The organism is Agrobacterium sp. CG160-95, assembly GCF_053521725.1.
Window position 1 is genome coordinate 226546 of the sequence record NZ_JBNWDU010000001.1, and the last position, 224993, is coordinate 451538.

The 224993-nt window shown below is 58.6% G+C and carries 227 protein-coding genes, 3 tRNA genes, 1 pseudogene and 1 other annotated feature (1 of these 232 running past the window's edge); of the genes and pseudogenes, 104 read left to right on the forward strand and 127 right to left on the reverse strand.

Annotated features, from left to right (window positions below):
• Positions 1-314: 314 nt before the first annotated feature.
• The 19 genes from ACQZ63_RS01125 to ACQZ63_RS01215 form a co-directional block, all read right to left on the reverse strand.
• Positions 315-680 (reverse strand): phage tail assembly chaperone, encoded by a 366-nt coding sequence (locus ACQZ63_RS01125; protein WP_448799056.1) that lies wholly within the window; start codon positions 678-680, stop codon positions 315-317.
• Positions 677-2692, reverse strand: coding sequence for a hypothetical protein (locus tag ACQZ63_RS01130; protein WP_448799057.1), 2016 nt, complete (start codon positions 2690-2692; stop codon positions 677-679). The genes ACQZ63_RS01125 and ACQZ63_RS01130 overlap by 4 nt, the downstream gene beginning before the upstream one ends.
• An 11-nt stretch (positions 2693-2703) precedes the next feature.
• Complete coding sequence (locus ACQZ63_RS01135; RefSeq protein WP_448799058.1) at positions 2704-4332, reverse strand: terminase large subunit; 1629 nt, start codon at positions 4330-4332, stop codon at positions 2704-2706.
• Entirely contained in the window at positions 4316-4732 is a 417-nt protein-coding gene (locus ACQZ63_RS01140; RefSeq protein WP_448799059.1) for a phage terminase small subunit P27 family, read from the reverse strand. Before ACQZ63_RS01140 ends, ACQZ63_RS01135 begins: the two co-directional genes overlap by 17 nt.
• Entirely contained in the window at positions 4729-5046 is a 318-nt protein-coding gene (locus ACQZ63_RS01145) for a phage head closure protein (protein ID WP_448799060.1), read from the reverse strand. Before ACQZ63_RS01145 ends, ACQZ63_RS01140 begins: the two co-directional genes overlap by 4 nt.
• Complete coding sequence (locus ACQZ63_RS01150) at positions 5043-5456, reverse strand: DUF3168 domain-containing protein (protein WP_448799061.1); 414 nt, start codon at positions 5454-5456, stop codon at positions 5043-5045. The genes ACQZ63_RS01145 and ACQZ63_RS01150 overlap by 4 nt, the downstream gene beginning before the upstream one ends.
• Positions 5453-5872, reverse strand: a complete 420-nt coding sequence (locus ACQZ63_RS01155; RefSeq protein WP_448799062.1) for an HK97-gp10 family putative phage morphogenesis protein — start codon at positions 5870-5872, stop codon at positions 5453-5455. Before ACQZ63_RS01155 ends, ACQZ63_RS01150 begins: the two co-directional genes overlap by 4 nt.
• A complete protein-coding gene (locus ACQZ63_RS01160; RefSeq protein WP_448799063.1) occupies positions 5872-6186 on the reverse strand; it encodes a head-tail connector protein in 315 nt (104 codons plus the stop codon). The genes ACQZ63_RS01155 and ACQZ63_RS01160 overlap by 1 nt, the downstream gene beginning before the upstream one ends.
• 118 nt (positions 6187-6304) lie before the next feature.
• Positions 6305-6790 carry a hypothetical protein gene (locus tag ACQZ63_RS01165; protein WP_448799064.1) on the reverse strand — a complete coding sequence of 162 codons (486 nt, stop codon included), beginning with the start codon at positions 6788-6790 and terminating at the stop codon, positions 6305-6307.
• A complete protein-coding gene (locus ACQZ63_RS01170; protein WP_448799065.1) occupies positions 6787-7065 on the reverse strand; it encodes an endonuclease in 279 nt (92 codons plus the stop codon). The genes ACQZ63_RS01165 and ACQZ63_RS01170 overlap by 4 nt, the downstream gene beginning before the upstream one ends.
• A gap of 80 nt (positions 7066-7145) precedes the next feature.
• Positions 7146-7526: a hypothetical protein gene (locus ACQZ63_RS01175; protein ID WP_448799066.1), complete on the reverse strand. Its 381-nt coding sequence runs from the start codon at positions 7524-7526 to the stop codon at positions 7146-7148.
• A 120-nt stretch (positions 7527-7646) separates the two neighbouring features.
• The gene (locus ACQZ63_RS01180; protein WP_448799067.1) at positions 7647-8075 is read right to left on the reverse strand and encodes a hypothetical protein; all 429 of its coding nucleotides are present in this window, start codon (positions 8073-8075) and stop codon (positions 7647-7649) included.
• 24 nt (positions 8076-8099) lie between these two features.
• Complete coding sequence (locus ACQZ63_RS01185; RefSeq protein ID WP_448799068.1) at positions 8100-9263, reverse strand: phage major capsid protein; 1164 nt, start codon at positions 9261-9263, stop codon at positions 8100-8102.
• Position 9264: 1 nt separating this feature from the next.
• Complete coding sequence (locus ACQZ63_RS01190) at positions 9265-9765, reverse strand: HK97 family phage prohead protease (RefSeq protein WP_448799069.1); 501 nt, start codon at positions 9763-9765, stop codon at positions 9265-9267.
• Positions 9766-9841: 76 nt separating this feature from the next.
• Positions 9842-10231, reverse strand: coding sequence for a hypothetical protein (locus ACQZ63_RS01195; RefSeq protein ID WP_448799070.1), 390 nt, complete (start codon positions 10229-10231; stop codon positions 9842-9844).
• Positions 10221-11327, reverse strand: a complete 1107-nt coding sequence (locus tag ACQZ63_RS01200; protein ID WP_448799071.1) for a phage portal protein — start codon at positions 11325-11327, stop codon at positions 10221-10223. Before ACQZ63_RS01200 ends, ACQZ63_RS01195 begins: the two co-directional genes overlap by 11 nt.
• Before the next feature lie 413 nt (positions 11328-11740).
• Positions 11741-12232 (reverse strand): HNH endonuclease, encoded by a 492-nt coding sequence (locus ACQZ63_RS01205; protein ID WP_448799072.1) that lies wholly within the window; start codon positions 12230-12232, stop codon positions 11741-11743.
• 840 nt (positions 12233-13072) lie between these two features.
• Positions 13073-13207 carry a hypothetical protein gene (locus ACQZ63_RS01210; protein WP_448799073.1) on the reverse strand — a complete coding sequence of 45 codons (135 nt, stop codon included), beginning with the start codon at positions 13205-13207 and terminating at the stop codon, positions 13073-13075.
• 276 nt (positions 13208-13483) lie between these two features.
• Positions 13484-14899: a tyrosine-type recombinase/integrase gene (locus ACQZ63_RS01215; RefSeq protein ID WP_448799074.1), complete on the reverse strand. Its 1416-nt coding sequence runs from the start codon at positions 14897-14899 to the stop codon at positions 13484-13486.
• Between the two features lie 351 nt (positions 14900-15250).
• Between ACQZ63_RS01215 and ACQZ63_RS01220 the strand changes: the two genes are divergently transcribed.
• The gene (locus ACQZ63_RS01220) at positions 15251-15511 is read left to right on the forward strand and encodes a hypothetical protein (protein WP_003512603.1); all 261 of its coding nucleotides are present in this window, start codon (positions 15251-15253) and stop codon (positions 15509-15511) included.
• 170 nt (positions 15512-15681) lie between these two features.
• Entirely contained in the window at positions 15682-15885 is a 204-nt protein-coding gene (locus tag ACQZ63_RS01225; protein ID WP_013635930.1) for a hypothetical protein, read from the forward strand.
• 59 nt (positions 15886-15944) lie between these two features.
• On the opposite strand, the gene ACQZ63_RS01230 is transcribed toward ACQZ63_RS01225, so the two are convergent.
• From ACQZ63_RS01230 to ACQZ63_RS01260, 7 genes are all read right to left on the reverse strand, one after another.
• Positions 15945-16442, reverse strand: coding sequence for a ferritin (locus ACQZ63_RS01230; protein ID WP_003512602.1), 498 nt, complete (start codon positions 16440-16442; stop codon positions 15945-15947).
• 116 nt (positions 16443-16558) lie between these two features.
• A complete protein-coding gene (locus tag ACQZ63_RS01235) occupies positions 16559-17014 on the reverse strand; it encodes a pseudoazurin (protein WP_065661104.1) in 456 nt (151 codons plus the stop codon).
• On the reverse strand, positions 17011-17832 hold the full coding sequence (locus ACQZ63_RS01240) for an ABC transporter ATP-binding protein (protein WP_113555863.1): 822 nt from the start codon (positions 17830-17832) through the stop codon (positions 17011-17013). The genes ACQZ63_RS01235 and ACQZ63_RS01240 overlap by 4 nt, the downstream gene beginning before the upstream one ends.
• Positions 17832-18881: a FecCD family ABC transporter permease gene (locus ACQZ63_RS01245; RefSeq protein ID WP_065658284.1), complete on the reverse strand. Its 1050-nt coding sequence runs from the start codon at positions 18879-18881 to the stop codon at positions 17832-17834. The genes ACQZ63_RS01240 and ACQZ63_RS01245 overlap by 1 nt, the downstream gene beginning before the upstream one ends.
• Before the next feature lie 120 nt (positions 18882-19001).
• Entirely contained in the window at positions 19002-20096 is a 1095-nt protein-coding gene (locus ACQZ63_RS01250; RefSeq protein WP_113555864.1) for an ABC transporter substrate-binding protein, read from the reverse strand.
• Positions 20097-20408: 312 nt separating this feature from the next.
• Entirely contained in the window at positions 20409-20963 is a 555-nt protein-coding gene (locus tag ACQZ63_RS01255) for a dual specificity protein phosphatase family protein (RefSeq protein WP_162633692.1), read from the reverse strand.
• Positions 20964-21101: 138 nt separating this feature from the next.
• Entirely contained in the window at positions 21102-21689 is a 588-nt protein-coding gene (locus ACQZ63_RS01260) for a YqaA family protein (protein ID WP_113555865.1), read from the reverse strand.
• Between the two features lie 515 nt (positions 21690-22204).
• Between ACQZ63_RS01260 and ACQZ63_RS01265 the strand changes: the two genes are divergently transcribed.
• On the forward strand, positions 22205-22849 hold the full coding sequence (locus ACQZ63_RS01265) for an exopolysaccharide biosynthesis protein (protein WP_003512591.1): 645 nt from the start codon (positions 22205-22207) through the stop codon (positions 22847-22849).
• A gap of 3 nt (positions 22850-22852) precedes the next feature.
• On the opposite strand, the gene ACQZ63_RS01270 is transcribed toward ACQZ63_RS01265, so the two are convergent.
• Positions 22853-23131 carry a hypothetical protein gene (locus tag ACQZ63_RS01270; protein ID WP_013635921.1) on the reverse strand — a complete coding sequence of 93 codons (279 nt, stop codon included), beginning with the start codon at positions 23129-23131 and terminating at the stop codon, positions 22853-22855.
• Positions 23132-23307: 176 nt separating this feature from the next.
• Here ACQZ63_RS01270 and ACQZ63_RS01275 point away from each other — a divergent pair.
• Positions 23308-23382, forward strand: a tRNA-Asn gene (locus ACQZ63_RS01275).
• 90 nt (positions 23383-23472) lie between these two features.
• On the opposite strand, the gene ACQZ63_RS01280 is transcribed toward ACQZ63_RS01275, so the two are convergent.
• Entirely contained in the window at positions 23473-23865 is a 393-nt protein-coding gene (locus ACQZ63_RS01280) for a DUF2934 domain-containing protein (RefSeq protein WP_065704729.1), read from the reverse strand.
• A 169-nt stretch (positions 23866-24034) separates the two neighbouring features.
• On the opposite strand from ACQZ63_RS01280, the gene ACQZ63_RS01285 reads away from it, so the two are divergent.
• The gene (locus ACQZ63_RS01285; protein ID WP_013635919.1) at positions 24035-24274 is read left to right on the forward strand and encodes a hypothetical protein; all 240 of its coding nucleotides are present in this window, start codon (positions 24035-24037) and stop codon (positions 24272-24274) included.
• 69 nt (positions 24275-24343) lie between these two features.
• Here ACQZ63_RS01285 and ACQZ63_RS01290 read toward each other — a convergent pair whose 3' ends face one another.
• From ACQZ63_RS01290 to ACQZ63_RS01300, 3 genes are all read right to left on the reverse strand, one after another.
• Positions 24344-24787 carry a TIGR02594 family protein gene (locus tag ACQZ63_RS01290; RefSeq protein ID WP_025593218.1) on the reverse strand — a complete coding sequence of 148 codons (444 nt, stop codon included), beginning with the start codon at positions 24785-24787 and terminating at the stop codon, positions 24344-24346.
• A 113-nt stretch (positions 24788-24900) separates the two neighbouring features.
• On the reverse strand, positions 24901-25458 hold the full coding sequence (locus ACQZ63_RS01295) for a methylated-DNA--[protein]-cysteine S-methyltransferase (protein ID WP_113556012.1): 558 nt from the start codon (positions 25456-25458) through the stop codon (positions 24901-24903).
• A gap of 131 nt (positions 25459-25589) precedes the next feature.
• Entirely contained in the window at positions 25590-25877 is a 288-nt protein-coding gene (locus ACQZ63_RS01300) for a DUF982 domain-containing protein (protein WP_003512562.1), read from the reverse strand.
• A 189-nt stretch (positions 25878-26066) separates the two neighbouring features.
• Between ACQZ63_RS01300 and ACQZ63_RS01305 the strand changes: the two genes are divergently transcribed.
• The 4 genes from ACQZ63_RS01305 to sseA all read left to right on the forward strand — a co-directional run bounded on the left by ACQZ63_RS01305 (position 26067) and on the right by sseA (position 30854).
• Positions 26067-27506 (forward strand): cryptochrome/photolyase family protein, encoded by a 1440-nt coding sequence (locus ACQZ63_RS01305; RefSeq protein ID WP_113555866.1) that lies wholly within the window; start codon positions 26067-26069, stop codon positions 27504-27506.
• 122 nt (positions 27507-27628) lie between these two features.
• Entirely contained in the window at positions 27629-28666 is a 1038-nt protein-coding gene (locus ACQZ63_RS01310) for a cysteine synthase A (protein ID WP_003512558.1), read from the forward strand.
• 12 nt (positions 28667-28678) lie between these two features.
• Positions 28679-29416 carry an alanyl-tRNA editing protein gene (locus ACQZ63_RS01315; RefSeq protein ID WP_097102255.1) on the forward strand — a complete coding sequence of 246 codons (738 nt, stop codon included), beginning with the start codon at positions 28679-28681 and terminating at the stop codon, positions 29414-29416.
• A 16-nt stretch (positions 29417-29432) separates the two neighbouring features.
• Positions 29433-30854, forward strand: a complete 1422-nt coding sequence (gene sseA / locus ACQZ63_RS01320; protein WP_025593211.1) for a 3-mercaptopyruvate sulfurtransferase — start codon at positions 29433-29435, stop codon at positions 30852-30854.
• A 138-nt stretch (positions 30855-30992) separates the two neighbouring features.
• On the opposite strand, the pseudogene ACQZ63_RS01325 reads toward sseA, so the two are convergent.
• Positions 30993-31636: pseudogene (locus tag ACQZ63_RS01325) on the reverse strand (dihydrofolate reductase family protein).
• A 54-nt stretch (positions 31637-31690) separates the two neighbouring features.
• Positions 31691-32575 carry a DUF4344 domain-containing metallopeptidase gene (locus ACQZ63_RS01330; protein WP_113555868.1) on the reverse strand — a complete coding sequence of 295 codons (885 nt, stop codon included), beginning with the start codon at positions 32573-32575 and terminating at the stop codon, positions 31691-31693.
• A gap of 162 nt (positions 32576-32737) precedes the next feature.
• Between ACQZ63_RS01330 and ACQZ63_RS01335 the strand changes: the two genes are divergently transcribed.
• The 3 genes from ACQZ63_RS01335 to ACQZ63_RS01345 all read left to right on the forward strand — a co-directional run bounded on the left by ACQZ63_RS01335 (position 32738) and on the right by ACQZ63_RS01345 (position 35842).
• Positions 32738-33205, forward strand: a complete 468-nt coding sequence (locus ACQZ63_RS01335) for a DUF1203 domain-containing protein (protein WP_065704737.1) — start codon at positions 32738-32740, stop codon at positions 33203-33205.
• Between the two features lie 98 nt (positions 33206-33303).
• Positions 33304-33639: a PilZ domain-containing protein gene (locus tag ACQZ63_RS01340; RefSeq protein ID WP_003512551.1), complete on the forward strand. Its 336-nt coding sequence runs from the start codon at positions 33304-33306 to the stop codon at positions 33637-33639.
• A 214-nt stretch (positions 33640-33853) separates the two neighbouring features.
• Entirely contained in the window at positions 33854-35842 is a 1989-nt protein-coding gene (locus tag ACQZ63_RS01345) for a bifunctional 2',3'-cyclic-nucleotide 2'-phosphodiesterase/3'-nucleotidase (RefSeq protein ID WP_003512549.1), read from the forward strand.
• A 45-nt stretch (positions 35843-35887) separates the two neighbouring features.
• On the opposite strand, the gene ACQZ63_RS01350 is transcribed toward ACQZ63_RS01345, so the two are convergent.
• Both ACQZ63_RS01350 and ACQZ63_RS01355 read right to left on the reverse strand, forming a co-directional pair.
• A complete protein-coding gene (locus ACQZ63_RS01350; protein WP_113555869.1) occupies positions 35888-36439 on the reverse strand; it encodes a DUF2087 domain-containing protein in 552 nt (183 codons plus the stop codon).
• A gap of 200 nt (positions 36440-36639) precedes the next feature.
• Entirely contained in the window at positions 36640-37608 is a 969-nt protein-coding gene (locus tag ACQZ63_RS01355) for a LysR family transcriptional regulator (protein WP_038490657.1), read from the reverse strand.
• 149 nt (positions 37609-37757) lie between these two features.
• Here ACQZ63_RS01355 and ACQZ63_RS01360 point away from each other — a divergent pair, with 149 nt between their 5' ends.
• Positions 37758-38375: an FMN-dependent NADH-azoreductase gene (locus ACQZ63_RS01360; protein WP_003512545.1), complete on the forward strand. Its 618-nt coding sequence runs from the start codon at positions 37758-37760 to the stop codon at positions 38373-38375.
• A gap of 42 nt (positions 38376-38417) precedes the next feature.
• Here the strand turns inward: ACQZ63_RS01360 and ACQZ63_RS01365 are convergent, their stop codons facing one another.
• The 3 genes from ACQZ63_RS01365 to ilvA all read right to left on the reverse strand — a co-directional run bounded on the left by ACQZ63_RS01365 (position 38418) and on the right by ilvA (position 41460).
• Positions 38418-39683, reverse strand: a complete 1266-nt coding sequence (locus tag ACQZ63_RS01365; protein WP_113556013.1) for a GGDEF domain-containing protein — start codon at positions 39681-39683, stop codon at positions 38418-38420.
• 117 nt (positions 39684-39800) lie between these two features.
• On the reverse strand, positions 39801-40109 hold the full coding sequence (locus ACQZ63_RS01370; RefSeq protein ID WP_013635901.1) for an HlyU family transcriptional regulator: 309 nt from the start codon (positions 40107-40109) through the stop codon (positions 39801-39803).
• Between the two features lie 76 nt (positions 40110-40185).
• A complete protein-coding gene (gene ilvA / locus ACQZ63_RS01375) occupies positions 40186-41460 on the reverse strand; it encodes a threonine ammonia-lyase (RefSeq protein WP_029658759.1) in 1275 nt (424 codons plus the stop codon).
• 79 nt (positions 41461-41539) lie between these two features.
• On the opposite strand from ilvA, the gene ACQZ63_RS01380 reads away from it, so the two are divergent.
• On the forward strand, positions 41540-42997 hold the full coding sequence (locus ACQZ63_RS01380) for a TrkH family potassium uptake protein (RefSeq protein ID WP_003512541.1): 1458 nt from the start codon (positions 41540-41542) through the stop codon (positions 42995-42997).
• Between the two features lie 107 nt (positions 42998-43104).
• The gene (locus ACQZ63_RS01385; protein WP_003496638.1) at positions 43105-43359 is read left to right on the forward strand and encodes a heavy-metal-associated domain-containing protein; all 255 of its coding nucleotides are present in this window, start codon (positions 43105-43107) and stop codon (positions 43357-43359) included.
• A 391-nt stretch (positions 43360-43750) separates the two neighbouring features.
• Here the strand turns inward: ACQZ63_RS01385 and ACQZ63_RS01390 are convergent, their stop codons facing one another.
• The 16 genes from ACQZ63_RS01390 to ACQZ63_RS01465 all read right to left on the reverse strand — a co-directional run bounded on the left by ACQZ63_RS01390 (position 43751) and on the right by ACQZ63_RS01465 (position 59623).
• Positions 43751-45244, reverse strand: coding sequence for an ABC transporter substrate-binding protein (locus ACQZ63_RS01390; protein WP_003512540.1), 1494 nt, complete (start codon positions 45242-45244; stop codon positions 43751-43753).
• Between the two features lie 239 nt (positions 45245-45483).
• Complete coding sequence (locus ACQZ63_RS01395; RefSeq protein ID WP_113555870.1) at positions 45484-46494, reverse strand: ABC transporter ATP-binding protein; 1011 nt, start codon at positions 46492-46494, stop codon at positions 45484-45486.
• A gap of 12 nt (positions 46495-46506) precedes the next feature.
• On the reverse strand, positions 46507-47571 hold the full coding sequence (locus tag ACQZ63_RS01400) for an ABC transporter ATP-binding protein (RefSeq protein WP_113555871.1): 1065 nt from the start codon (positions 47569-47571) through the stop codon (positions 46507-46509).
• A 141-nt stretch (positions 47572-47712) separates the two neighbouring features.
• Complete coding sequence (locus ACQZ63_RS01405) at positions 47713-48618, reverse strand: ABC transporter permease (protein ID WP_113555872.1); 906 nt, start codon at positions 48616-48618, stop codon at positions 47713-47715.
• Positions 48608-49552, reverse strand: coding sequence for an ABC transporter permease (locus ACQZ63_RS01410; protein WP_003512536.1), 945 nt, complete (start codon positions 49550-49552; stop codon positions 48608-48610). Before ACQZ63_RS01410 ends, ACQZ63_RS01405 begins: the two co-directional genes overlap by 11 nt.
• A gap of 72 nt (positions 49553-49624) precedes the next feature.
• Positions 49625-50113 (reverse strand): Cu(I)-responsive transcriptional regulator, encoded by a 489-nt coding sequence (gene cueR / locus ACQZ63_RS01415; protein ID WP_013635893.1) that lies wholly within the window; start codon positions 50111-50113, stop codon positions 49625-49627.
• 11 nt (positions 50114-50124) lie between these two features.
• Complete coding sequence (locus ACQZ63_RS01420; protein WP_113555873.1) at positions 50125-51147, reverse strand: 2Fe-2S iron-sulfur cluster-binding protein; 1023 nt, start codon at positions 51145-51147, stop codon at positions 50125-50127.
• A 12-nt stretch (positions 51148-51159) separates the two neighbouring features.
• A complete protein-coding gene (locus ACQZ63_RS01425; RefSeq protein WP_162763640.1) occupies positions 51160-53664 on the reverse strand; it encodes a heavy metal translocating P-type ATPase in 2505 nt (834 codons plus the stop codon).
• A 247-nt stretch (positions 53665-53911) separates the two neighbouring features.
• Positions 53912-53997 (reverse strand) — tRNA-Leu (locus ACQZ63_RS01430).
• 141 nt (positions 53998-54138) lie between these two features.
• Positions 54139-54867: a nuclease gene (locus ACQZ63_RS01435; RefSeq protein ID WP_113555875.1), complete on the reverse strand. Its 729-nt coding sequence runs from the start codon at positions 54865-54867 to the stop codon at positions 54139-54141.
• Between the two features lie 116 nt (positions 54868-54983).
• The gene (locus tag ACQZ63_RS01440; protein ID WP_003512531.1) at positions 54984-55517 is read right to left on the reverse strand and encodes a MerR family transcriptional regulator; all 534 of its coding nucleotides are present in this window, start codon (positions 55515-55517) and stop codon (positions 54984-54986) included.
• A 275-nt stretch (positions 55518-55792) separates the two neighbouring features.
• Complete coding sequence (locus ACQZ63_RS01445) at positions 55793-56131, reverse strand: integration host factor subunit alpha (RefSeq protein ID WP_003512530.1); 339 nt, start codon at positions 56129-56131, stop codon at positions 55793-55795.
• A gap of 243 nt (positions 56132-56374) precedes the next feature.
• Positions 56375-57346, reverse strand: coding sequence for a beta-ketoacyl-ACP synthase III (locus ACQZ63_RS01450; protein WP_003512529.1), 972 nt, complete (start codon positions 57344-57346; stop codon positions 56375-56377).
• A 4-nt stretch (positions 57347-57350) separates the two neighbouring features.
• On the reverse strand, positions 57351-58412 hold the full coding sequence (plsX, locus tag ACQZ63_RS01455; protein WP_003512528.1) for a phosphate acyltransferase PlsX: 1062 nt from the start codon (positions 58410-58412) through the stop codon (positions 57351-57353).
• Positions 58413-58511: 99 nt separating this feature from the next.
• A complete protein-coding gene (locus ACQZ63_RS01460; protein ID WP_025593091.1) occupies positions 58512-59075 on the reverse strand; it encodes a YceD family protein in 564 nt (187 codons plus the stop codon).
• 8 nt (positions 59076-59083) lie between these two features.
• On the reverse strand, positions 59084-59623 hold the full coding sequence (locus ACQZ63_RS01465; protein ID WP_003512525.1) for a ubiquinol-cytochrome C chaperone family protein: 540 nt from the start codon (positions 59621-59623) through the stop codon (positions 59084-59086).
• 270 nt (positions 59624-59893) lie between these two features.
• Here ACQZ63_RS01465 and ACQZ63_RS01470 point away from each other — a divergent pair, with 270 nt between their 5' ends.
• Complete coding sequence (locus tag ACQZ63_RS01470) at positions 59894-60424, forward strand: outer membrane protein assembly factor BamE (RefSeq protein ID WP_065661135.1); 531 nt, start codon at positions 59894-59896, stop codon at positions 60422-60424.
• A gap of 75 nt (positions 60425-60499) precedes the next feature.
• Here ACQZ63_RS01470 and ACQZ63_RS01475 read toward each other — a convergent pair whose 3' ends face one another.
• From ACQZ63_RS01475 to ACQZ63_RS01530, 12 genes are all read right to left on the reverse strand, one after another.
• Positions 60500-62638 (reverse strand): sodium-translocating pyrophosphatase, encoded by a 2139-nt coding sequence (locus ACQZ63_RS01475; protein WP_448799075.1) that lies wholly within the window; start codon positions 62636-62638, stop codon positions 60500-60502.
• A 219-nt stretch (positions 62639-62857) separates the two neighbouring features.
• Positions 62858-64081, reverse strand: coding sequence for an MFS transporter (locus tag ACQZ63_RS01480; RefSeq protein WP_025593088.1), 1224 nt, complete (start codon positions 64079-64081; stop codon positions 62858-62860).
• A 21-nt stretch (positions 64082-64102) separates the two neighbouring features.
• The gene (nusB, locus tag ACQZ63_RS01485) at positions 64103-64600 is read right to left on the reverse strand and encodes a transcription antitermination factor NusB (protein WP_013635887.1); all 498 of its coding nucleotides are present in this window, start codon (positions 64598-64600) and stop codon (positions 64103-64105) included.
• Positions 64601-64604: 4 nt separating this feature from the next.
• Positions 64605-65051 carry a 6,7-dimethyl-8-ribityllumazine synthase gene (gene ribH, locus ACQZ63_RS01490; protein ID WP_025593086.1) on the reverse strand — a complete coding sequence of 149 codons (447 nt, stop codon included), beginning with the start codon at positions 65049-65051 and terminating at the stop codon, positions 64605-64607.
• Between the two features lie 164 nt (positions 65052-65215).
• Positions 65216-65848, reverse strand: coding sequence for a LysE family translocator (locus tag ACQZ63_RS01495; protein ID WP_003512513.1), 633 nt, complete (start codon positions 65846-65848; stop codon positions 65216-65218).
• A 262-nt stretch (positions 65849-66110) separates the two neighbouring features.
• Positions 66111-66722, reverse strand: coding sequence for a riboflavin synthase (locus ACQZ63_RS01500; RefSeq protein WP_003512512.1), 612 nt, complete (start codon positions 66720-66722; stop codon positions 66111-66113).
• Complete coding sequence (ribD, locus tag ACQZ63_RS01505; protein ID WP_113555876.1) at positions 66722-67855, reverse strand: bifunctional diaminohydroxyphosphoribosylaminopyrimidine deaminase/5-amino-6-(5-phosphoribosylamino)uracil reductase RibD; 1134 nt, start codon at positions 67853-67855, stop codon at positions 66722-66724. Before ribD ends, ACQZ63_RS01500 begins: the two co-directional genes overlap by 1 nt.
• 2 nt (positions 67856-67857) lie before the next feature.
• Positions 67858-68337, reverse strand: a complete 480-nt coding sequence (gene nrdR, locus ACQZ63_RS01510) for a transcriptional regulator NrdR (RefSeq protein WP_003512508.1) — start codon at positions 68335-68337, stop codon at positions 67858-67860.
• Positions 68338-68349: 12 nt separating this feature from the next.
• Positions 68350-69639, reverse strand: coding sequence for a serine hydroxymethyltransferase (gene glyA / locus ACQZ63_RS01515; RefSeq protein WP_003512506.1), 1290 nt, complete (start codon positions 69637-69639; stop codon positions 68350-68352).
• Between the two features lie 210 nt (positions 69640-69849).
• On the reverse strand, positions 69850-71181 hold the full coding sequence (locus ACQZ63_RS01520; protein WP_113555877.1) for a L,D-transpeptidase family protein: 1332 nt from the start codon (positions 71179-71181) through the stop codon (positions 69850-69852).
• Positions 71182-71556: 375 nt separating this feature from the next.
• The gene (gene ldtR, locus ACQZ63_RS01525) at positions 71557-72066 is read right to left on the reverse strand and encodes a transcriptional regulator LdtR (protein WP_025593036.1); all 510 of its coding nucleotides are present in this window, start codon (positions 72064-72066) and stop codon (positions 71557-71559) included.
• A gap of 234 nt (positions 72067-72300) precedes the next feature.
• Positions 72301-72738 (reverse strand): DUF6163 family protein, encoded by a 438-nt coding sequence (locus tag ACQZ63_RS01530; protein WP_113555878.1) that lies wholly within the window; start codon positions 72736-72738, stop codon positions 72301-72303.
• Positions 72739-72919: 181 nt separating this feature from the next.
• Between ACQZ63_RS01530 and hemB the strand changes: the two genes are divergently transcribed.
• From hemB to ACQZ63_RS01555, 5 genes are all read left to right on the forward strand, one after another.
• Positions 72920-73933, forward strand: a complete 1014-nt coding sequence (gene hemB, locus ACQZ63_RS01535; protein WP_003512495.1) for a porphobilinogen synthase — start codon at positions 72920-72922, stop codon at positions 73931-73933.
• 115 nt (positions 73934-74048) lie between these two features.
• The gene (locus tag ACQZ63_RS01540) at positions 74049-74507 is read left to right on the forward strand and encodes an RDD family protein (protein ID WP_003512493.1); all 459 of its coding nucleotides are present in this window, start codon (positions 74049-74051) and stop codon (positions 74505-74507) included.
• 176 nt (positions 74508-74683) lie between these two features.
• On the forward strand, positions 74684-75451 hold the full coding sequence (locus ACQZ63_RS01545) for an arginyltransferase (protein WP_448799076.1): 768 nt from the start codon (positions 74684-74686) through the stop codon (positions 75449-75451).
• A 72-nt stretch (positions 75452-75523) separates the two neighbouring features.
• A complete protein-coding gene (locus tag ACQZ63_RS01550) occupies positions 75524-75745 on the forward strand; it encodes an AbrB/MazE/SpoVT family DNA-binding domain-containing protein (protein ID WP_038490623.1) in 222 nt (73 codons plus the stop codon).
• Positions 75742-76131: a type II toxin-antitoxin system death-on-curing family toxin gene (locus ACQZ63_RS01555; protein WP_065688205.1), complete on the forward strand. Its 390-nt coding sequence runs from the start codon at positions 75742-75744 to the stop codon at positions 76129-76131. The genes ACQZ63_RS01550 and ACQZ63_RS01555 overlap by 4 nt, the downstream gene beginning before the upstream one ends.
• A gap of 64 nt (positions 76132-76195) precedes the next feature.
• Here the strand turns inward: ACQZ63_RS01555 and parC are convergent, their stop codons facing one another.
• Positions 76196-78448 (reverse strand): DNA topoisomerase IV subunit A, encoded by a 2253-nt coding sequence (parC, locus tag ACQZ63_RS01560; RefSeq protein ID WP_013635880.1) that lies wholly within the window; start codon positions 78446-78448, stop codon positions 76196-76198.
• 230 nt (positions 78449-78678) lie between these two features.
• Here parC and ACQZ63_RS01565 point away from each other — a divergent pair, with 230 nt between their 5' ends.
• Entirely contained in the window at positions 78679-79869 is a 1191-nt protein-coding gene (locus ACQZ63_RS01565; protein ID WP_003512485.1) for a hypothetical protein, read from the forward strand.
• A gap of 43 nt (positions 79870-79912) precedes the next feature.
• Here ACQZ63_RS01565 and ACQZ63_RS01570 read toward each other — a convergent pair whose 3' ends face one another.
• From ACQZ63_RS01570 to aspS, 3 genes are all read right to left on the reverse strand, one after another.
• Positions 79913-81394, reverse strand: coding sequence for a SulP family inorganic anion transporter (locus ACQZ63_RS01570; protein WP_113555880.1), 1482 nt, complete (start codon positions 81392-81394; stop codon positions 79913-79915).
• A gap of 74 nt (positions 81395-81468) precedes the next feature.
• Positions 81469-81524: a sequence feature (sul1 is cis-regulatory element that is thought to sense ions involved in sulfur or methionine metabolism; They are found in Alphaproteobacteria), on the reverse strand.
• A gap of 76 nt (positions 81525-81600) precedes the next feature.
• On the reverse strand, positions 81601-83055 hold the full coding sequence (creD, locus tag ACQZ63_RS01575) for a cell envelope integrity protein CreD (RefSeq protein WP_162763623.1): 1455 nt from the start codon (positions 83053-83055) through the stop codon (positions 81601-81603).
• A gap of 256 nt (positions 83056-83311) precedes the next feature.
• The gene (gene aspS / locus ACQZ63_RS01580; RefSeq protein ID WP_003512477.1) at positions 83312-85099 is read right to left on the reverse strand and encodes an aspartate--tRNA ligase; all 1788 of its coding nucleotides are present in this window, start codon (positions 85097-85099) and stop codon (positions 83312-83314) included.
• Positions 85100-85279: 180 nt separating this feature from the next.
• Between aspS and ACQZ63_RS01585 the strand changes: the two genes are divergently transcribed.
• The 8 genes from ACQZ63_RS01585 to ACQZ63_RS01620 all read left to right on the forward strand — a co-directional run bounded on the left by ACQZ63_RS01585 (position 85280) and on the right by ACQZ63_RS01620 (position 93087).
• Positions 85280-86551 carry an MFS transporter gene (locus ACQZ63_RS01585; protein ID WP_003512472.1) on the forward strand — a complete coding sequence of 424 codons (1272 nt, stop codon included), beginning with the start codon at positions 85280-85282 and terminating at the stop codon, positions 86549-86551.
• 82 nt (positions 86552-86633) lie between these two features.
• Positions 86634-87794, forward strand: coding sequence for a ribonuclease D (gene rnd / locus ACQZ63_RS01590; protein ID WP_003512471.1), 1161 nt, complete (start codon positions 86634-86636; stop codon positions 87792-87794).
• Positions 87795-87931: 137 nt separating this feature from the next.
• Positions 87932-88546 (forward strand): hypothetical protein, encoded by a 615-nt coding sequence (locus ACQZ63_RS01595; protein ID WP_065704759.1) that lies wholly within the window; start codon positions 87932-87934, stop codon positions 88544-88546.
• A 185-nt stretch (positions 88547-88731) separates the two neighbouring features.
• Positions 88732-89760: an adenylate/guanylate cyclase domain-containing protein gene (locus ACQZ63_RS01600; protein WP_003512469.1), complete on the forward strand. Its 1029-nt coding sequence runs from the start codon at positions 88732-88734 to the stop codon at positions 89758-89760.
• A gap of 149 nt (positions 89761-89909) precedes the next feature.
• The gene (locus ACQZ63_RS01605) at positions 89910-91265 is read left to right on the forward strand and encodes an esterase-like activity of phytase family protein (RefSeq protein WP_112959025.1); all 1356 of its coding nucleotides are present in this window, start codon (positions 89910-89912) and stop codon (positions 91263-91265) included.
• A gap of 159 nt (positions 91266-91424) precedes the next feature.
• Positions 91425-91772, forward strand: coding sequence for a YunG family protein (locus ACQZ63_RS01610; protein WP_003512467.1), 348 nt, complete (start codon positions 91425-91427; stop codon positions 91770-91772).
• Positions 91773-91948: 176 nt separating this feature from the next.
• Complete coding sequence (locus ACQZ63_RS01615) at positions 91949-92296, forward strand: hypothetical protein (RefSeq protein WP_113555881.1); 348 nt, start codon at positions 91949-91951, stop codon at positions 92294-92296.
• A 158-nt stretch (positions 92297-92454) separates the two neighbouring features.
• Positions 92455-93087 carry a DapH/DapD/GlmU-related protein gene (locus ACQZ63_RS01620; protein ID WP_113555882.1) on the forward strand — a complete coding sequence of 211 codons (633 nt, stop codon included), beginning with the start codon at positions 92455-92457 and terminating at the stop codon, positions 93085-93087.
• 97 nt (positions 93088-93184) lie between these two features.
• Here ACQZ63_RS01620 and ACQZ63_RS01625 read toward each other — a convergent pair whose 3' ends face one another.
• The 5 genes from ACQZ63_RS01625 to ACQZ63_RS01645 form a co-directional block, all read right to left on the reverse strand.
• Positions 93185-93652, reverse strand: a complete 468-nt coding sequence (locus tag ACQZ63_RS01625; RefSeq protein WP_111783167.1) for a GNAT family N-acetyltransferase — start codon at positions 93650-93652, stop codon at positions 93185-93187.
• Between the two features lie 64 nt (positions 93653-93716).
• A complete protein-coding gene (gene ppx, locus ACQZ63_RS01630) occupies positions 93717-95240 on the reverse strand; it encodes an exopolyphosphatase (RefSeq protein ID WP_003512464.1) in 1524 nt (507 codons plus the stop codon).
• The gene (locus ACQZ63_RS01635; protein WP_075807550.1) at positions 95237-97435 is read right to left on the reverse strand and encodes an RNA degradosome polyphosphate kinase; all 2199 of its coding nucleotides are present in this window, start codon (positions 97433-97435) and stop codon (positions 95237-95239) included. The genes ppx and ACQZ63_RS01635 overlap by 4 nt, the downstream gene beginning before the upstream one ends.
• 98 nt (positions 97436-97533) lie before the next feature.
• Positions 97534-98262: a DnaA regulatory inactivator HdaA gene (hdaA, locus tag ACQZ63_RS01640; protein ID WP_003512460.1), complete on the reverse strand. Its 729-nt coding sequence runs from the start codon at positions 98260-98262 to the stop codon at positions 97534-97536.
• Between the two features lie 2 nt (positions 98263-98264).
• Positions 98265-99404 (reverse strand): AI-2E family transporter, encoded by a 1140-nt coding sequence (locus ACQZ63_RS01645; protein ID WP_003512458.1) that lies wholly within the window; start codon positions 99402-99404, stop codon positions 98265-98267.
• Between the two features lie 296 nt (positions 99405-99700).
• On the opposite strand from ACQZ63_RS01645, the gene purM reads away from it, so the two are divergent.
• The 3 genes from purM (at position 99701) to ACQZ63_RS01660 (ending at position 102514) form a co-directional block, all read left to right on the forward strand.
• On the forward strand, positions 99701-100774 hold the full coding sequence (gene purM, locus ACQZ63_RS01650; RefSeq protein WP_113555883.1) for a phosphoribosylformylglycinamidine cyclo-ligase: 1074 nt from the start codon (positions 99701-99703) through the stop codon (positions 100772-100774).
• Entirely contained in the window at positions 100771-101445 is a 675-nt protein-coding gene (purN, locus tag ACQZ63_RS01655) for a phosphoribosylglycinamide formyltransferase (protein WP_065658060.1), read from the forward strand. Before purM ends, purN begins: the two co-directional genes overlap by 4 nt.
• Positions 101446-101578: 133 nt before the next feature.
• Positions 101579-102514 carry an omptin family outer membrane protease gene (locus ACQZ63_RS01660; protein ID WP_113555884.1) on the forward strand — a complete coding sequence of 312 codons (936 nt, stop codon included), beginning with the start codon at positions 101579-101581 and terminating at the stop codon, positions 102512-102514.
• Positions 102515-102926: 412 nt separating this feature from the next.
• Here ACQZ63_RS01660 and ACQZ63_RS01665 read toward each other — a convergent pair whose 3' ends face one another.
• On the reverse strand, positions 102927-103553 hold the full coding sequence (locus ACQZ63_RS01665; RefSeq protein ID WP_025593009.1) for an NUDIX domain-containing protein: 627 nt from the start codon (positions 103551-103553) through the stop codon (positions 102927-102929).
• A 66-nt stretch (positions 103554-103619) separates the two neighbouring features.
• Complete coding sequence (locus tag ACQZ63_RS01670) at positions 103620-105839, reverse strand: molybdopterin oxidoreductase family protein (protein WP_162763624.1); 2220 nt, start codon at positions 105837-105839, stop codon at positions 103620-103622.
• Positions 105840-105868: 29 nt separating this feature from the next.
• Between ACQZ63_RS01670 and ACQZ63_RS01675 the strand changes: the two genes are divergently transcribed.
• Complete coding sequence (locus ACQZ63_RS01675; RefSeq protein ID WP_003512446.1) at positions 105869-106732, forward strand: 23S rRNA (adenine(2030)-N(6))-methyltransferase RlmJ; 864 nt, start codon at positions 105869-105871, stop codon at positions 106730-106732.
• 9 nt (positions 106733-106741) lie between these two features.
• Here ACQZ63_RS01675 and ACQZ63_RS01680 read toward each other — a convergent pair whose 3' ends face one another.
• Complete coding sequence (locus tag ACQZ63_RS01680) at positions 106742-107677, reverse strand: lysylphosphatidylglycerol synthase domain-containing protein (RefSeq protein ID WP_112752875.1); 936 nt, start codon at positions 107675-107677, stop codon at positions 106742-106744.
• A 199-nt stretch (positions 107678-107876) separates the two neighbouring features.
• On the opposite strand from ACQZ63_RS01680, the gene ACQZ63_RS01685 reads away from it, so the two are divergent.
• Positions 107877-108650: a ribonuclease T2 family protein gene (locus ACQZ63_RS01685; RefSeq protein WP_113555885.1), complete on the forward strand. Its 774-nt coding sequence runs from the start codon at positions 107877-107879 to the stop codon at positions 108648-108650.
• A gap of 33 nt (positions 108651-108683) precedes the next feature.
• Positions 108684-109280, forward strand: a complete 597-nt coding sequence (locus tag ACQZ63_RS01690) for a glutathione S-transferase (protein ID WP_003512441.1) — start codon at positions 108684-108686, stop codon at positions 109278-109280.
• Between the two features lie 116 nt (positions 109281-109396).
• On the opposite strand, the gene ACQZ63_RS01695 is transcribed toward ACQZ63_RS01690, so the two are convergent.
• The gene (locus tag ACQZ63_RS01695; RefSeq protein ID WP_003512439.1) at positions 109397-110053 is read right to left on the reverse strand and encodes an outer membrane protein; all 657 of its coding nucleotides are present in this window, start codon (positions 110051-110053) and stop codon (positions 109397-109399) included.
• A gap of 347 nt (positions 110054-110400) precedes the next feature.
• Between ACQZ63_RS01695 and ACQZ63_RS01700 the strand changes: the two genes are divergently transcribed.
• From ACQZ63_RS01700 to ACQZ63_RS01720, 5 genes are all read left to right on the forward strand, one after another.
• Entirely contained in the window at positions 110401-111189 is a 789-nt protein-coding gene (locus ACQZ63_RS01700) for an SDR family oxidoreductase (RefSeq protein WP_003512437.1), read from the forward strand.
• On the forward strand, positions 111186-113237 hold the full coding sequence (gene uvrC / locus ACQZ63_RS01705) for an excinuclease ABC subunit UvrC (protein WP_162763625.1): 2052 nt from the start codon (positions 111186-111188) through the stop codon (positions 113235-113237). Before ACQZ63_RS01700 ends, uvrC begins: the two co-directional genes overlap by 4 nt.
• 102 nt (positions 113238-113339) lie before the next feature.
• Positions 113340-113927 carry a CDP-diacylglycerol--glycerol-3-phosphate 3-phosphatidyltransferase gene (gene pgsA / locus ACQZ63_RS01710; protein ID WP_113555886.1) on the forward strand — a complete coding sequence of 196 codons (588 nt, stop codon included), beginning with the start codon at positions 113340-113342 and terminating at the stop codon, positions 113925-113927.
• Entirely contained in the window at positions 113927-114181 is a 255-nt protein-coding gene (gene moaD / locus ACQZ63_RS01715) for a molybdopterin converting factor subunit 1 (protein ID WP_019565410.1), read from the forward strand. Before pgsA ends, moaD begins: the two co-directional genes overlap by 1 nt.
• 4 nt (positions 114182-114185) lie before the next feature.
• Positions 114186-114641 (forward strand): molybdenum cofactor biosynthesis protein MoaE, encoded by a 456-nt coding sequence (locus ACQZ63_RS01720; protein ID WP_113555887.1) that lies wholly within the window; start codon positions 114186-114188, stop codon positions 114639-114641.
• Between the two features lie 60 nt (positions 114642-114701).
• On the opposite strand, the gene ACQZ63_RS01725 is transcribed toward ACQZ63_RS01720, so the two are convergent.
• A complete protein-coding gene (locus tag ACQZ63_RS01725) occupies positions 114702-115598 on the reverse strand; it encodes a branched-chain amino acid ABC transporter permease (protein ID WP_113555888.1) in 897 nt (298 codons plus the stop codon).
• A 59-nt stretch (positions 115599-115657) separates the two neighbouring features.
• Between ACQZ63_RS01725 and ACQZ63_RS01730 the strand changes: the two genes are divergently transcribed.
• Together ACQZ63_RS01730 and ACQZ63_RS01735 are read left to right on the forward strand one after the other, a co-directional pair.
• Entirely contained in the window at positions 115658-116209 is a 552-nt protein-coding gene (locus ACQZ63_RS01730; RefSeq protein WP_115063963.1) for a CGNR zinc finger domain-containing protein, read from the forward strand.
• Positions 116206-116718 carry a hypothetical protein gene (locus tag ACQZ63_RS01735; protein ID WP_113555890.1) on the forward strand — a complete coding sequence of 171 codons (513 nt, stop codon included), beginning with the start codon at positions 116206-116208 and terminating at the stop codon, positions 116716-116718. The genes ACQZ63_RS01730 and ACQZ63_RS01735 overlap by 4 nt, the downstream gene beginning before the upstream one ends.
• A 178-nt stretch (positions 116719-116896) precedes the next feature.
• Here ACQZ63_RS01735 and ndk read toward each other — a convergent pair whose 3' ends face one another.
• Both ndk and ACQZ63_RS01745 read right to left on the reverse strand, forming a co-directional pair.
• Positions 116897-117319, reverse strand: a complete 423-nt coding sequence (gene ndk, locus ACQZ63_RS01740) for a nucleoside-diphosphate kinase (RefSeq protein WP_003502118.1) — start codon at positions 117317-117319, stop codon at positions 116897-116899.
• A 103-nt stretch (positions 117320-117422) separates the two neighbouring features.
• Positions 117423-118118, reverse strand: a complete 696-nt coding sequence (locus tag ACQZ63_RS01745; protein WP_038490568.1) for a glutathione S-transferase family protein — start codon at positions 118116-118118, stop codon at positions 117423-117425.
• A gap of 256 nt (positions 118119-118374) precedes the next feature.
• Between ACQZ63_RS01745 and ACQZ63_RS01750 the strand changes: the two genes are divergently transcribed.
• Both ACQZ63_RS01750 and ACQZ63_RS01755 read left to right on the forward strand, forming a co-directional pair.
• Positions 118375-119421: a GGDEF domain-containing protein gene (locus tag ACQZ63_RS01750; protein WP_162686628.1), complete on the forward strand. Its 1047-nt coding sequence runs from the start codon at positions 118375-118377 to the stop codon at positions 119419-119421.
• 70 nt (positions 119422-119491) lie between these two features.
• Complete coding sequence (locus tag ACQZ63_RS01755; RefSeq protein WP_111783171.1) at positions 119492-121375, forward strand: ABC-F family ATP-binding cassette domain-containing protein; 1884 nt, start codon at positions 119492-119494, stop codon at positions 121373-121375.
• Positions 121376-121400: 25 nt separating this feature from the next.
• Here the strand turns inward: ACQZ63_RS01755 and ACQZ63_RS01760 are convergent, their stop codons facing one another.
• Positions 121401-123338, reverse strand: coding sequence for an EAL domain-containing protein (locus ACQZ63_RS01760; protein WP_112154981.1), 1938 nt, complete (start codon positions 123336-123338; stop codon positions 121401-121403).
• 748 nt (positions 123339-124086) lie between these two features.
• On the opposite strand from ACQZ63_RS01760, the gene ACQZ63_RS01765 reads away from it, so the two are divergent.
• Entirely contained in the window at positions 124087-125013 is a 927-nt protein-coding gene (locus ACQZ63_RS01765) for a Gfo/Idh/MocA family protein (RefSeq protein ID WP_003512408.1), read from the forward strand.
• 42 nt (positions 125014-125055) lie between these two features.
• Here ACQZ63_RS01765 and ACQZ63_RS01770 read toward each other — a convergent pair whose 3' ends face one another.
• The 3 genes from ACQZ63_RS01770 to ACQZ63_RS01780 all read right to left on the reverse strand — a co-directional run bounded on the left by ACQZ63_RS01770 (position 125056) and on the right by ACQZ63_RS01780 (position 128210).
• Positions 125056-126084: a sensor domain-containing diguanylate cyclase gene (locus ACQZ63_RS01770; protein ID WP_003512406.1), complete on the reverse strand. Its 1029-nt coding sequence runs from the start codon at positions 126082-126084 to the stop codon at positions 125056-125058.
• A gap of 157 nt (positions 126085-126241) precedes the next feature.
• Positions 126242-126691, reverse strand: coding sequence for a DNA polymerase III subunit chi (locus ACQZ63_RS01775; RefSeq protein WP_003512404.1), 450 nt, complete (start codon positions 126689-126691; stop codon positions 126242-126244).
• A 25-nt stretch (positions 126692-126716) separates the two neighbouring features.
• On the reverse strand, positions 126717-128210 hold the full coding sequence (locus tag ACQZ63_RS01780; RefSeq protein WP_113555891.1) for a leucyl aminopeptidase: 1494 nt from the start codon (positions 128208-128210) through the stop codon (positions 126717-126719).
• 313 nt (positions 128211-128523) lie between these two features.
• On the opposite strand from ACQZ63_RS01780, the gene ACQZ63_RS01785 reads away from it, so the two are divergent.
• The 7 genes from ACQZ63_RS01785 (at position 128524) to ACQZ63_RS01815 (ending at position 136947) form a co-directional block, all read left to right on the forward strand.
• Positions 128524-129693 (forward strand): LptF/LptG family permease, encoded by a 1170-nt coding sequence (locus ACQZ63_RS01785; protein WP_003512402.1) that lies wholly within the window; start codon positions 128524-128526, stop codon positions 129691-129693.
• A complete protein-coding gene (lptG, locus tag ACQZ63_RS01790) occupies positions 129690-130778 on the forward strand; it encodes an LPS export ABC transporter permease LptG (protein ID WP_013635845.1) in 1089 nt (362 codons plus the stop codon). The genes ACQZ63_RS01785 and lptG overlap by 4 nt, the downstream gene beginning before the upstream one ends.
• On the forward strand, positions 130778-133159 hold the full coding sequence (locus tag ACQZ63_RS01795; RefSeq protein WP_013635844.1) for an LPS-assembly protein LptD: 2382 nt from the start codon (positions 130778-130780) through the stop codon (positions 133157-133159). The genes lptG and ACQZ63_RS01795 overlap by 1 nt, the downstream gene beginning before the upstream one ends.
• Before the next feature lie 297 nt (positions 133160-133456).
• The gene (locus tag ACQZ63_RS01800; RefSeq protein WP_013635843.1) at positions 133457-134404 is read left to right on the forward strand and encodes a SurA N-terminal domain-containing protein; all 948 of its coding nucleotides are present in this window, start codon (positions 133457-133459) and stop codon (positions 134402-134404) included.
• 19 nt (positions 134405-134423) lie between these two features.
• A complete protein-coding gene (gene pdxA, locus ACQZ63_RS01805) occupies positions 134424-135446 on the forward strand; it encodes a 4-hydroxythreonine-4-phosphate dehydrogenase PdxA (RefSeq protein ID WP_025592978.1) in 1023 nt (340 codons plus the stop codon).
• On the forward strand, positions 135446-136276 hold the full coding sequence (gene rsmA, locus ACQZ63_RS01810) for a 16S rRNA (adenine(1518)-N(6)/adenine(1519)-N(6))-dimethyltransferase RsmA (protein ID WP_013635841.1): 831 nt from the start codon (positions 135446-135448) through the stop codon (positions 136274-136276). The genes pdxA and rsmA overlap by 1 nt, the downstream gene beginning before the upstream one ends.
• A gap of 56 nt (positions 136277-136332) precedes the next feature.
• The gene (locus ACQZ63_RS01815; RefSeq protein ID WP_013635840.1) at positions 136333-136947 is read left to right on the forward strand and encodes an alpha/beta hydrolase; all 615 of its coding nucleotides are present in this window, start codon (positions 136333-136335) and stop codon (positions 136945-136947) included.
• A gap of 27 nt (positions 136948-136974) precedes the next feature.
• Here the strand turns inward: ACQZ63_RS01815 and gmk are convergent, their stop codons facing one another.
• The 7 genes from gmk to fabD all read right to left on the reverse strand — a co-directional run bounded on the left by gmk (position 136975) and on the right by fabD (position 144061).
• Entirely contained in the window at positions 136975-137637 is a 663-nt protein-coding gene (gene gmk, locus ACQZ63_RS01820; RefSeq protein WP_003512388.1) for a guanylate kinase, read from the reverse strand.
• A gap of 4 nt (positions 137638-137641) precedes the next feature.
• Positions 137642-138529, reverse strand: coding sequence for a YicC/YloC family endoribonuclease (locus ACQZ63_RS01825; RefSeq protein WP_003512385.1), 888 nt, complete (start codon positions 138527-138529; stop codon positions 137642-137644).
• A gap of 68 nt (positions 138530-138597) precedes the next feature.
• The gene (gene mltG / locus ACQZ63_RS01830) at positions 138598-139818 is read right to left on the reverse strand and encodes an endolytic transglycosylase MltG (RefSeq protein ID WP_003512383.1); all 1221 of its coding nucleotides are present in this window, start codon (positions 139816-139818) and stop codon (positions 138598-138600) included.
• Positions 139819-140183: 365 nt separating this feature from the next.
• Complete coding sequence (fabF, locus tag ACQZ63_RS01835) at positions 140184-141446, reverse strand: beta-ketoacyl-ACP synthase II (RefSeq protein WP_003512381.1); 1263 nt, start codon at positions 141444-141446, stop codon at positions 140184-140186.
• A 246-nt stretch (positions 141447-141692) separates the two neighbouring features.
• Positions 141693-141929: an acyl carrier protein gene (locus ACQZ63_RS01840; RefSeq protein WP_003502080.1), complete on the reverse strand. Its 237-nt coding sequence runs from the start codon at positions 141927-141929 to the stop codon at positions 141693-141695.
• A gap of 350 nt (positions 141930-142279) precedes the next feature.
• Positions 142280-143017 (reverse strand): 3-oxoacyl-[acyl-carrier-protein] reductase, encoded by a 738-nt coding sequence (fabG, locus tag ACQZ63_RS01845; protein WP_003512379.1) that lies wholly within the window; start codon positions 143015-143017, stop codon positions 142280-142282.
• Positions 143018-143116: 99 nt separating this feature from the next.
• Positions 143117-144061 (reverse strand): ACP S-malonyltransferase, encoded by a 945-nt coding sequence (gene fabD / locus ACQZ63_RS01850; protein WP_065661162.1) that lies wholly within the window; start codon positions 144059-144061, stop codon positions 143117-143119.
• Positions 144062-144283: 222 nt separating this feature from the next.
• Between fabD and ACQZ63_RS01855 the strand changes: the two genes are divergently transcribed.
• The 5 genes from ACQZ63_RS01855 (at position 144284) to rplI (ending at position 148095) form a co-directional block, all read left to right on the forward strand.
• Complete coding sequence (locus ACQZ63_RS01855) at positions 144284-145327, forward strand: aldo/keto reductase (protein ID WP_111783327.1); 1044 nt, start codon at positions 144284-144286, stop codon at positions 145325-145327.
• 291 nt (positions 145328-145618) lie between these two features.
• Positions 145619-146080 carry a 30S ribosomal protein S6 gene (gene rpsF, locus ACQZ63_RS01860; protein ID WP_003512373.1) on the forward strand — a complete coding sequence of 154 codons (462 nt, stop codon included), beginning with the start codon at positions 145619-145621 and terminating at the stop codon, positions 146078-146080.
• Positions 146081-146093: 13 nt separating this feature from the next.
• Entirely contained in the window at positions 146094-146342 is a 249-nt protein-coding gene (gene rpsR, locus ACQZ63_RS01865) for a 30S ribosomal protein S18 (protein WP_003496832.1), read from the forward strand.
• Positions 146343-146530: 188 nt separating this feature from the next.
• Entirely contained in the window at positions 146531-147505 is a 975-nt protein-coding gene (locus ACQZ63_RS01870) for a YybS family protein (protein WP_111783179.1), read from the forward strand.
• A 14-nt stretch (positions 147506-147519) separates the two neighbouring features.
• Positions 147520-148095 (forward strand): 50S ribosomal protein L9, encoded by a 576-nt coding sequence (gene rplI / locus ACQZ63_RS01875; RefSeq protein WP_003512362.1) that lies wholly within the window; start codon positions 147520-147522, stop codon positions 148093-148095.
• Between the two features lie 273 nt (positions 148096-148368).
• On the opposite strand, the gene ACQZ63_RS01880 is transcribed toward rplI, so the two are convergent.
• Genes ACQZ63_RS01880 through ACQZ63_RS01895 form a run of 4 tightly spaced genes read right to left on the reverse strand, consistent with a single transcriptional unit; the run spans position 148369 to position 151860 of the window.
• Positions 148369-149436, reverse strand: a complete 1068-nt coding sequence (locus ACQZ63_RS01880; protein ID WP_003512361.1) for an HlyD family secretion protein — start codon at positions 149434-149436, stop codon at positions 148369-148371.
• 18 nt (positions 149437-149454) lie between these two features.
• A complete protein-coding gene (locus ACQZ63_RS01885) occupies positions 149455-151155 on the reverse strand; it encodes an MFS transporter (protein ID WP_162763626.1) in 1701 nt (566 codons plus the stop codon).
• Entirely contained in the window at positions 151152-151607 is a 456-nt protein-coding gene (locus ACQZ63_RS01890; RefSeq protein WP_003512359.1) for a MarR family winged helix-turn-helix transcriptional regulator, read from the reverse strand. Before ACQZ63_RS01890 ends, ACQZ63_RS01885 begins: the two co-directional genes overlap by 4 nt.
• 40 nt (positions 151608-151647) lie before the next feature.
• Complete coding sequence (locus ACQZ63_RS01895; RefSeq protein WP_127966030.1) at positions 151648-151860, reverse strand: hypothetical protein; 213 nt, start codon at positions 151858-151860, stop codon at positions 151648-151650.
• A 57-nt stretch (positions 151861-151917) separates the two neighbouring features.
• Here ACQZ63_RS01895 and ACQZ63_RS01900 point away from each other — a divergent pair, with 57 nt between their 5' ends.
• Positions 151918-153414: a replicative DNA helicase gene (locus ACQZ63_RS01900; protein ID WP_003512358.1), complete on the forward strand. Its 1497-nt coding sequence runs from the start codon at positions 151918-151920 to the stop codon at positions 153412-153414.
• Between the two features lie 91 nt (positions 153415-153505).
• Here ACQZ63_RS01900 and ACQZ63_RS01905 read toward each other — a convergent pair whose 3' ends face one another.
• The 3 genes from ACQZ63_RS01905 to ACQZ63_RS01915 all read right to left on the reverse strand — a co-directional run bounded on the left by ACQZ63_RS01905 (position 153506) and on the right by ACQZ63_RS01915 (position 155459).
• A complete protein-coding gene (locus ACQZ63_RS01905) occupies positions 153506-153808 on the reverse strand; it encodes an AzlD family protein (RefSeq protein ID WP_111803608.1) in 303 nt (100 codons plus the stop codon).
• On the reverse strand, positions 153805-154509 hold the full coding sequence (locus tag ACQZ63_RS01910; protein WP_111803607.1) for an AzlC family ABC transporter permease: 705 nt from the start codon (positions 154507-154509) through the stop codon (positions 153805-153807). The genes ACQZ63_RS01905 and ACQZ63_RS01910 overlap by 4 nt, the downstream gene beginning before the upstream one ends.
• A gap of 92 nt (positions 154510-154601) precedes the next feature.
• The gene (locus ACQZ63_RS01915) at positions 154602-155459 is read right to left on the reverse strand and encodes an AraC family transcriptional regulator (RefSeq protein WP_035251674.1); all 858 of its coding nucleotides are present in this window, start codon (positions 155457-155459) and stop codon (positions 154602-154604) included.
• Between the two features lie 86 nt (positions 155460-155545).
• On the opposite strand from ACQZ63_RS01915, the gene alr reads away from it, so the two are divergent.
• The 13 genes from alr to rarD all read left to right on the forward strand — a co-directional run bounded on the left by alr (position 155546) and on the right by rarD (position 167588).
• The gene (gene alr, locus ACQZ63_RS01920; protein WP_013635829.1) at positions 155546-156721 is read left to right on the forward strand and encodes an alanine racemase; all 1176 of its coding nucleotides are present in this window, start codon (positions 155546-155548) and stop codon (positions 156719-156721) included.
• Between the two features lie 65 nt (positions 156722-156786).
• Positions 156787-157053 carry a type II toxin-antitoxin system ParD family antitoxin gene (locus ACQZ63_RS01925; RefSeq protein WP_113555892.1) on the forward strand — a complete coding sequence of 89 codons (267 nt, stop codon included), beginning with the start codon at positions 156787-156789 and terminating at the stop codon, positions 157051-157053.
• Positions 157054-157250: 197 nt separating this feature from the next.
• A complete protein-coding gene (gene radA, locus ACQZ63_RS01930; RefSeq protein ID WP_003512347.1) occupies positions 157251-158651 on the forward strand; it encodes a DNA repair protein RadA in 1401 nt (466 codons plus the stop codon).
• A gap of 95 nt (positions 158652-158746) precedes the next feature.
• Positions 158747-159334: a CvpA family protein gene (locus tag ACQZ63_RS01935; protein WP_003512345.1), complete on the forward strand. Its 588-nt coding sequence runs from the start codon at positions 158747-158749 to the stop codon at positions 159332-159334.
• Positions 159335-159472: 138 nt separating this feature from the next.
• Positions 159473-160966, forward strand: a complete 1494-nt coding sequence (gene purF / locus ACQZ63_RS01940; RefSeq protein ID WP_003512343.1) for an amidophosphoribosyltransferase — start codon at positions 159473-159475, stop codon at positions 160964-160966.
• Positions 160967-161116: 150 nt separating this feature from the next.
• Positions 161117-161857 (forward strand): SDR family NAD(P)-dependent oxidoreductase, encoded by a 741-nt coding sequence (locus ACQZ63_RS01945; protein ID WP_111789330.1) that lies wholly within the window; start codon positions 161117-161119, stop codon positions 161855-161857.
• 225 nt (positions 161858-162082) lie between these two features.
• Positions 162083-163468: a cysteine--tRNA ligase gene (gene cysS / locus ACQZ63_RS01950; RefSeq protein ID WP_013635827.1), complete on the forward strand. Its 1386-nt coding sequence runs from the start codon at positions 162083-162085 to the stop codon at positions 163466-163468.
• Between the two features lie 257 nt (positions 163469-163725).
• Entirely contained in the window at positions 163726-164094 is a 369-nt protein-coding gene (locus ACQZ63_RS01955; RefSeq protein ID WP_111789460.1) for an endonuclease domain-containing protein, read from the forward strand.
• Complete coding sequence (locus ACQZ63_RS01960) at positions 164091-164567, forward strand: GFA family protein (protein ID WP_003512335.1); 477 nt, start codon at positions 164091-164093, stop codon at positions 164565-164567. The genes ACQZ63_RS01955 and ACQZ63_RS01960 overlap by 4 nt, the downstream gene beginning before the upstream one ends.
• Positions 164564-165028: a GFA family protein gene (locus ACQZ63_RS01965; RefSeq protein ID WP_111789332.1), complete on the forward strand. Its 465-nt coding sequence runs from the start codon at positions 164564-164566 to the stop codon at positions 165026-165028. The genes ACQZ63_RS01960 and ACQZ63_RS01965 overlap by 4 nt, the downstream gene beginning before the upstream one ends.
• Positions 165025-165504 (forward strand): GFA family protein, encoded by a 480-nt coding sequence (locus tag ACQZ63_RS01970; RefSeq protein ID WP_003512322.1) that lies wholly within the window; start codon positions 165025-165027, stop codon positions 165502-165504. The genes ACQZ63_RS01965 and ACQZ63_RS01970 overlap by 4 nt, the downstream gene beginning before the upstream one ends.
• A 3-nt stretch (positions 165505-165507) precedes the next feature.
• On the forward strand, positions 165508-166464 hold the full coding sequence (pip, locus tag ACQZ63_RS01975; protein ID WP_111789333.1) for a prolyl aminopeptidase: 957 nt from the start codon (positions 165508-165510) through the stop codon (positions 166462-166464).
• A 215-nt stretch (positions 166465-166679) separates the two neighbouring features.
• A complete protein-coding gene (rarD, locus tag ACQZ63_RS01980) occupies positions 166680-167588 on the forward strand; it encodes an EamA family transporter RarD (protein ID WP_003512314.1) in 909 nt (302 codons plus the stop codon).
• 57 nt (positions 167589-167645) lie between these two features.
• Here the strand turns inward: rarD and ACQZ63_RS01985 are convergent, their stop codons facing one another.
• Together ACQZ63_RS01985 and ACQZ63_RS01990 are read right to left on the reverse strand one after the other, a co-directional pair.
• Entirely contained in the window at positions 167646-169406 is a 1761-nt protein-coding gene (locus ACQZ63_RS01985) for a peptidoglycan D,D-transpeptidase FtsI family protein (RefSeq protein ID WP_111795925.1), read from the reverse strand.
• Positions 169407-169600: 194 nt separating this feature from the next.
• On the reverse strand, positions 169601-170221 hold the full coding sequence (locus tag ACQZ63_RS01990) for an LOG family protein (RefSeq protein ID WP_065688176.1): 621 nt from the start codon (positions 170219-170221) through the stop codon (positions 169601-169603).
• A gap of 156 nt (positions 170222-170377) precedes the next feature.
• On the opposite strand from ACQZ63_RS01990, the gene ACQZ63_RS01995 reads away from it, so the two are divergent.
• From ACQZ63_RS01995 to ACQZ63_RS02020, 6 genes are all read left to right on the forward strand, one after another.
• Positions 170378-172381, forward strand: coding sequence for a LysM peptidoglycan-binding domain-containing protein (locus ACQZ63_RS01995; protein ID WP_113555894.1), 2004 nt, complete (start codon positions 170378-170380; stop codon positions 172379-172381).
• Between the two features lie 109 nt (positions 172382-172490).
• Complete coding sequence (locus ACQZ63_RS02000; protein WP_019565372.1) at positions 172491-174377, forward strand: ABCB family ABC transporter ATP-binding protein/permease; 1887 nt, start codon at positions 172491-172493, stop codon at positions 174375-174377.
• 125 nt (positions 174378-174502) lie between these two features.
• Positions 174503-175240, forward strand: coding sequence for a phosphatidylserine decarboxylase (locus ACQZ63_RS02005; RefSeq protein ID WP_111798971.1), 738 nt, complete (start codon positions 174503-174505; stop codon positions 175238-175240).
• A 23-nt stretch (positions 175241-175263) separates the two neighbouring features.
• Positions 175264-176133 (forward strand): CDP-diacylglycerol--serine O-phosphatidyltransferase, encoded by an 870-nt coding sequence (gene pssA / locus ACQZ63_RS02010; protein ID WP_003512304.1) that lies wholly within the window; start codon positions 175264-175266, stop codon positions 176131-176133.
• A gap of 172 nt (positions 176134-176305) precedes the next feature.
• Positions 176306-176437, forward strand: a complete 132-nt coding sequence (locus tag ACQZ63_RS02015; RefSeq protein ID WP_003496883.1) for a hypothetical protein — start codon at positions 176306-176308, stop codon at positions 176435-176437.
• A 402-nt stretch (positions 176438-176839) separates the two neighbouring features.
• Positions 176840-178132, forward strand: a complete 1293-nt coding sequence (locus ACQZ63_RS02020; RefSeq protein WP_111789336.1) for a GGDEF domain-containing response regulator — start codon at positions 176840-176842, stop codon at positions 178130-178132.
• Positions 178133-178207: 75 nt separating this feature from the next.
• Here the strand turns inward: ACQZ63_RS02020 and ACQZ63_RS02025 are convergent, their stop codons facing one another.
• Together ACQZ63_RS02025 and ACQZ63_RS02030 are read right to left on the reverse strand one after the other, a co-directional pair.
• Complete coding sequence (locus ACQZ63_RS02025) at positions 178208-178969, reverse strand: SOS response-associated peptidase (protein ID WP_003512301.1); 762 nt, start codon at positions 178967-178969, stop codon at positions 178208-178210.
• Positions 178970-178979: 10 nt separating this feature from the next.
• A complete protein-coding gene (locus ACQZ63_RS02030) occupies positions 178980-179303 on the reverse strand; it encodes a YnfA family protein (RefSeq protein ID WP_026330795.1) in 324 nt (107 codons plus the stop codon).
• Positions 179304-179409: 106 nt separating this feature from the next.
• On the opposite strand from ACQZ63_RS02030, the gene ACQZ63_RS02035 reads away from it, so the two are divergent.
• The 9 genes from ACQZ63_RS02035 (at position 179410) to ACQZ63_RS02075 (ending at position 185555) form a co-directional block, all read left to right on the forward strand.
• Complete coding sequence (locus ACQZ63_RS02035; protein WP_111803601.1) at positions 179410-179826, forward strand: NUDIX hydrolase; 417 nt, start codon at positions 179410-179412, stop codon at positions 179824-179826.
• Between the two features lie 178 nt (positions 179827-180004).
• Positions 180005-180445 (forward strand): TIGR02301 family protein, encoded by a 441-nt coding sequence (locus tag ACQZ63_RS02040; protein WP_111789338.1) that lies wholly within the window; start codon positions 180005-180007, stop codon positions 180443-180445.
• Between the two features lie 105 nt (positions 180446-180550).
• Positions 180551-180808, forward strand: a complete 258-nt coding sequence (locus ACQZ63_RS02045) for a hypothetical protein (protein ID WP_003496894.1) — start codon at positions 180551-180553, stop codon at positions 180806-180808.
• Between the two features lie 14 nt (positions 180809-180822).
• Complete coding sequence (locus ACQZ63_RS02050) at positions 180823-181578, forward strand: hypothetical protein (protein ID WP_448799077.1); 756 nt, start codon at positions 180823-180825, stop codon at positions 181576-181578.
• A gap of 190 nt (positions 181579-181768) precedes the next feature.
• Entirely contained in the window at positions 181769-182617 is an 849-nt protein-coding gene (gene ygfZ, locus ACQZ63_RS02055) for a CAF17-like 4Fe-4S cluster assembly/insertion protein YgfZ (RefSeq protein WP_113556025.1), read from the forward strand.
• Positions 182618-182619: 2 nt separating this feature from the next.
• Positions 182620-183255 (forward strand): YfbR-like 5'-deoxynucleotidase, encoded by a 636-nt coding sequence (locus ACQZ63_RS02060; protein WP_003512289.1) that lies wholly within the window; start codon positions 182620-182622, stop codon positions 183253-183255.
• Entirely contained in the window at positions 183252-183770 is a 519-nt protein-coding gene (locus ACQZ63_RS02065) for a tyrosine phosphatase family protein (protein WP_019565367.1), read from the forward strand. Before ACQZ63_RS02060 ends, ACQZ63_RS02065 begins: the two co-directional genes overlap by 4 nt.
• A 79-nt stretch (positions 183771-183849) precedes the next feature.
• Positions 183850-184671 carry a mechanosensitive ion channel family protein gene (locus ACQZ63_RS02070; protein WP_019565366.1) on the forward strand — a complete coding sequence of 274 codons (822 nt, stop codon included), beginning with the start codon at positions 183850-183852 and terminating at the stop codon, positions 184669-184671.
• Between the two features lie 200 nt (positions 184672-184871).
• Positions 184872-185555 (forward strand): metal-binding protein ZinT, encoded by a 684-nt coding sequence (locus ACQZ63_RS02075; RefSeq protein ID WP_112154976.1) that lies wholly within the window; start codon positions 184872-184874, stop codon positions 185553-185555.
• A gap of 117 nt (positions 185556-185672) precedes the next feature.
• Here ACQZ63_RS02075 and ACQZ63_RS02080 read toward each other — a convergent pair whose 3' ends face one another.
• The 3 genes from ACQZ63_RS02080 to ACQZ63_RS02090 all read right to left on the reverse strand — a co-directional run bounded on the left by ACQZ63_RS02080 (position 185673) and on the right by ACQZ63_RS02090 (position 188408).
• Positions 185673-186491 carry an ABC transporter permease gene (locus ACQZ63_RS02080; protein WP_003512280.1) on the reverse strand — a complete coding sequence of 273 codons (819 nt, stop codon included), beginning with the start codon at positions 186489-186491 and terminating at the stop codon, positions 185673-185675.
• The gene (locus tag ACQZ63_RS02085; protein ID WP_003512279.1) at positions 186488-187276 is read right to left on the reverse strand and encodes an ABC transporter ATP-binding protein; all 789 of its coding nucleotides are present in this window, start codon (positions 187274-187276) and stop codon (positions 186488-186490) included. Before ACQZ63_RS02085 ends, ACQZ63_RS02080 begins: the two co-directional genes overlap by 4 nt.
• A gap of 88 nt (positions 187277-187364) precedes the next feature.
• The gene (locus ACQZ63_RS02090) at positions 187365-188408 is read right to left on the reverse strand and encodes an ABC transporter substrate-binding protein (protein ID WP_065704825.1); all 1044 of its coding nucleotides are present in this window, start codon (positions 188406-188408) and stop codon (positions 187365-187367) included.
• 292 nt (positions 188409-188700) lie between these two features.
• Between ACQZ63_RS02090 and ACQZ63_RS02095 the strand changes: the two genes are divergently transcribed.
• The 4 genes from ACQZ63_RS02095 (at position 188701) to ACQZ63_RS02110 (ending at position 194761) form a co-directional block, all read left to right on the forward strand.
• Positions 188701-190254, forward strand: a complete 1554-nt coding sequence (locus tag ACQZ63_RS02095; protein WP_113556027.1) for a VOC family protein — start codon at positions 188701-188703, stop codon at positions 190252-190254.
• 241 nt (positions 190255-190495) lie between these two features.
• Positions 190496-193267 carry a DUF2339 domain-containing protein gene (locus ACQZ63_RS02100; protein ID WP_162763627.1) on the forward strand — a complete coding sequence of 924 codons (2772 nt, stop codon included), beginning with the start codon at positions 190496-190498 and terminating at the stop codon, positions 193265-193267.
• Positions 193264-193908, forward strand: a complete 645-nt coding sequence (locus tag ACQZ63_RS02105) for an HD domain-containing protein (protein ID WP_019565360.1) — start codon at positions 193264-193266, stop codon at positions 193906-193908. Before ACQZ63_RS02100 ends, ACQZ63_RS02105 begins: the two co-directional genes overlap by 4 nt.
• Positions 193909-193918: 10 nt before the next feature.
• Positions 193919-194761, forward strand: a complete 843-nt coding sequence (locus ACQZ63_RS02110) for an MOSC domain-containing protein (protein ID WP_013635801.1) — start codon at positions 193919-193921, stop codon at positions 194759-194761.
• Between the two features lie 31 nt (positions 194762-194792).
• On the opposite strand, the gene ACQZ63_RS02115 is transcribed toward ACQZ63_RS02110, so the two are convergent.
• On the reverse strand, positions 194793-195527 hold the full coding sequence (locus ACQZ63_RS02115) for a class I SAM-dependent methyltransferase (protein WP_113555895.1): 735 nt from the start codon (positions 195525-195527) through the stop codon (positions 194793-194795).
• Positions 195528-195703: 176 nt separating this feature from the next.
• Between ACQZ63_RS02115 and ACQZ63_RS02120 the strand changes: the two genes are divergently transcribed.
• Positions 195704-196918: an MFS transporter gene (locus ACQZ63_RS02120; protein ID WP_112155699.1), complete on the forward strand. Its 1215-nt coding sequence runs from the start codon at positions 195704-195706 to the stop codon at positions 196916-196918.
• Positions 196919-196920: 2 nt separating this feature from the next.
• On the opposite strand, the gene recO is transcribed toward ACQZ63_RS02120, so the two are convergent.
• The 11 genes from recO to rpoZ form a co-directional block, all read right to left on the reverse strand.
• Positions 196921-197685 (reverse strand): DNA repair protein RecO, encoded by a 765-nt coding sequence (recO, locus tag ACQZ63_RS02125; protein ID WP_025592903.1) that lies wholly within the window; start codon positions 197683-197685, stop codon positions 196921-196923.
• 56 nt (positions 197686-197741) lie between these two features.
• A complete protein-coding gene (locus ACQZ63_RS02130; protein ID WP_025592901.1) occupies positions 197742-198119 on the reverse strand; it encodes a response regulator in 378 nt (125 codons plus the stop codon).
• A 136-nt stretch (positions 198120-198255) separates the two neighbouring features.
• A complete protein-coding gene (locus tag ACQZ63_RS02135) occupies positions 198256-199008 on the reverse strand; it encodes a Crp/Fnr family transcriptional regulator (RefSeq protein ID WP_003512249.1) in 753 nt (250 codons plus the stop codon).
• A 182-nt stretch (positions 199009-199190) separates the two neighbouring features.
• Positions 199191-200141 carry a GTPase Era gene (gene era / locus ACQZ63_RS02140; RefSeq protein WP_162633689.1) on the reverse strand — a complete coding sequence of 317 codons (951 nt, stop codon included), beginning with the start codon at positions 200139-200141 and terminating at the stop codon, positions 199191-199193.
• 83 nt (positions 200142-200224) lie between these two features.
• Positions 200225-200938 carry a ribonuclease III gene (gene rnc, locus ACQZ63_RS02145; protein ID WP_003512245.1) on the reverse strand — a complete coding sequence of 238 codons (714 nt, stop codon included), beginning with the start codon at positions 200936-200938 and terminating at the stop codon, positions 200225-200227.
• Positions 200935-201681 (reverse strand): signal peptidase I, encoded by a 747-nt coding sequence (gene lepB, locus ACQZ63_RS02150; RefSeq protein WP_003512243.1) that lies wholly within the window; start codon positions 201679-201681, stop codon positions 200935-200937. The genes rnc and lepB overlap by 4 nt, the downstream gene beginning before the upstream one ends.
• A 211-nt stretch (positions 201682-201892) precedes the next feature.
• Positions 201893-202297 (reverse strand): holo-ACP synthase, encoded by a 405-nt coding sequence (gene acpS, locus ACQZ63_RS02155; RefSeq protein WP_003512241.1) that lies wholly within the window; start codon positions 202295-202297, stop codon positions 201893-201895.
• Entirely contained in the window at positions 202294-202872 is a 579-nt protein-coding gene (locus tag ACQZ63_RS02160) for a DUF2062 domain-containing protein (RefSeq protein ID WP_065661184.1), read from the reverse strand. The genes acpS and ACQZ63_RS02160 overlap by 4 nt, the downstream gene beginning before the upstream one ends.
• A 447-nt stretch (positions 202873-203319) precedes the next feature.
• A complete protein-coding gene (locus ACQZ63_RS02165; RefSeq protein ID WP_003496944.1) occupies positions 203320-203466 on the reverse strand; it encodes a hypothetical protein in 147 nt (48 codons plus the stop codon).
• 197 nt (positions 203467-203663) lie between these two features.
• A complete protein-coding gene (locus ACQZ63_RS02170) occupies positions 203664-205898 on the reverse strand; it encodes a RelA/SpoT family protein (RefSeq protein ID WP_003512236.1) in 2235 nt (744 codons plus the stop codon).
• Positions 205899-206030: 132 nt separating this feature from the next.
• Positions 206031-206423 (reverse strand): DNA-directed RNA polymerase subunit omega, encoded by a 393-nt coding sequence (rpoZ, locus tag ACQZ63_RS02175; RefSeq protein ID WP_003512234.1) that lies wholly within the window; start codon positions 206421-206423, stop codon positions 206031-206033.
• A gap of 391 nt (positions 206424-206814) precedes the next feature.
• Between rpoZ and ACQZ63_RS02180 the strand changes: the two genes are divergently transcribed.
• Entirely contained in the window at positions 206815-207384 is a 570-nt protein-coding gene (locus ACQZ63_RS02180) for a LabA-like NYN domain-containing protein (protein WP_013635795.1), read from the forward strand.
• Positions 207385-207608: 224 nt separating this feature from the next.
• Entirely contained in the window at positions 207609-209108 is a 1500-nt protein-coding gene (locus ACQZ63_RS02185; RefSeq protein ID WP_111789341.1) for a globin-coupled sensor protein, read from the forward strand.
• 159 nt (positions 209109-209267) lie between these two features.
• Here the strand turns inward: ACQZ63_RS02185 and smpB are convergent, their stop codons facing one another.
• A complete protein-coding gene (smpB, locus tag ACQZ63_RS02190) occupies positions 209268-209750 on the reverse strand; it encodes an SsrA-binding protein SmpB (protein WP_003512228.1) in 483 nt (160 codons plus the stop codon).
• A 162-nt stretch (positions 209751-209912) separates the two neighbouring features.
• On the reverse strand, positions 209913-210797 hold the full coding sequence (gene dapA / locus ACQZ63_RS02195; RefSeq protein ID WP_003512226.1) for a 4-hydroxy-tetrahydrodipicolinate synthase: 885 nt from the start codon (positions 210795-210797) through the stop codon (positions 209913-209915).
• Between the two features lie 387 nt (positions 210798-211184).
• Between dapA and ACQZ63_RS02200 the strand changes: the two genes are divergently transcribed.
• A complete protein-coding gene (locus tag ACQZ63_RS02200; protein ID WP_162763628.1) occupies positions 211185-213257 on the forward strand; it encodes a lytic transglycosylase domain-containing protein in 2073 nt (690 codons plus the stop codon).
• 163 nt (positions 213258-213420) lie between these two features.
• Here ACQZ63_RS02200 and ACQZ63_RS02205 read toward each other — a convergent pair whose 3' ends face one another.
• From ACQZ63_RS02205 to ACQZ63_RS02215, 3 genes are all read right to left on the reverse strand, one after another.
• On the reverse strand, positions 213421-214467 hold the full coding sequence (locus tag ACQZ63_RS02205; RefSeq protein WP_065704838.1) for a porin: 1047 nt from the start codon (positions 214465-214467) through the stop codon (positions 213421-213423).
• A gap of 592 nt (positions 214468-215059) precedes the next feature.
• Positions 215060-216127, reverse strand: coding sequence for a porin (locus ACQZ63_RS02210; protein WP_013635790.1), 1068 nt, complete (start codon positions 216125-216127; stop codon positions 215060-215062).
• A 779-nt stretch (positions 216128-216906) separates the two neighbouring features.
• Positions 216907-216997, reverse strand: a tRNA-Ser gene (locus ACQZ63_RS02215).
• 163 nt (positions 216998-217160) lie between these two features.
• On the opposite strand from ACQZ63_RS02215, the gene ACQZ63_RS02220 reads away from it, so the two are divergent.
• Together ACQZ63_RS02220 and ACQZ63_RS02225 are read left to right on the forward strand one after the other, a co-directional pair.
• Positions 217161-217502: a hypothetical protein gene (locus ACQZ63_RS02220; protein ID WP_003512218.1), complete on the forward strand. Its 342-nt coding sequence runs from the start codon at positions 217161-217163 to the stop codon at positions 217500-217502.
• Between the two features lie 95 nt (positions 217503-217597).
• Positions 217598-217774: a hypothetical protein gene (locus ACQZ63_RS02225; RefSeq protein WP_448799078.1), complete on the forward strand. Its 177-nt coding sequence runs from the start codon at positions 217598-217600 to the stop codon at positions 217772-217774.
• A 3-nt stretch (positions 217775-217777) separates the two neighbouring features.
• On the opposite strand, the gene ACQZ63_RS02230 is transcribed toward ACQZ63_RS02225, so the two are convergent.
• Together ACQZ63_RS02230 and ACQZ63_RS02235 are read right to left on the reverse strand one after the other, a co-directional pair.
• Positions 217778-218578: an HpcH/HpaI aldolase family protein gene (locus ACQZ63_RS02230; RefSeq protein WP_113555897.1), complete on the reverse strand. Its 801-nt coding sequence runs from the start codon at positions 218576-218578 to the stop codon at positions 217778-217780.
• A gap of 7 nt (positions 218579-218585) precedes the next feature.
• Positions 218586-219803, reverse strand: coding sequence for an FAD-dependent oxidoreductase (locus ACQZ63_RS02235; protein WP_113556031.1), 1218 nt, complete (start codon positions 219801-219803; stop codon positions 218586-218588).
• Positions 219804-220131: 328 nt separating this feature from the next.
• On the opposite strand from ACQZ63_RS02235, the gene ACQZ63_RS02240 reads away from it, so the two are divergent.
• Together ACQZ63_RS02240 and ACQZ63_RS02245 are read left to right on the forward strand one after the other, a co-directional pair.
• Entirely contained in the window at positions 220132-220479 is a 348-nt protein-coding gene (locus ACQZ63_RS02240; protein ID WP_013635784.1) for a hypothetical protein, read from the forward strand.
• 159 nt (positions 220480-220638) lie between these two features.
• On the forward strand, positions 220639-221751 hold the full coding sequence (locus tag ACQZ63_RS02245; protein WP_111783198.1) for a pyridoxal phosphate-dependent aminotransferase: 1113 nt from the start codon (positions 220639-220641) through the stop codon (positions 221749-221751).
• 412 nt (positions 221752-222163) lie between these two features.
• Here ACQZ63_RS02245 and ACQZ63_RS02250 read toward each other — a convergent pair whose 3' ends face one another.
• Positions 222164-222430, reverse strand: coding sequence for a tetratricopeptide repeat protein (locus ACQZ63_RS02250; protein WP_113556032.1), 267 nt, complete (start codon positions 222428-222430; stop codon positions 222164-222166).
• Positions 222431-222911: 481 nt separating this feature from the next.
• Between ACQZ63_RS02250 and ACQZ63_RS02255 the strand changes: the two genes are divergently transcribed.
• The 5 genes from ACQZ63_RS02255 to amn all read left to right on the forward strand — a co-directional run.
• Positions 222912-223250: a DUF2147 domain-containing protein gene (locus ACQZ63_RS02255; protein WP_013635782.1), complete on the forward strand. Its 339-nt coding sequence runs from the start codon at positions 222912-222914 to the stop codon at positions 223248-223250.
• Positions 223251-223502: 252 nt separating this feature from the next.
• Positions 223503-224114 carry a DUF6680 family protein gene (locus ACQZ63_RS02260; RefSeq protein WP_113555898.1) on the forward strand — a complete coding sequence of 204 codons (612 nt, stop codon included), beginning with the start codon at positions 223503-223505 and terminating at the stop codon, positions 224112-224114.
• Positions 224115-224290: 176 nt separating this feature from the next.
• Positions 224291-224473, forward strand: coding sequence for a hypothetical protein (locus ACQZ63_RS02265; protein ID WP_013635780.1), 183 nt, complete (start codon positions 224291-224293; stop codon positions 224471-224473).
• A 10-nt stretch (positions 224474-224483) separates the two neighbouring features.
• Positions 224484-224657 carry a hypothetical protein gene (locus tag ACQZ63_RS02270; protein ID WP_003512206.1) on the forward strand — a complete coding sequence of 58 codons (174 nt, stop codon included), beginning with the start codon at positions 224484-224486 and terminating at the stop codon, positions 224655-224657.
• 102 nt (positions 224658-224759) lie between these two features.
• On the forward strand, positions 224760-224993 hold the start of the coding sequence (amn, locus tag ACQZ63_RS02275; protein WP_003512205.1) for an AMP nucleosidase. Its footprint extends 1272 nt past the window's final position; only the first 234 of its 1506 coding nucleotides appear in the window; it begins with the start codon at positions 224760-224762; the stop codon falls past the right edge of the window.

The window sequence follows — 224993 nt, forward strand, 5'->3', positions numbered from 1 at the left end:
ATATTCCGGCTGTCCTTCCGCCCATGACGGCCGCGCGCCCTTCGCCAGTTTCTGAAAAGCCGCCGTGATCAACGCAGCAGACTCAACGTCAGATGCAGTCCAATCATGGCCTGCAATGCACAGAGCTGATCGCAGGCCGGCACGTGTCGAGCCCTCGTTCTCCCACGCGCTGAAGCGAAAGTCATCGAGAATCTCCATGACCTGCAGAATGACGTGCTTTCGGCGCTCGCCTTTGACTATCTGTCGAGGCTTGTGCTTGTCTCGAAGACGGGAGTTTCTGGCATCGACATATTGCGACAAATAGACCATTTGCATCACCCGAACATGGCGTCAAGAAGCCCCGCCGTCACTGGCGAGGAGGAGACTGGCGGTAGGGTCTTCACGCCCTCAGGCGCTTCGCTCTTCGGCGGGGACTGGCACTCCAGAAATGTCCTATCCATCGCACGCAGAATTGCGACATGGCGAGGTTCGATCGGCCACCGCATCAGCTGCGCGTAGGCGAGAATCTCGGAAAGGCTGATCGGATTGGGACCGGACGCGTGGTAGGTCCGTGACTGGTGCAGATCAATGAACCAGCGGAAGAGCAGATCGCCGCCGGCAGGAATGCGCGGCACGGTCGGTGCCTGCGCTTCCAATTGCCGTTTTAGCTCGCCGCACAGCAGTTCACGCAGGTTGCTCATCTCGGGCTACCGTTCATGTAAAGCTCGTTCTTTTGAGCGTTGTTTCGCTGCACCAACTTTATGCTCTGACTTTGCGCCTGCTGAAGGATCTGGCCGATGAGTTCCGGCGACAGGCTGATCATGACCTCGCTGGTGCCTCCGGGCGTGGACTGACTGCCGGCGCCACTGTCGTTGACCGACACACCGAGGCGGCCGCTGGAGTCACGGGCTAGCGGCATGATGGCTTCAGGGCCAGCCTCGCCCATCAATCCAGCGCCCTTGGCGAAGGCGAATGTCGTTGGCTGGTTGACGATCTGGTTCGAAAAGCCGTTGATGCCACCAGCGAATGCATCGCCCTTGGCATAGAGACCGAGACCGGGAGCGGACGGAAAGAAGCTTTTGCCACCACCGCCAAACAGGCCACCGAATAGACTGGAAAGGAAACCGCCGCCACCGCCGCCGGACGCGGCCTTATTCACCTGAAAGATGCTGTCGAGCACATCGTCAAGCATCGTGTCCGCGATGCGCTTGAGGCTGTTTACGGCAACGTCGCCAAGCGCTTCCCAGAAGCTCTTTCCCTGCTCGATCGCGCTAAATAGATCATCAAGGCCGGCGCGGGTGAGGTCGCGATACAGGAGCGTTTGCTCGTCGGCTTTCCGGCGGGCTTCCTGTTCCTGAAAGATTGCTTCGTTGAGCGCTATGACTTTCTTGCGCTCATCATCTGTCGCTGCTGCTCCTGCCTCCCTGGAGGCCGCAGACGCTCGTTTTGCAGCGTCCGAAAGGTTGACGATGCGAAGCTCTTCCTCAAGCTCTGCGATCAATTCCTGAACGGCTTTGCGTTCGCGTTCTGCCTGTGTGGTGGCGGCAGAGCGAGAGGATTTGCTCGGTGAGGCAGGAGGAGGCTTGTAAGCCGGAGGTGTCCATGTGCTCCCACCAACTGGCTTGAAGTTCATCACCTCTGGCCGGCTCTCTAGCTCTTGGATGCGGCGGTTCTCCTCCGCATCAAGTTCCCTCATTTTCTGCTCGTGGACAGATTTCGCTCTGACCTTCTGCCGATCGCTCATCCGGTTGTCGGCAGAATCGATATCCTGAAGAGCTTTTGCGGTCTCTTGCTTCTGCCGCATAATGTCGTTGATCTGCTTCGTGATTGTGCTCGATCTCTGCTTTTCAACGGCGCGCAGAGTTTCAAGAAAATCCATCATGCTATCAACGACGGAGACAACGGCAGATTTTAGCGTGTTCCCGACGGTCATGGAAATGGCATTGAACTGTCGGTCGAGTTCCTGGGCCTTGGTGATAACGTCATCGGACAAGACGTGACCGAAATCGTTCGCAGCCTTGATTTGCGCGCGAATGCCCGCTTCGCCTTGGGCGATCAGAGAAACCATGCGCTCGCCGCCAGTGCCGCCGAAAAGCTCGTCAAAGATGCGGATACCTGCCGCCGTGTCTTTCAACTGGCGTGTGCGCTCGATCAAGAGAAGCATCAGCTCTGTCGGATCTTTGAGCTTGGTTTTGACTTCTTCAGGGGTAAGGCCAAGCCGCTGAAAAGCTTCGGCGGCGCTGCCCTTACCTGTGACGGCAAATTCATCTGCGCGAAGCTGAAGTTCCTTCAGGCCGTCGGTGATCGCATCCACGGGGATACGCGCCTGTTCGGCAACATATTTCCATTCCTGAAATGCTTTGGAAGACAGGCCGGCCATTCGCGCCTGATCGCCCAGTTCGGCAACAGACTCCGTAACCTGCTTCACGGAACTCAGGACACCGGCTATGCCGGCACCGATGACGGTGCCGATCAAACCGCCCGCGAAGGCTTTGCCGACACCGCCGATCGAAGTGCCGACCGTGGCCATCGCCTGATTGATCCGACTGGACGACCGCTTGGCGTGCTCCTCCATTTCCGACGTCGCGCGCTTCGAAGACTGGGACATCTTGCGAAACTCGCGCTCCGTCGTGCCGGAGGCTTTGGCCATGTTTCGCTCTAGGTCTTTGATCCGTGCTTCGAGCAAGATGACGAGGCGTTCTTCGTCTTCCACAATAGTCTCCCTCAGGCGTAGGCCCAGTTTTCGATGTCGTCCATATCTGCCGACTCATAAGATGAAATTCCGCTCTCACCGGCAGCGCAGCGCGCGACGGCCATGGCTGTTGCTACGGCGCCATCGATGCGGTCCTTGCTTTTACCCTTGTGGAAGCTGCGGTTGCCGGCAGTGTCGGTGCGGATCGCAATGTTATCGAAGTGCCAACGCAGGATCGGATTGCCACCGTGCTGGAATTGCCGGGCGAGTATGGAGCGCTCCAATTCGTTGATCGCCGGGGACATCGACACCCAGCCCTGCCGGAACTCGACCACCGGCAAACCCTTGTCCTGAAGGTTGTTCAGTGAGTTGCGGGCGAGATGCGGGTCAAAGGCGATTTCGCGGACGTTGAACCGTGCGCAGATTTCCTCGATCTCGGCTTCGACCGCGTGGAAATCCACGACGTTGCCATCTGTGAGAGTGATGAGGCCTTGCTCTTCCCACACGGCATAATTCACGCCGTCCTGGCCTGCCTTGCGGAGAATGTTGTCTTTCGGGAGGAAGAACCACGGATGGACGGCATAACCGCGCTCGCGGTCTCCCCAGGCGGCGACGACGGCGGTTAGGTCGCTGGTGCTGGAAAGGTCGACGCCGAGATAACATGGGGTTTGCTCGGCCTCGAAACGGTCAAGGTCAACATGGCCCTTGCCCTCGTCATAGACTGGCATGGAGACAAACGGAGACGCACTGTAATCCAGCCAGCAGTTCAGATGGAACTGCCGGAAGTTATCTCGGTCGGACGGCCGTTCCTTGGCTTCCCGGGCCATCGTGCGGAGCCCGTCAATGTCGGGATAGCCATCAGCCAATCCAGGATTGACCGCGTGCCACAGGTCTTCGTCTTCCCAGTCGTCGTCGGGGCTGGTTTCAAAGAGGACTGGCAGAAAGCTTGGATCCTCCACGGCACCAGATTGCACCTTGCGGGCATAGGTGAGCAGCTCATACGCGAGGTTTTCTTGGCCTCTGCCGCTCTGCGTGATGACGACCAAAAGAGTATTGGCGACCTTGTTCAGGCCCGTCCGGATGGCAGACCAGTTGCGCCGAGCGTTTTCGCCTTCCCAATTTATGAGTTCGTCGGCCAGGACAAAATTCGGTGTTTTGCCGAGTTTCCCTCGTCCTCCGGACGCCAATGCGCGGAATGTGGCCTTGCTCTTGATGTGCTCGAGGTAAAACAGAGACTCTGTCGGCTTCATGGCTGGCTGCAACCATTCGGTTTCGTCCACAATGCCGACTGCCTCGTCATAGGCGATGCGGGCGTCTTCTTCAGCGGAAGCGGCAACCATGGCCTGCCCACCCGGAACCCGCTCCCATCCGACGGTATGCAACAGTGCTAAGCCGGCACCCATAGTGGTCTTGCGAGCACCGCGCGGCAGGAGGATGAAGACAGTCTTTACCTGGCGGCGCTTGTTCGGGTAGCACGGGCCATAGATGCGCCTGACAATCCGTTCCCAGAACAGGGGCAGCTCGAAATCACCGCTCTCGCTTTTCGGGTGCTTCATACGACGCAGGAAGTCCACGGCGCGCTCACCGTAGCCGAACGTGTCTTCAATTTCGCTGCCATCGAAAATCCACTCCGGACGGGTTGCGTTAAACTTCGAGGCCATCGGGTGCGCCCCCCTTCGGTTTATCCTTCGGCGTGAAACCCTGCTTCGAGCGGGCGGCGGGTGTCAGGCCGAGTTCTGCAGACAATCGGGCGACGGTCTCCATTGCTTTCGAGAGCATGCCGGCGGCCGGGTTCGGCTTGAGCATGCCGTGCGCAGTCTTCACGGTAGGGCTGTGCTCCTGAAGCGACTTCTGGCATTCCTGAACCATCCAGCGCGCGACGACGTAGGTTTCCAACACACCGAGTGCGGGAGCGGTCAGGATCTTCCGCTGCACCATATCGGTAGCGATGACGGTCCATTCTGCGACCATGTCCGGGGGAAGAGTTGCGGGCGGTTTGGGAACGCCGCTAAGACCGCCGTCGATAGCTTTGAGATCCGCCTTGCGGCCCCGGGTGCTCATGATGTCACCTTGCGTTCACAGCGCAGCTCCAGACCGACGCGGCGGCCGATCTCCTTCACTTCGCGGATATTGAACTCGCCACCCTGGTACAGGACACGCGACGCGCCGGTGACACCTGGTAGGAAGCGTGTACGAAAGATGACGACGGTCTCATCGCTAGCGCCGCCCGTTAGAAACTCTTCCGTGCTGCTTTGGATGATCTGGGCGCGCACGGTGGCGACGTCTGTCCATGTCTCTATCGGCGTGCCGTACTCGTTCACGGTGTTGGTGAAGCTCAGGATGGTGATAGAGCGGTCTAGTTTCCCGGCTCTCATGATACCTCCTGTACGAGCGCGTCGACCGTCACCACCGCATGGCTGGTCTTTCCATCCGGGTCGCGTAGGAAGCGTGAGCCACGGACACGACAATCGGCACAATGGAAACCGGCATCGAGATGCAAATTGGTACTGTGAATCGCTTTCCGAATGGCTCCGGCAATGCGCTTGCTTATCTCTGTCGACGGCTCCTCTACCCAAACATGAAGGTCGAGATAGATCCGCGTCAGGGTACGGGCGATGCTCTCGCCTTCATCAAGGGACTGGCCTTCCCCGATGACGATAGAAGGCCTCGGATTTGGCCTCTCGTTACGGTCAAGGATGGACGCCGCTGGCACCAGCGCAATGACGTCACCAGATGAAGACAGTCGAGAACGCAAGGCTTTTTGAAGGGCGAGTTCAGCGCTCATCTGCCGCCCCAATTTTTCTTCACGGCTTTAGACGCAGCGCGCTTGATGCGGCCGGTTATCTTCTTGCGGAGGAGACGGAAGGCGGGCCAGAAGAACGGTTGCGCGGCTGCTTCCTGCGTGCCGTGTTCCACCAGATGCGCATATCTGACGTCAGCATTTCCGGCTGTTACCGCGACCGCCAATTCGGGCACCGTCACGCGGCCGCCAGGCGAACTGTATGGCGGTGTGTTGGCACCGCCTGGAGTGACGGCGATGCTATCCTGAAGCGCGCCGGTGTCACGAGGTGCCAAGATGCGCGCGGTGACAGCCAGATCGTTGCCGCTCTTCACGAGTTCCGGCATCATCGCGTCGCGGACATCCTTGGGGATCGCGTTCAAGCGCTGTTTGATACGGGCGATTCCGCCGTCGTTAGCCATCAGAAACTCCACTCGCGGTACTCGTTTACGATCGGCCAGACACCGAACGGCAGTTCCTGCGCACTGACTCCGACCAGCGTCGCTTCGCGATTTTCATACCAGTGAGCAGCTGTTTGGCTGACTGCCTCGACCAGCGCCGGTGGAATTTCTTCCTGACCAGTGCTGCTGTATCGTTCCTCAATCTTAAAACCGAGGAGACGCTCGACATGGTTTTGAGCCGCCGCAATTTTGCGTTCAAGCAATGCGTCATCGTCCGTGCCAAGATCTGGCGTCAGGTTTAGCTGCTGCTTCAGCTCGTTCAGACTGACGATCATGACGGCCACCTTTTCGGATTTAAAAAATTAGAGCCAATTTGAAATTTTTTCGCACGACAGACCCGCCGCCGGTTCCCTACGGGGGTAGGAAGTCTAGGACCAACCCCCGGGTATGGGATCACGCTTCAGCGTCGACGCGGACAATGTTGCTGTTCACACCGAGCGATGCGTTGAGCTTCATGACACTGTTGGCCGCATCGTACTGTTCGGACTGGCTCATCGCCTTGGCGATGAACAACCGCTGCGACGGCGTGCCGCCCGCTGGCGCGTCGTTGAGGACCAGCTTGAACTCGTAATCGTGGATCGTCTTCTCGGCCGCGATGAGAGCCTGCTGACCCGGGTCGGCGTAGTCGATGCCCATTACCAACTCCATGGTGCCGGCAGAGCGCGGTCCTTTGAGGGTACGGGTGCGTGCTGCATCGATGGAAGTGAAGCTCACAGCTTCGGACGTGTCGCCCAAAGAACCGAGAGCTTCGAGTTCTTTGATTTCCTTCCATGTCACTGCATTGGCGGCGCTGAAGTCGGCAAGCACGAAATCGGTGTTCTTCTGTTCTTTGGTCACGCCGATGTAGAGCTTAGCACCGGCAGTTGCGAAGATAGTCATTTGAGTTTCCTTTCGGTGCGCCGCTCTTCCGCGGCGTCAAGGGCGTTGCAACGCTGACAGCCAGGCCGCCAGTTGGTCGTGTTCATCCTGAGGTCAGGACGTTTCCTGATTGAGATCACATGGCGGACCAACACCGACGGTGCGCCGCATTCACAAAGATCGTTTCCGGGAATGGCGAGGAAGGCTCTGGCCTGCTTTCGCCATTCGCTGTCATAGCCGCGGTCACGGGCGGCGGGCCGCTTCTTGTCGAAACGAGCCTTGCGCTCCGCCGCCATTCGGGCAACCGCCTTGCAGGTCTCACCCGATGGATGAGCCTTGCCGCAATAGCCGCAGACTGAGGGAGCGCGGGTAGGCATCAGTCGCCCATGCTCCCGTAGAGGAGAAGCGTTTCCGCCTCGATTGCCGCGATGCCGCCAGCGGCCCATTGGCCGGCCGATCTCACCTTGCCCTCAAGGCTGTTGACGGTGACGCCCGAGGCGGCGAACGTGATTGCCCCGATGCCAGCCTGAAGCCATCCACACGAGAAGCCGCTGCGAAGACCTGCTGGAATGGTCACCGTGCACGCCACCGTAAAGGCCAGTAGTTTGCCCTGGTGTTTGTCGGTGAGCGTCAGCGTGCTTGCAGGGACGAATTCAACGTTGGTGCCAACGTCCTTGATGGCGTCATCCAGCGTCGTCTCAATTTGCCGTTCCGACGGAGTTCCGGCCTGACGCTTGATTCTGATTTTATCGACCATGCCAAAATCCTTAAAAGTTGCGATCGCGGCGCCTTGAGCCCAGAATCGATGAGGGGAGGCAGGCGCCTTTCCGTTGTTCGGCTGATCGCTGGAACCGTCACAGAGGCCCCTCAATTAGAGTCATGCGACGGGGCGCTTGGCGGCCTGTCCCTTGATCAGCAGTGCCGAAATCGCAGTGCCGGTACCGTGCGTGCCGGAGAAATCAGCCAGCAGTTTCAGGTATCGCTTGTTGCCGACGTAGCCGAGCTTCGTCACCTTCGGATCGGCCTGCGCAGTGCGCAGTGGAAGCACGATGCCACCGGCAAGAACGTCGACGCCCTGCACGTCGCCGGCTTCGACCGGGACGAATGTCGTGTTGTCGTCGGAGTGCGTCAACGTGAAGTCGATTTTGTTCGTGCCGTTGAAGGTGATGCCACCGACACCGGTGTGAATGGCGATGACAGCCTGATTGAAGCCAAGCAGGTCGACGGCAACAGGGACGTTGTCGGCTGCGAGGACAGCCGGAGGAATGAGGGTCGTCAGACCCAGATTATGGACGAGATCTCGCATTTCGGAATCCTTTCCTTGTCGCGCTTAAGCAGACATTTTCAGTTTCTTGAACTTGGCTGCCTGGAGAACGCCGCCACCGACGCGGCGGGTCGCATGGATGCGGGTAATGCCGTTCGTGGCCAGGAGGTACGGGTTCACCAGAATGGACAGGCCGACACGGTCAACGATTCGGTAGCCGCCGAAGTCGCCGAAAACGATCGGTGTTGTGTTGGCGGCAATGTCCGGCATGTCCGGAAGCTCGATGACAGGACGGCCGAGGATGGTTTCAGGTTGGCCAAGCTGGAAGGACGGCTGCCAGAGGAAACGACCGTCACCATCTTTCAGGAGGCGGAGTTTGCCGAGCGTGGTGGAGTTCATCGCCCAGGTACCAGCATTGCGGTACTGGGTCGGCAGGCTGTACATCAAACCTATGAGAGCATCCGGGACGATCGTACCTGTGTTGGTGTTGGCGACCGTGGCAATGTCTGCATTGGTCAGCAGGCCTTCGGGCTCGAGGACCCCGTTACCGACAACGAATGCCTTACCTTCCTTCTGGCCGAAATCGTCGGACAGCGCGAGGCGAACTTCTGCTTCAGCTTGGCCGGCGGAGTCGGCAAGAAGCTGGTTCGAAACGTCAACGAAGGTGTTGATTTCTCGAACAACGATCTCCGCTTGGCCGAATGTCGGTTCCGAGCCTTCCTGCGTCTGAAGTTCGCCCTTCCACTTTGCGTTGGTGATTCCTGTTCTCGACGGATAAGAGACGCTTGGAGCCGACGTGGATCGGACCGAAGCGACGGAACGGACGGGAGACACAAGAACCAGGTCGCGAATGAACTCCGTCGACATCTCTGCCGGCGCCAAATAACCGCCCTGCGGATCGGAGGACACCTGCAGCGTTTTCAGATCATCAGGCGGCGTCTGGTTGCCGAGACGAAGATACGTGCCGAAAGCCTTCTTCTCGAGCGCGGCGGCCTCGTCATCCTTTTTCTCGGACGAAGCGCCGGGGCGATTGGCCTTCTTTTCGAGGTCGGCGATACGCGTCTGCAGCTTTTCGTTCTCGGCCGTCTTCGTCTCGATTTCCTTCAGGCGGTCGTCAACGGACTTCTGGAGCGTTTCCAGCGCCTTCGTGACAATTGCCTCCGGTGCTTCATCATCGCCCTTGCGGATAAGCGTTGCGCCGGTGAGCGCCTTGTTTTTCAGGTGTTCCATTTTAACCTCTCAGGCGCTCGGCGGCGCGGTTGATTGCTTCAGCCATTGCGATGGCGTGGATTGCAGATTTCGCGCTTGTCACCCGAGCGCCGGGATGCATGCCGAGGGTCACCACAGAGATTTCCATGAGATCCACGGCACTAATTGTCCGACCACCGCCCTTGCGGGCGACTGCCTTTTTGGTGACGAAGCCAACGGAGAGACCACGGACGGCACCGCTCTTTATCAGCGCGTGCACTTCGCGCGCTCGACCTACCTCATCGATAAGAAGGCGCCCCTTCACCTGCAGGCCGGCGCTATCTTCCGAGGCGGCAGACCAAACTCCGATCGGGTCATTGAGATCGTGCCCAAACAACATTGGAATCGGCAGTGTCGCTCCCTTGAAGGAGCCGGGCTCAATGATGTCACCAACACGATCAGCGGAACCGAATGGCCACGCCAGCCCGGTGATTTCCCCAGTGTCTGATGCGGCGATCTTGGTCTCGAAATAGACGCGTTCCATCACCGTTTCCCTCCGAGAAGAAGGAAGATCCCGAAGAAAAGCAGGGCGAGAAGAATTGCGTCGAGCTTCTCAGGAATCATTGGCCGCTCCTGAAATTCGCGCGGTCGGCGGCGAAGGCGTCGGCCTGCTGCTGGATCCACGCGACCTGCAGAACCTTGACGACAGCGGCGTGGCCAAACTTGGCATTGAGGCCGAAGTCGGCAGCGATGTCCCAATTGATGACGCACCGGGCGAGGCAGTTGATGCGCGCCTTCTCGCGGGCTTCGAACGATGCCTTGCCGTCCACGTCAGCGGCGGCGGCCAGTTCGTCCATCATAGCGATGCGGGCCTTGTTCTGGGTCTGGCTGTCGGGGCCGGCGATGAGGAGACGGAGACCGGTTGGCTTTCCCTCCCACGGCTCCGCCACGTCCAGCCATCGGCCCTTATCCTGATCGATCAGGTTGCCGTTGATGTCATCAAACGTCATCGCGCTGCTCCTGATTTTTCTTGTTCTGGTCGGGGGCTGTCGGTTTTTCGGCTGCTGTCAAACCTGGCTGCGACGATCCAGTGTTCGGGTTGGCGAAGACTTCGCCGCCGCTGTACGGAGGGAGATCAAGCAACAACGTCCTTGCCTCGTTCGGATTGAGGGCGCGGGAGCTGATGAGGCTGCTAGCGGCCGTGGCTCGACTGACGAGGTCAACATTCGTGAAATCGTCGCGCTCAAATTTGACGCGATAGGTCGCGCGTTCCTCGCGGCTGAAGAAGCCACGGCGCATGGCGGCCTCCATCGGGCGCATCCAGAATTCTAACGAGGCAAGCCATTCCTTGCCAGCCTGTTCGGCGTTGTTCCAAGTCGCTCGGTCGAAGTCGAAGAGCAGTTGCGGCGGAACGCGGAATGCGCGCGCCACTTCCAGGATGACGAATTTCCATAATTGCAAAAATTGAGAGTCGACCGAGCTGAACGACAATGTCTTGAAGCTCGCTCCGTCGAACAAGACCGCAGTTTTGCCCGAGTTATCAGAGCCTTCGTGCGCCTTCCGCCACGCGGCAATCATTTTTTTCATGCCTTCGTCGCCGACGGCCTTCGGGCTTTCGATCACGCCACCAGGGCGGGCGCCGGCACGGAAGAGACGCCCGGCGTGGCGCTCCATTTCCTTCGCGACGCCAATGGATTCGGAAGCCAGCGTAACCGGACAGCGCGTGAATGGACCACGGACGAAAACAACCTCGTCACCAGGCGTCGGCCTGTTGTTTATGCGAAAGGATGGCTCGCGGCGGCCGTCTGCGGAATAATCCACTTGGAAATGTGAAGGTTCGTAGGCGGTGACTTCGCGGACTTCGCTCGCCACTTTGTTGACGTGAGAAAGGCTGCCCTTGTCCGAAGTCAAGGCACCCGCGATGACGTCACGGACCCATTCAAACGAGGACGTGAAATCGTTGACGTCGCCGTCCAGAAGGGTGGCCACCGGATGGTCGGTGTCCGTCACCCAGGCCTCGCCGTCCTTACGCTCGACGTTCAGCTTGAGCGCTGCAATGCTTGAGGAAAGCAAATGAACGGCCGAAGCAACAGCCGGCACCGTCATGGCCGTGGCGAGACTTACCGAAGTCGAAGAGACGAGACCGCCAGTGAAAAGCGCGAACTCTTCGGCAGTCGGCTCGGCAAGCGACTTGGTGTCAACGACAGGTGATTTGCGACTAAAAAATCTCATGCCAGGATTCTGGCCGACAACGCCTTGGAAGCGTATCGGCCAGATTAGGGCGTGAGAGGTTTGTTATTGCTCGTTTCTCATAAATGCGATCAATGCACTCTCTTCGGCGCACCATCGGCCCCCCAGTTTCCGAATCGGGCTGCCTGGTGCTTCAGCAAGCGGGCCGCGGACAAAGTCGGCAGAGCAGCCCAGTCGGCGGGCGATGGCTTCGGCGGTCCACAAAATGCGGGCGGGCGGTTGCGCTGCGTCAAGTACGCGATCGGCTCGTGCCGTGGTAAGCGCGGGTTTCATCGGTTGGCCTCCTCGTATTTCTGGAGTGCGGCTGCTCGAGCAGCAATTGCCTCTTCCAGTGTCGGGTGGCTGGAACTGTGGATGACGCGTCCTTCACGGCAAAGCTTGGCGCGAAAACGCGTATGGCTGCCTGATACCTGTTTCCATATTCCCGCCGAGCCGACCTTATTATTGCTGTGTTTCGGATGGCGTTCCATCCTCTGCCGAACTGTCGAAAGTTCGAGATTGCATAGCCGCAAGTCGTTCTCATCGCGGTTTTTGACGCGGATCTCCATGCCTTCTGGAATTGTGCCGTGGGTGTAAATCCAGGCCAACCGCCGGGCGCGATGGACAACGCCAAAAATGACGATCATCCATCCTGAAGGATTGGAGCAACCAGCTCGTGAGCCCGCGGGGATGTTTGAGGTAGGCCGGACTTTCCAGCGGAACACGCCTGTCGAAGCGTCGTAATCGAGGCGATGTCGAACAGTATGAGCGTCAATGGTCATTCGTCTGACTCCTTCGTTGCGGTGACGAGGGGCGCCGTGACTCCGGGTTAGAGGGGGGATCATGGTCGAAGCGTTGGCAGACCGGTGGCTGTGGATCGGCAATGCGCGCCTGCGGCGCATAGGCTCGATCGGTGATCTCGCTTGCCTGGCGCGGTGCGTCCGTGACAGTCTTTTCCCCGGTGGGGAAAGAGCGAGGCGTCGGCTCTTGCCGTAACGTAAGGCGGACTGCGGACGAAGTCAGCAGAGCGCGAAGCGCCAGCGAAGCTGCTCTGCGCCGGGTGTCACGCCCACAACATTTCCTTTTTACCGTGAGCGTGACACGCCGCCTGCGCTGCTGTCTCTCGCGGGCCAAACGGCGCTTTCGATCGACTTGCGGTTCGTCGCATGCTTCAATTCTGAGAAGGCGGCAATCCTGTCTTTCAAGCGACGTGACTTCGAGCAAATCACCGACAGTTGCTTGCGGCATAAGCCGCCCCTCTGCCGGAGAGCAGCATGCGGCGATGACATCGGGATCAATGGCCGGAAGGCGCAGGCGTCGGCGGATCTGATCGACGGAGTGACAATCGGCGGTCGCGCCTAGACATTCGACCAGATTGGATAGGACAAGCCCCCAGCCAGTCGCTGGCCCTAGGTCCAGAGCGTGCCGGCGCCGATAGGTGACGAGACGCGCCAACTCGTTGAATCGCTGCCCGGCCGTCATCTTGAGGCGACGATATTTCTCCGACGCAATATCGCGTTTCCCGTTGCTTCCACGGCGGTCTCGGGATATTCTCTTTGTATCGTAATACGTGTTACCGAGCTGGTTGGGGTTGCCGCCCCTGCCAGCTCTTTCGCTATGTATCATCGCGCTGCCTCCTCGAGCTTGGAGGCGTCAAACGCATCCAGTGCCGCCAGCTCCCAAAGGCGCAGTTTGCCGATGCGGATAGGACGCGGAAAATCGTTGTTGGGATTTGCCAGCCAGCGGTGCAACGTCATTGACGTGATTCCACCGTACCGCCGGCATACATCGCCAGAGTTGATATATTGTTTTTCGGCTGAAGCTTGAGCAACATGTGTCATGGTTGGCCTTTCTTTAAAGAGAGGCCAACCATTTCTAACAATTTTCTGAAGTCGGCAACATTAAACTTTTCGAAACGAAACGTATAATTTGGCGTAAGCGTATGTTAATTAGAGATAATTTTGTTGAAATAAAATTCAATAAAAAGAAGATTAATAACTATTCATGGATTTCGCGAAACTGATCGCTTTTTGTTATGCTCGCAACGGCACAACATTTGACTCAACTTCACCAACGAGCGACATCACGAAACCTTCCCAAGCAGTCAAGGCCGCGCGCTTCTCTTCGCGAAAGTCGTGACGGATATAAATGGCTGCCACGCCGCTGACGGTGCCGCCGGAATGGTTCAGAATTGCTTCCGTGACATGTATTGCGGTTCCGAGACGTGCCATCCCAGAAGCTGCAGTTCTTCGGAGATCGTGCAGCCCCCACTGTTGAAGCTTTACCTTCTTCGGATCATCGCCGCGCGCCACGGCCTCCTTCTTCATGATTTCCAGCATCGTCGCATCGAGCCGCGCCTTGGACCTGGAGAAGCCGGACACCGGCGTTGTCGCCGTGGTTGTGAAGAGGAAATCGCATCCCCTCACCCGCTCGATCGACTGGATCTCCCGAAGCGCTTGGCCGCCAAGTGGAATAAAGTTCTCCCGGGCGTTTTTGGATCGCTCTTTCGGCAGCAGCCAGTGTTGCTCATTTGACTTCAGATTGAGTTCCCGCCAGGTCAAGCCCGACACCTCCTGGCGACGCTGAGCTGTCAGGAGGAGAAGCCGCCACATCGGACCGAACGGATACCCATGCTGCTTGGTGGCCTGCCAAAATATCCTAATTTCGTTATCGGTCAGCACCCGGTCACGGCTGCTTTCGACCGTGAATTTTTTCAGACCCGTCATCGGGTTGACCTTGAGAACATCGCGGCCAACCATCCAGTTAAAAAACGTGCTTAGGGTCACGAATACTCGATTGGCGGTGACCGGACTGCCACGCTCCACAAGACCGTCAAGGAGCTTCACCACATCGGATTTCGTGATGTCGCGGATGTCGCGCCCTAGCCACGCCTCGGGCGGCTTCTTTGCTCCTTTGCGATTCCTGGAGATGAGATATGCCTCCAAATCCTCATCGATGCCTTCTCGGTTCAGATATCCAATTTCAGTACGGAATTGCCGGCGGGTTTCCTGCCATGACCTATTCTTCGGTTTGACGGTGCCGTGCACGAACTTTGCCGCCATAGCCTCGACCAGAAACTCCTTATCGTCCACTCGCGCCACCGCCTGAGCTGCGGCCTCGGACTTCCGACGGGTCAGGTTTTGACCTTCAGTTAATGCCTGAAGCTCTCGCCTTGCCACCGCCCTCGCCTCCGACAGCGTCATGGCCGACCCAATTGCCGGATCTTCTTCCAGCGGCTTTTCTCGCTCTATGATGGTTGGTCCGAGCGTGAGCTTGGCAGGCTTTCCGTTCTGGCGATAGCGCAAGGCCCAACTTTTGGCGCCGCTCGGTTGGACGATCAAATAGAGACCAGGCAGGGCTGCGTCAGGGAGTTCCAAACGTGTTACCCCGTTACCCTGAGCGCCCTTTACGGCCAAGATTGTGAGTGTTTTCGCGATGCGTTTCGCCATGTGTCATCTGCCCTCAGGGGTAACGCGGGGTAACACAATTGGCGTGTTAGGGGGCGTTACGTCATGTTGCGATCAAATGCTAACATATTCCTGAAAAGCCTTTTTTCGCAATACGTTCCGTATGGGGCTTGTTATTGCGTGTTACCCTGTGATAGGGTCGGCAGGCTTCTGGGGGTCAAGGGGTCGTGGGTTCGAATCCCGCCGCTCCGACCATTAAAAACAGATAGATAGCCAGTTCCCCCAGAGCTGGCTATAATTTTTTCAGCCACATTCTCGCCGGCGCCATGCGCGAATTGACAAGATGCGGTCTGGGTGTGCGTTTATCCAAGCCTGAGAACGAGGTGTGCTGTGATGGTCAAAAAAACAAAAATTGAACACTCGGAATTCTCAGGCGAATTTGAAGACGACGGTATCACGGTTCTGGTTGATATCTACCGGCCGGCCGGCACCCAGCAGGATTGGACGCTCGAGGTTATCAGCGAGCATGATGATGTCACCACCTGGGAAGAACCTTTCACGACAGACAAGGACGCCTGGGAAGAATTCCTGGCCACCTGTGAGAAAGATGGAATTCGCAGCTTCCTGGACGGCGAAGATCCATCCGTTCATTGACGCTTGACACTGCGGTGCGAGGCCGTGGTGGGCGCGAGTGCATTCAACGATAATTCCAGAAATATACTCTTATTGCAAAGCCTGTGACCGTCCAGAGACGGCACGCATTTGCCTTGTTGACTCTCTGCTAAAATTAGAACATTTAGTGAACAAACGAGAGGTCAACCGATATGCCCGATGCGGAAAAAATCACCCCTGTACGGCCTGACGACATAGCTGGATATGTCATCCAGTGTCATGATGGCGATGCGAAGGCGGCTGTTGAAACGCTGCTGGGCGAGATCGAACATTTGCAGGAACAGCTTTCCCTTGCGGTTGCCATCATGGGAAAAGGCTATACGCGTGGATGGACGCCGGATTTGGGAAGTGACTGAACCAGCCACAAGCTGCGTTTGATGCAGCTTGTGGAATATCAGTAAATGCTGCGCAGCTTTCAGGCCTTTTCAGCCAGTTCGCCGATTTCGCGGTCAATCAGATAAAGCGCATTGGGACCGTCACCGATCAGCTCGATCTTGCCCATTATCGTGCGGCACAGGCTGTCCTCTTCGTGCTGTTCGTTCACGAACCATTGCAGGAAGGATGTGGTCGCATGGTCTTTTTCAGACCGCGCGAGATCAACCGCTGCGTTGATGGCGGCGGTGACACGCGATTCGTGTTGCGCGACAATTGCAAACAACCCCTTGATATCGTTTGCAGTGACCTGTGGGGCAGGCAGCTCGGTGAAAATAACTGGAGCTCCGAGATCGTTCAGAAAGCTGAAGATACGGTGCATATGCTCCAGCTCTTCGGCAGCATGGCCAAGCAGAAACTTGTAGCAACCATCGAGATTGCGCTCAGCCGCCCAGGCGGCCGCCTGAAGATAGGCGTGGTGGGCGCGCAATTCGCCGTTGAGCAGGTCGTTCAATGTCGTTTCGACTAGTTTATTTGCCATTGGTTTATCCTTGTTATGGTGATTGCAGCCAATTTTTTCGTGCGGGCTGCTTCACACACCCGGCGAGCGAGATTTGAGGGATCGAGCGTCTCATCCGGTCGAGCACGGAGATGGCGTCATTGCGCCGGCGTTACCTGTGCCAGAGCCGCGTCCAGCCTTTCGCCCTTCATGACCAGTTTGGGGCGCAACTTCTCCGCCTTTTGCCTGACCGCTTCCAGATTGACGGGCTTGCCGACCTGGATCACACCGATCATCGCCATCATCAGATGCGGTGGGCAATAATAGAGATAGACGCCTTCCTTCTCGACGGTAACGGTGAAGGCCTCATCGAGCTTGCCTTTCCACGGCGTTACGCCTTCCGGAACGGCATAGGACTGCACGTAATGGCTGGAATTTTGCGGCACGAAGGTGATGGTGTCGCCGGGCTCAGCCTTTACATAGGAAGGCTCAAACACCATGCTGCCGTCCGTGCCGTAATTGAGCATCAGCACCTTGTGTTCGGCAGCAAAGGACGGCGCGACAGAGAAGGTTACGGCCAAAGCCGCGGCAAACGTCATCAAAAATCGTTTCATGCAATTATTCCTTCAAGGGTTTTGAAATGTTCGGGCAGCGGGTCGCCAGCCGGCTGGATGACGGGATTGCCGCGCCTGTCCCGCAAAACTTCCACCGTCACCCCGTAGGTCTCGGAAATGAGTTTAGGCGTGACGATATCTCCCGGCGCGCCGGTCGCCTTCAATGCGCCACCGGAAATCACCAGCAGGTTGTCGGCATATTGGCAGGCGAGGTTGAGATCATGCAGCACGACCAGCGTTACCCAGCCATTGGCGCGGGTTTCCTGCCGCACCATATCGAGAAGCGCCACCTGATGTTTGAGGTCCAGCGCGCTGACCGGCTCGTCCAGCAGCATCGCCTGCGGCTCGCGCATCAGAACCTGCGCGAAAAGCGCCATCTGCCGCTGCCCGCCGCTGAGGGAGGCGATCTCCCTGCCCGCCAGATGCGCTATGCCCGCCTGATGCAGGCGTGTCATGGCCAGGTTGAGCGTCTCGTCGTCAATATGCAGCGACAGACGCCCGAACCGGCCGAGTGCCACCACCTCCAGCACGCTGAGCGCAATATCGGCCGTGGTGTCCTGCGGCATGTAGGCAAAGCCATCGCGCCACTGCCTTATATACCGCCCCGCCCGCTCCCCGGCCCGAAGACGGCGGACGCCGAGGCTGATCGAACCGGCAGCAAGTGGCAGATCGCCGAAGATCGCTCTCAGAAGGGTCGTCTTGCCCGTTCCGTTTGGGCCGATGACGGCATGAATATGCCCCGCCTCCAGACGCGCCGACAGCCCTTTCACAACAGTCTGTCCGCCGCGCTCGGCGGAAATAGAATCGAGAACCATCATCAGCCGCGCCTCTTCGGAGCGAAAATCAGCCACATCAGAAACGGCACGCCGACAATGGCCGTGACGATGCCAACCGGGAACAGCGCACCGGGAACGATCGATTTGGAGAGGATCGAGGCAGCCGACAGCATCAGCGCGCCGCTCAGCACCGACATGGGCAGGAAGAAGCGCTGATCCTCGCCCACGGTCATGCGGGCGATATGCGGCGCGACCAGCCCGATAAAACCGATGACGCCGACGAAGCTGGTGGCCGTCGCGGTCATGATGGCAACGATGACGAGAACCTTCATGCGCAGCCAGCGGACATTGATGCCGAGGCTTGCCGCCCGCATCTCCCCCATTCTGAGCGCGGTCAGCTTCCAGCAATCCGCCATCAGCAGGGCGCAGCAGAGGGCGGTCACGGCAGCGGTCAGGCCAAGCGTCGGCCAGGTCGCCTTGGTCAGGCTGCCGAACAGCCAGAAAAGGATCTGCTGGGACAGCTCCGGTGAGGACAGGAACTGGATGAGCGACAGCAGCGACTGAAAAAGGAAAAGAAGCGCGATGCCGCCGAGAATGATGGTTTCGGTCGTCATCTGCCGCATGGAGGCCAGCGTGAAGAGAAAAAGTGCTGCGAGCATGGAAAAGACGAACGCGCCCAGCGGAACGGCAATCATGGCATCCAGCCCGAGACCGCCAAGCGCCAGCACCAGCGCCGCACCGAAACCGGCCGCTGCGGCCATACCGAGCGTATAGGGGCTCGCCATGGGATTATTGAGCAGGGTCTGCATTTGCGCGCCGCCTGCTCCGAGTGCCGCACCGACGGCAAGCGCCATCAACGCCATGGGCAGGCGAAGGCCGCGCACGATAGAATCGGTCATGGCGGCCCGTTCGCCAAGGCCGGTCAGCGACTTCACCACTTCGGCGGGCGACAGCAGCGAAGGACCAGTGGCGATATCGAGAACGAGGCTCACCGCCATCAATACGAAGAAGATAGAGACGACACGCCAGCGACGGCGCTCGCGCAGCCGGTGCGCACCGATGGCCTCGGCGTTGCGGGCAGCAATTGTCATGAAAACCTGCCTGAAAGGACTGTCTGGAAAAGCGGACGCCGCAAAGGCGGCGTTCGCGAGATTTCGCCACTGTGGCGGCGAAGAAAGCACGTTTCTGCGCCGCCACAGGCAAGCGCGATATCAATCCTTGACGGCGATGGCGAAAGTGCCTTGAGGCGTTACCGGAAGGTACTTCTTGTAATAGCCGAGATAGTTGGCGATCGGATCGACATCCTTGAACTGCTCGGGATATAGCTGCTTTGCGATGTACTGAACCATGGCGAAATCGGAGAGCGTACGCGACGCACCCTGGTAGACACCGAACAGCTGGCCGTTCTTGATGGCGGGCAATTCGCTCCAGCCCTGACGGGCCTCAAATGCCTTGAGTTTCTCGCCTGCGTCTGCCGCCTTCACCGCCTGTCCCATGGGCAGTGCTGCCGGGTTCTTGTTGTTTTCGCGACCGGAAATGAAGATGGCGTCAGGCTTGGACGCCAGAACCTGTTCTGGATTGATCGGTCCCCACCATTCGACGAAGGGAGCGGCAATGTTGTCGCCGCCAGCCGCCGTGGACATGGCACCCCACATGTTCTTGCCGTAGGTGAAAGAATATTCGGCCGGGCCCTTGTTGCCGAACTCTACATAGACCTTCGGTTTCGGCTTTCCGGACTTGGCGACCCGGTCAGCGACCTCTTTCAGCGAACCGGCATAGAAGTCGGCAATTTCCTTGCCACGCTTCTCCTGGCCGGTCAGGTCGCCCAAAAGCCGGGTCGAGGCGACGTGTCGCTGGACCGTCTGGGCGTTGTAGTCGACGACGACGACGGGAATGCCCTCTCCCTCCAGACGATCGGCATCGAGACCAAGCGCTTTGTATTGCCAGTCTGCCAGAATCACCAGATCGGGATTGAGGCTCAACACTTTTTCGACCGAGAAAGTCTGCGCTTCCACTTCACCGACATCGGCAATGTCGGAAAGCGAGGCGCGATGCGCGAGATGCATCTTCCAGTTGGCGGGTACCCAGCCTTCCCAGGCTTCGCGAGAAATGCCGACGACGGAATCATAGGCTTTCTCGCCGCCGACCGCCATGTAGTCCTCGAAGTAGAAACCGAGAACAACGCGCTTTGCTGGAAGGTCAACCTTCACTTCGCGTCCGATGACATCTGTGATGGTCTTTTGTTCAGCCATTACATAAGGGGCGGTAAAGAGAATAGACAAGAGCGATGCGGCAAGGCCGCTCATAAATGATTTTGGGGTCATGATGCGATCCAGAAGTTGAAACAACGTCGCTCTATAAAAGATGATTAAAGGAGTCAACTTAATTGTTGGATCGCATAAGTTACTAATATATAGACAAAAAATGTGATTTCCGACGAACCTCGAGAGGGAGAAAGCGGGTCGCCTGATGAAAGACAGGCTGCGTCGTTGATAACTCAACAGTTAAGAAACCAAGCGTTTGGGCCCCGTCCCGACCGTTGCGCGATCAGAACAGAACGCAAAATCCCGCTTCAGGAGATCGATCAGCAATTTTGCGGACGTTATGCCCGACCGTTTTCAAAACTCGTTTGAAGCAATTGTGAAGTCGTCGGCGATCGACATGTGTTCGACATTTTCCCAGGTCTGGTCCATGGCATAGGTCTCAGACAGATAGGGGATGCCGATATGGCCGTAGCGGACGGAAAGCTGGCTCTCAGCCGCCTTTTCACCGAGATACGCGACGCGGCCGAGATAAAGCGCGGTCGCAAGGCCTGTCCTGTCCGCACCGGACTTGCAATGGATGAGGATGGGCTTCGGCGCATCACGCATGATCGCGACCAACTGGTTCACCTTGGCCATGTCGAGTTCGTGGCGAGCTGACATGCCAAAATCGATATGGGTCAACCCAAGCTCGCGCGAGGTTTTGATCTCATCCTTGTACCAGTGCTCGGATTCATTCTCTCCGCGCAGATTGATGACCGTCTTGATGCCATGGTCCCTGGTATAGCGGACCAGCTGCTCAGTGCTTGGCTGGTTGGAGCGGTAAAGCTGCCCTGCCACCACCTCGTGAAAGTTGCCGAGAAGCTGGATGGCCAGGAGATAACCGCCTGCGGCAAGCACAGCAATACCCATACCCCCAAAGGAGCACTTCCATAATCTTCGCATAATAAATCGGTTCTCTCATTGGACGAGACAACCGATACAGCTGGATTCTGACAGTAGGCTGAAAGTTATGCGACAGTATTGTAAGAGTAGAAAAACTGCGTTTCGTCAGCGCACGAAAACGTAGACCGCATAGATGGCGATGAGCGCTGCGGCCACTGCGGCGGCGATAACACCAAGGCGTTTTTCGATGAAGTGGCGCACCGGTTCACCGTATCTTTGCAGCAGCCCGGCGAGGATGAAAAAGCGCGCGCCGCGCGTGACGACAGCCGAGAGAATGAACAGGCCGAGGCTGATATTGGCCGCACCGGAGAGGATGGTGACGACCTTGATCGGCGGCAGATGCGCAAAGCCCGATGTCACCAGCAGGAGAATGATAGTCTCGTAATTTACCGAATTCTTGAGCTGCTCGAAGTTGTCCAGCTTGCCGTAAAATTCCAGAATTGGCCGCGCGATACTCTCGAAAGCATAGTGGCCGAGGAACCAGCCGGCAATGCCACCGAGAACGGAAGCGACCGTTGCGACGAGCGCATAAAACATCGCCTTTTTTGGCTTTGCCAGCACCATGGGCAGGAAAAGCACATCCGCCGGCACAACGAAGACGGAGCTTTCGACGAAGGCCACGACCGCCAGCCACCACACGGCGCTTTTGCGCGCGGCAAGCGCCATCGTCCAGGCATAGATGTTTTTCAGCATTTAATGTCCTCGGGAAGATCGTTTTAGACCGAAGGCAAGGCGGGAGCCAAGGCATCTCAGTGGCGGTTTGTCAGCGGCGGACGTTCTGACTATCGACCGCCGCCAAATCAGGATTAGAGACAACGCAAGAGAATGGCAAATGTTGGAAGATTTATTTTTTGCGTTGCGGCAAACGAGAAAAACAAACAATTCCAGACCGCAGCGGCGAATGGTTGCTGCGATGCGAAATTTCATCCTCAGGTAGATAAACCGGCCTTTTCGCGGTAGAATAAGGTGTGGCGGAAAGAGGAGGAAGTTATCATGGACTATGTAAGCTTCATTACGTCGATCAATCCGGTCATACTGGTCATCCTGCTGATTGTTCTTCTCGCAGGCGCCTACAGCAGCTGGGTTTCCCACTGACAAAGGCGGGCAGCAGCACCGGTCCGAAAAGACGCTGATTTTCCATCGGCGGTAGGCATTTGGCCGGATGAATGTTATCAAACCCGGAGTTAAAGCAACTTCCGGGAAGCCTGATGTCGAACGAATTCGCATTCACTGATACGTCTGAAAAGCTCAGCACCACGCTCGAAAAGCTGATTGGGAAACTGCAAGGTCAGACGATCACATTGCGCGAGCTGATGGAGGCAATCGGCGAACAGGGCCTGTTGCTCATCTGTGCCATAGCTTCCCTGCCCTTCCTCATTCCGGTCTCTATTCCCGGCGTCAGCACCGTGTTTGGCGCAGCGATCATTCTCGTCAGTCTGGCCATCACCCTCAACCGTCTGCCATGGCTGCCGGCCAGGATTCTCGACCGGCAGATGGAAACGGCAAAGCTGGTACCGGCACTGCAGAAGGGCGTCGCCATCGTCTCAAGGCTCGATCGCTTCATCCGCCCGCGCCTTCCGGCGCTGACGGCGGGCATCGTCGCCAATAGAGTGAACGGACTTGCGCTGATGACCGCTGGCGTGTTGCTGATGATGCCGCTCGGCTTCATTCCCTTCTCCAACACCCTGCCTGGCGTCGCCATCCTGCTTTTTTCGGCGGGTATGATCCAGAGGGACGGCGTGACCGTTCTCGGCGGGTATCTGTTTCTCATCCTGACGGCGATTTATTTTGCAGCACTCGCCTATGCCGCCTTCTGGGCCGGACAGGGACTCAGCAGCTCGATGGGCGGCTGAGCCTTATTGTCCACCTCTATTGCGGGTGTTGCGACCATTGCGTCGCGATGCCCACCACACTGCCAGCCGCCGCCGCCTGCGGCGAACCGCCGGCAAATCGTGGGAAAGCACGATAAGACCAAGCGGGACCATCCAGAAACCGAGGATGGGCAAAAACCCGAGCGTTCCGCCCACCACCAGCGCCGAGCCGGTGGCGATCCTGCCGACGCGCGAACGCGGCATGGCAACGCTCCATTTTCCGAGATTGAGACGACCCGTTCTGTGGTCCATTCCAAATTTCATTCCATACTGCCCTTTAACATCTGGCCTGTGGATAATTTTTTCACCGTCGATAAGCCCGGAAAATCGGGACGCCGGCGAGATAAAACAAGATGAATGCGTTTTTTTTGAAAAAAGCGCTTGGCAAATCGGAAAAGCATTTGTATTACCCCGCTCACACCGCGCCAAGCAGCGCACGTTCCCTGGTAGCTCAGCGGTAGAGCATTCGACTGTTAATCGACAGGTCGCCGGTTCGAATCCGGCCCGGGGAGCCATTTTTCCAAAATATGGCATGATGAGCGAGATGCCGCAGCATTCGCTCTATATCGATCTTGGCATAGGCGCCTAGCTGGGCGCTATTGACCTCAGGTCTTCTTCGCCACACGCTTCGTCGAAGTAGACGCGTTAGTGAGTGCCGGCGGATCGCTTGCCGGGAAACTTTCCTCCAGGCTTTCGGTCAGGTCGTCGTCTTTTCGGCTGGTCTCCGCTTTTTGCTCTTTCTGAAGAGATTTTACCGCTGGTGATTTGGCATTTTTTGCCGAAGCCTTGTCCGCAGTCACCTTCTTCTGGACCAAGGACTTGGCGGCAGCGGGTTTCTTCGCGCCATTTTTACCATTGGTCTTTCCCGTTTCCGTGCTTGCCGAGACCTCTCGTTCCGCCTCCATCCAGTGGCGTTCGTGATGTCCCTCCGGCCTGCCTTCTCTCTCCCATATTGCGCGGGCTTTTTCGCGGATTGCTGCTTCGCGATCATGGTTCATAACGTCCTCCTCTTTGCGTCGCATCGGCTTTGACTGTGCCAATTGAAAAACAGAAATGGCCGGAAATTGTTCCGCGTCCGGAGATTGCGCATGCGCATTTCCCTGAAAAAAGGGAACCCTACTCACTGCAGGATCGTTTGTCCGGCAGGAACCCGCAGGAGGACCATCCATGAGCGATCCGAAACAGAAGAAAAACGAACCTCTCGATATCAAAGACGAAGATTTGCCGCGTTTCGAAACCGACAGCGAACTCAAATCTAAAGAAAGTGAGATTTACCCCGATGAATCGATAAGCCTGCGCGCACGCCGGCAGGCAGCGCGGCAACACGAGGATGCCTTCATCGTCGCCACAGACCTTGAGGATGACGACCAGCGCGATGCGGCACCCGGCACAAGGGAACAGCCATAGGGGCCTTAAAACGCATAAGGCGGGCCACAGCCCGCCTTTATAAGGATCGTAGTAAAGTTGGTACGGTCTTCAGCGACGCACGGAAACGATGGCCTTGCGGTTGAAGTTCGACACCTGCACCCGGCCGGACTGATTGCCGCCGAGAATTTGCGCTGTCTTGCCGCTCATGCTCTTCAATATTCCGGCGTGATAACCGCGGCCGTTGCGAATGACGACAACATCGCCCGGTTTGGCGGCGGCGACGGGTACGGCATAACCGAATGACGTCCAGGATTTTGCAAATCCGTAGGATTTGGGCGATGCGCGCCCGGCCTTGCTGGCAACGGCATGCAGGAACAGGCCACACCACGGTGTGCTGCGGGGATTTGCCCCAAGAATATTCTTCAGGCTCTTGTTGTTTTTGGATTCATGCAGTCCGGTGTATTTTTCAGCCTGGTTCAGCATGCCAGCCGACGCGGGTGCCACGACTGTAAAAGCCAAGGCAGCGGATAGAATTAACGCGGATACTCTCAAACGTCTCGCCCTTATGTTAGAGGGCGTCCGTGTATTGTGACAATTTAGCGACAATTTGACGAGAAAAGGGCAGAAATCAGACGGCTATTCATGTGGACTGATCTGTCATTGCTTTAAAACAGGCTGCCCTGTGCATCGTCAGTACGGCTGCGGCCGGCATTTTCGAGATCCAGCATACGTAATTTGGTGTTCGTTCCGCCCGGCGCGGAAAAGCCACCCAGCCGGCCGCCAGCCGCCAGAACACGGTGGCAGGGAATGATCAGCGGCACGGGATTTTTCGCCATGGCCTGCCCGACGTCGCGGGCCTTTTCCATGGAGAGGCCCAGCGTTTTTACGATACCGCCATAGGTCGTCGTGCGGCCCCAGCCGATATGCCGTGCCACCTCATAGACATCTAGAAAGAACCGCTCCTGCCCGGCAAGATCGAGTTCCACGGGCGTAAAATCAATCTCTTCACCATCGAAATAGCGGATAACCATCGCAATCGCCTCACGGGCGCGTGTGTCGGGTACAGCAATGGAAGATGACGGCAGGCGTTTCTGGATAAGTTTCTCGGTTTCACCGGCATCTGCGCTGGGCAATTGCAGACGGGCGATACCGCGCTCTGCCCATGCGAGGCCGCAATGGCCGAGAGCTGTCGGGAAAACAATATAGCCGTAGTGGTTGGTCATTGCCGTATTCATCCGCTTTGCACGCGCACGATGCCATATCCTGCGTTCGACACAACCCGTTTCTGGCGGCGGATAAAACAAGGCCAACCGGCTTTACGGGTGGCCTTTCACATCTCAATCCGGGAACGCTGTCAGGATGCAAGTTTGCCCTGATCTTCCACCTTGTTTCCGGCCTCCAAGAGGCATTGCGCCTGGCGGCTTGCGGTAACGAAGGCGGCGCGCGCAATCTCTCCAGCCACGTCCCCCATCAGCGAGGCGCGGCACAGACGCAGGGCCTGCTCATGCGCCTTGTCACCGCGTTGTGGCCATTCGTGCTGGAGAAAATCGAAGGCCTCGTAAACGCCGTTGAAAATCCGGGGAGCACCGTTTTCCAAGGATATGGTAACAGGCTTTTCCCACTTAACGTCTTTCAGCAACATTGATTGTACTTCCATGCTCTATTAACCAGCGAAAAACGCCGGCTCCTCCAGTTGGTTCCCTTCACTTTTGGTTTCAAGGTCGAAAAAATAGCCCTCGAAAAACCATGTGCCTCCAGCTTTCCATTCTACGCGATTTGAGGAACAAAGCGTTTCAACACTCGTTCAAGCGGAAGTGAACCGGATCCCTTCATGCCAACAAAATCCTCTCCTGTTATCGTCTGGTTCCGCAAGGACTTGCGTCTTGCGGACAATCTCGCCCTTCTCGCAGCGGTGGAGCATGGCGGCCCCGTCATACCGATCTATATCCGTGAGACATCCAGCGGCCCGCTGGGCGGCGCGCAGGAATGGTGGCTTCACCATTCGCTTGCCTCTCTTTCCGCGGCGCTGGAAAAATGCGGCAGCCGTCTACTGCTCAGAAGCGGCAACGCAGAGGAGACGCTGCGCCGGCTTATAGCCGAAACCGGCGCGAATGCAGTCCTCTGGAACCGTCGCTATGAGCCGACCGGCATGGCAACGGACAAGACACTAAAAGAGGCGCTTGGGGACGACGGCCTGACAGTTCGCAGCTTTGCCGGACACCTGCTGCATGAACCATCCCGGGTGCAGACCAAATCCGGCGGTCCCTACCGGGTCTACACGCCCTTCTGGCGGGCTCTAGAGGGCGGCGAGGAGCCACATACGCCGGCGGATGCACCGCAGAGCCTGAAGGCACCTGAGACATGGCCAAAATCGGAGAAACTCGATGATTGGAAGCTTCTGCCGGTCAAACCGGACTGGGCCAGGGGTTTCAGCGAGATATGGACACCCGGCGAAAATGCCGCGCGGGAAAAACTCGATGATTTCATCGATGGTGCCTTGAAGGGTTATGAGGAAGGCCGCGATTTTCCGGCGAAGGACGCCACGTCGCTTCTTGCGCCGCATCTGGCGCTCGGCGAAATATCGCCCGCCGCCGTGTGGCATGCGACGAAGGGGCTCTCACGCCATATCCCGTCCAACGATATCAGCCGTTTCCGCAAGGAACTCGTCTGGCGGGAATTCTGCTACCATCTGCTGTTCCACTTTCCCGAGCTGGACGAGAAAAACTGGAACGACAGTTTCGACGCCTTCGGCTGGCGGGACGATGAGACATCCTTCAACGCCTGGACGCGTGGCCTGACGGGTTATCCGATCGTGGATGCCGGCATGCGGCAATTGTGGAAACATGGCACCATGCACAACCGGGTGCGCATGATAGTTGCATCCTTCCTCATCAAACATCTACTTATCGACTGGCGCAAAGGCGAGAAGTGGTTCCGGGATACGCTTGTTGATGCCGATCCGGCCTCCAACGCCGCCAACTGGCAGTGGGTGGCGGGTTCGGGCGCGGACGCCTCGCCGTTCTTCCGCATTTTCAACCCCATATTGCAGGGGGAGAAATTCGATGCCGAGGGAGACTACGTGCGCCGCTTCGTGCCGGAGCTTGAAAAGCTTGAGCGAAAATACATCCACAAGCCGTTTGAAGCACCGAAAGAGGTGCTTAAAAAGGCGGGTATCGAGCTCGGCAAGACCTATCCCCTGCCGATCGTCGACCATGGGAAGGCACGGGAAAGAGCACTTGCAGCCTATGCCGCAGTGAAGAACAACGCATAAAATTGGGTATCGGCAAAATTTTGCGTGGCGAAGCCTAAGGCGGGAAGATAATTTCTTGCCTTGAGGCGGTTGTAACGGGACATAACGGCACCTAATTTCCGCTCAGACAAGAAGGCTCAATCATGACCATTCATCCCTCTGCGCTCAGTGCTATCGGCAACACGCCGCTTATCCGTCTGAAAGCTGCCTCTGAAGCGACGGGGTGTGAAATCCTCGGCAAGGCGGAGTTTCTCAATCCCGGCCAATCGGTGAAAGATCGCGCCGCGCTTTACATCATCCGCGATGCGGAACGGCGCGGACAGCTGCGGCCGGGCGGCACGATCGTAGAAGGCACGGCAGGCAATACCGGCATCGGCCTGTCGCTGGTGGCCAATGCGCTCGGCTACAAGACTGTCATCGTCATTCCCGAGACGCAAAGCCAGGAAAAGAAGGATGCGCTGAAGCTTCTCGGCGCAAAGCTGGTCGAGGTTCCGGCGGCACCCTATTCCAACCCGAACAATTACGTGAAGGTTTCCGGCCGTCTGGCAAAACAGCTGGCCGCGACGGATGAAAACGGCGCGATCTGGGCCAACCAGTTCGACAATATCGCCAACCGTCAGGCCCATATTGAGACAACGGCACCGGAAATATGGGACCAGACGGACGGCAAGGTCGATGGTTTCATTTGCTCCGTCGGTTCCGGCGGAACGCTTGCGGGCGTGGCTGACGGCCTGCGCGATTTCAATCCCGACATCAAGATCGGCCTTGCCGACCCTGAGGGCGCCGCCCTCTACGAATTTTACAAGCATGGTGTCCTGAAGTCGGAAGGCTCTTCTATCACCGAGGGCATCGGCCAGGGGCGCATCACCGCAAATCTGGAAGGCTTCGCGCCGGATTTCTCCTATCGTATTTCGGATGCGGAAGCCCTGCCGGTGCTGTTCGATCTGGTCACGAAAGAGGGTCTTTGCCTCGGTGGCTCCTCCGGCATCAACATTGCCGGCGCAATCCGCCTTGCCCGCGAGCTTGGTCCGGGGCATACAATCGTGACGATACTTTGCGACTACGGTAATCGTTATCAGTCGAAGCTGTTCAATCCGGATTTCCTGCGCTCCAAGGGGCTTCCGGTTCCGCAGTGGCTGGCAACGAAAAGCGAGATTGCGGTTCCGTACGAAACCGTTTGAGGACATGCCGAAATGCCTGTGAATGCCCTGTTCCGTGACGATTTTTATCTTTCCACCGCAGAAGCGATCGTCACGGCGGTGCATGAGGATGGCGGCATCGAGCTCGACCAGACCTGCTTTTACGCCACGTCCGGCGGCCAGCCGGGCGACAGCGGCTTTCTCGAGCGGGCCGATGGTTCGCGCATCGAACTCGGCATTACCAAAAATGGCTCCGACAAGAGCGTTATCATCCATGTGCCGCTGGAAGGTCAGCCTTCCCCTGAGGTCGGTGAAAAACTGACCCTGCACGTAGACTGGCCGCGCCGTTACAAGCTGATGCGCATGCACACTGCCTGCCATCTGCTATCCGTCGTCTGCCAGTGGCCAATCACCGGTGCTGCCGTCGGCGAAGACGAATCGCGCGTCGATTTCGACATGTCGGAAACCATCGACAAGGATGAAGTGACGGCAAAGCTGATGGAACTGGTGAAAGCCAACCATCCCGTTTTCCTGCAATGGATTACCGACGAAGAACTTCAGGCCAATCCGGGCATCGTCAAATCCAAGAATGTGCGCCCGCCAATCGGCCTTGGCCGGGTCAGCCTTGTCTGCATCGGCGAAAACTCTACCATCGACAGCCAGCCCTGCGGCGGCACCCATGTTTCCGAAACGCAGGAAGTGGGCGATATTCACATTGCCAAGATAGAAAAGAAGGGCAAGGAGAACAGGCGGTTCCGCATTCGTTTCGGCACGCCTGAAGCTGCTGCCTGAAATCAGGAGAGACATCGTGAGCACGGATAAGAGCCGTTTCGTCGTTTCGGCGGACTGGGTAGAAAAGCAGCTCGGCACGGCCGGGTTTCGTCTCGTTGATGCCTCGTGGTATCTGCCGGCGCATAAACGCAACGGTGCGGAAGAATTTGCGGCGGGTCACCTGCCCGGTGCCGTGTTCTTCGATCAGGACAAGATCGCCGATCATGCAACCGGATTGCCGCATTCCCTGCCCTCGCCGGAGTTCTTTGCTGAACAGGCGGGAGAGCTTGGCCTCAGCGACACTGATACCATCGTGGTCTATGACGGCCCCGGTTTCTTTTCCGCACCGCGCGTGTGGTGGATGCTGCGGGTGATGGGCGTGCGCAAGGCCTACGTGCTGGATGGCGGTCTTGACGGCTGGAAGCGCGAAGGCCGGCCGCTAGAAACCGGCACGCCGGAAATCGAGCCTGCCACCTTCACACCCGATTTCAACGAAAAGCGCGTGACCTCGCTATCGACCATGCGCGGCATCGTTGACAGTGGCGAAAAGCAGATTGCCGATGCCCGCGGCGCGGGACGTTTCACCGGCGACGAGGCCGAGCCGCGTGCCGGCATGCGTTCGGGCCATATGCCTGGTGCTCGTAGCCTGCCCGCCACCGCATTTTCCGAGAACGGCCACTTCAAGGACCTCACCGCCATCCGCAAGATGGTGGCGGATGCCGGTATCGATCTTGGCAAGCCTGTGGTGACGAGCTGCGGCTCGGGCGTTACCGCCGCCGTCATTACGCTGGCGCTGGAATCGCTCGGCCACCAGGATAATTCGCTCTATGACGGTTCGTGGTCGGAATGGGGTGGACTGGAAGACACGCCTGTTGTCACCGGCCCTGCCGAACCTCTTCCCGTGGTGTCACATGGGCCGTTGAAGGCGCATGTCACGCAGCTTGAAATGACGGCGCCGCCGAAGGTCAGCCTTGCTATCCCCGTCAACATCCAGACGGCACTGATGCGGGTCACCGATATTCCCTTGCACTTCTACCGCTACATGTACTGGCGGGTGGGAAAACGTTGGCACTGGCAGAAACGCATGCGCATGAGCGATGCGGAACTGTCCGCCGTCCTCAAGGACCCGAAGAACAGCGTCACCGTCCTTTATATGAATGGTGCACCCGCCGGTTTCTTCGAGCTGAACAAGGCAAGCGACGAGGTAACCGAGCTTTCCTATTTCGGGCTTCTCGAAGAGGCAATCGGTGCTGGCGTCGGCAAGTGGTTCCTGTTGCAGGCGCTTTACGCCGCCTGGCAGGACAATCCGAAGCGCGTGACGGTGACCACCAACACGCTTGACCATCCCCGCGCGCTGCAACTCTACCAGATGATGGGATTTTCTCCTGTTGGTACCTATGAGGCCTGGGTAGAGCCGCTGTCCGATACGGAGCTTCTGGAAATCTCGCTGCGCAACTGAGTTCGTCACGTCGGGGATGGCCCGCGCTATTCCCCGACTGTAGAGCACATCCGACTACTCCTCCCTCATTCCTGTGCTTGTCACAGGAATGAGGGAGTGGGAGGCAACCGCACATGAAACCATTGTGCAGTTTGCGACTCAGGCTTTATCGATAATCAAATGGGTAGCGCCCTCGCCCGCCGAGGTCCCGGTGCAGCGATAACCAAGCGCAGGCAAATCCAGCCCCTCGAAGAGGTTTTCGCCCTTGCCGAGAAAGACCGGGGCCAGCGCCAGATGCAGTTCGTCGATCATGCTTCCGGCCATATATTGCCGAATGGTCGAAACGCCGCCGCCGATCCGGACGTCCCTGCCGTTTGCCGCCTCCAACGCCATGTCGAGGGCGGCCTTGATGCCCGTGTTAACGAAATGAAACACGGTGCCGCCCTTCATCGCAAAGGAGGCGCGCGCATGGTGCGTCAGCACGAAAACCGGCACGTGATAAGGCGGCTCTTCCCCCACCAGCCCTTCCAGTGTTCATCCGGCCAGGCACCGCGGATAGGGCCGAACATGTTGCGGCCCAAGATCCAGGCGCCGATATTTTCGAAACTTTTCTCGGAAAACTGCTCGTCCGTGCCGGTCGAGCCGCCTTGCTTGCCGAACATGCGGTGAAAGGTGCGGGTCTTGAACGCCCATTGATGCAGGGTTTCGCCATTCACACCCAGCGGGTTCTGAAGACTTTGATCCGGCCCGGCACCGTATCCGTCAATCGAAATGGCGAAATTTCGAACGACAACCTTCGGCATGGCAATATCCTCCCGTTTCAAGAGGACAGGTTGCCGTGCATCCGGTAACTGGCCTCAGATTTCTCTTTCCAGAGTAACGGCCGTCGGGCTATGCCCGCCGGCGGAACCTTTGTCTTCGGTAACGCTGTTGAGGAGATGATCGGCAATCAGCTCCGCCTGGAATTTACCCAGCTCGTAGCAATAGGTGATCTCACGTTTTTCGGCCGACCAGTAGACATCGGGACGCCCGCAGGACTTCGCCGTCAACTTGACCTCGCCTTTCAAGCCGTAAACGCCGAAACTGCGGCTGATAAGATCGAGAACCTTCGATTCCTTGACCATGATGGCGTAAGGTTCCAGCTCCGGATCGCGCGGCGGCACGTAGCTCACAGTAAATCTGGATGGTGTCTGCGTGCGGTGGGGCGTCAGAAAATCCTCCCACGCCGATGCGATACGCGGATAGGCGGCGCCACATTTGGCAAATTCGTCATTGGCAAGCCCCATCATGGTGGCAAGATCGCCATAGCCGTCCTTGTCGCGGCCGACCATCAGGCAGGCCATGTTGCGATCGCGGCTCCTGTCGGGAACAAGCGCCGAAAACACCGGTGCTTCGTGCTCGGGCAAAGCCTCCGTCTCGCGCGCCAGATACCAGCTGTCGGTAGCGTTGACGAGTGCGGTATCAAGCCATTCCTCGTTGGCCTGCAGGATGAGCGTGCCCGCCAGCTGATCGGCAGGTGCTTGCGCGCTGCCGGTCTCCGGCGCGCCGAAATCCGAGATCAGCATGCGTGCACCCTCGTGATAAAGCGAGAAGATCGCATTGCCGATGACGAAATTGACCGCCTGTTGGAGCTGATCGTCGGACAGGCCATCGAGACCGGAGGCGACCTGCGCCTGCGTGTCGATCGGAACCGTCAAAGAAACGAAAGCCAGCGGAACGGCGGCCAGAAAACGACGGAACATAAAATCAGACCTTCCGGGATCGAGGAGCGCCACTGATTCCCGATGCTAACGAGTCACGCAATGGGCTGGTTGCATCACCCGTCAAGAATCGGGTGGATAGAGGTCTGTTTCGGGATCATAGCTGCAAAGAAGCAACGCCGATCCCAACAGAAGGACCTCGCCATGACCGATCTCGTCTTTACAGCAATGCCGGCTAAGGAAGCTGAGGCTTTCCGGGCGGGAGCCGCCGACGCCTATGGCAACCCGCCGGAAAAGGCCGTTTCTCCAGGCGGCATGCCGTGCCGCCATTGCCTTTCCCAGATTAATGAAGGCGAAGGAATGCTGATCCTCGCCTACCGGCCCTTCCCTTCGCTCCAGCCCTATGCGGAAACGGGGCCAGTCTTTCTTCACGCTGAGGCCTGTGAGCACTATCCGCAGACGGATGCCCTTCCCCCGATGCTTAACAGCCCCGATTATATCGTTCGCGGCTATGGCACTGACGACCGCATCGTCTACGGCACCGGAGCGGTGACGGCGACGGACGAAATCCTTTCACGCGCAGCGCATCTTCTGGAGCGGGCAGACGTCGCTTATGTGCATGTGCGCTCCGCCCGCAACAATTGCTATCAGTGCCGTATCGACAAAGCATAATCGCGCGATTACTTGCAATTTTAAGCAAACGGCTAAACGGCTCTCAAACTTTCTACGTCATGATGAAAGCATCGGAAACAATTGATTTGAGTAGCGAAATGACAAACAACCTCAATATGGCGACCCGCACTGCGACCCGTAGCAAGACCCGGATCTACGCGACCGTGCACTATTTCAGCCAGTCGACCCGAGGCCGCGTGGTGGACCTGTCCGCCACCGGCATGGCGCTCGAACTGGACGGACCTTTCGCTGCCGCCAAGGGAAGCCGAGTGAAGGTGCAGAGTGAAGATCTGGGTTTCATCGAGGGTGTCGTGCAATGGCAGCACATGAACCGGCTCGGCCTGCAACTCAAACTTTCCACCAACACGCTGGCACAGCTGTCGTCTTATTTCCGCTTCTTCCACGAAGAAGTAAAACCGACTCTCGCCCGCTAAGCAGACGTTTCCGACAAGGGGAATGCGCAGGCCGGACAAAGCGCATTCCCGAAGCGCACCATGCGCGCGCGGCCACCTTGTGACAAAAAATTTATCAAACGGTTGAAAACTGGCCCGTCCGTCACGGGCTTGTCATTTTGATGATGGACTCCTCGGGGATTGCTTCTACCTTGTCGTTTTCCTGACAGAGCAAGCTTCATACGAAGGAGTTCCCATGTCGTCGCTTCTCGCTCTCCACCCCATCACTCGCCGTTCGCTTCTGGGTGGCATCGCCGCCTCTTCGGCTCTGGTGCTGTTGCATCCCTTCGCCGCGCGCGCCGCAGCCAACCAGGCGCATCTGCGCATCATGGAAACGACTGACATCCACGTTCACGTCTTTCCCTATGATTATTACGCCGACAAACCGAACGACACGATGGGTCTGGCGCGCACCGCTTCGATCATCGGCGCCATCCGTGCCGAGGCCGGAAACTCGATGCTGGTGGATAATGGCGACTTCCTGCAGGGCAACCCGCTCGGCGATTACATCGCCTATGAGCGCGGCATGAAGGCCGGCGACAAGCATCCCGTCATCAACGCCATGAATGTCCTTGGCTATGATTGTGGCACGCTTGGAAACCACGAATTCAATTACGGCCTCGACTATATGTCCAATACGCTGGCGGGCGCCGGTTTCCCTTATGTCTGCGCCAATCTCACCAAGGGTCAGCTGGCTTCCGATCCCAAGCAGGATGAGCTGTTCTTCAAGCCTTACGTGATCCTCGAGAAACAGATCCGCGATGGTGCAGGCGTAACGAGTCCGGTCAAGGTCGGTATCATCGGTTTCGTGCCGCCGCAGATCATGATGTGGGATTCCAAGAATCTGGAGGGCAAGGCCCAGACGCGCGATATCGTCGAGGCGGCTAAAGCCTGGGTTCCGGTCATGAAGGAAGAAGGTGCCGATATCGTCATCGCGCTTTCCCATTCCGGCATCGATGGCAAGGGCCAGACCGATCGCATGGAAAACGCCTCGCTTTATCTGGCGGGCGTGGAAGGCATTGACGCCATCTTCACTGGTCACCAGCATCTGGTCTTCCCCGGTCCGAAGACATGGGACGGCATCGAGGGTGCGGATGCGGTAAAGGGTACGCTGATGGGCAAGCCGGCCGTGATGGCCGGTTTCTGGGGCTCGCATATGGGCCTCATTGACCTTCTGCTCGAAAAGGACGGCAAAAGCTGGAAGATCGTCGATTTCACCTCCGAGGCTCGGCCGATCTACCACCGCGACGACAATCGCAAGGTCGTTGCAGATGTCACGGACAAACCGGAGGTCATAGCCGCCGCCAAGGCAGATCACGAAGCGGCGCTCGCCTATGTGCGTCGCCCGGTCGGCAAGACGTCGGCGCCACTCTATTCCTACTTCGCGCTGGTGGCCGACGACCCGTCCGTGCAGATCGTCTCCAATGCCCAGACGTGGTACATCAAGGACATGCTGAAGGAAGGGCAATATAAGGATCTGCCCGTGCTTTCGGCAGCAGCGCCATTCAAGTCTGGCGGTCGCGGTGGTGCGGATTATTACACCGATGTCCCTGCCGGTGACATCGCCATCAAGAACGTCGCCGATCTCTACCTCTACCCCAACACGGTGCAGGCGGTACTGATCAACGGTGCGCAGGTGAAGAACTGGCTGGAAATGTCCGCCGGCATGTTCAACACGGTCGAGGCCGGCGCAAAGGATGCGCCGCTCCTAAACGCGGATTTCCCGTCCTATAATTTCGACGTCATCGACGGTGTCACCTACCAGATCGACATTTCCAAACCGGCAAAGTTCGACAAGGACGGCAAGGCCGTCAATCCCGACAGCAACCGCATCGTCAATCTGCAATTCGATGGCAAGCCGATCGACCCCGAGCAGAAATTCGTGGTGGCGACCAACAATTACCGTGCAAGCGGCGGCGGAAAATTCCCCGATATCGCCGCCGACAAGGTGATCTTCGTGGCGCCCGACACCAACCGCGACGTGATCGTGCGCTATATCATCGATCAGGGCACCATTAACCCGTCGGCGGATGCCAACTGGTCCTTCGCCCCAGTTGCCAATACGACCGCCATCTTCGAGACTGGTCCGAAGGGTCGCAATTACGCGGCTGACATCAAGGGCGCAAAAATCGAGGATGCCGGCGACGGCGCCGAAGGTTTCGCAAAGTTCCGCCTCGTTCTCTAGAGCTTGCAGCCCTCCCGGCGTTTCATCGGCCGGGAGGGCATTTACTCAATTGCGGCCACTGACGATACGCAACAACAGTGGCAGTTCCGGCGGTGGCTTCTGCTCGATGCGTTGATAGTCGCTGCCATCGCGGTTACGGCGGATGAGCCGGAGACCCGCCATGTCACGCCGCAGCATCGCGGCATCTCCAAACAGGTGCAGACCATCGAGAAAGCTGCTGAATTCGCGCTCTGAGAAACTGCGACCGGCTGGGATTCTTGTCCACAGATACCAGAGGCACAGTTCCTGCTGGGAGCGGCGGGCCGGCCACTGCACCAATCTACCGGCAGCATCGAAAGTTCGCGCGGTCTTCAGCACCCTGCCCTCATTGGCAGGCATTGTCTCCGGTCGTGTCTGCGGTGGCGGCAAGCCACTTGCTACGGGTGGCGTGCGCGCGGCGCGCAGATGCTGAAAGTTGCGAAACCCGGCAGCCCGGCTCAGGAGATTGAGCATCTCCACATGGCTTGGCTGGCGGTCCAGCCTGCCGATTTGTTCGCGTAGCGATTTGGCAAAGGTGGAGAGGTCGGCGATATCAATGGAAAAGATCGAACGTGGCATGACTTACCCTCGAGTGCCATTCCGAAGAGGTGTCGCTGATCGCCGGCTTCCGACTAGACACGGGATAATTGCTGTCAATCTTTCAAAATGCAGGTTTAGCTTCCCTTGCGGGACGGCGATGCCTCGGTGAACTGCTGACCGTGTTTCCTGTATAAGGCAGGCCATTCACCTTCGTCAATTGGTCACTCAGTCAACCCATGTCACTCGGCGGCGACAGAAATAGTCCGCTGTTTGCTTCCGGCAATTATCCTGTTGAAATCCTTCTGGTTCGGGCATGCCGACAGACGCTGCTGAAAGGCCGTGGCAAGCCACTGGCCAGCGGGACCGGCGGGTGAATCCACCCGGCGCAGCGCAAAGATCGGATATTCGCCCTGCTCATAAGCTTCAAGATCAAGTGCCTTCAGGCTGCCATTGGTCAGGTCGTTGCGCACGATCGATGCGGGCAGACCGCCCCAGCCGAGACCGCCCTTGATGAGCTGGTATTTCGTGGCGATGTCGCTGACCCGCCATGTCTTGTAAGACAGCACGTTGAAATCACGCCCCTTGGTCAGCCCCGACGCATCGGTGACGACGAGCTGGACCTCCTCGCGGACATCGCCCAGAACCAGCGGCCTCTCGATCTGTGCCAGTGGATGATCAGCGGCGACGACCGGCAGCATGAAGGAATGGCCGACCTTTTCGACGACGAGTTCGTCATCCTGGCGCAACAGCGCCCCGCCGATGCCAATCCCAGCCTTGCGGGAGAGCACCATATCCATAACCATGCCCAACTCACCCACATTAAGACTGAGGGTAACGGTGGGGAATTCCTTTCGAAAATCGCGAAGCACCGCAACGACGGCTTCCGCCGGCACCATGGTGCTGATGGCGACAGAAAGCTCGGCCTCCAGCCCCTGCTTCAAACCCTTGGCGCGCGCACGCATTTCCTGCAGACCGGCCACGATGCGCCTTGCATCTTCCAGCATGGCGCGACCCTCGTCCGTCAATCGAGGCTGGCGTACGCCATTGCGTTCGAACAGGCTGACTTCAAGCTGCGCCTCGAGATTGGCGATGGTGTAGCTGACAACAGACTGGGCGCGATTGAGCGCCCGTGACGCGGCAGAGAAACTTCCGGTTTCGGCAACCGTCAAAAACACCTGCAATTGGTCGAGCGTCGGGTTCGCGTCCATGTTCCATCCATTTCATCGATAGGTCGCTTCCACATTATCACAGTTTTCTTGATGGCATCAATTGGTCATATAGGGGGCAAAGGAAGGGCATCGTGCTCTCCCGCCCTCCCAAGGCGCCCGTCAATTCATCGCTTATGCAAGGAAAGACCATGTCCAACATTCTGCTCATCACCTCCAGCCCGCGTGGCGACGAGTCGGTTTCCAACAAGTTTTCCGGCGAACTCGCAAACAAGCTGAAGGCCAAGTCGGCATCCAATACCCTTGTCCACCGCGATCTTGCTGCCGACCCCATTCCGCATCTCGACACCGTCAAGACCGCTGCGATCCGCAAGGCTCCAGACCAGCGCACGGCTGAAGAAGCGGTTGCAGCCGATTATTCCGACAAGCTGGTTGCAGAGCTTATGGCCGCCGACACTGTCGTCATCGGCACCGGCCTCATCAACTTCAATATCTATTCCGGCCTGAAGTCGTGGATCGACAACGTCGCCCGCGCTGGCCAGACCTTCAAGTACACCGAAACCGGCCCGGTTGGTCTTGCCACCGGCAAGAAGGTCTACATCGTGCTGGCCGCCGCCGGCGTTTATTCCGAAGGCCCGGCTGTGTCGATGAACCACGCCGTTCCCTACCTCAAGACCGTTCTTGGCTTCATGGGCATGACGGACGTTGAAGTGATCTATGTCGAAGGTCTGGCATTTGGCCCGGAAGCCGTTGAGAAAGCCGTTGCGGCAGCCGAAGCAAAGGTTGCCGAACTCGCGCAGGCCGCCTGAGGCGCCATTTGACACGTGGTGATGCCGGCTCGATTGCCGGTATCAGCCGACCCACATTCCGTAACGGCCGTGCACCTGATCGCGGCCGTTATTTTTTGCCGCATAGAGCCGCGCATCTGCTTCCGATAGCAGCGCGCGGAAAAGCTGCCCGTCCTCGAAAGCCGTGGCGACGCCGATGCTGACAGTCAGCGGCGAACCGTCTGGCCGTTGCAGATCCTTCAATATCGCCGTCCGCAGACCTGCTGAAAAGGCAAGTGCCCCCTCATGGGTCATCGTCGGCAACAGGACCACGAACTCCTCGCCGCCGAACCGGTAGAGATGGCCGTGCGGTTGCACGATGCGTTTCAGAACGGCGGCGAATTCCCGCAACATCTCATCGCCCTGCAAATGCCCAAAGGTATCGTTGACGGTCTTGAAGTGATCGATATCGACGATCAGCACGCTGACGGGACGTTTCTTTTCCAGACATTCCACGACGACGGACGGCGCATCGAGTTCCATGCGGGCGCGGTCAGACACACCGGTCAGCATGTCGCGGCCAGACCGGGACAGAAGCTCCTCGTAGCGCTCCCTGAATGTGAGGTCGTTGAAGACATCGGCAACGCTGCGGCGCGTCAGGAAGCGGCCTTTCGCCGCCGTCAGCTTCAGATAAATGGCAAAGAGCAGAGCATAGATGGCAACGGCCACCATCTTCGCTTTCCAGCCATCGTAAAAGACATCGACCGGCGCGTTCAGCATATATCGCAACGCCGCGTAAAAGCCTGCCTGATCCAGGCTCAAAATCACCACGCCACAGATTGCGAAGCGCAGGACAATAAGGCGCTGCAAATAGCGTCCCAGCTTTTCGTAAAACAGGATGATGGCGATGGCGTCGATATAAAGCAGGCTGGTTCCCCAGACCATCAGCACGCCCATCTCATCCAGAAATCCGGTATCTACCGACTGTCCGGGGACAATTGCCACCGTCGGATGGAAGCGGATGATCTGCACCATGATGATGGTGAGTATATTGCCGAGAAACAGGCCGTAGATCGGCTGGCGGACGACTGCCGCATCCTCGCGCATATAGAGCATGAGGATCATCATCAGTTTGCCGGCAAAAAGGATCGAGGAGCCGGGTGATACCACGCCAAATGGCAGCTCGACGTAAAAGACCGCCGCCAGATAGGTTTCCAGGAAATGCATGACACCCAGCGCGGTGAGAAAAACACCGATGCCGAGAATATGCCGGTAATGAAGGAATGCCGTCATTACCGAAAAATAGACGATGGCTTCCGCCACGAAGAGGGCCAGATTTGCCCATTGCATCGGCATACGCCCTATCGATCCACATCGCGCCGGTTCATCGGCGCGACTTCATGCCCTCTGAAGACGATAGGCCGAAGCAACCAACGGAATCTTAATGTCCAGCAGAAGAAACCGCCATCATTTTCCTGGGAAAAGCGATGCACCGTTCTGGTCGATGATCAGCTTTGCCTTACGGATGGTGAACTCAACCGCATCGTCCATGCTGGTGAAGACATCGGCGCGCACGAATTCATGTACGAGCGTTTCCTCGCCGTCCTTCTTCTCGATGCGGCCCGCCAAACGGAACTGGCCGCCTTCCTTCAGCGGCGTCGCATAGATCAGATAGTCTCCATGCACATGCGGTTCCGACTGCGCTGCCTTCTGCGGCGCATCCGCGGACTGGCCGGAGCCGAAGGCCGAAAGGATTTTGGAAAAAAACGATGCCATGGCTTTCACTCCCTTAATCTGTCTCGCATTTCGAAGGGCGGATATGCTCCGCCCTTCCCCGTCGCTCTTATCCCGATCAGATGATCAGGTTCGACAGGATCTCGTTTTCGGTAATATCCTCATAGCCGAGGCCCGCAGCCTCGAAACGTTCAAGAAGCCCTGCAAAGTTTTCCTGCGCGTTGGTTTCGATGCCGATCAGGATCGAGCCGAAATTGCGGGCCGATTTCTTCAGATACTCGAAACGGGCGATATCGTCGTCCGGGCCAAGCAGATTGAGGAAATCGCGCAGCGCGCCGGGGCGCTGCGGCAGGCGCAGAATGAAGTATTTCTTCACGCCGGTGTAACGCATGGCGCGTTCCTTGACGTCAGGCAGGCGCTCGAAATCGAAATTGCCGCCGGAGACGACGACGATAACCGTCTTGCCTTCCAGTTTCTCGCGGCCGAGCTTCTCCAGTGCGGCAATGGACAGCGCACCCGCTGGCTCCAGCACCACGCCTTCGAGGTTCAGCATCTCGATGATGGTCACGCAGATGGCGTTTTCGGGGATGAGCAAAACCTGCTCGGCCGGAAAATCCTTCAGCGCCTGGAAGTTGAGATCGCCGATGCGGGCAACGGCGGCGCCGTCGACGAAATTGTCGACCTTGGGGAGCGTTACCGCTTCGCCGCGCTCGAGGCTCCTTTTCAAGCTCGGCGCGCCTTCCGGCTCGCAGAACACGAAGTTGCCCTTTTCAACGGTGCCCGCCAGAAAGCCGGTAAGGCCTGCCGAAAGCCCGCCGCCGCCAACCGGCATGACAACCATATCCGGTTTGGTGCCTTCGGGAAGCTGGTCCATGATTTCGGCAGCAACCGTCGCCTGGCCTTCGATGATATCCTGATGGTCGAAGGGCGGCACCATGTAGGCGTCATTGTCTTCGACGTATTTGCGCGCGGCAGCGTAACATTGGTCGAAAATATCGCCCACCAGACGGATGCTGATGAATTCACCACCGAAGATACGGGTCTTGTCGATCTTCTGCTGCGGCGTGGTCACCGGCATGAAAACAACACCGTGAACGCCGAAATGGCGGCAGGCGAAAGCAAAGCCCTGCGCATGGTTGCCGGCAGAAGCACAGACGAAAACCTTGTCCTTGCCAGCCTTCGCAACAGCCTTGCGGAGAAAGTTGAATGCGCCTCTAATCTTGTAGGAACGAACCGGAGACAGATCCTCACGCTTCAGCCAAATCGATGCGCCATACCGACGGCTGAGATGTTCATTCAACTGCAACGGCGTTTCCGGGAATATCTCCCGCACTTCCCGCCGCGCTGCCTCCACAAGCTGCTTGTCCACGATTGTCAATCCATTGAAATTCATAATGGCACCCGCTATGCCATAGGAAGGCGTCAGAGACAAAGACTCATTTTACGCTGCCACGAACCCTGGGTTTCATTTCTTGAACAGCAATCTTCTGCGCTCGGTCATATATGTGGCGTCCATCTTCGGGCTCTATCTCGCGACGGCCATGTTCCTGCCCGCGCTGACGGACCTTTATTACGGCAATGACGACTGGACGGTGTTTGCGCTTTCAGGCTTCATGTGCGGCGGCTTTGCACTTGCCTGTGCGCTGGCCACGCGCGCACCGATCGCGTCCTTCAACAAACGTTTCGGCTTCCTGCTCGTCAACGTGCTCTGGCTTGTATTTTCCATTGTCGGAGCGGTTCCGCTCTATCTGTCCGAGCTTGACCTGACGCCCGGTCAGGCCCTTTTCGAATCGGTCTCGGCCATCACGACGACGGGATCGACCGCGATATCCGGCCTCGATAATGCGCCGCAGGGCATTCTTCTGTGGAGGTCGTTGCTCTGTTGGCTCGGCGGCATCGGTATTGTCGCGCTTGGCCTCTTCATTCTGCCGCTCTTGCGCGTTGGCGGCATGACCTTCTTCCGCATGGAATCGTCCGACACCGGCAATGACCGGCCCTTCGCGCGGCTGGCAAGCTTCACCCGCGCTTTCGTGGCGATCTACATCATCATGACTATCGCCTGCACGGTGGCTTTCGATTTTGCCGGCATGTCGCATTTCGATGCCCTCAACCATGCCATGTCGACGGTTGCGACCGGCGGTTTTTCCACCCACGACGCCTCGTTTGCCTATTTCAACAACACGGCGCTGCTTTGGATTGCCACCATCTTCCTGATCTTCGGCAGCCTGCCCTTCTCGGTGATGATCCTGCTTGCGGTGCGCCGCAGGCTGGAGACGCTGCGCGACCCGCAGATAGCCGTCTTCCTTGGCTATCTCTGCGCGATTTCCATCGCTGTCGGCGTTTATCACCACCTTAGAAACGGCGTGCCGCTGGATACTGCGCTCAGCCACTCCTTCTTCAACATGACATCAATCCTCTCGACCGGTGGCTTTGCGAGCGACGACTACACGCTGTGGGGTCCGTTCGTTGTCGTCGTTGCATTTTTCGCAACCTTCATGGGCGGCTGCTCCGGCTCGACGGCGGGTGGTATCAAGGCCTATCGTTTTCTGATCATGTTCAATGTCGTTCGGGCGGGCCTCAAAAAGCTGATCTATCCGAACGCGGTTTATTCGGTCCGTTACGGGCAGCAGGTGGTCGATCCCGACACGATCCGGACGATCTTCCTTTTCGTCAGCTGTTTCATCGCGCTCTGGATCGCCGGCAGCCTTGCCATGAGCCTGATGGGTTACGATTTCCTGACTGCGACCTCGGGCGTTGCGACCGCACTTGCCAATGTCGGCCCTGGCATCGGCCCGATCATCGGGCCTGTCGGCAATTTCTCCACGATCAGTGATCCGGCGCTCTATCTCCTGTCTGTCCTGATGCTGCTTGGACGTCTTGAAATCCTCACCGTTCTCGTGCTGCTGATGCCGATTTTCTGGCGCAACTAAAATGCCGGTGCGCTTATTTTGGCTGCCTTAATAAAGCGCTTGACCTTCCCACGTTGGAATAGTCCAGGCTCCTGCTGTTACGAGTTCCAACCCAAGGAGAACCGCCTATGTGCACCGCCCACCAGCATCACCCCGAAACCGCTGCCGCACCTGTTGATGCCGACCTTTCTTTCCACGTTGAAGACATGACCTGCGGTCACTGCGCCGGTGTGATCAAGGGCGCAATCGAAAAGACCGTCCCCGGCGCCGCCGTTCATGCTGATCCGGCAAGCCGCACGGTTGTGGTTGGCGGCGTCTCCGACGCGGCACGTATTGCTGAAATCATCACCGCTGCAGGCTATACGCCAGAAGCGCGCGCCTGATTTGACGAGATGCCGGCGGCGGCCTTCATCCCTGCCGCCGGATCGACCTGCCTGCCCCCGCTTCACGCCGAGCTTGCGTGACAGCCGCTGGACGATACCAACGTTCGTCCTTCTCCATACCTCCCGCGGCAAGTGACTCTCCCTTTCGACCGGGGATGACAGTGGAGGTTTTCCCGGTTCCTGAAATTCATATTTTCAACGGCTGCCAAGGTCTGAAAACCTGTCCTTCATCATGCTCGGGCCTGTCCGGGCATCTGATACCTATTGATTTTACGATAGGTGGAAAGATCCTCAGGACGAGGATGACGTTGAGTGTGGGCGATGGCCTGTCAACAGGCAAAACCCGGCTCTTTCGAGCCGGGCCATATCTCGTCAGCAATGTCACATTGGCCTATTTCACTGCCAGATCCTTGGTCATGATAAAGTAGTTGATCGGATGCGGCTTGAAGTTTTCGACCTTGTCCGAATAGGCATCGAAAGCGGTCTCATGGACGAGGTAGACGGTGACGGCTTCGTCGTAAATCCGCTTCGCCGCCTCGGCATAGATGGCGTAACGTTTTGCCGGCTCAGCCGCCATATAGGCAGATTTGATCAGCTTGTCCGTCTCCTCACTGCAATAATGCGAGATGTTGTAGCCGCCTCCGCAGGTATAGTCGGCGTTGAGGAACCCGATCGGTTCTGCAACATCGGTGGCATAACCGCGTGACAGAAGGACCATGTCGAAATTGCCGGACAGGAGATCGGGCTCGATCGCAGTGTAATCAGCAACGCGAACATCGACCTTGATGCCGATTTCCTGCAATTGGGCCTGAATAACGGCGGCAACATCCTTGAGTTCGGTTCTTTCAGTATAGGCCAGAAGTGTCAGCTTGAGGCTGCCGGGGGCAATGCCCGCCTCTTTCAGCAGAGCCTTTGCCTTCTCTACGTCATAAGCGGGCGTGACGTTTTGCGGCACCCACGGCTCTCCCGGTGCGAAGGGCATCGTTGCGGGCTTTACCATGCCTTCATAGATGCTGTCGGCAATACCGGCGGTGTCGATGGCGGCCCGGATCGCCTGCCGAACCTTGATGTCCTTGAACGGCGGCTTCGAATTATTGAGCAGCATTTCCGTAATCCGGGGCACGGTAATTGGCGCAACCTTGACACCCTTCGTGGCTACAATGGTCTTTACCGCCCAAGGTGGAATCACGCGCGAAATCTGCACTTCACCGCTTCTTATCTGGGTGGCGCGGGTATCGGCATCCGGAATAAAGTTCACACGGCCGCCCGAGAGCTTCGGCATACCGTTCCAATAGTCATGGTTCGCCGTCAGTTCCATATATTGGCTGGCATCGACCTTGGTGATCTTGAACGGTCCGGTGCAGGTTCCGATCGGATCGACCTTGCCGTCCTTATAGGCGGATGGCGCGAGGATCGAAGTCGCCGGGCTTGCCATTTGCGCCGGCAGCAGCACCGATGGCTCGATGGTCGTGATCTTCACGATATCGTCGCCACCAACCTCGACGGCAGCGACCAGCTTAGGCGAAAAGGCCCGGGCCGGAACGGGCGCTTTCAGAAGATTGGTGAGCGCATTGACCGCGGCTTTTGCATTAAGCGGCTCGCCGTTCTGGAACTTCACGCCCTTGCGCAACTTGAACTCCCAAACCTTCGGTGAGGTTTGTGTCCAGGATTCGGCCAAGCCCGGCTCCAGTGCGGTGTCATAGCCGACGCGGACCATGCTTTCGAAACACCCTGCGCGCGAACCGAGATAGGCATCGTCGGAAGCCATCTGCCAGCCGGTCTTGACGCCGGTATAATCGTCATAGGTGATCGTTCCGGCCGTTGCCGCTTGCGTTCCAAAAGAGACCACAATGGCGCTTGTCGCCAAAAGTACGTGCTTTATCATTGAATATTCCCCTTTTATTTTTGATGACAACGCTCAAAAGTCAGTCGTCTCACGAGATTTAAGATCTTCATAAAATATATCTCGAAAGACATAAGAATATCCTTCGGACGCTCCACGAACATCCGCTTGAATATCATTCATTTTATGTTTTTATACTCGGAATTTAATTCCGATATTAATTCATAAACGCACAATTCATCTGTTTTTACAGAACCAGAAGACTGTAACTGCGCTGCTCCTCAGCCCCATTCGCGCCAGTGATGGCAACGAGCGAAATGCTCCCCGGCAACGTCTTCCAGAACCGGTTCCTGTTCGCTGCAAATCTGCGTCGCATATTTGCAGCGGGTGTGAAACTTGCAGCCATTTGGAGGATTGAGCGGGCTTGGCAAATCACCATCCAGAAGCATTTCCGGCGCATATAATCCGGTTTCATCCAGCATGGACGAGGCAATCAGAGCCTTCGTATAGGGATGCTTCGGTGCTCTAAAAAGCTCCTCCCGGTCGGCGATTTCAACGATCCGCCCGAGATACATCACCGCGATACGGTCGCAGAGATAACGCACCACGCGCAGGTCATGGGAAATCATCAGCACCGTCAAACCATGACGACGCTTCATGTCCATCAGGAGGTTCAGGATCTGCGTGCGCATGGAGGCGTCGAGCGCCGATGTCGGTTCGTCGCACACAAGGAAGCTTGGATTGAGAAGAAGCGCGCGTCCTATGACCACGCGTTGCAACTGCCCGCCGGAGCACTGGCTCGGATAACGGTCATAATAGGAGGCATCGAGGCCGACCTCCTCCAGCATCTTGAACACGCGCGCGATGCGTTCTTCGCGCGTGCCGATGCCGTGCTGGGCAAGCGGCGCTTCCATGCTTTGCCCTATGCGCATGCGCGGGTCGAGCGCGGAATAGGGATCCTGGAACACCAGTTGCACGACACGGCGCATGCGCCGCAGCGTCTCGCCCTGCATATGCAGAATATCGTGGTCTCCGATGCTGACCTCGCCTTTCGTCGCGTTGGTCAACCGCGTTATCAGCCCGGCGACAGTGCTTTTGCCGCAGCCGGATTCGCCAACGAGACCAAGAACCTCACCCTCGCCGATCGTGAGGGAAACATCGTCCACGGATTTGACCACGCGATTGCCGAAACCCGATATCGGATAATATTTGCACAGGTTGTTTGCGACCACATAGGGCTTGATCTTGCCATCCGCCTGAGGCTGGTTCGGTGTTTTCACTGTCGATAGCATCGCAACCCTCCTTCAGCAGACTGTGTGACTGGCATAGCTGCCGGCATGGTCGTCGTCGACCGCCCAGCACCGCGCCTTGCGGCCTTCCGGCAAGGCATTCAGATTCGGCTCCGTTGCCATGCAACGGCCGCCTATGCCAGCCGACTGTGCAAGCGCGCAGCGGGGATGGAAACGGCAACCGCAGGACATGTCATGGGCCTGCGAGCTGGAGCCGGGGATCGTCAGCAGCTGCCCCTCGCTGTCGGTCGTCAGAAGCGAGCAGCTGATGAGCGCCTTGGTATAGGGATGTTGCGGCGCCTTGAGGATTGCCTGCGTCGGCCCTTCCTCGACAATGCGACCAGCATACATCACCGCAATCCGGTCCGCGAAAGCGGCAACGACCGAGAGGTCATGGGTGATGAGCAGCGTGGCAAGCCGCCGCTTCCGACGCTCATCGTCGAGCAGGCGCAATATTTGTGCCTGGACGGTGACATCGAGTGCCGTCGTCGGTTCATCGGCGATCAGCAGTTGCGGATTGCCGGAGAGTGCCGCAGCAATCATGACGCGCTGCGCCATGCCGCCGGAGAGTTCATGTGCGAAGCATTGCGCCCGCGCCGACGGATCGGGAATTCCAACATCCGAGAGCATGCCGACAACCCGGCCCAGTGCCGCATGCCGGCTCATCTTGCGGTGGACCCACAGTGGCTCGGCGACCTGCGTCCTGACCCGGCTGGTCGGATCGAGCATTGCCTGCGGTTGCTGAAAAAGCATTCCGATATCGGCGCCGCGCAACGCATCAAGCTCGGAGGGCGAGAGAGCGAGAATGTCGCGCCCGGCAAAGGAAATGCGGCCGGAGTTGATTTCAGCGCCGTGCGGCAACAGCCGCATCAGCGACAGAGCCGTCATGCTCTTGCCGGATCCGGATTCGCCGACCAGTGCAACGACCTCTCCGGCATCGACGGAGAGCGTCAGACCGGAGATAACAAACTTGCGGCCATTTGCAGACGGCACCGAAACGTGCAGATCCTCGATTTCCAGAAGCGATGTCCGCTCCGGGGCGATGGCCGTATTGGCATGCGTGTGTCCTTCGATATTCATAAGAGTTCCCCTTATTATTATTGCATCGGAGGCATGGGCGTATTTTCAAGCGGCTTCAGACGATAATACTCTCCTCGGGGCTATCGTGCCCTGTGTATGTTTGATCGGCGCGGGCGCCGGTCATTGCTCTAACCGCAGGCGTCAATGGCCGTTCGGTTTCCTGGTATCCATGTTCAGGCCGTGGCCGATCCATGTCACGCTCAACGCCGACAGGAAAATCGCCAGACCCGGTGCGATCACGAGAATAGGCATACGTTCCGCATAGGCCTGCGCATCGGCTAGCATCAGCGCCCAGTCTGCGGCAGGCGGCTGCACGCCGAGGCCGAGAAACGACAGTCCGCCCACCGTGATCAGCTTGTGGCCGAAGCGCAGGAAGGCAACGGCTGCGATGGGCCAGATCGTGTTGGGAATGACATGCCGGAAAATAATGAAGCGGCGTGTGCATCCAAGCACTTCGGCGGCGCGCATATATTCTCGGGAATTGATCGAAAGCGTCAGCCCGCGTGCCAGTCGCGCAAAAGGTGTCCAACCGACGATCGTCAGCGACGCGATCAATGTTCCATATCCCGGGCCGAAGATGGCGACGAGGAAAATGGCGATCACCACGTCAGGGATGGCGATGAGCAGATCCACCACCCGCATCAGGACTTCATCGACAACGCCGCGGCAGCGACCGCTGATGATGCCGATGAATGTTCCGATGGCGACCGACAGAATGACTGTGATAGCGGCAATCGTGACCGTGAAGCGTCCGCCGATAAGCAACCGGCTCAAGACATCACGCCCAAGATGGTCAGTGCCCAGCCAGTAGGCGGCGCTTGGCGCATTCAATCGCAGGCGAAGGCTTTGCTGCGCGGGATTATAGGGCGAAATCCACGGCGCGATGACGAGCAGCACGATGATGACGAGAAAAATCGCCGAACCCGCGTAGAACGTCCAGTGCCGCCGGCGGATGAAATCCGTGAACCGGAAAAGTGTCGACGGGCGCTTGGGCAAGGTCATTGGCATGGCGGCTACCGGCGCGCTCGGGAAGTGACTAATGGTCATGTTGACCTCGCATTGCTGGATTGATCAGGACATAGAGGCCATCGGCCAGGGTATTGATCAGGATGGAAAGGGCGACGATGCAGATGAAACCGCCCTGCAGCATGGGGATGTCCCGATTGACCACGGCGTCATAAAGAAGCCGGCCCATTCCGGGGATGGCGAATATCACCTCCACGACCACCGATCCGCCAAGCAGGCCCGCAAGCCATAGGGCAAAGAAGGTGACGATCGGAAGCGAACCGTTGCGAATGCCGTGGCGCATGACCGTGCCATGCATGCCGAGACCGCGGCTGCGGGCCGCCGTGATGTAAGGCGCGCGCAGAACCTCAGCCATGGCGGCGCGCGTCACCTGTGTGAAATAGGCCAGTGGGCGCAGCGTCAACGTCAAAGCGGGAAGCACCAGCGAGCGCCAGCTATCCCAGCCCGCGGACGGCAACCAGCCGAGATAGAGCGCAAAGACGAGCGCCGACATCGGCGCAAACCAGTATTCCGGCGTGGCAACGAAGGTCTGGATCATCAGCGTTGCGAAATTGTCCAGCCGACCACCCGGGCGCATCGCCGCCAACGTGCCGAGCGGCAGGGCGACGGCGACCGCAATCGCCAGCGCCGTCAGTGCCAATGTCACGGACACGCCGAGAGAGCGCAAAAGCTCACCCGCCACGGGCTGGCTGCTGGTGAAGGAAAAGCCCAGATCACCGCGCAGCGCGCCCGACAGCCATGCGAAATATTGGACGTAAAGCGGCCGGTCGAGCCCGAGGCTTAACCGAAGGGCCTCGACTGCATGCGGATCGAGCGCCGTATCGCGCATGCGCGAAAACAGAATGGTGCGGGCTGGATCGCCACCGGCCATGTAGGGCAAAAGAAACGCGATGACGGAGACGATCATCAGCATAAGGCACAGAATAAGGAAGCGTTGTATTATCTGTATCCACATTGCCTGTTCTCCTTCGCCGAAAATGGCCATTGCACTGCAATTGATGATCGGTCCCCGCCGGGGAAATGCGGTTTATTTCATGAGGCGCGGCAAATCCGTCACCACACCGGACGTGCCCTTCAGCATGCCGGAACGCTTGGGCAGGATCGCCACCGGCGTAAAATCGGGGTCTTCAGACTGGGCAAGATCCTGAATGATCGGGCAATCCGGCTCACCATTGTCAGGGCAATAGGTCGCGATATTTCGCAGCGTGTCGGCCATCTCCCGAAGAGCATGCATCTTGGCCTCGAGATCTACGACATGTTCCATGACGATGCGCTTGACGTCGCAGGATGCACCGCCGGGATCGCGCCACAGGGTCATGAGCTGCCTGATCTTTTCGATCGAGAAACCGAGGTCGCGGCCGCGGCGGATGAAACGCAGCGTCTCCAGATCGTTGGTCGTATAGACCCGATAACCGGATTCCGTGCGGTTTGCGGATTTGATCAGCCCGATCGTCTCGTAGTGGCGGATCATCTTTGCGGAAACACCGGATGCGGTGGCGGCTGTACCAATGTTCATCGATCCTGCTCCTATCTTTCCGGGGTGAAAAACACGTCTGCATGAATGTCGGCGGTGCGGATGCCCCTTGCCAGGAGCTGCGGCACCGTTGCCTCAATCATCGCCGGCGGTCCGGCCAGATAGGCTTTCCAGCCATCGAGATCGTCGAAGTCGTCCGCCACGGCGGAACTGACATAACCGCGCCGCATCTGCGCATGGTATTCATTCGAGATAACCGGAACGAAGCTCAGATTGCCGTGGCTTACGGCAAGTTCTTCGAAACGGTCGACCATATAGAGGTCACGCTCGGCGCGGGCGCCGAAATAGACATGGATCGGGCGTTGCCGGCCCGTGGTCCGATCAGTGGCAAGCGCTGCCTCTACCACCGCCTTCACCGGCGCCAGCCCCGAACCGCCGGCAATGCCGAGGATCGGTCCGCAATGCTTTTCCCGCAAATACGAAGCCCCGAAGGGACCGACCAGCACGACAGGGTCACCCGCCTTGGCGTTTGCGAAAATATGGCCACTCGTGACGCCGCCGGGGACATGCCGGATATGGAATTCGATCAGGTCCTCATCGATGCGGCTGGCAATGGAATAGTCACGCGGCGAACAATCCGGATAAAGCAGGCGCACATATTGGCCGGCCTTGAAGGTAAACAGTTCGCGATCGTCGAGCCTGATGCGGATGAGCTTGATATCATGCGTCGCATCCACCGCTTCCGCGATGACGCCATCAAAGCGGCCGGCCGGAATATCGGCAAACTCATCCTCACCGTCGAGCCAGCCGATCGTCACGTCGCTCAACGGCACGGCGCGGCACGCGAGTGTCAGTCCTTCCGCCTTTTCCTCCTCGGTCAACGAAAAAGGCGTATGCTTGAGAAGGTCGATCTCGCCTGAGACGAGGTGCGATTTGCACGCCCCGCACCGGCCCATGCGACAGCCGTGCGGATAGGAAATTCCGGCGGCAAGGGCGGCCTGAAGGACGGTCTCGCCCTGCGCTGCCACAATGCTGCGTCCGATACGTGGCAAATAGACTGTGTTTCCAGGCGTCATCACATCCGCCCCCTATTCTGCCGCTGCGAGTTGCATGCCGGACGATCTGTCCAGCAGCGGCGGGCGGAAGCTTTTGAGACGCAGCGCGTTGGTCAAGACAAACACGCTGGAAAGCGCCATGGCTCCGGCAGCAAGAACAGGCGACAGCAGAACACCGTTGGCAGGATACAATATTCCGGCCGCCACGGGAACGAGTGCGGCATTATAGGCAAAGGCCCAGAACAGGTTCTGGCGGATGTTGCGGATCGTCGCCTTGGACAACGCAATGGCATTCGCGACACCGCGCAAATCGCCAGACATCAACACCACATCGGCGCTTTCTATGGCGACATCCGTACCCGTGCCGATTGCGAGACCCACATCGGCCGCCGCAAGGGCTGGCGCATCGTTGATGCCATCACCGACGAAGGCCACCCGCCGGCCATCGGCCGCAAGTCTTTTAACGGCCTCGACCTTGCCGTCAGGCAGTACTTCCGCCACCACTTCGTCGATTCCAAGACGGCGGGCAATGGCTTCGGCCGTGCGGCGGTTATCGCCTGTTATCATCGTGACCTTGAGACCAAGCGCATGCAGCGCTGCGATCGCCTCCGGGGTCGTCGGCTTGATCGGATCGGCAACAGCGATGATGGCGGCCAGCCGGCCATCGACAGCGGCATAAAGCGGCGACTGCCCTTCCCTGCCCAGCCGGTCGGCATCGTCGGCGAACTTCGCAATATCGTAACCGAGCTTCACCATGAAGCGGTCGGCGCCCGCCTCGACCTTGCGGCCGTCAACCGTTGCCGCAACGCCGAAACCGGGGGTCGCCTCAAAGCCGGCCGCGTCGGCAAGCGTCAGGCCACCATCTTTTGCCGCCTCGACGATCGCTTCGGCTATGGGATGTTCGGAACGGCTTTCAAGCGAGGCGACAAGGCGCAACACCTCATCCTGATCGAAGCCTTCGGTCGTGGTGAAATGCACCAGTGTCGGCTTGCCGAGCGTCAGCGTGCCGGTCTTGTCGACGGCGATGACATCGGCATCACGCAAAGTCTGGAGAGCATCGCCGCGCCGGAATAGCACGCCCATTTCGGCTGCACGGCCAGTTCCGACCATGATCGAGGTCGGGGTGGCAAGGCCCATGGCGCAGGGGCAAGCGATGATGAGGACAGCGACGGCGTTAACCAGCGCAAAGGTCAAGGCGGGGTCGGGCCCGACGACAAACCAGACGATGAAGGTGGCGAGTGCAGCGAGCATGACTGCAGGCACGAACCAGTTGGTCACTTTGTCCACCAGCGCCTGTATCGGCAGCTTGTCGGCCTGCGCTTCCTCGACCATGCGAATGATCTGCGCGATCAGCGTGTCGGCGCCGACCTTCGTGGCGCGGAACGTGAAGGAGCCGTTTCTGTTGACCGTACCGCCCACGACTTCGGACCCAGCCGTCTTGGTCACCGGCACCGGCTCGCCTGTAATCATCGATTCGTCGACATAGGAAGAACCATCAAGCACCAGACCATCGACTGGCACTTTCTCGCCGGGACGGACGACGATGACATCGCCAGTCGCAACATCCTGCAGCGGCACATCGATGGTTTCACCATTGCGCATCACACGGGCCGACTTGGCCTGCAGGCCGACGAGCCGCTTTATCGCCTCGCTGGTGCGGCCCTTGGCGCGCGCCTCGAGGAAACGGCCGAGCAGGATAAGCGTGACGATCACCGCTGCGGCCTCATAATAGACATTGGCCGTGCCTCTCGGCAGGATTTCGGGCACGAAAGTGGCGACGACCGAGAACCCCCAGGCGGCGGCCGTGCCCAGCACCACCAGCGAATTCATATCCGGCGCCAGCCGCAGAAGTGCGGGGATGCCTTTTTTGAAGAACCGCAGGCCCGGCCCGAAGAGAACAAGCGTGGTCAGCGCGAATTGCAGATACCAGCTTTCCCGCATGCCGACGGTTTCCATCACGAAATCATGGATGGCGGGCACCAGATGCGAGCCCATCTCCAGAATGAAGACCGGCAGCGTCAGGGCAACAGCGGTGGCCAGGCTGATTTTCAAACCGCGCAACTCGGCTTCGCGCCGGTCCGGCTCGTCACCCTTGGCCTTGTCGGCGACGATCTCGTTTGCCTTGTAACCGGCTTGGCTGATTGCTTCGGCCAGCCTGGCGGCAGAGACGGCATTGCCGGCGACGCGGACGGTGGCGCGCTCCGTTGCGAGATTGACACTCGCGTCGGAGACACCGGAAACGGCCTTCAGCGCCTTTTCGACACGGCCGACGCAGGACGCGCAAGTCATGCCCTCGATATCGAGTTCGATGGTTTTCTCGTCGACGCTATAGCCTGCATTTCGCACGGCATCGACAACGGCCGAAACGTTGGGCGCTCCTGAAAAAGCAATATCGGCGCGCTCCGTCGCAAGATTGACCGAAGCCTTGACGACCCCCGGCACCTTGGCAATAGCCTTCTCGACACGACCGACGCAGGAGGCACATGTCATTCCCTCGATGGCTATCGAATGGTTCGCCTGTATCTGGATTTGTGACATGCGCATGACCTCTTTTTCTCTTTACAAAAAAAAGATAGGGCTTCCCATCGTGGCAAGGTCAATAGGCTCTTTTGGATGATTTTCACGGAGAAATGCCGCGAGCGTGAACAAGCCCATTTTTTAGGCTGACTCATGCATCATGATGCAATCGATTGCCCGGATATCGACTATCCCGGCGCAGAATCCATCCTGAATGCCCGCATGTCGCAGGAAAACGGCAGAGAAATCTTTTAATTGGAGATGGAAATGGTGCGGACGGCGGGACTTGAACCCGCAAGACCAATGGTCGGCAGATTTTAAGTCTGCTGCGTCTACCGATTTCGCCACGTCCGCATTGTCGCGCCGCGTGCCAACAGGCCCCGGCGCTACAAAATTGCCTTGTCATTCCTCAGGCACAGGATCGAACGAGACCCTGACCCCAAGCACCGACAGCGCCACATCTACACAGGCCGCACCGTTTCGGTCAACCGGGCCTTAGCCACACCAGGACTGATTTTTTGCCGAGACCGGATGAGCCAGGCCTTCCCGCACGAGTTGATCGGCAAAGGATACGCCCGAACGTGAAATCCGTTTGCGTTCCATGGCTTGCCCGCCGGCTGTTGCCGACGACGCCACATCGAATGCGCCGGCATTCAACATATCCCGCAACCGCACCTTGGCAATGAAACCGCGCTGACGCTCTTCCATGCATCGCGCCCGGTCGATCTGCGGGACCTCGATGCCGGCGAGCTGCATTTTCACACCCTTCATCCAGAAGGTATTGCCATCGGCCACGCAATTGGTAAGACCTGAGCGACCACAAAAGGCAAAGGCGCCGCTTTTTTCTCCCAGCGAGACTTTTTCGACCGAAGGGCGTGTTTCCGGCAGGATAGCGGCAACCTGGCTCTGCTGTGCCGCAGGCGGCATGGCAATCGAGCGTGGCGGCACCGGACCATTGATCGGTGAAACCGGCGATGCGGGGCGGATGGCCGCCACCTTCTCCGGTGCGGCCGTCTCGCGTTTGGCGGCTACGGCGATCTTGGGGGAATTTGTCGTGGTGGATGTTGCCTTCGCGACATGCCGCTGCGGCATAAGACTGTCGCGATGTTCGTAAGCCTGAATGCCGCCGGCCACGACGCCCAGCATCAGCAACCAGGGCCAAACGCTGCCGCCGGCCGATTTCTTCGCCGTACGGCGTCGCGTTGTCGGTTTTCGATTGCTCACGATCAGACTCCTTTTTACGGAGCCGCATTATCGGTCAAGAGAGTTTCTGAAAGGTTGGCATTCCAGAGCGCCTTCGCTTTTCCTGAAAATGCTCGAACAGAGTTGTGGATAAACGATCAGCGAACCTGATCAAGCAGCCGCTTGCATTCGAGAAGATCGAACAGCGCCTCCTGCAACAGCGCTTGGTCATCCTTGCCGATGCCAGATTTGCCGACCGATATCTCGGTATCGCTGTTACCGCCACCGAAGCCGAAAAATCGGCCGCTCGGCTTGGCTTTCGGGCGGCCGACGACCTCGTCTCCGTCCGGATCCAGCACGCGCGGTTCGGCAACTTCCTTTTCGCCGCTCGCTGCCATGATGGCTTCCATGGTCGCAAGATCGCCTGACGCGATTGCCGCCACGAAACGGTTTCCGTTGGTTTTCAGAAGTTTCTGCACACCTTTGATGGTGTAGCCGTGGTCATAAAGAAGATGACGAATGCCCTTGAGGAGATCGATATCATCAGGGCGGTAATAACGGCGGCCCCCGCCCCGTTTCATCGGCTTGATCTGCGGAAAGCGCGTTTCCCAGAAACGCAGCACGTGCTGCGGCAGGTTCAGCTCATCCGCCACTTCACTGATCGTCCGAAACGCGTCGGGGCTTTTGTCCAAACTTCCACTCCCATCCGGACTTTGAGCGCCATGCACCCAGCCGGACACTGAACAAGAACGCTTTTCACCAGCCGATACCGTGCATCATGTATTGCGAAAAATCGAACCCGATCCTCGCACCGATGCCCGTGGCGGCAAGATACCATTTATCTAAAATTGATTATGATGTGAGTCGACCAGATTTCAACGGCTTGCACGTCGAAATTCAAGCATGTTCACAAGAAGAATGGGGATAAAGGCTTGCCATGCGGCAAAAAACCCGTGTTACAGCCGGCTTACGCCCCGGCTTTCTGACCCTTTTGCTTGGTCTTGCGAGCCGTATGCGCCTTCAGGATTCGCTGTTTCAGCACGTTTGACGCCTTGAAGGTCATGACGCGGCGCGGCGAAATCGGAACTTCCTCACCCGTTTTCGGGTTGCGGCCGATACGCTCGTTCTTTTCCCTGATCTGAAATGTCGCGAAGGACGAGAGCTTGACGACCTCGCCGCGCGTGATCGCATTACAAATCTCGTCGATGATCGTTTCGACCAGTTCGGCGGATTCGGTGCGGGACAGCCCGACTTTACGAAACACAGATTCTGCAAGATCTGCGCGTGTCACTGTCTTCCCGGCCATTTTTCCCCACAAACCGTGTCTGAATTTTTCTCTAGGAGCCGCCGAGATTATTTCCCTTGTGGCGACCGGTCAAGGGATTGTTCCAGATTCATTTGAGGCTTTCGGCAATCAGTGCAATGGCTTAGAGCGACTGACGCGGTTTTGCCGCACGCGGGGGTCGCTTCAGCGCGTTTGAACGGGGTACTGCCGCAAAAATCACAACCGATTTTGTGCCAGCGCCCCGGTAAACGCTAAAATTTGCCGTTACCAGCGCAGCAGCACTGCGCCCCAGGTGAAACCGCCGCCCATGGCTTCCAGCATGACCAGATCGCCTTTCTTGATGCGTCCGTCACTGGCCGCAACGGCAAGCGCCAGCGGAATGGATGCGGCCGACGTGTTGCCGTGCTTGTCGACGGTGATGACGACTTTTTCCGGATCGATGTTGAGCTTTTTTGCCGATCCGTCGATGATGCGCTTGTTGGCCTGATGCGGGACGAGCCAGTCGAGATCATCAGCCGTCGTGCCTGTCGCCTCGAAAGCCTGTTCGATGACGTCGGTGATCATGCCGACAGCGTGCTTGAACACTTCCCGGCCTTCCATGCGCAGATGGCCGACCGTGCCGGTCGTGGAAGGTCCACCATCGACGTAAAGCTTGTCCTTGTGCGAACCGTCGGAGCGCAGCTGCGAGGTGAGGATGCCACGATCGCTGGAAGTACCTTCGCCTTCGCCTGCCTCGATTACGAGTGCGCCTGCACCATCACCGAACAGAACGCAGGTGGTGCGGTCCTTCCAGTCAAGAATGCGCGAGAATGTTTCGGCGCCGATAACCAGCACGCGCTTGGCCATGCCGCCGCGAATGTAAAGATCGGCGGTGGCCACGGCATAGACGAAGCCGGAGCAGACGGCCTGCATGTCGAAGGCGAAACCGTGGGTCATGCCGAGACGGTTCTGGATGTTTACCGCCGTTGCCGGAAATGTATTGTCCGGTGTCGAGGTTGCCAGAATGATGAGGTCGATATCATCGGGCGTCAGGCCGGCATTGTCGAGCGCCGCACGCGCCGCAGCCTCGCCGAGCGAAGCGGTGGTCTCGCCTTCTCCCGCTATGTAGCGCTGACGAATGCCCGTGCGCTGCACGATCCATTCATCGGAAGTCTCTACGACCCCTTCGATTTCACTATTGGTCATGACACGCTTCGGAAGCGCTGCCCCGAAACCACGTACGATAGAGCGGATCATTCCCTTATTCCTCGTCAGCCACGAGAGCTTCGGGCGCCGGGGGCGGAAGCCGTCTTGCGTGGTAAATCTTCAGATCGTTTTCAATTTTTGCTGTAAGACCGTTATGGACCATGTCGTAGCCGACATCGACCGCGGAGGCAAAACCGATGGCATCCGTGCCGCCATGGCTTTTGATGACAATGCCGTTCAGGCCGAGAAACACGCCGCCATTGACCTTGCGCGGGTCCATTTTTTCTCGCAGCACATCGAAAGCGCTTTTCGCGAGAATATAACCGATCTTGGCAAAGAAGCTGCGGGAGATCGCCTCACGCAGAAGCGTGGTGATCTGGCGCGCCGTGCCTTCGGCGGCTTTGAGTGCAATGTTGCCGGTGAAACCTTCGGTCACCACCACATCCACCGTGCCCTTGCCAATGTCGTCACCCTCGACGAAACCGCGGTAATCGATGGTGCCTAGATCGGCCTCGCGGATCAGCCGTCCGGCTTCACGGACCTCTTCCTGACCCTTCACCTCCTCGACACCGACATTCAGCAAACCGACGGTCGGACGGTCGATATCGAAAAGCGCACGCGCCATGGCGCCGCCCATCAGGGCAAAATCGAGCAATTGCTGGGAATCGGCGCCAATCGTGGCGCCAACATCGAGCACGATGCTTTCGCCTTTCAGCGTCGGCCATATGCCAGCGATGGCCGGGCGTTCCACCCGCGCCATGGTGCGCAAACAGAATTTGGCCATGGCCATCAGCGCGCCGGTATTGCCGGCGGATACGACGACGTCCGCTTCACCGAGCTTCACGGCCTCGATGGCGCGCCACATGCTGGAGACATAGCGGCCACGACGAAGCGCCTGACTTGGCTTTTCGTCCATGGCGACCGAAATTTCACAATCGTGAAAGACCGATTTTTCCCGAAGTGCGGGATATTGTGCCAGAATGGGGTCGCACTTGCTTTTCTGCCCGTAGAGCAGAAAAGTCACATCGTTGTGCCGTTCAAGCGCCTTGGCGGCACCGGGTATGGCAACATCAGGGCCGAAATCGCCACCCATGACGTCAATCGCTATTCTGATCACTCGTCCCTTATCCTTTTTGCCGCCACTCAAGCGGATTTTGCGCGAAAATACCTGTTCCGGCCTGTGTTACAATAAAATTATTTCAGCCCGGCGGCGCATTCAGTCTTTTTTCCAGTCTTTCAGCACGGCGAAAGGCGACGGACGCTTTTCTTCTTCAGGCTCATTTTCGGTCGTATCGGTAAATTCGATATCCGATTTGCGCGGATAGGGATCGATCGCAAGGGCCGCGAATTCCGCAACAGTCGCGCCAACATCAATGCTGTCGCCGGTGAACTGGTCGGGAATGTCAGGGCCATTGGGGTCGAGTACGATCTCCCCTTCCTCATTGGTGACCATCCGCGCCAGCTTCGACCCTTCCGGCACGAAAATATGCTCGACGCTCTCGTCGATCTTGCTGGAGACCGGCTCCAGCGTCACGACGCAGGCCTGGGTCACGGCCGCATGCACCTCGCCCTTGATCTTCACGCCATCCCTCTTCCAGCGGGTAACCTGCAGTTCCGCCTTCAGATATTCGACGGAAACCACATCCCAGAATTTCGCCAGCGCCTTCAGTTCCTCGGCATTGGCTTCAAGACCAATCCTCACCGGATTGGCGGAAATATGGCCTACCTTTACGGGGTAGGAAAAAGGCAGATCGTCATTTGCGGCGTGTCGCGCGTTCATCGTAAACCTCATAGTCCAGGCAAAGGCAGCTTCAGGCTTCCGGTTGCTATCGTTTCTTCGGAGCCTGCGGAAAGGTTGGAAGACGCCTCCATCATCCAGCCCGCAAGCCCGTCCAGTTCCGGTGCCTTCTCATCTGTCTGGGGGTATATATTGCGCCGGAGCGCTGCGGCAAGGGCAACAGGGTCGGATGCATCCAGCGCCGCCGCATAGGATTCGAGCCGCCCGTAGAACATGCCGGCAAATTTCTTCATGCGCTTCGGCACGCCCTGGTCGCCAATGCCGAGCTCACGGATGGAATGGTCGATATCCTGAAAAAAGGCGTCGACGATCTCCTGGGCGATTTCCTGCCCGCTCACACCGGAGGATTTGGTGCGGCGGAAATAGAGAATCATGATGATCGACAGCATCTCGAAGCGGCCCATCACCGTGTCTGGAACGCCGAGATCAAGATAAAATGCGGGCGTGCGGGCCGCAGCCGTCAGGATCGCATATTGCCGGTCTACTATGGCGCGGTTGTTGTTTTTCTGTCTGAACAGCCCGAATATCATCGTTTTTTTCCGAACGGGGCTGGTGAATTCGCTCACCCGCCTATCGCACTTGTTGCATGATCGCCAAAGCTGGTTTACCGAAGCATCCACGAATTGCAATGCTGTCGCGGTCACGTTCGTCTTTCGGCTGAAACAGTCTAAGAGACCGGAAGAGTTTCCAAAGGCCGTGAAAGCGTTGAATTTGGGGGGTGATCGGGATTTTCCGTCCCCGGATTGACACAATCATGTGCACAGACACTGTGCACCACGCAATGCCGGAAGGTGCCATTCATGATCGCAGTCGGGGAAAAGCAGTTGAGCAAGCAGAAATCCGCAAGTCACGGCAAAATTCTGGGCAAGACCGCCATCGCAATCGTCGTCGCGTCCACCCTGCTCTCCGCCTGCACCAGCACCACCGATGTGTTCCACAACGGCTACGTCATGGACGAGCAGTCGCTTCAGCTGATCCCGGAAGGTTCCAGCCGCGAGCAGGTTCTGCTGACCATGGGCACGCCCTCCACCACGGCGACGTTCGGCAACGAGGTTTTCTATTACATCTCGCAGAAGCGTGTGCGCCGCGCCGCTTTCATGAAGCCGACGTTGGTCGAACAGAACATTCTCGCGATCTATTTCAACAAGGACGGCGTAATCGAGCGTAAGGCCAATTACGCGCTGCAGGACGGCAAGGTCTTCGACACGATTTCGCGTACCACCCCGACAGGCGGCAAGGATCTCACCTTCCTGCAGCAGCTGCTGTCCGGCGGCACCTCGGGCGCCAACATCGCCAAGAGCATTCTTGGCCAGAGCGGCAACACCCCCTGATCGGAAGACGGAACGAAAATTCAAAGGCCCGGAGATCGCTCCCCGGGCCTTTTTCTTTGTCGATGCTGCAACTCCTTAGTGGGCGAGAACCGCCAATAGCAGTAGCGCCACGATATTGGTGATCTTGATAGCCGGGTTGACCGCCGGACCGGCGGTATCCTTGTAGGGATCGCCCACCGTATCGCCCGTAACCGACGCCTTGTGGGCGTCCGAACCCTTGACGTGGCGCACGCCGTCCTTGTCAATGAAGCCATCCTCGAAGCTTTTCTTGGCGTTATCCCACGCACCACCACCGGAGGTCATGGAAATCGCCACGAACAGGCCGTTGATGATGACGCCAAGCAGCGATGCACCGAGTGCGGCAAAGGCAGAGGCCTTGGAACCTGAGATAAGCAGCACGCCGAAATAAACGACGAGCGGCGCCAGAACCGGCAACAGCGACGGAATGATCATCTCCTTGATCGCCGCCTTGGTCAAAAGATCGACCGCCCTGCCGTAGTCCGGTTTTTCCGTTCCTGCCATGATGCCAGGCTTTTCGCGGAACTGGCGGCGAACTTCCTCGACGATAGAGCTTGCCGCCTTGCCCACCGCCGTCATGGCGATGCCGCCAAAGAGATACGGAATGAGGCCGCCGAACAGCAGACCGGCAACGACGTAGGGATTGGCAAGGCTGAAGGATATTTCGCCGATATCCTTGAAGTAAGGATAGGTATCGCCATTGGCAGCGAAATAGGACAGGTCGTTGGAATAGGCGGCAAACAGCACCAGCGCGCCGAGACCGGCAGAACCGATGGCATAGCCCTTCGTGACGGCCTTGGTGGTGTTGCCGACGGCATCCAGCGCGTCGGTCGCCTTACGTACATCCGGGTCTAGACCGGCCATTTCGGCAATGCCGCCGGCATTGTCAGTCACCGGACCGAAGGCGTCGAGCGCCACGATCATGCCCGCCAGACCAAGCATGGCGGTGACCGCGATGCCCGTGCCGAACAGGCCACCGAGCTGGTAGGTGCCGATGATGCCGCCAACGATGACAAGCGCCGGCAGCGTCGTCGATTCCAGCGAGACTGCAAGACCCTGGATGACGTTGGTGCCGTGGCCCGTGACCGAAGCTTGCGCAATGGAATTGACCGGGCGTTTGTTGGTGCCGGTATAATATTCGGTGATGACGACGATAAGCGCTGTTACCACAAGGCCGACCAGCCCGCACAGGAAGAGGTTTGTGCCGGTAATCTCCATTCCGGCAACCGTGCCGATGGTACCCCAGCCCACGGTCGCGTAAGTTGCCACGGCAAGCCCCGCAATCGAGAAGACGCCGGTGGCAATCAGCCCTTTATAGAGAGCGCCCATGATGGAGTTGTTGGTGCCGAGCTTGACGAAGAAGGTGCCGGCAATCGAGGTCAGGATGCAGGCGCCGCAAATGGCCAGCGGATAGACCATCGCGCTTTCCAGTATCGGCGTTCCGGCAAAGAAGATCGCCGCAAGCACCATGGTTGCCACCACCGAGACGGCATAGGTCTCGAAAAGGTCGGCCGCCATTCCGGCGCAATCGCCGACATTGTCGCCGACATTATCTGCGATGGTTGCAGGGTTGCGGGGGTCGTCCTCGGGAATGCCTGCTTCGACCTTGCCGACGAGATCGCCGCCAACATCTGCCCCCTTGGTGAAGATGCCACCGCCGAGACGGGCGAAGATGGAGATAAGCGAAGCGCCGAAACCGAGCGACACCAGCGCGTCAATCACCTCACGCGATCCGGGCGCATGGCCGAGCACCGAGGTGAGGATGAAATAATAGATGGATACGCCAAGCAGCGCGAGGCCCGCTACCAGCATGCCGGTGATGGCGCCCGACTTGAACGCGATGTCGAGGCCGGCGGCAAGGCTGTGGGATGCGGCTTGTGCGGTGCGCAGATTGGCACGGACGGAGACATGCATGCCGATGAAACCGGCAGCACCCGAAAGCACGGCGCCGATGATGAACCCGATGGCCGCGAGAGCCGACAGCAGATACCAGGCGAGAACGGCGACGATCAATCCGACGATGGCGATGGTGAGATATTGACGGGTGAGATAAGCCTGCGCACCTTCACGGATAAAACCTGCTATTTCACGCATACGCTCGTTGCCCTGATCGGCAGCGAGAACGCTCCTGGTCGTCCATGCCGCGTAAACCACGGACAGGACCCCACATAAAATCACTATGGGTATTACGGTCATGCGCACTTACCTCCCAAAAGGCCGGGTCTCACTCCCTCCCCGGCGTGGCGAACCATGTGCAAGGACAGGAGCGATCAAATGCGCGGCCTGTCCTGTCGTGGCCATTCTTCCCCTCCCAAGGAAAAATGACCTGCGCGGCAAGATTGCGTTGGCGAAAGGCGTGGCGTCAAGCCCACAAATTTGCCTGAAACATGAAAGGGGTAGAGATCGAAGGCGATCTTACGCGGCGTTTCTGCGCGGGGTCAGCAACAGCGACGCCACCAGCACGAGGCATAGGCCCGCAACCGGCCAGATAACGAGGTTCATGACCGACCAGCCCCAGGCCGTAAACACCTTGCCGGAAGAGAAGGACGACAGCGCTACCGTGCCGAACAGCACGATATCGTGAAAGCCCTGTACCTTGTCTGCCTCATGCGGGCGGTAGCTGGAGGTGATGATGGCGGTAGCGCCGATGAAGCCGAAGTTCCAGCCGAGACCGAGGAGAATGAGCGCCGCCCAGAAATTCCACAATTCGATGCCCATATGGGCAACGACGGCGCAGGCCATCAGCACGACGAGACCGGCTGCAACGATTTTTTCCGCGCCGAATCGCGCAATCAACATACCGGTGAAGAAACTTGGGCCGAACATGGCGAGAACGTGCCACTGGATGCCGAGCGTCGCAAGTTCGGTGGGAAACCCGCAGCCGACCACCATGGCGAGCGGCGCGCCGGTCATCATGAAGGTCATCAACGCATAGGAACCGATGCCGCAGACCATGCCGGTGACAAACCGGTGCGTGCGCACGATTTCCGACAAAGGCCGTGCCGCCTGCGCGTGGATAGAGGCGGCCTTCGGGTCCGGCAATTTCAGGAATGCCAGAATGGCAATCGCGATGATGCCGAGCGGCACCAGCGCGATGAAAGCACCGGCGAAGGTGACCGGTGCGAAGACATCCTTGCCGAAAATGGCAAGCTGCGGCCCGATGATCGCCGAGACGATGCCACCCGCCAATATCCAGGAAATGGCTTTTGGCTTGTAAAATGAGGGGGACGCGTCGGCAGCAGCGAAGCGGATTTTCTGCGTGAAGCCGCCGGAAATGCCGATAAGCAGCAGGCCGATCGCAAACAGCCAGAAGTCGGAGCGGAAGAGTGCCACGGCAGCAATGCCGCCGCCGATGGAGCACATCAGCGCGCCGACCATGAAACCCGCCTTGCGGCCGAGAAAACGCGATGCTGCGGCAACGCAGATGGCGCCCAGCGCCACGCCGATGTTGAAACCGGTAAGCGGCGCCGTTGCCAGCGACTTGTCAGCCCCGAGCAACTGGTAACCGGCAAGCGCGCCAACCGAGAAGCTCATAGGTGCTGCCGAGCCCATGATCGCCTGTGCGGCGGTCAGGAGGAAGACGTTGCGCTTCGCCTCGTCCAGTTGAACTTCAAGTCCGGGGACGGAAACGGCGCTCATATCTTCCTCACCTAACGTATTTCAGCGTTTTGCCTCGCCGCGCACCTGCTTGGCAATGCGGTCCAGAACCGCGTTCACCAGCTTCGGCTCGTCGTGCTCGAAGAAAGCACGGGCGATTTCGACATATTCCGTAACGATGACGGCGACCGGAACGTCCTTGCGCTCCAGAATCTCGAAAGCGCCGGCACGCAGGATAGCGCGAACGGTGGCATCGAGACGCGACAGCGGCCAGTCTTCCAGAAGTGCGGAGCGCACCAGTGGGTCGATCTTCGTCTGATCGCGGACGACGCCGGACACGATGGACCGGAACCAGGAAGGATCGGCCTTCAGATAGGTATCGCCATCGACTTCCTGACCGAGACGATGTGCCTCGTATTCCGCCACGACTTCCATCACGCCGGTGCCGCCGACATCCATCTGATAAAGTGCCTGCACGGCCGCGAGGCGCGCAGCGCCACGCTGGTTGGCGGGCTTTACCGAAGGCTGGCGCGGTTCGCCGCCATTTTCAACATCCGACATGCGTTCAGCCACCCAGTTTTTTCTTGAGCTCGATCATCGTCAACGCCGCGCGGGCCGCAAAACCGCCCTTATCCTTGTCAGAACGGCGAACACGTGCCCATGCCTGATCGTCGTTTTCGACGGTGAGGATGCCGTTGCCGATGGCCAGCGATTCGCTGACGGCGAGATCCATCAGGGCGCGGGAGGATTCGTTGGAAACGATGTCGAAATGGTAGGTCTCGCCACGAATGACCATGCCGAGCGCTACGAAACCATCATATTCCGTGCCTTCGTTGTCGCCGCCATCCAGCGCCATGGCAATGGCAGCGGGGATTTCGAGCGCGCCGGGAACGGTGATGACGTCATAGGTTGCGCCAGCCTCATCCAGCGCGAACTTCGCGCCTTCGAGAAGAGCGTCTGCCATATCGTCGTAAAAGCGTGCTTCCACGATAAGAAGATGGGGTTTGGACATGGGATTTTCCTGAAAAGGTTCGGGCCGGATCATACCGGCTTTTGCGGCGGTCAAACCACGGCTGGCCGTTTTTGGCAAGTAATTTCATGTGTCACCCGCGCAAGAGGCCCCGTTTACGAGACAATCGCGCAGGTTTTCGCGTTATTCGGCGAGGCTTACGAAAATCAGGTTTTCTGGAAAGCCAGATGCACGCCAAGCCCCATTAGCACCGTTCCCGCAGTGCGACGGGCAAGCACCTGCACCCTGCTGGAACGCTTGAGCCGCCCGACCATCGCGCCCGCCAGAAGCACGCCAACGAGATCGGCGGAGGAAAAAATGAAATTGACGGCAATACCGAGGATCAGCAATTGCAGCCAGATCGGAAAGGCCGCCGCCGGATCAACGAATTGCGGCAGAAACGCCAGAAAGAACAGCGCCGTCTTCGGATTGAGCACGTCGACGATGATGCTGTCGATGAAGGCGCGCCTTGCCGATTTCGGTTCGATGGTCAGATTGACGGTCTCACCTTCAAGCTTGCTGCGCAGCATCGAGAAGCCGAGCCAGATGAGATACAGCGCGCCACACAGCTTCACCGCCAGATAAAGCCACGGCACCGCCTGGAACAGCACCGAAAGCCCCGCCGCAGAGGCGACGATATGGAAATAGCAGCCGACATGGATGCCAAGCACCGCCATCAGCCCGGCAAACCGGCCGCGCGCCATGGTCTGCGCCGCTGCATAAAGCATGGCCGGGCCGGGAATATAGGCAAACAGGGCGGTGGTGATGAAAAAGGCTGTCAGCAGTTCGAAAGACGGCATGTCGTAATCCCCCTACCCCGTTTGGGCCTAAAGACGTCTTTATAGTGTTTGCGCGTCAATCGAAAGCGGAGTGCGGGACAACAACTGATCTGTCGCGATGGCGGAGGACGGTAAAGTCTATCCGGCATTCTGGCCTTGAGAGGTAATCCAGTCAACGCGCGTCTGCGCGACGGCAAGAGTCTTTTCAGCCCAAGGATTTGGGCCAGTCGGATACCGGCTCAAGGCCGAGAGTGTATTTCAGCACAATAGATGCCGAAAGGTGTTACGCCGAGGGAAACTCCGCAAGCCTTGCGGCATATCGCGCCATGGTGTCGACTTCGAAATTGACGAAATCACCCGGTTGGCGCTCACCCCATGTGGTGACTGTGAGCGTATGGCGGATCAGGAGCACGTCGAAATCCGTTCCGTCGACCGCATTGACGGTCAGAGAAGTGCCATCGAGTGCAATGGAACCCTTGGGCGCCACGAATTTCGCCAGATGGTCGGGCGCGCGCAGGCGGATACGGACCGCCTCACCTTCCGGCTCGACCGACAGAATCTCCGCCTTGCCATCGACATGGCCGGAAACGATGTGACCGCCAAGCTCGTCGCCAATCTTCAGCGCGCGCTCCAGATTGACGTGCGTGCCCTTCTGCCAGCCCGCAATCGTCGTCAGGCGCAATGCCTCTTCCCAGGCCTCGACCTCGTACCAGCGCTCGTTGCTGCCGTCTTCGGGCAGTTTGGTCACCGTCAGGCAGACGCCGCCATGGGAGATCGATGCGCCCATATCGATGGTCTTGGGATCGTAATTGGTCGCCACCCGCAGACGAATGCCTTCCGCCAGAGCTTCCAACTCGGACACGGTTCCAACATCGGTGACAATTCCGGTAAACATCAAAGCGGCCTTTCATAATCGAAGCAGCGATCCGGCCCGTAGGCGGTTTCGCTGACCAAAACATAATCGCCCGGAATATCGGCACGGCTGAGCGGCGTTTCAATCCCGCCTTCACCAACCACGACCGGGCTTTCAAACAGCATGATACGGTCCACGAGATCGGCTTCAAGGAACGATTTTGCGGCAAAAGCGCCGCCTTCAACCAGAAGTTCCGACATGCCGCGTTCAGCGAGAATGTGAAGGAGGTTCTCGAGGGTTGGTGCTTCAAGGATTTCGACGCCCGCGTCGGTCAGTTGTTGGCGACGGTCGTGGCTACCCCCCTCTGCCCTACCGGGCACCTCCCCCCCTGAGGGCAAGATACCCGGCAGGTCAGAGGGGGATAACGCCGCGACGATTACCGGCACCTCGCGTGCACTTCCCACCAGCTTAGACGTCAACGGTAGTTCAAACTTGCGATCAAGCACGATTCGGACCGGAGAACGATCTTCGAGACCTGCAATTCGAACGGTCAGTTCCGGATCGTCCGCTATCGCGGTGCGGATGCCCACGAGGATGCAATCGCAGCGCGCTCTCAGTTCATGCACGGCGTGCCTAGCCTGCGGACCAGTGATCGCTACCTGCCCCTCCCCTTGTCTGCCGATCATGCCATCGGCAGAAATGGCAAGCTTCAGAATCACATGCGGGCGTTTTTTAACCTGGCGTGTGAGGTAACCCGCAAGCGCTCTCTTGCCTTGTTCGCGCAGCAGGCCTGTTTCCACGACAATGCCCGCCTCCCGCAGGATGGAGTAACCGCGACCGGAAACACGCTCGTCCGGGTCGTCAACCGCCACAACGACACGGGCGACGCCGTATTCGACCAGCGCATTGGCGCAGGGCGGCGTCTTGCCCCAGTGCGAGCAGGGTTCAAGGGTGACATAGGCTGTTGCGCCGCGCGCCGCTTCGCCGGCGATTTCCAGCGCCTGGCGTTCGGCATGGGGGCGGCCGCCAATTGCGGTCACCGCTTCGGCGATGATTTTTCCGTCCTTGACGAGAACGCAACCGACGGAGGGATTGGTCTCGGTTTGACCCTGATGACGCAGGGAAACCTCGATTGCCCGGGCCATGAATTTTTCGTCATCGGCGCGGCTCGTCACGTCTATGCTCCGGCGTCTGTATCTCGGGCGATCTTGGCGTTGATTTCGGCAATCACGTTCTCGAAATCCTCGGCATGGCTGAAATCGCGATAGACCGAGGCGTAGCGTACGAAGGCCACGTCATCGAGACTCTTCAGCGCTTCAAGCACCTGGAGGCCGATTTCTTCCGAGGGGATTTCCGTCTCGCCGGAACTTTCCAAACGGCGAGCAATGCCGGAGACGGCCCGCTCGATCCGGTCCCGGTCAACCGGGCGTTTGCGTAGCGCGATCTCGAAGGATCGCACCAGCTTTTCCCGGTCGAAGGGCAGCTTGCGGCCGCTTTTCTTGATGACCATCAGCTCGCGCAGTTGCACGCGCTCATATGTCGTGAAGCGGCCGCCGCAATCGGGGCAGATGCGCCGCCGGCGGATGGAGGTGTTATCCTCCGCCGGACGCGAGTCCTTGACCTGTGTGTCTTCGGAACCGCAAAAGGGGCAGCGCATCTCTTTACGTCCTTACATGTACGGATACATCGGGAAACGGTCAGTCAGGCCGACGACCTTTTCGCGCACCGCAGCTTCAACAGCAGCGTTGCCCTCATCCGAGTTGGCGACCTTCAGACCATCGAGAACCTCGACGATCAGCTTGCCGATTTCGCGGAATTCCGCTTCCTTGAAACCGCGCGTCGTGCCGGCCGGCGTGCCGAGACGCACACCCGAGGTGACGAAAGGCTTTTCCGGATCGAAAGGAATGCCGTTCTTGTTGCAGGTGACGTAGGCGCGACCGAGAGCTGCTTCAGCACGCTTGCCGGTGGCGTTCTTCTTGCGAAGGTCCACCAGCATCAGGTGGTTGTCGGTGCCGCCGGAGACGACATCAAGACCACCTTCGATCAGCGTTTCGGCAAGCGCCTTGGCGTTCTTGACGACCTGTGCGGCGTAATCCTTGAATTCCGGCTGCAAAGCTTCACCGAAGGCAACTGCCTTTGCGGCGATGACGTGCATCAGCGGACCGCCCTGCAGGCCGGGGAAAACGGCGGAGTTGAACTTCTTGGCCAGATCCTCGTCATTGGTGAGGATCATGCCGCCACGCGGGCCGCGCAACGACTTGTGCGTCGTCGTGGTGGCAACGTGGCAATGCGGGAACGGCGACGGATGCTGGCCACCGGCAACGAGACCAGCGATGTGGGCCATATCGACCATCAGATAGGCGCCGACTTCATCGGCGATCTCGCGGAAGCGCTTCCAGTCCCAGATACGGGAATAGGCGGTGCCGCCAGCAAGGATAAGCTTCGGCCGGGTTTCCTTGGCCTTGCGCTCCACCTCGTCCATGTCGAGCAGGTTGTCGCCTTCGCGCACGCCGTAAGACACGACGTTGAACCACTTGCCGGACATGTTGACCGGCGAACCGTGCGTGAGATGGCCTCCGGAGTTCAGGTCGAGACCCATGAAGGTGTCGCCCGGCTGGAGCAGCGCGAGGAACACGGCCTGGTTCATCTGCGAACCGGAATTTGGCTGGACGTTGGCGAAGTTGACGCCGAACAGCTTCTTGGCGCGCTCGATGGCAAGCTCTTCAGCAATGTCTACGAACTGGCAGCCGCCGTAATAACGCTTGCCCGGATAACCTTCGGCATATTTGTTGGTCATGATCGAACCCTGCGCTTCAAGCACAGCGCGGGAAACGATGTTTTCCGAGGCGATCAGTTCGATCTCGTGGCGCTGGCGACCCAGTTCCTTCTCGATCGCGCCGAAAATATCCGGATCGACTTCGGCAAGCGGACGGGAGAAGAAAGCATCTGTGTTCGACATGGTGAAGGCTCCTGAAACAGTAATGCGATGGCGTCTTAGCGCCCTGCCCGAACAAGAGCAATACGGGCAGCGAGATTTGCCCGTCAAACTGCGACGTTGCGACAAAAAACGGCAGCTGTTTTTTCAAAACCAGCAGCGAAAATGAAAAAAGCCGCACCCGACGGGGTGCGGCCTTTCACTTAAATATAAAAACCTGATGGCAGCGCCGGATCAGTTGCGCGGTAACAGGTCGTCGTCGACAGATCCAGCCGGCTGTTCGATGCCGGTGGTGGTGTTGAGCGCCAGTTCGGCGTTGCCGTCCTTTTCATAGATGTCGTCGCGGAACTGCACCACGCCGTCCTTCGCCGACCATGCGGTGATGTAGACGAAATAGACAGGCACTTCCTGCGCCAGCTTGATCGGTGTGTTGACGCGGGTGGCGATGACGCGTTCCATTTCCTGACGCGACCAGCCGGGCGTGTCGCGCAGCAGCCAGCTTGTGAGGTCGCGCACGTTCTGTACGCGCACGCAGCCGGACGATTCGAACCGCATCAGCTTGTTGAACAGACCCTGCTGCGGCGTGTCGTGCATATATTCGTTGTTCGGATTGTGGAAGTTGATCTTCGTCGAGGACATGGCGTTGATCTTGCCGGGGTCCTGGCGGAACATCAGGTTCGGTGCCTTTGGCGCAAACCAGTCGACCGCCGTCGGCGAAACTTCCTGTCCCTTGCCGTCGATGAGGCGGATGTTGTTCCGCTCCAGATAGGTCGGGTCCTTCTGCATCAGCGGCACGATGTCCTTTTCGACGATCGAGCGCGGCGCTGTCCAGTAAGGGTTGAGGATGACTTCGTAAATCTTGGAATTGATGACGTGCGTCGGGCGGCTGGCGCGACCGACGACGGCGGTGTTGCGCAGGACGACGCGCTCATTCTCAACCGCTTCGATGGCAGCGGCCGGAATGTTCACCATCAGGTGACGCTGGCCGAGATCGCCGGACATGGACTGAATGCGCACGAGGTTGGTCTGCAACTGCGCCAGACGGATCTGGGCCGAAACATTGAGCGCCTTGGTCGTATATTCGCCGCTGACACCATCGGCGGGAAGGCCGTGGCGGGCCTGGAAGCGCTTCAACGCACCATCGACGTAAGAGTCGAAGGCACTGGAAATGCCAGCTTCGCGCGGCAGGTCGCCGGAGACCATCAATCGCTGGCGAAGCGCCTGAACGGAAGGATCGGAAACGCCGATCTGGAGACGCTGCTGGGTGACGGGTACGTCCGGCCAGCCACCATTCTGCACGATCTGCTGATATTGCATGATCGCCTGCTGCATGTAGACAGGCGCTTCCCGTCCGAGAACCGGGTTGTTGGAAACGACGCCAACGGCGGAACGCGACGAATTCGCGTCGAACTGGTCATCCCAGTTGCCACGGCGCGATGAGCCCATGAGATCGTTGAGCGCATTCTGCGCCAGGGCCGGCGCGGCAAGCGCGGCAACACCAACGGAAACAGCCGAGCGCAGAAGCGCACGGCGCGATACGGATTCGGAAACGGATTTTTTTGTCATTCTACCTACCAGCCACTCTCTTCGGCATTCTCAACAATGCCTAAATCAATATGATTAACAAACACGTACAACGTGTCTGCCGGCCGGTAATGCTCAATACCCATGGTCTGGGCGCTATTGTCTGGCAGAACAGTCGGGACTTGCCACGACAGCAGGAGAAACCGCCGGCTCCTTCACCTTTGCGGGTCCCATATCAATATGGCCAATTCGTGTCACGGACCTTTTCTCACGAAGCTGTGTATGCCTGCAAAACAGGGCGAAAACGCACCTGAGAGAACGGGCTTGACACGCACAGGTGAACGGCGCCTCCAACACGAATCCGCAAGCCGGAGGCAAACCGATGCCCCCGGCGCTAACAGTGAAACCGCCGCGGAATTAAAGGCGATAAGCGATCGAGTCGTTCCAGAAGCGATCGAGGCGCTGCAGCAGCTTGTTCATTTCGGAGAACTCGCCGGTGCCGATGCCGCCGACCTTTTCAATCGAGCCGACGTGGCGCTCGTAGAGGTGAGCAACCGTTTCTGCGATTTCCTGGCCTTTTTCAGTCAGGCTGATGCGGACCGAGCGGCGGTCGACACGCGAGCGCTGGTGGTTGATGAGACCGAGGTCTACGAGCTTCTTGACGTTGTAGGAGACGTTCGATCCGAGGTAATAACCACGCGAACGAAGCTCGCCGGCCGTCAGTTCGGAATTGCCGATGTTGAACAGCAGGAGCGCCTGAACGGCGTTGACATCATCGCGACCCTGACGATCGAACTCGTCCTTGATGACATCGAGGAGGCGGCGGTGGAGACGTTCCACCAGGTGCAGCGACTCCATGTAGAGCGAACGGATGGTATCTTCATGTGCGTCGGCAACAACGGCCTGCGGCTTTGCTTTGCTATTGATCATGACTGCCTCACTGTTTTGTTTGGCGGTGTGTTTGTTTGTCTCCCGCCTTGAGTGAGAACCTAATCAATGCGCATAAAATTCTACTTAAAAGCTACGATTAACAAATGCTTACCTGCATTTTCCCAAGTGGGTCAAACTTGTGGCGAAGCGGGACTGGCTTATCACCATGCGTTACAAATCAAAGACTTAGCAATAAAATTCGACCGAAAACCAGGCTGAATTGCTTTATTCTTATGGTAAATCAATTCTTGCGCGCTCTTCATTCTGGCGCTGATCGAGCCAAAAAGCGACCAGGAATAGTATATAAATGGTTGCCACGAGACCGTGCATGACGGGTACAAGCGTGTTGGCGCCGAAGATATATGGCCACACCTTATACATGGCGATCTGGGTGCCGGCACCCAAGACCCACATGACTGCCCCCCAGGAGGCGCCGAGCCAGAGACCGAGCGCCGTGACCGGGAAAATCACCGCAAGCGCACTACCCGCCACCCGCCATGGCAGGTTAAGCATATCGAACCGCCCATGCCCGCCGAGAGAATATCCCGTCAGCATCGCCCAATATTGCAGGCCGAACCAGAAACAGGAAACCGCGACCAGCCTCATGAAGACCAGAAAGAGGATTTCCGTCAGCGGACGTTTCGGCAGAGGTTGAGAATCAGGTTCCATGGCCGGAAGATACGGTTTCGACGGGCGGGCGACCAGCCCCTATTGAATTCGGCGGCTTGCCTTGTCAAAGCACCCTCGCCCACCGGGGAAGTCCAGGGGGAAACATTGTCGCATTCGCACGGCGCTTGCTTCGTGTTATGCAGCTTTCCTGACTTGGGTGGGATACGAAGGACATTCTTACATGCAGGACAAAACGCATCTGGTCGACGCGATCACCGGCCATCGCCGCATGCGCCGCAATCGCAAGGCCGACTGGACTCGCCGTCTGGTTCAGGAAAGCCGCCTGACCGTCGATGATCTCATCTGGCCGGTCTTCATCGTACCGGGCAGCAATATCCTCGATCCCATACCGGCGATGCCCGGCGTAAACCGCATGAGCGTCGACAAGCTGGTCGAAGCGGCGAAGGAAGCCGCCGATCTCGGCATTCCGGCGATTGCGACCTTCCCGAATATCGAGATGGACTTGCGCGACGAGACCGGCTCGAATGCGCTCGAGGCCAACAACCTCATCAATCAGGCGACCATCGCGGTCAAAAAAGCGGTTCCGAATATCGGCATGATCACCGATGTTGCGCTCGATCCCTTCACCAGCCATGGGCATGACGGCATTCTGCGCGGCGACGAAATCGTCAATGACGAGACCGTGGACCAGGTCGTTCGTGCTGCAATCCTTCAGGCCGATGCCGGTTCGGACATTATTTCTCCGTCCGAGATGATGGATGGCCGCATTGGCGCCATCCGCCGCGGCCTGGATGCGGCCGGGCACCAGAACGTCGGCATCATGGCCTATGCCACAAAATTCTCCTCCGGCTATTACGGTCCGTATCGCGAGGCCATTTCGACGGCCGGACTGCTGAAGGGGGACAAGAACAGTTATTACATCAGCCCCGCCAACGGCATGGAGGCAATCCGCGACGCAGCGCTCGACGTGGAAGAAGGTGCTGACATGCTGATGGTCAAACCCGGCTTGCCCTATCTCGACATCTGTTGGCGGCTGAAAGAGAATTTCGGGCTGCCCACATTCGCCTATCAGGTGTCCGGTGAATATACCCAGATCAAGGCAGCGGCCATGCATGGCTGGATCGACGGCGAGCGCGTGATGATGGAAACGCTTCTCTGTTTCAAGCGTGCGGGCTGCGATGGCATTCTGAGCTATTTCGCAGTGGAAGCCGCGCGCAAACTCGCGAAGGGCTGACAGCCGACGCTTATTGTATTCGGTCGTTTTCTTCCCATATTGTTTGCTGACACGGAATGCTGCGTGACGAAAAGCGCGTTTCGAGCTGTCATGTCTTCTCAGGAGAAAACGACCGATGAACCTCGACCAGAACCCTACCTATGTCGCACCGGACGACTGGCGCGCCTATAGCGGCGTACTGAGCCGACGCATCTTCGCTTTCCTGATCGATTACGCGATCGTTCTCCTGCTGTGCATTCCAGCCGCCGTGATCGTCTTCTTTCTCGGCGTGATTACGCTGGGTCTCGGCTTCTTCCTCTATCCGGCCTTGTTCGTCATCGTCGCGGTGCTTTATTTCGGCGTAACGCTCAGCGGCCCGTCGCAGGCCTCACCCGGCATGCGGGCGATGGGCATCGCAATGGCGCGCATGGACGGACGACGAATCGATTTCCTTTTGGCCACCGTGCACATTGCGCTTTTCTGGATCATCAACTCGGTTTTGACGCCGCTTATCCTGCTTGCAGGCCTGTTTACGGAGCGCTCTCGCCTCGTTCACGACTTCCTGCTCGGCACCGTCATGGTCAGAACCTACTGATATAAGGGAAAGCCACGAAAACGTGGCTTGCATATCAGGCAAATAGCGCATGGTGCAGTTGACGTTTTCCGTCATTTTGCCATTCTGTGACATTATGCATGTCGCTTGAAGCGTCGCCGCACCCCGTGAAATCGCGGCGCGCTTTCACAACAGACGCAGGAGGCGATCACGGTTCGATGAACACGCAGGCGACGCCCTCTCCCCAATTCTATCTTACGGCACCGGCCACCTGCCCCTACTTGCCGAACCAGATGGAGCGGAAGGTTTTCACGCATCTGGTCGGCCCGCGTGCGTCGGAAATGAACGACCTTCTGACCCAGGGCGGCTTCAGGCGTTCACAGAACATCGCCTATCGCCCGGCGTGCGAAACCTGTCGAGCTTGCGTTTCCGTGCGCATCCTTGCCGAACAGTTCCAGCCGACGAAATCGATGCGGCGCGTTCTCTCCGTCAACAAGGATGTCGTCGCCACCGTTCATGCCGCTGAGCCATCCACCGAACAGTTCTCACTGTTTCGCCGCTATCTCGACCATCGGCACCAGTCAGGCGGCATGTCCGACATGTCGGCGCTCGACTATGCTATCATGATCGAAGACACGCACGTGAACACCCGCATCATCGAATACCGTGTGCGAGAGCCCGGCTCCGGCATCGATTCCAGCAAACGAGGTGAACTTCTCGCCGTAGCGCTGAGCGATGTGATGAGCGACGGGCTGTCGATGGTCTATTCCTTCTTCAACCCCGATCTAGAAAAGCGCTCGCTCGGCACTTTCATGATCATGGATCACATCACCCGCACGCGCGCGCTCGGCCTGCCGCACGTCTATCTTGGCTACTGGGTCGATGGTTCTGAAAAGATGGGCTACAAGACGCGCTACCACCCGCAGGAGCACCTGACACCTCGTGGGTGGGAGGTTTATGTGCCTGCGGTAGAGACAGCCGAGTAGATCCAATCCAACACCGGCATTGTCTCACCGTGATGACAATGTTATAACTCAGTTATAACAGGAGTTGGCGTCATGAACATCACAATCCGGAAAATCGGTAATTCCGAAGGCATTATCATCCCAAAAGAAGTCCTGGATCGCATGGGTCTCAAGACGGGTGATACCCTTGAACTAAGGGAAGTCTCCGGGAACATCGAACTCGTCCCTGAACAAGCGGATTTGAGCGAGCAGCTTGAAGCTGCCCGGCGCGGCATGAAGAAATATCATGTGGCGCTGAGAGAACTCGCAAAATGAAAAAAATTAAGTGGCTGTCCCGAACTTCCATTGAAATAATACATCGGGAACAACTTGTTGAACATGGCGGCCTGCAAGGTCTAAAAGACGAGAACGCACTTGAGGCAGCTTTGGCACGCCCCCTTCACAAAGCCGCCTACGGTGAGGAAGACGCTCTAAGGCTTGCATCCGCCTATCTTTACGGGATAGCCCGCAACCACCCATTTTCAGATGGAAACAAACGAACCGCGTTTCTAGCGGCCTACACCTTCTTGTTCATCAACGGCCATGAAATCCACGCCGAGCAAGCTGATGTCATCGCTTTTGTTCTCGACGTCGCTGCCGGCAACATTGATGAGGACGGCGTTTATCTTTTTCTACGCGACCACGTCGTCCCACTCGATTAAACGGAAGCGCCGCACGTCTTTCGATATGCGGCGCTTTTTCTGTTTCTATCGATAGAGGACGGATTTACCCGCCAAATTTCCCGCTACGCGGAAAGCCCTTCGGTACGGTGCGGCCAACGGTGGCGCGGTCTGCCAGCCATTCGCGCAATTCCTCACCGACCTTGGTGAAGAGGCGCCCGGCCGTGTCGGACCAACTCAAGCCGTCTGCGAGCGCGAAACATTTCACATCAACCACGCCGCCGTCCTTGTAGCGTTGCAGGCGCACGCCCTTGCCGCGTGACATTTCCGGCACCTGCGACAGCGGGAAGGCAAGCAGCTTGCGGTTTTCGCCAACGACGGCGACATGGTCGCCCGTAACAGGTACGGCGAGCTTGGCTTCGTCAGGCATGGCGACATTCATGATCTGCTTGCCCTTGCGGGTGTTTGCGACCATTTCGCTTTCGGCCACGATGAAGCCGTTGCCGCCAGTCGAGACGAGCAGAAGCTTGCGCGACGGATCGTGAACGAAGGCCGTCAGGATGTCCTGATCGTTCTCCATATCGACCATGATGCGGATCGGCTCGCCATGGCCGCGACCGCCCGGCAGCTTGTCTGCGCCGAGCGTGTAGGCCTTGCCGCCGGTGGTCAGCAGAAGCAACTTGTCGGTCGTCTGCGCCGGGAAGGCGAGCTTCGGGCCATCGCCCTCCTTGAAGGTCAGAGCCGACGTATCGGACATATGCCCCTTCAGCGCCCTGATCCACCCCTTCTGCGAGATGACGATGGTGACCGGTTCCTTCTCGATCATCGCCTGCTGGATGGCCTCGATGTCGGCATCCGGCGCATCCGCAAACTGCGTGCGGCGACGGCCGATCTCGGTTGCCTTGGCATATTTCTTTTTGACCTCGCCGATTTCCCAGGCGACGGTCTGCCATTGCTTTTCATCGGAGGCGAGCAGCCCCTCGATTTCAGCCTTCTCGCTACTGAGTTCGTCGAACTCCTTGCGGATTTCGAATTCCTCAAGCTTGCGCAGATTGCGCAGACGCATGTTGAGGATGGCTTCGGCCTGATTATCGGTGAGCGACCACTTGGCCATCATCACCTGTTTCGGCTCGTCCTCCTCGCGGATGATACGGATCACCTCATCGAGATTGAGATAGGCGACCAGCAGGCCGCCCAGAATCTCGAGCCTGCGATCGATGGCCGCAAGACGATGGCGGGAACGGCGGACCAGCACGTCCTTGCGGTGTGCCAGCCATTCGCTCAGCACCTCGTTCAGCGCCATGACCTTCGGCACCCTGCCAAGCGACAGCACGTTCATGTTGAGCGGCAGGCGGCTTTCAAGGTCGGACAGACGGAACAGCGATTCCATCAGCAGCGTCGCGTCGACGGTGCGGTTTTTCGGAACCAGCACGATACGCACGTCTTCGGCCGATTCGTCGCGGACATCCTCAAGCAGCGGCAGTTTGCGGGCGAGCAGCAGCTCGGCGATCTTTTCGATCAGCCGCGATTTCTGCACCTGGAACGGGATTTCGGTGATGACGATCTGATAGCCGCCACGTCCGAGGTCTTCCGTTTCCCATTTGGCGCGCACGCGGAAACCACCGCGCCCGGTCTTATAGGCTTCGAGAATATTCTCGCGGCTTTCGATGATCACGCCGCCGGTCGGCAGGTCGGGGCCGGGAATGAATTCCACCAGCTTTTCAACCGTCGCATCCGGATGCTTGATGAGATGCAGAGCTGCGTCGCACAGTTCATGGGCGTTGTGCGGCGGGATGGACGTCGCCATGCCGACGGCAATACCGGAGGCACCGTTGGCAAGCAGATTGGGGAACGCGCCAGGGAGGACGACCGGCTCCTCATCTTCCTCATTATAAGTAGCGCGGAAGTCAACCGCGTCCTCGCCGATGCCTTCGAGCAGCAGCGCTGCCACATCGGTCATGCGTGCTTCGGTATAACGATAGGCGGCGGCGCCGTCGCCATCGATATTGCCGAAATTGCCCTGCCCGTCCACGATCGGATAACGCTGCGAGAAATCCTGCGCGAGACGGACCAGCGCATCGTAGACCGACTGGTCGCCATGCGGATGGAACTTACCGATAACGTCACCGACGATACGGGCGCATTTCTTGAAAGCCGAGTTGGGGCGGATGCCCATTTCGCTCATGGCGTGGATGATGCGGCGGTGAACCGGCTTCAGTCCATCGCGCACATCCGGCAGCGCACGATGCATGATCGTGGACAAGGCGTAAGCGAGGTAGCGCTCTTCAAGCGCCGCCTTCAAATCGACCGGATGAATGTTATCGTCTCCGCCTGACGGAGGTACAAGATTTTTTCCCATGGTGCTTGACTAGCGGAAATGCCGATTCCCGGCAAGGAATTCGGGGGTCTCGGCTGTGGACGAAACGACGCCTTTTGTGAGGATTTTTATTAACTGCGTTGCGAATGCCGCAATGCCGCCGTCATACGAATCGATCTAAATCCTGTAGACCTTTGAATAATCGCGAATATAAATGTCACCATTCACATTTAGAACACGGTGCACATCCGCACATTGAGGGAAGAAACACTATGAGACTGAAATCCACCCGGCAGATTCTTTTCGCAAGTGCCGCGCTTCTCGCGCTTTCCGCACCGGCATTCGCACTGGATGGCAACGACGTTCTGAAAAAGATCAACGCCGCCTACGCCGCACAGGGCGGTGAAATCGCCGCCGGATCCGTCGCCGTCAACGGCGACACGGTGACGCTGAACGGCGTGACCTTCAATGCGGCTGCCGATCCGGCCAAAAAAATTCCGGTCGGCAACGTCACCCTTGAAGGCGTCGAGGAAAACAACGGCGGCTACAAGATCAAGAACGCGCGTTTCGACAATGTCGATTACAAGCAGGAAAACGTGGAGATCAAGGCTAACGACATCTACATGTCAGGTCTCACCATCCCTGCAGATGCGACGACGGGCACGATTGATGCGCTGATGTTCTACGACGAGGCGCATAGCGGTCCGATTTCCGTTTCCATCGACGGCAAGCAGGCTTTCTCGCTCGAGGAAAGCAGCGCAACGATGTCCGTCAGCGACGACAAGGCCTCGATCGGCTTCGATCTCGACGCATCCGGCTTCAAAGCCGATCTCAGCGAAGTCAACGATCCGGCCACGAAGGACGCAATTGAAAAGCTCAATCTGCAGGCCCTTTCCGGCAACATGACCATGAGCGGAAGCTGGGAAGTTGCCTCCGGCACCGTAGACGTCGAGGAATATGCCATCGACCTCGACAAGGTCGGCCGTCTCAACATGTCGTTCGGTTTCTCCGGTTACACACTCGCCTTCATCAAATCGATGCAGGAGACGGTGAAGGCGCAGGCTGCAAATCCGAACAAGGAACAGGCGGAACAGGCAGCGGGCCTTGCCATGCTCGGCCTGATGCAGCAGCTTTCCTTCGTTAATGCCGAAATCAGCTTCGAAGATGCCAGCATCACCAAGCGCGCCATCGACTACGCTGCAAGCCAGCAGGGTATGACCAGCGATCAGCTTTCCCAGACCATCAAGGGCATGGCGCCGATCATGATGGCTTCGCTCAACGTCCCGGAATTGCAGAACATGGTGTCGGCTGCGATCAACGCCTATATCGACAATCCGAAGAGCTTCTCCATCTCGGCCGAACCGGAAAAGCCGGTTCCCTTCCCGATGATCATGGGCGCCGCCATGGGTGCACCGAACACCCTGCCGACAATGCTCGGCGTCACGGTGACGGCAAACGAATAGCACAACAAAAAGCCCCGGTTACGCCGGGGCTTTTTACTTCTGGTCAGTGGATTGAGGCTGTCGCTCCATCCTGCTTGTCGTGCAGGGCGAAACGGTCGATCATATGGGCGCTCGCTTCGTTGACGCCGATCACCTCGACCGTCTTGCCGGTCTTGCGGAATTTCAGCACGACCTTGTCCAGCGCACCGACAGCCGAAATGTCCCACAGATGCGCCTGTGTGACGTCGATGGTGATCGTTTCCACGTCTTCGGCAAAATCGAAGGCGGCAATGAAGCTCTCCGTCGAGGCGAAGAAAATCTGCCCATCGACGCGGTAGATGCGGTGCCGACCATCCGCGACAAGCTCTGGACGAACGTGGAAGAGTTTTGAAACCTTCCCCGCGAAAAACACGCCGGAGAGAAGCACGCCTGCGAGCACGCCTTTTGCGAGATCATGGGTCGCCAGCACGGTCCCCACCGTTACCAGCATAACGATGCTGGAAGAGGGTGGATTGCGGCTGAGATCGAGAATCGAACGCCACGAGAAGGTGCCGATCGAAACCATGATCATGACAGCCACAAGAGCGGCCATTGGAATGATGCGGACAAGATCATCCAGCACAAGAATGAGGAACAGCAGGAAGGCGCCCGCCACAAAGGTGGAGAGCCTGCCCCTGCCGCCGGATCTGACGTTGATGACCGACTGGCCGATCATGGCGCAGCCGCCCATCCCGCCGATCAGCGCGGAGGCGATGTTGCCTGTCCCCTGCCCGATGCATTCCCGGCTCTTGTTGCTGCCGGTATCTGTCATGTCGTCAACGATCTGTGCCGTCAGCAGGGATTCCAGGAGACCGACGGCAGCCAGCGCTGCGGAATACGGAAAGATGATCTGCAGCGTTTCGAAAGTCAGCGGCACCTGTGGCAGGGCGAAGACCGGCAGCGTCGAGGGCAACTCGCCGAGATTGCCGACGGTGCGGATATCCATGCCGAAAAACACCGCCACGCAGGTCAAAACGACGATGGCGACCAGCGGCGACGGGATGATTTTCGTGACCAGCGGGAAGAGATAGATGATCGCAAGACCAGCCGCGATCATGACGTAGGTTGCGATAGGCACGCCTATCAGCTCGGGCAATTGCGCCATGAAGATCAGGATCGCCAGTGCATTGACGAAGCCGGTCGTGACTGAGCGAGAGACGAAGCGCATCACCCGCCCGAGCCTTGCAAAGCCCGCAGCGATCTGCAGCACACCCATGAGGATGGTCGCCGCAAAGAGATATTGCAGGCCGTGTTCCTTCACCAGCGTCACCATCAGGACGGCTGTGGCGGCGGTTGCCGCGGAAATCATGCCCGGACGGCCACCGGTGAAGGCGCAGACGCAGGCAATGGCGAAAGAAGCAAACAACCCCACCTTCGGATCGACGCCGGCGATGACGGAAAAGCCGATTGCTTCGGGAATGAGCGCGAGTGCGACGACGATGCCGGAAAGCACATCGCCGCGAATATTGGAAAACCACTCACGTCTGTAAGTCTGAAATCTGTTCATTTGATTTTTTCGCAAAGTATGACGCACCGGCCGGAAACGTGTCCGGTAGATTGAAAAAGAATGTCGGTGCTTTGCGTTGTCTGGCGGATCGGCGGCCAGAAGAGCCACCCGGAATTTCACCGGGTCCGTGGTGAATGCTCCACCTATAGACGGCAAAAAAGCGGGCAGCAAGTTGCATGCCCGCCTTTCGATGCTGGCGATGCGCCTTACGAGGCTTCGCTGCGACCAATATTGGTGTTGTGCTGGGTTGGGCCGGTTCCCGACCAGTCGACCCTGCGGGTTGCGAACATGGTGGCAGCAATGGCGATGAAAGATATCAACGCGCCGGCCAGCAGCGCATATTCATCCTCATTCAGAACCAGATACATGACCCCATAAGCCACCGCCAGAACCGTGAACAGGGCTACCCCGTTCTTGCGGCTACGGGTTGCGCTTCCGAGATAGGAGGAGATCAGGAGCGCTGTCAGAAGCGACGCCGCAGCATAGGCGATGGTGAAGCCCGTATGTTCCGCAAGTGCGAGCAGCAGCACGTAGAAAACGATCAGCGCCAGCCCCGTCAGCACGTACTGAATCCAGTGCACGCTGCTGCCGCCCCTCAGTTCGACGATGAAGACGGCCAGGAACACCAGAGAGATGAAACCTATCGAATATTTGAGTGTCCGGGCGATGATCTGGTAGAATTTCACGGGCTCGACGAGGTTGATCCTCATCAGGCTGTCGGTCAGCGGCAGGCGCGAACTCTCGACCACGCGGTCTATGCCCCTTGCGAGATAGGGGATTGTCCAGTTGGCCGTGAAATCCGAGGCTGTGACGGTCTTTTCCTCCGGCAGGAACAGGCCTTCAAAGCCGGGATGCGGCCAGTTGGCCTTGGCCGCCAAACTGGTGGTCTGGCCGGCGGGCGCGACGGCAAAGCTGCCGGAACCATTCAGGGAGAAGGCTATATCGAAATCGAAGCCTTTCTCGACAAGGCCTCTTTCGATCGATCTGTGCACGCCGGCATCGGACCTGATGGACATGTCCTGCGCACCCGTGCGGGGCGCTATGACAGAGATATCACGCATGCCGGGATCGAACGGCAATACGGAACCGCCATCGATCCTGACACCGGCGCTCGAGCGAATGCCGGTCATATCCTGCATGCTGAGAACGAGAATGGCGCTGTCGAGGCGGGGCGTGCCGGAGAAGCGGGCGAGATCCTGAAGGATGCCGGCACCGAACCGGCCTTTGAGGACAAGGTCGCCATTATAGACCGGCAGGCTGTAGATCGACAGCCGCTTCTCCTCGGTCTTCAGATCGGCCGTGACATCAAGCGTTTCCGGCATGACCAGCGCCCATTCGGTCGTGCGATCGACGATGCTCTGGCCATTCACCTCGCGGCGTCTTTCCACGTCGAAAGGCACGGCGAGATAAGGGCCGTTCACCACCTGATCGCCACCCCAGCCGCTGGCGATACGGCCCGAAACATCCTCGGCCCGCGAGGCGCGCTCTTCCGTCAGCGCCCAGACGAGAAGCAGCGGTACGAGCAGAACCATCGATATGAAACCGATCATCAGAAACTTGGCGCCCGGTGAGCGCAGGCTGACGGCGAAGCCGTTGCGAGGCGGGGCTGGCGGCATCTGCCCACCGGCCGGGGCGAGGTCTTTCTCCGATTCATGTGCCATTCTGAAATCCTTATAAATATGATCGCGCCGCAACCCCAAGCGAAGTTCGGCCGGCGCTGTCCCAAGTTTAAAATCCCTGATAGTCTTTGCGTCCCCAGAATGAGCGCAAAACTATACTGGGATCGGATTCCGGCTGATTACGTTCGGAATTCCGTTAAACTCGCGGTAAAATTGTGACTTTGCCACGTTCGTTGCAGAAACAGAAAGGGCCGGCGTCGCCGCCAGCCCTTTTGTTCAAAACCCGTGGCGGTTGAGATCAGTCCTTCTTGGACGGAACCACGCGCAGCGCCAGCTCGCGAAGCTGGGTCGGCGTTGCCGGGGACGGCGCGTTCATCAGCAGGTCCTGTGCCTGCTGGTTCATCGGGAACAGCGTGATTTCGCGCAGGTTCTTCGCACCAACCAGAAGCATGACCACGCGGTCGATACCGAAGGCGCAACCGCCATGCGGAGGCGCACCGTACTGGAAGGCGCGGTAGAGACCGCCGAAGCGCTCCTCCACGTCGCTCTGCGACAGGCCGACCTTTTCGAATGCCTTGACCATCAGCTCGGGCGACTGGTTACGGATAGAGCCGGAGGCGATTTCGAAGCCGTTGCAGACCGCGTCATACTGGAAAGCCTTGATGGAGAGCGGATCCTGTCCTTCCAGCGCTTCCATGCCACCCTGCGGCATGGAGAATGGGTTGTGGGCGAAATCGATCTTCTTTTCTTCGTCGTTGTATTCGAAGAAGGGGAAATCGACGATCCAGCACATTTCGAAACGGTCGCGGTCAATCAGGTTCAGCTCGTCGGCGGCACGGGTGCGCGCCTCGCCGGCAAACTTGTAGAACTTGGCGGGATCGCCCGCGACGAAGAAGCAGGCGTCGCCCGCCTCAAGGCCAAGCTGCTGGCGCAGCGCCTCGGTGCGTTCCTCGCCGATGTTCTTGGCAAGCGGACCGGAGCCGGCAACCTTGCCTTCTTCTTCCTTCCAGAAGATGTAGCCGAGGCCCGGCTGGCCCTGGCTCTGCGCCCAGGCGTTCATGCGATCGCAGAATGCACGCGAACCACCGGTCTTGGCCGGGATAGCCCAAACCTGCACCTTGGGGTTGGAGGCGATCATGTTGGCGAAAACCTTGAAGCCCGAGCCATCAAAATGTTCGGTCACGGCTTCCATGACAATCGGGTTGCGCAGGTCCGGCTTGTCGGAGCCGTATTTACGGATCGATTCGTCATAGGGAATGCGCGGCCATTCTTTCGTCACCGGCTTGCCTTCGGCAAACTGTTCGAAAACGGCCGTCATCATCGGCTCCATCGTGGTCCAGACGTCTTCCTGGGTCACGAAGCTCATTTCGACGTCGAGCTGGTAGAATTCGCCCGGCAGACGGTCTGCACGCGGGTCTTCATCGCGGAAGCATGGAGCGATCTGGAAGTAGCGGTCGAAACCGGCCACCATCAGAAGCTGTTTGTACTGCTGCGGGGCCTGCGGCAGCGCGAAGAACTGGCCTTCGTGGATGCGCGAGGGAACGAGGAAGTCGCGCGCGCCTTCCGGCGAGGATGCGGTGAGGATCGGCGTCGTATATTCGGCAAAGCCCAGATCGCCCATACCCTTGCGCATGGAGGAGATGATCTGCGTGCGCTTGACGATGTTCTTGTGCAGGGTTTCGCGGCGCAGGTCGAGGAAGCGATACTTCAGGCGAACATCTTCGGGATATTCAGGCTCACCGAAGACGGGCAGCGGCAGTTCCTTGGCAACGCCCAGAACCTCGATCTCCTGCGCATAAAGCTCGATCTCGCCAGTGGCCATGCCCTTGTTGATGGTGTCTTCGGACCGCGCCTTGACGAGACCGTCAATGCGGATCACCCATTCACCGCGCACCGTCTCGGCAACCTTGAAGGCCGGGCTATCGGGGTCGGCCACGACCTGGGTAATGCCGTAGTGGTCGCGAAGGTCGATAAAGAGAACGCCGCCATGATCTCGCACGCGATGAACCCAACCGGAAAGGCGAACGGTTTCGCCGACGTCGGACTTGCGGAGAGCGGCACAGGTGTGGCTGCGGTAACGATGCATTTTAATATCCTGGAGCGTGTCGTGGGCCAGATGGGCGGCACTGTCGAAATTTGCCGGAAAAGCGCATGACCAGCCCGATTTGTCAAGGCAAAGGACAACAATGTCGCGTTCAGCCTGTCCTTTCGCGCACCTTCGCTTTAGATAGTGCTTATTCAGCCCGCCAAACCGAGTCGGCCCGCAATGAGCCAGATCAGACCTCTTATCCCGCTTCTCGTCACCGCCGGCATTCTGATTGGCGGCAACGGTCTGCAGGGAACCTATATCGCGCTGCGGGGCCTGTCCGAAGGGTTTTCGGCCAGCACCATCGGCCTCATCAGCGCCGCCTACAGCATCGGATTCGCGCTCGGCTGCATTTCGGTGACGCGCCTTCTGCGCAAGATTGGCCATATCCGCACCTTCGCCACCATGGCGGCGGTCGCATCGGCCGCCTCGATCGCTATGCCGCTTGTCCTTCATCCCTTGTTCTGGATGTTGATGCGCTTCGTCATCGGCATTGCGGTCGCCTGTCTTTTCGCCGCGATCGAAAGCTGGATCAATGCGCAGGTGACGAATTCCAACCGTGCGCGCACGCTGTCCATCTATCGTTTCGTCGATCTCGGTTCCGTGACGCTCGCCCAATATATCATTCCCGTCGCCGGCATTGACGGGCCTGTGGTGTTTTCGCTGATCGCCATGGCGCTCACGCTGTCGCTGGTGCCGATCTCGATTGCCGACAAATCCAACCCCGCGCCGCCGAAACAGATCCCGTTCAATCTTTTCGCGGTGTGGCGCATCTCACCGCTTGCCGTCGTCGGCTGCGTCGCTGTCGGCCTCAGCATGGCGGCTTTTCGCAACATCGGGCCAATCTATGCCGAACAGATCGGCCTTTCCGTCACCGCCATCGCCACCTTCATGAGTGCGGGCATCATCGGCGGCGTGGTCTTGCAATATCCGCTCGGCGTCTATTCAGACCGTTACGACCGCCGCATCATCATTCTCGCCACCACGGCGTGCTCCGTGATTGTCGGTCTGTTTCTCGCCCTGTTCGCCGGCTCGGACGAATGGAGCAACATCATCGGCGTCTTCGTGTTCGGCGCCTTTGCCCTGCCGCTCTATTCACTGAGTTCCGCCCATGGAAATGACCATGCCAAAGAGGGCGAACATGCGATGGTGTCTGCCGGGCTGCTGTTCTTCTGGTCGGTGGGTGCAACCGTCGGCCCGCTGCTCGCCTCCGTCCTGATCGACCAGTTCGGTCCGAAAGCGCTGTTCAGCTACACGGCCGCGATCCAGATCGTTTTTATCGCCTACACCATATACCGGCTGCGGGTGCGCGAGGGAGTACCCGTTGAGGAGCGGAACTGGCGGTTCCGCCCGCTTTTGCGCACCTCGGCCTATTTTCAGAAGCTGGCCGCCCCTGCACCACCCAAAAACGACGGGCCGACGCCAAAACCACCTGAGAAAAACGATCCTTGAGCCTTCAAAAGCGGGCTTTGTATTGACATGCGCCCGGCAAAGGGAAAGTAAGACGGATAATTTTCACGAGTGGCCATTTGCAATGATTGAAACGACTGCCGCCCTCGCCGAAGCCTGCACGGAACTGGCGAAATCGGAATTCATTACCATCGACACCGAGTTTCTGCGTGAGACGACCTTCTGGCCCGAGCTTTGTCTCGTACAGATGGCGAGCCCTACCCTTGAGGTACTGGTCGACCCGCTCGCCAAGGGTCTCGACCTTACGCCGCTGTTCGAACTCATGGCCAATCCCGATGTTGTGAAGGTTTTCCATGCGGCGCGTCAGGATATCGAAATCATCTATCATCTTGGCGGGCTTATTCCGCACCCGATCTTCGATACGCAGGTCGCGGCCATGGTGTGCGGTTTCGGCGATTCGATCTCTTACGACCAGCTGGTCCAGAGGATCAAGAATGTGCAGATCGACAAATCCTCACGTTTCACGGACTGGAGCCGCCGCCCGCTGACGGAAAAGCAGCTGGATTATGCGCTGGCCGACGTCACCCATCTGCGCGATGTCTATCTGGCGCTCAAGGCGCAGCTGGAGCGTGAAGGCCGCTCGCTTTGGCTGACCGAAGAGATGGACATTCTGGAATCGCGCGAAACCTATGACATGCATCCCGACGATGCCTGGCTGCGGTTGAAATCGCGCCTGCGCAAGCCGACTGAACTCGCCATCCTCAAATTTGTCGCCGCATGGCGTGAACGTGAGGCGCGGTCGCGCAACGTGCCGCGCTCACGCGTGCTGAAAGACGATGCGATCTTCGAAATTGCACAGCAGCAGCCGAAGGACACCGAGGCGCTGTCGCGGCTTCGCACCATCCCGAAGGGCTGGGAGCGCTCCTCCTCCGGCACGGCCATCATCGAGACCGTGAATGCGGCGCTGGCACTTCCGAAAGAGGAAATGCCGAAGGCGCCGCGTCACAGCCACGCACCGGAAGGCTCCGGCGCTGCCGTGGAGCTGTTGAAAGTTCTCCTGAAGCTGACGGCAGACAAGCACGGCGTCGCAGCAAAGGTCATCGCCAACAGCGAAGATCTGGACAAGATCGCTTCCGAGGGCGAGGCTGCCACCGTGGCAGCGCTGACCGGCTGGCGGCGCGAACTGTTTGGCGATGTGGCGCTGAAGCTCATCAATGGCGAAGTGGCATTGCGTTTCGCCGGCAAGAAGGTCGAGGCGGTTGATGTGGCGGTGAGCGAGGCCTGATCGCCCGCGCCTCTCGCAGTTTTGCGCATTGTCCGGACGCAAAAGCGTCTCTGCTTTTACTGGACCTGCGCCAACCCAAATTTTGCCCGCATCGCGGTCCATCTCTTTGCAGATGGTCTCGCTTTGAGGGTATTTCCATGAAACCTGCCCGTGCTCTGCTGTTGGCCGCATCGATCGCGGCCGCAGGCATTTTCCCTACTCTTTCATCCACGTCAGCGCGCGCCGATGACGGCAAGGTCGATCTTCAGGGCGAATGGACGACCGATTGCCTTAAGATCGGCAAGAACGACCGTCACGGCATCGTCACGCGCATCACCATACGCGGTGGCCGCATGCATGCTGTCTCACAAATTTACGCCCGCAGCAGCTGCCAGCAGCCCACGGTGCAGGTGCGTTACGAAGGCACGCTGGATGGTGGCCTGAAGGACAACGACAGCATGCTCTTTGCCCATACCGTCACCTCAATCGCCATGACGCCCAACGACCCCGCGGTTGTCGAGCATTATAATGGTGACCCGAAGGGTATCGGCTGCGGGTTGACTGGCTGGAAAGAGAATATTCCCTTCGATGTCGATGGCCGGACCTGCGCGGCCATCACCTTTGCCAGCAAGGGAGAAACCCTGTTCGACCGGGCATGGATAGACGGCAACCGGCTGCGTTTTGCCGCCTTCCCCGTCACATGGTCGAACCGCTCACCGGACGACCGTCCGCAATCCCCGCTTGAAACGGTCTATTACAGAACATCCTATTAAGTAGTAGAGCCGGGTTCACATCCCTTTTGCGGCAACGGGGCAACAGCCTTTCCAATCCTTCATGTGACCTTACCGAATGGTCACTTTTTGCAGCGCATTTTCCACATTAATGTCGCATATGACCTGAACAGAAGCTTCGCCTGACGGGGGCACGACGCTTCCCTTCCCCGAGATCAAGAACCGACATGAGAAAATTGCTGCCCATTCTGGATTACGTGGTGCTCTTCGTTGCCGTGGCCGGCAGCGGCGTGGCCTACGCGTTTCTGGAATATGGCGGCGGCGCGCTCATTGGCGCCACCTATGCGCTGTTCGCCTGTGCGCCAATCCTCGCCTTCGAGCGTGGTTACGTGCTGCCCGGTCTGTCGCGGCAGGTTAGCGCATTGCCGACACCGGCCTATATTGCCGTCGGCCTCATCATCTACGCCGTCCTCGTCTTCTGTGGCTTCGGGCTTGGCGGTACCATTCTGTGGGTTAGCGGCATATTTCCCGGCACCTGGAAACGGGCGGTGCATGCCGAGGTGCAGACACTGATCTTCACCCTCATCGTCTGCGGCATCATCGTTTTCATCATGCGCGTGCGCGAACTGCTGGGCCGTGACATCTTCATCGATCTCATACTTGGGCGCTATCGCCGTCCAGTCAGCGAAGACCGCGTTTTCATCTTCATCGACCTCGTCGGCTCCACTTCGTTTGCCGAAACCCATGGCGACCTGAAGGCGCAGGAGTTTCTGGGCGAAATCTTCGCGAGCTACGCAGCCCCCGTCAGAAGACATGGCGGCGTCATTGACGACTACATCGGCGACGCGGCCATCATCACCTGGCCCTATCACATGGCGATAAGGCGGGCAGCCTGCGTGCGCTGTGTTTTCGATATCCAGGCGACCATCGAGGACAAGCGCGACATGTGGCTCGCCCGTTTCGGTGAAGTGCCGCGCCTTCGCTTTGCGATTCATGGCGGGCCGGTCATAACAGCCGAAATCGGCGTCGATCACCACAAGATCACCTATTTTGGCGACACGGTGAACACCACTTCGCGGCTCGAATCACTGAGCAAGATGCTCGGCCATCCCGTGCTGATTTCTGCCGATCTCGCCCATCAGCTGGTGCTACCCAAAGGTGTTCGCAGCGAATATCTCGGCGAACATGCTGTCAAGGGACGCGGGCAGACGCTCGGCGTGTGTACGCTCAGCCAATATCAGGCCCCAGCCGCCTGAAAAAACCCCTGAAAACAAACGGGTAGCTTCGTTTCCGAGGCCGCCCGTCATCAAAATTCATCAAAGCTTCAAACTGCAATCACCTGCCTGTCATGTGGCACCCCTATCGCCTCAGTCCTGTCTTCAACAGGCATTGAGGGGTCTCCACCATGAAGCATATTCTTTTCGCACCTTTCGCCGTTCTTGCGCTCGCAACCGCATCCCATGCAGAGCAGGAGTTTCCGGCAAAGCTGGTCTCGCACGCCATTCTGCCCGCCAACACCATCATCGCAGCACCTGCCGACGCGCCGGAATACCTCAAGACATCCGCCAAGTTCACGACGGCCGACCGCAAGCGCGCCGAGGGTCTCGGCACCGTGCCCGGCAAGGATGGCGTTCGCCCGACCGGCCTCTCCATGCCGTTCAACGGCCAGGCCATGCAGGGCTTTTCCGGCATCAAGGCCATGGCGGACGGCAGCTTCTGGAGCCTTTCCGACAATGGTTTCGGCTCGAAGCTCAACTCCAGCGACGCCATGCTGATGCTCCACCACATCAAATTCGACTGGGATGCCGGCAAGGTTAACGCGCTGGAGACGGTGTTCCTTTCCGACCCGGACAAGAAAGCTCCCTTCCCCATCGTCATGGAAGGTTCGACCAAACGTTACCTGACGGGCGCCGACTTCGACGTCGAATCCATTCAGCCCGTTGCCGACGGCTTCTGGGTGGGCGAAGAGTTCGGTCCCTACATCCTGAAATTCACCCGCGACGGCAAGCTGACCGACGTCATCGCCACCAAGGCCGGCGATATCGAGGTGAAGTCCCCGGATCATCCGACCCTGGCACTGCCCGGCAACCCCACGCAGAAATTGCCCGCTTTCAACCTGAAACGATCAGGTGGTTATGAAGGCATGGCGCTCTCCAAGGACGGCTCGAAGCTTTACGGCCTTCTCGAAGGCCCGCTCTACACCGCCGAAGGTCAGGTCGAAAAGACCGAAGACGGCTCAACCGCCCTTCGCATCATCGAGCTCGATACCGCCAAGAAGGAATGGACAGGCCGCACCTGGCTCTACCCACTGGCGCAAGGTGGCGAAGCCATCGGCGATTTCAACATGCTGGACGAGAGCACCGCGCTGGTCATCGAGCGTGACAATGGCGCCGGCACCGCCGACAAGGCCTGCGCCGACCCGAAAAAGCCGGACGTAAACTGCTTTGCCGTACCTTCCAAGGTCAAGCGCATCTACAAGATCGAATTCAACGACGCCAATGCCGGCAAGGCGGCGCGCAAGATCGGCTATATCGATCTGCTGAAGATCTCCGATCCTGATAACAGGAAGCGTCAGGGCGGCGGCAACGGTTTCTACGACATGCCGTTCGTGACCATCGAGAATGTCGACCGTGTCGACGCCACCCATATCATCGTCGGCAACGACAACAACCTGCCCTTCTCGGCCGGTCGTGCGCTGGACAAGGCTGACGACAACGAGTTCGTCCTGCTGGAAGTCAAGGACCTTCTCGACGCGAAGTGAGGAAAAGGGTGCCGGAATTCGTTCCGGCACCGTCAGCGCATCGGCGCAATCTCAACTGAACGGAGCGTTCCTGCGGCCTGAAAAAGGAAGCGAGGCGCTCCGTTACTGTACCGACCCAACCTGACCCGGAACCCGGTTCCGAAACAGGAAAGACCCGTCATGCAGGACAATGCCGAACGACTGTATTACGCCCTGAGGAAAAGCTGGTCGCTCGAAACCAGCAGCCTGTGGTCGAGAGAAAACCCAGCCAGGGGGCAAGGCGGCGTTACAGCTCTTGTGGTGCAGGATATTTTCGGTGGCGACCTCGCCAAAACCGTCGTTAGCGGCGCCGACCATTTCTACAATATCGTCAACGGCACCCGCTGGGATTTCACCTTCACCCAGTTCGATATTCCGGTCGGTTACGAGGACAGGCCCGCCACCCGCACGGAGGCGATGGCAAGGGCCACGCCCCTGCAATATGCCTATCTCAGCGCCTGTATCAGGAAGGCGCTGGGGCACGGTTGAATAATAACGGCTTGTAGCGAGGCGACCGGTTTGTCTCGTCGACAAACCGATTTCGGTCTGTCGTGTTTTTCGTTTGCGGTTTAAAATCCACAACTTCAGCTTCTCCTCTCAAAGCAGACACAATCCATGGCATAGTACCGCAGGTAAACGAGGTGTGCCGAGAGGAGAGTTGTGCGATGAGTGAGAGCTGCCCGGTCCTGACGCCCGCCGAACGGCAGGTTCAGGATATATTGCAACGGACAGAATCGGCGATGGTGTCCACTATTTTCGCAGCGCTTGAGCGTGCAAGCAAACAGGCTGCTGACGAACTCCAGTCAATCGGGTCTGAAATACAGCCACCGCCTCGTGACTATTTTGCCGCTGTCGCACACCAGCAGCTTTTCCTGCTGCTATGCGGAGCCGACCTGGAAACATTCGAGGGCGGAGATCCCGAAGTCGCGCGTCACATCATTCAGAATGCCCAAAACATATCCGACCATTACTGGCAGAAGAAAAATGCCGCAGCGGATGTTTCGGGCAACTGACAGACTCTGCGTGAAGGCAAGATTTCGCTCCACGCGATGCAACACGCACAATCTGCATTTTTAGAGGGAATGACCGGCCCGACCGGCTCCCTCGGCCTTTCCCACGTCACATGTCCTTCATCATCCCCGGTTAAGCAGGCCAAAATCCGGAGACTGGAATGGACTCGACCGCACAACTCAATCGCCCCAAGCTCGCAGAGACCATTATCCATTCGACGGCAAGCATAAGAGATTCAAGCCTCGGCGAATGCTGCGAAATTCTGGCGGATACCTCCCTGCACAATGTCGAACTCGGGAACTACTCCTATCTTGGACGCCGCTGCATGGTCGGTGATGCGACAATCGGAAAGTTCTGCGCCATCGCCGCAGAGGTCAGGATAGGCGCCCCGAACCATCCGATGGACCGACCGTCCATGCATCGTTTCAGCTATTGCCCGGAATATTACTCTGCGGATGCTGTGCGCGACGACACCTTCTTCGATCAGCGCAAGGCGGATCGTGCCATCATCGGTCACGACGTCTGGATCGGCCACGGGGTCATTGTCTTGCCAGGTGTAAAGGTTGGAGACGGTGCAGTGCTCGCGGCCGGCGCGGTCGTCACCAAAGACGTGCCGCCCTATACAATCGTCGGAGGCGTCCCCGCGAAGATCATTCGCGAGCGATTTTCGCGAACCGTCGCGGAGAAGCTGGCCTCTATCGCTTGGTGGAACTGGCCATTCGAGACGATCATGGCACGGCTTGCCGACTTTCAGTCGAGCGATATCGAAGCCTTTTGCGAGCGTTGGTCCTGACACAATTCGTGCCCCAACGGCGAAAACGTCTGTTTGTTATTCGAAGAAAAATGCCAGCCGGCCGTCAGCCTCGCCACGGTGAGACAGAGTTGCAAAATCATGCAACCGACTTTTTCATATCGATGAGGATTTCACCTTCTCTTGACGGATGCGGGCGACGCCCGCACTCCTCAAAGCCGCAATCGCTGTAAAGCGCTATGTTCTTCGTCATCCGCATATTCGTGTAAAGGCGCAATTCGCCAATCCCACATTCCAAAGCGTGTAGCTCCGCGAAACGGAGAAGTGATTTCCCGATGCCTCTTCCCTGAAAGATGGGACTAACGGCTATGCTGTAAATCATGAGATATCGGTGATGGCTTTCGAGAACCACCAATCCAGACGTTTCGCCATCGGTTACGCTAAACCACACTTGTTCCGCAGAAATGCGCGGCAGGTAATCTTCAAAAGCGGGTTCGGGCGCAGCGCCCACGATTTGTAGATATGCTGGAATATAGGCCGCAGCACTGATCTCTTTCACGATCAGCGCTTCGTGCGGCAACGCCAGTCTAAATCGTGTCTCGGTCAACTGATCCCCTTAAGCCAGCTCCCATGTTGACCAGCATTCTATGCTACGTCATGCGCGCGACCATTTATTCGAACACAAACGCCAACCGCTTGCCCGTCAGTTTCGCCAGTTGCTGCAGGCGTCCGTCCAGACGCTCGCCGGCAAAATCGCAATAGGCGTGTGGTACGACGAATTCCAGATCCAGATCCGGATTGGTGGATTTGCGGAATTTCAGGTGATCGACGACACCGGGCATGGAGGCTGAGAAGAGGTAAACGACGCGCAGCAGGCCGCCCAGCAACTTGCCGAGTTCCAGCAGGCGGTCACCCGCCATGGCGGCAAGCGGCTGTGTGGTACCGTTGTCGTTCAACCCTTCGAAGCGGTAATAATTGGCAAGCGCAATATAGGCGCGGCCCGGATGGGTGATCGCCACGAAGGAGGAGTGGGCGATGATGTTGAGCGCCTGCAGACCGCGATAGTCCGGATGTGCACGCCAGCTGATATCGGCCAGAAGGCAGGCCGCCTGCCGGTAACGGCTTTCCTCTTCCGTCTCCTCGATGCCGAAGACCGGAAAGGTGCGGCCGCTCCAGTCGGCCAGTTCGCGCGCATGTTCGGGCGAACGGGCACGCAGAATGGCAAGCTCGTCGGCCGTGACCAGCAGCGGGTCGGTATCCCGCTCCGCTTCCGTCAGCAGCGAATAAAGATAACCTTCGCGCACGCCCTGCGCCGAGAAGGCGATCGTTGCCGGCTTCATCGCCTTTAGAACTTCACGCATGGCGATGGCGCCGAACGGCAGAAGCGAACGGCGGTTCTTGGAGACCGCCTGCCAGGCCGGGTCCTTGCTGTCCCTGGAGACGATGACTTCTTCCAGAAAATTCAGCATTTCCGCCAGCGGCAATTCATATCCCTGCATCATGTGCAGCGGATAACCCGTGATCTCCATGTGCAGCTTTGCAATGTTTCGCCACGTGCCGCCCACGGCATAAAAGGTACGCCCCTCGCCGGCCGCCAGCAGCTTTGCGAAAGATTTGACGTGCTTGCGGGCAATTGTCGTCGCCTTCTCCAGCGAGCCATCCGATTGTTCCGACAACCGAAGGCCGCCGAGCGGCAGGGTGATGCCCTCGCCGCAGTTCTTGCCCTTGATGTCGATGAGTTCCAGCGAACCGCCGCCCAGGTCGCCTGCAATGCCATCCGGGTCGTGGAAACCGCTGATCACGCCATAGGCGGAATAAAGCGCTTCCTTTTCGCCGGACAGGACCTCGATCTCGCAACCAAGTATGGCTTCGGCTTCACGGATGAAATCCGGGCCGTTTTCCGCTTCACGCGCTGCCGCTGTCGCCAGTACGTAGAGTTGCTGCGCCTGCGCCTGTTCGGAAAGCGCATGGAAGCGACGCAGTGCCATCAAAGCCCGGCTAACGCCTTCCTCATGCATCCGGCCCGTGAGGGCCAGTCCCTTGCCGAGACCGCAAAGGACCTTTTCGTTGAACAGCACGGCGGGCGCGCGGGAAAGACCTTCATATACGACGAGACGAACGGAGTTCGAACCAATATCTATGACGGAAACGGGGGCAAGGCCGGTCAGCCGCCCCTGTGCTTCTGATCGAGTCATTCAGCCTGTTTCTTGCGGGAAGAAATCAACCCGGCAATCAATTTGGGCGCACTTGATTTCAGGGCTTCACCACGTCCGGAAAGGCTGGGATTGGTCATGAAATAGTGCTGCGCGTTGAACGGTTCTTCGCCTTTACGCACCTCGATGCGCCTCGACGTTCCGTCCGCAAGTATCTCGTAGCTCTGCTGGTTGTCAATGAGATTGCCCAGCATAATCTGTGAAAGAACCTGCTCGTGCACGGTAGGGTTGGTGAGCGGCACCAGCGTTTCAACCCGGCGATCAAGGTTGCGCGGCATCATGTCGGCGGAGCCGATATAGACCAGCGCCTTGTCGGACGGCAGGCCGAAACCATTGCCGAAGCAGAAGATTCGGCTGTGCTCGAGGAAGCGGCCGACAATCGATTTGACGCGGATATTGTCCGACAGACCCGCAACCTGTGGGCGCAGGCAGCAGATGCCGCGCACGACGAGATCGATCTCCACGCCAGCCGCACTGGCGCGGTAAAGCGTATCGATAATCTCGGGATCGACCAGCGAGTTCATCTTCATCCAGATCGCCGCCGGCGCACCGCGCTTGGCGTGCTCGATCTCTTCGTTGATGTGCTTCACAATGCGCGCACGCAGCGTATAGGGCGAAATGGCGAGCTTCATGCCCTCTTCCGGTTCGCCGTAACCCGTGATGAAGTTGAAGATATTCGCCATGTCGTGGGCGATCTTCGGGTTGCAGGTGAAGAAGGACAGGTCGGTATAGATCTTGGCCGTGATCGGGTGGTAGTTGCCGGTGCCGAGGTGGCAATAGGTTCTGAGCTTGCCGTCCTCGCGGCGCACCACCATCGACATCTTGGCATGCGTCTTGAGTTCGATGAAGCCGAACACCACCTGCACGCCGGCCCGCTCCAGATCGCGCGCCCAGCGGATGTTCGCCTCTTCGTCGAAACGCGCCTTCAATTCGACCAGCGCGGTAACGGATTTGCCGGCTTCCGCCGCGTCGATCAGCGCGCGAACGATCGGGCTGTCGTTGGAGGTGCGGTAAAGCGTCTGCTTGATGGCGAGCACTTCGGGGTCGCGCGCAGCCTGCAACAGGAACTGCACAACCACGTCGAAGCTTTCATAGGGGTGGTGAACCACCATGTCTTTTTCGCGGATGGCGGCAAGGCAATCGCCGGCATGTTCACGCACGCGCTCGGGGAAACGGGCGTTGTAAGGCTCGAACTTCAGGTCGTCGCGCGGTGCGCGCACGATTTCCGAGATGGTGTTGAGGGCGAGCAAGCCGGGCAGAACGGCAACGCGATTATCAGGCACGCCAAGCTCGTGCACCACGAACTGGCGGAGCGACTGCGGCATTTCGCTGTCGGTCTCAATGCGGATAACCGAACCGCGGCGGCGGCGCTTCAGCGCGCTTTCGAAGAAGCGGACCAGATCTTCCGCCTCTTCCTCCACCTCGATATCGCTGTCACGGATGATGCGGAACGTGCCGAATCCCCTGACGGTATAGCCCGGATAAAGACGGTGAATGAACAGGCCGACTACATCTTCAAGCGTGATGTAGCGGATGGCGTTTTTCTCATCCGGTAAACGAACGAAGCGGTCGAGCGCCGTCGGGAGACGCAACAGCGCTGTCATCGGCTCGCGGCCGTTGACGCTGTCGAGTTGCAGGCCCATCGAGAAACCGAGGTTCGGAATAAAGGGGAACGGGTGCGCAGGGTCGATGGACAGCGGCGTCAGCACCGGGAAAATACGTTCCTCGAACTCGGTGCCCAGCCAGGTACGATCCGCTTCGGAAAGTGCGGCAGGCCGCACGATGAAAATTTCTTCCTTGGCGAGATATTGCTGCAGAACCGCAAGCGAAGCCTGCTGCTCCATTTGAAGATTGTCGATTTCCTTCAGAATATCTTCCAGCTGCTCGGCTGGTGTCTTGCCGTCAGGTGTCTTGACCGTAATCTTCTGGCGCACCTGGCCTTCGAGGCCGGCGACGCGGACCATGAAAAATTCATCGAGGTTGGCGGCGGAGATGGACAGAAAACGCAGCCGCTCCAACAGCGGATGATCCGTGTTCAGCGTTTCTTCCAGAACACGGCGATTGAACTGGAGCCAGGAGAATTCGCGGTTGATGAAGCGCGCGGGGCTGTCCCAGAGGTTCTCGCCCTCGGTCATCGGCTGAACCTTGTTGAAGTCGTCCTGCACAATAGCGTCCATGTCCTGTACCATCCCCTGACTTTCCGTCCCGTGATCCTGCTGCATCCCGCGATCGTCCCTCTTGCCCGTATAACAGTTTGACGACGGAACTGTGACAGTCAATCGACCTCCAGCCCGCTACCCCTTGTCCCTTCGCCCATCGCGTTAAGGACTTCCGCCGCCAAGGGACGGGTTATCCTTGTTCCACGCGAGAGCGCCAGCCTGTCGATACGGTCCACAATCGTCTGCGCCGTATCGAGTGAACGCTCCATTCTGTTGACGATGTAGCCTATGAGTTTGTCATCCATATAAAGCTGCCGGTCGGCGAAGAGTTTCACCAGAACCTGTGCCAGAAGACCCTCGTCGGGCTCGCCTGTCTCCACCACAGTCACGGCTTTCAGGCGTGAGCGCAGGTCCGGCAAGGTCACCGGCCATGCGGCCGGCCATTGCCGGCTGGTCATCAAAAGCGTGGTGCCATGCTGGCGCACGCTGTTGATGACATGGAAAAGTTCGGTATCGTCAAAACCGCGGCGATCGGCATCCTCGAACAGAACCGCTCCGGTTTCGGCAAGACGCGCAGCGCCAACACCGGCTTGCGGGTGGATATCCTGCGCGCTGCTGATATTTTTCCAGATATTGGCGAGATGCGATTTTCCCGAACCCGGAGGCCCGGCCAGCACCACCACGGGCGAAGGCCAGTTCGGCCATTCATCCACAAGGCTGACGGCAGCCTTGAGCGAGTCGGACACGAGAAGATCGTCCCTTCCGGAAGCGGACTGGTGTGAGAATGCGAGCGGCAGCTGCTCGGCCTTCGACCGGGCGTTGTCGTTTTTGATTTGGTCAGTCATCGTTAGCCCTGAGAGTCAACCTTGCCGGAGGACGTTTCCTGTTCTTCCCAGGGAAGGTTGGCGGCGTGCCCATGATAAAGATCGCTTTCAAGATATCGCGACAATGCAAAGCGGACAAGCACGCCAACGGCTGCCGCCGCCGGCACGGCGACCAGAAGGCCGACGAAACCGAAAAGCGCACCGAAGGCGAACAATGCGAACATCAGCCACACCGGATGCAGGCCGACGCTGCTGCCGACGAGCTTCGGCTGCAGGATGTTGCCTTCGATGAACTGGCCGGAAAAGAACACGGCAAGTGTCAGAAATACATAGATATAATCAGGCCAGAACTGCACGATGGCGACGCCGACGGCAAGGATGAGGCCGACCATCGAACCAATATAGGGAATGAAGCTGATAAGGCCGGAGAAAAGGCCGATCAGCAGGCCGAAATTCAGGCCCACCAAGGACAGGCCGACAGCGTAATAAACACCAAGGATGAGGCAGAGCGACCCCTGCCCGCGCACGAAGCCGGCAATCGTCCTGTCCATGTCGCGGGCGATCTGGCGGACCGTATGCACGTAGTCGCGCGGTATCCAGCTATCGACCTTGTCGATCATCCGGTCCCAGTCGAGCAGCAGGTAGAAGGCGACGACGGGTGTGACGACCAGCAGCGACATGACATCGACCAGCGATTTACCGGAATTCCATATCTGCGTCAGCAGGGTGCCAATGAAGCCCGCGCCTTCGGTCAGCAGCTTGGAAAAATTCTCCTTCACTGCATTGATCTGGTTGCTCACCCAGTCAGGCAGCAGATTGGCGTCCGCACCGGCGATCAACTGCTGCAGGGACGAGACATATTGCGGGATGCGCGTGATGAATTCGGATGCCTGGGCGGCAATCAGCGGAATGATGATGATGAGCGACAGCGCGAAAATCAGCACGAAGGAGACGAGGATAACGACGGTGGCCATCAACCGGCTGAGGCCTCGGCGCTCCAGCCAGTCGGCAACCGGATCGAGAAAATAGGCAAGTGCCATGCCCGCCACGAAAGGCAGGAGGATGGAGCTGAAGACCATCAGGAAAAAGATAAAGACGGCAAGCACGCCAATCCAGAAAAAAACCTGCCGGCGCAGGCTCGTACCGCTCACATGGGGTTGCATCCGTTCATCCTCTTGTCGCCGTGCCGTCATTGCCCATGATGGAGATAGGATGCGCATATGCACATGGTCAAGGCCGGTCGCCCGGTAGCGATAGACACGGCAGTTACCAGGTCCGTGCAACAACGACGGGTTTTCAAGTCTGCGCTGCGCATATCGCCGTCGAGAGGCCCGAGGCACACAAAACGTCAAACCGTCGCAAAGCCGTTAAAAACCGGAGCTTTTGCCACTCAAACCCTTGCATCAGGCCCCGTCCCGTGCGAATGGCGACGCCAAAGGAACCAGCGGAGACGAGAGCGATGAGCCAGTCGGGCAAGAACGGTCTTACCTATAGTGACGCAGGTGTGGATATCGACGCCGGCAACCTGATGGTCGAAAAGATCAAACCGGCGGTGCGCTCGACGCGGCGTCCCGGCGCGGATGGCGAAATCGGCGGCTTCGGCGGCCTGTTCGATCTGAAGGCCGCAGGCTTTAACGATCCGGTTCTGGTGGCCGCCAATGACGGCGTCGGCACCAAGTTGAAGATCGCCATCGACGCGAATTTCCATGACACCGTCGGCATCGACCTCGTAGCCATGTGCGTCAACGATCTCGTCGTGCAGGGCGCAGAACCACTGTTCTTCCTCGACTATTTCGCGACCGGCAAGCTCGACCCGGATCAGGGCGCTGCCATCGTTTCCGGCATTGCTGCCGGCTGCCGCGAATCCGGCTGTGCGCTGATCGGTGGTGAAACCGCTGAAATGCCCGGTATGTATTCCGATGGCGACTATGATCTCGCGGGCTTTGCCGTGGGTGCTGCCGAACGTGGCCAGCTTCTGCCCGCCGGCGATATTTCCGAAGGCGACGTCATTCTCGGGCTTTCGTCCTCCGGCGTTCATTCCAACGGTTTTTCGCTGGTGCGCAAGATCGTTTCGATCTCCGGCCTTGACTGGGACGCCCCGGCACCCTTCGCAGATGGCAAGAAGCTTGGCGAAGCGCTGCTGACGCCGACGCGCATCTATGTAAAGCCGCTTTTGAAGGCAATCCGCGAGACCGGCGCGCTGAAGGCGCTGGCGCATATTACCGGCGGTGGCTTCCCGGAAAATATTCCGCGCGTTCTGCCCAAGCATCTCGCCGCCGAGATCGATCTCGAAGCGATCGAGGTTCCGGCTGTGTTCTCGTGGCTTGCAAAAACCGGTGGCGTTGAAGCCAAAGAAATGCTGCGCACGTTCAACTGTGGTGTCGGCATGATCGTGGTCGTTTCGGCTGAAAATGCCGCCAAGGTCACCGATGCCCTGACGGCGGAAGGCGAGACCGTGTTCCCGCTCGGCCGCATGGTCGCCCGCGAAGAGGGTGCGCACGGCACGATCTACAAGGGCGCCCTCAGCCTATGATGAGCGCCGCCTCTCGATCTGGCCGCGCACGTGTCGTCGTTTTCATTTCCGGCAGCGGCTCCAACATGGTGTCGCTTGCTAAGGCCTGTCAGGAGACGGATTTTCCGGCCGAGATCGCCTGTGTAATTTCGGACAAGGCGTCGGCAGGCGGGCTGGAAAAGGCACAGGCGTTCGGTATTCCCACGCTCGTTTTCGAGCGCAAGACCTATGCCAGCAAAGCCGAGCATGAGGGCGCCATTCTGGCCGCACTTGGCGAGATTGCACCTGATATCATCTGTCTTGCCGGTTACATGCGGCTGATCTCCGGGGATTTCATCGCCCCCTATGAAGGCCGCATTATCAATATCCACCCTTCCCTGCTGCCGCTTTTCCCCGGCCTGCACACCCACCAGCGCGCCATCGACAGCGGCATGAAGATTTCCGGCTGCACCGTACATTTTGTAACTGAAGGCATGGACGAAGGCCCGACGATCGCGCAGGGCGCGGTGCCGGTTCTTTCCGACGACACGGCCGAGACGCTGGCGGCGCGGATACTCACCGTCGAACACCAGCTTTATCCACTTGCCCTGAAGCAGCTTGCGGAAGGCAAGGTGCGGATGGAAGGTGGAAAAGCCATTTCCAGCGGCGATGCAAGTAAATCCGAGTATCCCAGCCTAATTTCTGTTTACTGATAAATATTTCACTAAAGTACAAAGATACTTAAAGTGGTATTTCCTCTAAAATAAACCGAACGTTTACCATAATCACCTCTAATGCCCGCAACGGCCCCGCATTTTGGAGCCCTCCGGTCATTCAGGAGCGATTATGCTATTTTCGAGGTTTTCCCTGCCGCTTTCGGCGGTTTTACTGGTGGGCACGAGCCTGCCGCTCGCCGCCGAGCAAAGCGCCATCACAGCCTCGCTCGATGCCGGTGTCCTAAACATCAAGGCCACCGAGACCTTTTTCAATGGAAGCCACAAAAACAGCCAACTCGACTGGAAAACAACAAATGCCATGGCGTTACGCGGATCGCTTGGACTTGAGCTGTCACCCGAGTGGCGCATAAAAACGGAAGGTCGAATCGGCTTTGCTGGCGATGGCTACATGACCGACTACGATTGGCTGCCTCCCTATTACAGGGATACATCGAAAACTGGATGGAGCGACCGCTCACAGCACGGCGACACTCGCCTCGACCACTACCTGACCGGAAGCATCGAACTCAACAGAACACTGCTGGAAGACCCGCTGCAGCACCTCAGTGCCGGTATCGGCTTTCGCTATACCGACGTGCAGTGGTCCGCCTATGGCGGTGACTACATCTACAGTTGGAGAGGATTTCGCAATAATGTCGGTGAGTTCAACAATAGCGAAAAAGCTATCACCTACCGGCAGCAAATCCCCGTATTTTACGGCAATGTGACCGGTGGGCGCAAATTCGGGAACTGGTCGCTGAATGCCGGCCTCGAAGGCGGCGCAATGATCTATGCGAAAGCCACGGACGATCACTGGATGCGTTCGATCCGCTTCACCGACAAATTCCATGTTGGCGGCATGTTCGGAGCAAAAGCGGGCATCGCCTATGCCCTGACTGAGAATGCCTCCCTCTACCTGGATGGCGCATACGAATATACGAGCTTCGGTCGCGGTGACAAAACCCTCACACCGACTGGCGGAACTACCGGCCTGTTTTATAAAGATACGGCGGGCGGCGATATGCAGTCGCTTTTCGTTGGGGCCGGCGTAAAGGGCAGATTCTGAGTTGAAGGCTTCCGGTTGAGGCGGGAGAAGATGTTATTATCGCACGCAGAACGAAGCTGTGGCATGCCTCGTAAAAGCGAGCGATCCTCAATCTCGTCGACACCTCATCTCTGCGATGCGGACAGAACGGTCGCAACGAAAAAAGACAACTCCGGATGAGGTCAAGGCGTGGAAAGAAGAAGGCCGCAAGTAATGGCCTTTGTCGTGGACGCCTCGGTAGTCGCGGCTTGGTTCCTGTCTGACGAGGACGGCACAATCGCCGATCACGTCTCTATCATCCGCCTGGCACAAAACATGCGCTTCCCGCCTATGATGCTGCCTACCTCTCGCTTGCGATTTCGCACAATGTGCCTTTAGCAACACATGACAGGAAGCTTGCGGCTGCGGCAAAGCTGGAAAACGTTGCGCTCGCTTAAGGTTTGCGTAGAGCCGCGCGGTTCAACATCGCCCACTGCAACAAAATAATCGTCTTGGAATCGGTGATTTCGCCGGACGCGATCATCGCGAAGGCTTCGTCGAGGCCGTAGGTCAGAACCTCCAGATCCTCGCCTTCGGTTTCCAGACCACCGCCGCTGCCAGCCTGCACGTCGAGATCGATGCGGGCGACGAAGAGGCTGACTTTTTCGGTGAGCGTTCCCGGGCTGGCATACATGTCGAACAGGTATTCCACCTTTTCCACCGCGTAGCCAGATTCTTCCATCGCCTCACGGCGAATGGCGTCGGCGGCGTTGTCGTCATCGAGGAGCCCCGCTGGCACTTCGATCATGAAGCTTGGATCGCCGTTCACGAAGACGGCAGGGCGGAACTGGCGCACCATCACCACGCTGTCGCGTTTGGCATCGTATAGAAGGATGGCGGCGGCGCTGCCGTGATCGTGGACTTCCCTGATGATGCGGATTGTCTTGCCATCCGGCATGCGCTGGTCGAAAATGAGCTTCTGCATATGCACGAAGCCCTTCCACACCGTTTCCTTTTCCACCAGCCGGACCCTGCCGGAATCAGTGTCGGCCGGAACGTTTTTCGCTTGCGTCTGTGTCACCGGATATTCCCTTGCCTGTCGCGGAAGTGTTCAGCTTGGCCCTGTTGCGGTGCAATATCAAGCCTTTCAGGCTTCGTCGTCGCGGTGGAGCCACACCTTATTGTCGTGGAAAGCCGCGCCGCCATAGGGGGCGACGGCATCGGCGCCCGTCAGAACATTGATACCCTCGCCGTCCAGATGCGCCTTGTTGGGCCACAACCCTTCGGCAACCAGAACGCCGGGCCTCGCACCCTCCACGATTTTCGCATGGAGGCGCACTTCGCCGCGGCCATTGCCGATACGCACGATGTCGCCATCGGCTATACCGTTGCGGGTGGCGTCCTCGGAACAGATCATCACTTCCGGACGTCCTTCCTTCTGCACGGAGGTTTTCGTTTCCGCGAAGGTGGAGTTGAGGAAGTTGCGCGCTGGCGATGTCGCCAGTCGGAAAGGATGCTCTCCGTCGGCGGTTTCGATGACATCTACCTGATCCGGGAATTTCGGAAATTGCGCAACCGGCCCCATAACGCCGATATTTTTCGGCGGTTTGTTTGGAGACGGCCCTGTCGCCCATTCGGGGCTGAAACGGAATTTTCCGTCACCATAACCAAAACCCTCGAGATAATGCGCCACCTCGAAAGAGGGCTGCGCATCGATCCATTTTTCTTCCGCCAACGTATCGAAATCGCCCCAGCCGCTGACTTTCAGCATATGATCGACATGGTCGCGGGCTGAAAGACCGAAGCCCGGCATATGGTCGATACCAAGACGTTTCGCCAGTTCTTCGATGACGAAGAGATTGGTGCGCACGGTTTCCGGCGGCTCCACCAGCTTGGGGCCAAGCAGAATGTGGTTCTGGCCACCGGCGCGGTAGATATCGTCATGTTCAAGGAACATGGTGGCCGGCAGCACGATATCGGCCAACTCGGCCGTCTCCGTCATGAATTGCTCATGCACGGCAACAAAAAGATCGTCGCGCAGGAAACCCTGTTTCACCAGCCGCTGCTCGGGTGCGACATTGACGGGGTTGGTGTTCTGGATGAGCAGCGCCGTCACCGGGCCACCATGTCGCAGCGCTTCCGCATCCCCCGTCAGCACGCGGCCGATCTGCGACTGGTCGAGCTGGCGCACGTTGGGGTCGGCATAGGCTGTGCCCATCAGTTCCGCCTTGTTGAGCCGGAAGATATCGCCGTTATTGTGGAAGGCGCCGCCGCCTTCATATTGCCAGGAGCCAAGAACGGTGGCGATAGAAAGGGCGGCATGCATGGCGACCGCGCCGTTGCGCTGGCGGGCGAAACCATAACCGAGCCGGAAGAACGTCTTTTTCGTCGTGCCCACGAGCCTTGCGAAATCCTCAATTTCCTCCACGGAAAGACCGGTGATTTTGGACGCCCATTGCGGCGTCTTCGATTTCAGATGCTCTTCAAGTCCCGCCGGATCGTCAGCGAAGCGCGCCATGTAATCGCGGTCGGCATAACCATCGCGGAAGGCAATGTGCATGATGGCGCAGGCGAGCGCCGCATCGGTGCCGGGACGCAGGACGATGCGCATATCGGCCTGTTTCATGGTCGGATTGTCATAGATATCGACGACGACGATCTTCGCGCCACGTTCCTTGCGGGCTTTTACCGCATGGGTCATGACGTTGACCTGCGTGGCGACAGCATTCGTGCCCCAGATGACAACGACATCGGCCTTGCCGATTTCGCGCGGATCTGGCCCGCGCAGCGCGCCTGTACCCATCACATAACCCGTCCAGGCCATGTTGGTGCAGATCGATCCAAAAAAGCCGGAATATTTCTTGGCGTGACGCAGGCGCTCGATGGAATCGCGCTGAACCTGTCCCATGGTTCCGGCATAGAAATAAGGCCAGATGGCTTCGGCGCCGTGCTTTGCCTCGGCTTTGACGAAGGCGTCAGCAACCTCGTCCAGTGCCGCTTCCCAGGATATCTCCTGCCAGTCGCCGGCACCCTTCGCACCCTTGCGGCGCTTCGGGGTCAAAAGACGGCCGGGATGATAGATACGCTCGGAGTAACGCGCCACCTTGGCGCAGATGACGCCGGCAGTGTATGTATTGGCATTGGCGCCGCGCACGCGGCCTATGCGGCCATCGGCATTGATGTCCACTTCCAGCGCGCAGGCGCTCGGACAGTCGTGCGGACAGACCGTGTGGCCGATGCGCGTGGCACTTTCGGCTTTCGGGGCGGCGTTTTTAGCGGAAATCGGGGTCGCAAGGTTCATGTCTTTTCTATATTGCATCAGCGACGCGGCAAAAAGGCCGAAGTGACGTCCATCAAGAATATTCATCATCCCCATCGGGAAGCGAGACACATCCCATGAACTATCGCCACATCTACCACGCCGGCAATTTCGCGGATGTTCTCAAACACGCCGTTCTCGCCCGTCTCGTCCGTTACCTGCAGAACAAGGACAAGGCGTTTCGGGTGCTGGATACTCATGCCGGCATCGGCCTCTACGACCTGTCGTCGGAAGAGGCGCAGAAGACAGGCGAGTGGCAGACCGGCATCGGCAAGCTGATGGACGCCGATCTGCCGGCCCCTGTCGCCGAATTGCTGGAACCCTATCTTTCCACCGTCAGGGAACTCAACCCCGAAGGCGGCATGCAGTTCTACCCCGGCTCGCCGAAGCTCGCGCGCATGCTGTTCCGCCCGCAGGACAGGCTTTCGGCCATGGAACTGCACCCGGACGACGCACGCGCGCTGGCGCGTCTGTTCGAGGGAGATTATCAGGTTCGGGTGACGGAGCTCGATGGCTGGCTGTCGCTTGGCGCGCATCTGCCGCCGAAGGAAAAACGCGGCCTCATCCTCGTCGATCCGCCTTTCGAGCTTGAAAATGAATATCAGCGGCTGGCGGATGGGTTGAACAAGGCATATCGGCGTTTCTCCACCGGCACCTATTGCCTGTGGTATCCGCTCAAAAAAGGCGCACCGATCAAGGATTTTCACGAGCGGCTGCAATCCTTCGATATTCCGAAGATGCTGTGCGCGGAACTTTCCGTGAAAAGCGACCGGCTGGAAGGCTTGAGCGGTTCAGGCCTCATCGTCGTCAATCCGCCCTACACGCTGAAGGACGAGCTGCACACGCTGCTGCCATTCCTGAAGACGGTGATGGCGCAGGACAGATACGCCTCGCACCGCGCCTTCTGGCTGCGCGGCGAGGAAAAGCCGGAAGAGGATTGAGGGCTTACCTCACCCCTTCCGCGCCTGTGCAAGCTGCGATCGCTCAAAGAACAGGATTACGAAAAGCGCCATGATGAACGGGATGATGAGGTAGAACAGCCGGAACACCAGCAGCGCCGCAATCACGTCAGCCGGGTTCATATCAGGCAGGCCGGTGACGAACACCAGCTCCAGCACGCCAAGCCCGCCCGGCGCGTGCGAGATGAGCGCCGCTGAAAAGGAAATCAGGAAAATCCCGAGAATGATCATGAAACCGGGATTTCCGGCTTCCGGCAGCGCGAAATAGATGATGCCTGCGGCTCCGATCAGTTCGATCGGACCGATGACAAGCTGTTGCGCCACCAGTTTCGGCACGGGATATGGCAGAAAAAACGAACCGATTTTCAGCGGCCGCAACTTCAAAAGACTGCCGAGCACATAAAGTGCGACGATGGCGAGCAGCAGGACGCCGGTTGTCGTTGATGCTTCCACGGGCAGGATCCCGGTAAATCGCTCGGTAATGTCCGGTTCGTAGACCAGCACCAGACCGATGAGCATGATCGTTCCGATGATGAAGGTGAAGGAACAAAGGCCGACGAGAATGCCGACTTCGGCAGCGCTCAACCCTTTGGACGTATAGGCCCGGTATCGGACGACGGCACCGGAAAACACGGATGCCCCGACATTGTGGGAAAGCGCGTAGGTGGTGAAGGAGGTGAGCGTGATGAAGAACCAGTTTACCTTCCGGCCGAGATGCTGGAGAGCGATGCGGTCGTAACCGGCAAGGGCGGCATAGGCGACAAGCGTCGACAGGCCGGAGCACACCCAGTCCCGCGCGCGAATGGCCGTGAGGCTTTCCCATAGATCATCGAGTGAAAGACCGCGCAGCTCGTGATAGAGCAGCCAGGCCGAAAAACCGATCGTTGCCAGACCAATGATGGGCCAGATGTATTTCTTCAATGTCATGCGGTCATGCCCGCCTATTTCCCCCAGCTTCACCCCAACCCGATTTCCGCACTCCGCAGAAGATTCGTTCGACTCTATTCGTTATGCGGCGAAGCTTTCAACCTTTTTGCCCGTTTGCCTCGTTCACAAATTTATGTAAGACCGCTTTGTCGTCTGCGGGCGATACGAGGTCGTCCATTTTCCGGAGAACGTGCACGAAATGAAGCGTTATGCCGGTTTCATCGCCCTCGGTCTTCTGTCGCTTGCGGCTCTTTGGTTTTCGCGGGAAAACCCGGCCCCGACCGGTTCTGCAACCAACCGGCAGACCCAATCCCAAACGCAGCCCGCCGGCAATTCCAGGCCCGAAACATCCCGGCCGGAAATTGCCCGACGAGACACGGGCAAAAACCCTGTGCCCGCCGGAACAGGCTTCGATTTTTATGTGCTTTCGCTCTCCTGGTCGCCGGCGTTCTGCGCCAGCTCCGAAGGTTCCGGCAATCGCCAGCAATGCGGCAGCGACAGGCGTTACGGTTTCGTCGTACACGGGCTTTGGCCGCAAAACGAAACCGGATACCCCGAATTCTGCACGAGCAGCGAGCCGGACCGTGTGCCCGACGCAATCGGCCGCACGATGTTCGACATCATGCCCTCCATGGGCCTGATCGGCCACCAGTGGCGCAAGCACGGCGCCTGCTCCGGCCTTTCGCAGAAGGATTATTTTTCGGCAACACGAACCGCCTTCGAGGCGGTCAAGCTGCCGGAGACGATTGCCTCGGGCGCTAAAGGCGCCACCCTTTCCGCCGACGCCATCGAAACCGCCTTCACCGACGCCAACCCCGGCATGTCGAAACGCGGCGTCTCGATCAGCTGCGACGGAAAACGCCTTGAGGAAGTCCGTATCTGCCTCAACAAGGACATGACATTCCGCGATTGCCCTGAGCTTGACCGCAAGGGCTGCCGCGTCAGCGCTACCGAAATCGTCCCCATTCGCTAATACCCACACATCAACATACGTCAGGACCCGGCTATGGAACTGCTTTACTCCGTCACTTCCCCCTACTCCGCCAAGGTGCGCATGGCCGCCCGCCATCTCGGCATCGACATTACCAACGTCGCCGTCGACACCAATGCCGAGCCCGCGACGCTGGTTGACAACAATCCGCTCGGCAAAATTCCGGTCCTGCTTCTGGACGATGGCGGCTCGGTCTATGACAGCGTCGCGATCATGCACTATCTAGACCGCCTTTCGGGCGGCAAGCTCTACCCGAAAAAGAACGGCAAGCGCACCGAAGCGGAAATTCTGGAAGCGCTCTGCGACGGCATCATGGATTGCCTGCTGGCCATCGTTTACGAGCGCCGTTCCCGCCCGGAGGACAGAGTTCACCAGCCATGGATCGACAAGCAGTGGAAAAAGGCGGTGAAGGGTCTGGATCATCTCAACGCCAACCTGCCGAAAACCGGCAAGAAGCTGCATGGCGGACATTTCGCCCTTGCGGCGTTGATCGGTTATCTCGATCTGCGTTTTGCAGGTGAATGGGCCGAAGGGCACGAGGCGCTGGCGCAATGGCCGGAAACATTCGGCAAGCGTTTCGAAGCCTATAAGGACATGAGGGCTGCCGCCTGACGCCAATGCGAGCGCCATGCCTGGCCTGATCGCCGGGCATGGATGCTGTAGCTGATGGCAAAAACGAAAAAGCCGGGGCGTAAACCCCGGCTTTTCTTTTACCGATCCTTGAAGGATCAGAACTTGACGCCGATACCGGCCTTGACGGAGTGGTCGTCGAAGCCGCGCGAGAACGCGCCGGAGTCCAGGCTGTAGTCCTTCTTCTGGTAGTCGCTGTAGCGATATTCCAGACGGGCAGTGATGTTGTCCGTAACCATGGCTTCAACGCCGGCACCAACGGTGTAGCCGAGGGCGGTTGCGCTGTCCTTGGAGGTCGCGTCACGTACCTTGTTGTCGGAGGCTGCGAGACCAGCCGTACCGTACAGCAGGAACGGGTTCATGTCGTAACCGACGCGAGCACGCAGCGAGCCGTTGACGCCCTGCTTGCCTTCGACGGCGTTGCCACCAACCGTACCAGCGGAACCGCGCTCGCGGCCGAGGTTAACGTCTGCTTCGGCACCGTAAACGATCTGGCCGTTCTGCATGTTGTAACCGCCGTAGATGCCGCCGCCGGCGCCCTTGGCGTCACGGCCGTCGTTGCTGGAGCTGAAACGGCCCCAATCGTAGTTGGCGGTACCACCGAGGTAAGCGCCGGTCCAGTTCTTGACCGGAGCGGGCTGGTCGTAGGCTACCGGTGCCTGCGGCACGTCGTTTACGGCGTCAGCGGCGTGAGCAGCCGAGAAACCGGCGGCTGCAATGGTCGAAGCCATAATGGTTGCTACGAAAATACGCATGTTATTCTCCTTTCAGGACCGCGCCGTACTCAAAACATTGTTTTTAGACGCGGTAAATTCGTCGGGTTAATCGCCCCTCTGAAAATTGAATTTGATGGGAGAATGCGGAGATCAAAGAGCCAAAATGTGAATTGTTTGGGGCAGACACGTGACTAGAATTAGACGTTGCCTAATTGCCACAAGGGTTTTATTAACCCTACTGGAAACTTAATTTCCAATATATCGAATTTAAACTTAGTTATATTCAAATTAAATTTAAATTACATTACCAATAAAAATCCACACAATTCTTTTACGGCCCACGGACAGCTTGCGATTTGCGATTATATCCAGCAAATAGGGCGTGTATGAGCAAATGCAGGTCCGCTGTGAAAGAAAATATACCGAAGACAGTCTTGATAACGGGTGCCGCCCGGCGGCTCGGGCGGGCGATCGCCACGGATTTGGCCTCGCATGGCTTTGCGATTGCCGTCCACGCCAATGCCTCCATGGGGCAAGCCGAGGAATTCGCTAACGAAATAAGGCAAAAAGGCGGCAAGGCCGTTGCCGTTCAGGCGGATCTGACACAATCATCGCCAACAATGGCGCTTGTCGAACAGGCATCTTCGGCGCTCGGCCCGATAGGCGTCGTCGTCAACAATGCATCCATTTTTCTGGACGATTCGGCAGAAACGCCCGATCCGGCAATCTTCGACGCGCATTTTTCCGTGCATGTGCGGGCGCCTTCCCTCATCGCGGCCGCCTTCGTTCAGCAATTGCCTCAGGATAAATCCGGACTGATCGTCAACATCATCGATCAGCGCGTACTTGCGCTAACGCCGCGTTTTTACTCCTATACGCTTTCGAAATCGGCCCTTTGGACAGCCACACGGACGATGGCGCAGAGTTTTGCGCCGCGGGTGCGCGTCAACGCCATCGGGCCGGGTCCCTCCTTCAAAAGCGAAAGACAGGCGCCGGAGGACTTTCAGGCGCAGATCGACGGCCTTATATTAAAGCGCGGTCCGGAACCCGACGAGTTCGGGCGGACGATTCGCTTTCTTTTTGATACGCCGTCGATCACCGGACAAATGATCGCGCTCGATGGCGGCCAGCATCTTGGCTGGGAAACCCCTGATGTGGCGGAGATACCTGAATGAACGGAAAGAAGCTGCCTGACGGCGGTATTCTCTTCGATGAAACCGATGACGAAGACGACGATGCAAACCTTGCCGCGACAGACGCGGCCGAGGCACCGCGCGACGTTGCCGGCATGGACTGGAATGCCGGCTGGAAAAACGAATCCGGCCTGAAGGGCATGGATCTGATCGGCGAATTCGTCAAACACCTGCCGAACTCGCCGGGTGTCTACCGCATGTTCAACGAGGCGAACGACGTTCTCTACGTCGGCAAGGCGCGCTCGCTGAAGAAGCGCGTCGGCAACTATGCCCAGGGTCGCGTGCATTCCAACCGCATTGCGCAGATGGTGCGGCTGACCGCCCATATGGAATTCGTGACCACCCGCACGGAAACCGAGGCGCTTCTCCTGGAAGCTAACCTCATCAAACGCTTGCGGCCGCGCTTTAACGTGCTTTTGCGCGACGACAAGTCATTTCCCTATATCCTGATCACAGCAGACAATCGTGCACCGGCGATTTTCAAGCACCGGGGTGCGCGGGCGCGCAAGGGCGACTACTTCGGACCCTTCGCCTCTGCCGGAGCCGTTGGACGCACGATCAATTCACTGCAACGCGCGTTCTTGATCCGCACCTGCACCGACAGCGTTTTCGAAACCCGCACGCGTCCCTGTCTTCTTTACCAGATCAAACGCTGTTCCGGCCCCTGCACACATGAGGTGAGCGATGAGGGGTATGCGGAACTCGTCAAGGAAGCCAAGGATTTCCTGTCCGGCAAGAGCCAGAGCGTCAAGACCGCGATTGCCCGGCAGATGAACGAGGCGGCCGAGGATCTCGACTTCGAGCGCGCCGCCGTCTATCGCGACCGGCTGGCGGCGCTCTCGCACGTCCAGAGCCATCAGGGCATCAATCCGGCCGGCATCGAGGAGGCGGATGTTTTCGCCATCCATCACGAGGGCGGCATATCCTGCATCCAGGTGTTCTTTTTCCGCACCGGCCAGAACTGGGGCAACCGCGCTTATTTCCCGAAGGCCGACCCGTCCCTGCCCGGCTCGGAAATCCTCAATGCGTTCCTGGCACAATTTTACGACGACAAACCGGTGCCGAAGCAGATCCTGCTTTCCGAAACCGTAGAGGAACAGGAATTGCTGGCCGCTGCTCTTGGCGAAAAAGCCGGACACAAGGTCACGATCAGCGTGCCGCAGCGCGGCGAGAAGAAGGACATCACCGACCATGTTCTTGCCAATGCCCGCGAGGCGCATGGCCGCAAGCTGGCGGAAACCTCGTCTCAGGCGCGGTTGTTGAAGGGGTTCGCGGAAACCTTCAACCTTCCCTACGTGCCGCGCCGGATCGAGATTTACGACAACTCGCACATCATGGGCACCAATGCCGTGGGCGGCATGGTGGTGGCGGGGCCGGAAGGCTTCGTGAAAAACCAGTATCGCAAGTTCAACATCAAATCGACCGATATCACTCCCGGTGACGACTTCGGCATGATGCGTGAGGTCATGACCCGCCGCTTCTCGCGCCTGTTGAAGGAAGAGGGCAAGCCCGACCGCATGCAGACGCTGACGCCCACACCCGAGGAAGCCGCGGACATGCCCTTCCCCGCCTGGCCGGACGTTATCCTGATCGATGGTGGTCAGGGACAGATGACGGCGGTGCGTGCCATCCTCGATGAGCTCGACATTCGCGACAGCGTGATTGCCATCGGCGTCGCCAAGGGTGTGGACCGCGAGGCGGGCCGCGAGCGCTTCTTTGCGGATGGCCGCAGCGATTTTTCCCTGCCGCCGCGCGATCCCGTGCTTTACTTCATCCAGCGCATGCGCGACGAGGCCCACCGTTTTGCCATCGGCTCACACCGGGCGCGACGCAAGAAGGAAATGGTGCGCAATCCGCTGGATGAAATTTCGGGGATCGGCCCAGGACGCAAGCGCTCGCTGTTGCAGCATTTCGGTACGGCCAAGGCGGTTTCACGCGCAGGCCTCAACGATCTGATGAATGTCACCGGCATTTCAGAAGCCGTAGCGCGGCAAATCTACAATCACTTCCATGAGAGCAGTGGCGATTGAAGGCGCACTGTCGCAACGAACTGCTAAAAAAACATAATAACGTGTTGACCCTATGCGTCAGGGGCGGCATCAAGGCAGCTTATCCAGACTGACAGGTTTCCCATGGCTTCGCGCGCATACAGCATTCCCAACCTTCTCACCTATGCCCGCATTCTAGCGGTTCCCGTCATCGTTTTGTGTTTTTACATCGAAGGAAAGCTGGAAAGCTCGGATTTTGCGCGCTGGACGGCACTTTGGCTGTTCATCGTCGCCTCGCTGACCGATTTTCTGGATGGTTATTTGGCGCGTATCTGGAACCAGACCTCCAATATCGGCCGCATGCTGGACCCGATCGCCGACAAGCTGCTGGTCGCCTCAGTGCTGCTCTTGATGGCAGCGGACGGCACCATTGCCGGCTGGTCGCTCTGGGCCGCCATCACCATTCTCTGCCGCGAAATTCTGGTCTCGGGCTTGCGTGAATATCTGGCGGCGCTGAAGGTCAGCGTTCCCGTCACCCGCATCGCGAAGTGGAAGACCACCATCCAGATGGTGGCCATCGCCTTTCTTCTCGCAGGTCCCGCGGGCGACAAGGTTCTGCCCTACACGACCGAGATGGGAATTACGCTTCTCTGGCTAGCAGCAGCGCTGACCATGTACACCGGCTACGACTACTTCAGGGCGGGTCTCAAGCACATCGTGGACGAAGAATGATGGCGCGGATCGTTTATTTCGCCTGGGTTCGCGAAAAGATCGGCACGGCGGAGGAGGAGCTGGATATCCCCTCCTCCGTTACCACGGCCGGTGAGCTGATCGCCTATCTCTCAACCCTTGGTGAAAACTACGAAGCCGCTTTCGAATTTCCAGATGTGATCCGCGTTGCGGTCAATCAGGAACATGTTGAACATGACGAGAGCATTGCCGGTGCGCGCGAGATCGGCATCTTCCCGCCAATGACGGGGGGATAACCGGATGCAGCCGACGGTCCGCGTGCAGGCACAGGATTTCGACGCTGCGGAAGAAACCCGCAGGCTGACGGAAGGCGACAAGAGCATTGGCGCGGTGGTGGCCTTCACCGGGCTTTGTCGCGATGATGGCGGCACGCTCGCGGCGCTGGAACTCGAGCATTATCCCGGCATGGCCGAAGCGGAAATGACCCGTATCGCGCAACTCGCCATCGAACGCTTCGACCTCCTCGGCCTCACCGCCATTCATCGCCATGGCAAGATCGCCACCGGCGAGAATATCGTCCTCGTCATTGCCGCTTCCCGGCACCGGCAGGCCGCCTTCGACGGCGCAAGTTTCGTGATGGACTACCTCAAGACGTCCGCCCCGTTCTGGAAAAAGGAACATGGCAAGGATGGCACGAAGGGCGACTGGGTTGCCGCAAAGACGACCGACGACACGGCCAAGGACAAATGGCGGTAACGCTTTGTGTTTTCCCGCACTTCCGGACGAAAACCGGACGCCACCCCTCCTGGAAATGCTCTAGGGCGCTTCCACCCTGCTACGCATGACGATCAGCCAGCCCACCAGAAGCGCCAGAACCGCCGCATCACGCCAGATAACCGGGCCGTAACCGACCCATAGCGTTTCCGCGAATCCGACGGCAGCAGCCCCGAGCGCGCAGACGAGCGGGCTTGCATAACCGCCCGCTGCCGAAATCAGCACGACCTTCAGGCCGAACACCAGACCGGCACCGAAATCCATGGTGCCGTAATAAAACGTGGCGAGGACGCCGGCGATGGCGGCAAGCAGACCCGCTGCACAGTAGGACAGCAGGAACACCCTGCCTGCATTTACCCCGCACAGTGACGCGGCGAAAGCATCGTCCGACACCGCCTTCCAGCGTCTGCCAAAGCCGGAACGCTGGAGGTAGAAAGTGCCTGTGAGAACGAGCAGGCAGAAGACAGCCGTGTTCAGCATCTGCATCGACGTCAGGGTGACGGCGAAGCTTCCATCGGCCCAGAATCGCACCGGTTCGGACAAAAGCGGCGGCAGCCATAATTGTCGCGTGCCGGCGGCAAGTCTGGCACTTTCGGTGAGCGCGATCAGCACGCCAATGGAGGCGACCGTCACCGCATTGGGGGAGGCTTTCGCCAGGGGCCGCATCACCGCCCTGCCGATGAAAGCCGCCGCCCACAGACCGCCGAAAAGACCGGCCCCTGCCCCAAGCGCGAGTGTTGCAGGCAAGATCAGCCACAGCCGGTTCCAGCCAAAATCGGCAAACAGCAGACAGGTCTGACCGGCGAAAGCGAAGATCGCGCCATAGGTGACATCGGCCCGTTTCGTGACCGAAAAGGCGATGGCATAGCCGAACGCCAGAACCGCATAAAGCGAGGCGATCGGTACGGCATTCAGCAATTGTTGCAGGAAATAAGCCAATCCGTCCTCCCCATCGCATTATAACTGTTAAAATCCATTTTGATAGTTATAATGTCGCCATGACATTTCGCTGGACAGAACATCGTTTCGCAGGCGGCGCATTGGCCCTCGATGTCGCCAATAGCGTCATCCTGCGCGCGGACGCGGCAAAATCGGTCGACCGTTTTGCTGTGCCTGAGCAGATCGCCACTTTTGCCGAGGCGTCGACTCGACTCGGAGCGGAGCGCGACAGGTTTCCCGCACTCATCGCGCCCGAAGCGGACATGAGGCAGGTATTTCTCGATCTTCGCGAGACGATCGACGATTATTTCCGCTCTTCGATGACGAGTGGCGACGATGACGACGGTCGGCTGGCCGGGCTTCTCTTCGCATGCGGCACGGCACTACGGTTGTTTCCCCTGCGAGAGAGCCTTGCCAATGCGACCGCCCATTCAGCTCTGTCGCTGCTTGCGGCGGAGACGCGGAAACGGCTGCGGATTTGCGGCAATTGCGGTTGGCTTTTCATCGACCGCAGCAAGAACAGAAGCCGCATCTGGTGCGACATGACGGTGTGTGGCAACCGCCAGAAAGCCAGCCGGCATTACCACCGCAAGAAGGAGGCGCAGGCATGAGAGGAATAACCATTCCATTGCTTGCGATCACGGCGGTGCTCGGTCTTTCCGGCTGTCAGCGGGACGAACCACGGGATGTCGCGAAGGTTTCCGGTCGCATGTTCGTCTTCAACTACCGTGTGGCGATTGCCACCTATCTCGTGACCTTGCAGCGTATCGCCCCCATCCGCGACGGCAGCACGCTGGAAGCGAGCTTCGAAAATCCCCGCGGCGGCACCGAGCTGACGACCAGGGAGAAGATTTTCCCGGCAGATGAAAAGATCGCCGTTCAAAGTCCGCCGGTCGAATGCGTCAAGCAGGACCGCCCCTACAAGGTCACGATCCGCATCAAAGGGCCGGAAGGCGATGTACTGCAGACGATAGAGACCACCATCCGCTCCGACACCGACCAGTCGCTCCTTCCCGCCAAACCGCTGACGGTCGGCCCGCTCTACACACCCAATCCGGACGTGTTCAAAGCGGACGGCACGACGGATATGCGGCCAGTCGAGGGGTGTCCGGCGTCGTGAAAACCTCCCCTCATCCCTGGGCTAGTCACAGAACTGAGGCCCGTGGGGATGGCTTCGGCGTAAACTTCTATCGGCAATAAAACAAAAAAACGGAGCCTTTCGGCTCCGTTTCATCGAGTCTTTTCAGCGGCTTCATGCCATCGCCTGAGAGGGCGATTCAAGCCGTTGATATTTTGAATCAGCCGACGATTTCGGTTTCGGCAAACCAGTAGGCGATTTCCTGTGCGGCGGTTTCAGGAGCGTCCGAACCGTGAACGGAGTTTTCGCCGATGGAAAGCGCGAAGCTCTTGCGGATGGTGCCTTCAGCAGCCTGGGCCGGGTTGGTTGCGCCCATGATTTCGCGGTTCTTGAGGATAGCGTTTTCGCCTTCCAGAACCTGAACGATGGTCGGGCCGGAGGTCATGCCTTCAACGAGTTCGCCGAAGAAGGGACGCTCTTTGTGAACGGCGTAGAAGCCTTCGGCTTCGCGCTTGCTCATCCAGACGCGCTTGGAGGCGACGATGCGCAGACCGTTGTCTTCAAATACCTTGGTGATCGCGCCAGTCAGGTTACGCTTGGTTGCGTCCGGCTTGATCATCGAAAATGTGCGTTCAATCGCCATGTGTCCGTTTCCTTTTCCTATAGAGAAAGTGGGCGGTCTTTACCCGCCCAAAGGCCCGAAAACAAGGGGGATCAACCACATTGCGACGATGGCTGCAGACATTTCACGCCGCTGTCACACTGCGGCCTCTGGCGTCGTGGAGGTCAAGGCAGCCTTCGAACCAGTCACGGACGGGGTCGTTTTCGGAAAACAGATCCGCTCCGGTGGTGATCCTTGCCCATTGCAGCGCACCGAAAACGATGTAATCAGCAAACAGCGGCGATGAGCCGCCGATGAAAGGCTGGAAGCCCAGCATGCGGCGGATCGGCGCCAGGAGCGCTGGGAAGGCCGCGATTTCCGCCTCACGGTTCGCCACCACATCCTCGAGCGTCCGGCCGAGCGCCTTCGTCCTGCTGTCGCGGAAATAAAGGCGGTCAGGCTCATCAAGCATATTGTGGATATCGAGCACGGCAATGCGGGTGATGGCCGGGTGCAGTACCGTCTGCGACCAGCTTTCAACGAAACGCGCCATCGCCTTGCCGCCTTCCCCGTTAAACAGCGACGGCCGCTCCGGATAGGCTTCATCCAGATAAAGGGCGATCTCGAAACTGTCGCTCACCAGCTGGTCGCCATCACGAAGGATCGGCACGGTCCTCGAAAAACCGTCCTCCACCGTCGGGATGACCGTGAAGGGCAAGGGACGCTCCTCGAAATCCAGCCCCTTATGCGCCAGCGAAAGCACGGTTTTCCAGCAATGGGGAGAAAACGGCCGTGCGCTATCGCTTCCGCAAAGTGAATATAAGGTTCTGGAGGTCGTCATAGGCTGCACCCTCTTCTGCTACATCGATGATGCGATATAAAAACGACCGCCGCGTGAAATCAAATCAGGATTTGTCATACTACTGATCAAAAACCGCATCCGGCGCGCAACAGTCCCCTCCACGAGAATGGGGGTCTCACGGCAATGAAAACCTCGTCAGGTTTAGCCTATTTTAAACCGTTGCTTGTAAGAATAATCGTGTTCAACAATCGGTTATCACCGGTGCATTCATAATTTATTGGTATTGGGGCTGTCAGTGACGTCAACGGCGGGCGATAAAAAACGCGAGAAGGCAAGGAACGGTCTCGTCTTTACAAAAATTGCTCAGTTCATCGACAAGATGAATATTGCACCGCTGCCGCGAAACTACGAACTGATCTACGAAATATTGTCGGGGCATAACCCGGCGATGGGACGCGATATTCTCGCCCTTGGCAACGCGCCGCAACAGCATGAAATCGATATTGTCGGCCAGAGACACAATCTGCCGGGTTTTTCGAAGATCGAGGCCGAGCAGATGGCAGCGACGGCCTTCGAGACGCTGAAGCAGATTTCCGCGCGGCTGGAAGCCGGCCTGCAACGCACCGAAACATTTATTGCCAGTCTTTCCGGGCAAGATCACTCCGAGCTGCCTGCAACGGAGCGGCTTGCGCAATTGATGGGCGATATTCACGAGGAACAAACGAGTCTCCGGCATTTCGTTTCCATGGGGCTGATGAAAATCCGCGAGGTTGAGAAAAGCCGGACCGATCTTCAGGCGAATTCCCTGCGTGATGCCTTGACGGCGCTTCCCAACCGGGCGGCTTTCCTCGAGAAGCTCGGCGACCTGTTTTCGGGCGCTCAGGGGGCATCAGCCACATCGCTTGTGCTGCTCAACATCGACCATTTCCGCGAAATCAACGGCAAATACGGCCCCACCGCCGGCAACAAGGCGCTGCGCCGGCTGGCAGCGCTTTTCCGCAAGACGATCAAGAAGGACGATTTCGTAGCCCGCATCGGCGGAAACGAGTTCGCTTTTCTGTTCGCCGACGTCTCGCAAAATACAGCTGAAGCAATTGCAGAGCGGTTGCGGCAGAACGTCGAGGCGCTGCGTTTCGTCACCAGTGAGGGCGACGGCGAGCATCTGACCGTCTCGATCGGCGTTGCGGCAGTGGACTGCACCGCGACATCAGCCGAATTTTTCAGCCATGCCGAGCTCGCCCTGCTGTCCGCACGCTGCGGCACGCGCAATTGCGTCATAGGCTACTCCCGGGACGTGGCTCAACGCAGCCGCAGCAGCTATCTGGCGCAGCTCGGCTGTTGAAGCTGCATATCTGATCTGGTGTGGCGCGCGCGCTCTTGCCTTGGCCACGCAGTTCGGCCAAAACGGCGCCATGATTACGATTACCGATCTCTCCGCCCGCATCGCCGGGCGCCTGCTTCTCGACCACGCCAGCGTGACGCTTCCGGCTGGCGTGAAGGTGGGCCTCGTTGGCCGCAACGGCGCCGGCAAATCCACTCTTTTCCGGGTCATCACCGGTGACTTTTCAGCGGAAAGCGGTTCGGTAACGATCCCGAAACTCGCGCGCATCGGCCAGGTTGCGCAGGAAGCGCCGGGAACGGAAGAATCGCTGATTTCCATCGTGCTTTCCGCCGACAAGGAGCGCAGCGCGCTGCTGGCCGAGGCGGAAACCGCAACAGACCCGCACCGGATCGCGGAAATTCAGGTGCGGTTGGTCGATATCGACGCGCATTCGGCCGAAGCCCGTGCCTCCAGCATTCTTGCCGGTCTTGGCTTCGATCACGAGGCGCAGCTTCGCCCCGCCTCTTCGTTCTCCGGCGGCTGGCGTATGCGCGTGGCGCTCGCGTCCGTGCTGTTTGCCGAACCCGACCTCCTGCTGCTCGACGAGCCGACCAACTATCTCGACCTTGAAGGCACGCTCTGGCTGGAAGACTATATCCGGCGTTATCCGCATACCGTCATCATCATCAGCCACGACCGCGATCTGCTGAACAATGCCGTCAATTCCATCGTGCATCTGGACCAGAAGAAACTGACCTTCTATCGCGGCGGATATGACCAGTTCGAGCGCCAGAAAGCCGAAGCAGACGAATTGCAGATGAAGGCGAAGGTGAAAAACGAGGCCGCGCGCAAACATCTGCAAAGCTTCATCGACCGTTTTCGCGCCAAGGCCACTAAGGCGCGCCAGGCGCAGAGCCGTATCAAGGCGCTGGAGCGCATGGGCACCGTCGCCGCCGTGATCGAGGATCACGTCCAGCCGATCACGTTCCCGGAGCCGGAAAAGCAGCCCGCCTCACCCATCGTCGCCATCAATGGCGGTGCCGTGGGTTACGAGCCGGGCAAATCCATTCTGAAGCAGCTCAATCTCCGCATCGATAATGACGACCGCATCGCGCTGCTCGGTTCCAACGGCAACGGCAAATCGACCTTTGCGAAATTCATCTCCGGTCGGCTTGCGCCGCAAGCGGGCGATCTTCGCATCGCCCCGGGCCTGAAGATCGGCTTCTTTGCGCAGCATCAGCTGGACGATCTCGTGCCGGACCAGACACCGGTCGAACACGTGCGCAAGCTGATGCCGCTGGCGTCTGAAGCGCAGGTGCGGGCGCGGGTTGCGCAGATGGGACTTGCGACGGAGAAGATGGCGACGGCGGCGAAAGACCTTTCCGGCGGTGAAAAGGCCCGGCTGCTGATGGGACTTGCGGCCTTCCATGCGCCAAATCTGCTCATCCTCGACGAACCGACCAACCATCTCGACATCGACAGTCGCCGGGCGCTTATCGAGGCGCTGAACGACTATAACGGCGCAGTCATCCTCATCTCGCACGATCGGCATCTCATCGAGGCAACTGTCGACCGCCTGTGGCTGGTGGCCGACGGCACGGTGAAGACCTTTGAAGGCGACATGGAGGAATATCGCGACCTCGTCGTATCTTCCGGAAAAAAGAAGGAAGAGAAGACAGAAGCCACCGCCGACCAGACATCGAAAGCCGACCAGCGCAAGGCCAACGCCGAAAAACGTGCCCAGCTTGCGCCGCTGAAGAAAAAGATCAATGAAATCGAATCTTTGACGGCGAAGCTTGAGAAAGTGATTCAGTCGCTCGACAAGGAACTGGCGGACCCTGCTTTGTACGAAAAGGCACCTGCCAAGGCCGCGCAGAAAGTCAAAGAGCGTGGCGAAGCCGCGAGCAAGCTTTCGGACGCCGAGGAGCAGTGGCTGATGCTTTCGAGCGAATATGAGGATGCGATGACGCAGTGATGCGTCATAAAGCTGGTGCGAAAATCTAAGCGCATTCCCTGCGAGGCTGCAGCCGCTCGAGCGGCACGGCGGGCGAATAAAGATACCCCTGACCGAAACGGATTCCCATCTGCATGAGCAGCCTGCTCTGCTCTTCCGTTTCGATACCTTCCGTCACCAGCGTGGCGCCGTAACGTTCGGCGCTTTCGAAGGCGAGCGCGATGGCCTCCCGGAACCGCGACTGTTCAAGCCGGGACGTCATCCAGTGATCGATCTTGACCTCCTCGAAGGGGAACCGCGCAAGCAGGGTGAGTGCCGCATAACCGGTGCCAAAATCATCGAGCGCCAGCCGCACGCCCGCTTCGCTCAATCTGTCGAAATTCTGCTGAACGATGTCGATGGCCGGTATCCTGCTCATCTCCGTCACTTCGATCGACAGACGGTGCGCCGGGACCCCCATCTCGTTCAAAAAGGCCACAACCCGCCCTCCGAAGCCCGCAGTGGCAAAAGACGATGCGGAAATGTTCACCGCCAAATGAAAGTCCGGGTCGAGGCCCCGCAGGTCGATGAGATCGCGGACGACGGCTTCGATCGTCGACCATTCAAACTCCACCAGCAGCCGGTGACGCTCGGCAATCTCCAGCACATAATAGGGCGAAAGCGGCTGTCCGCACGCATCCACCGCCCGTAAAAGAGCCTCCGCGCCAATCATGCGGCGATTGTGCATTTCGAATTTCGGCTGATAAAATATCGGCGGCTTGCCGGATCTGATCCAGTTGACCAGCATCTGGCGCACCCCCTCGTCCCGCGTGGCCTTATCGGCGAAGGAGAAGGGGAATATCTGCACCGGATTTTCGCTTCCTCGCAGCGCAAGACTAAGCTGCCGGAGGAAGGAAGCCACGTTCTGCCGGGAAAGCTTATCCAGATTAGCGGCACCGATTTTCAGATGCGGCACCGGTTCTGGATCCGCAGACCGTGAAAATGTACTTAACCCGTCGTGGAGACGCATTATCAGCCTTGTGCTTTCCGACTTCTCGAGCGAAATCCCCGACATGACGACTGCAAGCGTGGTATCGCCGAACATGAAGCTGCGCGGTGCATTGGAACTCGACAGCAGACCGTTGTCATCGTTGCAGATTTCCTGTGCCAGCCTCGGCCAGAAAAGATCGCCCCAATCCTCGCCCTGGCAGGCGGCGACATCGGCCATATTGACGATTTCTATGAGAAGGAGAGCGTGCGGAACGGCCGGCTCCTGCCGCATCACGACTTCGATATGGTCTTTGAGGGCGCGCCTGTTGGGCAGGCCCGTCAACGAATCCGTCCGCGCCGCAGCATCGCGTTTCCTTGCCTCTTCACGCGCCCGCGCCTCGCTGCGCAGCAACAGAAACAGACAGGCGATCATCGGCAACCCGACCAACGAGCCGAAGATGCGCCGTCCGACGTTACTGAGAAAAACGTCCTGATTTATCATGCTGAGACTGTAGGTCACGCAAACAGCGAACAACGCCGCGAAAATCCTGACCGCGAATACGCCGAAGACCTCGCGGACGCCGAGTTCAGTGAGACTGCGCCGGCGCATCCAGCCATACATTGCCATCCCGAAAGCCGAGATAATGCTCATATCCAGAAAAGCGGCCCCAAAGAGTGCCGGACCACCAAACAAAAATCGCCCTGCGGAGACGAGTGCCAGGCTTATCAAGCCGCCTTGCCAGGACCCCAACACGCCAGCCAGGAACAGCAGGTCAGAGCGGATATAGGGCTTGGAAGGCAGCTTGATGAACTCGGATACCAGTAGCGTCAGCAAGAAACCGGTAACCCCGAAGATGATGCCGTAGTAGATTTTATAACGAGCGTCATCGAGAGCGATGTTTCGCTGCAGAAGGATCAGCACCGACACCATGCCGACAAGGGCCGCAGCCTGGAGCAGCAGGAACGGCAACTCGGCGGCTGACGCGGCCGCCTGGGCGGCGATCAATTCCATCATCTCTGCATGTCCCCCGGTCATTACTATTCTTTTGCCGTGGTTCCGGCGTTTGACCTTCACAAATCCCGCGTTTACGCAGGAAAATCAGTACATATAGCCAATCGCTCCACACGACCTCTCGCTCCACCGCGGGCTGCCCTCGGCGAAATCGCCGGACAGGTGCCAACAGCAAGCGACTGACAAGACACGAGTTCGAGTACCTCCTCACCGCCGGCGTCGCACAATGCCGAGCAGGAAAATCAAGAAACGAAGCGAAGCGCCAACCAACAACCGAACGAGAAAACCATCGAGACAGTCTAACGAACGAATTTTACGTCGAAACTAAAGAACTTAGCGTAGATAAATATGCAAGAATTACGCTGTATGTATTTATTTGACAATAGCCTCGTTTAAATACTTAAAAAATCCATATAAATATGTATTTTAAATTCTGACTATAATACACTTAATAATGAAATTGGAATTGATTTACATATAAAATATACATTAATATTTCGGAACTTAACTTCGAGTTCGAATTTTAAAAGCATTAAGTTATAAAAATCAATACTTTTAAATTTGAAACAATATTTTCACATTTCAAATATTAGGCAACATAAAATATGCATACCGATTTTTGCCATGCCGTTACGCACCGAAAAAAGACGGGACCTGCAAGGACGATCGCCTTGCTCCTTTGATCGTTTATGTTAAAAAAACTCGTAAAGTCACACTTTATCCCACGCATCATACAAATGGGTCCCACTTCATGTCAGCCACCAAGCTTGCCATCGTCGGCGTCGGCAAAATCGTTCGCGACCAGCACCTCCCCGCCATCGCAGGCAATCCGGATTTTGAATTGATCTGCACGGCCAGCCGCCACGGTACCGTGGATGGCGTCGCTTCTTACGGCACCATCGAGACCATGCTGGAGGCCGTCGAGGATATCGAGGCCGTATCGCTCTGCATGCCGCCGCAGTACCGTTACGAGGCTGCATATGCGGCGCTGAATGCCGGCAAGCACGTTTTCCTCGAAAAGCCGCCGGGCGCAACGCTTTCGGAAGTTCAGGATCTCGTTCGCCTTGCGGATTCGAAGGGTCTTTCGCTATTTGCAAGCTGGCACTCGCGTTATGCGCCGGGCGTTGAAGCTGCAAAGGCGTTTCTCGCCTCGACAAAAATCGACAGCGTGCATGTCATCTGGAAAGAAGATGTGCGCCACTGGCACCCCAACCAGGCATGGATCTGGCAGGCGGGCGGTCTCGGTGTGTTCGATCCCGGCATCAATGCGCTGTCGATCATCACCCACATCCTGCCCCGCGCGCTGTTCCTGACCAAGGCAACGCTTGAGTTCCCGGAAAACCGCGACGCGCCCATCGCTGCCGAGCTGCATTTTTCCGACGTTACGAAAATGCCCGTGCGCGCCGAGTTCGACTGGCGCCAGACCGGCAAGCAGAGCTGGGATATCGTTGCCGAAACGGCGGCCGGGCAGATGGTGCTTTCGGAAGGCGGCGCGAAGCTCTCCATCAATGGCGAGCAGGCGGTGTCGGAACCTGAGCGGGAATATCCGGCGCTCTACGAGCGTTTTGCGGAAATCATCAAGGCCGGACGCTCTGATGTCGATCTTGCGCCGTTGACTCATGTGGCCGATGCCTTCCTGCTCGGCCGCCACAAATTCGTGGATTCCTTCTACGACTGAGGAGCCGAAAGGCTTTTGGAAGCCTTCCGGAAGACAGGTGCATCAAAGGGCGCGGCTGACGAAACGGTCGCGCCCTGACTTTTTTGCCTGATACAGTGCCTCGTCAACGCTGCGCAAAAGCGTGGCGCGGTCAGCACCGGCCTGAGGGGCGATGGCGCCGCCAATGCTGAGACGCGCACCGACCGCCTGCCCGTCAACATCAAAGGGTTCACGGAAGGCTGCCAGAAGCCTGTCTGCCAGTCCGTTCATCACCTCAGACCTGCTGGGACGGGGTATGAAAATGGCGAATTCGTCGCCCCCCATGCGCACCACCGTGTCTTCGCTGCGGATCGAATTGCGAATGCGGTCGGCGGCAGCGGTCAGTACCCGGTCACCCGCCGGGTGACCGAACGTGTCATTGATCGCCTTGAAACCGTCCAGATCGAGATAGAGCACGCCGAAGGCCTCGTTCTCACGCAGAGCCGCGCCAAGCTGGCCATCGACAATCGCCTCCAGCGCCTTGCGATTGTAAAAGCCGGTCAACGGATCAGTCATCACCGCATCCCGCAATTCACGCTCCGCCAGACTCATTGTGAAATTGGCCTTCTGTAGACGCAGGAGTGCGGCCGCCAGCAGCGCAAAGTGCTTCAGATTGTCAATTTCGCTTTGAGAGAATTTTCTCGGCACCGTATCGACAAGGCAAAAGGCGCCGACCACAAGACCCGGTTCCAACTCGATCGGCGCGCCAGCATAGGAGCGCAATCCGGGACCGCCTTTCACATAGGACATGAAGCGGAAATCCGGATGCTGGGTCAGATCGGAAATGACCACGACATCCTGCCTGGCAATTACTCGGTTGCAGATCGACAGATCGCGCGGGCATTCCGAAAGTTGCATTCCCGCCTGTTCGGCAATATGGAGCCAGTCCTCATCGACGATATGGACGGCCGCACGCGGGACGTCAAAGACGCCCTGCCCCAATCGAGACAGCACTTCCAGTTCCGGCATCTCGGCATTCTTGACGGACATGATTGACCGCACCGCGACCAGACGCTCTATTTCCCCGTCGGGCCGTGAAATCGCCTGTCCCATGATGATGTCCTTCTGCTGTTTCGTCTGTGGCAGCCGCCACCGTCCGTCACCTGTCGGCCGGATCAGACAGCTATGTCTGATTCGGCTCATAATGCGAAAACCGGCAGGCTGCGCCACATGCGAATTTTTGCCAGTCTTTTTGTGTGGGAAACTGTGATCAGGCCTTCTTCTGCCAGCGGCCTTCCGGCGACTGCTGCCAATAGGTCAGCGCATGACCTTCGGTCTTCAGCCTTTTCCAGTGGTTCCGCGCCATTTCCAGCTGGTAGGCATCATATCCGTCGAACATGAACACTATCCGCTCATAGCCCTCCACCGCCGGCGGTTCGGCACCGTCGACGAGAAACCGCACACTCGCCTCGTTACCGTTCGCATTCGACGCCGTCAAAAGAATCGGCTGGTTTTGCGGCGCGGCGGAGCTATCCGTTGCGTGCGGCAGAAAACTGTCGTCACGAAAGGTCCACAGATGCGTGTCGAGGAAATCGCGGCGCTCCTCGTCCACCGTCTGGATCGCGACCTTCCAGCCGCGTTCCAGCGATTTTTCGAGCAAGGGCGGCAATGCATCCTCCAGCTTCGATTCCGTCAGATGGTAGAACAGGATTTCAGTCATCTGCGGACTTGCAGCTCCGGTCGCATCAATCTTCGTAATGGGCGCGAACGAGTTCGTTCAGCAACCGCACACCATAGCCGGATCCCCAGGACTGGTTGATCTCGGTCATCGGCGAACCCATGGCGGTGCCGGCGATATCGAGATGCGCCCAGGGTGTTTCGCCCACGAAACGCTTGAGGAACTGAGCGGCGGTGACAGAGCCCGCCAGACGGCCGGAGCTGTTCTTCATGTCGGCGAATTTGGAATCAATAATCTTGTCGTAATCCTTGCCCAGCGGCATGCGCCACAGCTTTTCCGCAGTAACATCGCCCGCCTGCGAAAGACGTTCAGCCAACTCGTCATCATTCGAGAAAAGGCCAGCCTGAAGATTGCCGAGTGCAACCGTGATCGCTCCCGTCAAGGTGGCGAGGTTGATCATGAATTTCGGGTTGAAACGCTCCTTGGTGTACCAGAGCGCATCGGCGAGAACCAGCCGGCCTTCGGCGTCGGTATTGATGATCTCAATGGTCTGGCCGGACATGGAGGTGACGATATCGCCGGGACGCTGGGCGTTACCATCAGGCATGTTCTCCACCAGACCGATAACGCCGATCACATTGGCTTTCGCCTTGCGGGCCGCGAGCGTGTGCATGAGGCCGGTCACGGCGGCAGCGCCACCCATGTCGCCCTTCATGTCTTCCATGTTAAGGCCGGGCTTCAGCGAGATACCGCCGGTATCGAACACAACGCCCTTGCCGACGAAGGCGATAGGCTCATCCTTCTTGGAGCCGCCGTTCCACTGCATGACCGCAAGCCGGGGCGGACGCGCCGAACCCTGCGCCACACCGAGAAGCGCGTTCATGCCAAGCTTCTTCAGCTCCTTCTCGCCGAGAATTTCGACCTCGACACCGAGCTTCTTTAACTCTTCCGCCTTTTCAGCGAACTCGACAGGACCGAGAACATTCGGCGGCAGGTTGACGAGATCACGCGCCAGGACAACGCCGCCCGCGACGGCCTCCGACACGGCAAAGGCCTTTTCCGCCTCCTGATGGACTGCCGTCACGATGACGATTTCTACTTTCTTCGGCGACTTCTCATCATCGGATTTCTTCTTGGTCTTATAGGCATCGAAGCTATAGGCACGCAGCAGCAGGCCAAGCGCAAAATCCGCAGCCGCCTGCGCACCGACATCGACGCCCGGGGCATCTAGATAGACGGCAACCTTGTCCGCCTTCCTGAAATTGGCGGCAGCGGTGCCGCCGGCACGCAACCAGTCATGGGTGACAAGTTTCGCCGGCTTGCCGAGGCCAATGACGAGAAGCCGGTCGGCGCCCGAACCCTGCGGCGCAATCACGTCGAGTGTCGTCATGGACTTTGCGGAAAAGCCCGAAATCTTTGCCGCCCGTTCAAGCACGCCACCCGGATCGGCTTCCGATGCGCCGGCAGCTGCCTGCGCCTCACCCGAGGCTTGCAGCACAACGGCAAGGGTATTTTCAAGCGAGGCGGAATTGGCGAAAGAAATATCGAATTTGGCGGACATGTTTTCCTGCTCTTAGTGGATAACTTGCGTGTGCGCCCGATCATGGCCTTTTCGGCCCCCGGCGCAACCCTGCATTTTTAAAGGCTCACATTCTTTAAAGGCCGACATTCGCTAAAGGAAAGGCATTTTTGTGGAATGGCCGAACGCGTCATGAAACCGACAGCTTGTTCCACAAAAAGACACAGGCGGTGGAAAAATCATCGTGCAAAACATTTTTGTGAGCGTGCCGGAATAGCCAATTGCAAACGATGCGATTAGATAGGCGGAAATCCGGCGAGCGATCGCGCAGAAAAACAATGTCGACAAGGGCAGTATGAAGCTTCTCGAGAACTATATCCTGCGACGGACAACGCAGATGTTTCTGGTCGCGCTGCTGCCGGTGCTGGCCATCATCTGGACCATCCAGGTTCTCCAGAGAATCAACCTCGTCACCGATACCGGCCAGTCGATGGGCTCTTTCATGGCGCTGGCGACGATGATCCTGCCGACGCTGATCCCCGTCGTGTTGCCTTTTGCCCTCGTCATCGGCATCACCCAGACATTCACGGCGATGAACAACGATTCCGAGCTTGCCATCATCGATGCGGCCGGATCGTCGCGCTCTGTGATGTTTCGCCCGGTTATCATTCTGGCTGCCGTTCTAAGTGCGCTTTCCTTCACCATCACCAACTTCATCGAGCCGCCTGCCCGAAATTCGGCCAGGCAGATGGTGGCGGCTGCCTATGCCGACCTCCTCTCGTCGGTGATCGAGGAAAAGACCTTCCGCGCCGTTCAGGATGGCCTTTACGTGCAGATCGCCCAGCGTCAGGGCCGTATCCTCAAGGGCCTGTTCGTCGCCGACCGCCGCGATCCCAATTTCGATCTTATCTATTACGCCAAGGAAGGCATGATCGATGAAAGCGGCACGTCGCTGACGATGCGCGACGGCGAAGTCCAGCAGAAAACACCTGATGGCAAGGTCTCCATCGTCAAGTTCCTGTCCTATGCCTTCGACCTTTCGACCATGTCGGAAAAGCAGACTTCCGAACCGTCGCTTTCTCCGGGCGATGCGAGCCTCGGTTTCCTTCTCTCGCCAGACGAGAACAACGCGAGTTACAAGCGGTCTCCCGAAAGCTTCCGCAGTGAGTTGCACAAGCGCCTGTCGGACTGGATGTTCGCCTTCGCCTTCGCACTGATATCGCTGGTCATAGCCGCTGATGCGCGCTCGCATCGTGAAGCGCGGATGCATCCGATGGTCGCTGCGCTGGTGACGGCCTTCATGCTGCGCTGGCTCGGTTTTTACGTCACCAACCAGGTCAAGCAGAGCGCGGCCTTCATTCCGCTGGTCTATGCCGTGCCGGGCCTCAGCGGTGCCGCCGCCGCCTTTATTCTCATCACGGGTCGCAAGCCGAGAATGCCGAAGATCATCGCGGATACGGCCAGCCGTCTGCGCCGTCTTTTCTCCAGCCGGCTGGCGCGAAGCTCGGGGAGCGGTAACGCATGATTTTCAGCACCCTCGCCCGGTATTTCCTCAAACGGTATCTGATCACGGCCATCTGGTTCCTGCTCGGCGTATCGGCAATTATCTATCTTGCCGATTTCAGCGAAACGGCGCGGCGCATGTCCAGCGTGCCGGGCTATTCGGTTCCAGGCGCACTTGGTCTCACCGCACTTCGCCTGCCGTTGATCCTGCAGCAGACTATTCCCTTCATCGCACTCTTTGTCGGCATGACGACGCTGATCTCGCTCAACCGGCGTTACGAGCTAGTCGTCACGCGTGCGGCAGGCGTCTCCGCCTGGCAATTCATCCTTCCTTTTGTCCTTGGTGCGGTGTTTCTCGGCATCCTGTCCGTCCTCGTCCTCAACCCAATCGCTGCATGGGGCCAGAACCGCTCGCTGTCGATGGAAGCGGGCTGGCGTAACGAAGGCAGCGGCGGACGCCAGCAGGACATCATTCCATGGATGCGCCAGTCGAGCGGCGGCCAGGACACCATTATCGGCGCCAAGAGCTTCGAAGACAACGGAACGATGCTTCTCGATGTGGTTCTGATCCACCTCGACAAGGACGGAAACATTGTCTCCCGGCAGGACGCGAAGTCGGCAAAGTTGGAAGATGGTTACTGGCTTCTTAACGGCGTCGCGGAAACCCGTGCGGGACATGTGCCAGTTCGGCAAGAGAGCACGCGGATCAGTACCAATCTGAGACGGGAATTCGTTCAGGAACGTATGACGCAGACGGAAACCGTTGCTTTCTTTGATCTTTCTCACAAGATCGAAGTTGCAAAGTCTTTTGGACTGTCGTCGAAAGCGCTTGAGACGCAGTATCATTTCCTGCTATCGACGCCCCTGCTTCTGGTTGCGATGACCTTGATCGCCGCGACAGTTTCATTAAAGTTCAGCCGCTTCGCCCAGTCGCGCTCCGTGATTCTGGGTGGAATCGTTTCCGGCTTCGTGCTTTATGTAGTAACCGTGCTCGTAAGGGCATTCGGGAGTGGTGGCGTTGTCCCTCCCACCGTCGCGGTCTGGGTTCCAGTCATCGTGGCGTTGGCTTTGGGGGCAACCATTCTGCTTCATCAGGAGGACGGCTAGTGGCGGTATATGACCGCGGGAATATCAGGCGGCTTTGGACGGCCCTTCTGACAGGTGCCGCTGTGTGCGCATATTTGGCATCCAGCCCGGTCGCTTTCGGCCAGGGTGGTTTGCTTGCGCCCGGAAGCCAAGACGATTCGAAACTCCTGCTTACGGCAAATGAACTGACCTATAATCGCGATTCCCAGCGTGTCATCGCAAAGGGTGTGGTTCGCATGCATTATTCGGGCTACCGTATGGTGGCCCAGCAAGTGGAATATAATCAGCAGACGGGCCGCGTGATTGCGCACGGCAACATCGAGCTGATCGAGCCCGGCGGCAACAAGATCTATGCCGACGAGATGGATGTCACTGACGATTTCGGTCAGGGCTTCGTCAATGCGCTGCGCGTCGAGACCCCGGACAATACCCGCATCGCGGGTGAAAGCGCCGAACGGCTCGAAGGCGACCGCATGGTCCTCAATAACGGCGTCTATACCGCCTGTTTGCCCTGCGCCGAACGGCCCGAAAAGGCGCCGCTGTGGCAGGTCAAGGCTGAACGTGTCATTCAGGACGGCAAGACCCATACGATCCGGCTGGAAAAAGCCCGCTTGCAGCTTTTCGGCCATTCGATCGCATACGTCCCGTTCCTGACGGTTCCGGACAATACGGTGAAGCGGAAGTCCGGATTCCTGTTTCCGCAGATGAGCATGACCAACAAGCTCGGCTTCGGTTTCGGTGTACCCTACTTCCAGGTCCTTTCCGATACATCGGATTTGACCATCACCCCTACCTATTACACCAAGCAGGGCTTGCTGCTTCAGGCGGAGTTGCGCCAGCGTTTCGAAACCGGCATGCATACGCTGACGATCGCCGGCATCAGCCAGCAATCTTCTGATACATTTATCGCAGGAACTAGCGATGCGCTGAACGACCAGCGCGGCATGGTGGCAAGCAAGGGCAATTTCAGCATCAATCCGCGCTGGGCCTTCGGCTGGGATGCGATGGTGCAGACGGACAACAACTTCTCGCGTACCTATAATCTAAAAGGCTACAAAAACGACGTTCAGACGAACCAGATATATCTGAGCGGCATGAGTGAGCGAAACAGCTTCGACGCCCGCGGCTATTACTTCAACGTTCAGGATACGGACAATTCCGAACTGAAGGAGCGAAAGCAGGCGATCGTTCATCCTGTGATGGATTATCGATACTTCGTGCCGGATCCAATCTATGGCGGTGAACTATCACTGACCACGAATTTTACCAGCATCAGCCGGTCGACGCAGGATTCTTACGCTTTGGGCGGTTATCCACGCTTCAACGGCCTGGAGGGTTCTTACACACGCCTTTCCACCGAAGCCGAATGGAAGCGCACCTTCACGATGGATAGCGGCCTGCAGATCACGCCGATCCTTGCCGCCCGTGGCGATGCGCTGTGGACGGATATGTCGGCGGCAAGCTTTACATCGGGTGGCACGTCCTATGCCTATCAGGGCATGATGCAGGACGATGCGGCGTTGCGAGGCATGGTAACCGGCGGTCTGGAAGTGCGTTACCCCTGGCTGTTCACCGCGCTTAACAGCAACCATGTGATCGAGCCTATTGCGCAGATTTTTGTGCGTCCGAACGAACAATATGCCGGCCGCTTCCCCAACGAAGATTCGCAGGCTTTCGTGTTCGACGCGACCAACCTGTTCGAACGTGACAAGTTCTCCGGTTTCGACCGGATCGAGGGCGGCACGCGCGCAAACATCGGTCTGCGCTACAACGGCACATTCGACAATGGCTACGGCATTCGCGCCATTGCCGGCCAGTCTTTCCATCTGGCGGGTGACAATTCTTTCGCCTCCTACGATCTCGTCAATGTCGGCGCGAATTCCGGTCTCGAATCCGACCGCTCGGACTACGTCGCCATGGCAGCCTTCGATGCGCCAATCGGTCTTTCGCTGTCGTCGAGCCTGCGCTTCGACAAGGACAATCTCGAGATCAACCGTTCCGAGACAGGCGTCAGCTATTCGGACCGCCGCCTCACCGGCAAGCTCAGCTATACGCAGGTCAAGGCGCAGCCGCAGTACGGCTACAATGAAGACCGCGATATCGTTCAGGCGTCCGGTACGCTGCGCATGGACGACAACTGGTCGCTGTTCGGCTCGATCAACTACGATCTGAACGGAAAATTTGCCGCCGAGCGCCGTATTGGCATCGCCTATCAAGATGAATGCACGATCTTGACGGTCAGCTACTCCGACGAGGGCAATATCACGTCCAGCCGGCAGGCCGCCAATGACTGGTCGATCAATGCCCGTCTGGCGTTCCGCACACTCGGCGATGTCAGCATCGGCTCCGCAAACGAGGACTGGGCCGATATGGATATCGGCTGGAAACCGAACAATTACTGAGTTTAAAGGCAGGCCAGACAGCATCGTGGCCTGCCTTTTTGCCATCCAGCCAGTAAAAGTCACGGTTTTGCCGCAACAACGCGCCAGGGTTCGTCCGGTATAGAACCATCGGGTTTCTTTCAACAAACCGACACATTGCCGTCTTGCAGATCGCGATGATATATACGTGGCAAATTCGCGGTGCGGATGCACAGGTGCAGATCTGAGAAGCCGGGGTAAGGAATATTCCCCATTGGCAGACAGAACAGATTGGCGGGACGGGGAAACAGACCCCCGCCCGACGAAAGGGAGAAGGATATGATGAATTTCGGAAAGACGGCTTTGCGTGGCGCTGCTTTCGCCTTTGCGATATTCGCCGTTCCCATGGCCGTTGCGCCCTTTGCCAGCCAGGCCTTCGCCGACAGCACGGTCAAGATCGTCGTCAACAAGACCCCCATCACCAACGACGACATTGCCAGGCGTGTCGCCTTTCTGAAGTTGCAGCGTCAATCCGGCAATCTCGCCGAAAAGGCACGCGAGCAGCTGGTTGATGAGGCGCTGAAACGCGAAGAAATCGGCCGTGTGAAAATGTCGGTCAGCACCCAAGAAGTCGATGCGGCTTTTGCGCGCTTTGCTGCAAACAACAAGATGAACCCGCAACAGCTGACGCAGATCCTCTCCAAGGCCGGTGTCGGCGCCGACCACTTCAAAGCCTTCATTGCCGTGCAGATGAGCTGGCCGCGCCTTGTGAACGCCCGTTATGGTGCGCGTGGCAAGATGTCTAACCAGGACCTCGTCACCCGCCTGAGGGAACGCGGCGACAAGCCGGTAACGACGGAATATTTCCTGCAACAGGTGATCTTTGTCATTCCGGAATCGAAGCGCAATGCCATCACCGGCAAGCGCAAGGCCGAGGCTGAAGCCTCGCGCAAGCGTTATCCGGGCTGCGACCAGGCCATGACTTTCGCGGCCACCATGCGGGACGTGGCGATCAAGGATCTTGGACGGATTCTGGCGCCCGAACTGCCGGAAGAGTGGAAGCCTCTCGTGGAAAAGACCAAGGAAGGCGGCACCACAGGAACACGTGTGACCGAAAAGGGCGTCGAATATCTGGCAATCTGCAAGCAGCGTCAGGTTTCCGACGATTACGCAGCGGAAATGGTGTTCAAGTCCGAAGACCTGATGAAGGCCAAGGGTGGCGAAAACCCGAACGAGAAGAAATATATGGATGAGCTGCGCAAGAAGGCGCAGATCGTCAACACCTGATACGAGAGCCGGCCTTTCCGTGACACATGCATCCCTGCCGCTTGCCCTGACACAGGGAGATCCAGCCGGTATCGGCCCTGATATCGCCATTGCCGCCTGGGCCAAGCGCCGGGAGAACGGCGTGGCGCCCTTCATCTTCATCGGCGATCCCGATGTGGTGGCGAGCCGTGCGGCGCTGCTTGGCATACCGGTCAATATCGAGACCTGCGAAGCGGCGGACGCCGTCGGCGTGTTCGACCGTGCTTTTCCCGTTCTTCCTCTTCCCGTCGGTTTCGAGGTTCAGGCCGGCCAGCCGCATGTCGGAGCCGCTCATGCGACGATCAAAGCGATCGAGCTCGCCGTTGCCTTGACGGTCGAGGGCAAGGCTTCCGCCGTCGTCACCAATCCGATTGCGAAATCCGTGCTTTACGAAGCAGGCTTCGGTTTTCCCGGTCACACGGAATTTCTCGCCGATCTGGCTTTGCGCCTGACCGGCAAACAGGTGATGCCGGTGATGATGATTGCCGGACCCAAGGTCCGCGTCGTGCCGGTAACGATCCATATCCCAGTAAAAGACGTGCCTTCGGCGCTGACGGAAGAGCTGATCGTTACGACCTGCCGCATTATCGATGCTGATCTGCGGCAGAAATTCGGCATCGAGGCACCACGACTGGCGGTCGCCGGTCTCAATCCGCACGCGGGTGAAGATGGGGCATTGGGCACGGAGGACCGCGATGTGGTTCACCCTGCGACCATACGGTTGCGGAAAGACGGGATCGACGCTTTCGGCCCCCTGCCCGCCGATACGATGTTCCACGATGCCGCCCGCAGGCGCTATGATGTCGCCGTCTGCATGTATCACGATCAGGCCCTTATCCCTGCCAAGGCGCTTGGCTTTGACGATTCCGTCAATGTCACGCTCGGCCTGCCCTTCATCAGGACCTCGCCCGACCACGGCACCGCCTTCGGCATCGCCGGCCAGGGCATTGCCAGCGAAACGAGCCTTGTCGCAGCGCTGAAGATGGCGGCGGAGATTTCTCTTCGCAGCCGGGTCGGCGCATAATGGCCGCGATTGACGGATTGCCGCCGCTACGCGATGTCATTCAGCGCCATGGGCTAGACGCTAAGAAGTCGCTCGGGCAGAACTTCCTGTTCGATCTCAACCTCACCCAGAAGATCGCCCGAACCGCTGGGCCGCTTGACGGCGTGACGGTCATTGAGGTTGGCCCCGGGCCTGGCGGCCTCACCCGCGCCATTCTATCGCTCGGTGCCAAAAAGGTTATCGCCATTGAGCGGGACAGCCGCTGCCTGCCGGCACTTGCGGAGATCGAAGCGCATTATCCCGGACGTCTTGAGGTCATCGAGGGTGATGCGCTGAAGACCGATTTCGAGGCTTTGGTTCCCGCTGGCGAACCGGTGCGGATCATTGCCAACCTGCCTTACAATGTCGGCACGCAATTGCTGGTCAACTGGCTGCTGCCGAAAGAATGGCCGCCTTTCTGGCTCTCCATGACGCTGATGTTCCAGAAGGAAGTCGGCCAGCGCATCGTGGCAGAAGAAGGCGACAACCATTACGGCCGCCTTGGCGTTCTCGCCGGCTGGCGCACGGTTTCGGAAATGGCCTTCGACGTCCCGCCGCAGGCCTTCAGCCCACCGCCTAAGGTTACCTCGACGGTCGTGCATCTGCTGCCAAAGGAAAAGCCGCTGCCCTGCGATGTCGCGAAGCTCGAAAAGGTAACGGAAGCCGCCTTCGGCCAACGCCGCAAGATGCTGCGCCAGAGCGTGAAAAGCCTTGGCGGTGAAGTTCTGCTGGAAAAGGCAGGCATTGACGCGACACGACGGGCTGAAACGCTGTCGGTCGAGGAATTTGTGACGCTGGCGAACTGCCTGTAATTGAAGGCGACGTTTCGGCACTTCTAACGCGGGTGACAGAATTAGGGGACAAGCGCGTGGAGAGTGCCGGTTTTCACTACAAGCTCCACATGCCCGTCGGATCGCCTGATTGCGCGGTCGTGTTGCTACACGGTTCGGGAAGAACGGAGGAAGATCTCGCTTTGTTTGGCCGTGCCGTTTTCCCCAACGGCATTCTGTATGCTCCGAGAGGCATTGTGCCATGGGAAAATGGCTTCGCGTTTTTTCGCAGAAAGCCCGACAGACAACTCGATATCGACGACCTGAAACATCAAGCCGCCGGGCTTTGCCGGTTTATCGAATTCGTATTTCAGCAGACGGGGCAAAGACCCTTTCTCGTGGGATATTCAAACGGTGCGATCATCGCGGCTGAAACAATCTGCCAGAATCGTCATCTGTCGAGGGGTGCAATTCTGCTTCGGCCACTATCCCCACGCAATAACGAGCATTTTCCGAAGCTCACCGGATATCCTGCGCTCCTGCTTGCAGGTGCGCATGATGAGCGGCGGCATCGCGATGATGCGCCCCATTTGGCCGATCAATTTTCGACTGCGGGCGCGGATGTGGTACTGGACACACTCGACACAGGCCACGGCTGGGCAGCAGACGCGGCAGACGAGCGCCTGTCCCGGCAATGGCTACGTCAGCATTAGAGATAACACGCCGCTTTAACTGCCAAATCAGAGCTGCGGTTCTTCCGCAAGCAGTCCGCGCACGAAATCGAACATGCCGTGGCGGCGGTCGCGGCGCACACGTTCGGCCTTGACTATCGCTTCTACGGCCTCGAAGGCCGCCTGCAGGTCGTCGTTGAGGATGACGTAGTCGTAATCGCGCCAGTGCTCGATCTCGGCGCGGGAATTGAGAAGCCGGGTCTGGATCACCGCTTCGGTGTCCTCGGCGCGGCGGTGCAGGCGCGATTGCAGCTCGGTCATGGTTGGCGGCAGGATGAAGATCGACACGACGTCGGCCTTCATCTTGTCCTGAAGCTGTTCGGCGCCCTGCCAGTCGATGTCGAACAGCATGTCGCGTCCGGCCGCCATCGCCACTTCCACCGGCTCGCGCGGCGTGCCGTAAAAATTGCCGTGAACCTCGGCCCATTCCAGAAGCTCATCGCTGTCACGCAGGCGCTCGAAGTCGCGCTTGGAGATGAAGTGGTAGTGGATGCCTTCAATCTCGCTCTGGCGGCGCGGGCGCGTCGTCACGCTGACGGACAGGCTGATGTTCTTGTCCTTGTCGAGCAGGTTGCGCGCTATCGTGGACTTACCAGCGCCCGATGGCGATGAAATCACCAGCATCAGCCCTCTGCGGGCAATCGTAACAGGGGAATTGTTCACCGGAACCATGGGTCTACTCCAGATTTTGGACCTGCTCGCGGAACTGGTCGATAACCACTTTCAGCTCTATGCCTGCTGCGGTTACCGCACTGGCGTTCGATTTGGAACAGATTGTATTCGACTCGCGGTTAAATTCCTGTGCAAGAAAATCGAGCTTGCGGCCAACTGGCCCGCCATGAGCCAAAAGTTCGCGCGATGCCTGGACATGTGCGTGTAGCCGGTCGACCTCTTCGCGCAGATCCGCCTTGGTAGCGATCAGTGCGGCCTCGGCGTGCAGACGGTCGCGATCGAGCCCGTGCATCCCATCGCCAATAAGGGCAATCTGCTGGGCAAGCCTTGCAGCGATCTGTTCCGGCTGGCGGGAAGGATCGTTTTCGATGAGGTTCACGAGTTGCTCGATCCTGTCGATCTGCCCGGACAGGATGGCAAACAGGGAAGCCCCTTCCCGCTCGCGCATGTCCTTCAGCTTCTCGACGGCGGCGGCAAAGCCCGCAAGCACGTCGGCGTTGCGCGCGGCTTGCGCCTCGGCGTCATCTTCCGCCTCGCGAAAATCGACGAGCCCGCGCAGCGACAGTAGCGTATCGAAGCTCAGCGGCTTGTCGTCGACGACGTCGCCCAGTTCTTCCTTGAGAGCGAGAACTGCGGCAAGAGCATCGCGGTTGATCACCGCCTCCAGCCGGTTTTCCGCAATCGCCAGCGTCAATCCTGCCTGAATATTGCCGCGGGAAAGATGCTGTGCCGCGATTTCCCGCAGGCCCGTTTCCAGCGCTTCCAGACCGTTTGGCAGGCGCAGGCGCACATCGAGCCCCTTGCCGTTCACCGAGCGCAATTCCCACGCCCAGCGGTAACGGCCGGAGGTTCCTTCGCTGCGCGCGAACCCGGTCATCGATTGCAATGTCATATTCAGAAAGCCCCCATCATGCCGTGCAAAAAACCGGGCCTTGCGATGGCAAGGCCCGGTCAGAACTATCAGTTATTGGCCGGTTTTTCCGCCTCGGTGCCGCCGGGCTGACCATCCACGACAACATCGGGATTGGCGCCGGAAGCCGCTTTTTCGGCCTCGATCTTGCGCCAGCGGCGCACATTGGCGTTATGTTCGTCCAGCGTCTTTGCAAACACATGGCCGCCGGTGCCATCGGCAACAAAGTAGATGTCATCGGTGCGCCACGGGTTGGCAACCGCCTCGAGTGCGGCCCGGCCCGGATTGGCGATGGGAGACGGTGGCAGGCCCTTGATGACATAGGTGTTGAAGGGCGTCTGCTTTTGCAGGTCCGACTGGTAGATCGGACGGTCGGACGGTTTACCGTCGCCGCCGAAGAGACCGTAGATGATCGTCGGGTCGGATTGCAGGCGCATGCCCTTCTTCAGCCGGTTGTAGAACACCGAAGCGACATGGGCGCGCTCGTCGTCCTTGCCGGTTTCCTTCTCCACGATCGAGGCGAGCGTCACGAATTCCTCGACCGTCTTGATTGGCAGGTCTGGGTCACGACGTTCCCAGATCATGTCGATCAGCTTCTCCTGCGCCGCACTCATCTGGTTGATGATTTCCTCACGCTTCGTACCACGGGTAAAGCGATAGGTATCGGGGCGAAGGCTGCCTTCCGGCGGCAGGGTGGCGGGCAATTCGCCATCCAGCACCTCGTCGGCGGCAAGCCGCGCGAACATCTGCTTGACGGTCAGACCTTCCGGCAACGATACGGAATAAAGGATCGATTTGCCCGACTCCAAGAGCATCATGATATCCTTCATCGATGCGCCGGCCTTGATTTCGTATTCGCCCGCCTTCAGCGTCTGGTCCTTCTGCAGGTAGCTGCCCGTCATCAGGCGGAAGACACGGGCATTGGATACGACGTCATTGCGCTCGAGATTATTGGCGATCTCGATGAGGCCTGCGCCGTTGCGCACCGTGAAATGTGTGTTCGTCTGAAGCGGACCGGGCTCCTGGAACGCATTGATCATGTAATAGAAGGCTGCGACAGCAAGCACACAGACGGCAACCGCAAGCGTCATCAGAAAATTCAGGAAGATCACCAGCTGGCCATGGGCCTTGCGGGAGCGCTTCGGTGGAGCCGGCACTTTTTCCGGCCGAAGCGCTTCGGTCGGGGATTTCGGGATGATCGGGCCGCGATTGCCCTCACCCGCGCCGTCTCGTCCGTATGGTCCCTGGCTGTTCTGGTTCGTGTCGCTCACCGTCGGTCCTTTTCAGTTCGGCGTTGTCAGCGCTTTTTGCGCAGGTAATGCGGCAAAAACAGGTTCGGAATGCCTTCCTGCACCACATAGAGACATCGTGAAGACCTCATTGTCCTCCTTCACGAATCGTCGTTTCCGGCAAAGCCGGTCAAGGAAAGCCATCTGCGGCGGGAAATTCACCCGCAGCAGGAAATCATTCCGAAACCGGCAAACCGTCTTCCGTAAACGACTACAATATCGGCGCGAAAATCGAAATGGCTTTCGCAAGCCGCAATGCGTTCTTCAAAGAAGAGCGCTCTCAGGCACCCGGCGGGAGGGAGCCGCACCGCTTTAGGCGGTTTGCGGCACCGGGTTTTCGTCGTGATTTACGCTTCGTAGCGACGCAGTACGAGGGAGGCGTTGGTGCCGCCAAACCCGAAGGAGTTCGACAAGGCGACGTTGACCTGCCTCTTGCGCGCCTTGTGCGGCACCAGATCGATCTTCGTCTCCACGTCGGGATTGTCGAGGTTCAGCGTCGGCGGAACGATATTGTCGCGGATCGCAAGCGTGGCGAAAATCGCCTCGATAGCGCCAGCTGCTCCGAGAAGATGGCCGGTGGCCGACTTTGTGGAAGACATGGAAATCTTCGACGCCGCGTCACCAACCAGCCGCTCGACCGCACCAAGCTCGATCGTATCGGCCATGGTGGACGTGCCGTGGGCGTTGATGTAGTCGATATCGTCAGGCGTGAGGCCGGCGCGCTTCAGCGCCATCGCCATGCAGCGATACGCGCCATCGCCATCTTCTGACGGTGCGGTGATGTGATAGGCATCACCGGAAAGGCCGTAACCGACGACTTCGGCATAAATCTTTGCGCCGCGCGCCTTGGCATGTTCCAGCTCTTCCAGAACGACGATGCCGGCACCTTCGCCCATGACGAAACCGTCACGGTCGCGGTCATAGGGACGGGACGCCTTCTGCGGATCGTCGTTATGCTGGGTGGAAAGCGCCTTGCAGGCGGCAAAGCCGGCAAGCGCGATGCGGCAGACCGGTGATTCGGCGCCACCTGCGACCATGACCTCGGCATCGCCGAACGCAATCATCCGGGCAGCATCGCCGATGGCATGCGCACCGGTCGAGCAAGCCGTCACTACGGCGTGGTTCGGACCGCGCAGCTTGTGACGGATTGAGACGTGGCCGGAAACCAGGTTGATCAGACGGCCGGGAATGAAAAATGGAGAAATGCGGCGGGGGCCCTTGTCGCGCAGCGTATAACCCGCCTCGACAATACCTTCCAGACCGCCGATGCCGGAGCCGATCAGAACGCCCGTGGCGACCTGGTCCTCGTCCGTTTCGGGATGCCAGCCGGCGTCCGCAAGCGCCATGTCGGCAGCGGCCACACCGTAAAGGATGAACGGATCGATCTTGCGCTGCTCTTTGAGTTCCATCCAGTCATCGGCATTGAACGTGCCGTTGGAGCCATCGCCGACGGGAATGCGACAGGCAATCTTTGCGGGCAAGTCTTCGACTTCGAACTCAGTCACGAGACGGGCACCGTTCTGGCCGGCAAGCAGCCGTTCCCAGGTGATTTCCGTTCCGCATCCAAGAGGAGATACCATGCCGGTACCGGTGATAACGACACGCCTCATCGCCAACGCTCCGCCCTTATCCAAATCATCGGTCTTTTTGCAACGCCACACACCATGGAATGGCGGGAACAGGCGCTGCACCATTTTGAATGTCCGCATAATCTTCCGCAGGCCGGAGCCGGTTCGGAAACTTATGCATTCGTCAGGACGCACGTCTTTCGGGCGCGTTCTGTTTCACGATAAAATATTGGCCCGGACAAGCCGGGCCAAGACGGGAGGTTGTTACACCTCCCCAATACAGGTCGATCAGGCCTGGGCCTTCTCGATGAACTTGACAGCGTCGCCAACAGTCAGGATCGAGTCAGCTGCGTCGTCTGGGATCTCGACGCCGAATTCTTCTTCGAAAGCCATGACCAGTTCAACGGTATCGAGCGAATCAGCGCCCAGATCGTCAATGAAGCTTGCGCCTTCAACAACTTTGTCGGCGTCGACGCCCAGATGATCAATTACAATTTTCTTTACGCGTTCTGCGATATCGCTCATGTCGGTTTCCTCGACCTTTATTTTGAAGGGAATGCCTTACGGCACCCTGCCCTGTTAGAAGCCCTCATGCGCCGTTCAAATCCGGCACTGCTGGCAAACCCGTTCAACCCGGTCCAAGCTAGACATCGTCGCGCAAAATCGCAACGGCTTCCTGTCTCTCCGGGACGACTGTTCACAGTCTTGGCCCGATTAACACGGTTTCAACCGGTCGAAAAGCCTGAAAACGCGCTAAGCACAACGTATGACAGGCAATTTCGCCGGAAACCGGCATGGAGGGTCTTGCGGCGCCCGACACCAAACAAGGTGCAGAAACAGCGCCGCAATCGTTTCAAGACGCCTTTCAGGTGGCGTCAGATCATCGCCATGCCGCCATTGACGTGCAAGGTCTGGCCGGTCATGTAAGCAGCTTCATTGGAAGCAAGATAAAGTACGGCCGAAGCGACTTCGGCGCCCGTTCCCATGCGCTTCATGGGAATGGCACCCATGATGGCGTCTTTCTGCTTGTCGTTCAGCTTGCCGGTCATCGCACTTTCGATGAAGCCAGGCGCCACGCAGTTGACGGTGACGTTGCGGGTGGCGATTTCCTGTGCCAGCGACTTCGAAAAACCGATCATGCCGGCCTTGGAGGCGCAATAGTTCGCCTGGCCGGGATTGCCGGTGACGCCGACGATGGAGGTGATGTTGATAATGCGGCCGAAACGGCGGCGCATCATCGGATGCGTCAGTTCACGCGTCAGGCGGAACATCGCGGTCAGGTTCACCTCGATGACGTTGTCCCAGTCCTCGTCGCTCATGCGCACGAACAGGCCGTCCTTGGTAATCCCGGCATTGTTGACAAGAATGTCGACGCCTTCCAGCTCGGCCTCGGCCTTTTCGCCCAGCGCCTTGACCTCGGCACGATCGGCAAGGTTGGCCGGGAAAATCTTGACGCGGTCGCCAAGTTCCGCCGCCAGGGCTTCGAGCTTTTCAACGCGCGTGCCGTGCAGGCCGACGGTTGCGCCCTGGCTGTGCAGAAGGCGGGCGATTTCCTCGCCAATGCCGCCGGTCGCGCCGGTTACGAGAGCCTTGCGGCCTGTCAGATCAAACATGTTCCGTTCCTTCTTTAGAGCAATTCCGCAAAAGCCTTTTAGCGGAATTGCATCGGGAATTACCGTAAAACAAAAAGCCGATGCGGGGCGAAGCCCGTCTCAACCGATAAGAGTGGCGAGAAGCTGGTCGATATCGGCAGCGCCGTTGACGGCAACGCCGTTCACCGTCTTGTCGATGCGACGGGCAAGACCCGTCAGCACCTTGCCCGAGCCGATCTCGTAAAGCTGCGTCACATTGTTGGCGGCGAACCATTCCACCGTCTCGCGCCAGCGCACCTGGCCCGTCACCTGCTCGACCAGCAAAGCGGCGATCTCATTGGCGTCGGAAACGGGGGCGGCACGCACATTGGCGATAACAGGCACGACCGGGTTATTCTTTTCGACAGCCGCCAGCGCCTCGCGCATGGCTTCCGCCGCCGGCGCCATCAGCGCGGAGTGGAAGGGCGCGGAAACAGGCAGCATGATGGCGCGCTTGGCGCCCTTTTCGGAAGCGATCGCAGCCGCCTTCTCGACAGCCGCCTTGCCGCCGGAAATGACCAGCTGGCCGCCGCCATTGTCGTTGGCGATCTGGCAGACGCCGAGAATGGCAGCCTCTTCACAGATTGCCGAAACAGCATCGTGCTCCAGCCCGATGATCGCTGCCATCGCGCCCTCGCCCACCGGCACGGCAGCCTGCATGGCATTGCCGCGGATGCGGAGAAGCCGTGCGGTATCGGCAACCGAGAAGGTGCCGGCAGCACAGAGCGCGGAATATTCACCGAGCGAATGGCCAGCGACATAAGAAACGGCGTCGGAGAGCTTCAGACCCCGCGCTTCCAGAACCCGCATGACCGCCATGGACACCGCCATGAGCGCCGGCTGGGCATTGGCCGTCAGCGTCAGCGTTTCTTCCGGGCCATTCCACATGATGTCGGAAAGCTTCTGGCCGAGCGCGTCATCAACCTCCTGGAACACAGCCCGTGCTTCCGGATAGGTATCGGCGAGTTCCTTGCCCATGCCGATGGCCTGGCTTCCCTGACCGGGAAATGTGAATGCAATACCCATGGGATGTGGTCCTTCTTGTCTGGCCTTGCCTTTATTCTTTTCGACTTCCATTCACATTCCGGCCTGCGGAGTCAAGGCTTGAAGCCCTTCGGCACCCCATCGACGCGGTTTTGCCGATCTATTTTCCCCTTTCTTTTCATCATATTTTTTCTTGCACTGCGGCAATTCCCCATTACTTTCATGCCACCTTTCAAATATCTGGCCAAGCACCGGGACATTTCCATGAAACAGAGACTATTGGGCCGCACGGGCATTTCCGTGTCCGAAATTTGCCTTGGCACAATGACGTGGGGCACGCAGAACACTGAAGCCGAAGCGCATGCGCAGATGGATTACGCGCTGGAGAACGGCGTCAATTTCTTCGATACGGCCGAGCTTTACCCCACCACCCCCGTTTCCGCCGAAACGCAGGGACGGACGGAAGACTATATCGGCACATGGTTCGAAAAGACCGGCAAGCGCGACCAGGTCGTGCTCGCCACCAAGGTCGCCGGTTCCGGGCGTGACTATATTCGCGGCGGGCGCGATATCGATGCGAGCGCCATCCGCGAGGCAGTAGATACCAGCCTCACGCGCCTGAAAACGGATTACATCGACCTCTATCAGATCCACTGGCCGAACCGCGGCACCTATCACTTCCGCGGCGCCTGGAGCTTTGATGCTTCCGGTCAGGAAAAGGAGCGCACGCTTGCCGAGATAACCGAAAAGCTCGACACGCTCGGCGAGCTGGTAAAGGCCGGCAAGATCCGCGCTATCGGCCTTTCCAACGAAAGCGCATGGGGTACACAGAAATATATCGATATTGCCGAGGCCCGTGGCCTGCCGCGCGTCGCAACCATCCAGAACGAATATAACCTGCTCTATCGCAGCTTCGATCTCGACATGGCGGAAGTCGCGCATCACGAAGATGTCGGCCTGCTGGCCTACTCGCCGCTGGCGGCGGGGCTGCTCACCGGCAAGTATCAGAACGGCGCACGCCCTGCGGGCTCGCGCGGCACCATCAACAAGGACCTCGGCGGTCGCCTGCAGCCGCATCAGGAAGCGCCGGTCAAGGCCTATCTTGAGCTAGCCGCACAACACGGCATCGATCCGGCCCAGCTCGCCATCGCGTTCTGCCTGACACGCCCCTTCATGGCCTCCGCCATCATCGGCGCAACGACCATGGAGCAGCTGAAGGTGGATATCGCAGCAGCCGATGTGGCGCTATCGGAAGAGGTGCTGAAGGGTATTGCGGCGATCCATCGGCAATATCCGATGCCGATCTGACGACAGCGCAGCGCGCTTTTTCGCCTCCGGTCCTTGCATTCCGGGCAAAAATGGGTATAAGCGCGCTGTTCACAACACCCGGTCCAATTGGCTGGTGGCTGAACGGAGGGCTGGTTTCGGTAACGAAACAGCAGGAACCATAAGGTTTTTCCGGCCTCCCGTGTCTCCGCTCTCGACCGTCTCGAACAACGCTTTTCTTGCTTTAAGGCTTCGCAGCCTAACCAGGAGCAGTCGTTGAGGCTTAGCGCCGTTGCCGGGTGAAGGACGAAACGCAAGAAAGGCAAAGCTTAAATGGCTCTTTACGAACACATCTTCCTTGCCCGGCAGGATATTTCTGCCCAGCAGGTCGACGCACTTGTCGAGCAGTACAAGGGCGTTATCGAATCGTTCGGCGGTAAAGTCGGACGCGTCGAGAACTGGGGTCTGAAGTCCCTCACCTACCGCATCAAGAAGAACCGCAAGGCTCACTACGCTCTCATGGACATTGACGCTCCGGCGCCTGCGATCCACGAAATCGAGCGCCAGATGCGCATCAACGAAGACGTTCTTCGCTACATGACCATCGCCGTCGAAGCCCACGAAGAAGGCCCGTCCGCGATGATGCAGAAGCGCGACCGTGACGACCGTCCGCGCCGCGATGGCGACCGTCCGGATCGTGGCCCGCGTGAAGATCGTGGTCCCCGCGCACCGCGCGAAGGTGGCTTCGGCGACCGCGAAGACCGTCCGCGCCGTCCGCGCGAAGACCGTGCATAAGGAGAATTGACCAATGGCTGATACATCCTCTTCCCAGGCACGCCGCCCGTTCCACCGCCGTCGCAAGACGTGCCCCTTCTCCGGCGCAAACGCTCCGAAGATCGACTACAAGGACGTTCGTCTCCTGCAGCGCTACATTTCCGAGCGCGGCAAGATCGTTCCTTCCCGCATCACGGCCGTTTCCCAGAAGAAGCAGCGCGAACTCGCCCAGGCGATCAAGCGCGCCCGTTTCCTCGGCCTGCTGCCTTACGTCGTAGCGTAATGATTTGAAACGAGGCCGCGCTTTGGCGCGGCCTCGTCTTCCACGATGCAACTGACTTTTAATCAGTAGGTTGCGAGTTCAAATCCTTCCGCGTTGGGCGCGGATCGATACCATAAAACCCATGTTGGGGACGACGATCCTGATTGGACCGGTCCTCTAACTGCTCAAGTTTCCAGCAGGACAGCGAAGTGCAAAAGTTGAACCAGACAGTGCTGATCACCGGCGTTCTCGCCGGCATATGCGCCGCGTTTCTAACGCTTGGCGCAACGGCACAGTCGTCCTTTTCCTTCCTGCTTTACGCCGGTTCCGCCATGCCCATCTTCATCGCCGGCATGGGCTGGGGAAATCGCGCAGCCGTCGTTGCGATCATCACCACGGCTATCATCGGCGCGCTCGTCATATCGCCGCTTTTCTCGCTGACCATTGCGATCTTCACGCTGATCCCGGCGGGCTGGCTTTCGCATCTTGCCAATCTGGCGCGCCCGGCCTCGGAACTCGGCGGCCCGGATGACCTGCTTGCCTGGTATCCGCTGTCCGGCATCGTCCTGCATCTCTGCCTTCTGGTTTCGGTTGCCGTCGTCATTCTCGGCTGGATGATCGGTTACGGTCCCGATCTCGTCGCGAGCATGGTCGATCTGATGATGACCTCCGTGCAGAGCCGCGAACCGCTGTTCGAACCCAATGTCGAGGCACTGGCGCAGACGAAGTCGCTGCTGGTTCTGATGCTGCCGATCGTTCAGGGCGGCCTGTGGGTCATCCTTTTGTTTGCGGCCTATTATTTCGCGGCCCGGCTGGTCGGTTCCTTCGGCAAGGGTCTTCGCCCACGCGAGGACATTCCTTCCGCACTGCGTATGCACCGCAACGCCATCTTCGTTTTTCTCTGCGGCATCGTCGCCATGTTCTTCGGTGGCGTCGCCGCGATGGTCGGCGCAGTCGTCTGCGGCACCTTCGGCGCGGGCTTCCTGATGGCAGGTTACGCCTCGCTGCACAAACGCGCGCGTGGAAAGGACTGGCGTCTGCCGGTTCTCATCCTCGCCTATCTCTCGGCGGTCTTTGTCTTCCCGCTGCTTATCATTCTCGTTTTGGGATTGAGCGACGTGCGCAGCACGATCTCCCTCACCCCAACGCGGAAAACTGACAATACGAACGAAACCAACACATAGAAAGGATCAAGAAGATGGACGTTATTCTTCTCGAACGCATCAACAAGCTCGGCCAGATGGGCGAAACCGTAAAGGTTCGCGACGGTTACGCACGTAACTTCCTGCTGCCGCAGGGCAAGGCGCTGCGCGCCAACGCCGCCAACAAGACCCGTTTCGAAACCGAGCGCGCAACGCTTGAAGCCCGTAACCTCGAGCGCAAGTCGGAAGCCCAGAAGGTTGCCGAAGCACTCGAAGGCAAGTCCTTCATCGTCGTTCGCTCGGCTGGCGAAACCGGTCAGCTTTACGGTTCTGTTGCTGCTCGCGACGTCGTTGAAATCCTCGGCGCCGAAGGCTTCAACATCGGCCGCAACCAGGTTGAACTGAACACGCCGATCAAGACCATCGGCCTGCACAACGTTACCCTGCACCTGCACGCCGAAGTCGAGCTTCAGGTCGAGCTGAACGTTGCCCGTTCTGCCGAAGAAGCCGAGCGTCAGTCCAAGGGCGAAAGCCTCACCTCCGCCGACGCCATCTACGGCGTTGACGAAGACGCCCTGCGTCCGGAAGACTTCTTCGATCCGGAAGCTGACGGCAACGACGACGACGAATAAGATTTTGGCCTTGTGGTCATAAGGAAAACCCCGGATGGCGACATCCGGGGTTTTTTGGTTTTTGACGGTGGCGTGAAGTGTGCGGAGAGGTTACCCCCTCTGCCCTGCCGGGCATCTCCCCCACAAGGAGGGAGATCAGCAGGGCGATCCCACATCGCTAATAGCCGCAACGTTGAGGTTGTCGAGCGCAAGCCACAACTCGATCTCCACCCTTGTCAGGGAGATGTCCGGCAGGACAGAGGGGGGTGCCTCTCGGCATACTAAATAGCCAGACTACCTCGCAGCCGTCTCCGCCCCCTCCGGCGCCACGCTCTTGTCCACATGCACGACCACCGACATGCCCGGCGACAGATCCGCTGCCAGCGGCTGATCGGCGTCAATTGCGATGCGCACGCCGAGACGCTGGGCGATCTTCACGAAATTGCCGGTGGCATTGTCGGGCTTGATGACAGCGAATTCCGATCCCGTGGCGGGCGAGAACCGCTCGACGCGGCCGTTGAGCTTGCGGCGATGCAGGGCATCCACAGAGATCGTCACCGGCTGGCCGACCTGCATGCCCGCGAGCTGGGTTTCCTTGAAATTGGCGATAACCCAGACATCATGCGGCACAACCGCCATCAACTGCGTTCCGGCTGTCACATACTGACCGGTGCGCACGCCGATTTCGCCGAGCCTGCCGTCCACCGGCGCGTGAATTTCGGTATTGTCGAGATCAATCCTGGCGAGTTCGACCGCAGCCTCGGCATTGGCGACAGCGGCCTGCAGGGAACTGCGGTTAACGATGATCGTCTGCAAATCCTGCCGCGAGACCTCAAGTGCCGCTTTCGCCTGCGAGAGCGATGCCCTCGCCTTTTCAAGCGCGGCATGCGCCTCTTCCTGCAGGCTGGAGGTGCCGGCACCACTTTTGATGAGGTTGTCCTGACGGTCTGATGCCAGCTGTGCCTGTTTCAGAGATGCCTGCGCGCTATCGACAGCCGCCTCGCTGGAACGGATATTGGCGTTGGCGGCGTTTTCCTGCTGGCGGGAATTGTCCAATGCCGCTTTTTGCGTATCCAGCGCGGCTCCCGCCTGCGCCTGCTTCTGGCGGTAGATGCGGTCGTCGATCTTCGCCAGCAACGTGCCCTGTTTGACCTCCTGATAGTCCTTCACCGGCACATCCACGACATAACCGCTCACCTGCGGGCTCATCGTCGTCACGTAACCACGCACGAAGGCGTTGTCGGTCATTTCGACGGTGGAAAGGAATGGCGGCAGGCGCCATGCATAGAGCACCAGCGCGACGCCGGCGAGGCCACCGAGCAGAACGAGAATGGAAACGGGGGTAAAAATCTTCTTCAGCATATTATCACTCTTGGAGGTTCAAGACTGTGGCGCCGGCGCGGCATCGACATTGTCCCGGAAAAAGCGGGGACGGATGCGCATCCATGCAAGGTGGAGCAAAAGCGCCATGAGCGCCAGCGCCGCAACGGTGGAAATCAACAGGAACGTATCGTTATAGGCGAGCACATAGGCTTCCTTGGTAACCTGCTGGCCAAGGAGGGAAAGCCCCTCGGCCTTCAGCAGCGCCGGATCGGTGATGACGTGGCTGTAGGCGCCGGAAAGCTGCGACACGCGCTGGGCGACCAATGGGTTGGTGAGCAGAATGTTTTCCACCAGAATATTGGAATGGAATTTTTCGCGCAGCGTCACGAAACTGCCGAGCAGCCCGGTCATCAACATCGATCCGGTGATCTGGGTGAACAGGAAGATGGTGATGAAATTCACCAGATAGGGCGCTCCGCGCGCAAGTGCGGCAGCGAACCCCTTTGCCATAACGGGCGGCAGGAACATGGCCGCACCGAAGGCGATCATCATCTGGCTCAGATACATCTGCGCTGGCCGCGTCAGATTGTTGGACTGGCTGTCCAGAAAAGCGCCGGCCGCAATCAGGGTAAGCGCAATCACATGAGCGGTATCGACATATTTCGTCAGCATCAGCCAGGCACAGGCCGCACCGCCGAGAACCGTCGCCAAAAGCACCAGAGCATAAAGCGTGATCGTCTGGTCGTTCAAAAGGCCAAGCTGCTGGTAGAAACTCACCGCCGTCGAGGATTGCTCGGAGGAAACTGCACGGTAGATGAGCAGGACCGCTATGACATGCAGGTTGGTTTTCGAAAAAATCCAGCGCAGGTCAAGCAGCGGGTTCTTGCGCGGCAACTCGATGACGACCATCAGCGTGAGAAGCGTGATCGACGTGGCCAGAAGCACGCCCAGCCACCATGTTTCGAACCACCAGTAAAACCGGCCAAGCGTGAGCATGACCGCAAGACAGCCAAGGCCACCCGCGAACAGAAGGTAGCTCAGAATATCCGTGCGCTCGATGACTTTCGCCCGCGGAGGCGGCGTGACTTTCAACAGGTAGATCAAGGCGAGCGAGATCAGCGCGAAGCCCATTTCCATCGTGTAAAGGGCATTCCAGCCGCCTATTTGCAGCAAGGAAGGCGAGACGATGCGCGCGAGCGGTGCAGACAGCAAGGTTCCGGTGAGCGCGATGCTGAAGCCCAGCGAGAATTTTCGTGCCGGTGGAAAGGCCTCCAGAATGTAGAGAAAGCCGAGCGAAGAAAGAGGTGCCGCCGCCATGCCGCTGAGGAAGCGGATGACGATCGCCGAATGCAAATCTGTCACGAACAGGTTGAGGCATGAGGCGACGACGAAGACGATGATCGAAAGTTCGGCAAAGGGCCGCAGGCCATATTGCGTTCGCACCTTGAACAGCGCGATGGAAAACGTGGCATAGGGGGCCATATAGGCGGCGGAAAGCCAGGCGACCTCGGCCACCGTGGCGGAAAATTCGCCCTGCAACTGGTATAGATTGGCCATGACGAGGTTCATGCCCAACCCTTGGGTGATGAAGAACGCCAGGCCCGCAAAGATGAAACACAGCCGCAGCCACACTGGCCGCTCCACCGGTTGCGGCGCGGCGGCCGCAGCAGCAGATTCCGGCACGTTCGCCGGCTTTACCGTCACGTCGGCATTTTCAGAGGCGGTCTCATCTGCCGTTTGCGGCACCACGGTACTCACGATTGCGCCCTCCCGCTTGCCAGATTTTGCAGATTGGCCGAAAGCCTGCGCATGACATCCAGCGCCATCGCCAGATCCTGCGAGGAAACATCGGCGGCGATTTCAGAACGGAGCGATTTTGCCACCGCCTGCACCGTTTCGGAGGTTTTCTCGCCCTCCTCCGTCATGTGGATGCGTTTGGCGCGGCGGTCAGTTTCGTCGGAGCGGCGCTCGATGAGGTTCTGTTTCTCCATGCCGTCAAGCACGCGCACCAGCGTCGGCGTTTCGATTTCCATTTCCTCGGCAAGCTCCGTCTGGGTCAGCGGCCCACGTCGCGACAGCGCGAAAAGCGCACGCGCACGCGCCAAAGTCAGGCCGCTTTCCCCTACCCGCGCGTCAAAAAATGCGCGCAGCTTGCGGGTGAAGGCGGACACCTCGTCCAGAAGCTGTTCCTTGTCGGTTTCGCGGGACATGTCAGCAAGCCTTATAATTAGCACACTACTTATTTTCTGCCTATTTATTTGGAAGCCTGCCGATTTTCAAGTTTCTTTCACGTCGGGTCTGCCATGCGATAAACTCATGGCAGCGAATCACGTTGCCGGGAATTTCCCGCACCTTGTCCCCACCCGCCTGTGGATTGCTGGGGACAACTGAAGATGTGATCCAGCTTCGCAGACAGGACGTCAGGCTGCCATAGAGTGTTGCAACAATATCATTGACTGCCATGGCCAAGGAAGCCAAACCCGAAGTGTAGTGGCAAGGCAAAGGGAGATCGTGCAAACCATGAACGACGCTGTGAGAAAGATCACCCCCGCGCAACCGGCGGAACCGCATTACCGCGAGGCGCCGAACAATATCGAGGCCGAACAGGCGCTGCTGGGCGCCATCCTCGTTAACAACGACGCCTATTACCGCGTGTCGGACTTCTTGAAGCCCGTGCATCTTTACGAACCGCTGCACCGCAAGATTTTCGAAGTGGCGGGCGACATCATCCGCATGGGCAAGACCGCCAATCCGGTGACCATCAAGACCTTCCTGCCCGCAGACGACAAGGTCGGCGACCTGACGGTGGCGCAATATCTGGCGCGTCTGGCGGCAGAAGCCGTTTCGATCATCAATGCGGAAGATTACGGTCGGGCGATCTATGATCTGGCGCTGCGCCGCGCGCTGATCCAGATCGGCGAGGATGTCGTCAACATCGCCTATGATGCGCCGCTGGACATGCCGCCGCAGGCGCAGATCGAAGACACCGAGCGCCGCCTGTTCGAACTGGCGGAAACCGGTCGCTACGATGGCGGCTTCCAGTCGTTCAACGATGCGGTGGCGCTGGCGATCGACATGGCGGGCGCCGCCTTCGAGCGTGACGGCAATCTTTCCGGCATTTCCACCGGCATCCACTCGCTCGACGCCCGCATGGGCGGCCTGCAGCGTTCCGACCTTATCGTACTTGCCGGTCGTCCGGGTATGGGCAAGACCTCGCTTGCCACCAACATCGCCTATAACATCGCCGCGACCTACGATCAGGAAGTACAGCCTGATGGTTCGTTCAAGGCGAAAAACGGCGGCGTCGTCGGCTTCTACTCGCTCGAAATGTCGTCCGAACAGCTGGCAACCCGTATCATTTCAGAGCAGACGGAAGTGTCTTCCTCGAAAATCCGCCGCGGTGACATTACCGAGGCCGATTTCGAGAAGCTCGTCGCCTGCTCCCAGATGATGCAGAAGGTGCCGCTTTACATCGACCAGACCGGTGGTATCTCCATCGCCCAGCTTTCCGCCCGTGCACGTCGACTGAAGCGCCAGCGTGGTCTTGACGTCCTGGTGGTCGACTATATTCAGCTGATGACCGGCGCCGGCAAAAGCGGTGAGAACCGCGTGCAGGAAATCACCCAGATCACCACGGGCCTTAAGGCGCTCGGCAAGGAACTCAATGTTCCCATCATCGCGCTTTCACAGCTCTCCCGTGCGGTGGAAAGCCGTGAAGACAAGCGCCCGCAGCTTTCCGACCTGCGTGAATCGGGCTCGATCGAGCAGGACGCCGACGTGGTGCTGTTCGTGTTCCGTGAAGAGTATTACGTCAAGAACATGGAGCCGCGCGATATTTCCGATCCGAAATATGCCGAGTGGGAGGCCCTGTTCGACAAGGTGAAAGGCACCGCGGACGTCATCATCGCCAAGCAGCGTCACGGACCCACCGGCACGGTGAAACTCGCCTTCCAGTCCGAATTCACCCGCTTCGCGGATCTGGCCGACCCGAGCTTCAGCCAGTACGAAGAGCATTGATCTAAACCGAGGGCGGAACCGGGTCAGCGTTTCGCCCTGCCTGCTCTAAATCGAAACTGAGGAATCTTTTCAGAACTTTGGCGGGATTGCCTCACAATCCGATTCCGCGCAAAAGCGCCACGGTGACGACGCCGAGCGTTGCGGCTGGGAGCAGGCTGAGGCGGAGTGCCGCGACTGCCGTCACCGCGCAGGCGATTGTTTCCGCCATTCCGCTTGAGAATGCCGTTGGCGTCACCACAGCCATCAAGACCGCAGGCGGAACCACGCCGAGCGCTTTTTTCAGACGCGGCGTCAGGGTGAAATGGTTGACCAGCAGCAGACCCCCAAGACGCGTAGCGACGGTGGCCGCCATCATGGCGAGGATCGCCAGCAGGGTGCTCGTATCAAGCGTCATGCCGGCTGCTCCACCTCGTCCTCGCGGCCGAGGGCTGCGACGGAAAGCCCCGCAAGCGCACCGGCGGCTATGTACCAGGCGCCTGGGACCAGCGCGTGCGTGACAAAGGCGGCGGCAGCGCTTGCCAGCAGCACCAGGCCCGTTTCCCTGCCCTTCCAGAACCCCATCAGCAGCACGATGAACACGGCCGGAAAAGCGAAGTCCAGACCGATGACCGTCATGTCGCCCATCACCGAGCCTAAAAGTGCGCCCGTAAGCGCGGCGATGTTCCAGACGAGGTAGATTGACAGCGCAGCGCCGGTGAAAAATGCGGCCGTCAGCCTGCCGGCAACTGCCCTGAATTCCGATAGCGCCCAGGATTCGTCCGTCAGCACCAGCATGGCCGCATATTTTCGCCAGCCGGTAAAATCATCGAGCTTGCCAGCGATGGAAGCGCTCATCAGCACATGGCGAAGATTGACCAGCAGCGCGGCAAAACCGAGCGCGCTCCAGCTTGCCGGATGCGTCCACAGATCCATGGCGACGAATTGCGAGCCACCTGCAAAGACGAGAATCGACATCAGCGAGGCTTCCAGCGGCGACAATCCCTTGCCGACCGCAACTGCACCGAACACGGCGCCGATCGGCACCATGGCGACCAGCAGGGGTGCCGCAGCTCTCAGGCCTGCGCCAAGCTCTGCACGTTTTTCCAGTACGGACATTGCATTCTCCTTTTCAGAGACATGCGATTACGCCTGCAAGTTTTTCCAGTCTTGAATGAAAGTGACGTTGCGCTTCGGAATGGCCACCAAAATCACGCCGTCCGAAATTGTCCCGGCGTGACGCCGGTGCGCGCCTTGAAATGCCGCGTAAAATGCGCCTGATCGGCAAAACCGCACAGCGCAGCCACCTCGGCCGGCATCTCGCCGGAACGCAGAAGACGGCGCGCCCGCCTTATGCGCACATCCGTCAGATAGGCATGCGGGGTGATGTGGAACTCCTTGCGGAAGGCCCGGATGAGATGCGCGCGGCTGAGACCCGCGATGGACGCCAATTCCTCAAGGCCGATATCGGTCTCGTAATTATCGGAGAGATAGTCGCGGGCGGTATGGACCGCCGTCTTCTCGCGGGTTTCAACGGCCAGGATAATGGCGCTGCCATGCCTGCCGAACAGTGCCGCCAGAACCGAGAACATGCCCTCGTCTGCCTCAAGAGCGCCGGACTTGGCCTCCAGCCTGCGATGCGCCATCTGAAAAGCAGCGGCCATCTGCGGATCACGCGGCAGAAACCTTGGAAAGGACGGCATTCCGTGGAAAGCCCTGCCCGTCACATCCTCGATAATATCACGCAGCAGCGCTGCGTCGGGATAGATCATCCGATAACGATAACCGCCGCCACCCGGCGCACCATCGTGAATCTCGTCCGGATTGATGAGATAGAGATGCCCCGGCCCGGTCTGTTCCCTGGTGCCCTGAATGGTGGAAATCTGCGAGCCGCTTTCGATCGCGCCAATCGAGAAGGTATCATGCGCGTGCGGAGAATATTCATGTGTCAGGAACGTCGCGCTCAGACATTCCATGCCGCCAAAACGTGGGTCGCGCCAGAAACGCGTCGTTTCCGTCGCTGCAACCGGCATGACGTCTATGGCCTGTTCCTGCGAAACATTGTGCATAGAACGACTTTAAACCAATCGGTCATTACCGTCTTGAACAAAAGTGCTAGGGTCCGAACCGGTTCCAAATCAACCGGACGCATGGCATGACAGACGACTTCGAAGACACATTTCCCGAACACGAAACCGACGCTTTCGAACATGCGCCGCTGAGGCTGACCGTCGATCTCGGCGCGCTTGCCGACAATTGGCGCGACATGAAAAAGCGGTCCGGCAAGGCGCGGACAGCGGCTGTCGTGAAAGCAGATGCCTACGGGCTCGGTATCGAGGATTGCGGCGCGACGCTCTACCATGCCGGCGCACGCGACTTCTTCGTGGCAACGGTGTCCGAAGGTGCGACCTTGCGATCCTATGCACCGGAAGCGCGCATCTTCGTGCTGTCAGGCATCTGGCAGGGCCAGGAGCGTCAGGTCTTCGATAATGATCTCGTGCCGGTTCTGGCCTCGGAGGAACAGCTGTCCTTCTGGATGGCGACGGTTGCCGAACGCGGCGAACACCCCTGCGCGCTGCATGTGGATACCGGCTTCAACCGGCTTGGCCTGCCGCTGGACGACGCGCTGTTTCTGGCAGACGACGTGACCCGGCCTGCGAGTTTCGATCCGGTTCTGGTGCTCTCCCACCTCGCCTGCGCCGACACGCCGTCTTCGCCCATGAATAAGGTCCAGCTCGAATCATTCCGCAAGGTTAGCGCCGCTTTTGAAGGAATCGAATCAAGCCTTTCCGCTTCTGCCGGAATCTTTCTGGGGCCGGATTATCATTTCGATCTCACCCGCCCCGGCATTGCCCTTTACGGCGGCGAGGCAATCAACGATGTGGCAAACCCGATGCGGCCCGTCGCAAAGGCCGAAGCGCGGATCATCCAGATTCGCGAGGCCGGCGAAGGCCAGACAGTCAGCTATGGCGGCACCTATTTGCTGAAACGGGCGAGCCGCCTTGCCATCGCTTCCGTTGGTTATGCGGACGGATACCAGCGGTCGCTTTCCGGTTCCGGCATTCCATTGCGCGAAATGGGCCATGGCGGTGCTTACGGCATAGTCAACGGCCACAAGGCGCCGGTCGCCGGTCGTGTAACCATGGATCTCACCATTTTCGACATCACGGACATACCGGCAAACGCTGTCCGCACCGGCGATTATATCGAGCTTTTCGGCCCGAAAGTGCCGCTCGATGAGGTGGCGCGCGCCGCCGGCACCATCGGTTACGAAATGCTGACGGGGCTTGGTTTGCGCTACGAGCGCCAATATCTGATGGCTGACGACTGAACCACGTCTTTAGCTCTTGGAAAGCGGAAGCGACCTGTGCTAAAAGAGAACAAAAGGAGATCGAAATGCCCGAAATCCATTTGAGCGAGCAGGACGAAAGGTTCATCGAAGAGCAGGTGGCTGCGGGTGTCTATAGCGATGCGGACGCCGTTATTCATGCGAGCCTGCAATTACTGAGCAGCGATGAAAGAAAAAGAGTCGCGCTTAAATTGCTGATACAGGGCATTGACGACGCTGAAGCAGGCCGGGTTCACCGCTATGCCTCACAAGACGTCTTCCTGAGCGATATCAAACGCGTTTCCGTGCAGCAAAAAACGGGGACCGGTCATTAAAATCCGGACCCCAATCTGGACCACGCGGGCAAGGCGCGATCTTGCCGAAGACCATGGGCCGGGCTTCGCAGTATTGCCTATCGTGGGCGCGTCATCTTCTTTCGTGTTGACGAGGCCGATCTAACCGTTCTGCGCTTGCTGCACTGCCACCAGGACAATTCCGCCAAAGATTTCAAACAAGAAGAAAACTGACATAGATGGCCAAAGCCAAGACCCAATTCGTGTGCCAGAACTGCGGCACGGTTCATACCCGCTGGGCGGGAAAATGCGAAGGCTGCGGCGAATGGAATACCATCGTCGAAGAAGACCCGATGGGCGGCATCGGTTCCGGCCCCGGCAAGACGCCGAAAAAAGGCCGGGCGGTCGCGCTTACGGCGCTTTCGGGCGAGATCGAGGAGGCGCCGCGCATTCCGACCGGCATCAGCGAACTGGACCGGGCAACCGGTGGCGGTTTCGTGCGCGGTTCGGCGGTGTTGATCGGCGGCGATCCCGGCATCGGCAAATCGACCCTGCTGATGCAGGCGGCGGCTGCCCTTTCACGGCGCGGACATCGCGTCATCTATGTTTCTGGCGAAGAAGCGGTAGCGCAGGTGCGTCTGCGGGCCCAGCGGCTGGGTGCGGCGGAAACCGACGTGCTGCTGGCGGCAGAAACCAATGTCGAGGATATTCTGGCGACGATTTCCGAGGGTAAACGCCCCGATCTCGTCATCATCGATTCCATCCAGACGCTATGGAGCGACACGGCCGATTCCGCTCCCGGCACGGTAACGCAGGTGCGCACCGGCGTGCAGGCAATGATCCGTTACGCCAAGCAAACGGGCGCGACCATGGTGCTGGTGGGCCATGTGACCAAGGAAGGCCAGATCGCCGGTCCGCGCGTGGTGGAGCACATGGTCGACGCCGTGCTTTATTTCGAAGGCGACCGCGGCCACCATTACCGCATTCTGCGCACCGTCAAGAACCGCTTCGGGCCGACGGACGAGATCGGCGTGTTTGAAATGTCCGACCGCGGATTGCGCGAGGTCTCCAACCCGTCCGAACTGTTCCTTGGCGAGCGCAACGAGAAATCTCCCGGTGCCGCGGTCTTTGCCGGCATGGAGGGCACCCGTCCCATTCTGGTCGAGGTGCAGGCGCTGGTCGCGGCCACCTCGCTCGGCACGCCGCGCCGCGCCGTGGTCGGCTGGGACAGTTCGCGGCTCGCCATGATCCTTGCCGTGCTGGAAGCCCATTGCGGCGTGAAGCTCGGTCAGCACGACGTTTATCTGAACGTCGCCGGCGGATACCGCATTTCCGAACCGGCTGCGGATATGGCGATAGCTTCTGCGCTGGTTTCCTCGCTTGCCGGTCTTGCCCTGCCCGCCGATTGCGTCTATTTCGGCGAGATCAGCCTGTCGGGCGCGGTACGGCCAGTCTCGCATACGGGCCAGCGTTTGAAAGAAGCTGAAAAACTCGGTTTCTCCGCCGCACTTCTGCCGTCTGCTTCGGCTGAATTGCCGAAAGCGGGCAAGGGGCGCTGGACGGAAATAGAAAGCCTGCCGGACCTCGTGGCGCGCATCGCCGGTTCCGGCAACCGGTTCAAACAGGTTGAGGACGACTAAGATTGATCCTTTCGCCAAGGGAAACAGTGGTGTAAGAGGATCGCACAATTGGCAAGGCAGCGCCTGACAGGGCGTCGCACCTCCGGAGTTGGTATATGCCCATTACAATTTTCGACGGCATCGTCATCGCCGTTGTTCTTTTCTCCGCCATTCTCGCGATGGTGCGCGGTTTTTCCCGCGAGATTCTGTCCATCGCGAGCTGGGCCGGTTCGGTCGCCGCCGCCTATTATCTTTTCCCGATCCTGCTGCCCTATGCACGCAACTATACCGATGACGACAAGATCGCCATCGCCGGTTCGGCAGGCGTCGTCTTCCTCATCTCCCTCGTCGTCATTTCCTTCATCACCTCGCGCATTGCCGATTTCATCATCGACAGCCGCATTGGTGCGCTGGATCGCACGCTGGGTTTCCTGTTCGGCGCAGCGCGCGGCATTCTCTTGCTGGTCGTCGCGGTTGCCTTCTGGAACTGGCTGGTGGATGTGAAGACGCAGCCGCAATGGGTAACCCAGGCCAAGTCCAAGCCTTTCCTCGACGGGCTGGTGGGCAAGCTGGAAGCGGTTCTGCCTGACGATATCGAGCCGCAGATCCGCGCCCGTATCCTCGGAAAACCGCAGGAACCGGCAGCCGCGCAGACGCCTGCGGAAGATGTACCGGCGACAAATCCGCCGGCAACGAATAATTGACACAGTGTCGCGCCTTGCAATGCATGCAAGGCGCGCTATTTGTGCTAAATATCAAGCACGACACAGACTGGCCGACCGGGAGACAAGCTCACCGGAGAGGTCTTTCGTTTTTCTCGGTAGAGAGCAAGGGCAAGCCGGATGATTGAGCCGCTTTCGCATTCCACTTTCAATGAAGAGATCGACGGCGACACGCTGCACGAAGAGTGCGGCGTGTTCGGCATTCTCGGCCACGCCGATGCCTCTGCCCTGACTGCACTGGGCCTGCATGCGCTTCAGCATCGCGGCCAGGAGGCAGCAGGCATCGTCTCCTTCGATGGCAAGCGCTTCCATCAGGAACGCCATATGGGCCTCGTCGGCGATCATTATACCGATCCGGCAACCCTTGCCCGCCTGCCCGGCTCCATCGCGATTGGCCATACCCGCTACTCCACGACAGGCGAAGTGGCGATGCGCAACGTGCAGCCACTGTTTGCCGAGCTGGAAGAAGGCGGCATTTCGATTGCCCATAACGGCAATTTCACCAATGGCCTGACGCTTCGCCGACAGATCATCGCCACCGGCGCCATCTGTCAGTCGACATCGGATACCGAAGTCGTGCTGCACCTCATCGCCCGTTCGCGTCACAGCTCCACTGCCGACCGTTTCATCGACGCCATCCGCCAGATGGAAGGCGGCTATTCGATGCTGGCGATGACCCGCACCAAGCTGATCGCAGCCCGCGACCCGATCGGCATCCGCCCGCTCGTCATGGGTGAGCTGGACGGCAAGCCGATCTTCTGCTCGGAGACCTGCGCTCTCGATATCATCGGCGCGAAATTCGTGCGTGACGTCGAAAACGGCGAAGTCATTATCTGTGAAATTCAGCCGGATGGTTCGATCACCATCGATGCGCGCAAGCCTTCGAAGCCGCAGCCGGAACGTCTCTGCCTGTTCGAATATGTCTATTTCGCCCGCCCCGATTCCGTCGTTGGCGGCCGCAACGTCTATACGACGCGTAAGAACATGGGCATGAACCTTGCCAAGGAAGCGCCGCTGGAAGCTGACGTTGTCGTTCCGGTTCCCGATGGCGGCACGCCGGCAGCGCTCGGTTTTGCGCAGGAAAGCGGTATTCCGTTCGAATATGGAATCATCCGCAACCACTATGTCGGCCGTACCTTCATCGAGCCGACGCAGCAGATTCGCGCTTTTGGCGTCAAGCTCAAGCACTCCGCCAACCGGGCGATGATTGAAGGCAAGCGCGTGGTGTTGGTGGATGATTCGATCGTGCGCGGCACGACTTCATTGAAGATCGTGCAGATGATCCGCGAAGCGGGCGCGAAAGAAGTGCATATCCGCGTTGCCAGCCCGATGATTTTCCATCCGGATTTCTACGGCATCGACACGCCTGATGCCGACAAGCTGCTCGCCAACCAATATGCCGATGTGGACGCCATGGCGAAATTCATTGGCGCCGATTCGCTTGCCTTCCTGTCGATCGACGGTCTTTACCGCGCCGTCGGTGGCGAGAACCGCAACAATGCGCGTCCGCAATTCACGGACCATTATTTCACCGGCGACTACCCTACCCGCCTTCTCGACCAGAACGGCGAGGCGATGGGCAGTAAGATTTCCGTGCTGGCCAGCAACGGCTGATAATCTTGAAATAACAAGCGGCCACCGGCTTCCGGTGGCCGCTTTTTTGTGGCGGGCGATTGAAACCGTGCCCGCTGCGGCGTTTTGATCGCTTGCGGTTGGCGTCAGGGGCTTCATAAAACAAGCGGAATGAATTTCGGAGGGGGCAAAATGACCATCAATCTCAAGGGCAGGATCGCGCTCGTCACCGGCGCGTCGCGCGGTATCGGCTATTTCACGGCGCTGGAACTTGCCAAGGCCGGTGCGCACGTCATTGCCTGCGCCCGCACGGTCGGCGGTCTCGAGGATCTGGACGACGCCATCAAGGCCGTCGGCGGCACCGCGACGCTGGTTCCCTTCGATCTCGCCGACATGAACGCCATCGATGCGCTGGGCGCCAATATCTTCGAGCGCTGGGGCAAGCTCGATATTCTGGTCGCGAATGCCGGTGTTCTCGGCGTCATCTCGCCGGTCGGCCATATCGAAGCGAAAGTCTTCGAAAGGGTCATGACCATCAATGTCACCGCTACATGGCGGCTGATCCGCTCTGTCGAACCGTTGCTCCTGCGATCGGATGCGGGGCGCGCGTTGATCCTGTCTTCGGGTGCTGCCCATAGCTGTCGTCCCTTCTGGGGCGTCTATTCCACCTCCAAGGCCGCCGTTGAGGCACTTGCCCGGACCTGGGCTGCGGAAACCGATAAAACCGCACTGCGCATCAACAGCATCAATCCCGGCGCGACACGCACCGCCATGCGCGCCCAGGCCATGCCCGGCGAAGACCCCGCAGACGTGCCACACCCTTCTGAAGTTGCCGCCGCCATTGTTCAACTCGCCTCGCCTGAGCTTACCGAAACCGGCAAGCTCTTCGCGGTCCGTGAAGGCAAATTCCTGGATTACCGCCAGCCGGAATAGGCTTTTGGTCAAGGCGGTCTCTTAAGGTGCTTCTGGCGCCTGCGAGAAACGCTTGACCGCGAAACACCGGCACGCCATAAGGCAAGGCATGAAAACAACGATCTGCACCTGCTGCTGAATAATTTTTGCTGGTTCACCACCGGCCAGATCGTTTTCGTCTTCCCGCAAGGTCCAACAGACAAACGGTCCGGCCAGGACAATTGACTGCCTTTAGGGAACGCCCGCATGTCCTTGCGCCTGAAACTCCACAACACCCTGACACGCGAAAAGACGGAATTTGCGCCGATCGACGCCGACAATGTGCGCATGTATGTCTGCGGACCAACGGTTTACGATTTCGCCCATATCGGCAACGCGCGCCCGGTCATCGTTTTCGATGTTCTTTATCGGCTGCTGCGCCACGTCTATGGCGAAAGCCATGTGACCTACGCCCGCAACATCACCGATCTCGACGACAAGATCAACGCAAGGGCGCTGCGCGACTATCCGCATCTGCCGCTGAATGACGCCATCCACGCGGTGACGAAAAAGACCGCCGACCAATTCCATGAGGATGTGGCAGCACTTGGCTGCCTGCAGCCGACCGTTGAACCGCGTGCCACCGACTACATCGCCGAGATGATCGACATCATCGAGAAGCTGATCGCGCGCGGCCATGCCTATGCGGCGGGCGGCGAAGTGCTGTTCGACACCCGCTCGATGGCCGATTACGGCCAGTTGTCCAAACGCCCACTGGACGAACAGCAGGCCGGCGCGCGCGTGGCGGTGGAAGCACACAAGAAGACCCCCGGCGATTTCGTGCTGTGGAAACTTTCCTCTGATAATGAGCCCGGCTGGGAAAGCCCCTGGGGCCGCGGCCGTCCGGGCTGGCACATCGAATGCTCGGCCATGGCCGGTCGCTACCTCGGCGAAGTGTTCGACATTCACGGCGGCGGGCTCGATCTCATCTTCCCACATCACGAGAACGAAATCGCGCAATCCCGCTGCGCCCATGGGACGCAGGTGATGGCCAATGTGTGGATGCATAACGGCTTCGTGCAGGTGGAAGGCCGCAAGATGTCGAAGTCCGAGGGCAACTTCGTGACCATCTATGAATTGCTGCACACCGAAAAATTCGGCGGCCGCCAATGGCCGGGCGAGGTTCTTCGCCTTGCCATGCTGATGACGCATTACCGCGAGCCAATCGATTTTTCGGTGAAGCGTCTCGAAGAGGCCGAACGTCTTCTCGCCAAGTGGCCGGCGGCCGAAGCCTCCGACGCGGCACCGGATGAAACCGTGCTTGATGCGCTTGCCGACGACCTGAACACGGTTGCCGCCGTGCAGGCGCTTCACGCGCTGGCACATGCCGCCAACACCGATCCTGCCCGCCTGCCCGCCTTTGCGGCCAGCGCCGCCCTGCTCGGCGTATTGCCGAAGAAAGCGGAAGTGGACGAGGCCATCGTTTCGGCAGTCGATGCCCTAGTGCAACTGCGTCTGGAAATGCTGAAGGCGAAAAACTTTGCAGAGGCGGATCGTTTGCGCGACGAGCTTTCCGAGAAGGGCATTCAGTTGAAGGATGGCAAGGATAAGGAAACCGGGGAACGGACAACGACCTGGGAGTTGAAGCGGTAATTTGCTGCTGCGGCTTGGGACTTCCCCCCCTCTGCCCTGCCGGGCATCTCCCCCTCAAGGGGGGAGATCAGCCGGAAGCACACTTCCGCTCCGCACTCAGCGTTCAAGATGGGCGAGCGATAACCGCGATTGATCTCCCCACCTGTGGGGGAGATGCCCGGCAGGGCAAAGGGGGGCCTGACAGCCACCACAATCCGCTTGCGGTTTTGAGTTACCTCAACCAATCTGAGGTAAAGCAGCTAACTGGCGAACCAATGATGCCACACGCGGACGTAGACCCGATGCATCGCAAATATGCGAAGCAGATGCGGAAAGTAATGACGGATGCCGAACTGAAGCTCTGGAATGCTATTCGCGCGCATCGCCTCGAGGTGTTAAGTTTCCGCAGACAAATGCCGATTGCCGGTTTTATCGTCGATTTCGCATGTTCGGATCATCGCCTGATTATCGAGATCGATGGCTCCCAACATACGACCGAGGCGGCGCTACAATACGATCAGGAACGAACTGCGCGGCTTCAGGAAGACGGCTGGACAGTCCTCCGCTTCTGGAACGAGGATATCCTGAAAGACATGGACAATGTCTGTCTCCACATTATCCGAACGGTGAAGGAGAGCCAACCATGACCACCTACACCGGCGGATGCCAGTGCGGCGCGATCCGGTTCCGCGCGACCGGCGATCTCAAGGACAGTTCCATCTGTCATTGCCGCATGTGCCAGAAGGCTTTCGGGGCCTATTACGCGCCGCTGGTTTCGGTGCGTGAGGTCGAATTCGAATGGACGCGCGGGGAGCCGAAACGTTTTCAGTCCTCCAGCGTCGTCAAGCGCGGCTTCTGCGCCGAATGCGGCACGCCGCTGACCTATGAGGCGCCGGATGGCATTGCGGTTGCGGCCGGTGCTTTCGACGATCCTGCCGCCTTGCCGCCCACCATTCAGTGGGGCGTGGAACGCAAGATCGATTTCGTCGACAGCATCCACACACTACCCGCCGTCCCAACGGAAGACGATCTGACCTCGGTCGACTATCTGACCAACCTCGTTTCCTACCAGCACCCCGACCATGACACCGAGAGCTGGCCCCCGGAGAATAAACGATGAGCGAAACAGGCTTTTCCGGCGGCTGCCAGTGCGGCGCCGTGCGGTTTCATGCGGGCAAGATCGGTCGCCCCTCCATTTGCCATTGCCGCATGTGCCAGAAGCATTTCGGCAATTTCTTCGGTGCACTCGTCACCGCCGATCAGGCGCATCTGACATGGACGCGCGGCCAGCCCTCCCTCTTCCGTTCATCTGCGAAAATCCATCGCGGCTTCTGCAACAAATGCGGCACGCCGCTGACCTACCATTATCCTGGCGGCGTAGAGATCGCGATCGGTGCTTTCGATAATCCGGAGCGGATCGAACCGCAGGTGCAGGTCAATATCCACAAGCGCATGCCCTGGATCGAGCAGCTGTTTTCAAAACCTGCGATCGAGCAGAGCGTCGATGAGGCTGATATCACCTCCTTCCAACACCCGGACCACGACACCAAGGTCTGGCCGCCGGAAGACGACCGCGCATGAACGGTTCAGAAAGCTTCAGCGGCGGATGCCAGTGTGGCGCCGTGCGTTACCGGATCGATGGCGGGTTGCGCTATCCGCATCTGTGTCATTGCCGCATGTGCCAGAAGGCATCGGGCAACTATTTCATGCCGCTTGCAGCAAGTACCCGCGCGAAGTTTGAAATGACCCGTGGCGAGGCTTCGTGGTTCCAGTCGTCCGATCACGTGCGGCGCGGTTTTTGCGGACGGTGCGGCACGCCGCTTTTCTATGACATGCCGGACGCCGATTTCATCAACATCACGCTTGGTTCGCTGGACGAGCCGGAGCTGATAAAGCCCGAGGCGCAATCAAATCTCGACAGCAAAATGCATTGGTTCGGGGAGCTTGACGGCTTGCCGGTCGAGCCGGAAGCTGCGCCGGATGAAAACCGGCTACCGGTCAACAACCGGCAACACCCGGATCGTGACACGGCCGAATGGCCACCCGAAGGAAAGTAAGACATGACCGAAGAATTGCGCAGCTTTTACCCCGAGATCGAACCCTTCGAGAGCGGCATGCTCGATGTCGGCGATGGGCACACGATCTATTGGGAGCGGGTTGGTACACGCGGTGCGAAACCGGCGGTTTTCCTGCATGGCGGTCCGGGCGGCGGGGTAAATCCCACGCATCGCCGCGTTTTCGACCCGGCACTTTACGACGTCATCCTGTTCGATCAGCGCGGCTGCGGTCGCTCCACGCCGCATGCGGAACTGGAAGCCAACACCACCTGGCATCTGGTTGCCGACATTGAAAGGCTCCGTGCGCTGTGCGGCTTTGAAAAATGGCTGGTTTTCGGCGGCTCCTGGGGCTCGACGCTGGCGCTCGCCTATGCCGAGACTCATCCCGAACGCGTGAGCGAACTGGTGCTGCGCGGCATCTACACGGTCACCAGGCCGGAACTGGACTGGTATTACCAGTTCGGCGTTTCTGAAATGTATCCCGATCGCTGGGAAAACTTCATAGCGCCAATTCCTGAAGCCGAGCGCGGCGAGATGATGCAGGCCTATAATCGCTATCTCACCGGTACGGACGAAGCCAAGAAACTCGAATGCGCGCGAGCATGGAGCCAGTGGGAAGGCGCAACCATCGCCCTTGTTACCGATCCGGCGCGCGTCGAGGATTTCGGCGAGGATAAATACGCCATCGCCTTCGCACGCATCGAGAACCACTTCTTCGTCAATGGCGGCTGGCTGGAGGAAGGGCAATTGCTGCGCGATGCCGGCAAGCTTCGCAATATTCCGGGCGTCATCGTGCACGGGCGTTACGATATGCCCTGCCCGCTGAAATATGCCTGGCAGCTTGCCAAGGCCTGGCCGAAGGCGGATTTCCATATTGTCGAGGCAGCCGGGCATGCGCTGAGCGAACCCGGTATTCTTGACCAGCTGATCCGCGCAACCGATCGTTTCGGGGGGAAATAGGCAGGCCTTTCAGATGCTTGAAGCGGCCTGATGAGACAATGATTCACGCAGATTTTCGTGCGTGGATCATCCCTCCGATCGCAAAGTCGCCTGTTTCAAGAGCAAATCGCCTTTTATTCATGCAGTTTTTCTCATGAACGCTTCACGGAAATGAATTGGCCCGCGCTACGCCGATCCGTTATGAAGGGCAATCCCTAATAATTGGCGGTACTCCCATGGCACTCGATAAAACGCTTCCGGCCCAAGAGGGCGGCGATAGCGCACGCGGTTTTGCTTTCGCGCTCTCCGCATATCTGCTGTGGGGATTCCTTCCCATCTACATGAAGGCGGTTGCGCATATTTCGCCGATAGAGGTCATAGTGCACCGCGTCATCTGGTCAGTGCCGATCGGCGCCGCCGTCCTCATCGCTCTCGGTCGCACGGCGGAAATCCGCACTGCGCTGAAAACCCCTAAAATGCTTGCCATGGCAAGCCTCACGGCCGCGCTCATCAGCATCAACTGGGGCATCTATATCTGGGCGATCGGCGCGGGCCGCGCACTCGATGCCGCGCTTGGCTATTTTATCAATCCGCTGTTCAGCATCTTCCTCGGCGCGGTACTGCTCAAGGAAAAGCTTTATCCGGCGCAGATCGCCGCCATCGGCCTCGTGGGGCTGGCCGTTGCGATCCTCACCTGGCATGCGGGCAGCCTGCCATGGGTTTCCATTGCGCTCACCGTGTCCTGGGGTTTTTACGCCTTCTTCCGCAAGACGCTGCCAATCGGCGCCACACAGGGCTTCCTGCTTGAAGTCATGCTTCTTTCCGTTCCGGCCGTGCTGGTGCTGGCCTGGCTTGCCATTAGCGGACAGGCGCATTTCATGGCCGGCAATGCGACCGACACCTGGCTGCTTGCGGCCAGCGGCATCGTCACCGCCGTTCCGCTTATTCTTTACGGCAATGGTGCAAAGCTTCTGCGGCTGTCGACTATCGGTATCATGCAATATATCGCTCCGACGATGATCTTCCTCATCGCCATCTTCATCTTCAAGGAACCGTTCGACATGGTGCGGATGGCGGCCTTTGCAATGATCTGGGTGGCGCTGGCGATCTATACCGCATCGAGCCTGATGCGGCTGAAGCGATAACCTTCCGCGTCATGCCAGCTCTCCACATTCCCGTATCTGTAACGGGAATGTGGGTCTTCAATAATCGACCAGCAATTGCGGTGTCGCGTCATAACCGAAGCGCGGTTTGACGCCGAGAAGTCCAGCCGTCTGGGTGATGATTTCGCGGGTCATGGGTGCGGCCGTCGAAGCAGCCGTGCGTCCTCCGTTCACGCCGGTCCTGGGGGCGTCGATCATCGTCAGCACGACATATTTTGGCTTGTGCATCGGAAAACCGGCAACGAAGGCGTTGAAATTGATATCCTTGGCATAACGGCCATTGATGACCTTGTCGGCGGTTCCGGTCTTGCCGCCAACGTGAAATCCTTCCACCTGCGCACCCCTGCCCGACCCTTTGATGCCGTTCCAGTTGAAAAGGTAACGCATATCGGCGCTCGTCTTTCCGTTGATGACGGTGCGGGAAAGCACTGCCGCATCCTCTCGGGAACGCGGCAGGAAGGTCGGCGAAATAAGGCTGCCGCCATTGATAAGCGCAGCTGCTGCCACCGCCGTCTGCAAAGGCGTAGTGGCAACGCCATGGCCGAAGGAAATTGTGACGGAATTGATCTTCTTCCATGTTCTCGGCTGGGTTGGCGTGGCAACGCCAGGCATTTCCGTATCCATTCTGGAGAGAAGTCCCAGTTTCGTCAGGAACTGCTGGTGGCCTTCGACCCCGACCTTGTCGGCAACAGCCGCCGTGCCGATATTCGATGAATATTGAAACACTTCCGGGATCGACAGCGGGCGGTTCCGGCCCTTGAAATCCTTGATGGTGAAGCCACCCATGCGGATGGGCCGCGACGCGTCAACCACCGAGTTGAGCGTTATGGCACCTGCATCCAGTCCCATGGCAAGTGTGAAGCTCTTGAAGGTGGATCCCATCTCGAAGGTCGCATTGCTCATGCGGTTGAACCAGCCCTTTTCATACTCCCTGTCGATGCTGCCATCGGCAAGGGTGCGGGAAGGCTCGTTCGGGTCGTAATCCGGCACCGACGCCATGGCCAGCACCTCGCCCGTCTCCACATCCAGTATCACTGAACCGGCAGCCTCCGCCTGATAGGCGGTTTTCGCCTTCAGTACGACCTCACGCACGATGTTCTGCACCCGCAGATCGATCGACAACCTCACCGGCTCCAGCGGTGCACCGCTGGCAAGGCCGGTCGCGCGCAAGTCGGCCAGGCCCTGCTGGTCGAGATAACGTTCCATACCCGCAAGGCCCTGATTGTCGACATTGACGTGGCCGATGATATGGGAGGCTGCGGGGCCACCCGGATAAAAGCGCCGTTTCTCCGGCCGGAAACCGATGCCGGGGATGCCGAGGTTGAGAATATCGGCCTGCTGGCGCGGCGTCAGCTGGCGCCGCAGCCATTGAAAGCCGGTGTCCGAGCGCAATCTGCGGTGCGTCTCGCGCCAGTCGAGATTGGGGATGACGGTTGCGAGCTTCTCGACAACCTCATCCGCGTCCACGACCCGGCGCGGATCCGCATAAAGCGACACCATGTTGAGATCGGTCGCGAGCAGCGTGCCGTTGCGGTCGAGGATATCGGGACGGGAGGCGACTGCTGTAGCGCCGGTATTGATCCATGCGGTCGCAATGGGTTCGGCAAGGCCGTATTGGACCAGTCGCGCCGCAACGACGCCATAGATAACGACAAAGACGGCGATCAATATTCCGAGCCGCTTTTTCGCGTCCACCCGGCGGCGGGCAGCGGAACCGAGGATAGCATCCCTGCCCTGAAACGGACTTCTCTGAATAATAAAATGCGTCCGGCTTTTCAGCCGCACCAAAAAAGCAATCATTCCCCAATGAGCCCCGCTATCATGGCGGCGAAAATCAAATTCCGCGCTCAGCCTACGCCTTGTAGACGCTGGCACAGGATCGGGCGCGGAGCCATGAAAACAGCGGGCGGTGCGATGCCGCAGTCAAATCTCTATTAATATACACTTAAAATTGTAACGAACCGCGAGGCGGCTCGTTAACATTTATTCGATGCCTAGAGACGGGAAATTACCGAAGGGTCGCCGTCCGGGTTCTGCTGCGCAAGCGCCCGGTCGATGATGGCGGGCACGATGTCCTTGACCTCATCGATGACCAACGGGTTCAGAAGATGGGCGCGATGGATGAAACCCTGATCGCGCATATGCTGCACAAGTTCCAGCATCGGGTTCCAGAAGCCGTTGATATTGGCGAAGACAATCGGCTTGGCGTGACGGCCGAGCTGCGCCCAGGTCATGATTTCTACGATCTCTTCCAGCGTGCCGACGCCCCCCGGCAGCGTTACGAAAGCATCCGAGCGCTCAAACATCATATGTTTGCGCTCATGCATGTCCTTGGTGACGATAAGCTCGTTCAATTGTCCGAGAGAATGGCGTGTAGCCTCCATATCGACCAGAAATTCCGGTATGATACCCGTTACTTCGCCGCCGTTGGAAAGAACGCCGCTGGCGACCGCGCCCATGATGCCCTTGGTGCCACCGCCATAGACCAGGCGAATGCCGTTTTCGGCAATGGATTTCCCAAGCGCGCGGCCTGCTTCCATGTGAGCCGGGTCACGTCCGGGCTGGGAGCCGCAATAAACGCAGATGGATCGAATCGCTGTATTTTTGTCCGTCATGATGGGAAGGAACTATGCCGGATGCGACACGTCAAGAAAATTTGGGAAATCCCTTGCAAATATGGCCTTTTACGGCCACGCCGCTTGTCTGGGGCAAGGTAAGACGCTAGCAATCTCAACTCGTGTAAAAAGCTTACAATACCCGGAGATTCCAGGATGAAAAACAATAAAGCCGGTTTGCTGGCACTGATCGTGCTGGGCATCGCGTCCCTGCTCATGATCTTTTTCGTCCTGCCTAGAATTTCCAATGACGGCAAACCCATCGGCGATGCCATCAACGAAGCGGGCAACGCGGTGAAGAACAGCGTTGAAATGGGCAGCGACAAGGCGGGAGACATCCTGTCCGACGCCGCTCAGGAGACCGCCAATATCGCCGACAAGGTCGGGCGCCTCGCGGCTTCCGCAACCCAGTCGATCAAGGATCTGACCACGCTTTTCGCCGATAGCAAGGTTCCGTCCGACGCCGACTTTGCGGCAGCACGCAAGAAGGTCGAGGCATCGCTCAAGGAACTGACCAATATCGAAATTCCAGAGACGCTGGATGAAACGACGTCGCGCCTCATCACCACGGCGCGCACTGCGGCCGAACGCACCACCGCTTTCCTGCGCGGTCTGCCGGATAGTGCAGCGGCGGCGGCGGCACAGGTTCGCCGTCTGGCGGGTGTCTTCACCGGCACCGACGATGGCGCTGCACAGCAGCCCCAACCCGCCGCTCCTGCCGCCGATGCAGCGCAGTCCACATCGGGCGCACCGACCTTCGACGTGCTCCGCGTCGAGCCCGATGGTTCGGCTGTTGTCGCAGGCAAGGCACAGCCCGGCTCCAAGCTTGAAATTCTCAGCAACGGCAAGGTGATCGCGCAGACGACCATCGACGGATCGGGCGATTTCGCCGCCGTTTTTGACAATCCCCTGCCACCGGGCGACCATGAGCTGGTGCTGCGCTCGACCGACGCCAGCGGCAAGGCAACGCAATCCGAAGAAGTCGCAACCGTTTCCGTGCCCAACGGCAAGGCGGGCGAACTCTTGGCAATGGTGTCCAAGCCCGGTGAAGCAAGCCGCGTGCTGGCAATGCCGGAGGCGGCACCTTCAGCACTCCAGCCCCCGCAAGCCGCGCAACCGGGTCAGTCGGCAACAGCTGCCGCCACCACGACGCCCGCGCCTGCCGCTGGTACCCCGGCCCCGTCCGCTGCCGCCGCTCCGTTGACTTCGACAGTTCAGGTAACCGCCGTCGAATTCGAAGGCTCGAAGATTTTCGTTGCGGGTTCCGCGCCTGCCGCTTCGAGCGTGCGCGCGCTGGTCGATGACAAGGAAATCGGCAAAAGCACCACGGAGGCCTCCGGCCATTTCGTCATCGAGGGCAATGTCGATCTTTCCGTCGGCAGCCATATCATCACTGTCGAAGAGCTGAATGCCGACGGCACGGTGAAGGTCCGCGTGCGCGTTCCATTCGAGCGCCCGCAGACCGACCAGGCAACCGTCGCCATGCAGGCACCGTCCGCAACGCCTTCCGCCGCCACGACGACCGCGCCCTCTGAAAACCAGAGCACGGCAAGCGACCGCGCTGCCTTCGAAAAGCTGCGCACGGATGTCGCCAAGGCCTTCGGCATTCTGTCCAATCTCTACAAGGATCAGGCCACACCGGCGCTCGACCAAGCCATTGCCGGCCGCTCCGCCGTGGTGATCGGCCTCAAGTCGCTCTCCGAGTTCCGCACTGCCGCAGGCACCGCGCCGTCCTTTACCGCCTTTGCCGGCGATATCGCCGCCAAGGCACGTCAGCTGCTGACATCGGTAGAGGCATGGCCGAACGACGTTGCCGGGATCGGCAAGGGCATCGCCACGCTGGCAAGCCGCCTTGCCGACCTCCACATCATCGCGCCGCCCGCACCTGCACCGCAGGCGCCCGCCGGTCCGCAGACCTTCGAGCAGCCGCCGCTTGCCGAAAGCCAGAACAGCGTCATCATCCGCCGCGGCGATACGCTGTGGCAGATTTCCCGCCGCGTTTACGGACAGGGCGTGCGTTACACCACGATCTACCTCGCCAACGAGGATCAGATCAAAAATCCTGACCTGATCGAGCCCGGCCAGATTTTCGGTGTGCCGGAGAAGGCACTGCCGAATGCGGAAGAACTTCATCGCAAGCGTCTGAAGAGCGGTTCCTGATCGTTCAAGACATTGCGGTGACCCCGCAACAACCCTACCTGTGACAAGCACGGCGGCTTTCCAGAGCCGCCGCCCTGCTGTCGGCTTCCGGCAGTGCCCGGAGCAAATGATGGCCACCAAGAAAAAAACCATTTCGGCGGATTCCAGCAATCCCACGCAGACCCTCATCAACCTCTGGCCCTACATGTGGCCGGAAGGCCGCCTTGACCTGAAAATGCGGGTAATCTGGGCGACGGCGTTTCTCGTTGTCGCCAAGCTGGTGCTGATCCTCGTTCCCTATTTCTTCAAATGGGCAACGGATGCGCTGAACGGCAAGCTGGACATGGTCGGGCTGGTTCCGGCCTTCCTGCTCGGTGCTGTCGCGCTTGTCATCGCCTATAATCTGACGCGGCTAATACAGGTCGGGCTCAACCAGCTGCGCGATTCGCTGTTTGCCAGCGTCGGCCAGCATGCCGTGCGCCAGCTCGCCTATAGAACCTTCGTGCACATGCACCGGCTTTCCCTGCGCTTCCATCTGGAGCGCAAGACCGGCGGGCTTTCACGGGTTATCGAGCGTGGGACCAAGGGCATCGAAACCATTGTCCGTTTCACCATTCTCAACACCGCACCGACCTTCATCGAATTCCTGCTGACGGCGATCATTTTCTGGACCTCCTACGGCTTTTCCTATGTGCTGGTCACGGTTGTCACCGTCTGGGCCTATATCTGGTTCACCGTGCGGGCCAGCAACTGGCGCATCTCCATTCGCCGCGCCATGAACGACAGCGATACCGACGCCAACACCAAGGCGATCGATTCACTTTTGAACTTCGAAACCGTCAAATATTTCGGCAATGAGGAGATGGAGGCGAAGCGCTTTGACGTCGCCATGGAGCGTTACGAAAAATCGGCGATCTCGATATGGACGTCGCTCGGCTGGCTGAACTTCGGCCAGGGCGTGATCTTCGGCATCGGCTCCACTGTCATGATGGTGATGTCGGCGATGGCCGTGCAACGCGGCGAGCAGACCATCGGCGATTTCGTGTTCATCAACGCGCTCCTGCTGCAGCTTTCGGTACCGCTGAACTTCATCGGTTTCGTCTATCGTGAAATTCGCCAGGGATTGACCGACATCGAACAGATGTTCGAACTTCTCGAGGTCGAGGCCGAGGTTACCGACAGGGCGGATGCGAAGCCGCTTGTGGCCGGACCGGGTGCCATCTCCTTCCGCGACGTGCATTTCGCCTACGATCCGGAAAGACCGATCCTGAAGGGCATTTCCTTCGATGTGCCTGCGGGCAAGACGGTGGCGATCGTCGGTCCTTCGGGTGCCGGAAAATCGACGATCTCGCGGTTGCTTTATCGTTTCTACGATATTCAGGAAGGCGCCGTCACCATCGACGGGCAGGACATTCGCCACGTGACGCAAAAGAGCCTGCGCTCGATGATCGGCATGGTGCCGCAGGATACCGTGCTGTTCAACGATACGCTCGCCTACAACATCCGTTACGGACGCCCTTCGGCAACGACCGAGGAGGTCACGGCAGCGGCGGATGCGGCCCAGATCAGCGCTTTCATCGGCAAACTGCCGGAGGGTTACGCCACCATGGTTGGCGAACGGGGCTTGAAACTTTCCGGCGGCGAAAAGCAGCGCGTGGCGATTGCGCGAACCATTCTGAAAGCGCCGCCGATCCTCATTCTCGATGAAGCGACCTCTGCGCTGGACACCCATACGGAACAGGAAATCCAGAGCGCGCTTGATATCGTTTCGAAAAACCGCACGACGCTGGTCATCGCCCACCGCCTCTCCACCGTCATCAGCGCTGATGAAATCATCGTGCTGAAGGAAGGTTTGATCGCCGAGCGCGGAACCCACGCCTCGCTGATGGCACAGAACGGGCTTTATGCCTCGATGTGGAGCCGCCAGCGCGAAGCCATTCGCGCAGAGGAAATGCTGCGCCATGTTCGCGAAACCGACGATCTTGGCGTTGTTGACCGCGGCGAACCCGCGCATTGACGGGCATAAACCCCTGACAACAGGGCGGCACACCAACCGGACCATTGCCGGGCGGGGAGTTTGGCTGTAACCAGCTAAGCGAACTTTGTCGCATGCCCGTATGGATGATGTCGTATCACGACCATATGCAGACGCGGCAGGCGAAAACCGGAGCAAGGAAACCTATGAATCTGTTCGACACCATTCGCAACACCATCGTACCGATCCACAAGGAAGGCTACGTCTTCGTGGCCGCCTTCTTCGTCGCATCGCTGGTGCTCGGCTGGATATCCGAACCGCTGTTCTGGGTCGGTCTGGTGCTGACGGCCTGGTGCGCCTACTTCTTCCGCGACCCCGAGCGCGTGACGCCGCAGGATGACGACCTGATCATCAGCCCTGCCGATGGCAAGGTGTCCGCCATCCAGACCGTCGTTCCGCCACTGGAGCTGGAACTCGGCAAGGAGCCGATGGTGCGCATTTCGGTGTTCATGAACGTGTTCAACTGCCATGTGAACCGCGCGCCCGTGCGCGGCCGTATCGTCAATGTCGCCTACCGCCCCGGCCTCTTCCTCAATGCGGAAGTGGACAAGGCCTCCGAAGACAATGAGCGCAACGGCCTCGTCATCGAGACAGCGCATGGCAAGGTTGGCGTGGTGCAGATTGCCGGCATGGTCGCCCGCCGTATCGTCTGCTGGGTCAAGCCGAATGAACCAGTTGATGCCGGCGAGCGTTTCGGTCTTATCCGTTTCGGTTCGCGCCTCGATATCTTCCTTCCCGAAGGTTTTCAGCCGCGCGTTTCGGTGGGCCAGACGGCAATTGCCGGCGAAACGGTTCTGGCCGAGTTCGGCTCCGCCAAGGGTCCGGTCCTTAGCCGTCGCGGCTGACGAAAACAGGAAGGGCATGCGCCATGGAAACGCCGATCTCGGAGCCGCAACAGAACGGAAAACATGAGGGCCGCAACGACAGCGGCCGTGGGCCGCGCCTGAGGGAAATTCCCTTTCGCCTCGTGATACCCAACCTCATCACCGTTCTGGCCATCTGCGCGGGCCTGAGCGGCGTGCGCCTCGCCATTGAAGGCCGGTTCGAGCTGGCCGTGGGCATGGTGCTGCTTGCCGCCTTCCTCGACGGCATCGACGGGCGCATCGCCCGGATGATGAAGGCGACATCCAAATTCGGCGAACAGATGGATAGTCTGGCCGACATCGTCAATTTCGGCGTCGCCCCTGCCCTCGTCGTCTATATCTATATGCTCGATCAGGCGCGTTCGATAGGCTGGATCGCCGCCCTCATCTACGTGATTGCCGCAGGCCTTCGTCTGGCGCGCTTCAACGTCATGATCGAGCGCCCGGTGAAGGCGCCGTGGCAGAACGAATTTTTCGTGGGCGTTCCGGCGCCGATGGGCGCCATGCTGGTGCTCCTGCCTGTTTATCTCGGCTTCCTTGGTGTCGAGCCAGGCAAGCCCTTCGCCTATATCGCCGCCGCCTACACCGTGTTGATCGGTTATCTTCTCATCAGCCGCCTGCCGGTCTGGTCGGGGAAGTCAGGTACCAGCCGCATTCGCCGCGATCTGGTGTTGCCGATGATCCTCGTCGTCGTTCTTTACGTCGCGATGCTGATGAGCTTCACCTGGGAGGTACTGGTTCTGACGGTTGCTGCCTATCTCGTGTTCATCCCCATCAGCGCTCGCCTCTGGCACCGCCGTTATGGCACGCTGACGATTGAGGAAGACGCGCATGACGATGCCAATGGCGGCAACGGCCTCGATCGCGGTATTTGAAACCGCAGGTATTATTTTTCTCCGACGAACCGTCGTTTGATGTGACACAAAATGTCGCAGCCCGAAAAGCGGGCTTCGCTTTCTTTCGCCTCGAATCCGTCAAGATTACCCACGAGAGAAGTAGCTCACACGCATCGAAACGGCGATTGACGTGAATTGTGGAGAAAGAGAAATGACGAACGAGACGAAGGCACAGCCGCAGGCGAAGCCCGACCTCAACAGCCACTACCGACCGCTCGGACTGAAGGCCGTTGCGGCCGCAGCCCTGATGCTGAAGCGCAAGCCTGCCGCCAAAACCGCTTGAAAAAATTCGCTTTTCTTGAAAGCACAGCATCCACGGCCTCGCAGACTTTGCGATGGTAACGGTCAATCCGAAAAAACACCCGGTTAAATGTGCGGCGCTAATATTAGCGCCGTCTCCGTTTGTACGGCCCCCATCAAGAACCGCATAACCGGCCTGTTTTATAAAACTTCCCGATCTGTAACGAAGCTGCAACCAAAACGAAGTAAAGTATTCGACTTCCACGGGACGACTGTACGGATAGTCTCGCATCGACTACTGAGCATCAAAAAAATTTCTACTTTAGCGATTCTTCCTGCTACAGCGAACAAGGCCGATTTTCGATGCCGTTGACAGGCGGTATCGGACCAATTCGGATGTTGCGGGAAAACCAACGAAGACGGGCCATGGGGGGCTTCATACGGCATGCAGGATAAAATCCTTCTGATTGAAGATTCCGTTGCTCTTTCCATGCTGCTGAAGTCGCGGCTTTCGGAGGAAACGTCAGCCGAAGTGATCCATTGTGACAGCATGGCGCAGGCCGATATTCTGCTGCGCGCCCATGATTTCACGCTGGCACTCACCGGTCTCAATCTGCCCGATGCGCCGAAGGGTGAAATTCTCGCACTTCTTGCCGACCACAAGGTGCCGGCGATCGTCTTCACCGCCACGGTGGATGAGGAGGCGCGCAAGCGCTACGCCGAAAAGAAAATAATCGACTACATCGTCAAGGATGGCCATCGCACCGTTGATGCCGTGGTGAAAACGGTCGACCGGATTTTGACCAACAGACTGTTTTCCGTGCTGGTGGTAGATGACGTGCGGACGGCGCGTTCCGGCCTCGTGGAAATCCTCGAACGGCAGAATTTCAGGGTCAGCGAAGCCCATTCGGGCAAGCAGGCGCTGGAAATCCTGTCGCAGGACCCATCGATTCAGCTCGTCATCACCGATTATCATATGCCTGACATGGACGGCTACGAGCTGACGCGCCGCATCCGCGACAGCCGTTCCTCGGAAGACCTGCGGGTCATCGGCATCTCGTCCTCCACGGACCGGCTGCTTTCGGCAAGCTTCCTCAAGGCCGGAGCATCGGATTTCGTCTACCGCCCCTTCGTGCCGGAAGAATTGCAGTGCCGCATCGACAACAATATCGAAACGCTGAAACAGCTGAAACGGCTGCGTGAACTGGCAGAGCGGGATCATCTTACCGGATTGCCGAACCGCCGCTCCTTCTTCGAGCGTACGCGGGCGCTGATGGACGTCATCAACGACAATGACGAGAACGGCGCAGTCGCCATTCTCGACATCGACCATTTCAAGAAGATCAACGACACACTGGGGCATGATGCCGGCGACAGGGCGCTGAAGAAGCTTGCCGAACTGCTGCACGACATGTGCCATGAGCAGCGCCACATTCCCGCGCGCCTTGGCGGCGAGGAATTCGCCGTGTTCCTGCGTGGGCTCAATGCGCATGCCGCCTATCAATTCTGCGAGGAGCTGCGCGGCGCCGTCGAAAAGAACGGCCGCCAGCTGAGCGGCAGCAGCCTGGCGCTGACGATTTCGCTCGGTGTCGTGGAAATCGAAAAGGGCGAACCCTTCGACAATCAGCTCAATGCCGCAGACCAGCTGCTCTACCTCGCCAAGGCGAACGGCCGCAACCGCGTCTATTCCGATATCATGATCCAGGAAGGCCTGCAGAAAATCGGGCGAAACGGGTAAGACGGACGCAGGATGGGCAACTGTGGAGTGACCGGGTCGATCCGCGATGACCAGCCTCGAATGCCAGCAAGCACATCAGAACAATGACATCTGGCCATCATCCTTAGGTAGCCTCATTTTCGCGAGCGGCGCGCTTTCCGGCACCGGCTCGATAAGGTCAGCGCCGACATTGGCGACCTTGTTGACCTTGTCCGATACCGGGATCATCTCGAAAAAATCATCCTGAACCGGGCGCATCAGGTCGGCCACCTCGCGCGGTTCCTGCGTCTTGCAATCCAGCCAGCGGCTGAAATCCTCTGGCGCGATTACCACCGGCATACGGTCGTGAATGCGGCCGATCGCGGCGTTGGCAGCAGTGGTTAGGATGGCGCCGGTATCGACCTCGGACCCGTCAGCGGAAGACCACGTCTCCATGAGGCCGGCAAAGGCGACGATGCCGCCGTTCTTCGGGCGGATGAAATAGGGCTGCGGCTTGCCGCCCTCCTCCTTCGGCGGGCGCCGCCATTCGTAAAAGCCGGTGGCAGGCACCAGCACGCGGCGATGGCGCATGGCAGCTCGAAAGGATGCCTTGCCGATGGCCGTTTCCGAACGCGCATTGATGAGCAGGGGGAAATCCTTCGGGTCCTTGACCCAGCCGGGCAGAAAACCCCAGCGCACCAGCATGGCCCGACGGTTGGGCAGGTTACTGCCGCGCTCCTGCCGTTCACCCTCCAGCACGATCAGGATCGGCTGTGTGGGCGCGATGTTGAAACGGGCGGGAAAATCTTCAAGGCCGATCAGGTCGAGATAATCGGCAATCTCTTCCGGTGTCGCTTTGAGCACGAAACGTCCGCACATTGTCTGCTCCTCAGGCCCGGGGACCGAATAAAATGATAGCCGTGCCCGCGAGGCAGACGGCACCGCCGGCGATATCCCATCTATCCGGTACTTGCCCCTCAACGCCCCAGAGCCAGAGAAGCGATGCGGCAATGTAAATCCCGCCATAGGCAGCATAGGCCCTGCCCGCGGTCTCGGTCGGCACAAGCGTCAAAGCCCAGGCGAAAGCGGCGAGCGCCAGCATTCCTGGAAGCAATATCCAGCCTGTCTTGCCAAGCTTCAGCCACGCCCAGAAGGAAAAGCAACCGGCGATTTCCGCAACAGCCGCCAGGGCATAAATAAGATAGACCTTCATTCCACCGTCTTCTGCGTGCACAATCGATCCGATTCCCGAATATACCATCGGTATTCCCGGACCAATATAGACAGGCCCAAGACGGCTGAAACAAGCGAAACCATTCATGACCCTTCGTATCAAGCCCCGCCCCGCCTCCTCCGCCATCGTCCGGAATGGAGATCGGCTGCTGCTCGTGCGCCGTATAAATCCGCCGTCGAAAGACATGTTCGCATTTCCGGGCGGGCGCGGCGAAGAGGGTGAAACGCCAGCCGAGACGGCGCTGCGCGAACTTCAGGAGGAAACCGGTATCGTCGCGCGTAAACCGCAGCTGTTTGCGACCTATGACCTGCCGTCGCGCGACCCCGAAGGTGCGCTGACGAGCCACTATTTCCTCTCCGTCTTTACCGTGGAAACGGATGCGGACCCGGTGGTGACGGCGGCCGACGACGCGGCGGATGCAGGCTGGTTCACATTGTCGGAAATCCGCCGGTTGCCGGCACCGGAAAGCGTCGTCGAATGCGCCGAGCGGCTGCTTGGATGATTGCCAGCCAGCCAGAATCGCTATTATCTAGAGGATGTCGCGCAACACTGTGCAGCAGTTTTGCGATAACGACATGATATAGACCTAAAGCTGACGGGGCGGTCTGAAAGACCGCGATGGCTTTAGGACCAATCCGCCCGCCGGGTGTTCACGAGTATGTGTGGGGCAGAATAAAATTTTGATACGGCCAACCATTTTCCTGTCTTTTTTCCTGACCATTCTTGCACCCGCCGGGCAAGACGGCGTCGCTCATGCGCAGCCTTCGAAGGCTGCTTCCAGTGAGGTTCGCCCGCCGGAAGCACAACCGCCCAAACCCGCTCCCTATGACGACAGGCTGGCACGGCTGTCGGAGATATTGGGGGCGGTGCAGTATCTTAGAACCCTGTGCCCTTCCTCCGGTCCGGAGGACTGGCGCAAATCGATGAGCGATCTTCTGGCGGCCGATACGGCCAACGAACCTGAAAGGCGCCAGCGCATGACGGCTGCATTCAACCGTGGATATCGTTCCTTTGCGGCCATCCACAGCAGTTGCACACGCGCCGCCGTCATGGCAGAAGAGGGCTACCGTAACGAAGGGGCAACACTCGCCCAGGAAATTGCGTCCAGGTTCGGAAATTAGCGGATTGTTAACCTCTTTTCGCCGCAGCCCGTGCCGTTTTGATAAAAGGCTGCTAGTGTTGTTAACAGGGTGGTAAGGACTTGCCCGCCCTGTCGAGGATGAAAAATGCAGACGAGCCGTAACGAAATCGACGACATGATCGTGCATGAAAAGATGCAGGTCGCTCTGGAACACCAGAACGAGGCATGGGCTGACGGCATGGCCGACGGCATCGAGCCGGAGATCATCGCCGATGCCGCAATCGCTCTGGCCATGCGCGAAACCATCCGTATGCACGGCGAAGCCGGTGCTGAAGCAATGCTGGAATCGCTGCGCCAGCGCATGCTTGAAGGCGAATTTTCCCCGCAGCGCGTGATACAGTAAAGTCGGGGTCTGTCATGTCTTGCCTGAGCAAGGGGCTTTTGCGCTCTTCCGCCATGCTGTCCATCTTGGCTGCCTTGACCGCCGGGTCCATTGGCTTGCCCAGCCGCGCCTTTGCGCTTTCCGAGCTGAAACCCGCACAAAATACCGAAGGCGAGCCGCAAACCCAAAGTGGCGAACAGCCGCAACGGCCCCAGGCTCCTGAGCCCGACGAGATCGAAGGTGATTCGGACGGCATTCCCCTGGTCGACCGTTCCGCCGGTCAATCGACCCAGCAACCGGCCAAGCCGGGCAACACGCCGGAAATGTCGGTCGTTATCGAGCATGATATTTCAAAGGCGCCGGAAGCTGTGCGCAAGCTTCGCCAGCAGATCATCGACGCCGCCTCTTCGGGCGATATCGAAAAACTGCGGCCTTTCATCGCCGCCAGCGACAAGCAGTTCCGTATCGACGGCAATGACAGCGACGACCCGATAGCTGCGCTGAAAAGCTATTCCGGCGATCCGGACGGTCTGGAAGTGCTGGCGATCATCATCGATCTGCTTTCCACGGGTTATGCCCATGTCGACGCCGGCACCCCGGATGAAGCCTATGTTTTCCCCTATTTCTCCGGAAAGCCGCTCAATACGCTGACCGCGCCGGAAAAGGTCGAGCTGCTGCGCATCATCACGGCGGGCGATCTGGCTGATATGCAGGAATACGGTAATTACAGCTTTTACCGCATCGGCATTTCGCCCGATGGCAAGTGGAAGTTCTTCACCGCCGGCGATTGATCGCGCGGCGGTGCTTGCCGTTCTTTTGCAAAAATCCTAACTGTGCGGCATGAGCAATTCAGCAGAAGCGCGTCGCGGTTCTGCAAATGGAACTGCGCGAAAACAAAAAGAGAGCATTTCGGCAGATTGCCTCGGGCAGCCCTCAGCGACCCTGGCCGGAAATGCTTTCGATGAACCGAACGGTGATGCCATGCCTTCCGCCTTTCTTGCCGACCGCCGCCTGATTAGAGTTTCCGGCACGGGTGCCGAAGAGTTTCTGAACAATCTGATCACGGCCGATGTTGAAAACCTGCCGCAAGGCGAGGCGCGCGCCTCGGCACTTCTGACGCCGCAGGGCAAGATCCTGTTCGATTTCCTGATCGCGCGCGATGGGCCGGATTATCTGATCGAATCGGGCGCTGCCGAACAGGATGCGCTGCTGCGCCGCCTGACCATGTACAAGCTTCGCGCGCCCGTCGATCTCAAGGCCGAACCGATAGAAGGTGTCAGCGTTTTCTGGAGCGAAAGCGTGCCGGAGGCGGGCGCGAAGGACGGCCGTTTCGACAAGGCCGGCATCAATCTGTTCCGCGTGCCGGGTGCTTCAGCCTCTGGCGACATAACGGCATATGATGCCCTGCGCATTGAGCACGGAATTGCCGAATCCGGCCGGGATTACGCGTTGCAGGATGCTTTTCCGCATGATGTGCTGATGGATGTGAATGACGGCGTCTCGTTCAAAAAGGGTTGCTTCGTCGGTCAGGAAGTCGTCTCGCGCATGAAACATCGCGGCACGGCAAGACGGCGGGTCGTCACCGTTTCGGCTGAAAGCGCGCTTCCCGCAACCGGAACCGAAATCACCGTCAATGGAAAACCGGTCGGGGCGCTTGGAACCGTTTGCGGCAACACGGGACTTGCCATCGTGCGGACAGACCGCGTTGCCGATGCGCTCGCCTCCGCCACGCCGCTCATTGCCGAGAATGTTCCCGTGACTGTGGCCTTGCCGGCCTGGAGCGGCATCTCCTTCCCCGTCGTCGATCCTGCGGTACAGGCGGAGGAATAGGCGTGGCGCCCGCTAAAAGTCCGCGCGCCTGGCAGCGCATGCTTTCTGGACGGCGGCTCGACCTGCTCGACCCCTCACCGCTCGACGTAGAAATCGCCGATATCGCCCATGGTCTTGCCCGCGTCGCCCGCTGGAACGGCCAGACGCGCGGCGATCACGCCTTCTCCGTCGCCCAACATAGCCTCATCGTCGAAAACATTTTCTGCCGCATATGTGCGAATGCGACGCCCGACGATATGCAGATGGCGCTTTTGCACGACGCCCCGGAATATGTCATCGGCGACATGATCTCGCCGTTCAAATCCGTGGTCGGCGGCGGTTATAAAACCGTGGAGAAAAGGCTGGAAGCGGCCGTGCATCTGCGCTTTGGCCTGCCGCCGCATGCCTCGCGCGAGCTGAAAGACCGCATCAAGAAAGCCGATACGGTTGCCGCCTTTTTCGAGGCGACGGAGCTTGCCGGTTTTTCCATTGCCGAGGCACAGAAATTCTTCGGCCTGCCGCGCGGCATCACCCGCGATATGTTCGACATTATCCCGCTTCCCTCGACCGAGGCGCAGAAGCGGTTCGTTGAACGCTTCGAGGCGATCGAGGCGATGCGCGTGGTCAAAACCGGCAACGCGGCTGGAGGAGTTAAATGACTTCTATCGTCGTATCGCCGCTGTCGCGGATCGCGGAAATGGCCGTGAAGCACAAAGCCCGTGAAATGGTGACGCTGATCGCAAAGGAGCAGACCTTTCACCGCCCGGCGGTGATCTCAGCCGAAAGGCACCTGACCCTTGCGATGAACGACATCAGCTTCAAGGGCACCGGCGATCTCATCGCGCCAGACGATGCGCATGTGCTGCGGCTGATCGATTTCGCCCGCGAATGGGACCAGTCCGCACCGCTTCTCATCCATTGCTGGATGGGCGTGTCGCGCTCTCCTGCCGCAGCCGTCATTGCAGCACTCAGCCTTTATCCGGATCAGGACGAGATGGCGCTTGCGCTCAGCCTGCGCACCGCCTCACCTTACGCCACCCCCAATGCCCGCATCATCGCAATCGGGGACCGGTTGCTTGGGCGGGATGGCAGGCTGGTGGCGGCAATCAAGACGATCGGCAGGGGCGCGGATACGGACGGCAACGTACCCTTCGTGCTGCCTCTCTCCAACTGACGGCTCCGTTTTTGGCGGAACCCCTGCGGCATCCAGTCGTTACCAAAGTAGAACAGCAATAAGAATCACGGGATAATTCATGGAACAACAGGCAACGGATATCATCGTCGCATCGCAGGCAGCGGTACGGCAGGCGAGCACGCTGGCGGTGCAATATTCCTTTTCGATCATCGGTGCGCTGCTGCTTCTGATCATCGGCTGGCTGGCCGCGACTTTCCTGCAGCGCTGGGCTTTTCAGGGCCTGTCCCGCATCCGCGGCTTCGATGCGACGCTTGCCGGTTTCTTCGCAGGTGCCATCCGTTACGTGGTGCTTATTCTGGTGCTGGTCATGGTGCTTGGCCAGTTTGGTGTACAGACGGCCTCCATTCTTGCGGCACTCGGCGCTGCCGGCCTCGCCATCGGCCTGGCGCTTCAGGGCACATTGCAGAACATCGCCGCCGGCATCATGCTTCTGGTGCTGCGTCCCTTCCGGGTTGGCGAATATATCGAGACTGGCGCCGTGAGCGGCACGGTGATCGAAATCGGCCTATTTGCGACCGAGCTTAAAACCAGCGATGGGCTTTACCGCCTTGCGCCAAATTCCACCCTGTGGAACGTGCCAATCACCAATTACAGCCGCTTTCCCTCACGCCGCCACGAATTGAGCCTGACGGTTAAGAGCGACGAGGATCTGGCTGCGGCACAGGACATGCTGATGCGTGTGGTGCGCTCGGAAAGCCGGGTACTGCTGGACCCCGCCCCGGTTACCTTCGTCGATTCGGTCAGCGCCGACAGCGCCACGGTGAAATTGCGCTACTGGGCGCGCAGCGACAATTACTTCGCAACCACGCGTGACGTGACGAAGGCAATGAAGCTCGCTTTCGATGAGCGCAAGGCGGAATTAACCGCACAAACCGCGTGAATTGAGAGCGTCCCAGCCGCTCCCTTCTCCATACGACTTTTTCCCATATGAAAGCCGGCCCTGAGCCGGCTTTCACCATTTTTCCCGCAAGGGTGGCGGCAGGCGCTCTTGCGTCTGGCGAAGGACGTGTTTATACGACCTATGCGTAATGTTATTACATAACTTACCCTTCGATTTATAACCACATAAGGGCCAGAAGAATGCAAAAAACCATCACCCGCGTCACCGGCGCGCTTGCAATCGGTTCCATGCTGCTGATGACAGCCCCGGCACTGGCGGCCGGAAAAGACAAGACGTCCACCGCGCATAGTCACAGCCACGACCACAGCCATGGCCAGACCGAAGCCGAGAAACAGATCTACAAGGGTTACTTCGAGGATGCGCAGGTGAAGCCACGCATGCTTTCAGACTGGGAAGGTGACTGGCAGTCAGTCTATCCCTATCTGCTGAACGGTTCTCTCGATGGGATCATGGCGGAGAAGGCAGCCCACGGCGACAAGACAGCAGCCGAATATCGTGCCTATTACGAAATTGGCTACAAAACGGATGTCAATCGCATCACCATCAAGGGCGACAACGTGGCGTTTTATAAGGAGGGCAAACCAACGCAAGGCACTTATGTCAGCGACGGCCAGGAAATCCTGACCTACAAGAAGGGTAATCGCGGCGTGCGGTACATCTTCAAAAAGACCGGCGGCGATGCGGATGCACCGCAATTCATTCAGTTCAGCGATCACACCATCGCGCCTAAAAAAGCCGGCCATTACCACCTCTACTGGGGCAATGACCGCAGGGCGCTTCTGGACGAGGTGACCAATTGGCCAACCTATTATCCGTTCCAGATGGATGGCCCTGAGATCGTCGAGGAAATGGCGGCGCATTAAGACCGCACTCTTCCTGGTTTTCCGCAGCCTGTGGTTAAACCTTGAATTGTCACGATTTCGCCTTCCCCCCAGTGGGGAGAAGGCAACCAATGCGAGTTGATGCGGCCCTTTCCCCGCTCACTGCCCCATGGTCGAGCGATGCGCCCAGCCGGTCATGCGCTTTTCGAGCCAGGCCATGATCGCATACATGACGATACCTTCCACGGCGAGCATCAACAGACCGGCAAAGACCAGTGGGACGTTGAACTGGCTTTGCGCCGAACTCATCATATTACCGAGGCCATAATTGGAGGCGACGGTTTCCGATACGACCGAGCCGACGAAGGCGAGCGTGATGGCGATTTTCAGCGAGCCGAAGAAGTAAGGCATGGAGCGCGGAATGCCGACCTTCAGCATGATATCCATCTTCCTGGCGCCAAGTGCGCGCAGCACGTCCTCCGTTTCCGGCTCGATGGTGGCCAAACCGGTCGCGACGTTGACGACGATAGGGAAGAAGGAAATCAGGAACGCAGTCAGAACCGCAGGAACAGTGCCGATGCCGAACCAGATGACGAGGATCGGCACCAGCGCCACTTTGGGGATGGCGTTAAAACCGATCATCAGCGGATAAAGCCCGGCATAGATGGTTTTCGACCAGCCGATAAAGAGGCCGATGGCGAGACCCGCCGCGACGGCGATCGCAAAACCGAGCGTGGTGGTATAGAGCGTCTGCAGTGAGTTCTTCCAGATCGGCGACCAATATTGCACGATGGCCTGCCCCACACGCACGGGCGACGGCAGAATGGTTGGCGGCATTTTCAACGCGTAGACCAGCAGCTCCCACATTGCAAACAGCGCCAGCGTATAGAGCCAGGGGGCGGCCTTCACCCAGTTGACCCGGGCGATCAGCGGTTTCGACGGCGCGGTTGCCATGCTGCTTTCCACAAACGCACTCATGCCGCCACCCTCGCCTGCGCTATCTCGCCATGCAGTTCCTGCACCATGTCGTTGAAACCCTTGTCATACATGATATCCAGCTGGCGCGGTCGCGCAAAAGGCACGCGGTGTTCCGCCAGCACGCGGCCCGGCCTTGCACTCATCACGAAAATCTTGTCGGCGAGAAAGGTCGCTTCGCGCAGGTCATGCGTCACCAGAATGATGGTAACCCGCTGCGCCGTATGCAGATCGCGGATGACACACCACAGTTCCTCGCGGGTGAAGGCGTCGAGCGCGCCGAAGGGCTCATCCAGCATGAGAAGGTCCGGCTCGTGGATCAATGCGCGGCAGAGATTGGCGCGCTGCTGCATGCCGCCGGAAAGCTGCCAGGGGAATTTCGAGCCGAAGCCTTTGAGGCCGACGATTTCCAGCAGGCGTTCGGCTTTGGCGACATATTCGGCCTTATGCGCGCGCAGACGCCGGCGGTGTTTCTCAACGATCTCCAGCGGCAGCAGGATATTTTCGAGCGTCGTGCGCCAGGGCAGCATCGTCGGGTTCTGAAACGCCATGCCGACAATGGAAACCGGTTCCGTGACCTGCCGCCCGGCCACGATGACATTGCCCTTTTGCGGAATGTGCAGCCCCGTTACCAGCTTCATCAGGGTCGACTTGCCGCAGCCCGACGGGCCGACGACAGCAGCGAATTCCCCCTTGTCGACCGTCAGGTTGAGGCCGGATACAGCCAGCGTTCCGGCCGCCCCGCCGTAACGCATGTCGACATTGTCTATTTCCACGAGATGTGACATCGCAGTCCCCTTTTCAGCCCCCCATGCTATTTAAAAATTGCAAACCGCCCGGACCGGCAAGCGATCCGGGCGGTCGCCGTGACATCAATCAGGGAAGCATGCGCTCTTCCTTGGGCGGCAGGTAAGCCGCGTCGAAGACCTGCTCTGCCTTGACGTTGCCTTTCAGACCCATGGAAACTTTCAGGGTCTCGAGGGAGGCAGCAAGCCGGGCCGGATCGACGCCGCCCATGCCATTTTCCACCACATAGGGCGTCTTGATGTTCATGCTGTTGGCCATGTTGAGGCGTTCCAGCTCAATCGCGCTGTCGAGCGTCTCGTTACGCTTGAGCACGGCCGCCACACCCTCTTCAGGGGTCTTGACGGAATCGGCGAAGCCCTTGGCCAGCGCCTTGAGGAAACCCTTGACGGCATCAGGGTTTTTCTCAGCAAAATCAGTGTTTACCAGCACGGCATTGCCATAAAGATTCAAACCATGCTCTGCCATCAGGATGGTCGAGATATCATCATCGGCAATGCCCTGTTTTTTCAGATTGAGGATCACCGAAAAGGCAAAACCGAAGACGCCGTCGACATCGCCCTTGGCGAGCATTGGCTCACGCACCGGAAAGCCGATCGATTCGATCTTTATCTTGCTGTCATCCAGCCCCGCGACCTGCTTGAAGGCTGGCCATTGCGCAAAAGCGCCATCCGGCGGTGGCGCGCCGAGCTTCTTGCCTTCCAGCGACTTCGGGTCGCCAGTCACACCAAGCGACTTGCGGCCGACGACGGCAAATGTCGGGCGTTCATAGACCATGTAAACGGCCTTGACCTTCTGGCTCGGATCCTCATCGAGGAACTTGATCACCGAATTGATGTCGCCGAAACCCATCTGGTAAGCGCCGGTTGCCACGCGCGGAATAGCCTCCACCGAGCCGTTGCCGCTGTCGATCGTCACGTCGAGGCCTTCGGCCTTGAAGTATCCCTTGTCCAGCGCCAGGAGGAAACCTGCGGCAGGTCCCTCGAATTTCCAGTCGAGCGTGAATTTCACCGGCGTTTCGGCATGGGCGCTCGTTACCGGCAGCGACAGCCCGGCAGCGGCACCGACTGCAGCAATGGCCAGAGCTCTCGACAACAACCTACGCGTTAATATCATCTGTTCCCCCTGATGGTTATGGTTGGATTGGTTGCATAAGACCCAATTCCAGCCATCAAGGCAAGATAAAATTGCATACAAAATAGCCGTTATTCTGTATGCTTATTTTAAAGGCATTCCTGGTCAGCCGGCGGGCAAAAAGCCCGATTTTTGCCCATCCCGCATGCAACGAAGCGACAGCAATATCGTTCACGCAGCGAACACAGCGTTCTCACTTGCCGGGGTTGCGGATCAGGCGCAGCGTGGGACAAATAGGGCCACAAACAGCAGGCAAAACGGCGGGGACGGCAAGATGAATTCTGCACTGGGCATACACCACATCACGATGATCACCCGGAAGGTGCAGGCGAATGTCGATTTTTACGCCGGCTTTCTGGGCTTAAGGCTCGTCAAACGCACTGCCGGTTTTGAAGATGCCATGCAGCTTCACCTGCTTTACGGCGATGGAAACGCCTCGCCCGGCTCGCTTTTGACCTTCCTCGTCTGGGAAGACGGTGGGCAGGGCCGCGTGGGTTATGGCCAGACGCTGGAAGTTTCACTGGCGATCGACCCTGCCAGCATTGGTTTCTGGCTGACGCGCGCGCTGAAATTCGGCATCCGCGCGGAGGGCCCATCCGACGAATTCGGGACCCCTGTCATCCGGTTGAAAGACCCTGACGGCCTGATCGTCAAGCTGGTCGGCACGAACGCCTTCGCCGATGCCACGCCGCATGTGACAAACGACATCCCTGCAGAAGACGCCATTCGCCGGATTTATGGCGCGACGATGCTGAGCGAGGTGCCGGAAGAAACCGTGGCGTTCCTTACAAGATATTTCGGCTACCGGCAGGAAAGCCAGACAGGCGCGATCCGCCGGCTCATATCGCAAAGCAGCGACATCATCGACGTGCGCGACGCGACCGGCTTCTGGTCCAGCGCCCCGGGCACCGGCACTGTTGACCACATCGCTTTCCGCGCGAAGGATCTGGACGAGTTGAACGCGGTTCTGGCCGAGCTGAAATCGCTGAATTCCAGCACCACGAATGCCCACGACCGGAAGTATTTCCACTCGCTTTATGTCCGCGAACCGGGCGGCGTGCTGATTGAAATGGCGACCGACGCTCCCGGCATGACCGTGGACGAGCCGCTGGAGGCACTCGGCGAAAATTTGTTCATCCCGCCACTCTTCATGAAGGACGAAGCGGATGTGCGCGTTGCGCTGCCGCAATTTTCGATGCCGGGCGAAGAACGTATCGTCTATCGCGACCTGCACTTCGTGCACCGCTTCTATACGCCCGAAAAGCCGGATGGCAGCACCATCATCCTGCTGCACGGTTCCGGCGGCAGTGAAACCAGCCTGATGCCGCTGGCGCACCGGGCTGCTCCGGGCGCCACGCTTCTCGGCGTGCGTGGCCGCAGCACGGAGGAAGACATCGCCCGCTGGTTCCGGCGTCTGCCCGATTTCAGCTTCGACCAGAAGGATATCGTCTCGGAAGCGGAAGCCTTTGCCGCCTTCATTGACGGCGCCATTCGGTCCTATGGTCTGGATCGTTCGAAGCTGCGCTTCATCGGCCATTCCAACGGCGCAAATTTCTATGCGGCCTTTGCGGCACTCTACCCGGAGCTTGCCGGGGATGCGCTGCTTTATCGCCCGTTGCCGATTCTCGATAGATGGCCGGAAAGTGATCTTACCGGACGCAACTTCCTGCTCGTAGCCGGAGAACGCGACAAATATCGCGACAGAGCGGCAGATGTGCAAGGCAGGCTTGTGGCCGGCGGCGCGCGGGCAGAAGTGCAAATGATCAATGACGGTCACGATCTTGGGTTTGCCGATATCGAAGCGGCACGGCACTGGCTTGCGGCGTGACATCTGACGATAGTACGTTGCCTCGTGGTTTAGTCTCCCCCGCCGGCCAGAAAGCCACGGCAGCGGTATAAGGGGCAAAGGCCGCGAGATTGGGCAACGTTTTCCCCTCATCCGACCCTTCGGGCCACCGTCTCCCCGGCGGGCAGAAGAAACAAACGGCAACCTCCCGCATCCCTCAACCAAGCCTTGCATAAATTCGCCAAAACGGCTTTAAAAACAGCTTAGTAATTGGAGAGTCTGTTTGGAAATCCCGTTTCTCATCCTCGCCGTCATCGCAGCCTTCATCTATACGCTGCTCGCAAGCATTCGCAATTCAAGCCGCATCAAGTCGCTGGAGCGTGAGGTTCACGGCCTGAAGCGGCTGATGGCCACCGGGGCGGCCTCTCCTCTTGCCGCACAGGCGGAGGCGGATGCAGCCGCGGAAAACCCGGATTTCAGGGCGGAAGAAGAAGATCGGGCTTTGCCGGAAGACGAGTTCGTCGAAACGGAATATCCGTCCGAAACCGAAGTGGCCGCGGCCATGGCGCCGGCGGAGAACCTTGCCAGCGCGGAAGAGACAAGTGCGCTTTCCACTGAGGCCGCATCCGCGTCAGCCCCGAAGGAAAGCTTCGAAAGTCTGCTGGGCGCACGCTGGGCAGTGTGGGCAGGTGGGCTGGCGCTGGCGCTCGGCGGCATTTTCCTCATCAAATATTCGATCGAGTCTGGGCTCCTGAGCCCGGCCGTGCGGCTTTCGCTCGCCGCCATTTTCGGCCTCGGTCTCGGTCTTGCCGGCGAGGCGATCCGCCGCAGGGCCGTACCTGGTATCGCCACCACCTATTCCAACGCCATGATACCTGGCGTGCTGACGGCAGCAGGTGCACTGACGCTGTTCGGCGTTATCTATGCCGCCTACGGCATTTACGACTACATAAGCCCCACCACCGCTTTCATCCTGCTCGGGCTTGTCGCCTTCGCCACTATTGGCCTTTCACTTCTGCACGGGCAGGCGCTCGCCGGTCTTGGCCTTTTGGGTTCGATGCTGACGCCTGCGCTGATTTCCACTGAAACCCCGAATATCTGGGCGCTCTTCGTCTTCCTCACCATATCCTGGCTGGCGACGGCGGCGGCTGCGCGCAGGCAGCGCTGGACCGTGGCTCCCTCGCTTGCCAATGCCGGTCTCGGCCTCTGGGCGCTCGGCTATATCGCCATCGCCGACACGATCAGTGCTGCACCTCCGGTCCTTGCGCTGCTCGTCATGCTTGCGGGTACGATCTTCCTCTGGCCCGGACGCTATTTCGACGCAGCACCTGCCGAAACGGGAGAAACCGTAACTTCCGGGCGGCGCGCCGTTCGCGCCATGCGGCTTTTGCTGCGCCCGTCGCTTGCCATCAATCTCACCGTCTCAATGGCCGTGATCCTGCCGGCATTCAGCTTTCTCGTCATCGGCGCAGGCATCGACCTTCATCCGGCCGTGATTGTCTCAGCGCTCATCGCAGGGCTGGCTGCCCTTGGTGCTTCCCGCCGCAACGCGGTCTGGCCCGCCATTATCGCAGCACTTGGCGCGCAGGCTGCGGTCTCGGTGATGTCTCGCTCCGGGCTCGATTTCATCGGCATCATCAACGATACCTCGATTGCGCTGCCGCCGGTGCGAACCGGCTACATGGCTGAAATCGCCATGGCGCTTGGTCTTGGCGCCATTCTTTTGCTCTGCGGTTTTTCCTTCCTGAAACGCAAGGGCGCCGACGATCCGGATTTCGCCCAGCTCTGGGCGGGGATTGCAGCTCTCTTCCCGGTCTGGCTCGGAACCGCGAGCTTCGTCGAATATGGAAATCTCGGTCGTGACTGGCTGCATGCAGCCTATGGCCTCGGCCTCGGTTTCCTGCTGATCGCCGCTGCAGAATGGCTGCACCGACAAAACAACGAGGCTTATCGCAAGCCGCTCAACATCCTCGTGCTCGGCTCCTTTGCCGCATTCGCGCTAAGCCTGCACACGCTGACTGAGGGGCTTACGACAACCATACTGCTTTCCGTCATCGGTTTCGGTTATGTGCTGGCAACCCGCCAGCGCAACTGGGATGTGCTGCCCTGGGTCATGGCGATTGCAAGCGTCGCCGTTCTCGGCCGCATCGCCTGGGAGCCGACCATCGTCGGGCCGCAAAATCTTGGGCTCACGCCGGTCTTCAACGCGCTTCTGCCGGGTTACGGCATTCCGGCACTGCTCGCTATCGTCTCCGCCTGGATGCTGCGCGACTGGCCGGGCTTCCGGGCAAAGAACTTCCTGCAGGCCATCGCCAGCCTGATGGGCCTGCTGGCGGTCGCAATCCTCATCCGCCATGCGATGAATGGCGGCACACTGGACGAAAGCGTGCCGACGCTTGGCGAACAGTCGATCTATACGCTGCTGACCATCGGTTTTTCAGGCGTACTGATGACGCTCGATTTGAAGAGCCCCAGCCCCGTCTTCCGTTACGGCTCGATGATTGCAGGCGTTATCGCCGTCATCAACGTGCTGGTGATGCATTTCTTCACGCTGAACCCCTATTTCACCGGCGAAAATACCGGCCGCATCCCGTTCCTCAACCTGCTGCTGATCGGTTACCTGCTGCCGGCGCTTGCCTATGGCGGCCTTGCCTATTACGCACGCGGCAAGCGGCCTGCAGCCTATGTCAGCCTGCTGGCCGTGGCGGGTGCCGCACTCGGCTTTGCCTGGGCCACACTTTCGGTCCGCCGTTTCTGGCAGGGTGAAAACATTGCCAACTGGAAAGGCTTCCTGCAGGGCGAGACCTACAGCTACTCGGTGGTCTGGCTGTTGATCGGCGTATTGCTGCTCATCGTCGGTTCGCGCTTCAATGCCCGCAGCCTGCGTCTGGCATCCGCCGCCTTCGTGCTGATCTCCGTCGCCAAGGCATTCCTGATCGACATGAGCAATCTTGAGGGCGTGCTGCGGGCGCTGTCCTTCATCGGGCTTGGCGTCGTGCTGATCGGTATCGGTCTGTTCTATCAGAAAATCCTCACCCGGCAGCCGAAGACATGATCCCGGCTGAGGCTTTTGCGCCCTATGAGGCGCTTGCGCAGGACCTTATCCCGCATGCCGCCGATGCGGGCGACGGCTCGCACGATCTTGCCCATATCCACCGCGTCTTCCGCAACGCCATGCGCATCCATGCGGGCGAAGGCGGCGATGGCACGGTGCTTGCGGCCAGCGTGCTTTTGCACGATTGCGTGGCGGTGGAGAAGAACTCGCCGCTTCGCGCGCAGGCCTCACGCCTTGCGGCGGAAAAAGCCTCCGGCATTCTGGCCGGGCTTGGCTGGCGTCAGGCCGATATTGACGCCGCCGCGCATGCCATCACCACACATAGTTTTTCCGCCAATATCGAGCCGCAGACGCTGGAGGCAAAGATCCTTCAGGATGCCGACCGGCTGGACGCCATCGGCATGGTGGGTGCTGCGCGTTGCTTTTATATTGCCGGGCGCATGGGTTCGGCGCTCTACGACCCGGCCGATCCGCTGGCAAAGGACCGTCCGCTTGATGATCGCGCCTTCGCCATCGACCATTTCGAAACCAAGCTGTTCAAGCTTGCGGATGGTTTCCGCACCGAAACCGGGCGAGAACTGGCAAAGGCCCGCCATGAGCGGCTGAAACAGGTGCTGGACCTGTTTCTCGACGAAATCTGAGGAGACCTGAATGCGTGTGACCGAACTCAACATCTACCCGCTGAAAAGCGCGCGCGGCATTGTCCTCTCGAAAAGCGATGTTTCGGCGGAAGGCCTGCCTGGCGACCGGCGCGCCATGCTGACCGACCCTTCGGGCCACTTCATTACCCAGCGCGAATTGCCTGATATTGCCACGGTTCTGGCACAGCACGCGGATGGCGGCATGGTGCTTTCGCGGGAAGCAGGTGGCGAGATTTTCGCCAGGCCTTCCGGGCAGCGCATGGATGTCGCCGTGTGGAAATCGATCGTCAGCGCCAATATCGCCGATAGCGAAACCAACGACACATTGTCTGAGTGGCTTGGGCGCGAGGTGAAGCTGGTGTTCTTCGACGACATCGCAAAACGCATCGCGAGCCTCGAATGGACCGGCAACGAAACGCCCGTCACCTTTGCGGACGGTTACCAGATCCTCGTCACCACCACCGCTTCACTTGCAGCCCTTAACGACAATATGCGTGCAAATGGCGAGGACGCCGTCGGCATGGAGCGGTTCCGGCCCAATATCGTGCTGGAAACGGACGAGCCGTGGGCGGAGGATCGCTGGGCGGCGATCGAGATCGGCGGCATCCGTTTCGACCTCGTCAAGCCCTGCGCCCGCTGCATCATGACGACACAGGACCAAATAACCGGCTCCCGCGATGTACCCTCCCCCATGAAGGCCATGGGCCGCATCCGCATGTCCGGCGACCGGCGCGTACCCGGCCCGCTCTTCGGCTGGAATGTCACACCGCGCGGCGAAGGCAGGCTAGCTGTTGGCGATGTGGCAAAGGTAGTCGAGGAACGGCCGGACGGCTGGGCGATCAAGAGGCGTTAAGCTGCTGGGCGATGCATCTCACGATCTCGTATCAAGGCTTCTTCGCACCGACGATCAGGAAAATCGGACGGCGGTCTTCGTATTTCATCTCCGGCCGCTCCGCCAGCAGGGCGGGATCGGGCCTCGGTTCCGCGAGCCGCGTGATCGCAAAGCCTGAAGTCAGCAGGGCGTTGAGAATGCCTGACACCGTGCGGTGATATTTGACGACATCATCCGCCATCCAGTTGGAATGGCGCACGCCCTCGTTCTGATAGTTATCGAGCGGCCAGTGCAGTATTTCGCCATCTTCGCCGTAGAACCAGTCCTGTTTGTCCAGCGCCGTGAACACGGGATGCTCGATGGAAAAGACAAAGTCGCCGCCGGATTTCAACACGGAGAAAACTCTCGCGAATGCCGCATCGAGGTCGCGGACGTAGTGCAGAGCGAGTGAGCTCAGTACCAGATCGAAGCTCTCCGGCGCAAAATCGATGTCCTCGATCGCGGCGCGGCGATATTCGATGCCGGGGCCGCCGTTTATCTCGGCGGCGCGGCGCAGCATATTTTCCGACAGATCGACCCCGACGACATGCGCCGCGCCCTGCTCTACGGCATGGCGGCAATGCCAGCCAAAACCGCAACCGAGATCAAGAACTGTCTTGTCTTTCAGCGCTGGCAACATGGCGCGCAGCTCATGCCATTCGCCCGCCTGACGCAGTCCCTCCAGAGAGCGTGGCATGGCGCTGTAGCGCTCGAAAAACTGCGGGTCGTCGTAAATATTCTGCTTCATCGTTGCCTCACCTTGCCCGATGGCATTTCACCTGAGTGTCTCATCAATCGCACGAATAGTGCCGTCAAGAAAAGTTGCTAGTGGGGCAGCCTTGCAAAAGATAATATTCCTCTCATCAAAGGGGAATTTTGCGGCACAGCGTCCCACGAGGCGAGGCGCTGCATCGGGAGAGTTTCATGTCGCAAGCCACACGCCAAACCATGCCCTGGGCGATCATCGTCGCCGGGTCGCTGATCGCGGTCATGACCTTCGGGCCACGCTCGGCGATGGGCTTTTTCCAGCTACCCATGCTGGCCGATACCGGCTGGGACCGCTCCACCTTCGGACTTGCCATGGCGTTGCAGAACCTGTTCTGGGGTCTAGGCCAGCCATTCTTCGGCGCCATCGCCGATAAATTCGGCACCGGTCGTGTGCTCGTGCTTTCCGGCTTTCTCTATGCGGCTGGCCTCATCTGCATGTCCTTCGGCACTTCGCCCTTCTGGCTGCATTTCGGTGGTGGCGTGCTTGTCGGGCTTGGCATTGCAGCTGGTTCGTTCAGCGTCATTCTTTCGGCCTTCGCGCGGCATGTTACGCCGCAGCAACGCTCGCTTGCCTTCGGCATCGGCACCGCGGCGGGATCGGCGGGCATGTTCCTGTTTGCGCCAATCAGCCAGGGCCTGATTTCCACCTATGGCTGGTCGGACAGTCTCGTCTGGCTTGCCGTGATGATGATGCTGGTGCCACTGCTGGCCTATCCGATGCGTGGCAATTCCTCGTCCGGCAGCCAGTCACAGACGCAATTCAAGCAGACGGCAGGCGAGGCGCTAAGAGAAGCGCTGGGCCACAAGAGCTATCTGCTTTTGACCACCGGCTTTTTCGTCTGCGGTTTTCAGGTGGCCTTCATCACCGCGCATTTTCCGGCCTATCTCGGCGATATCGGCATCGAACCCCGCTATGCGGTCATCGCCATGGCGCTGATCGGCTTCTTTAACATCATCGGATCGCTGGCCGCCGGCGTCATCGCCCAGCGTTATTCGAAACCCTATCTGCTGGCCTATATCTATATCGCCCGCTCAATCGCCGTCACCGCCTTCCTGCTTCTGCCGCAGTCACCGCTTTCAGTCATCATCTTCGCGGCCGTGATGGGCATCCTGTGGCTTTCCACCGTGCCGCCGACCAATGCGCTGGTGGCGATCATGTTCGGCACGCGCCATCTCGGCATGCTGGGTGGCGTCGTATTCCTGTCGCATCAGATCGGCTCGTTCCTCGGTGTCTGGCTCGGCGGCTTCCTTTACGACAAGCTCGGCTCCTACGATCTCGTCTGGTGGCTCGGCGTCGGCATGGGTATTTTTGCGGCCATCGTGCATTGGCCTATTCAGGAACGACCCGCACCTCGGCCAGCAATGGCCTGAGGCTATACCGCCTTATCGAGCGCAGGCAGCACCGCCTTGCGCTCCAGTGCCTTCAACGCCGCCTGCACGAAACCGTCGCGGGCGGCGTTTTCATTGAGGCCGCGTGGATCATAGACATGGCGGTTGAGGAAATGGGCGGTCAGGCGAAAGGCTGCCGCGAGGCTGTCGCGATCGGCGGCCTTCGACTGACCTTCGCTCAGGAAAGCGGGAAGCGAAAGCATACGCGCCGCATAGGGCGCCCCCGCCGTACTACAGACCGCCCTGCCCGTTTTGGGCGATACATAGATGAGATCGGTGCGCAGGCCCGTTGCCGCGCATTCCGTGAGATCGAGACCGAAACCAAGATCGTTCAGCACCGCCAGCTCGAACCGTACGAACAATTCGCCTGCATCGACCGGATCATGGAGATTGTCGAGAATGACGTCGAGCGCCTGATAGAGATGCGGATGCGGGTCACGCTCCGGCAAAAGGCGCAGCAACGCGCCCATGGCCTGCACGCCATACACCGCGGTTGCCGTTTCCATCAGTTGCGCCGCCCGCAACTGCAAAGGCTCAATGCGGAATTCGCCGAGATGGTCGTCAAGCCGCGCCCGCCAGATCACATCCACCCGGTTTCCCGCCTGCAGCACCGGCTGCATGCTGCGGGAGCGCCCGCCGCGCACCATCCCCAGATGGCGGCCGCGCAAACGGGTCATCACCTCGGCGATGACGCTGGTCTCGCCATGACGCTTTACGCCGAGAATGATTGCCTCGTCCTGCCACTGCATGAAATCTGTCCGAATTCCGATTCAAGCCCGATCATAACCGATCTGACGGCGAAACGTTATTCTTTTACGGTGTCGCGCGCCGCAGCAACGAGCGTCGTCACGAAATCGGCGATTTCGTTTTCACCGAAAGGCTTGCCCAGCAGGGGCGCATGCACGAGATCTTCGGGAAAACCACTCGTGTCGCCATAACCGCTGACGAAACCGAAGGGAATTCCGTGATCGCGCAGGTGGCGGGCAAAATCGTAACTCTTGCCGTCGGAAAGGCTGACGTCGAGAAGCACGCAATCGGCGCCATCCCGCCCTAATGCGTCCTGTGCCTGCGCAAGTGTCGTCGCAATCGTGATGGTTTCAACGCCGATGGACTGGAGAACCGCCTCGACGTCAAGCGCCACCAGATATTCATCTTCAACGATGATGCAGCGTTGTGGCACCATGTTTCTTCTTCTTTCAACGTGAAGGGAACCAGACGGATTTGCGCCGCTGTCGCCAATGTGATTTTCAAGCGCCATGTCGACAGAGTTCGCAAATTACGGACCCAACGTCATTTAAAAAAGACATGTCGAAAAAAGATCAGATGAAGGGTCTTGGCCGCTTTTCATCGTTTTGCCAACCGGCAACATGGCTCAGTCCGGCATCGTCCAGCACCAGACAGCCCTTGTCCGTCCAGCGAATCAGACCGCGATCGACAAGCTTTCTCAAGGTCTTGTTGGTGTGGACGATGGAGAGGCCGAGCGTATCGGCAACGTGCTGCTGGGTCACCGGGATCGGCGTTTCGCCTTGCACGAGATTAACCGCCTTTGCCTTGCTGTAAAGGAACGCGATGAGATACGCGGCACGCTCGATCGCGGTGCGCCGGCCGATGCTGAGCAAGTGGTTGTCGAGCATGCGCTCCTCGCTTGCTGCAATCCACGTCAGGTCATAGGCAAGGGTCGGATGATCGGTGAAGAGGTTGTTGAGTCGCGAGCGCTCGAAGACACACAGTGTCACCGGCGACAGCGCCTCCACCGAATGCTGCATTTCCCCCATGACCGTGCCCTGCAGGCCAACGAGATCGCCTGGCATGACATAATTGAGGATCTGCCGCCTGCCGTCTTCCAGTGTTTTATAACGGAAAGCCCAGCCTTGAAGGACAGTGTAGAGATGGGCGCTGTGCGACCCTTCCATCAAAATGACGGAACCGCTTTCGACCGCCAGTTCCCCTGTCTTGAAACGGGAGACGAAATCCAGTTCGGAAGAGGAAAAGTCCCTGAAATGCGGCAGGTCGCGCAAGGGACAGTGCTGACACGGAGTTGTGGAAATTCCGTTCGGTTTTTTTGGCGACATGAATATCCATCATCGAAAAAAAGGTTGCGCCCAATCGTTTTGGAACAACCCACCCGAATGCATTCGGTTCCCGATAAAAGGTTGAAGATATTCAGAATGTTCGTTGTGTGCCGTTCCGTTTCCGGCCGGCACATCCACATTCCTGTGCCTGTCACAGGAATGTGGGAGGAACCGGATGTGCCTTATCCCCGCGGAAATTCCAGGCCCATTTCGCGGAAACGTTCGGGGTCGTCGCCCCAGTTTTCGCGAACCTTGACGAACAGGAAGAGGTGGACCGGCTGTTCGAGGATTTCAGACAGTTCCTTGCGCGAGGCGGTGGAGATCGCCTTGATCGCGTCGCCGTTCTTGCCGAGAGCGATCTTCTTCTGGCTGTCACGCTCGACATAGATCACCTGCTCGATGCGAACGGAGCCGTCCTTGCGTTCTTCCCACTTCTCAGTCTCAACATGCGAGGCGTAGGGAAGCTCCTGATGCAGACGCAGGAACAGCTTTTCGCGGGTGATTTCGGCGGCGAGCTGGCGCATCGGCAGATCGGAAATCTGGTCTTCCGGATAATACCACGGACCTTCCGGCAGGGTATCGACCAGATAATCCATCAGGTCTTCGCAGCCCGAACCGTTGGTGGCCGAAATCATGAAGGTCCGGTCGAAGGTCACGTGCTCATTGGCGGCGGCAGCAAGCTTCAGCAGGTCTTCGCGCTTCACCTGGTCGATTTTGTTAAGGCAGAGGATTTTCTTCTGCGGAACATCCTTCAGCCCCTCGAGAATCGCTTCCGCGTCACCCTTCAGGCCGCGTTCGCTGTCGATCAGCAGCAGGATGAGATCCGCATCCTTCGCTCCGCCCCAGGCCGAAGTGACCATGGCGCGGTCGAGCCTGCGGCGCGGCTTGAAGATGCCGGGCGTGTCCATAAAAACAATCTGCGCATTTTTGTGAATGGCGATGCCGCGCATAACGGCGCGCGTCGTCTGTACCTTGTGGCTGACGATCGAAACTTTTGCACCCACCAGCCTGTTGACCAGCGTCGACTTGCCGGCATTGGTCGGGCCGATGAGGGCCACAAAGCCGGAGCGGGTCGGAAGGGCGATGTCTTCGCCGGCATTGGCGGGGTTTTCGTGATCGGTCATGATATCCATTCAAGGTCTGAGGTATTCAACATGCGGCCACAAGGCTCGCCATGCGCTCGATTTTAGCGCCACTATCTTTCGGGCGCTCAGTTCTAGGTGGAGCTTTTCTGCCAGACGCCTTCGCGTTCCAGCAATCTGGTTGCTGCCACCTGTTCGGCTGCGCGCTTGGAACGCTCGACGCCGGTTTCCGGCTTTACGCCGGGAATTTCCACCGTCACGGTGAAGCTGGGATCGTGATCCGGTCCGGAGCGATCGTCAACCCGATAAGCGGGCGTAACCGCAAATCTGGCATGCGCCCATTCCTGCAATTCAGTCTTGGCATCGCGCCGTCCGGCATCCACGCGCGTTGCGCGGCCCTGCCAGTATTTCAGAATGAACTTGCGGGATGCTTCCAGACCACCATCCAGATAGAGAGTGGCGATCAGGCTTTCGACCACATCGGCGCGCACGTTCAGCATCGCCTTGCCGGTCAGCTTCTTCACATCCGATCCGGTGCGAATGAAATTATGCAGGCCCATTTCGTCGCCGATAGCGGCGCAGGATTCGGCGCTGACAAGCTGGTTGAGGCGAACCGAAAGCTCACCTTCGCTGGCGTTGCGGAAGGTGGAGAACAACAGCTCGGCAACACAAAGGCCGAGAACGCGGTCGCCCAAAAACTCCAGCCGCTCGTAATTGCCCGCCGCAGCGGAACGGGCACTCGCATGGGTCAAGGCCCGGTCGAGCCGGGCCTTTTCCTTGAATTCATATCCGATCAACGCTTCGAGACGGGAAATCTCCGCAATCGACAGCGGCTTGGTCTTGCTCATCCCACAACCTTGAAGAGACGGTCCCAGCGCATGTTGGACGGCCAGTCCCAAATGCGGCTGAACGGCGTGTCATTGCCCAGCGAGAAGAAGATGACACTGGCGCGGCCGATCAGGTTTTCTTCCGGCACGAAACCGACATCGAAACGGCTGTCGAGCGAGTTGTCGCGATTATCGCCCATCATGAAATAATGGCCTTCCGGCACCAGGAATTCGCGGGTGTTGTCGCCGCGCGAATCGGGCGACTGGTCGAGCGTGTCGAAGGTGACGCCATTATCGAGCGTTTCGCGGAACACCGGTACATTGGCGCCCGGATCGGCACGGTAATCGGAGGTGAAGGTGCCATCAGGCTGCTTCGGAACCGGCTGGCCGTTGATGAACAGCACGCCGTTCGTCACCTGGATGCGGTCACCCGGCAAGCCGACGAGACGCTTGATGTAATCAACTTCAGGATTGGGCGGCAGGCGGAAGACCACGACATCGCCACGCTTGGGCTTGCTGAATTCGAGGATACGGCCTGAAAACAGGTTCGGCGAAAAGGGCAGCGAATATTTCGAATAGCCGTAGGAGAACTTGTTGACGAAAAGATAGTCGCCTACCAGCAGCGTCGGCATCATCGAACCTGAAGGGATCGTGAAGGGCTGAAACAGCACGGTGCGGATGACCATGGCCAGCAGCAGCGCCTGAATGATGACCTTGACGTTTTCCCAGAGGGCGTTCTGCTTCTTTTCAGCTTTTTCGGACACTTAAAGACCTGCCTGATTGTTTACCGGTTCCTGCGATTTGACGGAGGCGTCCGGGCCGTTGTTGCTCGCGACTGCGGCGGGGTGAAGCAATTTTTCACGCAGCCAGCGACGCTTTCATATTTCTGCGACTTCTCTAGAACCTTTCCAGCCGGAAGGGAAGCGCTTCTGTCATACGCCTGCAAATAGGCCGCCAATGCGGCAGCCGCCGGTCTCAGTCGCTCACGGGAAGCGCCTCGATAATCACAAATGCCTGAGCGTAAGGGTAATCGTCCGTGATGGTCAGATGGATATTGGCGCGGTGACCGGCGGGCAGCATGGCCGCTAGCCTTTCTGCGGCACCGTTGGTGAGCGCCATGGTCGGCTTGCCGCCCGGCAGATTGACGACCCCCATGTCCTTCCAGAAAACGCCGTTCGCAAGGCCGGTTCCGAGCGCCTTTGAACAGGCTTCCTTGGCGGCGAAACGCTTGGCGTAGGATGCCGCGCGGTTCTTGCGGCCATCGGACTTGGCGCGCTCGATATCGGTGAAACAGCGGTGCGTGAAACGTTCACCGAAACGGGTGAGCGAATGTTCGACGCGGCGGATATCGATCAGGTCGCTGCCCAATCCAAGGATCATTTCAACATCTCCAGAGACGCGTTTTTATTGGCGGCGCGATGCGCGAGATTTTCCATCTTGCGGCGCTGGAAACCGCTGATGAGGCTGTAGACGGTGATATAGGCGATGACCGCGCTCACGGCCGCGGGCAGAAGCGCACCTACGGTCATGGGTTCCAGCACCGGCCTCCATATCTGCCGGAATTCGAGGTGGCTGAACAGCGCAACGAAATCCACATGCGCACCCCCCGCCTCCTTCTGTCGTCCGAGCAGGAAATGCCCGAGTTCCCAGGTGGACGCCCAGATGAAAGGAAATGTCAGGGGATTGGCGAAGGTGGTGCCGAGTGCTGCCGCGACGAGATTGACGCGCATGAGGAAACCGAGCGCCATGGCGATAATGATATGCACGCCGAGAAACGGTGTCCACGCCACGCCGATACCGAGCGCGACACCGGCGGCAATCGAATGCGGAGACGCAGACAACCGCAGGAGACGCAGCTTCATATAGCGCAGCGAACGGGTAAAACCCGTGCGCGGCCAAAAGAGGTCACGAATCTTCTCTGAAAAACCAACGGGTTCACGGCGGCGAAACGGCATGAGGCCAGTCTATTTCATCGCCCCGGCTGAGCCAAGAGCATCGTATACGACACGGGGATTTCTTTTGCAGGCATATTTTCCCCGTCATTCCGGCCTTTAGCTGGAATTCCACCCACGCCACGTGGCATCACCGAGTATACGAACCTTGCCGAACACTCTGACCTCATCCTCAGGCTTGTCCCGAGGATTTGCAAACGATTGATTGAATGCAAGGTTATCAGGATCCCTGGGACGAGCCAAGGATGACGTCGAGGAAACAAGCACCTCTCGCCGTCAAATTCGTTTCAAAAGTAGCGTGTCCTATCATTTGGACCGGACAGCGGTGAACGCCCGTTCGTAACGCGCATTCACACAGCCTTACGAGACACGAGTAGGAGCTGACCGATAACGGCCACCCACCTTCCAAGTCCTATACGCATGGCGAACGGCTGCCATGCGCTGAGTGCACTACCGGCGGAACAGGCCGCGGTCGATTTCGCGCTGGCGGAACTCAAGGTCGACATTCGAAACGGAGCCGCTGAGATATTCGAATTCGCGTTCCTGGGTCGTCTTGCCACGAACTGCACGGGCGATCTTGCGAAGCGGAGTAAACATGATTTCATGTCCTTTCAGTTTGGAAATGGCGTTTCTCATCGGGGTAGGACCACCGGCACGCCGCGTTTTCCGTTTTTCAATTTCTGAAAGGAAGATAGTCGCAAACCACATGCGCGACCAGAGACAGTAAAAGGCCGCTGCCATGCACTGAATGCATAACAGCGGCCTTTTGGAATGTGCGAATGATCAAAAATGCCTCAATCGAAGGCACGTTTGACAGTGGATACGCAATCGAGGTCTTTCAGCTGCGACAGCAGCTGGTTGAGTTGCCGCAAATCCCAGACTTCGACATCCAGTGCCAGTTCGGAGAAATCCGTGCCGATGCGGACCATATTCAGGGCGCGTATGTTGACATCCAGCGTCGCGATCGATTGCGCCACGGAGGCGAGCGTGCCGGGTTCGTTCAGCGCGTTGATCATCACCCGCGCCATGAAGCGCGACTTGTTCGCCTCATCAAGATCCCAGCGGACATCAATCCAGCGCTCTGGCTCATCGTCGAAACGCTGCAGCGCCGGCGCCTGAATGGGATAGATGGTGATGCCCTTGCCTTTTTCCATGATGCCGACGATGCGATCGCCCGGAACGGCGCCGGCGGCACCGAAATGCACATCGACATTGCCGGAAAGGCCACGGATGGGCAGCGGGTCCGGTCCATCGAGCATTTCGGCTGCGCCATCGTCTTCCAGAACGGAGCGCGACTTTCCGGGGATCTTGAAGACCATACCGGAAGCGCTGCGCATGTTGAACCAGCCGTCGTCGCCGGTCATCTTCACCGTCACGCGCTCGTCCTGATAATCCGGATAGACTGCACGCAGCACATCGAGCGAGGAGACCTCGCCGCGCCCGACGGCGGCGATAGCGTCTTCCACATCCTTCTGCGCCAGACGATGCAGCACAGGTTTCAGCGCGTCACGCGAGAAGGCCTTGCCGGCACGTTCGAAAGTGCGCTCCAGAATACGGTAACCGAGACCCGAATATTGCTTGCGAATGGCCATGCGCGTGGCGCGGCGGATGGCCGAGCGGGCTTTACCCGTCACCACCACCTCTTCCCATGCGGCGGGCGGAACCTGCACGCCGGAGCGGATGATCTCCACCTCGTCGCCATTGTTGAGCCGGGTCACAAGCGGCATGATCCGCCCGTTGATCTTGGCGCCAACTGTGGTGTCGCCGATATTGGTGTGCACCGCATAGGCGAAATCGATGGGCGTCGCGCCACGCGGCAGCGCAATCAGCTTGCCCTTGGGCGTGAAGCAGAACACCTGGTCCTGGAACAGTTCCAGCTTGGTGTGTTCGAGGAATTCTTCCGGGCTGTCGCCTTCTGCCAGCGATTCGATGGTGTGGCGCAGCCAGGAATAGGCGTTGCTCTCCGGCGAGAGCAGATCGCCCTCCCCGTTTTCGCCGTCCTTATAAAGCGCATGGGCGGCAATGCCGAATTCGGCGATTTCGTGCATGCGCTTGGTGCGCAGCTGCAACTCGATACGCTGGCGCGAAGGGCCAACGATCGTGGTGTGGATGGAACGATAGTCGTTCTGCTTCGGCGTGGAGATATAGTCCTTGAAGCGGCCGGGTACCACGCGCCAGCGGGTGTGGACAATGCCGAGCGCCCGGTAGCAGGAAGGAATATCGTCCACCAGAATGCGGAAGCCGTAGACGTCGGACAACTGCTCGAAAGAGAGCGATTTCGACTGCATCTTGCGGAACACCGAATAGGGCTTCTTCTGACGCCCCTTGACGCTGGCGCCGAGAAGGCCATTCGCCACGAGTAGCTCGCGCAATTCGTCCTCGATCTTCTTGATGAGCCCTTCGTTGCGCGTTTCCAGTTCCTGAAGGCGGTTGGTCACCGTCTCATAGGCTTCCGGATTGAGGTAACGGAAGGACAGGTCCTCCAGCTCGTCGCGCATGTCCTGCATGCCCATGCGGCCGGCCAGCGGCGCATAGATTTCCATGGTTTCTTCGGAAATGCGGCTGCGTTTGTCCGCCGGCATATATTCCATGGTGCGCATGTTGTGCAGGCGGTCGGCCAGCTTCACCAGAAGAACGCGCACGTCGTCGGAAATGGCAAGCAGCAGCTTGCGCAGGTTTTCGGCCTGCTTGGCCTTGCGCGTGACGAGATCGAGTTTCTTGAGCTTGGTCAGCCCCTCCACCAGTCTGCCGATATCCTCGCCGAACAGCTCGTCGATTTCAGCGCGGGTAGCGGTGGTATCCTCGATCGTATCGTGCAGCAGCGCCACCGCGATGGTCGATTCGTCGAGATGCATTTCCGTCAGGATGGCGGCAACTTCCAGCGGATGCGAGATATAGGGGTCGCCATTGGCCCGCTTTTGCTGGCCATGTTTCTGCATTGCATAAACATAGGCCTTGTTCAGCAGGGCCTCATTCGCATCCGGTTTATATTTTTGAACCCGCTCAACGAGTTCGTATTGCCGCATCATGCGATATTCCACAAAAAGAAAGCGCGCCAACCTTGGGGTCGGCGCACAATGCTGCATCAATAGGGATCAGATTATGACGGCAAATATTGACAGACGGTAACCACCGCCTGCCAATGGCGTCATAAAGTCAGATCAATAGTCGTCATTTTTTTCCGGCGGCACAAGGCCTTCGATACCGGCCAGCAGTTCTTCTTCCGACATCTGGTCGAAAGTAACGGTTTCCGGCTGGTCGTCCTCTTCGCCATCGGCAGTAGCGGAGGCTGCCAGCGTAACCGGATCGGGCTCGGGCTCGTCCACTTCCACATGCTTCTGCAGCGAATGGATGAGGTCTTCCTTGAGGTCGTCGGGCGAGAGCATCTCGTCGGCGATTTCGCGCAGAGCGACGACCGGGTTCTTGTCGTTATCGCGGTCAACCGTGATGGACGAGCCCTGGGAAATCTGGCGCGCACGGTGGCTGGCGAGAAGGACCAGCTCGAAACGGTTGTCTACTTTATCAATGCAATCTTCAACTGTGACGCGGGCCATTGCCTGTCCTTTGCGAGTCGTAATGTCGTGGATCAGAGCGCCGTGCTTTCTTGAGGATGCACAAGGGATGCTCTAACCTATTGAATCTGCGCTTCGTGCCTTGCGAAAAACGCTTTGGATTCCTCGCGACGAAGCCTTCCAGCTTCCGATACAGCCATTGGCCGCGGAATTCAAGTTTTTCCTGTCTTTGGCGTCTTTTGGCACCTTATTGCCCTTGTTTGGCGTCTGATGAACAAAATGTCTAGAAGAATTGTCTTGGAATACGGGTGAAGTTACCTTACTTAAAACGCAACGGCGCTACGCAAAATTCGTTGATACGACATGATTTTTCGCATTTGCGACCGGAAATAAAAGCCAGATAATGGCCTTTCCAAAAAAGGAATGGGATGGAATGTTCGATCCACGGGAGAAAATTGCGCTCTTTATAGATGGAGCCAATCTTTATGCAGCATCTAAAAGCCTGGGGTTCGATATCGACTATCGCAAGCTTCTTAAGGCGTTTCAGAAGCGCGGATACCTGCTGCGCGCCTACTATTACACCGCATTGATCGAGGATCAGGAATATTCCTCGATCCGCCCTCTGATCGATTGGCTGGATTATAACGGCTACAAGGTCGTGACGAAGCCGGCGAAGGAATTCACCGACGCGCTCGGTCGCCGCAAGATCAAAGGCAACATGGATATCGAACTTGCTGTCGATGCCATGGAACAGTCAGAGACCGTCGATCATCTGGTTCTGTTTTCCGGTGACGGCGACTTCACCAAGCTGGTGGACGCGCTTCAGCGCAAGGGCCGCAAGGTTTCCGTGGTGTCCACCATGGCAACGCAGCCCGCAATGATCGCCGACGATCTGCGCAGGCAGGCAGATCACTTCATTGATCTCATGACCTTGAAGGCCGAAATCGGGCGTGACCCGAACGAGCGCCCTGCCCGGCACGTCGAAAGCCCCGAGACGATCTGATCCCGGTTTTTAAGCCGCCGACCTAATGACAACGCGTCCGTCTGCAAGGCGGGCGCGTTTTTGTTTGGCGTCACAACCGTGTATTCCTGCCGGAAAATTCCTCTTAAAATTAACAAACATCAAATTCGGCCAGTCAAAATTATATCTTGGTTAATTTTAGACGTGTCTAAATCACCCAACGGCACCAACGACATGATTTCGGTGTCAAATCAGGATGTTCAGACATGCATGGCCAAGTAAAAACCAATCAACAACTCGACGAAAGACTTAATTTTCTAGGGCTTGGCCAGGAGCAACGGCAAAACCTTTCGGACATGAAGGGCGTCATTACAGGCTCGCTCGACGCCTCTCTCGACCGTTTTTATGCGAAGGCGCGCTCCGTGCCGGAGACGGCGAAGTTCTTTGCAAGCGACGCGCATGTCCAGCATGCCAAAGGCATGCAGATGAAACACTGGGCAAGAATTGCCTCCGGCACCTTCAACTCGGACTATACCGATGCCGTGACGGCCATCGGCCGTACCCATGCAAGGTTGGGGCTGGAGCCGAGATGGTATATTGGCGGTTACGCGCTGATGCTTGATGGCATCGTCAAAGCCGTCGTCAATTCAGAACTGAAGGGCTTTTTTCAGGAAAAGAAGGCCAAGAAGCTGAACGACGCCCTGACGGTAACGATCAAGGCCGCCCTTCTCGACATGGACTATTCGATCTCCGTCTACCTCGACGTGCTTGCCGCCGAGCGACTGAAGGTCGAGGAACAACAGGCGCAGATGAAGAAGGAGCAGGAGCACGTTCTCGAACTGCTCAACAACGCCCTGAACAAGCTGGCGAATGGCGACCTCACCTCCAGCATCAATGAAAAGACTGCACCGCAATTCGAGGGGCTGATTGCCAATTTCAACGCTGCGGTCGGCAATCTCGCGGGTGCATTCTCGCAGATCGTCGAGGAAGCCAACAAGATATCAGGCAATACGCGCGAACTGACATCGGCTACCGACGACATGGCCCGCAGAACGGAGCAGCAGGCAGCAGCCCTTGAGGAAACCGCCGCCGCCGTGGAGGAAATCACCACCATTTCCAAGCTTTCGGCGCAGCGCTCCGAGGAAGCCAAGGCCATCGTCGAAAGCTCGGCCGCCGAAGCGGCGCGGTCACGGGATGTGGTGACGGAAGCGGTAAAAGCGATGGGCGCCATCGAGGAATCGTCGCAGAAGATCACCCAGATCATTTCCGTCATCGACGAGATTTCGTTCCAGACGAACCTTCTGGCGCTGAATGCCGGTGTGGAAGCCGCGCGTGCCGGTGAAGCAGGCAAGGGTTTTGCCGTCGTCGCCCAGGAAGTGCGCGAGCTGGCACAGCGTTCAGCCAACGCCGCCAAGGAGATCAAGACCCTCATCACCAAATCCTCGGAGGATGTGATGCAGGGCGTATCGCTGGTCAATAAAACCGGGCAATCGCTGAATACGATTGGCAACAAGGTGGATCATATTCAGGAACATATCACCTCGCTGACCAAGGCGGCCCAGGAGCAGTCCGTCGGCATTCAGGAAATCAGCGCCGCCATCAACAGCATGGACAATCTGACCCAGAAGAATGCGGCCATGGTGGAAGAAACCAACGCGGCCACACACAATCTGAGCGATGTGAGCGCCAATCTGGCGGCACTGGTCAGCCGGTTCAGCGTTTCGGCGTCCACGACCTATGTGGAGCGGACTTATAGGGCGGCGTGAGAGCTATCTATTCGAGAGGCGAAAGCATCCCCGCTCTCATTTCTGTGCTTGTCACAGCAATCTAGCCAGACCAAATCCTTGGGCTGAAAAGAACTCTCTCGCCGCGCAGACGCGCGGCGGCTTGATTCCTGCGACAAGTGCAGGAATGAGGGATGAGCTCTAGGCGTTGTTGCCCTTCAGCAGCCGCGACTTCTGCCGGTTCCAGTCGCGTTCCTTCTCCGTCTCGCGCTTGTCGTGCAGCTTCTTGCCCTTGGCCAGTGCCAGTTCCAGCTTCGCACGGCCCTTTTCGTTGAAATAGACCTTCAGCGGCACCAGCGTCATGCCTTCACGGTTGATGCCGGCGCGTAGACGGTTGATCTCGCGCTTGTTCAGCAGCAACTTGCGACGGCGGCGTGGCTCGTGGTTGAAGCGGTTGGCCTGCAGATATTCCGGCAGGTGGGAATTGATGAGCCAGATTTCATCGCCCTCGTCCGATGCGTAGGACTCGGCGATATTAGCCTTGCCTTCGCGCAGCGCCTTGACCTCGGTGCCGGTCAGCACCAAACCCGCCTCATAGGTGTCGATGATTTCGTAGTTGAAACGAGCCTTGCGGTTTTCCGCAACGATCTTGTTCACCACGCGCTGGCTGCCTTTGGGGGCCATGATATTTCAATCCCTTGTTTTTCTTATTGCGCCTGCGGCCTGTCCGCCACGAGCGGTTTTCAAGTTTCTATTTAGTATCGTCGTTACGAAAAGAAAAGGCGCGCGGAACGGCTTCTGTCGCGAAGCAGTCCCATTGCGCGCCTTTCGGGTTTCAGGTGTCCGTCAGTTCATCAGGCCGGCATGCTTCAGTGCCGCGTCGATTGCCGCTTCCGTTGCCGGTTCCAGCGTGCTCATCAACGGCGAGCGGACCTTGCGGTTGCCGCCACGGGTCTTCGAAAGCGCATATTTTGTGCCGCAGACACCAGGTTCCATGAAGATGGCCCGGTGCAGAGGCATCAGGCGGTCCTGATACTCCAGCGCCTTGGCGTAGTCGCCTGCAAGCATGGCCGCCTGGAATTCGGAACAGAGGCGTGGCGCAACATTGGCGCTGACCGAAATGCAGCCGACGCCGCCATGGGCGTTGAAGCCGAGCGCCGTGCCATCTTCGCCGGACAGCTGGATGAAATCCTTGCCGCAGGAAATCCGCTGTTCGGAGACGCGGTCGAGCTTGCCCGTCGCATCCTTGACGCCGACGATGTTCTTGTGCGCCTTCACAAGCGCACCCATGGTTTCCGGCGACATATCCACCACCGAACGCGGCGGGATGTTATAGATCACGATCGGCAGTTTCACCGCTTCCGCAACTGCGGAAAAATGGGCGAAAAGCCCCTTCTGCGTCGGCTTGTTGTAATAGGGGGTGACCACCAGCAGCGCATCCGCGCCGGCATCCTGCGCGTGCAGGGCAAGTTCTATCGCTTCATCGGTATTGTTGGAGCCAGCGCCCGCGATGACCGGAACCCGTTTCGCCGCTACCTCGATGCACAGCTCGACCACACGTTTGTGCTCGTCATGGGACAGGGTTGGAGATTCCCCCGTCGTGCCCACAGGCACAAGTCCGTTGCTGCCTTCGGCAATCTGCCATTCCACATGGGCGGCAAATGCCTGTTCGTCCACGGCACCATTGTCCGTAAACGGGGTAATGAGGGCGGGAATTGATCCCTTGAACATACAAAGCTCCTGGCGCCGAGCCGGTTCATGCTTCGGCCGCATTCGATGGTTAAAACCGGCACACATTAGTGCCAGCCCTTGGCGCCGACAAGCGCAAAGGCAGCCTATTTTGTCCGAAATTGTCGGAAGTGTGACAGTCGCGGAAGCTCACGCGGCAGGCAAAAAACGAGGCGGTGGAATTTTACGCCGCTCGCAGACCGGTGAATAAAAGTTGATTGGAGTGCCGAGCGGAAAGTAAGGTTTCGTTAAGCACAGTCTCCGTAGATTCCAGAGCGGGATCTGAGGCGAAACTCATAGGTGCAACGCACTGGCGCATTTCGCAATCCCGCTGCAATGAAACGTCAATACAAGAAGGTCGATTGTTTCCGTCCAGTGATGAAGAGCGGTATGAAAAAGACAGTTTGGGGATTGATGGCGGCAGGTCTTGCCGCGACCGTTTGGAACGCGCTGGCCGGCCCCGTGCCGGAAGCTGCCGTGCCGCTTCCCTATGTGAAGCCGAATGCGCCTGCTCTTCCCGCCTTCATGCCGGCCTCGCCCGAAATTACCGGCGCCATACCACGCCTTAACCGGCCTGACGATGCGAGCCAGCTTAAAGCCGGACTGGATGCGCTTTCCAGCCGCGACACGACACGCGCCATCGCCCTTCGCAACGCCATGCAGACAGGCAGTCTCGACCGGCATATTCTTACCTGGGCGATTGCCATTTCCGGGCAGAAGGACGTGCCTTCCGCCGAATTCACTACAGCCCAGAGCGAACTGGCGGGGTGGCCGGGTGCGGCGACGCTGCGCGCCAATTCCGAAAAGGCGCTTTACCGCGAAAATCCACCGGCACCCCAGGTGCTCGCCGCTTTTGGCAGCGGCCGGCCGGAAACAGCCGAGGGCACCGTTGTGCTGGCCAAGGCCCTCACCTCTTCCGGCAAAGCTTTGGAAGCACAACGCCTCATTCGCCAGCTCTGGGTGAGCGAAGGCATGGACAAGGACATGGAAGACCATGTTCTTGCCGAGTTCCCCACTTATCTGACGCCCGCCGACCACAAGGCGCGGATGGATTATCTGATGTATCGCAGCCGAATCGGCCAGGCGAAACGTTTCGGCGATCTCGGCAAGGCGCAGTCGCTCTACAATGCCTGGGCCGCCGTGCTGCAGCGCTCAGGCAATGCCGTGGCGCTGCTGGGCAAGGTTGACGCCAACTTGCGCAGCGACCCTGCTTTTCTCTTCGCGCGCATCGAAAATCTCCGCAACCAGCAGAAATATCCGGAAGCCGCAGCACTTTTAAAGCAGGCGCCGAAGGACACGGCAAAACTCGTCAATCCCGGCGAGTGGTGGAACGAGCGGCGAATCATCGCGCGCGGCGTCGCCGATCTCGGCGATTTTGCCGAAGCCTATCGCATCGTTGCCAATCATTCGGCCACATCAGCCGTCGATGTTGCCGATGCGGAATTCCATGCTGGCTGGTATGCGTTGCGGGCGCTGCGCGATCCCGCCACGGCCTCACGCCACTTCAACACCCTTTTGCAGACCTCGAACCGGCCACTTTCCGCCTCGCGGGCCTATTATTGGCTGGGGCGGGCGGCGGAAGTGGGCGGGCCGGGCAATGCCCGCGATTTCTTCACCAAGGCGGCTGCCCATTCCGGCACCTTTTACGGCCAGCTTGCTGCCGCACGAATCGATGCAAAGACGCTGAACGTCACATACCCTGCTCCGAGCGCCGCCGACCGTGAACGATTTGCCGGCCGCGAAGCCGTGCGAGCCATCGACAGGCTGGAAGCCGCAGGCTACGGCTGGCGGGCCGACAGCCTCTACAGGTCATTGGCAGATCAGCTCGACAGCCCGGGCGAGCTTGCCATTCTGGCAGCAAGGGCAGAGGGCAACGGCAACCATCAGGTATCACTGCAAATCGGCAAGACGGCCTTCAGCCGCGGCATCGATGCGGCCGCCCTTGCCTATCCGCTCGGTGTCATTCCCGCCAGTGCCAATATTGCCGGCTCCGGCAAGGCGCTTGCCTATGCCATCGCCCGGCAGGAAAGCGCCTTCAACCCGGCCGCCGTCTCCGCCGCCAATGCCCGCGGACTACTGCAATTATTGCCGGGAACCGCCAAGGGCGTGGCCGGGCGCCACGGCTTGCCCTACACTCAGGCGATGCTGACCAGCGACGCCGGATATAACGCCACGCTCGGCGCACATTATCTCGGCGAACAGATCGACAGTTTCGGCGGCTCCTACATCCTCACCTTCATCGCCTATAATGCCGGCCCGAAACGCGTGCCGGAATGGATCGCCCGCTATGGCGACCCCCGAGGCAAGCCTATCGACGATGTCGTGGACTGGATCGAGCGCATCCCCTTCCCCGAAACCCGCAATTACGTGCAGCGGGTGATGGAGAATTATCAGGTCTACAAGACGAGGCTTGGACAACAGGCCGATATTGTCGATGACCTGCGTCATGGCCGGGCGGGGTAACAATCGAGGTTATCGGTTGATGACTGTGACAATATCGAAGCACCGGCTGGCCCGGTGCTTTTTTGTTTTCAGGATGCACCGGGCAGTTACGCTTTCACGGCACTCAAACGAAAAAGCCCGGCTCGAGAGCCGGGCTTTCCATCACTGACAATGTCAGATCAGATTAGAACGTGCGCTGAAGGCGAACGAAGCCGGTCCAGCTGTCGCCGGTCGGACCATCGACGTCCTGGTAGTTTGCAGCGATCTTGGCATCGAGACCCTGGGTGATCTTGTAATCAACCGTCAGGCCAGCGCGCCATGCATCGTTGTCGCCGGTGAAGTCACCATCAGGAGCGATATCGATCGTGCCGAGGTACTGAGCGCCGGGGGTGATGGTCAGCTTGTCAGTTGCCTTGATTGCGTATTCAGCAGCAACTGCCCACTCGGACTCTTCGTAGTAGTAGTTTGCGCCAGAAGCCCAAACGCCGGAGAGACCGAAGGTGCCGGGACCGATGTCAGCATACAGGATAGCGCGGATTGCGCCGTTTTCCTGGTCCGTGTCGTAAGAGCCGAGCAGGTTGGCGGTGACAGCACCGAACTTAACACCAACGATGCCGCTGACGCCAACGTTGTTCGGGCCTTCAAAGACGCCACCCTTGGCAACGCCGAGGTTGGAATTGCCATCGCGTACCGAGTCGAGTTCTTCAACGCTGATACCAGCATAGAACGAACCAGCATCGTAGGTGTAACGCAGAGCGTTGCCACGGGTGGTGTTCGAAGACAGGATATCGGTTTCGCCGGAGAGATCGTCATCCCACCAGGTGTACATGTAACCGACCTTCAGGCCGCCGAGCTCGATGAAAGCCTGGTCGACGTTTACGCCGCGGCTCGAGTCGTTGTCAGCCTGGCCACGAAGACCGATGTAACCACGCAGAGCGCCGAGTTCGGTGTCGGTGCGGGTGTCGATGTTGAACTGGGCGCGCGTGAACGAGTTCCAGTCAGACGTACCGGACTGGTTACGACCGAAGTCCGTCTGGAAACGGATGTAACCGTCGAACTTAAGGCAGGTTTCGGTGCCGGGGATGTAGAAGAAGCCGGTGCCGAAAGCGTCGCAAACGCGAACGTATTCCAGGGGCTCAGGCTCAGCAGCGACGATAGCGTCGGCAGCGTGAGCGCCGGATACTGCTGCGAGAGCCGCAGCGGAGCCGATCAAAAGGCTCTTGATGTTCATGGTTGACCTCCAGTCAAACGCTTAATTTTCTAAGCAGCGGGTGGGGAAACACAACTAAATGCGTGCCGCTTATGGAGATGATTAGAGCCAAAACCGGCCGGGGAGGCAATCCCAATGATGACAAAAGGAAGACAGTAAGGGGACCTTAGTTTTGCATTGTTGCGAAATAGCTACAATTCTAACCGACGGGCAGCACTTCCTAACAAAACGTTAATAATTCATGCTTTTCAGCGACTTAAGCGAAATGCCGATAAATGAGATAAGTCATTCCTCATCCCACCGCCAGAATTCTGACATCGCTGCGCCATGGGAAATCGTCTGAAACGCGGTGCCATTGGTGGGAAATCGGGCTGTCGGCAGCAATGCTTCCATCCGCAGCAGGAGAGAATCAGTTCCCAGTTCGACAGGCCCAAAACAGTTGAGTGGCAGACGAATCGGCAACGATACAAACCGACTTAAGCCGTAACGGAAAGTCGCCGGGATATCGAAACGCCGGCCAATCGACGCTTTGCCTGCCCCTCGCCAATGTGCATCAAACGAAAAAGCCCGGCTCAAGAGCCGGGCTTTCCATCACTGACGATGTCAGATCAGATTAGAACGTGCGCTGAAGGCGAACGAAACCAACCCAGCTGTCGCCGGCACCCGTATCAACACCTTCGGTGCCGTCTACGTCCTGGTAGTTAACCGAAACGAGCGTGGAGAGGCCCTGGGTGATCTTGTAGCCAACAGCTACGCCAGCTTTCCATGCATCGCGATCGCCAACCCAGTCGTTGTTAGCGCCGAGGTCGATCGTGTTGAAGTACTGGAAGCCGGGGGTGATGGTCAGCTTGTCAGTTGCCTTGATGGCGTATTCAGCAGCAACGGTCCACTCGGACTCTTCGTAGTAGCGGTTTGCGCCAGAAGCCCAAACGCCAGAGAGACCAAGAGTGCCTGGGCCGATGTCAGCCGTTACGATAGCACGGACTGCGCCTTCTTCAGCATCGGTGTCGTAGCCGCCGAGCAGGTTGGCAGAAACTGCGCCGAACTTCGCGCCGATGATAGCGTCGATACCTACGTTGTTCGCACGCTCAAACGAACCGCCCTTTAGGAAGTCGTCGGAGATGTTGGAACCGCCGCGAGCAGCTTCCAGCTCTTCAACAGCAACACCAACGTAGAACGAGCCAGCGTCGTAGGTGTAGCGGACAGCGTTCAGACGGGTCTGGTTAGAGCTGAGTACGTCAACTTCGCCAGAGAGACCATCATCCCACCAGTTGTAGTAGTAACCGACCTTCAGACCGCCGAGTTCGATGAAAGCCTGGTCAACAACAACGCCACGGTTGCTGTCGTTGTCAGCCTGGCCACGAAGACCGATGTAACCACGCAGAGCGCCGAGCTCGGTGTCGGTGCGGGTGTCGATGTTGAACTGAGCGCGCGTGAACGAATCCCAGTCAGACGTGCCGGACTTGTTACGGCCGAAGTCGGTCTGGAAACGGATGTAACCATCGAACTTCAGGCAGGTTTCGGTGCCGGGGATGTAGAAGAAGCCGGTGCCGAAAGCGTCGCAAACGCGAACGTATTCCAGGGGCTCAGGCTCAGCAGCGACGATAGCGTCGGCAGCGTGAGCGCCGGATACTGCTGCGAGAGCCGCAGCGGAGCCGATGAGAAGGCTCTTGATGTTCATGATTGACCTCCAGTCAAAGTTTTTAAGTGGGTCTGGGTACTTTTGCCGAAGGACAGCATTCCCTGCCCCATTCCCGTGTTCTTAGAAGCCAAACGATCCACCGCCTCGCTTCTGGTCGTGAAAATACAAAAGGTTTCGCCGCTTGCAATCGCCAACATCCGATAAAGCGCATTTACGTACATGCTTCATTTCGGTTTGTTGCGGAAACAGCACACAGTGGGCACACGGCCCATAGGTGGCTTTACCATGCGTTAAGAAATGACTTGAAAATCCGTTAGTTAGCGCGGTTAACAAGGTCTTTCTAAACTATAGGCCTTTTCGGAGATCCCTTGCCCCGCAGGGGAAGGGCGACGGAATCTTTTGCCCCGTTCCGGCCCCACACTTAGTATGGCTCCCCGGTGCGCACATAGAAACAACAGTGAAACCCGAGCTGTTCGCCACCGATTCCCCATCAACGATTCGGCTCGCAGGCTCCGGCACTTCAATTGTTTGGCCGATTGCGTCCGCAAGCGTTATGGGACGAGTCGCGAAAACGGCGCGGGATACAAGTGTGTGTGTCACTTGGGTACAGAGTGCTTTATAACTGCCTGCAAGAAACGAGGGGCAGAATCGAGTCGGCGCATTAGCTCTCTCCACTATCATCCGGTTTATCGCAGGGGTCCGGCGTTTCGCGAAACGTGCTGAAGAACGAACTGGCATGCGGAAACGCATGCTTTGGGTGCCTGCTGGGAAGAAGTAGCTGTTTAGGGAGATTTATAATTTCAGGCTGCGTGCCGAAATGGCGGAGAGGATGGGATTCGAACCCACGATACGCTTTTGACGTATACTCCCTTAGCAGGGGAGCGCCTTCGACCACTCGGCCACCTCTCCGGTGCGGCCTGATTATTGCTTTAAAAAAATGAATGCAAGGGTTTTTCGCCAAGAAGCCGAAAAACCTGTTGGCCGAACACCCGCCAGCGAAACTTTGCGGGCCATTGGGGAACTTCTTCTCTTCCGGCACGTTCTGGCTTCGGTAACAAAAAGAGGTGTTCTAATGGCTCAGACCAAACTGAATGTTGTCGAAGATACGATCGAAAACCAGATTGCGGAGTTGCGTTCGCAGATTTCGTCTCTCTCCAAGTCCGTCTCCGCTCGTGCGGAAGGCGTTGGTGAAGATGCATCCGAATTTCTGGATGAGGCTCGTGGCCGCGTTCGCAAGGCGGCAAGCAATGTGCGCGCCCAGGGCCAGAACGTTGTGGAAGCAGTCAAGGAAAACCCCGGCACTGCAACCTCACTGCTGACGATCGTCGGCGCACTCGGCTTTGCGATCGGTTATGCGGTCGGTGCTGGTACGCAGCAGAGTTCTTCGAACAGCAGCCTTTATCGCTGGCGCTGATTGCCGCATTAGAGGCTAGAATTCAGGCAAGGCGGGATACGTTCCGCCTTGCCTGTTTGCATTTATTTCAGAGAATTGACGAACAGGGGGCGGAAATGGTGTTCAGCAGCGATCTTGAAGAAGCATTGTCGGATTTCGCGAGAGATCACGGCATTGACAGGGATGAGGCTATCCAGCGCATCGTCCGCGCCACACTCATCAATAACGGTTATCTCGCTTCCGGCGAAGAAGGCATTCCGCCGGAAAAGCTGAACGCCAGCAACGATGACTAAGACTTAATATCCGGATTTGGATGGCGCAGGCGCTGCCCCGCCCTTGTAGCGGCTGGAAAGCGCACGCAGTGTATTGGAAAACTCCGTAACATCGGCGCCAACAGCCACGAAAGATGCGCCGAGTTCCAGATAACGGCGATTGAAGGTCTCGTTGAAGGTAAGAATGCCCGCAGCTTTGCCGGCCGCGACGATCTTGACGATCGCTGCCTCGATTACGGCCTGCACTTCCGGCTCGTCCAGCCTGCCGAGATAGCCCATATCCGCAGCAAGATCGGCCGGGCCGATGAAGATGCCGTCCACGCCTTCCACCGCAAGAATATTGTCGAGATCATTGATCGCGGCGCGCGTTTCCGCCTGCACCAGCAGGCACACGCTGTCGGACGCACTGTCGGCATAATCGGTTATGGTGTTAAAGGCTGAGGCGCGGGCAACCGCCGCCCCCATGCCGCGAATACCGCGCGGCGGATAGTGCATCGCGCTGACCAAAGCTTCAGCCTGCGCCGCCGAATCGACCATGGGCACCAGAAGCGTGCGGGCGCCTGCGTCCAGCAGCTGCTTGATCATCCAGCTTTCGCCAACAGGCACACGCACCACCGGTTCGGCGGGCGATGTGGCGAGAGCGCGCAATTGGTCGATGATGCTGCGAAGATCGTTCGGGCCATGTTCACCATCGATGACCAGCCAGTCGAAACCCGCTGTTCCGGCAATTTCCGCCGTGATGGCCTCACCCATATCGAGCCAGAGGCCGATTTGCGGACTACCAGCGTGGATGGCTGTTTTGAAACGATTTTCGGGAGCGGGCATGATGTCCTCAGGAAAGCAGTAATTTCAGATCGGCGGACGGGTCCGCCAGGATGGCGCGATCCGGTTCAGCGCCGGTATCGAGCAGTTTTTTGCCAGAAACATAAGCCTTGGCATCGTTGACGGCATCAACCGCCACGAATCGCCCGTCGCGGAAATACCAGACTGACCAGCTGCCTTCGCGCGCGCCGGGCCGCAGCACCGTCTCGTCATAACCGAGGTTGAAGCCGGCGATCTGCAGCTTTACCTCGTATTGATCCGACCAGAACCAGGGTTTGGCATCATAGGCGACTTCAGCGCCTGCCAGTACGTGAGCGGCGGCCTCGGCCTGATCAACCGCGTTCTGGACTGATTCGAGACGCACAAGCTGGCTCCGCCACGGCAGCAACGCGCAATCCCCCACCGCGTGGATATCCTTGTCCGAGCTGCGGGTGTGTTCATCCACCACGATGCCATTGCCGACATCGAGGCCCGATTCGCGGGCAAGGCGATCGTTCGGGGTTACGCCAATGCCGACGATGACGAAATCCACGTCAAGCACCGAACCATCGGAAAGCTCGGCAGCGGCCACCCGGCCATCCATGCCGACGAGCCGCACGAGGCCGGTCTTTTCGCGGATGGAGACGCCGTGCTCCTGATGGATGCCGCGCATGATATCGGCGGTTTCCTTTGCCGCCACGCGCTGGAGAATGCGGTCGGCCATTTCGATCAGCGTGACCTCGAGACCGAGCTTGCGGGCGACGGCTGCCGCTTCCAGACCGATATAACCACCACCGATAACCAGCAGCCTGCGGCCGGGTTTCATTTCCTCAAACAGCCGGTCAGCATCGCGCTTGTCGCGGACGGTCAGAACCCCTTCGAGATCGCCGCCGATGCTGGCGGGCAGCTCGCGTGGTGCAGCACCGGTCGCCAGTACCAGCTTGTCGTAGGAAAGCGTGCTGCCATCCTGCATGCGAACGGATTTGGCAGCGCGGTCTATCTCCTCCACGAAGGTGGAGAGCCGGATATCGACATTGTTTTCCGCGTACCACTCCTCAGGCCGAAACATTAGCCGGTCGAAGCTCATCTCGCCTAAAAGGTATTTTTTCGACAGTGGCGGCCGTTGATAAGGATAGGCATCCTCCGAGCCGATGATGGTGATGGGGCGCTCATCCTTCAGCGCCCTGAGCTTTGCCGCCAGCGCGAAAGCGGCCTGCCCCGCCCCGACGATTACCAGCCTTCCCGCCACATTCCACTCCCAGAACAATCGCCAATGGGCAGATTTGCCGCACCCTGCGAAGCCATATTGCGGGATCAGGCGTAACGCCAAGTACGGCCCGCGTCAACCGTACAGCGCCACCAGCCCGGTGCAAGCATGACACATTATCACCCCAGACTGCGACACCCTTGCAACCGGAAGGAGCCGGATGCATTTTCTCAAGGGAAACATCGGCTTCCGACAGGCGGTCTGGCCCATGTCGAGACGCACAACAGACAATTGCGCGGATTTCCTTCACGCACTGGCAAGGAAGCCGCGTTAAAATCGGCATCAGGAAAAGGCAATCCGGGAGGTTGTCATGGCTTTACATATTGATCACCGTCAAAGCGTCCCGCAGGACGAGCAATACGAGAAGTTTCAGATCGACCGGCCCGGAAAGATCACCTTCATCGGGCATCACCTCAGCGCCAAGGATACCATGCGCTGCCTGGTGCGCAGCATCTCGCTTTATGGCGCAGAGATCGAGGTCAGCCCGCATCTGGAGATGCCCACTAACTTCTATCTGGAAATTCTCGGCATTCGCGATGAGATCGGCTGCAACCTGATCCGCAGGGAAGAGGAAAAGGTCACCATCGGATTCAACATGTTGATCGACGCGGAATTCCTGCACCATGTGCGCAGGCTGAGTTTCGAGACCAGCGTCTGAGCCGCATCGGCCGATTCGCGGCCGAGTCTTTCTCTCACGGCGCGACGGTGGAAAAAACTGTTCCAAAACAGGCATCCGGTAACCGGGCGCGACTTGCGTCCGGTTTTTTTGCACCTATTGTGTGCCGGGTTTTCAAACAGGTACTGGAAATCTCAGCCAATGTCCGCTTTCTCACGTCTTACGCCGCTTGCCGTCTCTCTTCCTTCAACCGTTCCCTTCGTCGGCCCGGAAGCCATCGAGCGGGGCCGCGGCCTGAAGGTGGAAGCGCGGATAGGCGCCAATGAAAGCGGGTTCGGTCCTGCCCCATCCGTGCTTATGGCCATGCGGGATGCGGCGGCCGAGACCTGGATGTACAGCGATCCGGAAAATTTCGAACTGAAGGAAGCGCTCGCCATCCACCACGGCGTTTCGCGTGGCAATATCGCCATTGGCGGCGGTGTCGATGGTTTGCTGGGTGAGATCGCCAGGCTAATCGTTGAGCCGGGAACGCCGGTGGTCACCTCGCTCGGCGGTTATCCTACCTTCAATTACCATGTGAACGGCTTTGGCGGAAAACTCGTGACCACGCCATATGTCGACGATCACGAGAACCTCGACGGGCTTCTCGATCTCGTCATCCGGGAAAATGCACCGCTGGTCTATTTCGCCAATCCCGACAATCCGATGGGAAGCTGGTGGGAGGCAAGCGAGGTCGTGGCCTTTGCCCGTGCGCTGCCGGAAACCTGCCTGCTCATTCTGGACGAGGCCTATTGCGAGACCGCACCTGCCAGCGCCGTGCCAAGCATCGACGCCCTTATCGGCCAGCCGAACATCCTGCGCATGCGGACTTTCTCGAAAGCCTACGGACTTGCCGGCGCCCGCGTGGGGTATGCCATCGGCACGCTCGGCAATGTCGAAGCCTTCGACAAGATCCGCAATCATTTCGGCATGGCACGCGTTTCGGTCGCCGGCGCATTGGCGGCACTGAAGGATCAGGCCTATCTGCATGACGTCGTTGGAAAAATTGCGGTGGCTCGAGATCGCATTTCCGCGATTGCCCGCAATAACGGCCTCTCACCCCTGCCGTCGGCAACCAATTTCGTCACCATCGATTGCCAGCGCGACGGCACTTACGCCCGCGCCATCGTCGACGGCTTGATGGAACATGGCGTGTTCATCCGCATGCCGGGCGTGGCGCCGCTCAACCGCTGCATTCGTGTGAGTGTGGGACCTGATGACAAGCTTGATCTTTTTGAACAGGCATTGCCGAAGGTCATCAAGGCGCTGGGTTGAGGTTTCGCTTGCCTTCTCCTCATTCCTGTTCTTGTCACGAGGAATCGAGCCAGCCCAAGTCCTTGGGCTGAAAGGAGTCTTTCGCCACACAGACGTGTGCCGGCTGGATTCCCGTGGCAGGCAAAGGGATGAGGATGGCGAGCCAGGCGGCATATGGTGCGATCGACCATTGCGTGCATCGATTCAACATCCTCTGACAAACCCCTGTTCGCGAATCGTTTTCCATCAACCGACATCGCCAGACATAAGAAAACCGCGCCGGCCTTGTTCCTGCCGGTCGCGGTTTGATGTGTCAGCGCAAAAGCTCCTTTTCAAAGCCCTCGCCGCATTCCCCTTCGGGTTTACTTTCGTTTGTACCGGTCATCGGGACTGGAGGGAACCGGACCGGAAATTCTGTCGCGGATAAGGTGCGTCAGTGCATCGTCATCCAGTCGCGTGCGGCACGCAGCGCTTCGGCCAGTTCCGCCTTGGTCATGTTGCGGGCAAGATCTGCTCGCAGCGAAGCGGCTCTTTCCGATCCGCGGATCGCGGCGATGTTGAGCCATTTGTGGGCGGCGACCAGATTCACCTTGCATCCCCGGCCGGTCGCATAGACCAGGCCGAGATTGCAAAGGGTGTCGGCGCGGGTTTCGCCACCGGCAACTGCCATTTCGATATCGCGAATTTCAAAGCGTGCCATCGTTTTAATCCCTGTCTTCTCGCCTGTTTCATCAATTGCCTTCTTGTCGAGGCTAACCTTTGGAACTGCCGTCTTTTGCGGCTTTTTTGTTCTTCCGGCCGGCAGGTTTTCCCTGCGCTTTTGATGACCCCAATATGTCATGAGGCTTTCAACGGGCGCTTAAAAGGCATGATTAATGGGCCGCAAACAAACTGCAAACGATTGGTAAAATTGGGTTTTTGTTAAATATCACGAGGTGCGGAAATTAAGGACTTTCGAGCGAATTTTACGAAAACTTTAGAATTGGATTTCAACCCTTCATTCACCACGATCCAAACAACGGTTTTTCGAATTGCCCCTCTCCCACTCTCCTGACCGACGCAAATGCAGTCTCGCAGCTGGAATTTTCTGTTTCCTTTTACGTGAACGTCAAATACTATCCGCATGCCCGTGCGGAGGACGAAACGGGCAAAGAAAGCGCGACATGGACGGAGGAGTTTTTATGAAGCGTGTGATGATGATTGCCGCAGGCCTGCTGATCGGCAGCAACCTTGCTTTTGCTGCTGAGCCCATTGAAGGCAACTGGAAGACGGCGAGCGGCGAGACAGCCGTAATCGGCCCCTGCGGCGCAGCTTTCTGCGTGACGCTGAAGACAGGCAAACATGCGGGAAAACAGATCGGCAAGCTTTCCGGCAAGGGAAACAGCTATTCGGGCGATATTACCGATCCCGCCAATGACAAGACCTATAGCGGCTCCGGCACCGTTTCCGGCAATTCGCTGAGCATGAAGGGCTGCGTGCTGAAAATCCTGTGCAAATCCCAGACCTGGACGCGGTTGTAAGAGTTGTTCTTCACCGGACGCGCGGCCACAAGCGGCGTCCGGTGTTTTCACGACACGGTTAAGCGACAGTAACGAAAAATCCAGCCTACTATTAGTTAAAAGCGGCCATCTTAGAGATGGCGGTAGATCGTATCAGCCTTCGCATCTAACGATTGAAGGCTTTCAGTGGATATCTCTTATCTGCGTTGTCAGACTTCTGGCATGTTCTTCATTCTGAATCTATAAGAGGCGTATCTCAACTTTGGGGTTGCCATGGAAATCTCTGATTGGACCATTGTATTCGCGACGTTGATGGGTCCAATATTAGCGGTTCAAGCGCAGAGATGGACCGACCTCCGCCGGGAACAAAATGCCCGCAAGAATCAGATATTCCGCGTACTAATGGCAACGAGACTGGCTAATCTCTCTCCGAACCATGTGGAAGCACTCAACGCAATTCCGATTGAGTTCTATGGACGGAAAAAATCGTACAAAGAGGTAGTTTCGGCCTGGAAAGAATATTTAGACCACCTGTCCGATCACTCTGAAATACAGTCGAACTTATGGGGACAAAAAAGGCTTGAATTGTTTCAAGAGCTACTTTTCCGATTAGCTGCGGCACTGCACTATGACTTCACTCGACTGGAATTAAAACGCGAAGTTTACGCTCCACAGGCTCACGCCCGAGTTGAGAGTGAACAAGAAGTGATTAGGCAGGGGCTGGCTAGGATATTTAATGGCGAGGCTTCTTTCCCGTTGGATATCAAATCATTTCCTGTGGATTTTGAAAGCCAAAATCAGCAACAAAAATTACAAATACTCGTGGAACAATGGCTTACAGGAAAAGCGTCCGTCAAAATTGAACTTGATCGGGATAAACCCTGATCAACATAGATTGATGGATGAAACTCCATTCCGGTCCGCTCCGTTAAGCCATCCGCCGTCTCAGTTTATCCCTTCACGCCCCCGTTAATCTCCCTGAACACCATATGAACCGGGGTCTCAGGGTCCGTTCAGTCCGAGTGTGGCAAAACTCTGTCCATGAACTCCAATAAAGGGGAATGGACATGACAAAGTTGATCAGCCGGCTGGCAATCTTCGCGTTTCTCATGGCGATCTTCGCCATGTCCTTCGCCTCGCTCGTCGTTAATCCCAACCGCAGCTTTCAGCGGGTGAATGCGGGTGCGGCGCTTGCCTGCCAGCACAGCCCGGCACCCGCCGCCAATTGCCCCGTCGTGCTGTGAGGACCAGCCGATGACGACGATCTTTTCCAACGGCCTGTTTTCCGCACTGAGACTGGTGCTGATGGCATCGATCTTTCTAGGCCCGGTGGCGGGACTTGCAGTTTACAAGGCAGATCCCCGCCCGGCATCCAAAGGCGCGGGTTTCGTGCTGCTGATGAGCCTGCAACGCGGCGCGCTCGGCTGAGATTTCACCGCCTGCCCTTTGCCGCAGCCATTTTTCCGTTTCTTTTCAGTTTCTTCGTATTTCTGTCGCTTGCCTGTCGAAATAGGCCTCCTATAATGGGCCATGACAATAGCAAAACGAACGATTCCGCCCTTCTCCTTCATCAGCCCCGAGCCTTTCGCGCCGCAGACGTTCACGGACCCGAAAGAAGCTGTTGAGGCTTTGACCGCGCTTTACGAACGCAATACGGCGTTCCTCATCAACTCCTTCACCGAACTTGCCAAGGGTGCGCCGATTACCGGCCGCTACCGCGCCTGTTATCCGCAGGTCAGCCTCGAGACATCCACTTTCGGTCAT

What these genes read in the sequence shown, in the direction of transcription:
- ACQZ63_RS01125 (WP_448799056.1), bottom strand. Translation starts at nt 680, where the DNA reads ATGAGCAACCTGCGTGAACTGCTGTGCGGCGAGCTAAAACGGCAATTG.
- ACQZ63_RS01135 (WP_448799058.1), bottom strand. Translation starts at nt 4,332, where the DNA reads ATGGCCTCGAAGTTTAACGCAACCCGTCCGGAGTGGATTTTCGATGGC.
- ACQZ63_RS01140 (WP_448799059.1), bottom strand. Translation starts at nt 4,732, where the DNA reads ATGAGCACCCGGGGCCGCAAGGCGGATCTCAAAGCTATCGACGGCGGT.
- ACQZ63_RS01145 (WP_448799060.1), bottom strand. Translation starts at nt 5,046, where the DNA reads ATGAGAGCCGGGAAACTAGACCGCTCTATCACCATCCTGAGCTTCACC.
- ACQZ63_RS01150 (WP_448799061.1), bottom strand. Translation starts at nt 5,456, where the DNA reads ATGAGCGCTGAACTCGCCCTTCAAAAAGCCTTGCGTTCTCGACTGTCT.
- ACQZ63_RS01155 (WP_448799062.1), bottom strand. Translation starts at nt 5,872, where the DNA reads ATGGCTAACGACGGCGGAATCGCCCGTATCAAACAGCGCTTGAACGCG.
- ACQZ63_RS01160 (WP_448799063.1), bottom strand. Translation starts at nt 6,186, where the DNA reads ATGATCGTCAGTCTGAACGAGCTGAAGCAGCAGCTAAACCTGACGCCA.
- ACQZ63_RS01165 (WP_448799064.1), bottom strand. Translation starts at nt 6,790, where the DNA reads ATGACTATCTTCGCAACTGCCGGTGCTAAGCTCTACATCGGCGTGACC.
- ACQZ63_RS01170 (WP_448799065.1), bottom strand. Translation starts at nt 7,065, where the DNA reads ATGGCGGCGGAGCGCAAGGCTCGTTTCGACAAGAAGCGGCCCGCCGCC.
- ACQZ63_RS01175 (WP_448799066.1), bottom strand. Translation starts at nt 7,526, where the DNA reads ATGGTCGATAAAATCAGAATCAAGCGTCAGGCCGGAACTCCGTCGGAA.
- ACQZ63_RS01180 (WP_448799067.1), bottom strand. Translation starts at nt 8,075, where the DNA reads ATGCGAGATCTCGTCCATAATCTGGGTCTGACGACCCTCATTCCTCCG.
- ACQZ63_RS01185 (WP_448799068.1), bottom strand. Translation starts at nt 9,263, where the DNA reads ATGGAACACCTGAAAAACAAGGCGCTCACCGGCGCAACGCTTATCCGC.
- ACQZ63_RS01190 (WP_448799069.1), bottom strand. Translation starts at nt 9,765, where the DNA reads ATGGAACGCGTCTATTTCGAGACCAAGATCGCCGCATCAGACACTGGG.
- ACQZ63_RS01195 (WP_448799070.1), bottom strand. Translation starts at nt 10,231, where the DNA reads ATGACGTTTGATGACATCAACGGCAACCTGATCGATCAGGATAAGGGC.
- ACQZ63_RS01200 (WP_448799071.1), bottom strand. Translation starts at nt 11,327, where the DNA reads ATGACGGTGCCGGCTGTTGCTTCGGCCGTTCATTTGCTTTCCTCAAGC.
- ACQZ63_RS01205 (WP_448799072.1), bottom strand. Translation starts at nt 12,232, where the DNA reads ATGACCATTGACGCTCATACTGTTCGACATCGCCTCGATTACGACGCT.
- ACQZ63_RS01210 (WP_448799073.1), bottom strand. Translation starts at nt 13,207, where the DNA reads ATGACGTTGCACCGCTGGCTGGCAAATCCCAACAACGATTTTCCGCGT.
- ACQZ63_RS01215 (WP_448799074.1), bottom strand. Translation starts at nt 14,899, where the DNA reads ATGGCGAAACGCATCGCGAAAACACTCACAATCTTGGCCGTAAAGGGC.
- ACQZ63_RS01220 (WP_003512603.1), top strand. Translation starts at nt 15,251, where the DNA reads ATGGTCAAAAAAACAAAAATTGAACACTCGGAATTCTCAGGCGAATTT.
- ACQZ63_RS01225 (WP_013635930.1), top strand. Translation starts at nt 15,682, where the DNA reads ATGCCCGATGCGGAAAAAATCACCCCTGTACGGCCTGACGACATAGCT.
- ACQZ63_RS01230 (WP_003512602.1), bottom strand. Translation starts at nt 16,442, where the DNA reads ATGGCAAATAAACTAGTCGAAACGACATTGAACGACCTGCTCAACGGC.
- ACQZ63_RS01235 (WP_065661104.1), bottom strand. Translation starts at nt 17,014, where the DNA reads ATGAAACGATTTTTGATGACGTTTGCCGCGGCTTTGGCCGTAACCTTC.
- ACQZ63_RS01240 (WP_113555863.1), bottom strand. Translation starts at nt 17,832, where the DNA reads ATGATGGTTCTCGATTCTATTTCCGCCGAGCGCGGCGGACAGACTGTT.
- ACQZ63_RS01245 (WP_065658284.1), bottom strand. Translation starts at nt 18,881, where the DNA reads ATGACAATTGCTGCCCGCAACGCCGAGGCCATCGGTGCGCACCGGCTG.
- ACQZ63_RS01250 (WP_113555864.1), bottom strand. Translation starts at nt 20,096, where the DNA reads ATGAGCGGCCTTGCCGCATCGCTCTTGTCTATTCTCTTTACCGCCCCT.
- ACQZ63_RS01255 (WP_162633692.1), bottom strand. Translation starts at nt 20,963, where the DNA reads ATGGGTATTGCTGTGCTTGCCGCAGGCGGTTATCTCCTGGCCATCCAG.
- ACQZ63_RS01260 (WP_113555865.1), bottom strand. Translation starts at nt 21,689, where the DNA reads ATGCTGAAAAACATCTATGCCTGGACGATGGCGCTTGCCGCGCGCAAA.
- ACQZ63_RS01265 (WP_003512591.1), top strand. Translation starts at nt 22,205, where the DNA reads ATGTCGAACGAATTCGCATTCACTGATACGTCTGAAAAGCTCAGCACC.
- ACQZ63_RS01270 (WP_013635921.1), bottom strand. Translation starts at nt 23,131, where the DNA reads ATGAAATTTGGAATGGACCACAGAACGGGTCGTCTCAATCTCGGAAAA.
- ACQZ63_RS01280 (WP_065704729.1), bottom strand. Translation starts at nt 23,865, where the DNA reads ATGAACCATGATCGCGAAGCAGCAATCCGCGAAAAAGCCCGCGCAATA.
- ACQZ63_RS01285 (WP_013635919.1), top strand. Translation starts at nt 24,035, where the DNA reads ATGAGCGATCCGAAACAGAAGAAAAACGAACCTCTCGATATCAAAGAC.
- ACQZ63_RS01295 (WP_113556012.1), bottom strand. Translation starts at nt 25,458, where the DNA reads ATGACCAACCACTACGGCTATATTGTTTTCCCGACAGCTCTCGGCCAT.
- ACQZ63_RS01300 (WP_003512562.1), bottom strand. Translation starts at nt 25,877, where the DNA reads ATGTTGCTGAAAGACGTTAAGTGGGAAAAGCCTGTTACCATATCCTTG.
- ACQZ63_RS01305 (WP_113555866.1), top strand. Translation starts at nt 26,067, where the DNA reads ATGCCAACAAAATCCTCTCCTGTTATCGTCTGGTTCCGCAAGGACTTG.
- ACQZ63_RS01310 (WP_003512558.1), top strand. Translation starts at nt 27,629, where the DNA reads ATGACCATTCATCCCTCTGCGCTCAGTGCTATCGGCAACACGCCGCTT.
- ACQZ63_RS01315 (WP_097102255.1), top strand. Translation starts at nt 28,679, where the DNA reads ATGCCTGTGAATGCCCTGTTCCGTGACGATTTTTATCTTTCCACCGCA.
- ACQZ63_RS01330 (WP_113555868.1), bottom strand. Translation starts at nt 32,575, where the DNA reads ATGTTCCGTCGTTTTCTGGCCGCCGTTCCGCTGGCTTTCGTTTCTTTG.
- ACQZ63_RS01335 (WP_065704737.1), top strand. Translation starts at nt 32,738, where the DNA reads ATGACCGATCTCGTCTTTACAGCAATGCCGGCTAAGGAAGCTGAGGCT.
- ACQZ63_RS01340 (WP_003512551.1), top strand. Translation starts at nt 33,304, where the DNA reads ATGACAAACAACCTCAATATGGCGACCCGCACTGCGACCCGTAGCAAG.
- ACQZ63_RS01345 (WP_003512549.1), top strand. Translation starts at nt 33,854, where the DNA reads ATGTCGTCGCTTCTCGCTCTCCACCCCATCACTCGCCGTTCGCTTCTG.
- ACQZ63_RS01350 (WP_113555869.1), bottom strand. Translation starts at nt 36,439, where the DNA reads ATGCCACGTTCGATCTTTTCCATTGATATCGCCGACCTCTCCACCTTT.
- ACQZ63_RS01355 (WP_038490657.1), bottom strand. Translation starts at nt 37,608, where the DNA reads ATGGACGCGAACCCGACGCTCGACCAATTGCAGGTGTTTTTGACGGTT.
- ACQZ63_RS01360 (WP_003512545.1), top strand. Translation starts at nt 37,758, where the DNA reads ATGTCCAACATTCTGCTCATCACCTCCAGCCCGCGTGGCGACGAGTCG.
- ACQZ63_RS01365 (WP_113556013.1), bottom strand. Translation starts at nt 39,683, where the DNA reads ATGCAATGGGCAAATCTGGCCCTCTTCGTGGCGGAAGCCATCGTCTAT.
- ACQZ63_RS01370 (WP_013635901.1), bottom strand. Translation starts at nt 40,109, where the DNA reads ATGGCATCGTTTTTTTCCAAAATCCTTTCGGCCTTCGGCTCCGGCCAG.
- ilvA (WP_029658759.1), bottom strand. Translation starts at nt 41,460, where the DNA reads ATGAATTTCAATGGATTGACAATCGTGGACAAGCAGCTTGTGGAGGCA.
- ACQZ63_RS01385 (WP_003496638.1), top strand. Translation starts at nt 43,105, where the DNA reads ATGTGCACCGCCCACCAGCATCACCCCGAAACCGCTGCCGCACCTGTT.
- ACQZ63_RS01390 (WP_003512540.1), bottom strand. Translation starts at nt 45,244, where the DNA reads ATGATAAAGCACGTACTTTTGGCGACAAGCGCCATTGTGGTCTCTTTT.
- ACQZ63_RS01395 (WP_113555870.1), bottom strand. Translation starts at nt 46,494, where the DNA reads ATGCTATCGACAGTGAAAACACCGAACCAGCCTCAGGCGGATGGCAAG.
- ACQZ63_RS01400 (WP_113555871.1), bottom strand. Translation starts at nt 47,571, where the DNA reads ATGAATATCGAAGGACACACGCATGCCAATACGGCCATCGCCCCGGAG.
- ACQZ63_RS01405 (WP_113555872.1), bottom strand. Translation starts at nt 48,618, where the DNA reads ATGACCATTAGTCACTTCCCGAGCGCGCCGGTAGCCGCCATGCCAATG.
- ACQZ63_RS01410 (WP_003512536.1), bottom strand. Translation starts at nt 49,552, where the DNA reads ATGTGGATACAGATAATACAACGCTTCCTTATTCTGTGCCTTATGCTG.
- cueR (WP_013635893.1), bottom strand. Translation starts at nt 50,113, where the DNA reads ATGAACATTGGTACAGCCGCCACCGCATCCGGTGTTTCCGCAAAGATG.
- ACQZ63_RS01420 (WP_113555873.1), bottom strand. Translation starts at nt 51,147, where the DNA reads ATGACGCCTGGAAACACAGTCTATTTGCCACGTATCGGACGCAGCATT.
- ACQZ63_RS01425 (WP_162763640.1), bottom strand. Translation starts at nt 53,664, where the DNA reads ATGTCACAAATCCAGATACAGGCGAACCATTCGATAGCCATCGAGGGA.
- ACQZ63_RS01445 (WP_003512530.1), bottom strand. Translation starts at nt 56,131, where the DNA reads ATGGCCGGGAAGACAGTGACACGCGCAGATCTTGCAGAATCTGTGTTT.
- ACQZ63_RS01450 (WP_003512529.1), bottom strand. Translation starts at nt 57,346, where the DNA reads ATGATCCGCTCTATCGTACGTGGTTTCGGGGCAGCGCTTCCGAAGCGT.
- ACQZ63_RS01460 (WP_025593091.1), bottom strand. Translation starts at nt 59,075, where the DNA reads ATGAACGCGCGACACGCCGCAAATGACGATCTGCCTTTTTCCTACCCC.
- ACQZ63_RS01465 (WP_003512525.1), bottom strand. Translation starts at nt 59,623, where the DNA reads ATGATATTCGGGCTGTTCAGACAGAAAAACAACAACCGCGCCATAGTA.
- ACQZ63_RS01470 (WP_065661135.1), top strand. Translation starts at nt 59,894, where the DNA reads ATGATCGCAGTCGGGGAAAAGCAGTTGAGCAAGCAGAAATCCGCAAGT.
- ACQZ63_RS01475 (WP_448799075.1), bottom strand. Translation starts at nt 62,638, where the DNA reads ATGACCGTAATACCCATAGTGATTTTATGTGGGGTCCTGTCCGTGGTT.
- ACQZ63_RS01480 (WP_025593088.1), bottom strand. Translation starts at nt 64,081, where the DNA reads ATGAGCGCCGTTTCCGTCCCCGGACTTGAAGTTCAACTGGACGAGGCG.
- nusB (WP_013635887.1), bottom strand. Translation starts at nt 64,600, where the DNA reads ATGTCGGATGTTGAAAATGGCGGCGAACCGCGCCAGCCTTCGGTAAAG.
- ribH (WP_025593086.1), bottom strand. Translation starts at nt 65,051, where the DNA reads ATGTCCAAACCCCATCTTCTTATCGTGGAAGCACGCTTTTACGACGAT.
- ACQZ63_RS01495 (WP_003512513.1), bottom strand. Translation starts at nt 65,848, where the DNA reads ATGCCGTCTTTCGAACTGCTGACAGCCTTTTTCATCACCACCGCCCTG.
- ACQZ63_RS01500 (WP_003512512.1), bottom strand. Translation starts at nt 66,722, where the DNA reads ATGTTTACCGGAATTGTCACCGATGTTGGAACCGTGTCCGAGTTGGAA.
- nrdR (WP_003512508.1), bottom strand. Translation starts at nt 68,337, where the DNA reads ATGCGCTGCCCCTTTTGCGGTTCCGAAGACACACAGGTCAAGGACTCG.
- glyA (WP_003512506.1), bottom strand. Translation starts at nt 69,639, where the DNA reads ATGTCGAACACAGATGCTTTCTTCTCCCGTCCGCTTGCCGAAGTCGAT.
- ACQZ63_RS01520 (WP_113555877.1), bottom strand. Translation starts at nt 71,181, where the DNA reads ATGACAAAAAAATCCGTTTCCGAATCCGTATCGCGCCGTGCGCTTCTG.
- ACQZ63_RS01530 (WP_113555878.1), bottom strand. Translation starts at nt 72,738, where the DNA reads ATGGAACCTGATTCTCAACCTCTGCCGAAACGTCCGCTGACGGAAATC.
- hemB (WP_003512495.1), top strand. Translation starts at nt 72,920, where the DNA reads ATGCAGGACAAAACGCATCTGGTCGACGCGATCACCGGCCATCGCCGC.
- ACQZ63_RS01540 (WP_003512493.1), top strand. Translation starts at nt 74,049, where the DNA reads ATGAACCTCGACCAGAACCCTACCTATGTCGCACCGGACGACTGGCGC.
- ACQZ63_RS01545 (WP_448799076.1), top strand. Translation starts at nt 74,684, where the DNA reads ATGAACACGCAGGCGACGCCCTCTCCCCAATTCTATCTTACGGCACCG.
- ACQZ63_RS01550 (WP_038490623.1), top strand. Translation starts at nt 75,524, where the DNA reads ATGAACATCACAATCCGGAAAATCGGTAATTCCGAAGGCATTATCATC.
- ACQZ63_RS01555 (WP_065688205.1), top strand. Translation starts at nt 75,742, where the DNA reads ATGAAAAAAATTAAGTGGCTGTCCCGAACTTCCATTGAAATAATACAT.
- parC (WP_013635880.1), bottom strand. Translation starts at nt 78,448, where the DNA reads ATGGGAAAAAATCTTGTACCTCCGTCAGGCGGAGACGATAACATTCAT.
- ACQZ63_RS01565 (WP_003512485.1), top strand. Translation starts at nt 78,679, where the DNA reads ATGAGACTGAAATCCACCCGGCAGATTCTTTTCGCAAGTGCCGCGCTT.
- ACQZ63_RS01570 (WP_113555880.1), bottom strand. Translation starts at nt 81,394, where the DNA reads ATGAACAGATTTCAGACTTACAGACGTGAGTGGTTTTCCAATATTCGC.
- creD (WP_162763623.1), bottom strand. Translation starts at nt 83,055, where the DNA reads ATGGCACATGAATCGGAGAAAGACCTCGCCCCGGCCGGTGGGCAGATG.
- aspS (WP_003512477.1), bottom strand. Translation starts at nt 85,099, where the DNA reads ATGCATCGTTACCGCAGCCACACCTGTGCCGCTCTCCGCAAGTCCGAC.
- ACQZ63_RS01585 (WP_003512472.1), top strand. Translation starts at nt 85,280, where the DNA reads ATGAGCCAGATCAGACCTCTTATCCCGCTTCTCGTCACCGCCGGCATT.
- rnd (WP_003512471.1), top strand. Translation starts at nt 86,634, where the DNA reads ATGATTGAAACGACTGCCGCCCTCGCCGAAGCCTGCACGGAACTGGCG.
- ACQZ63_RS01595 (WP_065704759.1), top strand. Translation starts at nt 87,932, where the DNA reads ATGAAACCTGCCCGTGCTCTGCTGTTGGCCGCATCGATCGCGGCCGCA.
- ACQZ63_RS01600 (WP_003512469.1), top strand. Translation starts at nt 88,732, where the DNA reads ATGAGAAAATTGCTGCCCATTCTGGATTACGTGGTGCTCTTCGTTGCC.
- ACQZ63_RS01605 (WP_112959025.1), top strand. Translation starts at nt 89,910, where the DNA reads ATGAAGCATATTCTTTTCGCACCTTTCGCCGTTCTTGCGCTCGCAACC.
- ACQZ63_RS01610 (WP_003512467.1), top strand. Translation starts at nt 91,425, where the DNA reads ATGCAGGACAATGCCGAACGACTGTATTACGCCCTGAGGAAAAGCTGG.
- ACQZ63_RS01615 (WP_113555881.1), top strand. Translation starts at nt 91,949, where the DNA reads ATGAGTGAGAGCTGCCCGGTCCTGACGCCCGCCGAACGGCAGGTTCAG.
- ACQZ63_RS01620 (WP_113555882.1), top strand. Translation starts at nt 92,455, where the DNA reads ATGGACTCGACCGCACAACTCAATCGCCCCAAGCTCGCAGAGACCATT.
- ppx (WP_003512464.1), bottom strand. Translation starts at nt 95,240, where the DNA reads ATGACTCGATCAGAAGCACAGGGGCGGCTGACCGGCCTTGCCCCCGTT.
- ACQZ63_RS01635 (WP_075807550.1), bottom strand. Translation starts at nt 97,435, where the DNA reads ATGGACGCTATTGTGCAGGACGACTTCAACAAGGTTCAGCCGATGACC.
- hdaA (WP_003512460.1), bottom strand. Translation starts at nt 98,262, where the DNA reads ATGACTGACCAAATCAAAAACGACAACGCCCGGTCGAAGGCCGAGCAG.
- ACQZ63_RS01645 (WP_003512458.1), bottom strand. Translation starts at nt 99,404, where the DNA reads ATGCAACCCCATGTGAGCGGTACGAGCCTGCGCCGGCAGGTTTTTTTC.
- purM (WP_113555883.1), top strand. Translation starts at nt 99,701, where the DNA reads ATGAGCCAGTCGGGCAAGAACGGTCTTACCTATAGTGACGCAGGTGTG.
- purN (WP_065658060.1), top strand. Translation starts at nt 100,771, where the DNA reads ATGATGAGCGCCGCCTCTCGATCTGGCCGCGCACGTGTCGTCGTTTTC.
- ACQZ63_RS01660 (WP_113555884.1), top strand. Translation starts at nt 101,579, where the DNA reads ATGCTATTTTCGAGGTTTTCCCTGCCGCTTTCGGCGGTTTTACTGGTG.
- ACQZ63_RS01670 (WP_162763624.1), bottom strand. Translation starts at nt 105,839, where the DNA reads ATGAATATTCTTGATGGACGTCACTTCGGCCTTTTTGCCGCGTCGCTG.
- ACQZ63_RS01675 (WP_003512446.1), top strand. Translation starts at nt 105,869, where the DNA reads ATGAACTATCGCCACATCTACCACGCCGGCAATTTCGCGGATGTTCTC.
- ACQZ63_RS01680 (WP_112752875.1), bottom strand. Translation starts at nt 107,677, where the DNA reads ATGACATTGAAGAAATACATCTGGCCCATCATTGGTCTGGCAACGATC.
- ACQZ63_RS01685 (WP_113555885.1), top strand. Translation starts at nt 107,877, where the DNA reads ATGAAGCGTTATGCCGGTTTCATCGCCCTCGGTCTTCTGTCGCTTGCG.
- ACQZ63_RS01690 (WP_003512441.1), top strand. Translation starts at nt 108,684, where the DNA reads ATGGAACTGCTTTACTCCGTCACTTCCCCCTACTCCGCCAAGGTGCGC.
- ACQZ63_RS01695 (WP_003512439.1), bottom strand. Translation starts at nt 110,053, where the DNA reads ATGCGTATTTTCGTAGCAACCATTATGGCTTCGACCATTGCAGCCGCC.
- ACQZ63_RS01700 (WP_003512437.1), top strand. Translation starts at nt 110,401, where the DNA reads ATGAGCAAATGCAGGTCCGCTGTGAAAGAAAATATACCGAAGACAGTC.
- uvrC (WP_162763625.1), top strand. Translation starts at nt 111,186, where the DNA reads ATGAACGGAAAGAAGCTGCCTGACGGCGGTATTCTCTTCGATGAAACC.
- pgsA (WP_113555886.1), top strand. Translation starts at nt 113,340, where the DNA reads ATGGCTTCGCGCGCATACAGCATTCCCAACCTTCTCACCTATGCCCGC.
- moaD (WP_019565410.1), top strand. Translation starts at nt 113,927, where the DNA reads ATGGCGCGGATCGTTTATTTCGCCTGGGTTCGCGAAAAGATCGGCACG.
- ACQZ63_RS01720 (WP_113555887.1), top strand. Translation starts at nt 114,186, where the DNA reads ATGCAGCCGACGGTCCGCGTGCAGGCACAGGATTTCGACGCTGCGGAA.
- ACQZ63_RS01730 (WP_115063963.1), top strand. Translation starts at nt 115,658, where the DNA reads ATGACATTTCGCTGGACAGAACATCGTTTCGCAGGCGGCGCATTGGCC.
- ACQZ63_RS01735 (WP_113555890.1), top strand. Translation starts at nt 116,206, where the DNA reads ATGAGAGGAATAACCATTCCATTGCTTGCGATCACGGCGGTGCTCGGT.
- ndk (WP_003502118.1), bottom strand. Translation starts at nt 117,319, where the DNA reads ATGGCGATTGAACGCACATTTTCGATGATCAAGCCGGACGCAACCAAG.
- ACQZ63_RS01745 (WP_038490568.1), bottom strand. Translation starts at nt 118,118, where the DNA reads ATGACGACCTCCAGAACCTTATATTCACTTTGCGGAAGCGATAGCGCA.
- ACQZ63_RS01755 (WP_111783171.1), top strand. Translation starts at nt 119,492, where the DNA reads ATGATTACGATTACCGATCTCTCCGCCCGCATCGCCGGGCGCCTGCTT.
- ACQZ63_RS01760 (WP_112154981.1), bottom strand. Translation starts at nt 123,338, where the DNA reads ATGATGGAATTGATCGCCGCCCAGGCGGCCGCGTCAGCCGCCGAGTTG.
- ACQZ63_RS01765 (WP_003512408.1), top strand. Translation starts at nt 124,087, where the DNA reads ATGTCAGCCACCAAGCTTGCCATCGTCGGCGTCGGCAAAATCGTTCGC.
- ACQZ63_RS01770 (WP_003512406.1), bottom strand. Translation starts at nt 126,084, where the DNA reads ATGGGACAGGCGATTTCACGGCCCGACGGGGAAATAGAGCGTCTGGTC.
- ACQZ63_RS01775 (WP_003512404.1), bottom strand. Translation starts at nt 126,691, where the DNA reads ATGACTGAAATCCTGTTCTACCATCTGACGGAATCGAAGCTGGAGGAT.
- ACQZ63_RS01780 (WP_113555891.1), bottom strand. Translation starts at nt 128,210, where the DNA reads ATGTCCGCCAAATTCGATATTTCTTTCGCCAATTCCGCCTCGCTTGAA.
- ACQZ63_RS01785 (WP_003512402.1), top strand. Translation starts at nt 128,524, where the DNA reads ATGAAGCTTCTCGAGAACTATATCCTGCGACGGACAACGCAGATGTTT.
- lptG (WP_013635845.1), top strand. Translation starts at nt 129,690, where the DNA reads ATGATTTTCAGCACCCTCGCCCGGTATTTCCTCAAACGGTATCTGATC.
- ACQZ63_RS01800 (WP_013635843.1), top strand. Translation starts at nt 133,457, where the DNA reads ATGATGAATTTCGGAAAGACGGCTTTGCGTGGCGCTGCTTTCGCCTTT.
- rsmA (WP_013635841.1), top strand. Translation starts at nt 135,446, where the DNA reads ATGGCCGCGATTGACGGATTGCCGCCGCTACGCGATGTCATTCAGCGC.
- gmk (WP_003512388.1), bottom strand. Translation starts at nt 137,637, where the DNA reads ATGGTTCCGGTGAACAATTCCCCTGTTACGATTGCCCGCAGAGGGCTG.
- ACQZ63_RS01825 (WP_003512385.1), bottom strand. Translation starts at nt 138,529, where the DNA reads ATGACATTGCAATCGATGACCGGGTTCGCGCGCAGCGAAGGAACCTCC.
- fabF (WP_003512381.1), bottom strand. Translation starts at nt 141,446, where the DNA reads ATGAGGCGTGTCGTTATCACCGGTACCGGCATGGTATCTCCTCTTGGA.
- ACQZ63_RS01840 (WP_003502080.1), bottom strand. Translation starts at nt 141,929, where the DNA reads ATGAGCGATATCGCAGAACGCGTAAAGAAAATTGTAATTGATCATCTG.
- fabG (WP_003512379.1), bottom strand. Translation starts at nt 143,017, where the DNA reads ATGTTTGATCTGACAGGCCGCAAGGCTCTCGTAACCGGCGCGACCGGC.
- fabD (WP_065661162.1), bottom strand. Translation starts at nt 144,061, where the DNA reads ATGGGTATTGCATTCACATTTCCCGGTCAGGGAAGCCAGGCCATCGGC.
- ACQZ63_RS01855 (WP_111783327.1), top strand. Translation starts at nt 144,284, where the DNA reads ATGAAACAGAGACTATTGGGCCGCACGGGCATTTCCGTGTCCGAAATT.
- rpsF (WP_003512373.1), top strand. Translation starts at nt 145,619, where the DNA reads ATGGCTCTTTACGAACACATCTTCCTTGCCCGGCAGGATATTTCTGCC.
- rpsR (WP_003496832.1), top strand. Translation starts at nt 146,094, where the DNA reads ATGGCTGATACATCCTCTTCCCAGGCACGCCGCCCGTTCCACCGCCGT.
- rplI (WP_003512362.1), top strand. Translation starts at nt 147,520, where the DNA reads ATGGACGTTATTCTTCTCGAACGCATCAACAAGCTCGGCCAGATGGGC.
- ACQZ63_RS01880 (WP_003512361.1), bottom strand. Translation starts at nt 149,436, where the DNA reads ATGCTGAAGAAGATTTTTACCCCCGTTTCCATTCTCGTTCTGCTCGGT.
- ACQZ63_RS01890 (WP_003512359.1), bottom strand. Translation starts at nt 151,607, where the DNA reads ATGTCCCGCGAAACCGACAAGGAACAGCTTCTGGACGAGGTGTCCGCC.
- ACQZ63_RS01895 (WP_127966030.1), bottom strand. Translation starts at nt 151,860, where the DNA reads ATGGCAGTCAATGATATTGTTGCAACACTCTATGGCAGCCTGACGTCC.
- ACQZ63_RS01900 (WP_003512358.1), top strand. Translation starts at nt 151,918, where the DNA reads ATGAACGACGCTGTGAGAAAGATCACCCCCGCGCAACCGGCGGAACCG.
- ACQZ63_RS01905 (WP_111803608.1), bottom strand. Translation starts at nt 153,808, where the DNA reads ATGACGCTTGATACGAGCACCCTGCTGGCGATCCTCGCCATGATGGCG.
- ACQZ63_RS01910 (WP_111803607.1), bottom strand. Translation starts at nt 154,509, where the DNA reads ATGTCCGTACTGGAAAAACGTGCAGAGCTTGGCGCAGGCCTGAGAGCT.
- ACQZ63_RS01915 (WP_035251674.1), bottom strand. Translation starts at nt 155,459, where the DNA reads ATGCACAATGTTTCGCAGGAACAGGCCATAGACGTCATGCCGGTTGCA.
- alr (WP_013635829.1), top strand. Translation starts at nt 155,546, where the DNA reads ATGACAGACGACTTCGAAGACACATTTCCCGAACACGAAACCGACGCT.
- ACQZ63_RS01925 (WP_113555892.1), top strand. Translation starts at nt 156,787, where the DNA reads ATGCCCGAAATCCATTTGAGCGAGCAGGACGAAAGGTTCATCGAAGAG.
- radA (WP_003512347.1), top strand. Translation starts at nt 157,251, where the DNA reads ATGGCCAAAGCCAAGACCCAATTCGTGTGCCAGAACTGCGGCACGGTT.
- ACQZ63_RS01935 (WP_003512345.1), top strand. Translation starts at nt 158,747, where the DNA reads ATGCCCATTACAATTTTCGACGGCATCGTCATCGCCGTTGTTCTTTTC.
- purF (WP_003512343.1), top strand. Translation starts at nt 159,473, where the DNA reads ATGATTGAGCCGCTTTCGCATTCCACTTTCAATGAAGAGATCGACGGC.
- ACQZ63_RS01945 (WP_111789330.1), top strand. Translation starts at nt 161,117, where the DNA reads ATGACCATCAATCTCAAGGGCAGGATCGCGCTCGTCACCGGCGCGTCG.
- cysS (WP_013635827.1), top strand. Translation starts at nt 162,083, where the DNA reads ATGTCCTTGCGCCTGAAACTCCACAACACCCTGACACGCGAAAAGACG.
- ACQZ63_RS01955 (WP_111789460.1), top strand. Translation starts at nt 163,726, where the DNA reads ATGCCACACGCGGACGTAGACCCGATGCATCGCAAATATGCGAAGCAG.
- ACQZ63_RS01960 (WP_003512335.1), top strand. Translation starts at nt 164,091, where the DNA reads ATGACCACCTACACCGGCGGATGCCAGTGCGGCGCGATCCGGTTCCGC.
- ACQZ63_RS01965 (WP_111789332.1), top strand. Translation starts at nt 164,564, where the DNA reads ATGAGCGAAACAGGCTTTTCCGGCGGCTGCCAGTGCGGCGCCGTGCGG.
- ACQZ63_RS01970 (WP_003512322.1), top strand. Translation starts at nt 165,025, where the DNA reads ATGAACGGTTCAGAAAGCTTCAGCGGCGGATGCCAGTGTGGCGCCGTG.
- pip (WP_111789333.1), top strand. Translation starts at nt 165,508, where the DNA reads ATGACCGAAGAATTGCGCAGCTTTTACCCCGAGATCGAACCCTTCGAG.
- rarD (WP_003512314.1), top strand. Translation starts at nt 166,680, where the DNA reads ATGGCACTCGATAAAACGCTTCCGGCCCAAGAGGGCGGCGATAGCGCA.
- ACQZ63_RS01985 (WP_111795925.1), bottom strand. Translation starts at nt 169,406, where the DNA reads ATGATTGCTTTTTTGGTGCGGCTGAAAAGCCGGACGCATTTTATTATT.
- ACQZ63_RS01990 (WP_065688176.1), bottom strand. Translation starts at nt 170,221, where the DNA reads ATGACGGACAAAAATACAGCGATTCGATCCATCTGCGTTTATTGCGGC.
- ACQZ63_RS01995 (WP_113555894.1), top strand. Translation starts at nt 170,378, where the DNA reads ATGAAAAACAATAAAGCCGGTTTGCTGGCACTGATCGTGCTGGGCATC.
- ACQZ63_RS02000 (WP_019565372.1), top strand. Translation starts at nt 172,491, where the DNA reads ATGGCCACCAAGAAAAAAACCATTTCGGCGGATTCCAGCAATCCCACG.
- ACQZ63_RS02005 (WP_111798971.1), top strand. Translation starts at nt 174,503, where the DNA reads ATGCAGACGCGGCAGGCGAAAACCGGAGCAAGGAAACCTATGAATCTG.
- pssA (WP_003512304.1), top strand. Translation starts at nt 175,264, where the DNA reads ATGGAAACGCCGATCTCGGAGCCGCAACAGAACGGAAAACATGAGGGC.
- ACQZ63_RS02015 (WP_003496883.1), top strand. Translation starts at nt 176,306, where the DNA reads ATGACGAACGAGACGAAGGCACAGCCGCAGGCGAAGCCCGACCTCAAC.
- ACQZ63_RS02020 (WP_111789336.1), top strand. Translation starts at nt 176,840, where the DNA reads ATGCAGGATAAAATCCTTCTGATTGAAGATTCCGTTGCTCTTTCCATG.
- ACQZ63_RS02025 (WP_003512301.1), bottom strand. Translation starts at nt 178,969, where the DNA reads ATGTGCGGACGTTTCGTGCTCAAAGCGACACCGGAAGAGATTGCCGAT.
- ACQZ63_RS02030 (WP_026330795.1), bottom strand. Translation starts at nt 179,303, where the DNA reads ATGAAGGTCTATCTTATTTATGCCCTGGCGGCTGTTGCGGAAATCGCC.
- ACQZ63_RS02035 (WP_111803601.1), top strand. Translation starts at nt 179,410, where the DNA reads ATGACCCTTCGTATCAAGCCCCGCCCCGCCTCCTCCGCCATCGTCCGG.
- ACQZ63_RS02045 (WP_003496894.1), top strand. Translation starts at nt 180,551, where the DNA reads ATGCAGACGAGCCGTAACGAAATCGACGACATGATCGTGCATGAAAAG.
- ACQZ63_RS02050 (WP_448799077.1), top strand. Translation starts at nt 180,823, where the DNA reads ATGTCTTGCCTGAGCAAGGGGCTTTTGCGCTCTTCCGCCATGCTGTCC.
- ygfZ (WP_113556025.1), top strand. Translation starts at nt 181,769, where the DNA reads ATGCCTTCCGCCTTTCTTGCCGACCGCCGCCTGATTAGAGTTTCCGGC.
- ACQZ63_RS02065 (WP_019565367.1), top strand. Translation starts at nt 183,252, where the DNA reads ATGACTTCTATCGTCGTATCGCCGCTGTCGCGGATCGCGGAAATGGCC.
- ACQZ63_RS02070 (WP_019565366.1), top strand. Translation starts at nt 183,850, where the DNA reads ATGGAACAACAGGCAACGGATATCATCGTCGCATCGCAGGCAGCGGTA.
- ACQZ63_RS02075 (WP_112154976.1), top strand. Translation starts at nt 184,872, where the DNA reads ATGCAAAAAACCATCACCCGCGTCACCGGCGCGCTTGCAATCGGTTCC.
- ACQZ63_RS02080 (WP_003512280.1), bottom strand. Translation starts at nt 186,491, where the DNA reads ATGAGTGCGTTTGTGGAAAGCAGCATGGCAACCGCGCCGTCGAAACCG.
- ACQZ63_RS02085 (WP_003512279.1), bottom strand. Translation starts at nt 187,276, where the DNA reads ATGTCACATCTCGTGGAAATAGACAATGTCGACATGCGTTACGGCGGG.
- ACQZ63_RS02090 (WP_065704825.1), bottom strand. Translation starts at nt 188,408, where the DNA reads ATGATATTAACGCGTAGGTTGTTGTCGAGAGCTCTGGCCATTGCTGCA.
- ACQZ63_RS02095 (WP_113556027.1), top strand. Translation starts at nt 188,701, where the DNA reads ATGAATTCTGCACTGGGCATACACCACATCACGATGATCACCCGGAAG.
- ACQZ63_RS02105 (WP_019565360.1), top strand. Translation starts at nt 193,264, where the DNA reads ATGATCCCGGCTGAGGCTTTTGCGCCCTATGAGGCGCTTGCGCAGGAC.
- ACQZ63_RS02110 (WP_013635801.1), top strand. Translation starts at nt 193,919, where the DNA reads ATGCGTGTGACCGAACTCAACATCTACCCGCTGAAAAGCGCGCGCGGC.
- ACQZ63_RS02115 (WP_113555895.1), bottom strand. Translation starts at nt 195,527, where the DNA reads ATGAAGCAGAATATTTACGACGACCCGCAGTTTTTCGAGCGCTACAGC.
- ACQZ63_RS02120 (WP_112155699.1), top strand. Translation starts at nt 195,704, where the DNA reads ATGTCGCAAGCCACACGCCAAACCATGCCCTGGGCGATCATCGTCGCC.
- recO (WP_025592903.1), bottom strand. Translation starts at nt 197,685, where the DNA reads ATGCAGTGGCAGGACGAGGCAATCATTCTCGGCGTAAAGCGTCATGGC.
- ACQZ63_RS02130 (WP_025592901.1), bottom strand. Translation starts at nt 198,119, where the DNA reads ATGGTGCCACAACGCTGCATCATCGTTGAAGATGAATATCTGGTGGCG.
- ACQZ63_RS02135 (WP_003512249.1), bottom strand. Translation starts at nt 199,008, where the DNA reads ATGTCGCCAAAAAAACCGAACGGAATTTCCACAACTCCGTGTCAGCAC.
- era (WP_162633689.1), bottom strand. Translation starts at nt 200,141, where the DNA reads ATGGATATCATGACCGATCACGAAAACCCCGCCAATGCCGGCGAAGAC.
- rnc (WP_003512245.1), bottom strand. Translation starts at nt 200,938, where the DNA reads ATGAGCAAGACCAAGCCGCTGTCGATTGCGGAGATTTCCCGTCTCGAA.
- acpS (WP_003512241.1), bottom strand. Translation starts at nt 202,297, where the DNA reads ATGATCCTTGGATTGGGCAGCGACCTGATCGATATCCGCCGCGTCGAA.
- ACQZ63_RS02160 (WP_065661184.1), bottom strand. Translation starts at nt 202,872, where the DNA reads ATGCCGTTTCGCCGCCGTGAACCCGTTGGTTTTTCAGAGAAGATTCGT.
- ACQZ63_RS02165 (WP_003496944.1), bottom strand. Translation starts at nt 203,466, where the DNA reads ATGTTTACTCCGCTTCGCAAGATCGCCCGTGCAGTTCGTGGCAAGACG.
- ACQZ63_RS02170 (WP_003512236.1), bottom strand. Translation starts at nt 205,898, where the DNA reads ATGATGCGGCAATACGAACTCGTTGAGCGGGTTCAAAAATATAAACCG.
- rpoZ (WP_003512234.1), bottom strand. Translation starts at nt 206,423, where the DNA reads ATGGCCCGCGTCACAGTTGAAGATTGCATTGATAAAGTAGACAACCGT.
- ACQZ63_RS02180 (WP_013635795.1), top strand. Translation starts at nt 206,815, where the DNA reads ATGTTCGATCCACGGGAGAAAATTGCGCTCTTTATAGATGGAGCCAAT.
- ACQZ63_RS02185 (WP_111789341.1), top strand. Translation starts at nt 207,609, where the DNA reads ATGCATGGCCAAGTAAAAACCAATCAACAACTCGACGAAAGACTTAAT.
- smpB (WP_003512228.1), bottom strand. Translation starts at nt 209,750, where the DNA reads ATGGCCCCCAAAGGCAGCCAGCGCGTGGTGAACAAGATCGTTGCGGAA.
- dapA (WP_003512226.1), bottom strand. Translation starts at nt 210,797, where the DNA reads ATGTTCAAGGGATCAATTCCCGCCCTCATTACCCCGTTTACGGACAAT.
- ACQZ63_RS02200 (WP_162763628.1), top strand. Translation starts at nt 211,185, where the DNA reads ATGAAAAAGACAGTTTGGGGATTGATGGCGGCAGGTCTTGCCGCGACC.
- ACQZ63_RS02205 (WP_065704838.1), bottom strand. Translation starts at nt 214,467, where the DNA reads ATGAACATCAAGAGCCTTTTGATCGGCTCCGCTGCGGCTCTCGCAGCA.
- ACQZ63_RS02210 (WP_013635790.1), bottom strand. Translation starts at nt 216,127, where the DNA reads ATGAACATCAAGAGCCTTCTCATCGGCTCCGCTGCGGCTCTCGCAGCA.
- ACQZ63_RS02220 (WP_003512218.1), top strand. Translation starts at nt 217,161, where the DNA reads ATGGCTCAGACCAAACTGAATGTTGTCGAAGATACGATCGAAAACCAG.
- ACQZ63_RS02225 (WP_448799078.1), top strand. Translation starts at nt 217,598, where the DNA reads ATGGTGTTCAGCAGCGATCTTGAAGAAGCATTGTCGGATTTCGCGAGA.
- ACQZ63_RS02230 (WP_113555897.1), bottom strand. Translation starts at nt 218,578, where the DNA reads ATGCCCGCTCCCGAAAATCGTTTCAAAACAGCCATCCACGCTGGTAGT.
- ACQZ63_RS02240 (WP_013635784.1), top strand. Translation starts at nt 220,132, where the DNA reads ATGGCTTTACATATTGATCACCGTCAAAGCGTCCCGCAGGACGAGCAA.
- ACQZ63_RS02245 (WP_111783198.1), top strand. Translation starts at nt 220,639, where the DNA reads ATGTCCGCTTTCTCACGTCTTACGCCGCTTGCCGTCTCTCTTCCTTCA.
- ACQZ63_RS02250 (WP_113556032.1), bottom strand. Translation starts at nt 222,430, where the DNA reads ATGGCACGCTTTGAAATTCGCGATATCGAAATGGCAGTTGCCGGTGGC.
- ACQZ63_RS02255 (WP_013635782.1), top strand. Translation starts at nt 222,912, where the DNA reads ATGAAGCGTGTGATGATGATTGCCGCAGGCCTGCTGATCGGCAGCAAC.
- ACQZ63_RS02260 (WP_113555898.1), top strand. Translation starts at nt 223,503, where the DNA reads ATGGAAATCTCTGATTGGACCATTGTATTCGCGACGTTGATGGGTCCA.
- ACQZ63_RS02265 (WP_013635780.1), top strand. Translation starts at nt 224,291, where the DNA reads ATGGACATGACAAAGTTGATCAGCCGGCTGGCAATCTTCGCGTTTCTC.
- ACQZ63_RS02270 (WP_003512206.1), top strand. Translation starts at nt 224,484, where the DNA reads ATGACGACGATCTTTTCCAACGGCCTGTTTTCCGCACTGAGACTGGTG.